This window comes from Vibrio sp. RC586, from assembly GCF_000176715.1.
In the GTDB taxonomy this organism is placed as follows: Bacteria; Pseudomonadota; Gammaproteobacteria; order Enterobacterales; family Vibrionaceae; genus Vibrio.
Window position 1 is genome coordinate 1 of sequence record NZ_ADBD01000005.1, and the last position, 230,686, is coordinate 230,686.

At 48.4% G+C, this 230,686-nt stretch carries 222 protein-coding genes, 1 tRNA gene, 1 rRNA gene and 5 pseudogenes (1 of these 229 cut by a window edge); 97 read left to right on the plus strand and 132 right to left on the minus strand.

Annotation, left to right across the window (positions count from 1 at the left end; translation table 11 throughout):
• Window positions 1–260 (minus strand): 16S ribosomal RNA (locus VOA_RS15555); the annotation flags it as partial.
• A 515-nt stretch (window positions 261–775) separates the two neighbouring features.
• Between VOA_RS15555 and VOA_RS15550 the strand changes: the two genes are divergently transcribed.
• Window positions 776–2,413 (plus strand): methyl-accepting chemotaxis protein, encoded by a 1,638-nt coding sequence (locus tag VOA_RS15550; protein ID WP_000807994.1) that lies wholly within the window; start codon window positions 776–778, stop codon window positions 2,411–2,413.
• Between the two features lie 33 nt (window positions 2,414–2,446).
• Here VOA_RS15550 and VOA_RS15545 read toward each other — a convergent pair whose 3' ends face one another.
• Window positions 2,447–3,700: an HD-GYP domain-containing protein gene (locus VOA_RS15545; protein ID WP_009355744.1), complete on the minus strand. Its 1,254-nt coding sequence runs from the start codon at window positions 3,698–3,700 to the stop codon at window positions 2,447–2,449.
• 163 nt (window positions 3,701–3,863) lie between these two features.
• Window positions 3,864–3,948, minus strand: a tRNA-Leu gene (locus tag VOA_RS15540).
• A 190-nt stretch (window positions 3,949–4,138) separates the two neighbouring features.
• Here VOA_RS15540 and VOA_RS15535 point away from each other — a divergent pair.
• Window positions 4,139–4,612: an RDD family protein gene (locus VOA_RS15535; protein WP_001104976.1), complete on the plus strand. Its 474-nt coding sequence runs from the start codon at window positions 4,139–4,141 to the stop codon at window positions 4,610–4,612.
• A 126-nt stretch (window positions 4,613–4,738) separates the two neighbouring features.
• Here the strand turns inward: VOA_RS15535 and lptG are convergent, their stop codons facing one another.
• On the minus strand, window positions 4,739–5,809 hold the full coding sequence (lptG, locus tag VOA_RS15530) for an LPS export ABC transporter permease LptG (RefSeq protein WP_000472774.1): 1,071 nt from the start codon (window positions 5,807–5,809) through the stop codon (window positions 4,739–4,741).
• Between the two features lie 3 nt (window positions 5,810–5,812).
• Entirely contained in the window at window positions 5,813–6,913 is a 1,101-nt protein-coding gene (lptF, locus tag VOA_RS15525) for an LPS export ABC transporter permease LptF (RefSeq protein ID WP_000587732.1), read from the minus strand.
• Between the two features lie 193 nt (window positions 6,914–7,106).
• On the opposite strand from lptF, the gene pepA reads away from it, so the two are divergent.
• From pepA to VOA_RS15510, 3 genes are all read left to right on the plus strand, one after another.
• Entirely contained in the window at window positions 7,107–8,618 is a 1,512-nt protein-coding gene (gene pepA, locus VOA_RS15520; RefSeq protein ID WP_000397176.1) for a leucyl aminopeptidase, read from the plus strand.
• 83 nt (window positions 8,619–8,701) lie between these two features.
• Window positions 8,702–9,151, plus strand: coding sequence for a DNA polymerase III subunit chi (locus VOA_RS15515; RefSeq protein WP_001141708.1), 450 nt, complete (start codon window positions 8,702–8,704; stop codon window positions 9,149–9,151).
• Window positions 9,152–9,244: 93 nt separating this feature from the next.
• The gene (locus tag VOA_RS15510; protein ID WP_000416443.1) at window positions 9,245–12,106 is read left to right on the plus strand and encodes a valine--tRNA ligase; all 2,862 of its coding nucleotides are present in this window, start codon (window positions 9,245–9,247) and stop codon (window positions 12,104–12,106) included.
• Between the two features lie 88 nt (window positions 12,107–12,194).
• On the opposite strand, the gene VOA_RS15505 is transcribed toward VOA_RS15510, so the two are convergent.
• The 5 genes from VOA_RS15505 to rapA form a co-directional block, all read right to left on the minus strand.
• Complete coding sequence (locus VOA_RS15505) at window positions 12,195–13,190, minus strand: M48 family metallopeptidase (protein WP_001223101.1); 996 nt, start codon at window positions 13,188–13,190, stop codon at window positions 12,195–12,197.
• A complete protein-coding gene (locus VOA_RS15500) occupies window positions 13,190–14,362 on the minus strand; it encodes a YjgN family protein (protein ID WP_000248000.1) in 1,173 nt (390 codons plus the stop codon). The genes VOA_RS15505 and VOA_RS15500 overlap by 1 nt, the downstream gene beginning before the upstream one ends.
• A 125-nt stretch (window positions 14,363–14,487) precedes the next feature.
• Window positions 14,488–15,465, minus strand: a complete 978-nt coding sequence (locus VOA_RS0117235) for a D-2-hydroxyacid dehydrogenase (RefSeq protein ID WP_000056886.1) — start codon at window positions 15,463–15,465, stop codon at window positions 14,488–14,490.
• A 39-nt stretch (window positions 15,466–15,504) separates the two neighbouring features.
• On the minus strand, window positions 15,505–16,242 hold the full coding sequence (locus tag VOA_RS15495; RefSeq protein ID WP_001251797.1) for a pseudouridine synthase: 738 nt from the start codon (window positions 16,240–16,242) through the stop codon (window positions 15,505–15,507).
• Window positions 16,243–16,338: 96 nt separating this feature from the next.
• Window positions 16,339–19,248, minus strand: coding sequence for an RNA polymerase-associated protein RapA (rapA, locus tag VOA_RS15490; protein ID WP_000006485.1), 2,910 nt, complete (start codon window positions 19,246–19,248; stop codon window positions 16,339–16,341).
• Window positions 19,249–19,670: 422 nt separating this feature from the next.
• Here rapA and VOA_RS15485 point away from each other — a divergent pair, with 422 nt between their 5' ends.
• The 5 genes from VOA_RS15485 (at window position 19,671) to VOA_RS15465 (ending at window position 24,354) form a co-directional block, all read left to right on the plus strand.
• Window positions 19,671–21,047 (plus strand): PhoH family protein, encoded by a 1,377-nt coding sequence (locus VOA_RS15485; RefSeq protein ID WP_000502892.1) that lies wholly within the window; start codon window positions 19,671–19,673, stop codon window positions 21,045–21,047.
• A gap of 149 nt (window positions 21,048–21,196) precedes the next feature.
• A complete protein-coding gene (argF, locus tag VOA_RS15480) occupies window positions 21,197–22,201 on the plus strand; it encodes an ornithine carbamoyltransferase (protein ID WP_000885250.1) in 1,005 nt (334 codons plus the stop codon).
• A gap of 250 nt (window positions 22,202–22,451) precedes the next feature.
• Window positions 22,452–23,381 (plus strand): aspartate carbamoyltransferase, encoded by a 930-nt coding sequence (gene pyrB / locus VOA_RS15475; protein WP_000013844.1) that lies wholly within the window; start codon window positions 22,452–22,454, stop codon window positions 23,379–23,381.
• Window positions 23,382–23,392: 11 nt separating this feature from the next.
• The gene (pyrI, locus tag VOA_RS15470; RefSeq protein ID WP_000032504.1) at window positions 23,393–23,860 is read left to right on the plus strand and encodes an aspartate carbamoyltransferase regulatory subunit; all 468 of its coding nucleotides are present in this window, start codon (window positions 23,393–23,395) and stop codon (window positions 23,858–23,860) included.
• Window positions 23,861–23,964: 104 nt separating this feature from the next.
• Window positions 23,965–24,354 carry a RidA family protein gene (locus VOA_RS15465; RefSeq protein ID WP_000170059.1) on the plus strand — a complete coding sequence of 130 codons (390 nt, stop codon included), beginning with the start codon at window positions 23,965–23,967 and terminating at the stop codon, window positions 24,352–24,354.
• 80 nt (window positions 24,355–24,434) lie between these two features.
• On the opposite strand, the gene VOA_RS15460 is transcribed toward VOA_RS15465, so the two are convergent.
• The 8 genes from VOA_RS15460 to mlaF form a co-directional block, all read right to left on the minus strand.
• Window positions 24,435–25,163: a 1-acylglycerol-3-phosphate O-acyltransferase gene (locus VOA_RS15460; protein WP_000561037.1), complete on the minus strand. Its 729-nt coding sequence runs from the start codon at window positions 25,161–25,163 to the stop codon at window positions 24,435–24,437.
• A 73-nt stretch (window positions 25,164–25,236) separates the two neighbouring features.
• Entirely contained in the window at window positions 25,237–26,502 is a 1,266-nt protein-coding gene (gene murA, locus VOA_RS15455) for a UDP-N-acetylglucosamine 1-carboxyvinyltransferase (RefSeq protein WP_000410581.1), read from the minus strand.
• Between the two features lie 7 nt (window positions 26,503–26,509).
• Complete coding sequence (ibaG, locus tag VOA_RS15450) at window positions 26,510–26,764, minus strand: BolA family iron metabolism protein IbaG (RefSeq protein ID WP_000376481.1); 255 nt, start codon at window positions 26,762–26,764, stop codon at window positions 26,510–26,512.
• The gene (locus VOA_RS15445) at window positions 26,757–27,086 is read right to left on the minus strand and encodes an STAS domain-containing protein (RefSeq protein WP_000019308.1); all 330 of its coding nucleotides are present in this window, start codon (window positions 27,084–27,086) and stop codon (window positions 26,757–26,759) included. Before VOA_RS15445 ends, ibaG begins: the two co-directional genes overlap by 8 nt.
• A complete protein-coding gene (mlaC, locus tag VOA_RS15440) occupies window positions 27,083–27,721 on the minus strand; it encodes a phospholipid-binding protein MlaC (RefSeq protein WP_000265667.1) in 639 nt (212 codons plus the stop codon). Before mlaC ends, VOA_RS15445 begins: the two co-directional genes overlap by 4 nt.
• 3 nt (window positions 27,722–27,724) lie before the next feature.
• Entirely contained in the window at window positions 27,725–28,216 is a 492-nt protein-coding gene (gene mlaD / locus VOA_RS15435) for an outer membrane lipid asymmetry maintenance protein MlaD (RefSeq protein WP_001187991.1), read from the minus strand.
• A 2-nt stretch (window positions 28,217–28,218) separates the two neighbouring features.
• The gene (mlaE, locus tag VOA_RS15430; RefSeq protein ID WP_083806334.1) at window positions 28,219–28,995 is read right to left on the minus strand and encodes a lipid asymmetry maintenance ABC transporter permease subunit MlaE; all 777 of its coding nucleotides are present in this window, start codon (window positions 28,993–28,995) and stop codon (window positions 28,219–28,221) included.
• Between the two features lie 4 nt (window positions 28,996–28,999).
• Window positions 29,000–29,803, minus strand: a complete 804-nt coding sequence (mlaF, locus tag VOA_RS15425) for a phospholipid ABC transporter ATP-binding protein MlaF (protein ID WP_000083177.1) — start codon at window positions 29,801–29,803, stop codon at window positions 29,000–29,002.
• Window positions 29,804–30,296: 493 nt separating this feature from the next.
• Here mlaF and VOA_RS15420 point away from each other — a divergent pair, with 493 nt between their 5' ends.
• The 12 genes from VOA_RS15420 to mgtE all read left to right on the plus strand — a co-directional run bounded on the left by VOA_RS15420 (window position 30,297) and on the right by mgtE (window position 39,560).
• Window positions 30,297–31,256: a calcium/sodium antiporter gene (locus tag VOA_RS15420; protein ID WP_000888574.1), complete on the plus strand. Its 960-nt coding sequence runs from the start codon at window positions 30,297–30,299 to the stop codon at window positions 31,254–31,256.
• Between the two features lie 25 nt (window positions 31,257–31,281).
• Window positions 31,282–32,256 (plus strand): arabinose-5-phosphate isomerase KdsD, encoded by a 975-nt coding sequence (kdsD, locus tag VOA_RS15415; RefSeq protein ID WP_001120610.1) that lies wholly within the window; start codon window positions 31,282–31,284, stop codon window positions 32,254–32,256.
• 3 nt (window positions 32,257–32,259) lie between these two features.
• Window positions 32,260–32,817 (plus strand): 3-deoxy-manno-octulosonate-8-phosphatase KdsC, encoded by a 558-nt coding sequence (gene kdsC / locus VOA_RS15410; RefSeq protein WP_000099418.1) that lies wholly within the window; start codon window positions 32,260–32,262, stop codon window positions 32,815–32,817.
• On the plus strand, window positions 32,814–33,377 hold the full coding sequence (gene lptC, locus VOA_RS15405; RefSeq protein WP_000056801.1) for an LPS export ABC transporter periplasmic protein LptC: 564 nt from the start codon (window positions 32,814–32,816) through the stop codon (window positions 33,375–33,377). Before kdsC ends, lptC begins: the two co-directional genes overlap by 4 nt.
• Window positions 33,358–33,855, plus strand: a complete 498-nt coding sequence (gene lptA, locus VOA_RS0117245) for a lipopolysaccharide transport periplasmic protein LptA (protein ID WP_000830443.1) — start codon at window positions 33,358–33,360, stop codon at window positions 33,853–33,855. Before lptC ends, lptA begins: the two co-directional genes overlap by 20 nt.
• 3 nt (window positions 33,856–33,858) lie before the next feature.
• Window positions 33,859–34,584, plus strand: a complete 726-nt coding sequence (lptB, locus tag VOA_RS15400) for an LPS export ABC transporter ATP-binding protein (protein WP_000996177.1) — start codon at window positions 33,859–33,861, stop codon at window positions 34,582–34,584.
• Between the two features lie 55 nt (window positions 34,585–34,639).
• Window positions 34,640–36,106, plus strand: coding sequence for an RNA polymerase factor sigma-54 (locus VOA_RS15395; RefSeq protein ID WP_000804824.1), 1,467 nt, complete (start codon window positions 34,640–34,642; stop codon window positions 36,104–36,106).
• A gap of 24 nt (window positions 36,107–36,130) precedes the next feature.
• A complete protein-coding gene (hpf, locus tag VOA_RS15390) occupies window positions 36,131–36,418 on the plus strand; it encodes a ribosome hibernation promoting factor (RefSeq protein ID WP_001166646.1) in 288 nt (95 codons plus the stop codon).
• A gap of 2 nt (window positions 36,419–36,420) precedes the next feature.
• Complete coding sequence (gene ptsN, locus VOA_RS0117250) at window positions 36,421–36,867, plus strand: PTS IIA-like nitrogen regulatory protein PtsN (protein ID WP_001177161.1); 447 nt, start codon at window positions 36,421–36,423, stop codon at window positions 36,865–36,867.
• Between the two features lie 12 nt (window positions 36,868–36,879).
• A complete protein-coding gene (rapZ, locus tag VOA_RS15385; protein ID WP_001237192.1) occupies window positions 36,880–37,740 on the plus strand; it encodes an RNase adapter RapZ in 861 nt (286 codons plus the stop codon).
• Window positions 37,741–37,749: 9 nt separating this feature from the next.
• Window positions 37,750–38,028, plus strand: coding sequence for an HPr family phosphocarrier protein (locus tag VOA_RS15380; protein WP_001135901.1), 279 nt, complete (start codon window positions 37,750–37,752; stop codon window positions 38,026–38,028).
• A gap of 170 nt (window positions 38,029–38,198) precedes the next feature.
• Window positions 38,199–39,560: a magnesium transporter gene (gene mgtE, locus VOA_RS15375; RefSeq protein ID WP_000840453.1), complete on the plus strand. Its 1,362-nt coding sequence runs from the start codon at window positions 38,199–38,201 to the stop codon at window positions 39,558–39,560.
• Between the two features lie 72 nt (window positions 39,561–39,632).
• Here the strand turns inward: mgtE and pmbA are convergent, their stop codons facing one another.
• Window positions 39,633–40,976 (minus strand): metalloprotease PmbA, encoded by a 1,344-nt coding sequence (gene pmbA / locus VOA_RS15370; RefSeq protein WP_000382637.1) that lies wholly within the window; start codon window positions 40,974–40,976, stop codon window positions 39,633–39,635.
• Between the two features lie 110 nt (window positions 40,977–41,086).
• Between pmbA and yjgA the strand changes: the two genes are divergently transcribed.
• A complete protein-coding gene (gene yjgA, locus VOA_RS15365; protein ID WP_000101583.1) occupies window positions 41,087–41,656 on the plus strand; it encodes a ribosome biogenesis factor YjgA in 570 nt (189 codons plus the stop codon).
• 100 nt (window positions 41,657–41,756) lie between these two features.
• On the opposite strand, the gene thiQ is transcribed toward yjgA, so the two are convergent.
• From thiQ to mpl, 5 genes are all read right to left on the minus strand, one after another.
• Window positions 41,757–42,473, minus strand: a complete 717-nt coding sequence (gene thiQ / locus VOA_RS15360; RefSeq protein ID WP_000880293.1) for a thiamine ABC transporter ATP-binding protein — start codon at window positions 42,471–42,473, stop codon at window positions 41,757–41,759.
• Between the two features lie 11 nt (window positions 42,474–42,484).
• Window positions 42,485–44,077 (minus strand): thiamine/thiamine pyrophosphate ABC transporter permease ThiP, encoded by a 1,593-nt coding sequence (gene thiP, locus VOA_RS15355; RefSeq protein WP_001082334.1) that lies wholly within the window; start codon window positions 44,075–44,077, stop codon window positions 42,485–42,487.
• Between the two features lie 9 nt (window positions 44,078–44,086).
• Window positions 44,087–45,079, minus strand: a complete 993-nt coding sequence (thiB, locus tag VOA_RS15350; protein WP_000671671.1) for a thiamine ABC transporter substrate binding subunit — start codon at window positions 45,077–45,079, stop codon at window positions 44,087–44,089.
• Between the two features lie 261 nt (window positions 45,080–45,340).
• Window positions 45,341–45,970, minus strand: coding sequence for a flavin prenyltransferase UbiX (locus VOA_RS15345; RefSeq protein WP_001087691.1), 630 nt, complete (start codon window positions 45,968–45,970; stop codon window positions 45,341–45,343).
• Window positions 45,971–45,982: 12 nt separating this feature from the next.
• Window positions 45,983–47,338, minus strand: a complete 1,356-nt coding sequence (gene mpl, locus VOA_RS15340) for a UDP-N-acetylmuramate:L-alanyl-gamma-D-glutamyl-meso-diaminopimelate ligase (protein WP_000547408.1) — start codon at window positions 47,336–47,338, stop codon at window positions 45,983–45,985.
• Window positions 47,339–47,642: 304 nt separating this feature from the next.
• Between mpl and fbp the strand changes: the two genes are divergently transcribed.
• Together fbp and ppa are read left to right on the plus strand one after the other, a co-directional pair.
• Window positions 47,643–48,653: a class 1 fructose-bisphosphatase gene (gene fbp / locus VOA_RS15335; protein ID WP_001171115.1), complete on the plus strand. Its 1,011-nt coding sequence runs from the start codon at window positions 47,643–47,645 to the stop codon at window positions 48,651–48,653.
• 172 nt (window positions 48,654–48,825) lie between these two features.
• A complete protein-coding gene (gene ppa / locus VOA_RS15330; RefSeq protein ID WP_000056163.1) occupies window positions 48,826–49,356 on the plus strand; it encodes an inorganic diphosphatase in 531 nt (176 codons plus the stop codon).
• A 66-nt stretch (window positions 49,357–49,422) separates the two neighbouring features.
• Here the strand turns inward: ppa and VOA_RS15325 are convergent, their stop codons facing one another.
• The 4 genes from VOA_RS15325 to tamA are packed head-to-tail and all read right to left on the minus strand — an operon-like array spanning window position 49,423 to window position 55,647.
• On the minus strand, window positions 49,423–49,773 hold the full coding sequence (locus VOA_RS15325) for a DUF2799 domain-containing protein (protein ID WP_009355748.1): 351 nt from the start codon (window positions 49,771–49,773) through the stop codon (window positions 49,423–49,425).
• A gap of 39 nt (window positions 49,774–49,812) precedes the next feature.
• Complete coding sequence (locus tag VOA_RS15320; RefSeq protein WP_001164261.1) at window positions 49,813–50,160, minus strand: gamma-glutamylcyclotransferase family protein; 348 nt, start codon at window positions 50,158–50,160, stop codon at window positions 49,813–49,815.
• A 10-nt stretch (window positions 50,161–50,170) separates the two neighbouring features.
• Window positions 50,171–53,935, minus strand: a complete 3,765-nt coding sequence (gene tamB / locus VOA_RS15315) for an autotransporter assembly complex protein TamB (RefSeq protein ID WP_032468147.1) — start codon at window positions 53,933–53,935, stop codon at window positions 50,171–50,173.
• The gene (gene tamA, locus VOA_RS15310) at window positions 53,932–55,647 is read right to left on the minus strand and encodes an autotransporter assembly complex protein TamA (protein WP_001253220.1); all 1,716 of its coding nucleotides are present in this window, start codon (window positions 55,645–55,647) and stop codon (window positions 53,932–53,934) included. The genes tamB and tamA overlap by 4 nt, the downstream gene beginning before the upstream one ends.
• Window positions 55,648–55,810: 163 nt before the next feature.
• On the opposite strand from tamA, the gene msrA reads away from it, so the two are divergent.
• The 10 genes from msrA (at window position 55,811) to VOA_RS0117260 (ending at window position 64,527) form a co-directional block, all read left to right on the plus strand.
• Window positions 55,811–56,443: a peptide-methionine (S)-S-oxide reductase MsrA gene (gene msrA, locus VOA_RS15305; RefSeq protein WP_000884814.1), complete on the plus strand. Its 633-nt coding sequence runs from the start codon at window positions 55,811–55,813 to the stop codon at window positions 56,441–56,443.
• 124 nt (window positions 56,444–56,567) lie between these two features.
• Window positions 56,568–57,461, plus strand: coding sequence for a LysR family transcriptional regulator (locus VOA_RS15300; RefSeq protein ID WP_001046851.1), 894 nt, complete (start codon window positions 56,568–56,570; stop codon window positions 57,459–57,461).
• 103 nt (window positions 57,462–57,564) lie between these two features.
• Complete coding sequence (locus VOA_RS15295; protein ID WP_000543074.1) at window positions 57,565–58,794, plus strand: DUF3179 domain-containing (seleno)protein; 1,230 nt, start codon at window positions 57,565–57,567, stop codon at window positions 58,792–58,794.
• A gap of 116 nt (window positions 58,795–58,910) precedes the next feature.
• Entirely contained in the window at window positions 58,911–59,462 is a 552-nt protein-coding gene (locus VOA_RS15290) for a YtfJ family protein (RefSeq protein WP_000792393.1), read from the plus strand.
• 159 nt (window positions 59,463–59,621) lie between these two features.
• Window positions 59,622–59,912 (plus strand): DUF2607 domain-containing protein, encoded by a 291-nt coding sequence (locus VOA_RS15285; RefSeq protein WP_009355749.1) that lies wholly within the window; start codon window positions 59,622–59,624, stop codon window positions 59,910–59,912.
• A gap of 46 nt (window positions 59,913–59,958) precedes the next feature.
• Entirely contained in the window at window positions 59,959–60,609 is a 651-nt protein-coding gene (gene zrgA / locus VOA_RS15280; RefSeq protein ID WP_000559194.1) for a zinc uptake protein ZrgA, read from the plus strand.
• 78 nt (window positions 60,610–60,687) lie between these two features.
• Window positions 60,688–61,404 carry an ABC transporter ATP-binding protein gene (locus tag VOA_RS15275; RefSeq protein ID WP_000543014.1) on the plus strand — a complete coding sequence of 239 codons (717 nt, stop codon included), beginning with the start codon at window positions 60,688–60,690 and terminating at the stop codon, window positions 61,402–61,404.
• Window positions 61,401–62,660 (plus strand): ABC transporter permease, encoded by a 1,260-nt coding sequence (locus VOA_RS15270; RefSeq protein WP_000864656.1) that lies wholly within the window; start codon window positions 61,401–61,403, stop codon window positions 62,658–62,660. Before VOA_RS15275 ends, VOA_RS15270 begins: the two co-directional genes overlap by 4 nt.
• A 52-nt stretch (window positions 62,661–62,712) precedes the next feature.
• On the plus strand, window positions 62,713–63,237 hold the full coding sequence (locus VOA_RS15265) for a DUF3299 domain-containing protein (protein WP_032468149.1): 525 nt from the start codon (window positions 62,713–62,715) through the stop codon (window positions 63,235–63,237).
• Between the two features lie 390 nt (window positions 63,238–63,627).
• Window positions 63,628–64,527 carry a TIGR03899 family protein gene (locus VOA_RS0117260; protein ID WP_000774799.1) on the plus strand — a complete coding sequence of 300 codons (900 nt, stop codon included), beginning with the start codon at window positions 63,628–63,630 and terminating at the stop codon, window positions 64,525–64,527.
• An 87-nt stretch (window positions 64,528–64,614) separates the two neighbouring features.
• Here the strand turns inward: VOA_RS0117260 and cysC are convergent, their stop codons facing one another.
• From cysC to cobA, 4 genes are read right to left on the minus strand one after another with little or no spacing between them, the layout of a single operon-like run.
• Window positions 64,615–65,241, minus strand: coding sequence for an adenylyl-sulfate kinase (gene cysC / locus VOA_RS15260; protein WP_000085820.1), 627 nt, complete (start codon window positions 65,239–65,241; stop codon window positions 64,615–64,617).
• Between the two features lie 32 nt (window positions 65,242–65,273).
• Window positions 65,274–66,704 (minus strand): sulfate adenylyltransferase subunit CysN, encoded by a 1,431-nt coding sequence (gene cysN / locus VOA_RS15255; protein WP_001057934.1) that lies wholly within the window; start codon window positions 66,702–66,704, stop codon window positions 65,274–65,276.
• A gap of 17 nt (window positions 66,705–66,721) precedes the next feature.
• A complete protein-coding gene (cysD, locus tag VOA_RS0117265) occupies window positions 66,722–67,690 on the minus strand; it encodes a sulfate adenylyltransferase subunit CysD (RefSeq protein WP_269667650.1) in 969 nt (322 codons plus the stop codon).
• Window positions 67,691–67,733: 43 nt separating this feature from the next.
• Complete coding sequence (gene cobA / locus VOA_RS15250; RefSeq protein ID WP_000035989.1) at window positions 67,734–68,600, minus strand: uroporphyrinogen-III C-methyltransferase; 867 nt, start codon at window positions 68,598–68,600, stop codon at window positions 67,734–67,736.
• Between the two features lie 367 nt (window positions 68,601–68,967).
• Here cobA and cpdB point away from each other — a divergent pair, with 367 nt between their 5' ends.
• Window positions 68,968–70,875 (plus strand): 2',3'-cyclic-nucleotide 2'-phosphodiesterase, encoded by a 1,908-nt coding sequence (gene cpdB, locus VOA_RS15245; RefSeq protein WP_232202773.1) that lies wholly within the window; start codon window positions 68,968–68,970, stop codon window positions 70,873–70,875.
• 120 nt (window positions 70,876–70,995) lie between these two features.
• Complete coding sequence (locus VOA_RS15240) at window positions 70,996–71,565, plus strand: Crp/Fnr family transcriptional regulator (RefSeq protein WP_001183014.1); 570 nt, start codon at window positions 70,996–70,998, stop codon at window positions 71,563–71,565.
• Between the two features lie 2 nt (window positions 71,566–71,567).
• Here the strand turns inward: VOA_RS15240 and dbpA are convergent, their stop codons facing one another.
• Window positions 71,568–72,950, minus strand: a complete 1,383-nt coding sequence (dbpA, locus tag VOA_RS15235) for an ATP-dependent RNA helicase DbpA (RefSeq protein WP_000993350.1) — start codon at window positions 72,948–72,950, stop codon at window positions 71,568–71,570.
• A gap of 181 nt (window positions 72,951–73,131) precedes the next feature.
• Between dbpA and VOA_RS15230 the strand changes: the two genes are divergently transcribed.
• Together VOA_RS15230 and VOA_RS0117270 are read left to right on the plus strand one after the other, a co-directional pair.
• Complete coding sequence (locus tag VOA_RS15230) at window positions 73,132–73,581, plus strand: GNAT family N-acetyltransferase (protein ID WP_000634062.1); 450 nt, start codon at window positions 73,132–73,134, stop codon at window positions 73,579–73,581.
• A gap of 2 nt (window positions 73,582–73,583) precedes the next feature.
• Window positions 73,584–74,477 carry a DMT family transporter gene (locus VOA_RS0117270; RefSeq protein WP_000085612.1) on the plus strand — a complete coding sequence of 298 codons (894 nt, stop codon included), beginning with the start codon at window positions 73,584–73,586 and terminating at the stop codon, window positions 74,475–74,477.
• On the opposite strand, the gene VOA_RS15225 is transcribed toward VOA_RS0117270, so the two are convergent.
• Entirely contained in the window at window positions 74,427–74,993 is a 567-nt protein-coding gene (locus tag VOA_RS15225) for a LysM-like peptidoglycan-binding domain-containing protein (protein ID WP_001081785.1), read from the minus strand. The genes VOA_RS0117270 and VOA_RS15225 overlap by 51 nt on opposite strands.
• A gap of 225 nt (window positions 74,994–75,218) precedes the next feature.
• On the opposite strand from VOA_RS15225, the gene VOA_RS15220 reads away from it, so the two are divergent.
• Window positions 75,219–75,839 (plus strand): FKBP-type peptidyl-prolyl cis-trans isomerase, encoded by a 621-nt coding sequence (locus tag VOA_RS15220; protein ID WP_000005599.1) that lies wholly within the window; start codon window positions 75,219–75,221, stop codon window positions 75,837–75,839.
• 138 nt (window positions 75,840–75,977) lie between these two features.
• A complete protein-coding gene (locus tag VOA_RS15215) occupies window positions 75,978–76,454 on the plus strand; it encodes a DUF2780 domain-containing protein (protein WP_000559330.1) in 477 nt (158 codons plus the stop codon).
• A 122-nt stretch (window positions 76,455–76,576) separates the two neighbouring features.
• On the opposite strand, the gene rplQ is transcribed toward VOA_RS15215, so the two are convergent.
• The 30 genes from rplQ to rnr all read right to left on the minus strand — a co-directional run bounded on the left by rplQ (window position 76,577) and on the right by rnr (window position 93,912).
• The gene (rplQ, locus tag VOA_RS15210; protein ID WP_001216361.1) at window positions 76,577–76,963 is read right to left on the minus strand and encodes a 50S ribosomal protein L17; all 387 of its coding nucleotides are present in this window, start codon (window positions 76,961–76,963) and stop codon (window positions 76,577–76,579) included.
• A gap of 26 nt (window positions 76,964–76,989) precedes the next feature.
• Window positions 76,990–77,982, minus strand: a complete 993-nt coding sequence (locus tag VOA_RS15205; RefSeq protein WP_001162087.1) for a DNA-directed RNA polymerase subunit alpha — start codon at window positions 77,980–77,982, stop codon at window positions 76,990–76,992.
• 24 nt (window positions 77,983–78,006) lie between these two features.
• The gene (gene rpsD / locus VOA_RS15200) at window positions 78,007–78,627 is read right to left on the minus strand and encodes a 30S ribosomal protein S4 (protein ID WP_000135214.1); all 621 of its coding nucleotides are present in this window, start codon (window positions 78,625–78,627) and stop codon (window positions 78,007–78,009) included.
• Window positions 78,628–78,654: 27 nt separating this feature from the next.
• On the minus strand, window positions 78,655–79,044 hold the full coding sequence (rpsK, locus tag VOA_RS15195; protein ID WP_001118870.1) for a 30S ribosomal protein S11: 390 nt from the start codon (window positions 79,042–79,044) through the stop codon (window positions 78,655–78,657).
• Window positions 79,045–79,063: 19 nt separating this feature from the next.
• Window positions 79,064–79,420, minus strand: coding sequence for a 30S ribosomal protein S13 (rpsM, locus tag VOA_RS15190; protein ID WP_000090771.1), 357 nt, complete (start codon window positions 79,418–79,420; stop codon window positions 79,064–79,066).
• Between the two features lie 149 nt (window positions 79,421–79,569).
• Window positions 79,570–79,683: a 50S ribosomal protein L36 gene (gene rpmJ / locus VOA_RS15185; protein WP_000868186.1), complete on the minus strand. Its 114-nt coding sequence runs from the start codon at window positions 79,681–79,683 to the stop codon at window positions 79,570–79,572.
• A 38-nt stretch (window positions 79,684–79,721) separates the two neighbouring features.
• A complete protein-coding gene (gene secY / locus VOA_RS15180) occupies window positions 79,722–81,056 on the minus strand; it encodes a preprotein translocase subunit SecY (protein ID WP_000101599.1) in 1,335 nt (444 codons plus the stop codon).
• Between the two features lie 20 nt (window positions 81,057–81,076).
• A complete protein-coding gene (rplO, locus tag VOA_RS15175; protein WP_000926114.1) occupies window positions 81,077–81,511 on the minus strand; it encodes a 50S ribosomal protein L15 in 435 nt (144 codons plus the stop codon).
• A 5-nt stretch (window positions 81,512–81,516) separates the two neighbouring features.
• Window positions 81,517–81,693, minus strand: coding sequence for a 50S ribosomal protein L30 (rpmD, locus tag VOA_RS15170; protein ID WP_000201159.1), 177 nt, complete (start codon window positions 81,691–81,693; stop codon window positions 81,517–81,519).
• Between the two features lie 7 nt (window positions 81,694–81,700).
• Entirely contained in the window at window positions 81,701–82,204 is a 504-nt protein-coding gene (gene rpsE, locus VOA_RS15165) for a 30S ribosomal protein S5 (RefSeq protein WP_001040926.1), read from the minus strand.
• A 14-nt stretch (window positions 82,205–82,218) separates the two neighbouring features.
• Window positions 82,219–82,572 carry a 50S ribosomal protein L18 gene (gene rplR / locus VOA_RS15160; RefSeq protein WP_000358092.1) on the minus strand — a complete coding sequence of 118 codons (354 nt, stop codon included), beginning with the start codon at window positions 82,570–82,572 and terminating at the stop codon, window positions 82,219–82,221.
• Between the two features lie 9 nt (window positions 82,573–82,581).
• Entirely contained in the window at window positions 82,582–83,115 is a 534-nt protein-coding gene (gene rplF / locus VOA_RS15155) for a 50S ribosomal protein L6 (protein ID WP_000091927.1), read from the minus strand.
• A gap of 14 nt (window positions 83,116–83,129) precedes the next feature.
• A complete protein-coding gene (rpsH, locus tag VOA_RS15150; RefSeq protein WP_000062614.1) occupies window positions 83,130–83,522 on the minus strand; it encodes a 30S ribosomal protein S8 in 393 nt (130 codons plus the stop codon).
• 29 nt (window positions 83,523–83,551) lie between these two features.
• Entirely contained in the window at window positions 83,552–83,857 is a 306-nt protein-coding gene (gene rpsN / locus VOA_RS15145; RefSeq protein WP_001118926.1) for a 30S ribosomal protein S14, read from the minus strand.
• 17 nt (window positions 83,858–83,874) lie between these two features.
• Window positions 83,875–84,414, minus strand: a complete 540-nt coding sequence (gene rplE / locus VOA_RS15140; protein WP_001096208.1) for a 50S ribosomal protein L5 — start codon at window positions 84,412–84,414, stop codon at window positions 83,875–83,877.
• Window positions 84,415–84,438: 24 nt separating this feature from the next.
• Window positions 84,439–84,756, minus strand: coding sequence for a 50S ribosomal protein L24 (gene rplX / locus VOA_RS15135; RefSeq protein ID WP_000729176.1), 318 nt, complete (start codon window positions 84,754–84,756; stop codon window positions 84,439–84,441).
• Between the two features lie 12 nt (window positions 84,757–84,768).
• The gene (gene rplN, locus VOA_RS15130) at window positions 84,769–85,140 is read right to left on the minus strand and encodes a 50S ribosomal protein L14 (protein WP_000615540.1); all 372 of its coding nucleotides are present in this window, start codon (window positions 85,138–85,140) and stop codon (window positions 84,769–84,771) included.
• A 162-nt stretch (window positions 85,141–85,302) separates the two neighbouring features.
• Window positions 85,303–85,557, minus strand: coding sequence for a 30S ribosomal protein S17 (gene rpsQ, locus VOA_RS15125; RefSeq protein WP_001280802.1), 255 nt, complete (start codon window positions 85,555–85,557; stop codon window positions 85,303–85,305).
• The gene (rpmC, locus tag VOA_RS15120; RefSeq protein ID WP_000647192.1) at window positions 85,557–85,748 is read right to left on the minus strand and encodes a 50S ribosomal protein L29; all 192 of its coding nucleotides are present in this window, start codon (window positions 85,746–85,748) and stop codon (window positions 85,557–85,559) included. Before rpmC ends, rpsQ begins: the two co-directional genes overlap by 1 nt.
• Window positions 85,748–86,158, minus strand: a complete 411-nt coding sequence (gene rplP / locus VOA_RS15115; RefSeq protein ID WP_000941216.1) for a 50S ribosomal protein L16 — start codon at window positions 86,156–86,158, stop codon at window positions 85,748–85,750. Before rplP ends, rpmC begins: the two co-directional genes overlap by 1 nt.
• Window positions 86,159–86,169: 11 nt before the next feature.
• Window positions 86,170–86,874 (minus strand): 30S ribosomal protein S3, encoded by a 705-nt coding sequence (rpsC, locus tag VOA_RS15110; RefSeq protein WP_000529941.1) that lies wholly within the window; start codon window positions 86,872–86,874, stop codon window positions 86,170–86,172.
• Between the two features lie 19 nt (window positions 86,875–86,893).
• The gene (gene rplV / locus VOA_RS15105; protein ID WP_000387269.1) at window positions 86,894–87,226 is read right to left on the minus strand and encodes a 50S ribosomal protein L22; all 333 of its coding nucleotides are present in this window, start codon (window positions 87,224–87,226) and stop codon (window positions 86,894–86,896) included.
• A 10-nt stretch (window positions 87,227–87,236) separates the two neighbouring features.
• Window positions 87,237–87,515 carry a 30S ribosomal protein S19 gene (gene rpsS, locus VOA_RS15100; RefSeq protein ID WP_001138114.1) on the minus strand — a complete coding sequence of 93 codons (279 nt, stop codon included), beginning with the start codon at window positions 87,513–87,515 and terminating at the stop codon, window positions 87,237–87,239.
• 20 nt (window positions 87,516–87,535) lie between these two features.
• Window positions 87,536–88,360, minus strand: a complete 825-nt coding sequence (gene rplB / locus VOA_RS15095) for a 50S ribosomal protein L2 (RefSeq protein WP_001018909.1) — start codon at window positions 88,358–88,360, stop codon at window positions 87,536–87,538.
• A 16-nt stretch (window positions 88,361–88,376) separates the two neighbouring features.
• A complete protein-coding gene (gene rplW / locus VOA_RS15090) occupies window positions 88,377–88,679 on the minus strand; it encodes a 50S ribosomal protein L23 (protein WP_000617540.1) in 303 nt (100 codons plus the stop codon).
• Window positions 88,676–89,278, minus strand: coding sequence for a 50S ribosomal protein L4 (gene rplD / locus VOA_RS15085; RefSeq protein ID WP_000422344.1), 603 nt, complete (start codon window positions 89,276–89,278; stop codon window positions 88,676–88,678). The genes rplW and rplD overlap by 4 nt, the downstream gene beginning before the upstream one ends.
• A 16-nt stretch (window positions 89,279–89,294) precedes the next feature.
• Window positions 89,295–89,924 carry a 50S ribosomal protein L3 gene (gene rplC, locus VOA_RS15080; RefSeq protein ID WP_000579660.1) on the minus strand — a complete coding sequence of 210 codons (630 nt, stop codon included), beginning with the start codon at window positions 89,922–89,924 and terminating at the stop codon, window positions 89,295–89,297.
• Window positions 89,925–89,938: 14 nt separating this feature from the next.
• Window positions 89,939–90,250 carry a 30S ribosomal protein S10 gene (gene rpsJ, locus VOA_RS15075; RefSeq protein WP_001181007.1) on the minus strand — a complete coding sequence of 104 codons (312 nt, stop codon included), beginning with the start codon at window positions 90,248–90,250 and terminating at the stop codon, window positions 89,939–89,941.
• A 448-nt stretch (window positions 90,251–90,698) separates the two neighbouring features.
• Window positions 90,699–91,439, minus strand: coding sequence for a 23S rRNA (guanosine(2251)-2'-O)-methyltransferase RlmB (gene rlmB / locus VOA_RS15070; RefSeq protein ID WP_000064144.1), 741 nt, complete (start codon window positions 91,437–91,439; stop codon window positions 90,699–90,701).
• A 7-nt stretch (window positions 91,440–91,446) separates the two neighbouring features.
• Window positions 91,447–93,912: a ribonuclease R gene (gene rnr, locus VOA_RS15065; protein ID WP_001285870.1), complete on the minus strand. Its 2,466-nt coding sequence runs from the start codon at window positions 93,910–93,912 to the stop codon at window positions 91,447–91,449.
• A 182-nt stretch (window positions 93,913–94,094) separates the two neighbouring features.
• On the opposite strand from rnr, the gene VOA_RS15060 reads away from it, so the two are divergent.
• The gene (locus tag VOA_RS15060) at window positions 94,095–95,924 is read left to right on the plus strand and encodes a DUF3413 domain-containing protein (protein ID WP_000925720.1); all 1,830 of its coding nucleotides are present in this window, start codon (window positions 94,095–94,097) and stop codon (window positions 95,922–95,924) included.
• Between the two features lie 40 nt (window positions 95,925–95,964).
• Here the strand turns inward: VOA_RS15060 and motX are convergent, their stop codons facing one another.
• The 7 genes from motX to kefG form a co-directional block, all read right to left on the minus strand.
• Entirely contained in the window at window positions 95,965–96,600 is a 636-nt protein-coding gene (gene motX, locus VOA_RS15055) for a flagellar protein MotX (protein WP_001883957.1), read from the minus strand.
• Window positions 96,601–96,807: 207 nt separating this feature from the next.
• A complete protein-coding gene (locus tag VOA_RS15050; protein WP_000527938.1) occupies window positions 96,808–98,106 on the minus strand; it encodes an adenylosuccinate synthase in 1,299 nt (432 codons plus the stop codon).
• Window positions 98,107–98,247: 141 nt separating this feature from the next.
• Entirely contained in the window at window positions 98,248–99,228 is a 981-nt protein-coding gene (locus tag VOA_RS15045) for an isoaspartyl peptidase/L-asparaginase family protein (protein ID WP_000193338.1), read from the minus strand.
• Between the two features lie 165 nt (window positions 99,229–99,393).
• Complete coding sequence (gene slyD, locus VOA_RS15040) at window positions 99,394–100,005, minus strand: peptidylprolyl isomerase (RefSeq protein ID WP_000687669.1); 612 nt, start codon at window positions 100,003–100,005, stop codon at window positions 99,394–99,396.
• Window positions 100,006–100,096: 91 nt separating this feature from the next.
• The gene (locus tag VOA_RS15035) at window positions 100,097–100,297 is read right to left on the minus strand and encodes a YheV family putative zinc ribbon protein (RefSeq protein ID WP_000810613.1); all 201 of its coding nucleotides are present in this window, start codon (window positions 100,295–100,297) and stop codon (window positions 100,097–100,099) included.
• 9 nt (window positions 100,298–100,306) lie between these two features.
• Window positions 100,307–102,109: a glutathione-regulated potassium-efflux system protein KefB gene (gene kefB, locus VOA_RS15030; protein WP_000188328.1), complete on the minus strand. Its 1,803-nt coding sequence runs from the start codon at window positions 102,107–102,109 to the stop codon at window positions 100,307–100,309.
• On the minus strand, window positions 102,090–102,680 hold the full coding sequence (gene kefG / locus VOA_RS15025; RefSeq protein WP_001245309.1) for a glutathione-regulated potassium-efflux system ancillary protein KefG: 591 nt from the start codon (window positions 102,678–102,680) through the stop codon (window positions 102,090–102,092). Before kefG ends, kefB begins: the two co-directional genes overlap by 20 nt.
• Window positions 102,681–102,802: 122 nt before the next feature.
• On the opposite strand from kefG, the gene VOA_RS15020 reads away from it, so the two are divergent.
• The 6 genes from VOA_RS15020 to crp all read left to right on the plus strand — a co-directional run bounded on the left by VOA_RS15020 (window position 102,803) and on the right by crp (window position 108,349).
• The gene (locus VOA_RS15020) at window positions 102,803–104,719 is read left to right on the plus strand and encodes an ABC transporter ATP-binding protein (RefSeq protein ID WP_000627687.1); all 1,917 of its coding nucleotides are present in this window, start codon (window positions 102,803–102,805) and stop codon (window positions 104,717–104,719) included.
• The gene (locus tag VOA_RS15015; RefSeq protein ID WP_000997329.1) at window positions 104,720–105,205 is read left to right on the plus strand and encodes a TIGR02444 family protein; all 486 of its coding nucleotides are present in this window, start codon (window positions 104,720–104,722) and stop codon (window positions 105,203–105,205) included.
• Window positions 105,202–106,191, plus strand: a complete 990-nt coding sequence (locus VOA_RS15010) for a hydrolase (protein WP_000148650.1) — start codon at window positions 105,202–105,204, stop codon at window positions 106,189–106,191. Before VOA_RS15015 ends, VOA_RS15010 begins: the two co-directional genes overlap by 4 nt.
• Window positions 106,192–106,300: 109 nt before the next feature.
• The gene (locus tag VOA_RS15005; protein ID WP_000586575.1) at window positions 106,301–106,510 is read left to right on the plus strand and encodes a YheU family protein; all 210 of its coding nucleotides are present in this window, start codon (window positions 106,301–106,303) and stop codon (window positions 106,508–106,510) included.
• Window positions 106,511–106,604: 94 nt separating this feature from the next.
• The gene (locus tag VOA_RS15000; RefSeq protein ID WP_001274669.1) at window positions 106,605–107,474 is read left to right on the plus strand and encodes a phosphoribulokinase; all 870 of its coding nucleotides are present in this window, start codon (window positions 106,605–106,607) and stop codon (window positions 107,472–107,474) included.
• A 242-nt stretch (window positions 107,475–107,716) separates the two neighbouring features.
• A complete protein-coding gene (crp, locus tag VOA_RS14995; protein ID WP_000242749.1) occupies window positions 107,717–108,349 on the plus strand; it encodes a cAMP-activated global transcriptional regulator CRP in 633 nt (210 codons plus the stop codon).
• Between the two features lie 81 nt (window positions 108,350–108,430).
• On the opposite strand, the gene VOA_RS14990 is transcribed toward crp, so the two are convergent.
• The 5 genes from VOA_RS14990 to VOA_RS14970 form a co-directional block, all read right to left on the minus strand.
• A complete protein-coding gene (locus VOA_RS14990; protein WP_000189244.1) occupies window positions 108,431–109,222 on the minus strand; it encodes a DUF1338 domain-containing protein in 792 nt (263 codons plus the stop codon).
• A gap of 96 nt (window positions 109,223–109,318) precedes the next feature.
• The gene (astD, locus tag VOA_RS14985; RefSeq protein ID WP_000150154.1) at window positions 109,319–110,776 is read right to left on the minus strand and encodes a succinylglutamate-semialdehyde dehydrogenase; all 1,458 of its coding nucleotides are present in this window, start codon (window positions 110,774–110,776) and stop codon (window positions 109,319–109,321) included.
• Between the two features lie 9 nt (window positions 110,777–110,785).
• Window positions 110,786–111,805 carry an arginine N-succinyltransferase gene (astA, locus tag VOA_RS14980; RefSeq protein WP_000962037.1) on the minus strand — a complete coding sequence of 340 codons (1,020 nt, stop codon included), beginning with the start codon at window positions 111,803–111,805 and terminating at the stop codon, window positions 110,786–110,788.
• Between the two features lie 149 nt (window positions 111,806–111,954).
• Entirely contained in the window at window positions 111,955–113,166 is a 1,212-nt protein-coding gene (locus VOA_RS14975) for an aspartate aminotransferase family protein (protein ID WP_000215485.1), read from the minus strand.
• 478 nt (window positions 113,167–113,644) lie between these two features.
• Window positions 113,645–114,223, minus strand: a complete 579-nt coding sequence (locus VOA_RS14970; protein WP_000925693.1) for an aminodeoxychorismate/anthranilate synthase component II — start codon at window positions 114,221–114,223, stop codon at window positions 113,645–113,647.
• Window positions 114,224–114,524: 301 nt separating this feature from the next.
• On the opposite strand from VOA_RS14970, the gene VOA_RS14965 reads away from it, so the two are divergent.
• The 4 genes from VOA_RS14965 to VOA_RS14950 all read left to right on the plus strand — a co-directional run bounded on the left by VOA_RS14965 (window position 114,525) and on the right by VOA_RS14950 (window position 119,870).
• Window positions 114,525–115,796, plus strand: a complete 1,272-nt coding sequence (locus VOA_RS14965; RefSeq protein WP_009355752.1) for an NAD(P)/FAD-dependent oxidoreductase — start codon at window positions 114,525–114,527, stop codon at window positions 115,794–115,796.
• A 206-nt stretch (window positions 115,797–116,002) separates the two neighbouring features.
• On the plus strand, window positions 116,003–117,415 hold the full coding sequence (gene rimO / locus VOA_RS14960) for a 30S ribosomal protein S12 methylthiotransferase RimO (RefSeq protein WP_000218152.1): 1,413 nt from the start codon (window positions 116,003–116,005) through the stop codon (window positions 117,413–117,415).
• 351 nt (window positions 117,416–117,766) lie between these two features.
• On the plus strand, window positions 117,767–118,561 hold the full coding sequence (locus VOA_RS14955; RefSeq protein WP_000672049.1) for a carbohydrate-binding protein: 795 nt from the start codon (window positions 117,767–117,769) through the stop codon (window positions 118,559–118,561).
• On the plus strand, window positions 118,554–119,870 hold the full coding sequence (locus tag VOA_RS14950) for a hypothetical protein (protein WP_009355753.1): 1,317 nt from the start codon (window positions 118,554–118,556) through the stop codon (window positions 119,868–119,870). Before VOA_RS14955 ends, VOA_RS14950 begins: the two co-directional genes overlap by 8 nt.
• A 182-nt stretch (window positions 119,871–120,052) precedes the next feature.
• Here VOA_RS14950 and xds read toward each other — a convergent pair whose 3' ends face one another.
• The 14 genes from xds to pilM all read right to left on the minus strand — a co-directional run bounded on the left by xds (window position 120,053) and on the right by pilM (window position 135,201).
• The gene (gene xds, locus VOA_RS14945; protein ID WP_000425958.1) at window positions 120,053–122,671 is read right to left on the minus strand and encodes a GlyGly-anchored extracellular endonuclease Xds; all 2,619 of its coding nucleotides are present in this window, start codon (window positions 122,669–122,671) and stop codon (window positions 120,053–120,055) included.
• A 298-nt stretch (window positions 122,672–122,969) separates the two neighbouring features.
• Window positions 122,970–123,737: a substrate-binding periplasmic protein gene (locus VOA_RS14940; protein WP_001236007.1), complete on the minus strand. Its 768-nt coding sequence runs from the start codon at window positions 123,735–123,737 to the stop codon at window positions 122,970–122,972.
• 149 nt (window positions 123,738–123,886) lie between these two features.
• Window positions 123,887–124,903: a tryptophan--tRNA ligase gene (gene trpS / locus VOA_RS14935; protein ID WP_000042612.1), complete on the minus strand. Its 1,017-nt coding sequence runs from the start codon at window positions 124,901–124,903 to the stop codon at window positions 123,887–123,889.
• 127 nt (window positions 124,904–125,030) lie between these two features.
• On the minus strand, window positions 125,031–125,711 hold the full coding sequence (locus tag VOA_RS14930; RefSeq protein ID WP_000835873.1) for a phosphoglycolate phosphatase: 681 nt from the start codon (window positions 125,709–125,711) through the stop codon (window positions 125,031–125,033).
• A 19-nt stretch (window positions 125,712–125,730) separates the two neighbouring features.
• A complete protein-coding gene (gene rpe, locus VOA_RS14925; RefSeq protein ID WP_000651340.1) occupies window positions 125,731–126,405 on the minus strand; it encodes a ribulose-phosphate 3-epimerase in 675 nt (224 codons plus the stop codon).
• 126 nt (window positions 126,406–126,531) lie between these two features.
• Window positions 126,532–127,365 (minus strand): Dam family site-specific DNA-(adenine-N6)-methyltransferase, encoded by an 834-nt coding sequence (locus VOA_RS14920; protein WP_000744686.1) that lies wholly within the window; start codon window positions 127,363–127,365, stop codon window positions 126,532–126,534.
• A 69-nt stretch (window positions 127,366–127,434) separates the two neighbouring features.
• A complete protein-coding gene (locus VOA_RS14915) occupies window positions 127,435–128,901 on the minus strand; it encodes an AAA family ATPase (protein ID WP_000050202.1) in 1,467 nt (488 codons plus the stop codon).
• A gap of 53 nt (window positions 128,902–128,954) precedes the next feature.
• Window positions 128,955–130,040: a 3-dehydroquinate synthase gene (gene aroB / locus VOA_RS14910; protein ID WP_000439815.1), complete on the minus strand. Its 1,086-nt coding sequence runs from the start codon at window positions 130,038–130,040 to the stop codon at window positions 128,955–128,957.
• A 27-nt stretch (window positions 130,041–130,067) separates the two neighbouring features.
• Window positions 130,068–130,592, minus strand: a complete 525-nt coding sequence (gene aroK / locus VOA_RS14905) for a shikimate kinase AroK (protein ID WP_000818614.1) — start codon at window positions 130,590–130,592, stop codon at window positions 130,068–130,070.
• 186 nt (window positions 130,593–130,778) lie between these two features.
• The gene (locus tag VOA_RS14900) at window positions 130,779–132,494 is read right to left on the minus strand and encodes a type IV pilus secretin PilQ (protein ID WP_001243932.1); all 1,716 of its coding nucleotides are present in this window, start codon (window positions 132,492–132,494) and stop codon (window positions 130,779–130,781) included.
• A 25-nt stretch (window positions 132,495–132,519) separates the two neighbouring features.
• Window positions 132,520–133,038: a pilus assembly protein PilP gene (locus tag VOA_RS14895; RefSeq protein ID WP_000794743.1), complete on the minus strand. Its 519-nt coding sequence runs from the start codon at window positions 133,036–133,038 to the stop codon at window positions 132,520–132,522.
• The gene (locus VOA_RS14890; protein WP_000135850.1) at window positions 133,028–133,618 is read right to left on the minus strand and encodes a type 4a pilus biogenesis protein PilO; all 591 of its coding nucleotides are present in this window, start codon (window positions 133,616–133,618) and stop codon (window positions 133,028–133,030) included. The genes VOA_RS14895 and VOA_RS14890 overlap by 11 nt, the downstream gene beginning before the upstream one ends.
• The gene (locus VOA_RS14885) at window positions 133,611–134,195 is read right to left on the minus strand and encodes a PilN domain-containing protein (protein ID WP_000903044.1); all 585 of its coding nucleotides are present in this window, start codon (window positions 134,193–134,195) and stop codon (window positions 133,611–133,613) included. Before VOA_RS14885 ends, VOA_RS14890 begins: the two co-directional genes overlap by 8 nt.
• The gene (gene pilM / locus VOA_RS14880) at window positions 134,185–135,201 is read right to left on the minus strand and encodes a type IV pilus assembly protein PilM (RefSeq protein WP_000520451.1); all 1,017 of its coding nucleotides are present in this window, start codon (window positions 135,199–135,201) and stop codon (window positions 134,185–134,187) included. Before pilM ends, VOA_RS14885 begins: the two co-directional genes overlap by 11 nt.
• A 141-nt stretch (window positions 135,202–135,342) precedes the next feature.
• Here pilM and VOA_RS14875 point away from each other — a divergent pair, with 141 nt between their 5' ends.
• A complete protein-coding gene (locus tag VOA_RS14875; RefSeq protein WP_000668750.1) occupies window positions 135,343–137,823 on the plus strand; it encodes a penicillin-binding protein 1A in 2,481 nt (826 codons plus the stop codon).
• 67 nt (window positions 137,824–137,890) lie between these two features.
• Here the strand turns inward: VOA_RS14875 and oxyR are convergent, their stop codons facing one another.
• Window positions 137,891–138,784, minus strand: a complete 894-nt coding sequence (oxyR, locus tag VOA_RS14870) for a DNA-binding transcriptional regulator OxyR (RefSeq protein WP_001025912.1) — start codon at window positions 138,782–138,784, stop codon at window positions 137,891–137,893.
• A gap of 139 nt (window positions 138,785–138,923) precedes the next feature.
• Between oxyR and VOA_RS14865 the strand changes: the two genes are divergently transcribed.
• The 3 genes from VOA_RS14865 (at window position 138,924) to VOA_RS14855 (ending at window position 141,665) form a co-directional block, all read left to right on the plus strand.
• Window positions 138,924–139,655 carry a glutathione peroxidase gene (locus VOA_RS14865; RefSeq protein WP_000495219.1) on the plus strand — a complete coding sequence of 244 codons (732 nt, stop codon included), beginning with the start codon at window positions 138,924–138,926 and terminating at the stop codon, window positions 139,653–139,655.
• A 67-nt stretch (window positions 139,656–139,722) separates the two neighbouring features.
• Window positions 139,723–141,177: a dihydrolipoyl dehydrogenase gene (locus VOA_RS14860; protein ID WP_000809396.1), complete on the plus strand. Its 1,455-nt coding sequence runs from the start codon at window positions 139,723–139,725 to the stop codon at window positions 141,175–141,177.
• Window positions 141,178–141,410: 233 nt separating this feature from the next.
• Window positions 141,411–141,665 (plus strand): DUF3624 domain-containing protein, encoded by a 255-nt coding sequence (locus tag VOA_RS14855; protein ID WP_000742072.1) that lies wholly within the window; start codon window positions 141,411–141,413, stop codon window positions 141,663–141,665.
• A 270-nt stretch (window positions 141,666–141,935) separates the two neighbouring features.
• On the opposite strand, the gene argH is transcribed toward VOA_RS14855, so the two are convergent.
• The 4 genes from argH to argC form a co-directional block, all read right to left on the minus strand.
• Window positions 141,936–143,312 (minus strand): argininosuccinate lyase, encoded by a 1,377-nt coding sequence (gene argH, locus VOA_RS14850; RefSeq protein WP_001240119.1) that lies wholly within the window; start codon window positions 143,310–143,312, stop codon window positions 141,936–141,938.
• 232 nt (window positions 143,313–143,544) lie between these two features.
• Complete coding sequence (locus tag VOA_RS14845) at window positions 143,545–144,759, minus strand: argininosuccinate synthase (RefSeq protein ID WP_000049176.1); 1,215 nt, start codon at window positions 144,757–144,759, stop codon at window positions 143,545–143,547.
• A gap of 75 nt (window positions 144,760–144,834) precedes the next feature.
• A complete protein-coding gene (gene argB, locus VOA_RS14840; RefSeq protein WP_001281563.1) occupies window positions 144,835–145,623 on the minus strand; it encodes an acetylglutamate kinase in 789 nt (262 codons plus the stop codon).
• A gap of 9 nt (window positions 145,624–145,632) precedes the next feature.
• On the minus strand, window positions 145,633–146,634 hold the full coding sequence (gene argC / locus VOA_RS14835) for an N-acetyl-gamma-glutamyl-phosphate reductase (RefSeq protein ID WP_000921331.1): 1,002 nt from the start codon (window positions 146,632–146,634) through the stop codon (window positions 145,633–145,635).
• A gap of 155 nt (window positions 146,635–146,789) precedes the next feature.
• Between argC and argE the strand changes: the two genes are divergently transcribed.
• The 5 genes and pseudogenes from argE to VOA_RS14815 all read left to right on the plus strand — a co-directional run bounded on the left by argE (window position 146,790) and on the right by VOA_RS14815 (window position 153,070).
• Window positions 146,790–147,926 carry an acetylornithine deacetylase gene (argE, locus tag VOA_RS14830; protein ID WP_001130851.1) on the plus strand — a complete coding sequence of 379 codons (1,137 nt, stop codon included), beginning with the start codon at window positions 146,790–146,792 and terminating at the stop codon, window positions 147,924–147,926.
• Between the two features lie 206 nt (window positions 147,927–148,132).
• Window positions 148,133–150,763, plus strand: coding sequence for a phosphoenolpyruvate carboxylase (gene ppc / locus VOA_RS14825; protein WP_001003606.1), 2,631 nt, complete (start codon window positions 148,133–148,135; stop codon window positions 150,761–150,763).
• A gap of 359 nt (window positions 150,764–151,122) precedes the next feature.
• Window positions 151,123–151,662, plus strand: coding sequence for a PadR family transcriptional regulator (locus VOA_RS14820; protein ID WP_000056568.1), 540 nt, complete (start codon window positions 151,123–151,125; stop codon window positions 151,660–151,662).
• Window positions 151,663–151,835: 173 nt separating this feature from the next.
• Window positions 151,836–152,227 (plus strand): annotated as a pseudogene (tnpA, locus tag VOA_RS0117275) (IS200/IS605 family transposase).
• Window positions 152,228–152,509: 282 nt separating this feature from the next.
• Entirely contained in the window at window positions 152,510–153,070 is a 561-nt protein-coding gene (locus tag VOA_RS14815; RefSeq protein WP_001039511.1) for a VC2662 family protein, read from the plus strand.
• 36 nt (window positions 153,071–153,106) lie between these two features.
• Here the strand turns inward: VOA_RS14815 and epmB are convergent, their stop codons facing one another.
• On the minus strand, window positions 153,107–154,129 hold the full coding sequence (gene epmB, locus VOA_RS14810; RefSeq protein ID WP_001120189.1) for an EF-P beta-lysylation protein EpmB: 1,023 nt from the start codon (window positions 154,127–154,129) through the stop codon (window positions 153,107–153,109).
• A 32-nt stretch (window positions 154,130–154,161) separates the two neighbouring features.
• Here epmB and efp point away from each other — a divergent pair, with 32 nt between their 5' ends.
• Complete coding sequence (gene efp / locus VOA_RS14805) at window positions 154,162–154,728, plus strand: elongation factor P (protein ID WP_000246892.1); 567 nt, start codon at window positions 154,162–154,164, stop codon at window positions 154,726–154,728.
• Between the two features lie 122 nt (window positions 154,729–154,850).
• Here the strand turns inward: efp and frdD are convergent, their stop codons facing one another.
• From frdD to frdA, 4 genes are read right to left on the minus strand one after another with little or no spacing between them, the layout of a single operon-like run.
• On the minus strand, window positions 154,851–155,213 hold the full coding sequence (gene frdD, locus VOA_RS14800) for a fumarate reductase subunit FrdD (protein ID WP_000611150.1): 363 nt from the start codon (window positions 155,211–155,213) through the stop codon (window positions 154,851–154,853).
• 10 nt (window positions 155,214–155,223) lie between these two features.
• The gene (gene frdC / locus VOA_RS14795) at window positions 155,224–155,607 is read right to left on the minus strand and encodes a fumarate reductase subunit FrdC (protein WP_000071093.1); all 384 of its coding nucleotides are present in this window, start codon (window positions 155,605–155,607) and stop codon (window positions 155,224–155,226) included.
• A gap of 2 nt (window positions 155,608–155,609) precedes the next feature.
• Window positions 155,610–156,368 (minus strand): succinate dehydrogenase/fumarate reductase iron-sulfur subunit, encoded by a 759-nt coding sequence (locus tag VOA_RS14790; RefSeq protein ID WP_001276016.1) that lies wholly within the window; start codon window positions 156,366–156,368, stop codon window positions 155,610–155,612.
• The gene (gene frdA, locus VOA_RS14785; RefSeq protein WP_001165823.1) at window positions 156,368–158,176 is read right to left on the minus strand and encodes a fumarate reductase (quinol) flavoprotein subunit; all 1,809 of its coding nucleotides are present in this window, start codon (window positions 158,174–158,176) and stop codon (window positions 156,368–156,370) included. The genes VOA_RS14790 and frdA overlap by 1 nt, the downstream gene beginning before the upstream one ends.
• Window positions 158,177–158,483: 307 nt before the next feature.
• Between frdA and epmA the strand changes: the two genes are divergently transcribed.
• The 5 genes from epmA (at window position 158,484) to cysE (ending at window position 162,776) form a co-directional block, all read left to right on the plus strand.
• Entirely contained in the window at window positions 158,484–159,458 is a 975-nt protein-coding gene (epmA, locus tag VOA_RS14780) for an elongation factor P--(R)-beta-lysine ligase (protein WP_000204193.1), read from the plus strand.
• 129 nt (window positions 159,459–159,587) lie between these two features.
• Window positions 159,588–160,022: a rhodanese-like domain-containing protein gene (locus tag VOA_RS14775; RefSeq protein ID WP_001158894.1), complete on the plus strand. Its 435-nt coding sequence runs from the start codon at window positions 159,588–159,590 to the stop codon at window positions 160,020–160,022.
• A 166-nt stretch (window positions 160,023–160,188) separates the two neighbouring features.
• Window positions 160,189–160,659: a protein-export chaperone SecB gene (secB, locus tag VOA_RS14770; protein ID WP_000796514.1), complete on the plus strand. Its 471-nt coding sequence runs from the start codon at window positions 160,189–160,191 to the stop codon at window positions 160,657–160,659.
• A 189-nt stretch (window positions 160,660–160,848) separates the two neighbouring features.
• Entirely contained in the window at window positions 160,849–161,883 is a 1,035-nt protein-coding gene (gene gpsA, locus VOA_RS14765; RefSeq protein WP_000005330.1) for an NAD(P)H-dependent glycerol-3-phosphate dehydrogenase, read from the plus strand.
• A 71-nt stretch (window positions 161,884–161,954) separates the two neighbouring features.
• Window positions 161,955–162,776, plus strand: a complete 822-nt coding sequence (cysE, locus tag VOA_RS14760) for a serine O-acetyltransferase (RefSeq protein WP_000806520.1) — start codon at window positions 161,955–161,957, stop codon at window positions 162,774–162,776.
• 112 nt (window positions 162,777–162,888) lie between these two features.
• Here cysE and VOA_RS18985 read toward each other — a convergent pair.
• From VOA_RS18985 to VOA_RS14750, 4 genes and pseudogenes are all read right to left on the minus strand, one after another.
• Window positions 162,889–162,972: pseudogene (locus tag VOA_RS18985) on the minus strand (IS200/IS605 family transposase); the annotation flags it as partial.
• 36 nt (window positions 162,973–163,008) lie between these two features.
• Window positions 163,009–163,851: pseudogene (locus VOA_RS0117280) on the minus strand (reverse transcriptase domain-containing protein); the annotation flags it as partial.
• A 576-nt stretch (window positions 163,852–164,427) separates the two neighbouring features.
• Window positions 164,428–166,062 carry a chaperonin GroEL gene (groL, locus tag VOA_RS14755; RefSeq protein WP_000729139.1) on the minus strand — a complete coding sequence of 545 codons (1,635 nt, stop codon included), beginning with the start codon at window positions 166,060–166,062 and terminating at the stop codon, window positions 164,428–164,430.
• A 53-nt stretch (window positions 166,063–166,115) separates the two neighbouring features.
• A complete protein-coding gene (locus tag VOA_RS14750) occupies window positions 166,116–166,406 on the minus strand; it encodes a co-chaperone GroES (protein ID WP_001026274.1) in 291 nt (96 codons plus the stop codon).
• 306 nt (window positions 166,407–166,712) lie between these two features.
• On the opposite strand from VOA_RS14750, the gene VOA_RS14745 reads away from it, so the two are divergent.
• Together VOA_RS14745 and VOA_RS14740 are read left to right on the plus strand one after the other, a co-directional pair.
• Window positions 166,713–167,330: a helix-turn-helix transcriptional regulator gene (locus VOA_RS14745; protein ID WP_000859351.1), complete on the plus strand. Its 618-nt coding sequence runs from the start codon at window positions 166,713–166,715 to the stop codon at window positions 167,328–167,330.
• A gap of 117 nt (window positions 167,331–167,447) precedes the next feature.
• Entirely contained in the window at window positions 167,448–167,807 is a 360-nt protein-coding gene (locus VOA_RS14740) for a DUF3135 domain-containing protein (RefSeq protein ID WP_000211144.1), read from the plus strand.
• Window positions 167,808–167,885: 78 nt separating this feature from the next.
• On the opposite strand, the gene VOA_RS14735 is transcribed toward VOA_RS14740, so the two are convergent.
• Both VOA_RS14735 and VOA_RS14730 read right to left on the minus strand, forming a co-directional pair.
• Entirely contained in the window at window positions 167,886–168,326 is a 441-nt protein-coding gene (locus tag VOA_RS14735; RefSeq protein ID WP_000058344.1) for a DUF805 domain-containing protein, read from the minus strand.
• Between the two features lie 22 nt (window positions 168,327–168,348).
• Window positions 168,349–168,696: a 5-carboxymethyl-2-hydroxymuconate Delta-isomerase gene (locus VOA_RS14730; RefSeq protein ID WP_001133284.1), complete on the minus strand. Its 348-nt coding sequence runs from the start codon at window positions 168,694–168,696 to the stop codon at window positions 168,349–168,351.
• Between the two features lie 243 nt (window positions 168,697–168,939).
• Between VOA_RS14730 and tpiA the strand changes: the two genes are divergently transcribed.
• Entirely contained in the window at window positions 168,940–169,713 is a 774-nt protein-coding gene (gene tpiA, locus VOA_RS14725) for a triose-phosphate isomerase (RefSeq protein WP_001254175.1), read from the plus strand.
• 117 nt (window positions 169,714–169,830) lie between these two features.
• Window positions 169,831–171,213, plus strand: coding sequence for an MATE family efflux transporter (locus VOA_RS14720; protein WP_000901786.1), 1,383 nt, complete (start codon window positions 169,831–169,833; stop codon window positions 171,211–171,213).
• A gap of 87 nt (window positions 171,214–171,300) precedes the next feature.
• Here the strand turns inward: VOA_RS14720 and rraA are convergent, their stop codons facing one another.
• From rraA to priA, 7 genes are all read right to left on the minus strand, one after another.
• A complete protein-coding gene (gene rraA / locus VOA_RS14715; RefSeq protein WP_000456237.1) occupies window positions 171,301–171,822 on the minus strand; it encodes a ribonuclease E activity regulator RraA in 522 nt (173 codons plus the stop codon).
• 74 nt (window positions 171,823–171,896) lie between these two features.
• On the minus strand, window positions 171,897–172,814 hold the full coding sequence (locus VOA_RS14710) for a 1,4-dihydroxy-2-naphthoate polyprenyltransferase (protein WP_032468151.1): 918 nt from the start codon (window positions 172,812–172,814) through the stop codon (window positions 171,897–171,899).
• A gap of 107 nt (window positions 172,815–172,921) precedes the next feature.
• Window positions 172,922–174,253 carry an HslU--HslV peptidase ATPase subunit gene (gene hslU / locus VOA_RS14705; protein WP_001293362.1) on the minus strand — a complete coding sequence of 444 codons (1,332 nt, stop codon included), beginning with the start codon at window positions 174,251–174,253 and terminating at the stop codon, window positions 172,922–172,924.
• A gap of 56 nt (window positions 174,254–174,309) precedes the next feature.
• Entirely contained in the window at window positions 174,310–174,861 is a 552-nt protein-coding gene (gene hslV / locus VOA_RS14700) for an ATP-dependent protease subunit HslV (RefSeq protein WP_000208251.1), read from the minus strand.
• A gap of 134 nt (window positions 174,862–174,995) precedes the next feature.
• Window positions 174,996–175,541 carry an SPOR domain-containing protein gene (locus VOA_RS14695; RefSeq protein ID WP_000013360.1) on the minus strand — a complete coding sequence of 182 codons (546 nt, stop codon included), beginning with the start codon at window positions 175,539–175,541 and terminating at the stop codon, window positions 174,996–174,998.
• A gap of 169 nt (window positions 175,542–175,710) precedes the next feature.
• Window positions 175,711–176,718: a DNA-binding transcriptional regulator CytR gene (gene cytR / locus VOA_RS14690; RefSeq protein WP_000224449.1), complete on the minus strand. Its 1,008-nt coding sequence runs from the start codon at window positions 176,716–176,718 to the stop codon at window positions 175,711–175,713.
• 290 nt (window positions 176,719–177,008) lie between these two features.
• Window positions 177,009–179,213 (minus strand): primosomal protein N', encoded by a 2,205-nt coding sequence (gene priA, locus VOA_RS14685; protein WP_001247894.1) that lies wholly within the window; start codon window positions 179,211–179,213, stop codon window positions 177,009–177,011.
• Window positions 179,214–179,465: 252 nt separating this feature from the next.
• On the opposite strand from priA, the gene rpmE reads away from it, so the two are divergent.
• Window positions 179,466–179,684, plus strand: coding sequence for a 50S ribosomal protein L31 (rpmE, locus tag VOA_RS14680; RefSeq protein ID WP_000643443.1), 219 nt, complete (start codon window positions 179,466–179,468; stop codon window positions 179,682–179,684).
• A 310-nt stretch (window positions 179,685–179,994) separates the two neighbouring features.
• A complete protein-coding gene (locus tag VOA_RS14675) occupies window positions 179,995–181,272 on the plus strand; it encodes a malic enzyme-like NAD(P)-binding protein (RefSeq protein WP_001278597.1) in 1,278 nt (425 codons plus the stop codon).
• An 86-nt stretch (window positions 181,273–181,358) separates the two neighbouring features.
• Here the strand turns inward: VOA_RS14675 and metJ are convergent, their stop codons facing one another.
• Window positions 181,359–181,676, minus strand: coding sequence for a met regulon transcriptional regulator MetJ (gene metJ, locus VOA_RS14670; RefSeq protein ID WP_000796267.1), 318 nt, complete (start codon window positions 181,674–181,676; stop codon window positions 181,359–181,361).
• A 267-nt stretch (window positions 181,677–181,943) separates the two neighbouring features.
• Between metJ and VOA_RS14665 the strand changes: the two genes are divergently transcribed.
• The 3 genes from VOA_RS14665 to metF all read left to right on the plus strand — a co-directional run bounded on the left by VOA_RS14665 (window position 181,944) and on the right by metF (window position 186,709).
• Window positions 181,944–183,110, plus strand: a complete 1,167-nt coding sequence (locus VOA_RS14665) for an O-succinylhomoserine (thiol)-lyase (protein WP_000213251.1) — start codon at window positions 181,944–181,946, stop codon at window positions 183,108–183,110.
• 12 nt (window positions 183,111–183,122) lie between these two features.
• A complete protein-coding gene (locus VOA_RS14660) occupies window positions 183,123–185,534 on the plus strand; it encodes a bifunctional aspartate kinase/homoserine dehydrogenase II (RefSeq protein WP_000148474.1) in 2,412 nt (803 codons plus the stop codon).
• 287 nt (window positions 185,535–185,821) lie between these two features.
• Window positions 185,822–186,709 carry a methylenetetrahydrofolate reductase gene (gene metF / locus VOA_RS14655; protein WP_000542399.1) on the plus strand — a complete coding sequence of 296 codons (888 nt, stop codon included), beginning with the start codon at window positions 185,822–185,824 and terminating at the stop codon, window positions 186,707–186,709.
• A gap of 62 nt (window positions 186,710–186,771) precedes the next feature.
• On the opposite strand, the gene zapB is transcribed toward metF, so the two are convergent.
• Window positions 186,772–187,014, minus strand: a complete 243-nt coding sequence (gene zapB / locus VOA_RS14650; RefSeq protein WP_000007388.1) for a cell division protein ZapB — start codon at window positions 187,012–187,014, stop codon at window positions 186,772–186,774.
• Window positions 187,015–187,327: 313 nt separating this feature from the next.
• On the opposite strand from zapB, the gene glpX reads away from it, so the two are divergent.
• Window positions 187,328–188,335: a class II fructose-bisphosphatase gene (gene glpX / locus VOA_RS14645; RefSeq protein WP_000817531.1), complete on the plus strand. Its 1,008-nt coding sequence runs from the start codon at window positions 187,328–187,330 to the stop codon at window positions 188,333–188,335.
• A 71-nt stretch (window positions 188,336–188,406) separates the two neighbouring features.
• On the opposite strand, the gene pfkA is transcribed toward glpX, so the two are convergent.
• The 3 genes from pfkA to VOA_RS14630 all read right to left on the minus strand — a co-directional run bounded on the left by pfkA (window position 188,407) and on the right by VOA_RS14630 (window position 191,280).
• A complete protein-coding gene (pfkA, locus tag VOA_RS14640) occupies window positions 188,407–189,369 on the minus strand; it encodes a 6-phosphofructokinase (protein ID WP_000591798.1) in 963 nt (320 codons plus the stop codon).
• Window positions 189,370–189,631: 262 nt separating this feature from the next.
• Window positions 189,632–190,537 carry a CDF family cation-efflux transporter FieF gene (gene fieF, locus VOA_RS14635; protein ID WP_000712642.1) on the minus strand — a complete coding sequence of 302 codons (906 nt, stop codon included), beginning with the start codon at window positions 190,535–190,537 and terminating at the stop codon, window positions 189,632–189,634.
• Window positions 190,538–190,773: 236 nt separating this feature from the next.
• Window positions 190,774–191,280, minus strand: coding sequence for a CpxP family protein (locus VOA_RS14630; protein WP_000666537.1), 507 nt, complete (start codon window positions 191,278–191,280; stop codon window positions 190,774–190,776).
• 187 nt (window positions 191,281–191,467) lie between these two features.
• On the opposite strand from VOA_RS14630, the gene VOA_RS14625 reads away from it, so the two are divergent.
• The 3 genes and pseudogenes from VOA_RS14625 (at window position 191,468) to trmL (ending at window position 194,092) form a co-directional block, all read left to right on the plus strand.
• Complete coding sequence (locus VOA_RS14625) at window positions 191,468–192,154, plus strand: response regulator (protein WP_000940146.1); 687 nt, start codon at window positions 191,468–191,470, stop codon at window positions 192,152–192,154.
• Window positions 192,154–193,547: pseudogene (cpxA, locus tag VOA_RS0117285) on the plus strand (envelope stress sensor histidine kinase CpxA). Before VOA_RS14625 ends, cpxA begins: the two are co-directional and overlap by 1 nt.
• Window positions 193,548–193,615: 68 nt before the next feature.
• The gene (trmL, locus tag VOA_RS14620) at window positions 193,616–194,092 is read left to right on the plus strand and encodes a tRNA (uridine(34)/cytosine(34)/5-carboxymethylaminomethyluridine(34)-2'-O)-methyltransferase TrmL (protein ID WP_000459568.1); all 477 of its coding nucleotides are present in this window, start codon (window positions 193,616–193,618) and stop codon (window positions 194,090–194,092) included.
• A 24-nt stretch (window positions 194,093–194,116) separates the two neighbouring features.
• On the opposite strand, the gene VOA_RS14615 is transcribed toward trmL, so the two are convergent.
• Entirely contained in the window at window positions 194,117–194,602 is a 486-nt protein-coding gene (locus VOA_RS14615; RefSeq protein WP_000483997.1) for an FxsA family protein, read from the minus strand.
• A gap of 317 nt (window positions 194,603–194,919) precedes the next feature.
• Here VOA_RS14615 and aspA point away from each other — a divergent pair, with 317 nt between their 5' ends.
• The 4 genes from aspA (at window position 194,920) to VOA_RS14595 (ending at window position 200,579) form a co-directional block, all read left to right on the plus strand.
• Entirely contained in the window at window positions 194,920–196,371 is a 1,452-nt protein-coding gene (aspA, locus tag VOA_RS14610; protein ID WP_000224051.1) for an aspartate ammonia-lyase, read from the plus strand.
• A 190-nt stretch (window positions 196,372–196,561) separates the two neighbouring features.
• Window positions 196,562–197,869 (plus strand): anaerobic C4-dicarboxylate transporter, encoded by a 1,308-nt coding sequence (locus VOA_RS14605; RefSeq protein ID WP_000638381.1) that lies wholly within the window; start codon window positions 196,562–196,564, stop codon window positions 197,867–197,869.
• Window positions 197,870–197,990: 121 nt separating this feature from the next.
• Window positions 197,991–199,787, plus strand: a complete 1,797-nt coding sequence (locus VOA_RS14600; RefSeq protein WP_001259629.1) for a protein-disulfide reductase DsbD — start codon at window positions 197,991–197,993, stop codon at window positions 199,785–199,787.
• 162 nt (window positions 199,788–199,949) lie between these two features.
• A complete protein-coding gene (locus tag VOA_RS14595) occupies window positions 199,950–200,579 on the plus strand; it encodes a response regulator (RefSeq protein WP_000378645.1) in 630 nt (209 codons plus the stop codon).
• Between the two features lie 158 nt (window positions 200,580–200,737).
• Here VOA_RS14595 and VOA_RS14590 read toward each other — a convergent pair whose 3' ends face one another.
• Entirely contained in the window at window positions 200,738–202,483 is a 1,746-nt protein-coding gene (locus VOA_RS14590) for a potassium/proton antiporter (RefSeq protein WP_000340302.1), read from the minus strand.
• Window positions 202,484–202,966: 483 nt separating this feature from the next.
• Here VOA_RS14590 and VOA_RS14585 point away from each other — a divergent pair, with 483 nt between their 5' ends.
• Both VOA_RS14585 and VOA_RS14580 read left to right on the plus strand, forming a co-directional pair.
• Window positions 202,967–203,233 carry a DUF4212 domain-containing protein gene (locus VOA_RS14585; RefSeq protein ID WP_000863676.1) on the plus strand — a complete coding sequence of 89 codons (267 nt, stop codon included), beginning with the start codon at window positions 202,967–202,969 and terminating at the stop codon, window positions 203,231–203,233.
• Between the two features lie 10 nt (window positions 203,234–203,243).
• Window positions 203,244–204,947, plus strand: a complete 1,704-nt coding sequence (locus VOA_RS14580; protein ID WP_000354553.1) for a sodium:solute symporter family protein — start codon at window positions 203,244–203,246, stop codon at window positions 204,945–204,947.
• Between the two features lie 142 nt (window positions 204,948–205,089).
• On the opposite strand, the gene VOA_RS14575 is transcribed toward VOA_RS14580, so the two are convergent.
• Complete coding sequence (locus VOA_RS14575; RefSeq protein WP_001015352.1) at window positions 205,090–205,761, minus strand: 7-cyano-7-deazaguanine/7-aminomethyl-7-deazaguanine transporter; 672 nt, start codon at window positions 205,759–205,761, stop codon at window positions 205,090–205,092.
• A 367-nt stretch (window positions 205,762–206,128) separates the two neighbouring features.
• Here VOA_RS14575 and gmk point away from each other — a divergent pair, with 367 nt between their 5' ends.
• The 5 genes and pseudogenes from gmk (at window position 206,129) to VOA_RS14555 (ending at window position 213,108) form a co-directional block, all read left to right on the plus strand.
• Window positions 206,129–206,752 carry a guanylate kinase gene (gmk, locus tag VOA_RS14570; protein WP_000515788.1) on the plus strand — a complete coding sequence of 208 codons (624 nt, stop codon included), beginning with the start codon at window positions 206,129–206,131 and terminating at the stop codon, window positions 206,750–206,752.
• A gap of 107 nt (window positions 206,753–206,859) precedes the next feature.
• Window positions 206,860–207,132, plus strand: coding sequence for a DNA-directed RNA polymerase subunit omega (gene rpoZ, locus VOA_RS14565; protein ID WP_000135052.1), 273 nt, complete (start codon window positions 206,860–206,862; stop codon window positions 207,130–207,132).
• A gap of 35 nt (window positions 207,133–207,167) precedes the next feature.
• The gene (gene spoT / locus VOA_RS14560) at window positions 207,168–209,285 is read left to right on the plus strand and encodes a bifunctional GTP diphosphokinase/guanosine-3',5'-bis pyrophosphate 3'-pyrophosphohydrolase (RefSeq protein ID WP_009355764.1); all 2,118 of its coding nucleotides are present in this window, start codon (window positions 207,168–207,170) and stop codon (window positions 209,283–209,285) included.
• A 118-nt stretch (window positions 209,286–209,403) separates the two neighbouring features.
• A pseudogene (gene recG / locus VOA_RS0117290) lies at window positions 209,404–211,489 on the plus strand (ATP-dependent DNA helicase RecG).
• Between the two features lie 218 nt (window positions 211,490–211,707).
• Window positions 211,708–213,108 carry a uracil-xanthine permease family protein gene (locus tag VOA_RS14555; protein ID WP_000079403.1) on the plus strand — a complete coding sequence of 467 codons (1,401 nt, stop codon included), beginning with the start codon at window positions 211,708–211,710 and terminating at the stop codon, window positions 213,106–213,108.
• Between the two features lie 24 nt (window positions 213,109–213,132).
• On the opposite strand, the gene envZ is transcribed toward VOA_RS14555, so the two are convergent.
• From envZ to VOA_RS14525, 6 genes are all read right to left on the minus strand, one after another.
• Entirely contained in the window at window positions 213,133–214,449 is a 1,317-nt protein-coding gene (gene envZ, locus VOA_RS14550) for a two-component system sensor histidine kinase EnvZ (protein WP_001222675.1), read from the minus strand.
• 68 nt (window positions 214,450–214,517) lie between these two features.
• Window positions 214,518–215,240, minus strand: a complete 723-nt coding sequence (ompR, locus tag VOA_RS14545; protein ID WP_000230024.1) for an osmolarity response regulator transcription factor OmpR — start codon at window positions 215,238–215,240, stop codon at window positions 214,518–214,520.
• A gap of 231 nt (window positions 215,241–215,471) precedes the next feature.
• Window positions 215,472–217,079, minus strand: a complete 1,608-nt coding sequence (locus VOA_RS14540) for a glycoside hydrolase family 3 N-terminal domain-containing protein (protein ID WP_000254599.1) — start codon at window positions 217,077–217,079, stop codon at window positions 215,472–215,474.
• Window positions 217,080–217,107: 28 nt separating this feature from the next.
• A complete protein-coding gene (locus VOA_RS14535; protein WP_001291820.1) occupies window positions 217,108–218,097 on the minus strand; it encodes an ABC transporter permease in 990 nt (329 codons plus the stop codon).
• A gap of 14 nt (window positions 218,098–218,111) precedes the next feature.
• Entirely contained in the window at window positions 218,112–219,593 is a 1,482-nt protein-coding gene (locus VOA_RS14530; protein WP_000063405.1) for a sugar ABC transporter ATP-binding protein, read from the minus strand.
• A 63-nt stretch (window positions 219,594–219,656) separates the two neighbouring features.
• A complete protein-coding gene (locus VOA_RS14525; protein WP_001041216.1) occupies window positions 219,657–220,736 on the minus strand; it encodes a substrate-binding domain-containing protein in 1,080 nt (359 codons plus the stop codon).
• A 286-nt stretch (window positions 220,737–221,022) separates the two neighbouring features.
• Here VOA_RS14525 and VOA_RS14520 point away from each other — a divergent pair, with 286 nt between their 5' ends.
• On the plus strand, window positions 221,023–221,811 hold the full coding sequence (locus VOA_RS14520; RefSeq protein ID WP_000096333.1) for a helix-turn-helix domain-containing protein: 789 nt from the start codon (window positions 221,023–221,025) through the stop codon (window positions 221,809–221,811).
• A gap of 41 nt (window positions 221,812–221,852) precedes the next feature.
• On the opposite strand, the gene greB is transcribed toward VOA_RS14520, so the two are convergent.
• A complete protein-coding gene (gene greB, locus VOA_RS14515; RefSeq protein ID WP_000850497.1) occupies window positions 221,853–222,335 on the minus strand; it encodes a transcription elongation factor GreB in 483 nt (160 codons plus the stop codon).
• Between the two features lie 242 nt (window positions 222,336–222,577).
• On the opposite strand from greB, the gene VOA_RS14510 reads away from it, so the two are divergent.
• Window positions 222,578–224,899 carry a Tex family protein gene (locus tag VOA_RS14510; RefSeq protein WP_000030095.1) on the plus strand — a complete coding sequence of 774 codons (2,322 nt, stop codon included), beginning with the start codon at window positions 222,578–222,580 and terminating at the stop codon, window positions 224,897–224,899.
• 94 nt (window positions 224,900–224,993) lie between these two features.
• Here VOA_RS14510 and VOA_RS14505 read toward each other — a convergent pair whose 3' ends face one another.
• Window positions 224,994–225,464, minus strand: a complete 471-nt coding sequence (locus VOA_RS14505; protein ID WP_000961395.1) for a hypothetical protein — start codon at window positions 225,462–225,464, stop codon at window positions 224,994–224,996.
• Window positions 225,465–225,782: 318 nt separating this feature from the next.
• Complete coding sequence (gene bioH / locus VOA_RS14500) at window positions 225,783–226,544, minus strand: pimeloyl-ACP methyl ester esterase BioH (RefSeq protein ID WP_001240444.1); 762 nt, start codon at window positions 226,542–226,544, stop codon at window positions 225,783–225,785.
• Between bioH and VOA_RS20370 the strand changes: the two genes are divergently transcribed.
• From VOA_RS20370 to cysQ, 4 genes are all read left to right on the plus strand, one after another.
• The gene (locus VOA_RS20370) at window positions 226,480–227,340 is read left to right on the plus strand and encodes a phosphoribosyltransferase family protein (RefSeq protein WP_083806344.1); all 861 of its coding nucleotides are present in this window, start codon (window positions 226,480–226,482) and stop codon (window positions 227,338–227,340) included. The two genes, bioH and VOA_RS20370, sit on opposite strands and share 65 nt — an antisense overlap.
• Window positions 227,341–227,428: 88 nt before the next feature.
• Window positions 227,429–228,016, plus strand: coding sequence for a Fe-S biogenesis protein NfuA (nfuA, locus tag VOA_RS14495; protein ID WP_000070175.1), 588 nt, complete (start codon window positions 227,429–227,431; stop codon window positions 228,014–228,016).
• Between the two features lie 138 nt (window positions 228,017–228,154).
• The gene (gene nudE / locus VOA_RS14490; RefSeq protein ID WP_000095821.1) at window positions 228,155–228,703 is read left to right on the plus strand and encodes an ADP compounds hydrolase NudE; all 549 of its coding nucleotides are present in this window, start codon (window positions 228,155–228,157) and stop codon (window positions 228,701–228,703) included.
• Between the two features lie 22 nt (window positions 228,704–228,725).
• Window positions 228,726–229,553 carry a 3'(2'),5'-bisphosphate nucleotidase CysQ gene (gene cysQ / locus VOA_RS14485; RefSeq protein ID WP_000106802.1) on the plus strand — a complete coding sequence of 276 codons (828 nt, stop codon included), beginning with the start codon at window positions 228,726–228,728 and terminating at the stop codon, window positions 229,551–229,553.
• A 56-nt stretch (window positions 229,554–229,609) separates the two neighbouring features.
• Here the strand turns inward: cysQ and VOA_RS14480 are convergent, their stop codons facing one another.
• Window positions 229,610–230,368, minus strand: coding sequence for a type II secretion system protein N (locus VOA_RS14480; RefSeq protein WP_000831869.1), 759 nt, complete (start codon window positions 230,366–230,368; stop codon window positions 229,610–229,612).
• 1 nt (window position 230,369) lies between these two features.
• Window positions 230,370–230,686: the 3' portion of a type II secretion system protein M gene (locus VOA_RS14475; protein WP_000661341.1), read on the minus strand. Its footprint extends 181 nt past the window's final position; 317 of the gene's 498 nt are visible here — the last part of the coding sequence; its start codon lies off the right edge, out of view; the stop codon is at window positions 230,370–230,372.

Sequence of the window (230,686 nt, forward strand, 5' to 3'; positions counted from 1 at the left end):
CCTCACCAACTAGCTAATCCCACCTGGGCATATCCGGTAGCACAAGGCCCTAAGGTCCCCTGCTTTGCTCTTACGAGGTTATGCGGTATTAGCCATCGTTTCCAATGGTTATCCCCCTCTACCGGGCAATTTCCCAGGCATTACTCACCCGTCCGCCGCTCGCCACCCAAGGAACAAGTTCCTCTGTGCTGCCGCTCGACTTGCATGTGTTAGGCCTGCCGCCAGCGTTCAATCTGAGCCATGATCAAACTCTTCAATTAAAAGTTTTTTGAAGCTTTCGCTTCGGCTCAATGAATACTGATTACATTCTTTGCTTAATAAAAAGCGAAGTAATGTTGAATTGACTGTGCTGAATGATTGCTCATTCAAATGGTCACTCAGTTCATTGATAAATCTTTTGCGATTATCATCAACGAGTGCCCACACAGATTGATTGGTTTACATTGTTAAAGAGCGTTTTGCTTCGGCTTTCTTGCCGAAGAGGCTGTGCATTCTAGCGAGATAATTGTCAGAGTCAAACTCTTTTTTCAACTTTCTTCATCGAAGCGTTTTAGCCTTACTGACTGGCTCTGAAGCCTTACGGCGTCTGCCGTGTCAGTGAGGGCGCATTATAGGGATACTCTTTTTCTACGCAAGTGTTTTTTGAACATTTCTCCAGAAAAAATGCCATTCGAACAACAAACACTCGATGCGTTTTTTTTTAATCAACTAAAGTTACTAAAAAGGCACTTTAAGATATGAAAAGTGCTCATTTCTACTTTAGGTGAGTAACGTTATGGCTGAAATTAACTCCAAAATGACCATCAAAAAATTAATGTTCTCTACTGGGGTTATTGTAATTGCCCTTCTTCTATTAACGAATGCTGTGCTTTCGTACAGTAGCCGCATGTTATCTGATTTAGAAAGCAAACAAGAGTCTCTCTATTCCGCGACTACTGTATTTAAAGACGTTAGATATCATGTTGTTCAAATTCAGCAATATTTGACTGATGCATCCGCCGTAGGTGAGTTGGATGAAGATCAAGCTTTAGCTGAGGAGCATAAAAATGCAGCTGTTAGTGCATTGGACTCTTTGGCACAACTCGTTCCAGAGCTGGCGAATCAAGTTAATGATGCTAAATCAGAAGTTGTTCAGTTATACAATGTAGGGCTTTTAATGGCGAGAACCTATATTGAACAAGGACATGATGCGGGTAATCAGGTGATGAAGCAGGCTGATACCGGATTTGATGCTCGGGCTGATGATCTAGGAGATACCATGGAATCTCTTGCCAAAGCACTAGAACCAGAACTGATGTCAGCCTCGAGCCTCAAATTAGAATGGCAAAACAAGCTATTTATGGCTTTTCTGTTTAGTGGGGTCGTGACTCTCCTGATTTTTGTCGCCGCAGGGTATTTCATTTATCGGCAATTAAATCATTTACTAGGCGGTGAACCCAGTTACGCACTCTGGGTCACTCGGCAAATTGCCAAAGGTCATTTTAATATACCAATCAAAAATCTTTCTCACGATTCTCAAAGTGTATTGGGAAGTATGCAACACATGGCTAAAAGCCTAGCGGATTCGATGCAAGGCATTACAGTAGCTTCTGGCGCCATTTCGGAAAGCTCAACAAAAATGGCCGACATATCCCATCATATTGGTGAAGCGGCTGTTGAACAGCATCAAAGCTCGCAAGAAGTCCAACAAGCAACCGCTAATCTTAGCCATGCTTCCCAGCAAGTGTTTGATCTTGCGCAAACCGTTAACAACAGTACGAAAGAGGTAAAAGACAAAGCCTCTTCTGCGATTAAAACAATCCAAGATAATATCCAAGAAATGGGTCATGCAGCGAACTTAGTTAAGGGGGCAGAGGCGGAGGTGAAGGCTTTAGGTGATGCGAGCCGACAAATTCAAGCTTTCACTAGTTCAATAAACGAAATTACAGAGCAAACCAATTTATTAGCCCTTAACGCTGCTATTGAAGCTGCGCGTGCTGGGGAGTCTGGCCGTGGTTTTGCCGTAGTTGCCGATGAGGTAAGAAAGTTGGCACAACGAGTAGGTGAAGCAACGAGCAATATCAACCAGATAGTAAATAACTTGAATAACTTAGTGGTGAGCAATAGTAAAGCGATGGAAAGCATCATCCATACTACCGATACTAGCCATGAGAAAGCTCAGCTAGTGAATGATATTTTCCATTTAATTTTGCAAGGTATCGATAATAATGTTCACCATTCTCAAAGCATTATTGAAGTGATCAGTGAGCAAGGTAAAAGGTTAGAGCTTTTACAAGAGACTCAGTCTGACTTAATGCATGCGATGTCGCTCAATACTGAAGAAATCCAGATGACAGAGCGGCTTAGTCACGAATTGTCTGAAATCACGCAAAATTTACGGCACACACTCAACCAATTTCAATTACAAGCATAATGTGAAAACAAGGCATCATTTGATGCCTTGTTTTCATTCTTCGCTATCGAAAAAGTAAGAGATGCGTGAGCGTGGGTTGAGGTAATCTCGAACTTTATCAGGCAATTTATTCGGCAATATAGCGTTGACTATTTTGATATCTCTATCTGCAAGATCGATGATTGGAGCTTGCGAGCGTGGTACAGAGGGGTCATAAATCAATACATTGGGATGCAGTAAATTCCCAGCATTGACTGAAATCACCAATCCCACCATATCGTTAGAAAGCTGCACTACGGTTCCAGGTGGGAAAACGCCCATGAACTTCACCAAAATACTCAGGTTCTCGGGGTGGTATAGTTTTTTGCAATTCTTAAAGAGATAAGACAGCGCAACATAAGGAATCTTCTGTTCTGAAGGGATGTTGGGGTGACACAAATTGTCAAACGCATTCGCCACCGCAACAATTTGCGCCAACTCATCAATCTCATCTCCTTTTAACCCAAGTGGGTAACCCGTGCCATTTCTTAATTCATGGTGCTGCTCGATGACACGTTTTGCACTGTCAGGAAAGGCCTCGATGTTATTTGCTAACTCAAGACCGTACTTCGTATGCAAACGTAAGTAGTTCTCCTCAGGGTCGGTCAATCGCGTCTTTTTACGTACTATAGCCGTTGGAACACGTAATTTGCCAATATCGTGAAATAGCGCAGCAAAAGCCAACTCTTTAATCAACGTAGACGACAACCCTCGTGCCTTACCTATCATCATGGCTATTACAGATACATTCAGAGAGTGAAAGTAGATGTCATCCAACTCACTCTTACTGTTTATTAGATGTAGGGTGACATTATCGTCACTTAATAGTTTTTCAACGATATCCTCAACCAGTTGCTTTGCTTCTTCTGTCGCATCTAATGGACGATTACGGATTTTATTCACCACCGTACGCATCCGAGCTAACGAGCGTTCAAACTCTTTTTCACAATTCAAGACTCGGCGCCGGTAAGCATTGAGCTTCTCAATCCGAGCTTGTTTTTCCTGCCATAGCTTTTCTGCTTCACTATCAATGGAAAGTGAAGTAGGAGGCGAAGAAGGCTCATTACTGTTGGGGGGTAAAGGCTTTTCATCACTCAAACTCGGGTTGAGAAATACATGTTGAATACCAAGATGCTTGATCATTTGGATCTGATCGGGTGACTTGATTTTAAAGCTATTAAATAGGAAAGGATGCTCATTCCATTTTACGGGCAACCGAATATGGAGGCCGGGTTGCAATCTATCTACCGTGATTTTAATACTTGCCACAATCTTTATTACATCAAAAAGAAAAACCCACGCATCATAAAAGAAGTTAATGACAAGTTCATCAGCCTTAGAGCATCCAAAGTGGTAAGTTCACGAAAGGTTACAAAGAAATCGTTTCCTGAAAAGCAAAAAGCCGACTCATTGAGTCGGCTTCTTTAAATTATGGTACCGATGGACGGACTTGAACCGTCACTCCCGAAGGAAACGGATTTTGAATCCGTCGTGTCTACCAATTTCACCACATCGGCATCTGGGCTGTTGCCCTTTGATGGAACGCATTATACGTAAGAAGTTGAACCACGCAAGAGCAAAACATTGAAAATAAAATCGTTTGCTGATTATTTCGCCACAAAGTCTCAAGCTGTGCGTTAGCTCTCTTTCTTTCGGATTTACCACTGGCTATGCTTGCCAACTTTAAAGTAACCAAGAATGACTACTATGAACTATGCGGTTTTTCCTCCTGCAGGCTTTTTTCGCCGCTTGGGAGCTTGGATTTATGATGTGTTGATCGTGATGGCGATATTGATGATGGCAGGTGGTATTGTGATCGCGTCACTCGAAGCTTTGGTGGCTGCTGGACTTATCTCTTATGCCCCCTATTTGGATGCAAGCGAGCTATTAACTCGGCACCCAATCTGGAATCCGGTGTACACCGCTTATCTTGTGTTTGTTTGGGCCTATTTCTTTGTTTTTTTCTGGACTCGAGGTGGACAAACTTTAGGAATGCGCGCCTGGAAACTGCATATTTGCACCGAACAAGGCCAACGCATTTCAGTGACCCAAGCATTAATCCGTTTAGCGACCTCCGGTTTTGGGCTTGCCAACCTAACAGTATTGTTTGACTCCCAAAAGCGTGGTTTTCACGATATTTGGGCAAAAACCAAAGTCGTAGTCTTACCCAACGTCAATTAAGAGCGAACAATCGCGTCTATCTGTATGAGTGAACTTATCAGCTTATTGGATCATGATAAAAGAGAAGAAAGCGATGCCTTCCTCTCTTTTCATTAGTTATACGTTGTCAAATGTGATTTGTCGACATCATAACTTTCTACCCAGCAAACCTAGCGCTATAGTCAAGAAAACCAAACTTGGCGCAACAGCACCAAATAATGGTGGTAATCCATACACCAAACTAAGCGGGCCAAAGAACTCACTTGAGATATAGAAAGTAAATCCCGCAATCACACCAGATAAAATCCGCGCTCCCATGGTCACACTGCGCAATGGGCCAAAAATAAACGACAGTGCCATCAACATCATCACCGCAATCGAGATCGGCTGAGTCACTTTACGCCACAAAGCGAGTTCATAACGTGATGAGTCTTGCTCCGATGCTTTCAAGTAATGCACATAGTCACTCAGCCCACTGAGTGATAATTCTTCAGGTTTAACCGTGACCACGGCCAACTTGTCGGGAGCTAATGAGGTACGCCAACGATATTCTGGTAACGACTCTTTACTGATTTCAATGTCGCTAACCAACCTAGTGAGTTGAGCATCTTTCATTAACCATTCGTTATTGCCTACATAATCGACCCGCTCTGCAAAGATCACTGTACTGAGTTTTTTATTCTCATCAAATCGCCACAGATTCATACCTGTAAGCTGCTCGTTATCAACTTTAGCAATAAAGATAAAATCATTCGCATCCCGTGCCCACACACCAGTACGCACAGACATAATAGCCCCACCGGAGGTAGCAAAAGCTCGCATATCGCGCGCCAATTTTTGAGCTTGCGGTGCACCCCACTCTCCGAGCAAGGTAATGATGATCATTAGTGGAATCGCGGTTTTGAGCACAGAAAGGCCGATATCCAGCTTAGAAAAGCCGGCAGCCTGCATCACCACCAATTCAGAGCTGGAAGCCAAAGCCCCCAAACCGATCAAAGCCCCTAACAGCGCTGCCATCGGGAAAAACATTTCCACATCACGAGGAATACTCAGCACCACAAATAACAAGGCTTGTAGTAAGTCGTAACTTCCCTCACCGACTTTGCGCAGCTGCTCAACATATTTGATGATGCCGGAGAGACCAACAAAGGTAACCAATACGAGTGCTGTGGTGGCAACAATGGTGCGGCCAATATACCAATCAAGAATTTTAAACACGGCTTAAGCTACCTTTCTCTGTTTCCATCGATCTTTAAAACGGCGCACAGGAATGCTGTCCATGGTATTGACGATCAGTGCTGCAAACAGCAGTGCGGCATTGACTGGCCACAAACCAATAATCACGGGTAATGAACCATCTTCAATCGCAGATTTAGTGGCACTAAGCGTAAGAAAATAGGTCAAATAGATCAAAATAGCGGGTCCCATTTTTGCAAAGCGCCCTTGCCGAGGGTTCACCGCAGAAAGAGGCACAACCAACATCGTAAGCAAGGGAATACATACGACCAAGGAGAGTCGCCATTGCAGTTCAGCCTGAGCTTGAAGATCGGAATTTTTTAACAAACTCAGCGTAGGTAGCGCTTCCCAATCACGTCCAGTGGATTTCACTTCACGTTGACCAATCAAACCATCATAAGAATCGAAGTTGGTGATCATGTAATCAACCCTAGTGGGTACGCCTTCGTAGCGAGTGCCATCGTAAAGGGTAATGATCTGGCGACCATCACTGAGCTCTTTCACAGCTCCGGAGTTGGAAAACATCACGCTCGGCAGTACAGAATCTCGCGGTGCTAACTGTGCCACAAACACATTATGTAGCTTACGGTTTTCAATGTTGTCGATAAACACCACTGATGAGCCGTCAGGCGAGCGTTGGAAGTGGCCTTTTTGCAACAAATCCACACTGTTTTCTGCTGCAAATTGCTCCATCAATTGTGCTTCTTTATCTTGACTCCAAGGTGCCAACCAAAGTGCATTAAACCCAGCGACAGATGCCGTGATCAAAGCAAGGTAAAGCGCAGCTCGGATTAAAAATTTATTGCCAATCCCAGTGGCGTTCATCACAGTTATCTCACTCTCGGCATACAAACGGCCGAAAGTGAGCAGAATTCCGATGTACAGGCTAAGCGGCAACATTAATAGCCCCATCGCCGGCATATTCAACCCAACGATGGATAAGATCATGCTGGTAGGAATTTCACCGTCAGAGGCATCCGCCAAAACACGAATAAACTTCTGGCTGAGAAACACTAAAAACAGCACGAAAAAGATCGCAAACTGGCTTTTTATTGTTTCTCGGATCAAATATCTAACAATAATCACGCTGAAATTACCTATGCAAAACTTGTTTTTTTGATTGAATCACTATAATTTCCCGATGAACCTTTTATTTTTTGAATAATTTCGCTAACGGTTAGGTTGCGCACGCAAAAGGTCGATCCTTCATGGGATCCAGCAAGTAAGAGCGCATTATCTACCATTTAGTTCTATTTGTCTTCAGGATGTAGGAGTACGCATGGAGTTCAGTGTTAAGAGTGGCAGCCCTGAGAAACAGCGCAGCGCATGTATCGTTGTTGGGGTGTTTGAACCACGTCGCCTTTCTCCAGTCGCAGAACAGCTTGATAAAATCAGCGACGGCTATATTAGTTCACTGCTACGTCGCGGTGATCTAGAGGGTAAACCGGGGCAGATGCTACTGCTGCATCAAGTACCAGGTGTGTTGTCTGAGCGAGTACTGCTCGTCGGTTGCGGTAAAGAACGCGAACTGGGTGAACGTCAGTACAAAGAGATCATTCAGAAAACTATCAATACCTTAAATGAAACTGGCTCGATGGAAGCGGTCTGCTTCTTGACCGAGTTGCACGTCAAAGGTCGCGATACCTATTGGAAAGTGCGCCAAGCGGTTGAAGCCACCAAAGATGGCCTGTACACCTTTGACCAATTCAAAAGTGTAAAACCAGAAACTCGCCGCCCACTGCGTAAACTGGTGTTCAACGTTCCCACTCGCCGTGAATTGAATCTTGGTGAGCGTGCAATTTCCCATGGCTTAGCCATCTCTTCCGGCGTGAAAGCCTGTAAAGACCTTGGCAATATGCCACCAAACATTGCTAACCCAGCTTACCTCGCGTCTCAAGCTCGTCGTCTGGCTGACGATTACGAGAGCATCACCACCAAAATCATTGGTGAAGAAGAGATGGAAAAGCTCGGCATGGCTTCTTACCTCGCGGTAGGTCGTGGCTCACGTAATGAATCGATGATGTCGGTCATCGAATATAAAGGCAATCCAGATCCTGAAGCCAAGCCAATCGTACTGGTGGGTAAAGGTCTGACTTTCGACTCAGGCGGTATCTCACTCAAACCGGGTGAAGGTATGGATGAGATGAAGTACGACATGTGTGGCGCAGCATCTGTTTTCGGCACCATGAAAGCCATTGCCAAACTCGGCCTACCACTCAATGTGATTGGCGTATTGGCTGGCTGTGAAAACATGCCAGGCAGCAATGCTTACCGTCCGGGTGACATTCTGACTACGATGTCAGGTCAAACGGTGGAAGTGTTAAACACCGATGCCGAAGGTCGTTTGGTACTGTGTGACGTACTGACTTACGTTGAGCGCTTTGAGCCTGAATGTGTAGTCGATGTCGCAACGCTAACCGGTGCTTGTGTGATTGCATTAGGTCATCACATTAGTGCAGTAATGTCGAACCACAACCCGCTAGCACATGAGTTGGTGAATGCCTCTGAGCAGTCGAGCGATCGCGCATGGCGTCTGCCAATCGCTGATGAATACCATGAGCAGCTCAAGAGCCCATTTGCTGATATGGCAAACATCGGTGGCCGCCCAGGTGGCGCCATTACTGCAGCTTGTTTCCTGTCTAAATTTGCGAAGAAATACAACTGGGCACACTTAGACATCGCGGGTACTGCGTGGAAATCGGGTGCCGCGAAAGGCTCAACCGGTCGTCCTGTCTCGCTACTAGTCCAATTCCTGCTTAATCGCAGCGGTGGCCTAGACGCTGAAGAGTAATCGCAAAAGGGCCTTCGGGCCCTTTTTCATTACTAGACCTAAACTACCGCCACAGGCGTGGCGATTGTTTGCAAGAGACCAAGATGCCTACCGCAACTTTTTACCTGATTTCCCCAGATTCTGCTCAAGCAACGCCAGAAGGCTTCGCGCAGTACGTGCTGTATTTGACGCGTCACTTTGCCGCGCAAGGCGCACGCATTTATCTACAATGCCAAGATAAACAACACGCCGAGCAGCTCGCTGAGCGATTTTGGCAAATCGAACCCGAACAGTTTTTAGCGCACAATCTGGTCGGTGAAGGTCCCAAATCTGGTACCGCGATTGAAATCGGTTATGTTGGCGTTTCCCCCTCTTGGAATCGTCAACTGGCAATAAATTTGGCGGATAATCAGACAACCTTTGCGCGTACCTTTGCCGAAGTGGTAGACTTCGTGCCCTGCGCAGAAAATGCCAAGCAGCTAGCACGCGAGCGGTATAAACTCTATCGACAAGCGGGTTATCAGCTGCAAACTGTTGAGATTCAGTACCCATAACCGTCCATCCTTATAGTTAAGCTCTCTTATCCAAGAGAACTCACTTATAGCGATAGACTGAATTAACCATCACAGCATCCATTAAAGAGCACTATGGAAAAGACATACAACCCAACATCAATCGAACAAGATCTGTATAAGACTTGGGAAGAGCAAGGCTACTTTAAGCCTCACGGTGACACATCAAAAGACGCGTACAGCATCATGATCCCGCCACCGAACGTCACAGGCAGCCTGCACATGGGTCACGCCTTCCAAGACACCATTATGGATACTCTGATCCGCTGTCAGCGTATGAAGGGCAAAAATACCTTGTGGCAAGTGGGTACTGACCACGCGGGTATCGCCACTCAAATGGTGGTTGAGCGTAAAATCGCTGCAGAAGAAGGTAAAACTAAGCACGATTACGGCCGTGATGCATTCATCGACAAGATTTGGGAATGGAAAGCAGAATCTGGCGGCACCATCACTAAGCAGCTACGTCGTCTTGGCGCCTCTGTCGATTGGGATCGTGAGCGCTTTACGATGGATGATGGCTTCTACAAAGCCGTGCAAGAAGTGTTCGTGCGTCTCTACAAAGATGACTTGATCTACCGCGGTAAGCGCCTAGTTAACTGGGATCCAAAACTGCACACTGCGATCTCCGATCTGGAAGTGGAAAACAAAGAGACCAAAGGTCACATGTGGCACTTCCGCTACCCGCTAGCAGATGGCGTAAAAACGGCCGATGGCAAAGATTACATCGTGGTTGCGACAACACGTCCAGAAACCATGCTCGGCGATACTGGTGTTGCGGTTAACCCAGAAGATCCTCGTTATAAAGATCTGATTGGTAAAGAGATCATTCTGCCGATCGTTGGTCGTCGCATCCCTATCGTGGGCGATGAACACGCCGATATGGAGAAAGGCACAGGCTGTGTGAAAATCACCCCTGCGCATGACTTCAACGACTATGAAGTCGGCAAGCGTCATAACCTGCCGATGATCAATATTCTGACCTTTGATGCCAACATCCGTGATGCAGCCGAAGTCTTCAACTCCAACGGCGAAGCAAGCAATGCTTACGGCACAGAGATCCCGGCTAAATACCAAGGCATGGAACGTTTTGCTGCACGTAAAGCGATCGTGGCGGAATTTGAAGAACTGGGTCTACTGCAAGAAATCAAAGATCACGACCTAACGGTTCCTTACGGCGACCGTGGTGGCGTGGTGATTGAGCCAATGCTGACTGACCAATGGTACGTTCGCGCCGGTATTCTGGCAAAACCAGCGGTTGAAGCGGTAGAAAATGGCGATATTCAATTCGTACCAAAACAGTACGAGAACATGTACTTCTCTTGGATGCGTGACATTCAAGACTGGTGTATCTCTCGCCAACTGTGGTGGGGTCACCGCATTCCGGCTTGGTATGACGAGCAAGGCAATGTGTTTGTAGGCCGTAACGAAGAAGAAGTGCGTGCAGAAAACAACATCGCAGCAGATGTTGCTCTTCGCCAAGATGATGACGTGTTGGATACTTGGTTCTCTTCTGCATTGTGGACTTTCGGAACACTGGGCTGGCCTGAAAAAACGCCAGAGCTAAAAGTCTTCCACCCAACCGATGTTCTGGTAACGGGTTTCGACATCATCTTCTTCTGGGTGGCGCGCATGATCATGATGACCATGCATTTCTGTAAAGATGAAGATGGCAAAGCACAAGTTCCTTTCAAAACCGTGTACGTAACGGGTCTGATCCGTGACGAAAACGGCGACAAAATGTCGAAATCGAAAGGTAACGTGCTTGACCCAATCGATATGATTGACGGTATTGATCTTGAGTCTCTGGTCGCGAAGCGCACCGGCAACATGATGCAGCCACAACTGGCGGCAAAGATCGAGAAAAACACGCGTAAGACGTTTGAAAACGGCATTGAAGCCTACGGTACTGACTCACTGCGTTTCACCCTCGCGGCCATGGCTTCAACGGGTCGTGACATCAACTGGGATATGAAGCGTCTAGAAGGTTACCGCAACTTCTGTAACAAGCTGTGGAACGCAAGCCGTTACGTGCTGATGAACACCGAAGAGCAAGATTGCGGTTTTGCAGCCGGTGCTGAACTTGAATACTCACTGGCCGACAAGTGGATCGAATCACAGTTCGAACTGGCTGCCAAAGAGTTCAATGGTCACATTGATAACTTCCGTCTGGATATGGCAGCCAACACGCTGTACGAATTCATCTGGAACCAATTCTGTGACTGGTACTTAGAACTGACTAAACCAGTTCTGTGGAAAGGTACAGAAGCTCAGCAACGCGCAACCCGTCGCACACTGATCACCGTACTAGAGAAAACGCTGCGTTTGGCGCACCCAGTGATCCCTTACATCACAGAAACCATCTGGCAAAGTGTTAAGCCACTGGTAGATGGCGTGGAAGGCGACACCATCATGCTGCAAGCACTGCCTCAGTACGATGCGGCCAACTTCAACCAAGAAGCCTTGGATGATATTGAGTGGGTGAAAGCCTTTATCACTAGCATCCGTAACCTGCGCGCTGAGTACGACATCAACCCAGGTAAGCCTCTGGAAGTGATGCTGAAAGCGGCGAATGAGCAAGATGCCGCGCGTATCGAAGCGAACAAGCAAGTGCTGGTTTCACTGGCCAAGCTCGAAAGCATTCGTGTATTGGCGGATGGCGAAGCGACACCGGCGTGTGCAACCGCACTGGTTGGCAAATCTGAGCTGATGATCCCAATGGCAGGTCTGATTGATAAAGACGCTGAGCTGGATCGTCTGGCCAAAGAGATTGCTAAGACGCAAGGTGAAATTGCGCGTATCGAAGGCAAGCTGGGTAACGAAGGTTTCGTGGCGAAAGCACCAGAAGCGGTAATCACCAAAGAGCGTGAAAAGCTCGCGGGTTACCAAGAAGCGCTGGTGAAACTTGAGCAGCAGAAAGCGACCATCGCAGCGCTGTAAGCCAAGCATTTCATAGAAAAAGTCGATAGAAAAAAGGCAGCGATTTCGCTGCCTTTTTATTTACGATGCTGAATGCTTTTACCTGAGATTAAGGCTGACGCGCCGCATCGATCCGCTGTTCCAGATCCGGATGGGTACTGAGCCAAGCCGGAACCTCGATCGTTTCTTGCTGCTGAAACAGTTCAAACATTTCAGCTAGCGGTTCACTGCTACCGTAAATCGCCTGCATCGCTTGTTTCGCGTATTGATCAGCCTCTTGTTCCGCCTCGCGGGATTGGCCGTTGGAGAGCGTAAACACCCCAATCCCAACCAGATTATCCACCACCCCAGAGCTTTCCCCCGTCAGCAGTGCCACACCAATCGAAAGTACACTCGAATGCACCAAGCGTTTAAGCATATGGCGATGATGCACATGCCCCAGCTCATGCAGAATAATGCTATCTAACTGCTCGGGCGTTTTGGCCAGTAGCACCAACTCATCCAGTAACACCAAGGTTCCACCGGGCAAAGCAAACGCGTTAGCGCCAATATCTGAGTGACGAAACTCCACTTTGATCGGATAAGGTAGCGGCTCAAGTTGGTTAAGATGGGAGAAAACTCGTTGCTTTATCTCATCTTGTTGCGCGAGAGAAAGTTCACTCGGTTTTAAATCGCGATCTAACGTTTGCAGAATTTTCTCACCTAGCACCACAGCGGCAGATTCAGGAACTCGTTCCGCCACCTCTTTGCTTAGCCAAGGTAGAAATGCCACATAAGCCCAAACACATAAACCGATGCCAAGCACCACAGCGATTAGCCAAGCGCTCCACTTTCCTTCCAGCCGATCCACCCACCCCGGTTTATTGTGTTGTTCTAACCAAGCGTTCAACGGCGCATTACGTTCACAAACGAAAACCCAGCCACTGGGTAATTGAAAACGAATCGGTAATTTTCCCACGGGAGCACTGATTTGAGCATCGCTCCGCGCGCAGCGAATGATCTCTCCATCGACGTGCAAAGCGAGAAAATGAGTTTGTGATAGATCGAGCTCGGCCTCGCAACGTAATGAGCTGCGAGGTGGAAAAGCGGTTCCGGTAATGCGCATCAGCCGATCCCGATACCAAGATCAAACGCTTGAGCCAACTCATCCGAGATAGCCGATTTTACATCTGAAGATTGATCGGTCGATTTGAGTGCGTCCATATCGCCAATCACGGCTGTGCGTTCAGCCAGATAGCGCGTCGTTCTCACCATCACCCATGGGCGTGCGATACCGACTGTCACGGCTTGCAGTAAGAAGTTACTGATCACTAAGCCAGTATAACCACGAGCACTGAGAGTGGATTCAAAACGAAAGGCTGTGTCCTCGTTCAGCGCTTGCTGCATCACCAGTTGCGAGAAAATGTAATTGCGTACCCGCGAAGTAATATAAGCCGTCACCGCGATACCCATTACGATCATCCCTATGTACACAGTAGCGATCAGCATAAACGGTGAGCCACTTGCAAGTAGCGAGCTTTCCCAATTGGTAAGATTAGAGAAATCGATACTGCCGAACACCATGATAAGCACCATGGAGATGATCGCGAGCATCGAGGCAACTCCAATTGCCGCGGCTTTTAAATAGGTATGCAGGAAGAAGTGCGTAGTCAGTTGGGCGCTAAACTGCCAATCCCCATAACGGTAACCATTAGCAAAATAGTTTTGCACACCAGCAATAACCCAAGCATAGAGCGCCGCCATCACTAAAAAAGAGCCAATAAACATGACAACAGAAAGACTTGCCGAAACAGATGCTGAGACCGAAGCAATAATAAAGTAGATCAGCAACGCGACTAATGCGCCAATCCCTCGGCCCATAAACGAGAAATAGGCCTCTTGCAGTGTGCCGTTAAAGGAGAAGTGCACATTACGAAAGCTGGTCATCGCCGAATCAAAGCGGGCGTTGCTCCAAAGCAGCCAAGGCAAAGCAAAATAAAACACCAAGAGCAGCAACAATGAAGCGATCGGGAATAAAGAGTTAGCCACGAACCACACGAGAACAGCGGCGAATGCGACCAAACGCCCTTTGAGGATTTGCATCGGCTGGGCATGATATTCAAAGTTATCGCCCGCAATGAAAGTATTGCCGTAGAAATAGCGCTTAGTACGCACCTTAGCCCATGCAGAGTAGATGCCCAAGGTAATAATGGAGAGCAGAAGATTGACACTCCAGATCCCAAAAAACTCTTTACCCTCACCACTGAAGGTGACGGTATGTTTATGTTGATTAACCATGAATGATTCCTGACGTTGTTCTTAGAGTAAAAAAGTGCTCCGAGTGTAACAACCTGTAAGAATCATTCACAACACCAATTAAATTATGGCGATATAAATCACACACATAATCAACAAAGCAACTTCTAGACGACTCGATTTTTCGCTTCACCACGCATAAATGCACTAATGTTGTCGATCAAGATAGTCGCCAGTTGTTGTATCGAGGAATCACTGCCCCACGCCACATGCGGTGTCAGCAGGAGATTAGGCAAATCACGGTTGGCAATCAGTGGGTTATCCATATCAGCAGGCTCGACACTAAACACATCCACCCCAGCCCCAGCAATTTGACGTCTTTTCAGCGCATCCACCAGCGCCTGTTCATCAACTAAACCGCCGCGCCCAGTATTGATCAGAAGAGCATTGGGCTTCATCTGCGCCAATTCCGCTTCTGAGATAATATTTCGCGTTTCATCGGTCAGCGGACAGTGCAGGGATAACACATCGGATTGCGCCAACACTTGCTCAAATGGCGTGTACCCTGCGCGGCATTCCAACTGACCTTTACGTTCAGCCAACAGCACATGCATACCTAATGCGCGAGCCAAATTCGCCGTCGCTTGGCCTAATGCACCACTGCCGATAATGCCCATGGTTGAACCCGCAATATCGCCGATGGGATGCGTGAAAAAACAGAACTGCTTATGGCGCTGCCACTCTCCGGCCGCAATATCATTGTGATAACCGATAAGATTACGTCTTAGAGCAAACATCATGGCGATCACATGCTCAGGGACAGAATGCGTGGCATAGCCTTGCACATTACACACTGCGATATTCAGGTCACGACACGCCTGCAAATCGACGTTGTTGGTGCCCGTGGCAGAAATGGCGATCAACTTGAGCTTAGGCAACTGAACCAGCATTTCATGGGTGAGTACCACTTTATTGGTGATAACGATATCGGCCGCTAAGAGGCGCTCAACCACTTGATGAGGCTCACAAGCATCATACTCAACCCAATGGTGTTCAAAAGGCAGAGCAGGTAATGGGATATGGCGTGGAATGGTCGCGCGGTCGAGAAAAACGACCGTAGGTAAAGAAGTAGTGGGTAGTGACATGCTGACTCCAGGTCTGATTATCCGCTACCCACAATAAGATTAGTCTTGGGATAGCTTTTTATAGTCCGGTAATTTTCGCTCAGGATCGAAATGCTGCAAAATCTGCTCCTCGGCTTCGGGATAGAAGTCACAAGGGACAAATAAAGTGCGCAACCAATGACTACGTGGATGGTAGAAACACAGCTCCGCGGCGTGCAGTTGCAGACGATCGGCAAACTCGACGGCTTCTTGTGGAGCGTAAAGATCATCGCCAACAATCGGATGACCGAGCGATTGCATGTGCACACGCAGCTGATGAGAGCGTCCAGTGATCGGGATGAGGCGTACGACTGTGGTTTTCTCTTCACGCTTGACGACTTGATAGCGCGTCAGAGAATCACGTCCCTCTTCAAAACAGACTTTCTGTTTCGGGCGGTTTGGCCAATCACAACACAGCGGCAAATTTACTTCGCCTTCGTCTTGCTCCATCACACCCCATACACGGGCATAGTAGATTTTATGAGTGAGACGATACTGAAACTGCTTCTTCAACGCCGATTCCATATGTTTGCCTTTCGCAAACAGGATCAGCCCAGAAGTCGACATATCCAAACGGTGTACGACTTTCACATCAGGGCAGTAATCCACCAAACGAGCCCACATACTGTCGTAGTGCTCAACAGGTCGCCCAGGAACAGATAACAAACCAGAAGGCTTGTTGGCTGCGATGATGTGTTCATCCTCATAAATCACATCAATCCACGGATCCTTAGGCGGATTGTACTCGGTCATTGCCATCGCTATCGTCTCGTATCACAAAAAACGGCGCATTATATACGCAAAATGTCGCCAACGGGGAATAAAACAAGGCCCTCGTTTCGAGGGCCTACCTAATCAGTTGTGTGCCACCACAATCAAACGCAGTGAATCCAGCTGATACTGCGCCTGCGCAATATAGCCAGTCAGCTCTTTGATTTGCTGCTCCAGCACTTCGATCTCTTCATCACGAATGTTCGGGTTAACCGCTTTGAGTGCCAGCAAACGCTCCAACTCGCTGTTGAGGCTTTGCTGCATATCACGCTGCGCTTGTTCACGAATTGCGCTCACTCGTGGTTCAACCGCCGCTTCGCTTGCCGTAATCAAACGATGCACGTCATGCTGTACAGAACTCACCAGCTTACTGGCCAAATGACGATTCACTGGGCTGAGCTGACGGTTAAAGCTTTCAAACTCCACTTGCGAAGAGAGATCATTACCGCGCGCATCCATCAGAATTCGGATTGGAGAGACAGGCAAGAAGCGGCTGATACCACTGCGTTTCGGCGCTTGGGCATCCACCACATACACCAGTTCCAGCAAGATGGTACCCACTGGCAGCGCTTTGTTTTTCAACAGCGACACTGCGCAAGTGCCCACCCCTTCACTCATCAGTAAATCAATGCCGCCTTGCACCATGGGGTGTTCCCAGCTGATGAAGTGCATATCTTCACGCGACAGTGCGGTGTCACGATCAAAGGTAATGGTGGCGCCTTCATAAGGAAGACCCGGATAGCTTGGCACCATCATGTGTTCAGCAGGAGTGACCACCAACGCATTCTCGCCACGATCTTCCTGATGCAGACCAATCGCATCAAACAGGCTCAAAGCAAACGTCACCAGATTGGTATCGCCATCGGTTTTCGCGATCTGCTCGGCAATCTGCTGCGCCTTTTCGCCACCGTTAGAATGCATTTCCAGCAAGCGATCACGCCCGACTTCCAGCTGCGATTTCAGTGTTTTGTTGAGCTTGGCTGACTCTTCAATGATCACTTCCAGCTCTTCACCGCCACCGGCGGCCAAAATTGGGATTAAACGTTCAGCGAAGGCATCATACACTGCACGACCCGTTGGGCAGGTTTCCGCAAAGGCATTCAAACCTTCTTGAAACCAACGCGCCAAAATCGCTTGTGACGTTTCGGTCAGGTACGGCACGTACACATCGATATCACGTTTTTGGCCGATACGGTCCAAACGTCCGATACGCTGTTCAAGCAAGTCTGGGTTGAACGGCAGATCGAACATCACCAACTGGTTAGCAAACTGGAAGTTACGACCTTCGGAGCCGATTTCACTACAGATCAGCACCTGCGCGCCGCCCTCTTCCTGGGCAAAGTAAGCTGCGGCTTTGTCACGCTCAATGATCGACATGCCTTCATGGAATACCGTTGCGCGAATGCCTTCACGCTCACGCAATGCCTGCTCTAGCTGCAATGCTGTGCTGGCACGTGAAGCGATGACGAGGATCTTCTCGCTGCGTTTGGCTTTGACTTTTTCGAGCAGCCAGTTGACGCGTGAGTCAAATTGCCACCAGCTTGATTCGTCGCCTTCAAACTCTTGGAAAATCTCTTCTGGATAGAGCATTTTCATCGCGCGCGCTTCTGGCGTCAATTTACCGCCGAGCATGCCCGCAACACGCATTGACGTGGTGTATTGAGAAGGAATTTCCAATGGCAGCAAATGCACATTACGCACTGGGAAGCCTTTGATGGCCGCACGCGTGTTACGGAACAATACGCGACCAGTACCGTGGCGATCCATCAGATTGTCGATCAGCTCTTGGCGAGCCGAAGCAATTTCGTCTTCACTGGCGTGGCTTTCCAACGCTTTAAACAGCGGCTCGACATCCTGCTCAGACAGAAGCTCAGTGATTTTGTTTTTCGCTTCATCACTTAGCTTCTCACCGCTGAACAGCGCAGTAACTGCATCCGCAACCGGTGCGTACTGCTCTTCTTCTTTAACAAAGGCTTCGTAATCGTAGAAACGATCTGCATCCAGCAGGCGCAGACGAGCAAAGTGGCTTTCACGGCCTAACTGCTCAGGTGTTGCGGTCAATAGCAGCACCCCCGGAGTCTGTTCGGCCAGAGCTTCAATCACTTGATATTCGCGGCTTGGCTTCTCTGGGTGCCACTCAAGATGGTGCGCTTCATCGACCACCAACAAATCCCATTCCGCTTCCAACGCTTGTTCAAAACGCTGGCGGCTTTTACGCAAGAAATCGAGTGAACACAGCACGTACTGCTGAGTTTCAAATGGGTTATCTGCCTCACTAAAGGCTTCCACGCAGCGCTCTTCGTCAAAAATGGAAAAGTGCAGGTTGAAACGGCGCATCATCTCCACCAACCATTGATGTTGCAGCGTTTCAGGTACCACAATCAGGATGCGTTCAGCACGCCCGGTCAGCACTTGCTGATGGATGATCATGCCCGCTTCGATGGTTTTACCCAAACCGACTTCATCGGCCAGTAACACGCGTGGGGCATGGCGACGACCGACTTCATGGGCAATGTACAGCTGATGCGGGATCAGCCCTGCGCGCATACCACACAAACCACGCATTGGGCTTTTGTGCTGCTGATATTGATTGGCTAGAGCGCGATAACGCAGCACGAAGTTGTCCATGCGATCGATTTGACCAGCAAACAACTTGTCCTGCGGTTTATTAAAACGAATTTGGTTACTGAGGAAAATTTCACGCAGCGCGACACCGCTTTCTTCGGTATCCACTCGCGTGCCTAGATAGGTGTAGACGCCTTGGTCTTCCACCACTTGTTCAACTTGTAACGACCAGCCTTGCTGACTATCCACCACATCGCCGACATTAAAGATCACACGGGTGACCGGCGCATCTGAACGTGCATAAACACGATTTTCTTCCGATGCTGCAAACATCAAGGTCACTGTACGCGCATCAAGCGCCACCACAGTACCTAACCCGAGATCACTTTCCGTATCGCTTATCCAGCGTTGCCCTAAAGCAAATGACATGAATGGACTACCTCATCAAATAGCGTTGCAGAGAATTTTTGCACTTCACTCCAGCCAGCCTTTTATTATGGATGCTGGCGGCTCAGGGTGCAGAAAAAGGCCGCTAATCTTACTTGATGGCGTGACACAGGTCACGCCCATTCCCTGCCGCAACGTGCTTTTTTTTCTACAGCTTTTGGGTGACATCAAATTGTCAAAAATGAGTGGCATTTGTTAACAAGATGATTGCTATACTCAGGTTGAAGGCGCGGTGTTTGTGTCAAAAACAAGATTGGCACAAAGCCTGCAAGTTCAAACAGAGAGTATCAACACGGGTTTGCAGCAAGTCGACAATGATCGTAACGCTCACCTGAACGTACGATCCTACAGGCCGCTTGTGAACATCCACGATAAAGCATGCTACATGTAGCAAGGAGACGCTTATGGGCGATACCGATCGGAAACTGTTTGTACTGGATACCAATATCCTACTCCACGAACCTCTCGCGATTTACTCTTTTAAAGAGCACGACGTGGTCATCCCAATGACCGTTCTTGAAGAACTTGACCGAATCAAAGACAGCAAACGCGATGTGGCGCGCGATGCACGCGTAGCGATTCGGGCTTTGGAACACTTATTCCACGATGCCACTCCCGAAGAAATCACCGAAGGGATCCCGCTTTCTAAGCAAGAGGGCGCAACAGGAACCATCTCGATCCTCGCCGATTATGAACTGCATGAAACCGTCAAAGCCTTTACCGACAAAGAGGGCGATAACCGGATCCTCAATGCCGTGCTTTACCTTCAAGCTCAGCGTACACCACGCGCCGTGGTGCTGGTGACTAAAGACATCAACATGCGTTTGCGCGCCAAAGGTGCAGGCGTGTTGTATGTGGAAGACTACCGCACCGACCAACTGATTGATGATATTCAATATCTGACCAAGGGCTTCCAAACTCGTCCCGGAAGCTTTTGGGACAGCGTAGAAGATGTCGCGAGCTACACGCTCGGTGGCAAAACCTTCCATAAGCTGGATCGTGCACCGTTCGATCCAACCTTCCTCAACCAATATGTCATTGATGAAGACAGCGACTTTGCCGCGCGGGTCGAAACCATCGATGGCGATAAATTGACGCTGCGCGACCTCAGCCGTGATCGCATGATGCATCGCAAAGCGTGGGGTATCACCCCCAAAAATATTTACCAAGGGATGGCGCTGGATGCATTGCTCGATCCGGATATCGATCTGGTGATCCTGACCGGTGCGGCCGGCAGTGGTAAAACCCTGTTAGCAATGGCGGCAGCGCTGGAACAAACGGTCGAGCGCAAAATGTTCGATAAAATCATCGTCACTCGTAACACCCCTGATATCGGCGAATCAATTGGTTTCCTGCCCGGCACGGAAGAGGAAAAGATGATGCCGTGGCTGGCTTCCGTCACCGATACCTTAGAAGCGCTGCATAAAAATGATCACTGTACCGATGGCTCGCTCAAATACATCTGCGATAAAGCCAACATTCAGTTTAAATCGATCAACTTTATGCGCGGTCGTTCAATCCAAAACGCCTTCGTGCTGCTCGATGAGTGTCAAAACCTCACCGCCTCGCAGATTAAAACCATCATCACCCGCTGTGGTGAAGGCACCAAGATTGTCTGCTCAGGTAACTTAGCGCAGATTGACTCTCACTATTTAACCCCTGTCACCTCAGGCCTTACCTACATGGTTGAGCGCTTCAAAAACTTTGAAGGCAGCGCCAACATCCACCTCAATGGCGTAGTACGCAGCCGTTTGGCTGAATTCGCCGAAGAGAATTTATAATCACTTTTGGCGAGATGTTATGTGCATCTCGCCTCACAAAATCTATCCTCCCTTGCCTTTTCTTTATTTAATTTAAAATATTTATTCACTTTTATAGCATTTTCATGCTTTACTAGCCGCAACTGGAATCGCCAAACGAGGATAGGGAAATGGCTTTCAATTTACGTAACCGCAACTTTTTAAAACTGCTCGACTTCACTCCAAAAGAGATCCACTTCCTACTGGATCTGTCTGCCGAGCTAAAACGCGCCAAATACGCAGGCACCGAGCAGAAAACTCTGCAAGGCAAAAACATTGCGTTGATCTTTGAAAAGTCATCGACCCGTACTCGCTGTGCCTTTGAAGTGGCGGCGTTTGATCAAGGTGCGCAAGTTTCCTACATCGGCCCTTCTGGCTCGCAAATTGGCCATAAAGAGTCGATGAAAGATACCGCGCGCGTTCTAGGCCGCATGTACGATGGCATTCAATATCGCGGCTTCGGCCAAGAGATTGTTGAAGTGCTCGGACAATACGCGGGGGTGCCAGTGTGGAATGGCTTAACGGATGAGTTTCACCCCACGCAGATCTTGGCCGACCTTCTCACTATGCAAGAGCACGGACGCGGTAAACAACTGCATGAAATGAAGTTTGCTTACCTTGGCGATGCACGCAACAACATGGGCAATTCCCTGATGGTGGGAGCCGCCAAAATGGGCATGGATATTCGCTTAGTCGCGCCCAAAGCGTACTGGCCAAACGATGCCTTAGTGGCAACCTGCCAAGAAATTGCCAAGCAAACCGGTGCTAAAATCACCTTGACCGAAGAAGTTCAAGAAGGGGTGAAAGGCTGTGATTTCCTTTACACCGATGTGTGGGTTTCGATGGGCGAAGCGGCGGATGCTTGGGATGAGCGGGTTGCGTTAATGAAGCCATATCAAATCAACATGGATGTGATCAAAGCAACAGGTAATCCGCAAGTTAAATTCATGCACTGCTTACCGGCATTTCATGACGACCAAACCAAAGTGGGTCAAGAGATTGCGGCCAAATACGGCATGCAAGGCTTAGAAGTCACCGAAGAGGTGTTTGAGTCAGAATATTCGATTGTGTTTGATGAAGCGGAGAACCGACTACATACCATCAAGGCGGTGATGGTCGCCACTTTAGGCCAATAGCGTGCCACTGATTTAATATCCCTGCACTCTGTGATGTAATCGCTTGCGCTCACACACTTTCGGCGTATAATGCCGACCGTTTGTCTGAGGGGTAGCCAATGAAATTTGCACAGCGTGCAGCTCAAAGCAGTGTCCATCGTAGTAAGCAAATTGGCTTACTGGCCTCACTGTTTTTCCCCTCATCGATTTGTTAAAGCCTCCCTTATGGGGGGCTTTTTTATGGCTGTTAGAAAATATAGGGAAGACGATCATGGCGAATTCGCTTTACCAAAAGCACATCATCTCCATTGCTGAACTCTCACGCGCTGAGTTGGAGTTGATTGTGAAAACCGCAGGCCAACTGAAGGCACAACCGAATCCAGAACTGATTAAACACAAGGTCGTGGCCAGCTGTTTCTTCGAGCCTTCGACTCGTACTCGCCTCTCGTTCGAAACGGCGATTCAACGTATCGGTGGCAGCGTGATTGGCTTTGATAACGGCGGCAATACATCACTGGCGAAGAAAGGCGAAACCTTAGCCGACTCAGTACGCGTCATCTCCTCTTATGTTGATGCTTTTGTAATGCGTCATCCGCAAGAAGGTGCCGCGCGTTTAGCTTCTGAGTTCTCCAATGGCATTCCTGTGATTAATGCTGGGGACGGTTCAAACCAACATCCATCGCAAACCCTGCTCGATCTTTATTCGATTTTTGAAACTCAAGGCCGCCTCGATAACCTCGATGTCGCGTTCGTTGGTGATTTAAAATATGGCCGCACCGTGCATTCGCTGGCACAAGCGCTGGCTAAATTTGATAACAACCGCTTCTATTTTGTGGCACCAGAAGCCCTAGCGATGCCAGATTACATCTGTGAAGAGCTGGATGAAGCTGGTGTGAAATACCAAGTATTTAGCGATATGGAAAGCGTGATCCCAGAGCTGGATATTCTCTACATGACGCGTGTACAGAAAGAGCGTTTCGATGAGTCAGAATACGCCCACATCAAGTCGGCCTATATCTTGACGGCAGCGCATCTGAGCGATGCACGCTGTAACCTGAAAGTGCTGCACCCACTACCACGGGTGGATGAGATCACCACTGATGTAGATAAAACCCCGCACGCTTACTATTTCGAGCAAGTTGAAAACGGAGTTTATGCCCGTGAAGCCTTGCTGGCTCTAGTTTTGAACGAATCGCTGTAAGGAGAGCAATCATGAGTAAAGAGACGAAATTACAAGTTGAAGCGATCAAAAACGGCACGGTGATTGACCATATTCCCGCCAAAGTGGGGATTAAAGTGCTGAAGCTGTTTGATATGCACAACTCCGCGCAGCGAGTCACCATCGGCCTCAATCTGCCTTCTTCTGCACTCGGCAGCAAAGATCTGCTCAAGATTGAAAATGTGTTCATCAGTGAAGCGCAAGCCAGCAAACTCGCACTCTACGCGCCACACGCGACCGTAAACCAAATTGAAAACTACGAAGTGGTGAAGAAGTTGGCGCTGCAACTGCCAGAGCGCATCAACAATGTGTTTGCTTGCCCAAACAGCAATTGCATTTCACACAATGAGCCAGTGGAAAGCAGCTTCAAGCTTTCTGAGAAGAACAACGACATCCGCCTAAAATGCAAATACTGCGAAAAAGTGTTTGCGCGCGATGTGGTCACGGAAATCGAAGCTTAACCGCTGTCAGCAAGATAGGGATAAATGAGCGCGCGGCGCTTTACCTACCAAAGCTTTACAGGCAAACTGAACAGCGATTTTCGAACCACTAACGGATAAGAAAGATGACAAAAGTTCTGCATACTGACGCGGCTCCGGCTGCCATTGGCCCATACATTCAAGGTGTTGATCTTGGCAACATGGTACTGACGTCTGGTCAAATCCCTGTAAACCCTGCCACAGGTGAAATTCCTGCGGACATCGCTGCGCAAGCTCGTCAATCTCTGGACAACGTAAAAGCCGTGGTTGAAGCTTCAGGCTTAACCGTCGGTGACATTGTGAAAATGACCGTATTCGTCAAAGATCTCAACGACTTCGGCACGGTAAACCAAGTGTACGGCACATTCTTTGATGAGCATAAAGTCGCGCACTACCCAGCGCGTTCTTGTGTTGAAGTGGCACGTCTGCCAAAAGATGTAGGCATTGAAATCGAAGCGATCGCAGTACGTAAGTAATCCATTTCATTGGATTTCAAATACAAAAAGGGTTGCCAATGGCAACCCTTTCTTTTTATTCGTTTTGATCAAAACTGCAGCTAGGCTTTACGGTTCAGCTCGGCGACTTCGGCATCCAACTCCGCCAGTTTCGCTTTCATCTGCTCATGGCAAAGCTGTGACAGCTCGCGGATATTCTCCTTGCTGTAGCCTTCGGTGCTGATTGGCGGTAACACTTCGACAATTACATGGCCGTTATTCCAGCGATTGAAGTTGAGCTTATCGGTCGAACTACACACAATCGGAATAATCGGTACGCCCGCACCAATCGCAGCGTGAAATGCACCAGCTTTAAATGGCAGTAAACCACGGCCACGCGAGCGCGTGCCTTCCGGAAACATCCATACCGACACTTCACTTTGCTTCATGTAATCAATTACTTGATCAATAGTGCCTTTGGCTTTGGCTTTGTTCGCACGGTCAATCAGGATATTGCCCGTCAACCAATAGAGCTGACCAAACAGTGGCATCCACGCGAGGCTTTTCTTACCGACGGTGACCACTTTGGGCGTTACCGCCTTGGAAACCGTAAACAGATCCCAGTTATTCTGGTGGTTAGCAATATAAATGTGCTGGCCACGCTGATCGACGTCTGCCGGAGCGCGGTATTCGAGCTTAATGCCAAATACTTTTGACATCGCCGCAAACTGTTTACCAAAGGTATAAACATGCTTAGGGTTACGTGGGCTGAATAAACAGTAACCGCAACCAAACACAAACATATAGACAGCAAACACTGCCACAGCCAAGATTCGCAATAACGCAATCATGCAAATTCTCCAAAGGAGCTAGAAGAAAAAGGCCGAAACCCTTGGATTTCGGCCCATTCAGAAGTGAGGGAGTTTAACGCGAGTCGCGGAAACGCTCAATATTGGCGCCAAGCGCTGAGAGCTTGTCCTCAATTCGATCGTAACCACGATCAATATGATAGATACGATCGACAATGGTTTCGCCTTTGGCGATACAACCCGCAATGACTAGGCTTGCAGAAGCACGCAGATCGGTCGCCATCACTTGCGCGCCACTTAAACGATCGACATCACCGCAAATCACGGTATTGCCTTCGATTTCCGCTTTGGCCCCCATGCGCTTTAACTCAGGCACATGCATAAAACGGTTTTCGAAGATGGTTTCGGTGATCACGCCACCACCTTTTGCCATCATGTTCAGCAGCGTAAACTGCGCTTGCATGTCGGTTGGGAAACCAGGGTGCGGTGCAGTACGTACATTAACGGCTTTTAGCTCACGCCCTGTCATGTCCAAGCTGATCCAATCTTCACCACACTCAATCTCAGCACCCGCTTCTTCAAGCTTGGCTAAGACTGCTTCCAATAGATGTGCATGGGTGTTACGACAGACGATTTTGCCACGCGATACGGCAGCGGCGACCAAGAAGGTGCCAGTTTCGATACGATCGGGAACCACAGCATGCTTACCACCACCAAGACGTTCTACGCCTTCAATGGTAATGCTGTCCGTGCCTGCACCAGAGATTTTCGCGCCCAGTTTATTGAGGAACATGGCGGTATCCACAATCTCAGGTTCACGCGCAGCGTTATCCAGTACGGTAGTGCCTTCCGCAAGTGTTGCTGCACACATGATGGTGATCGTGGCACCCACGCTCACTTTATCCATCACGATGTGTGCGCCTTGCAAACGGCCATCAACGTGCGCTTTTACATAGCCATCTTCCAAAGTAATGGTCGCACCAAGCTGCTCCAAACCGTGGATATGCAGATCCACTGGACGAGCACCAATCGCACAACCACCCGGTAGAGAGACTTGGCCTTGACCAAAACGCGCTACCAATGGACCTAATGCCCAGATAGAAGCGCGCATCGTTTTCACCAAATCATAAGGAGCACAGTATTGATCGATGGGACCAGCATCCACATGTACTGAGCCATTACGCTCCACTTTCGCACCCAAGCGCTCAAGCAATTCCATAGTGGTGTCGATGTCACGTAGGTGAGGAACGTTAGCCACTTCAACTGGCTCTTCAGCCAAGATCGAAGCAAATAGAATAGGTAAGGCAGCGTTTTTGGCGCCTGAAATGGTCACTTCGCCTTGTAGTGGCTGAGTTGACCCAATAACACGAAACTTTTCCATAAAAACCTTAAAGGGACATCAACTTCTTATTACGTGCCCACTCTTGTGGGGTAAACGTTTTCATTGTAACTGCGTGAATATCATTGCGTTGGATGTATCCCATCAAAGGGGCATAAATCATCTGCTGTTTCTTCACGCGGCTCATATCGGCAAAACAAGCATCGACAGCGATCACTTCGTAATGGCTGCCCTCTCCTTTGACATGAATTTCTTCAAGATTAAGGGCTTGTTGTAAAATTTGTTGGACTTGTGCGCTATCCACAATTCACCTCTGCTGGTTTGGCTATGTGTTGAGACATCAGATGTTCAATATTGCTCAACTGAAACAGTGTGCGCAGCTGCTCTGGCACGAAGCTGAGCATTATATGACAGTTTCTCACTTTTGCATGCTCTATTAAGTGAATTAACAGCACCATTCCCGCCGAGTCAATTCTGACAACTTGCTGCAAAGAAAGCTCGATTTGCTTCACTTGCGGCTGCCAATTTTTGAGAAAGATCCACAATTCGGGTACCGTTTCTCGATCCAGCTCGCCAATTAAACTGAACTGTTGCTCACTGTCGGCAGACCATTGCGGATGACTCATTGGCTTTTGCTCTCAAAACGGATCGGCTGATTTGCTAACTGATCCAGCTCCTTGGCTACCGCCAGAATACCGTCTTGACGAATTTTGCCACTCCATTCTGACTGCTTGCTGGAAAGTAAACTCACCCCTTCGGCAATCATATCAAACGCTTTCCATTCACCGGATTTTTCTTGGCGAAGCTTAAACTCAAGTTTGATATTGGGACGCGGCGCATCAACGATTTCCACTTTAACGGTGGTGATGCGGCGATCCTCTTCCAATGGCATTTCCGGCCCAAACTCAATGGTTTGGTTGGTGTATTGGGTCAGTACCTGCGCATAACTTGTCACTAAATAAGCGCGAAACGCTTTAACAAACTCTGCCACATCTTCACGTTTCGCCCCCTTGAGGTTCGGGCCAAGCAACTTCAGGGCGGCGTATTGATCATTGACATAAGGCATCAATTCTTCTTCCACAATGACCTTGAGGTACTGCGGATCTTGATGCACTTTCTCTTGCTCGTTTTTCAGACGATCGAACGACTTTTCAGCCACCGCCTTCATCATTTGATAAGGGTTGCTGCTATCAATGGTGGCTGCCGTTGCCAACCAAGGCATTAATAGAGCACTAACCAGTAACAGGGTTTTCTTCCACATCATTTATTCCTTTTTATCCTTGTCAGATCCGCCGCCTACGCTATACAGCACTTGGCCGATCAAGTCTTCCAACACTAATGCAGACTTGGTGTCTTCAATTCGATCACCCTCTTTCAGCATGGTTTCATCTTCAAACACAAACCCAGGCACTAGGCTTAAATACTGTTCACCGATAAGACCCGAAGTCAGGATCTGTAAGCTTGAGTTCTCAGAAAACTGGTTATATTGGCTATCAATCGCCAGCGTTACTGTAGGTAGCAAGCTTTTAGGGTTCAACGTAATTGACTCAACTCGTCCAACGACCACGCCCCCAACTTTCACCGGAGAGCGCACTTTCAAGCTACCAATGTTGTCAAATTCAGCAGTCAGGCGGTAAGTATCACTAGAACCCAGACCTTTCACGTCAGCGACCTGAAAAATCATCACCAAAATCGCGCAAATTCCTGCGATCACGAAGCTGCCAACCCAAAATTCAATTTTTCGTGTTTGTTGCATGATCAGTTCCCAAACATCAATGCGGTTAGAACAAAATCTAGCCCAAGAACGGCCAGTGATGAGTGCACTACAGTGCGGGTGGTGGCTCGACTGATCCCTTCCGAAGTCGGAATGGCATCATAGCCATTAAACAGAGCGATCCAAGTTACGGTGAAGGCAAACACCACACACTTGATGGTGCTGTTACCTATATCTTGCCCTAATTCGACCGAGGCTTGCATGGCAGACCAGAAACTACCGTGGTCAATCCCTTTCCAATCAACACCAACCAGTTGACCACCCCAAATACCGACGGCCATAAAAATCATGGCCAGCAGTGGCATAGAGATCACCCCAGCCCAGAAGCGTGGCGCAATGACTCGTTTCAAAGGATCGACCGCCATCATTTCCAAGCTAGATAGCTGCTCAGTGGCTTTCATCAAGCCAATTTCTGCGGTTAATGCTGAGCCTGCGCGCCCTGCAAACAGCAGCGCGGTTACAACAGGCCCTAACTCACGCAGCAGCGATAGCGCCACCATTTGTCCTAAGCTGGTTTCTGCACCGTAATCGACCAAGATGACATAGCCTTGCAAGCTAAGCACCATGCCAATAAATAGACCAGATACCATGATGATCGCCAATGACTGTACGCCAATGCTGTACAGTTGACGCACCAATAAAGGAAAGTTGCGAATCGGTTGTGGACGCCCAACTAGCGCACCAAACAACATCAAACTTGCGCGACCAAAAGTTTCACTGACCGCCAGCGTGCGCTGCCCGACTGAGCTAACCCACCGCATCACATCATTTAGCACTAAACAGCTCCTGTTCTATTGGCTGGGCAGGAAAACGAAATGGCACAGGCCCATCTGCATCGCCACATAAAAATTGTTGTACGCGCGGATCGGGATTGTCGCGCAGCGCTTGGGGTGAGCCTTGCGCAATCACCTTACCATCCGCCAGCAGATAGACCCAATCGGCAATGCTCATCACTTCTGGAACGTCGTGTGAAACCACAATGGAAGTGATGCCCAAAGCTTGGTTGAGATTACGAATAAGCTCAACCAACACGCCCATAGTGATCGGATCTTGCCCCACGAATGGCTCATCAAACATAATTAATTCAGGATCGAGCGCGATAGCACGCGCCAGAGCAGCTCGGCGAGCCATGCCACCTGAAAGCTCACTCGGCATTAAATACGCGGCACCACGCAGGCCAACGGCTTCTAATTTGAGCAGTACCAACGTTTTGATCAGCGATTCATCAAGGTCGGTATGTTCACGCAATGGGTAAGCCACATTGTCAAACACATTGAGATCGGTAAACAGCGCACCAGATTGAAACAACATGCTCATCTTTTTACGAGCACGATAAAGCTTGCGGCGGCTGAGGGTAGGAATGTTGTCACCATCGAACCAGATTTCACCTTGCTCTGGCAGTAATTGACCACCAATTAAGCGCAAGAGTGTGGTTTTACCTATCCCGGAAGGCCCCATGATAGCGGTCACTTTTCCTTTGGGGACATGAAGATCTATGTCATCAAAAATGACTCGTTGCGAGCGCGAAAAGCGTAAATTTTTGATGGTGACTAAGTCAGATTGAGACATATGGGCACTTCACTGTTAGGTCGACATCCTGAAAGAATGCGCATGATAATGCACAACATGGTGCAATTAAAAGCACACATCAAGGTGTCACAAGGTTCTTGACCAAGATTTGTCAAATTAACTTTGATGATTTGTTACACAATGCAAGAGTAAAGCCTTCACTCAGCATAGCCAATAACTTAGTAGCGCAAATCGGATGTTTAATGCATTCAAGGCTTTTAAACGAGGTTTATCGGCGCTGAATTCGAGGAAGCCCACCCTCTCAATCTGCATTGAATCCGCTCATGATGAAGGCAATTAATTAGAACTTCGACTTCCCTTTTAATCTTCAACAAGTCAAAATTGGCGGTCAATTCTCTGCCTAAACCGCTGAAGATGTATGAAGTGAACAAATTTATCCATCCTGACTTTGCTCGCTTATGGATAAGTTCCTCTCATCCTGACTACATCTATGCATTAAGGCTCTCGTATTCATTTAATTTTGGGAATCATCATGCTTGAAGCGGTGGTCTTTCTATTTATCGGTCTTGCAATCCTAGTTTGGGGTGCGGACAAGTTGGTGTTTGGTTCAGCAGCGTTAGCCCGCAATGTCGGCATTTCTCCTCTCGTGATCGGTATGACTATCCTTGCGATGGGCTCCTCAGCTCCCGAGATGATGGTTTCCGCAACGGCAGCTTTAGAAGGCAAAACCGATACCGCTGTGGGTAACGTCTTAGGTTCTAACATTGCCAATATCGCATTGATTCTGGGTATTACCGCCATCATTAAACCCCTTTCCGTTGGCTCTGCGGTGCTACGTCGTGAATTGCCGATGATGATTGGTGTGACGCTGGTTGCTGGCGCCATTTTGTGGGACAGCCACCTAGGTTTCCACGAAGGCATCTTACTGATTGCCCTGTTTGCTGCCTTTATTTTGGTGATGTTGCAAGTCAGCCGTAAAGAGAAACAAAATGGTGATGCACTTCTGGATGAACAAGAATCGGAAATCCCAGCTGGTGTCAGCAACCCTAAAGCCGCCTTCTGGGTCGTGGTCGGATTGATTCTACTACCGATTGGGGCTGGTATGCTGGTCGATAACGCCGTGGTGATCGCCAAACATTTTGGCATGAGTGATCTGGTGATTGGCTTAACCATTATTGCTGTTGGGACCAGCTTGCCAGAGCTTGCCGCCTCTTTAGCCGGAGCGCTAAAAGGTGAAGATGATATGGCGGTGGGTAACATCATCGGCTCTAATGTTTTCAACATTTTGGCCGTTATGGGCATACCGGGCTTACTAAACCCCTCTTTACTAAGCCCTGAAGCAATGGGCCGTGATTTTTGGGTCATGTTAGGCGTTTCACTGCTCCTGGTTGCCATGGCTTTAGGCAAAAAGCGTCAAATAACACGCGCAGAAGGTGCACTACTGTTGTGTGCTTTCATCGGTTACATTACCTATCTGTTGATGAATATTTAAGTGCGCGAAAAGAGGAAGACTGAGGATGCCCCATTCATTTGATTACCAAAATGTAGCCAAGCAGGTTCTGCGTACCGAAATCGCGGCCCTGCAACAGTTAGAGCAATACATTAACGCCGATTTCGCTAGCGCGTGCTCCACAATTTTAGCCAATCAAACCGGCAAAGTGGTCGTGATGGGCATGGGTAAATCTGGCCATATAGGTAAAAAAATTGCGGCGACTTTAGCTAGCACAGGGACTTCAGCCTTTTTCGTTCATCCCGGAGAAGCCTCGCACGGAGATCTGGGCATGATTGAGCGAGGCGACATCGTACTTGCCATCTCAAACTCCGGCGAGTCATCGGAAATCCTAGCCTTGCTTCCCGTGCTAAAGCGTTTAAACATTCGCGTGATCAGCATGACAGGTAATCCTAATTCCAACATGGCTAAACTTGCGGACATCCACCTACAAATCACAGTGCCACGAGAAGCTTGTCCACTAGAGCTGGCACCCACCTCAAGCACTACCGCAACCTTAGTGATGGGAGATGCCTTAGCCGTGGCTCTGATGCAGGCACGCGGCTTCACCGCCGAAGATTTTGCTTTGTCTCACCCAGGTGGCGCACTTGGGCGTAAACTCTTGCTCAAACTCAATGACATTATGCACAGTGGTGAGGCCTTACCTAAAGTAGCCCCTCAGGCTTTGATCCGAGATGCCTTGTTAGAAATTAGCCAGAAAGGGCTCGGGATGACCGCCATCGTAGATGAGCAAGATACCCTGCTTGGCATTTTTACCGATGGAGATTTACGCCGCATCCTCGATAAACGCATCGACATTCACACCACGGCGATTGCCGATGTGATGACACGCCAACCAGCTGTTGCTCAGCCCAATTTACTGGCAGTGGAAGGATTGAATTTAATGCAGGCCAAACGTATTAATGGCCTGATGCTTGTTGAAAATAACAAACTGGTTGGAGCACTGAATATGCACGACCTACTCAAAGCCGGAGTGATGTAATTAATGAGTTCAACCATCTCAACCTTGTATGGAGAAGTGGAACCTTCACTGCTGGAGATTGCCAAACAGATCAAACTGCTGATTTGCGATGTTGACGGTGTGTTTTCTGACGGCTTAATTTACATGGGTAACCAAGGGGAAGAACTGAAAACCTTCCACACTCGTGATGGTTACGGCGTGAAAGCCTTAATGAATGCGGGGATTGAAATCGCGATCATTACTGGCCGCCGTTCACAAATTGTTGAAAATCGCATGAAAGCGCTAGGCATTTCACTGATCTATCAAGGACAGGATGATAAAGTGCAAGCCTATTATGACATTTGTCAAAAACTCGCTATCGCCCCAGAGCGAACCGGCTACATCGGTGATGACTTGATTGACTGGCCAGTGATGGAAAAAGTAGCGTTGCGAGTGTGTGTAGCTGATGGGCATCCGCTCCTAGCACAGCGGGCCAACTATGTGACTCATATTAAAGGCGGCCATGGCGCAGTGCGCGAAGTGTGTGATTTGATCTTACAGGCGCGTAACGAATTGGATGAACATAAAGGCCTTAGCCTATGAGTTTGCCGCGCATTGTTTATATCTTGCTGTTGTTTATCGCTTCTTGGTCGCTCTATTACCTACTCGAACAAAAGCAAGACAGTACAATTCAGGTGGCTCCCAATCTGGAGCTGCCGATGTTCAGTGGCGAAAATTTAGAAAATATTTCGTATAACGAGCAAGGTATCCGCAACTATGTGATCACCTCAATTCATCTGGATCACTACGCGAAAAGCGGCAATACCTTGTTCAGAGCACCGATACTCAAAGTGTATCGCGAAGGCACATTACAAGAGTGGGAAATCACCGCACGCAGAGGCATTCTGAGCAAAGATCAGGTGCTGACCTTATATGATGACGTTTTGGCTAAAAACCTACTGCCAGATTCAGGCTTTGATACCCTCGCCACCAGCGAAATGAGTATCCAACTAAAAAGTCGTGATTTCTGGGCTGATAAGCCGGTCGAACTGCGCGGCCCACAATTTGAAACACAGGGTCAATCGATGAAAGGCAATTTTGCGGATCACTCGGCTGAACTTTATAACAATGTACAAGGTAGATATGAAACGCTCACACCTTAGTCTTATTGCTTGTTTGCTCGCCTCGACTCAGGCTTATGCACTCTCTACCGACAGGGAACAACCGGTTTACATTGACTCGGACAGTCAGCAACTAGATATGAAAAGCAACCGCGTGACCTTCCTCGGTGATGTCAAACTCAAACAAGGCAGCATCAACATCAATGCCGACAAGCTGATCGTGATCCGCAATGCGGACAACGGCAAGATTGAAGAGATTGAAGGCTACGGTAACGTTGCGACCTTCTCACAGCTCACAGATGAAGGTAAAACCCTCTACGGTGAAGCCAAAGAGCTGTACTACAAAGTCCGTGACGACGAATTGGTGATGATCAACAAAGCGATGCTGTCACAAGATGATAGCGAGATTCGTGGCAGCAAAATCCGCTACAAAATCAGCTCACAGAAGCTCATTGCTGATAGCGAAGGCAAAGGTCGCGTCTCGACCGTTCTTCAACCACAAGCCGTACAACAAGAGTAATTCATGGCAATTTTAAAAGCACAACACTTAGCCAAGAGCTACAAAAAGCGCAAAGTGGTTTCTGATGTCAGCTTACAAGTCGAATCAGGCCAGATTGTTGGATTACTAGGTCCCAATGGCGCGGGTAAAACCACCTCGTTTTACATGATTGTGGGTCTCGTGGCGCGTGACGAAGGCACCATCACCATCGATGATAACGACATCAGTATTTTGCCGATGCATAGTCGCTCACGCATGGGCATTGGTTACCTGCCGCAAGAAGCCTCGATCTTTCGCAAACTCTCGGTTGAAGACAACATCATGGCCGTGCTGCAAACCCGTGAAGAATTAAGCCACGAAGAGCGTCAAGATAAGCTCGAAGATTTACTCGAAGAGTTCCATATTCAACACATTCGTAAAAGCGCAGGGATGGCTTTGTCAGGCGGTGAACGACGCCGAGTAGAAATCGCGCGCGCGCTGGCTGCCAACCCACAATTCATCTTGCTCGATGAACCTTTTGCAGGGGTAGATCCCATTTCGGTTATCGACATTAAGAAAATCATTGAGCACTTACGAGATCGCGGTTTAGGTGTACTCATCACCGACCACAACGTGCGTGAAACGCTGGATGTGTGTGAAAAAGCGTACATTGTCAGCCAAGGCCGCCTGATTGCGGAAGGCACGCCACAAGATGTACTGAATAATGAACAAGTGAAGCAGGTTTATCTCGGCGAACAATTCCGTCTATGATTAAAACAGAGTAGAGTTCATCCGATACTAACAATAACAAGGCATCCATTACTGCATGAAACCGTCATTACAGCTCAAGCTAGGTCAACAGTTAGCCATGACTCCACAGCTCCAGCAAGCGATCCGCTTGTTGCAGCTTTCGACGTTAGATCTGCAGCAAGAAATTCAGGAAGCACTGGAATCCAATCCCTTGTTAGAGGTAGAAGACAATCAAGACGACATACCCTCACTGGATAGCATTCGTGTAACGGAAGAAAGCTCAACAAGCGAGCCGGAAGAACTCTACGAACCTGAACCACAAGACAGTTCGGAATTGATTGAAAAATCCGAAATCAGTGCCGAATTAGAAATGGATACCACTTGGGATGAAGTCTACAGCGCCAATACTGGCAGCACAGGACTGGCGCTAGACGATGACGCCCCCATCTACCAAGGTGAAACCACCCAAACTCTGCAAGATTACCTGCTCTGGCAACTCGATTTAACCCCATTTAGCGATGTGGATCGCACCATTGCAGTTGCACTCATCGATGCCATCGATGACTACGGTTATTTGACGGTCTCACTGGAAGAGATCCTAGAAAGCTTACGCAGTGATGATATTGAGCTAGATGAAATCGAAGCAGTGCGTAAACGCATTCAGCAGTTTGATCCCTTTGGTGTTGCCTCGCTTAATTTGCAAGATTGCCTACTACTGCAACTCACGACTTATCCCAACAATACCCCTTGGTTAGAAGAAGCGCGGCTGCTGCTCTCACAGTACATAGAGGATTTAGGGAATCGCGATTACAAAACCATTCTGAAAGAGACTAAGCTCAAAGAAGAGGACTTGCGCGAGATCCTACAGCTCATCCAACAACTCGATCCTCGCCCCGGCAGTCGAATTGCCCAAGATCATGCGGAATACGTTATACCTGACGTATCAGTCTATAAAGAACAAGGTCGATGGCTGGTCACCATCAACCCAGATAGTGTGCCTAAACTGAAGATCAATCAGCAGTATGCCGACCTGATGCGCGGTAATAATGCGGAGAGCAACTACATCCGTACCAATTTGCAAGAAGCAAAATGGCTGATCAAAAGTTTAGAAAGTAGAAACGAGACACTGCTCAAAGTTGCCAAGTGCATAGTTGAACACCAACATGATTTCTTCGAGTATGGAGAAGAAGCGATGAAGCCGATGGTGCTCAACGATGTAGCGATGGCGGTGGAAATGCATGAATCCACGATTTCGCGTGTCACCACGCAGAAATATATGCATACCCCACGCGGCATTTTTGAGTTGAAGTACTTTTTCTCCAGCCACGTCAGTACTGACAATGGCGGAGAGTGCTCGTCCACAGCGATCAGGGCGCTGATCAAAAAACTGGTGGCGGCGGAAAATCCAGCCAAGCCACTCAGTGACAGCAAGATCGCAACCCTACTCGCTGACCAAGGCATTCAAGTGGCACGACGAACCATTGCTAAATATCGCGAGTCACTTAGCATTGCTCCATCGAGTCAGCGCAAACGCCTGCTATAGGCCTAAACTAGAGAAGGAAAGTCTATGCAAATCAACATTCAAGGCCACCACATTGATCTTACCGATTCAATGCAAGACTATGTTCACTCCAAATTTGACAAACTTGAGCGTTTTTTCGACCACATTAATCACGTTCAAGTCATTTTACGTGTTGAAAAACTGCGTCAGATCGCCGAAGCTACGCTCCACGTAAACCAAGCAGAAATTCACGCCCACTCGGACGATGAAAACATGTATGCCGCCATCGATAGTGTGGTGGATAAATTGGTTCGACAACTAAATAAGCATAAAGAAAAGCTAAGTAGTCATTAATCATGCAATTGAGCGAAGTACTTTCATTGGACTGCACCAAAAGTGCAGTCCAATGTTCTAGTAAAAAACGAGCACTAGAAATCATCAGCGAAATCGCTGCCCTTCACACTGGCCAAAATGCCACCGAACTGTTCGAGTGCATGTTAAGCCGCGAAAAAATGGGCAGTACTGGTATTGGCAACGGGATCGCCATCCCCCATGCACGCATGTCCGACAGCGAAAAAGCCATCGCAGTGCTAGTGCAGTGTGAAGAACCGATTGAATTTGATTCGATTGATAATCGTCCAGTCGATCTCTTATTTGCTCTTTTGGTCCCTGAAGATCAATGCAAAGAGCATTTAAAAACCCTCGCTTGTATGGCAGAACGCCTCAACGATAAGCAGATCCTCAAGCAGCTTCGCAATGCGGAAAGCGATCAAGAGCTGTATAACATCATGGTTAACCAATAGCAGGCAAACACAATGCGTTTGATCGTGGTCAGCGGACAGTCGGGAGCCGGAAAGAGCGTCGCTCTTCGGGTACTGGAAGACCTAGGTTACTACTGTGTTGATAACCTGCCAGTAAGTCTGTTGCCCGCTTTTATCCAGTCGGTACAAGGCAGTCAGCAGAACGTGGCTGTCAGCATCGATATACGTAACTTGCCCAAAGAACCCGGTTTAGTGCAAGACGTGCTCGCTCAGCTCAAACAAAACAATGATGTGAGCATGTTGTTCCTTGATGCCAACAAAGAGACCTTGCTCAAACGCTATAGCGAAACAAGGCGCATTCATCCCCTCTCTCTGAGTCAAAGCAAACCCACTCTTGCACAAGCGATAGAGTTAGAAAAGCAGCTACTCGGCCCACTCAAAGAACAAGCTGATCTGCTACTCGATAGCAGTAACCAATCACTACATGAACTGAGCGAAACAGTGCGTATGCGCATTGAAGGCCGTGAACGCAAAGATTTGGTGATGGTGTTTCAATCGTTTGGCTTTAAGTACGGTTTACCGAGCGATGCCGATTACGTGTTCGATGTGCGCTTTTTGCCAAACCCGCACTGGGAGCCGGATCTACGCCCACTGACGGGACTGGATGCCCCAATCAAATCCTTCTTGGAAGGCCATAGTGAAGTGATGGAGCTGAAACAGCAGATCCAAAAATTCTTTGAATACTGGCTGCCCATGCTTGAGAAAAACAATCGCAGCTATCTCACCATTGCCATTGGTTGTACCGGTGGTAAGCATCGTTCAGTCTATCTCACTCAACAGATTGGTGAATACTTTGCACAGCTTGGTCATCAGGTACAAATCCGCCATACTTCATTGGAAAAACAACAATCCTAGGAGTTCACCATGCCGCAGTTGAGCCAAACCGTTCTCATCCAAAACCGTCTTGGTCTGCATGCTCGCGCAGCCGTCAAATTGGTGCAATTAGCTCAGTCGTTTGATGCCGTGCTGACCGTGCAAAGCCAAGATGGCCGTGAAGCGACCGCAGATAGCGTGATGGGGTTACTGATGTTAGAATCAGCACAAGGGCAGAACGTGGTAATTTCTGCTAACGGCTCGCAAGCAGAGCAAGCACTACAGGCTGTTTGTCAGCTTATCGAACAGAAATTTGATGAAGATGAGTAAGGTTATTGGTTTTCTCTGACCTACAACTTATCGATCTTCAGAACCCACTTACCAGATCCCAGTAAATAACAGTAAAGAAATCTTTCTTCCTCACTAAGATCTTATTAAATAAGCAGGTAAATTAAGTTACCATGCTGACCATTATTCCAATTCCAACCTAGGGGGAAGCCATGGCCGAGCAAATCGAATTTGACCAAGCTCACCTCACCCTCCAAGAAATCACTGAAGCCTTAGATAATGGCCGCTTTGTTCATGTCCGCCGCCAACTGCAGGACATGGAGCCAGAAGATATTGCTCATCTGCTGGAAGCCTCTCCACGTAAAGCGCGTGAGGTGTTGTGGCAACTGACTGACCCGGAAGATTACGGTGAAATCCTTGATGAGCTGAATGAAGACGTTAAGGATGCGCTGGTGTCGAAAATGGCACCAGAGAAACTCGCCGAAGCAACCGAAGGTATGGACATCGATGATGTCGCCTACGTATTGCGTAGCTTGCCAGATGATGTGTCACGCGAAGTTCTGTCCCAAATGGATGCCGCGGATCGAATGCGGGTCGAAACCGCTCTGTCCTATCCGGAAGATACAGCCGGCGGTCTGATGAACACCGACGTAATCACCATTCGTGCCGATGTGGATGTCGATGTGGTACTGCGTTATCTGCGCATGAAGGGCGAGCTACCAGAAGCGACCGATGCGTTGTATGTGATTGATGATGAAAGCAAACTGATTGGTCATCTTTCTCTTGTCACTCTGCTCACCACCCAACCGGATGTACCCGTCAGCGAAGTGATGGACGATGCGGACGAAGCGATCAAAGTCGATATGAAAGACTCCGACATCGCCAATCTGTTCGAACGGCGTAACTGGGTTTCTGCCCCTGTGGTGGATGAAAACCAACATCTGGTTGGCCGTATTACCATCGATGACGTGGTCGATATTATCCGTGAAGACGCCGAACACTCGATGATGAGTATGGCGGGTATGGATGATGACGAAGATACCTTCGCCCCTGTCGTCAAATCAGCGCGCAAACGCAGTATTTGGCTCGGTGCCAACGTGCTAGCCGCCCTTGCTGCGGCTTCGGTTTCGAACATGTTTGAAGCGACTCTCGAACAAATGGCGGCGGTTGCTGTGCTAATGACCATAGTGCCGTCCATGGGTGGTGTTGCGGGCAACCAAACCGTTGCTCTGGTGATCCGTGGACTGGCACTGGGTCATATCGGTGACAGTAACAAACGCGAATTGCTGATGAAAGAAGCGGCAATCGGCCTACTGAATGGCATTACGTGGGCATTGATCATCGGTGCTATCGTGGTGGTTTGGAAAGGTGAATGGATGCTCGGCGGAATCATTTCCGCTGCGATGATGACGAACTTGATCGTGGCAGGTATTGCTGGGGTAACCATCCCTATTCTGCTGAAAAAGATGAATATCGATCCCGCTCTTGCCGGCGGGATGGCGCTCACCACCGTCACCGATGTGATTGGTTTATCCGTCTTTCTCGGTCTAGCCACTTTGCTGCTTGCCAGTTAATGTCCGATTACCCAAATTAATGCGACAAAAAAGCCGACTCTCTGTCGGCTTTTTCATTCAATGTCTCAGAGCTTACTCACCCGCGACCTTCATTGATTCAATCAAAATAGAACCGGTCTGGATCTGGGAGCGTGTTTCAATATCACTGCCCACTGCGACAATCTGCTGCAACATCTGCTTGAGGTTACCTGCAATGGTGATTTCAGAAACAGGGTATTTAATTTCACCATTTTCTACCCAGAAACCGGCAGCACCGCGCGAGTAATCACCCGTTACCACATTCACCCCTTGTCCCATCACTTCGGTCACCAACAAACCGGTACCCAACTCTTTGAGCATCTGTTGGTAGTTTTGACCGGTCGATTTCACATACCAGTTATGAATGCCACCGGCATGACCAGTTGGAGTCATGTTCATTTTGCGCGCGGCGTAGCTGGTCAGTAAGTAAGTCGCCAACACACCATCGGTGATGATCTCCAGATCTTGGGTACGCACCCCTTCACTATCAAATGGGCTAGAAGCCAGACCACGCATCACATGTGGGCGCTCACTGATATTGAACCACGTCGGCAGAATGGTTTTGCCAAGATGATCGAGTAAGAAACTCGATTTGCGATATAAGTTGCCACCGCTGATCGCCATCACCAGATGACCGATTAAACCAGTCGCGACATCCGCCGCAAACATCACGGGGAACTGGCCTGTTTTCAGCTTTTGCGGATCCAGACGGCTCACCGTATTTTCCGCCGCTAGCAAACCCACGCGTTCTGGCGTCCACAGATCGTCACGGTGACGCGCCACGGTGTAGCTGTAATCGCGCTCCATTTCACCGTTGCGGCCTTCACCAATCACACTACAGCTAATGCTGTGGCGGCTGGAAGCATAACTGGCTAGCAGACCATGGCTGTTACCGTAGACACGAATGCCGTAGTGGCTATCGTAGCTACCGCCATCGCTTTGTTTAATTTTCTTGCTGTAACCTAACGCCGCACGTTCTGCCGCAATGGCAATTTGCGCCGCCACATCGGGATTCGGCTCATCAGGATGGAAGAGGTCAAGATCAGGAATATCCTGCACCATCAATTCTTTCGGCGCGGGGCCTGCATAAGGATCTTCAGAGGTGTACTGCGCAATATCCAGCGCCGCCAACACAGTTTGTTGGATCGCTTTTTCACTCAAGTCTGACGTTGAAGCACTGCCTTTACGTTGGCCACGATAAACCGTAATCCCAAGTGCACCATCACTGTTGAATTCAACGTTCTCTACTTCACACATTCGGGTCGAAACACTTAACCCCGTGCTCTTGGTGATCGCCACTTCAGCCGCATCCGAACTCGCCGCTGCAAGCTCTAATGCCTTAGCAACCGCGGCTTCCAGCTCTTGACGCTGCAGCGCAACTCGCTCTTTTACATCCATATTTCATTCAACCATTGGTTATTGATGTTATTAGGATAACAAGAATTTCGCTTTCTCCCCACGATTCTTGCTAAAATAGCCGACATAAGTAACTCATCATGATGAAGAAGATGGCACGTAAAAACCAAAAAGCCCCTTGGGAAGAGGAAGAAGAGATCATTTGGGTCAGTAGAACCGAATTGAAAAATGACATGTTGGCCCTGCAAAAACTGGGCGAAGAGCTGGTTGAGCTAAAGCCTTCCGCGTTAGCCAGATTCCCACTGCCAGAAGATCTGGCCGAGGCGATTAAAGATGCGCAACGTTTTAAAAACGAAGCACGTCGTCGCCAACTGCAATACATTGGCAAACTGATGCGCCATATCGATCCGGAGCCGCTACAAACAGCGTTGGATAAACTGCGTAACAAACATTCACAAACCACCGCTTTGCTGCACAAACTGGAACAACTGCGTGATCGCATCGTTGCTGAAGGTGATAGCGCGATTGAGGTGGCGATGGAATTGTACCCTGACGCGGATCGTCAACGTCTGCGTCTGTTAGCGCGTCAAGCCACCAAAGAAAAAGCGGGCAACAAGCCGCCAAAATCATCTCGCGAGATCTTCCAACTACTGAAAGAAGCCATGTTGGCACAACAAGAGATCGAAGAAGAGAGTGAAGACGATCTGGATTCAGAGGAATAAAACGCAGGCAGCAAGCTATCTCGTTTTAAGTAAGATCATAAAAAGGTTAGCGCAAGCTAACCTTTTTCTTTACGGTCGATGTATATCCATTCACTCAGCGTTATTTCGGCTCACTCAGTGCCGCCGCCACAAACTGAGCCAGCTCAGGATGAGGATGCTGCGCCGTCACCGCCGGACAATCGCTCAGCACTTGCACTTTACCTTGGCTCAAAAACGCCACTTGGCTGGCAATGGCACGCGCATCGGTTAAGTGATGCGTCACCATCACTACGGTACGATTGCGCTCACAGGCTAACTGTTTCACTAGCGCAAGCATCTCTTCACGCAGTAAAGGATCGAGCGCCGAAAACGGCTCATCAAGCAACCAAATCGGATTCGGCTGCACAAAACAGCGCGCAAGTGCCACCCGTTGGCGTTGTCCCCCTGAAAGTTGCTCAGGCAAACGATCCAGATAGTCGGCAATTCCTACTTGCTGTGCGGCATCAATCACTTGCTGTTTCTGCTCAGCGTTCAATTTGAGCCCAGGATGTAAACCTAGGCCAATGTTTTCACGCACGGTAAGATGGGCAAATAGGTTGTGCTCCTGAAAGAGCATCGAAAAGGGGCGTTGATAAGGAGCCAAACCAAGTACCGATTGCTGATTGACTTTAATGCTGCCGCTCACCGGTTCAATAAACCCCGCGACCAGACTCAGCAAGGTGGATTTACCCGCACCACTGGGTCCCATCAGCGCCACAATGTCGCCATCAGCCACGTTCAGATCAAACTCGAACCATTCGTGCTCATATTCGTAACGCACTTTATCTAGAGCTAACATGCTTTTCCTCATTAGCGCTTGGTAAGCGGACGCTGGGCAAACAGCCGCTCAATCACATAAAACCAACCCACACTCATGATCAGCATGGCCAACGCGACGACCGCCGCGGTATCCATCTGATAGCTGCCGAGCAGTTGATAAAGATAGAGCGGCAGAGTGCGAAAATCTTGGCTGCCAAACAGGGCAATCGCGCTTAAATCTCCCATCGAGAGCAAAAAACCGATCGCAAACGCATGCGAAATAGGCTTGCGCAGCGCGCGCCATTCCACCAAGCGAAATCTGCGCCAACCAGACATACCTAAACTGGCGCACAGCAATTCATATTGCTGAGCCAAGTGCCACATAGGTTGGCTCAAGGTTTTTACAACGTAAGGCAGCGCCATTAGCGCGTTGACTGCGACCACAATCCAGTAAGCTAAACTAAACACATCGGTGATATTACGCAGCAGTAAAAAGAGTCCGGTACTCACCACCAATCCCGGCGTCACCAGAATTAACGTCGCGATCCACTCCACGCCATTCGCACGGCGATGGGCTGCTTTCAACCGCAAAGCTCGGCTAGTGAGTAACATCGCAACGCCACTGGCCAAAGCCAAGCTGCTGGCTAAGCTCGCCACTTGCAAAGAGTGGCTGACTGCCGACCAAAAATCGCCACTCATCAGTACCTTGCCTAGCTTTGAATTGATCCCTGCCAATATCACCATTAGTAAAGGGGGTAATACCAAGGCACATGCGGCGACAATCCAGCTCGCATCCCAAACTTTGGCGCGCCATGAATCACGTATCCAACGCTCAGTCACCTTGCTCGCAGCACTGTTCATGGGTCGGGAATGGGAAAAACGCTGCAGGGTAAAAGTCAGCAAGGTACACAGCAACATCTGCCAAATCGCCAATAGCGCGCCAATTTGCAGATCGAAATCGAATTTGATCGCTTGGTAGATCGCGAGCTCAATGGTGGTTGCTTTAGGCCCGCCGCCGAGCGCCATCACGGTTGCAAAGCTAGTAAAGCAGAGCATAAACACCAAGCCCGCCACGTGCGGTAGTTGCTGACGTAAGCGTGGCCACTCGACCCACTTAAACTTCTGCCAACGGCTCATGCCAAGATGGGCGCACAGTTTGTGCTGCTCACAGGGGATCGCTTCTAAACTTTGCAGCAGCAAGCGGCTGGCATAAGGCAAATTAAACAGTACATGGGCAAGTAAAATACCGTTTAAACCATAAATCGAAAACGGCAGCGAGAGCCCGACACTGTGCAGCGTTTTGGCCAAAAAACCACTATTACCGTAAATCGCGATTAAGCCAAAAATCGCCACCAACACAGGTAGAACTAGGGTCATGGCGAACAGTTTCAGTAGTAAATCACGACCGGGAAAACGGCGCTGACTGAGGGCATGAGCAACCGGAATCGCAAGCCCGATGCTGAGTATGGTGGACCAGAAAGCTTGGTAAAAGCTGAACTGAGTGACATGCCGATAATAGGCATCTTGCCAGATCAGATTCAGATTAAGCGGTGGCGCTTGCCACAGCAGCGCCGCTAATGCCGCGAGGACAAAGGTCGCGACACCAGCCGCGACCCAAAAGCCTAATTGAGGAGTTCGATTCAACGCTTAACCTTAGAAGCTCAGCGCTTGCTGCCACTCACGAATCCATGGCTTACGCATTTGCGCGACTTCCTGTGCGCTGAAAGAAAGAGATTGTGTCGGTACCGCCAAAGTATCAAACCCTTTGGGCAGTTCAACCGCCGTCACTGGATACATCCAGTTACCCGTTGGGATCACGCTTTGGAACTCATTACTCAGGATAAATTGCAGGAACTTGTCCGCCAATTCGCCATTTTTAGTGCTTTTGACTTTGGCGGCGACTTCCACTTGCAGGTAATGCCCTTCGCTAAAGTTCGCAGTGGCAAAACGTGCATCATTTTCCGCAATCAAGTGATAGGCCGGAGAAGTGGTGTAAGAGAGCACCAGATCCGCCTCACCACCGAGGAACATAGAGTAGGCTTCTGACCAACCTTTAGTCACGGTGACCGTTTTGCTCGCTAGCTGTTTCCACGCTTGTGGCGCTTGATCGCCATAGACAGATTTCATCCACAGCAGTAAACCTTGTCCCGGCGTTGAAGTACGCGGGTCTTGGTAGATCACTTTCAGAGCATCCCGTTTTTCCACTAGCTCTTTCAAGCTGGTCGGCGGGTTAGCCAGCTTCTCTTTGTTATACACAAAAGCGAAATAGCCATAGTCGTATGGTACAAACGTGTTGTCACTCCAGCCATTAGGCAGAGTCACCTTGCTGGTATCCACACTGTGAGTCGCCAATAATCCGGTTTGTTTGGCTTCTTCGATAAGGTTGTTATCCAGCCCCAAGACCACATCGGCTTTGCTATTGCTGCCTTCTAAACGCAAACGGTTAAGGATCGACACGCCATCTTCTAGCGCGACAAATTGCAGATCGCAACCACATTGTGCTTCAAACGCTTTTTCAATCGCTGGAGCGGGCCCCCAATCGGCGGCAAAAGAGTCGTAAGTGTAAACGGTGAGGGTTGGTGCAGCAGAGGCTGCAGAGGCAAAACATAGGGTTGCTAACGCAACCGCAGTCAGTGGGAATTTCAAGGCTCGCTCTCCTTAATGAGCGGCACAGGCTTGAGGGAGGCAGAGAATCGTCCATTATTCCATTCTGCAAACCTAGCTCAATTCCTACGCCAGCATTATCTGGTTCAGGTTCAACCGCGAACATCGCAGTCATTGCGGGTCCCAAGCAGTGCTTGATCTCAGCGCCATTCGGATGAATGGGTGGCCCCCCGTGAGTGGGTTGGATTGTAATGGGAAATCTTGTAATTAGCCAGTAGCGGAAAATCGCGACTGGCCATGTCATTACTCGCCGCGCGCGCGTTGATCGTAGCCCCAACGCGGTACGAGCGCTTGTTCGATGCCAAGATGATCGAGAATGCGCGCCACCATAAAATCGACCAGATCGTCAATCGATTGTGGCTGATGATAAAAACCCGGCGCAGCAGGCATGATAGTCACGCCCATGTGCGAAAGCTTAAGCATATTTTCTAAATGCAAAGTGGAGAATGGCGTTTCACGCACCACCAGCAGCAGTTGTCCACGCTCTTTCAGCACCACATCAGCGGCGCGTTCAATCAGATTATCTGACATGCCATGAGCAATCGCGGCTACACTGCCTGCCGAGCATGGACACACCACCATCTGCTTGGGGGCAGCCGAACCGGAAGCCACTGGCGAAAACCAATCTTCTTTGCCGCACACCACCAACTTATCACTGGCGCAGCCCAGATGCTCCACCAAAGCCGCTTGCGCCGCTTCAGGGTTAGCAGGCAGTTTCAAGCCATGTTCTGTCGCTAATACTACTCGCGCCGCCGACGAGATCAGCAAATACACCTGATAATCCGCCGCTAACAGGCATTGCAATAAGCGCAGCCCGTAAGGCGCTCCGGAAGCGCCAGTCCAAGCCAGTGTAATGGTTCGATTGCTGTTCATGCTCACCTTAAATTATTTCTGTTGCAGTGCCGCGAGCAGCTTGCCATGAATGCCTTCAAAGCCACCGTTGCTCATCACCAAAATCTGGTCACCCGCTTTGGCTTCTTTAGCAATCATAGCCACAAATTCATCCATATTGGCGCTCACTTGCGCAGGCTGTTGACACTGTTTCGCGACCTCTTCCACCGACCAAGGGATGTTAGACGGCTGATAAAGGTAAACCGAATCGGCGCTGCGCAGCGAAGCCGCCAAGGTTTCTTTATGCACGCCCAACTTCATGGTGGCGGAGCGCGGCTCCAGCACAGCGATGATTTTCTTATCGCCTACCTTGTTACGTAAACCACCGAGCGTAAGTTCAATCGCGGTTGGGTGATGGGCAAAATCGTCATACACCGTTACACCATTGATTTCGCCTTTCAGTTCTAAGCGGCGCTTAGTGTTGACAAACAGGCCCAGCGCTTCACAAGCGAGCTCAGGTGCAACCCCAACATGACGCACCGCAGCAATCGCCATTAGCGCGTTGCTGACGTTGTGATCACCCACCAAGCTCCAATTCACTTGACCAACACGCTCACCTTTAAATAAAACGTGGAACTGTGAGCCATCCGCGGTGATTTTTTCCGCTTGCCACTCACCCTGCTCACCACTGAACTCAGTTTCGCTCCAACAACCGCGCTTAAAAACATCGGCTAAAGCCTCATCTTGCTTAGGTGCGAGAATACGACCATTACCCGGCACAGTACGCACCAAATGATGAAATTGACGCTTGATCGCCTCTAAGTTATCGAAAATGTCTGCATGATCGAACTCTAAGTTGTTCATCACTAAGGTGCGAGGATGGTAATGCACGAACTTAGATCGCTTATCGAAAAAAGCACTGTCGTATTCATCGGCCTCGACGACAAAAAACATGCTTTCACCTAAACGAGCCGAAATACCAAAATTGCCCAATACGCCACCGACTAAGAAACCCGGTTGATAACCGCAATGGTCCAGTACCCACGCCACCATGCTTGAAGTGGTGGTTTTGCCATGCGTTCCCGATACCGCAATCACCCAGCGATCATGCAGTAGAAAATCTTGTAGCCACTGCGGGCCAGAGGTGTAACGCAGGTTGTGGTTAAGCACGTATTCTACACAAGGGTTACCACGGCTCATTGCGTTGCCAATCACCACCAGATCAGGCTTCGGCTCTAATTGAGCAGGGTCAAAACCTTCAATGATCTCGATGCCTTGCGCCTCTAACATGGTACTCATTGGCGGGTAAACATTGGCATCGCTGCCCGTCACTTTATGACCCAGTTGACGTGCCAACACCGCAACGCCGCCCATGAAAGTGCCACAAATTCCCAAGATATGAATGTGCATAAAAACCCAGCCTTTTTACTGTGCGATTGGAATGGCTCCATTATCCCGATCCGCTCGCTAAAAGCGAGTGCAGCAGTTCAGCGTCATGTAAATTCGAAATGGTCGACAATCAAACTGAGATCTGTGTCGGTTAGTTCAGTACCCGTAAAAAGATCTAAGTTTTACAATCCACACCAGACAAGATGCATAGCGCAATCGATTCCATTAGAGGATCCCATCATCTTGCCAACCCGCTTGTGACGCCGAGTCAAGGATAGTGTCACAAACGGGCTTACCCCCGACAAAATAGTGTTAAGGAATCAACATGCAGAAAATGCGCACCCTCGGTGAATTTATTGTTGAAAAGCAACATGATTTTCCCCACGCCAGCGGTGAACTTTCCTCTCTTTTAGCGTCCATTCGTTTGGCTGCCAAAATCGTCAACCGCGAAATCAATAAAGCGGGGCTGGCGGATATCATTGGCGCTTCTGGCAATGACAACATTCAGGGTGAAGAGCAACAAAAACTCGACCTGTATGCCAACGAAAAATTCAAAGCGGCACTGGAAGCACGTGATCAAGTGTGTGGTGTGGCGAGCGAAGAAGAAGATGAAGCGGTCGCATTCAATAAAGAGCTCAACAAAAATGCCAAGTACGTCGTGTTGATGGATCCGTTAGACGGTTCTTCCAATATCGATGTGAACGTGTCGGTCGGTACGATTTTCTCTATTTACCGCCGTGTTTCACCAGTCGGCACACCTCCGACTCAGGAAGATTTTCTGCAACCGGGGAACAAGCAAGTGGCAGCGGGCTACGTCATTTATGGCTCCTCTACCATGCTGGTGTACACCACGGGCAATGGCGTAAACGGCTTTACTTACGATCCTTCGCTCGGTACTTTCTATCTCTCGCACGAGAATATGCGCATTCCTGAAAACGGTAAGATTTACTCAATCAACGAAGGTAACTACATCCGTTTTCCAACTGGGGTGAAAAAGTACATCAAATTCTGTCAAGAGAATGTGCCGGAAGATGGCCGACCTTACACTTCGCGCTACATTGGCTCGCTGGTGGCCGATTTCCATCGCAACCTGCTCAAAGGTGGCATCTATTTATACCCAAGCACGCAAAGCCACCCGAACGGTAAGCTGCGTCTGCTTTATGAATGCAACCCGATGGCATTTTTGATTGAACAAGCGGGCGGTCTGGCTTCTGATGGAATGCATCGCATCATGGACATCAAACCCACCGAATTGCATCAACGCGTTCCGTTCTTTGTCGGTTCTAAGAACATGGTGCATAAAGTTCAAGAATTTTTAGAAACTTACCCTGATTAAGCCAATTCGCGCCGCGCAATGCGGCGCTTTTTCTCTCTACCAGCTTGGGGATCCTTTATTTTGAGAGTAAACTCACCCCTTCGCTGACCGGTGCATTTTGCGCCATAGGCAAACTTGAATAATAATAAATCCCGAATTTGAAGTCCGGCCAACAGAAAAAAGGAAACCGTTAATGAGCTTAAACAATGTGCCAGCGGGCAAATCACTGCCTGATGATATCTATGTAGTGATCGAAATCCCTGCCAATGCTGACCCAATCAAATACGAAGTCGACAAAGAGTCTGGCGCAGTATTCGTAGACCGCTTTATGTCAGCGCCTATGTTCTACCCATGCAACTACGGCTACGTAAACCACACTCTGTCACTCGATGGTGACCCAGTAGACGTTTTGGTTCCAACGCCATACCCACTGATCCCAGGTTCTGTCATCCGCTGCCGTCCTGTTGGCGTACTGAAGATGACTGACGAATCGGGTGAAGACGCGAAAGTGGTTGCGGTACCACACACTAAGATCTCTAAAGAATACGATCACATCCAAGACGTGAACGATCTACCAGCACTACTGAAAGCGCAGATCACTCACTTCTTTGAGCGTTACAAAGAGCTAGAATCAGGCAAATGGGTAAAAGTGGATGGCTGGGAAGATGCCGCTTCTGCTCGCGCTGAAATCCTGAGCTCTTACGAGCGTGCGCAAAACAAATAAGCCCACGCTTGAGCACAAAAAAGCCAGCGTAAGCTGGCTTTTTTGTTATCGCATTGGCGCTCTGGCTTATAACTCACCCGCGGTGGAATGGCGACCTGAAGCATAGTCTTGCCGAAACCAGATGTTGATATCATCACAAACACCAAGGTAGCGCTTACCTGAAACGCCCAGCAGATAAGCACTTTGCTGGCAGTACTGCTGTCGCCCTTGCTCATAGCCTTGGCTGTACGCTTGGTAGAGTTGTTCATCCATCAACTGCAGCTCATCTTGCTTAAGCATTTGCGTTTGGGTCAACTTGATTTTCCCTTGCTCACCTTGTTGTAAACCAAACGCTTCCCAAGCCGCGGGCGATCCTGTAGGGGGAACTTCTACCGTTGCACAACCATTCAACAACACTAACCAAAGCAGTTTTTTCATCATCTGATCCTCACTTAAACCAAGCAAGCCCTTTCCGCTTTACACTCTTTGACACCAGTCTCCGGAATCAATCAGCGAATGCAAGCGATGGGTCTCTTGATAAATATAGATCCATGCAGTGCCAAAGGGCGTCTCAATCGTGTCACGTCGATATTCCACGGGTACATCTTCCAAAATATCCAGTTGCGCGAGTGTATGTTCATCCACTAGATAAACCTCACCATGTACCGATTGATGCCCTTCCACCAATCCTGGATACGCCCCTAAATCATAGAGCGCATACTCGGGTTTGGTTTCAAATTGGCCAAGCAACTGACTCTGCTGTAGGTAAGTGTGGTTGCTCTCTCCGTGACGCAAAGTGCCATACACAAAAACGAGGTGCTGCACATCTCTCTCCTTAGTTGAATTCGAACTGATAGAGTAGATCAACGGCGCTATCAACGCCGGAGACCGCCTCTAAATACAGATCCTGCATCAAACGATAACGAACAGTAAATTCACCGACTGAGTTAAAAATACCGACACCATATTTCACTTGCAAGCCGGGCAGAATATAACCACTTACGGTTACTTGTGAATCATCGCCCGATCCTGCGGTATCCAGTTGCAGATCCTGTACCCCAAACGCTTGACCAATTTCCCCAACCAACTTACCGCTTCGTGCCAAGCTCAAACCAATCAGTGTGGTGGTCATGGCGTTACCACCCGCTTCTCCATCAATATTTTGCCCACGCAACAAATACGAGAGTGCATTGGCTTGCGGCATCGCTGGCTCAGAGAAAATCACCAGCGATGGCTCATCCGATGGGCCACTCACGCGAACCCCTGCAATCACATTATCCTGAGTGTTATCTGGATTACGGATCGCAGTGATCGCCAAATAAGGCTGATCCGCCGGACCATTCATCAAAATCTTCCCTTCTTTGATCTGTAGATCCTGACCAAATGAGCGATATTGACCATTGCGAATATTCACTTCACCCAAGATGAACGGGCCTTTGTCTTTTTGTGCCACATTGAGTCGCCCCACTAAGTTGCCTTGCAAACCAAAGGCACTGAGTTGGAAATCGTCGCCAATTTGCACATTCACATCCGTCTCCACGGTAAACGGTAACGACTCTTTCTCGCTCAGTGGTTGCAAGTCCGCATTCAGCAACACTTGATCTTTCGAGACTCCAATTGCACTGGGTGGCAACTCCTCCACCACAATTCGACCCCATGGTAAGGCGATATTGCCGACCACTCGCGCCAGTTTCGGTTGCATGATCAAGGTTAAGTCTGGGATCACTTTCACTTTCACCATTGGCGGCAGATCTACCGTCATTGAGGGTGCATGAATCCGTGCTTTTACGCGCCAATCCTCCAACTGCTGCCAATTGGCATCACCATCCACTTCCAGCAAACCATCGGTGGTTTGGATATCGGCATTTAACACGGCTTGATAACCATTAAATTTAAGTGACACCTGACCTGATTGCACATCAACCGGCGAGATCTCACCTTTTACGCGAATATCATTGATCGCAATTTCACCGTTCAATTGCGGATGCAGCATTGGGCCATGAAATTGCACATCAGCATTAATGCTCGATTTAGCTTCGCTGTATTCGCCGATCAACGGCTGTAAGAAATCCAGATTAAACGTAGTTAAGTTAAGCGACCCCAACATGGTTTTCTGCTCTGCTCGTACATCCGCAATCTTAATATTGCCAGAGAGATCACCGTTATCAGTCACATCCAATAACCAACTCGCTTGTAGTTGGTTTTTGGCGATTTCTGCTGAAAATTGCGCTTTATCCCAACCTAAAGTGATACTTTTATCCAGTTTTTGCGTCACTTGACCTTGGCTCAGTGCCAGATTGGCTTTCAACTGTGGAGCCGCTTTGGGGGACCACTTCGCCCACACTTGCCCATCTAATTGCCCACTGAGCTTGGTCTCTTTCGGTAGCACATCTATCAGTTGCTTAAAATCAAACTGCTTGATGGCTAGACGTGCTTCACCGCGTGCGCCCAACTCGGCATCTTCTTCTAAACACAGCGAAGCGTTGCCTTGAATCCAACAATGCGCAGCCACTTTGGCACGTTCGGTTTTCTGATCAAACGACAGCGCAGTGGCTTGTTGTAACAACCATTGCCCTTGAGGAGATCTTAACCACATGCGCTCCAATTCGCCTTGCCAACGAAGTGACGGTTCCAAACGCAGTCGACCGTTCAAGGCAAGACTGGTTGACGCCAATGGTGAAGCCACATCAAGAGTCACATTATGCTTTTGCTGTGCTCCCTGTGCTTTCAACTCAACAGAATCAATCCGCTGGCTGTCATACTCAATATCACGGACTTGTAAAGTAAGATCGCCCTGCGGCTCAGGAAGTGGAACCAAATTGCCTTGCAAAGTGACATGCCCAATGGAGGCTATGTCTTGCCACTGCAAGCGATCCGCATCGAGCAAAAGTTTGACCTGTGGCTGCTTGAGATCGCCACGCAGCAGTACATCCCCAATTATTTTTCCGTGGGCATCTGGCAGCGACTTGCTCAAGTCTGGCACATCTAACTCCACCGACATCCGCCACTGTTTGGTCAATTTTCCTTTCGCTGTTAGCGTATTGGGACCATGAGCCAACGAAACGCCTTTCGTGACGAGCTCAATATCCCCTTGACCTTTCGCATCCGATGCACTGATTTCTCCGAGCACTTTCAGCGGATAATCACGCAGTATGCCGTTGATGGCTAAACGCGACACATCGATTTGCCAACCACCTTGCTCAGTCAAGGAGCCTGAGGTATCCAACTCGCCACTGATTTTACCTTCCGCTTGTGGCCATTGCAGACCGGGTTGAATGTTCTTTAGGTTTAAACGCGCCGCCCAGTTTAGTGGGCTTTTCCAGTTGGCAACCGCATTGCCGGTTACGCTTCCGCCAAGCGCTTCAAGCTTGATCGATTGCAACGCGATTTCATCCAGATTGCCATGGCCTTGAGCGGCCAAACTCACATCCGGAATATCTTTACCCTGTAGTGCGCCTTGTAAGGCGTACTGATAATTCGCCAGTGAACCATTCACACTTAACTCTGGCACTTCAACCTGATAATCGCTCTCGCCTAGCATCGGCCATTGGGCTTTGACCTTGCTCAGTTGAATATCAAACGGCAGGGCGGCATCCAGCACATTGAAATGTGCGTTTAATTGCGCTTGAGCCAAGGTGTCTAAACTGGCTTGTAAGGTGAGATCCGCCAAATTACCTTGGGCAGAAAGAGAGAGGGTTTGGCCTTTAAAATCCGCCAGATGTACTTGGCTATTCAATTCAAGCTGAAGCGGATACTCACCCGTGAGCGTTGCCTCTGCATTAAGCTGAGCATCTACCTCCGGCATACTCAATTCAAGGGTAGAGATTGAGACTTGGTGCTCCGCGGCATTCGCTTCTAAACCGAGATGATTAACGATGATCGGCGTCTCTTGTTCCAATCGAAAGTCACGGATGTCAAATCGCACCAGTTCAATTTGCAGCGGGATCAGCACTTCGGGGAGAACCAATGGCTCAGCTTGCTTCGCTGTCGCCACTTGATTGGCGGGAGGAGCAGCAGACTCTTCACTCGCGGCTAACGCAAGGCGGATGCCTTGCCAGTCTGTTTGTCCTATGCGCAGCCGATTCCCTTGCCAAGAAGCACGAGTGCTAAATTGCTGCCATGCCACTCGATGCCCAAGAATATTCAGTTGGATATCTTGCAGCGCCAGTTTCCCCACCCGAATCGGGATCGGAGTGGAGATTTCACTCAATGGCTCAGAGTCTGGCTCAATGGGCGTTTCTTCAGTTTCAGGGAGGGAAGGAAGATCCAAGCTGAAGCCGCTGATAGAGAGTTCATTAATACAGACACTCGGCTCGAGCCAGCAGTTAGGATTCATCGCCAAACTCAAAGTTTGAGTAGCGAGCGTCAGGTTAAGCTCGCTGTCTGAATAGGTCACACCTTGCAACGTAAACCGTGGAAATAGTGCACCTTGAGCTTGTTGGACTTTCAACTGCGGCAGCGCTTGCTGCACTCCCCACAACACCGCTTGTAAACCAGGGTTGGTAAACAGCGCCCCCGCCAAAGCCAGCACTAAAATAATCACCAACGCCAATAGCAGCATAGAGAACCACTTGGTCCATTTCAGCGCCCGTCTGATCATAACTCAGGCCCTAAAGTGAAGTGGATTTTGAATTCATCACCCGGTTCGGCATCCAGCCCCCAAGCAAAATCCAGCCGAATCGGGCCCACGGGAGAGACCCAACGCACACCAACACCAGCGCCTTTCTTCCACTCTGGCGTATCGTTAAACGCGTCCCCCACATCCATAAACATGGCCGCCCACCAGTTACCGGTTAAGCGGTATTGGTACTCAATGGAACTGGTGGCGATGTATTTAGCCCCCGTTAAAGCCCCACTGGCATCTTTGGGAGAGATCGACTCATAGCCATAACCACGCAGGTTGTTATCCCCCCCCGCGAAGAAACGTAACGAAGGAGAAAGTTGGTCAAATTCATCAGTAATGTTAGCACCACCGTCGACCCTGACCAGAGCACGATGATTACGCGCATAAGTACGCAGCCAAGAAGATCCCGCTTGAACGCGTGCAACCCGAGTTGCCGAAATCAGTTTCGGATCACCATATTCAAGAGTGATGGTTTGTTTATCCCCCCAAGTAAGCAAGCTGCCGCTGCTTCGGGTTCGCGTACGGGAGTAAGTGATACCAGGCAATAAAAATTGGCTGTTATCGTCTTGCAAACCTTGTTCATAGTTTTCAAGCAAATAGCGAATAAACACGGTACGGTGCCAACCCCCATCAAGCTGCCAATGCCGCTCTAACGACAGGTTAGACTCCAAGCTCTGCGTATCCCGTTTATCCACATTTTTCATTCCATATTGAATGCGGTAATACTCATTCAACACATCTTCCAGTGGTATTTGATAACCCGCGGTAATGGTTTGCTCAGGAGCGGAGATCGAAAAGCTACTATCAAAACTGTGCCCACGGCTGTTCACCCACGGCTTTTTCCATTTCAGCGATCCACGCACACCAACGTCTGTCGAATAGCCTAAACCTGTTTCTAACTGATTACGCGCTTGAGGTGCTAGCGAGACTTTGATCGGTAGCTCTCGACCTTGATCTAACTGCGAGAGATCCGGCTCAACAAAAACTGAAGAGAACCAATCAGTATTGGAAAGGTTTTGGTTAAATTCACCGACTTGAGAAACCAAATATGGATCGCCTTGCTTAAAAGGACGCAGTGACATCACTCGATTTTCATCAATCTGGCTACCTTCAACTGTCGTTGCCCCAAATAGATAGCGGATACCACTGGAAAAATGCAACTGCACTCGTGCTTGGTTCAGCTCAGGGATCACTTCCAAGCGACTAGTCTGAAAATCACCATTAAAGAAACCTTTTTGCAAAGCAAGATTGCGAATACCAGACTTAAGCGCGTCATATAAGCTATGGTTGAGTGGCTCTCCGACTTTCAAGCCACTGCGGCGGATCAAGCGCTGAAAATCACGATCATTTTCCGCTTCCCCCGTGATCACCACATCCACTTGACTAAAACGGATCACTTCCCCCAAGGTCACCGCCACACTTAACCGCTGATTATCCTCCGCGACCTGAAAATCGATCACCGGATGATAGTACCCAAGTGCATTAAGGGCTTCGGTGATGCTTTTCTCCAGTTGAGATTGAAAACGCAAGCTAGTGGAATAATCTTGTGGAGCGATCGATGACAGATAGGCATCCACGTTATCTTTCTCTGCGCCACTTATCCCTGTGATCTCTAATTTCACATCGGCGTAAGATACAGCTGAAAACAGCCATAGCGAGATTAAGGCGGGGAGTGATTTTCGTCTCATGCTTGATTTAGGCTCGTTATACAACCGTGACATTTTTGCTACGCAGGCATCATAGCGTCAATGAATCACTTCGTCTGTATGAAAAAGGTTAAAACTCCGGTCTGTATCGAAGATAATCCAGACGTAGCTTAGGCTCGTCAATTCACTAAAGTAAGGAAACATCATGCTCGACAAACAAACCATGGTCACAGCGCAAACCGCACTTCCCGGTCGCAGCACCGCGATGGTCATTGAAGACAAACATTTCGTCAACGACAGTTCTCTCTCGGCAGATCCGAAAGATGGCCAACAGCAGATTTTAATCGGCATGGGGTGCTTTTGGGGAGCTGAACGCCTGTTCTGGAAGTTGGACGGGATCATTTCCACATCGGTTGGCTACGCGGGTGGTTTTACTCCAAATCCAACCTATGAAGAAGTATGTACCGGAAAAACCGGACATACCGAGGTGGTTCGTGTGGTGTTCGACCCTAAGCGTCTGCCATTGACTGAACTCCTTCGCGCATTCTGGGAGCGACACGATCCAACACAAGGCATGTGCCAAGGCAATGACCGCGGCACGCAATACCGCTCAGCGATCTACTACTTCAGCAAAGAACAGCATGAAGTAGCCGAAACTTCCAAAGCCGCTTATCAAGCCCTGCTTTTCGCTGACAAACGCGCCACCATTACCACTGAAATTTTACCGGCTGGCCCGTACTACTTTGCAGAAACGTACCATCAGCAATATCTGGCAAAGAATCCTAACGGATATTGTGGGCTTGGTGGCACTGGAGTTTGTTTCCCTCCTTATCACTAACTTTCCAAAATCCACTCTATTCATCATCGCCAGTAGAGTCATCCACTGGAGATGATGACGCAAGGCTTGCAAGCAGTTGAGCACCTAGTAATACTGTGTGTACCCCATACAAAGAACAATCAGCATGAATCTAGATGACCTTACTCTTTTTATTCAAGTCGTTGAGCTAAAAAGTTTTACTCGTGCGGCAGAAGTGAGTGGTTTACCCAAATCCACGGTCAGTCGACGCATCAGAGCTCTGGAAGATTCCCTTCAAACACGCTTGTTAGAGCGAACAACACGCTCATTGACCTTAACTGAGGTGGGCGAGGCTTTCTTACATCGAGCACAGAAAATTCTGCAACAAGTCGAAGAAACACAACAACAAATCACCAAATCACAAGGTGAATTCTCCGGAACATTAACGCTGTATGGTGAGGAATATCTGTTCGATTTATGCAGCGAACAGATATCCGATTTTTTTGAACGCTACCCAGAACTCTCGCTAACGCTGCATTCCCACTCTGAAAATTCTCAGCAGATGATGGAAAAACGCTTTGATCTGATGCTCATGGTCGGTGAGCAGCCGGACTCCTCCTTCATCGCCGTCCCTCTGGCTAAGCTGCAATTTGATCTCTATATCAGCCCTCAATTAGCCCTAAAGGCAAAGGGAACACTCAGTGACGAGGCTCTATTACAAACCCAACCTATTGCGCTGCAAGAAGTCGCCATGCAGCAATGTTGGCCACATACTGCATTCCCATTGAATCGACCCCCACGTTTTTGCGTTCAATCCCCCCGCTTACTCACCGACATAGTGCTGCAAGGCAAAGCCATTGGTTGTCTGCCTGTTGCCTATGCTAACCATCAGGTTCACAAAGGTAAGTTGAAAACCCTTTTTAAAGGACAGTACCGTTTTGCTCAGACCATTTACGGGGTCTACCACTCACGTTGGTATGTGCCTGCAAAGGTGAAATTACTGCTTGAAGATATCCGCCAGCAACTGCCTAGCCTATTGGCAGAGCTTGAAAAGTCTTAATTGTTCCATTATTTGCAACAGTGCATTGCAGCCAAACCTCTTTTTCTGCTCGGTCCCATTTTTCTATCATTAGCCCAATACGTATTTTATCAAAGGCAAAACCATGCATGCATTGATTCAGTCTTATGGACTTCTTTTATTTGGGTTGTTAAGCAGTATCGCTATTTTTACCTCAGGCTTACTCTTTAAAGAACTCGCGGATATCAGCCAGTGGGTGATTCAATCTGAGCGCCATAAAACTATGCGGGTTTGGTATCATCGCCATCGCTATTCCACAGTGACCTTATTGGCTCTTTTTTCATCTTGGGCAGTCTATGCCTCTGCGCCAAACATTGCGCCGTTATGGACCGTATTACTCAGCAGCGGCGCTGTCCTCTTTTTCTATTACAGCGGTTACATTAATCCGCACATCATGATGCGAGCGCGTATGAAAGACGGCATGTTTGTTTCTGTAGCTCAAGCAAAACGCTATTACGCAGATGACGAAAGTGTGATTGTGCTTGAAGTCAACGGCGAAGCACGTGCCCATTCAGATAAGGATCTTCTTCGCCCTCACGTAGCCGGTTCAGGCCTGATTGGTGGGGAAAATGTCGTCATGACTTATTGTGGACTGTCTAATCTAGGTGTGGCGTACACGCCTGAAATCAACGGTGTAGCCCTTGAACTCGCACCAATGAACCAACTTGAAAACAACCTAGTGATGTGGGATAAAAACTCTGGTGAGCCCATTCAACAACTGTGGGGACGTAAAGAGTGTGAGGTTGGCTCAACAAGTGTTGAATCCAAGATGCGTGAATGGCCAACGTTTCGTATGCCGTTCAAGAAATTCGCACTCGCCTACCCTGAAGGAGAAGTTTTCATCAATGATTACCTCGCCAAAGACACACGAGTTGCGTTTTGGAAGAACCCTTTACTAGCGGTTTATGACTTCATCATGGACTTTATTTTCACAACAGCGATTAAACACCAATCCAGTAAAGATTCACCCACATTTCCGACCATCAAAAATAAAGATAATCGCCTAGCGAATAAAACACATGTGTGGGGATTGTCGATAGGTGATGACCATGTGGCTTACACCGAAGAGTTTGTACGTCAGCAAGGGAACATCCTTAATACCACGATTGGCGGTAAAGCAGTGGTCGTCTTTTATGACACTAACTATCAAAGTTTGGTCGCGTTTTATAACTCCACGGGACACCCAATCGAAGAAATTAATTTCTTTGGTGAAACGGCCCACGGTGAATTACCTCGCGTTGAAAGCATGAAAGCTGGGATCTATTGGATGATTTGGGCAAACTTCTTCCCAAACACCGCACTCAATCGACTATAACCTCTTCTAGACTAAGCCAACCTTAAGGTTGGCTTAGTTCTGCCTGTGTTCCCCATTTCTCGTTCATCCCATTTGTGTGCTATACCTGTGTTTGCTCAACCTGAGGAAACAACATCATGAAAAATAAAACACTTATCGCCTTACTCTTGGTATGCTCTCCTACTCTGGCATTAGCGCATAATCTCACCCTCGGTGGGGAAGTGCCTGCCGTTGGCGTCGACAAATACGGCGAAATCGTCTTACAAGACAAAAACGTCAATTATCAAAAATGGAACTCGGCAGACATGCTCGGTAAGGTGCGCGTGATCCAAGCCATCGCAGGACGCAGCAGTTCAAAAGAGATGAACGCGCCGTTAATGGCGGCCATCACCGCTGCAAAATTCCCTGCAGACAATTATCAAACCACCACCATCATTAACCAAGATGATGCGATTTGGGGCACAGGCTCTTTTGTAAAATCATCAGCGCAAGACAGCAAAAAAGAGTTCCCTTGGTCTTCTATGGTGCTCGATGAATTTGGCTTAGTCGCCCAAGCATGGCAACTGAAAAGTGAATCCTCTGCAATCATAGTGCAAGACAAACAAGGCAAAGTGCTGTTTGTGAAAGAAGGGGCATTAAGTGATGCGGAGGTTCAAACCGTACTTGGTTTAATTCAGCAAAGCCTATAATTCACTCACCAATAAGCCACAAATGGGTGAGTAAGGACTAACTTCCTCACCCACTCATTTTTCGACACACCAGTACACAAACTCATCAGATTCATCACTTGCCTGATTTTTGACTTGTTATATTATAACAACTCTCGATCACCCAAGGTCACGCATGCTATGCCCGTATACCTGCTACGTCCAACTCGCTTATCCATAGTGGCTATGCTCACTGTGATGTTAGCGCTTTGGTTTAACGTGGCGGTAATTGATCACCAGCTCGATCTACATCCTGAGCATCACTTGCAACATGACTGTCAGTTGTTTGCTAGTGCCGCTCACGGGCTTGAAACTGCGCAGTGGGTGCTTCCCTGTTGGCACCAACAGGCTCCACAAGCGAGAGTTGAACGCCCCATCCAACGCGCACAGTTACTACTCTCCTATTTTGCTCGCTCACCGCCAGCGGCTTAAAACAAACCAAACCGATTGTTTCTTTTGTTTTTATTAGGAGTTATTCATGCATTACCCAACATTCCTCGCGCTGATGGTCGGCGCAACCTTGTCTGGCAACGCCTTGGCTGATCATCAGCATCGTCAGCACGAAGCCCATGTTCATGGCCAAGTAGAATTGAACATCGCCCAAGATGGTCACGATTTACTGATTGAAATTACCGCGCCAGGTGCCGATGTGATCGGCTTCGAGCACGCCCCACAAGATGAAGCCCAACAGAAAGTGCTTAAGCAAGCACTAGATACTCTACACCTACCAAAAGAACTGTTTGTGCTGAACAATAAAGCCCAATGTGAAACTCGCGATGTACTGATCAAACACAATTTAGGCGGTGAGGAACATGAAGATCACCACTCTCATCAAGAGGGTGAAGCACATGACCACGACACTGCACACGATCATAGCGAGCATGACCACGCCGCCCATGACCACCAAGGTCACGATCATGAAGGCGATGAGCATGATGATGAGCACCAACACGGCACATTCACCGTACAGTATCAATTCCACTGTGAAGCGATTAACGAGCTAAAACAAATTGATACCCAATGGTTCCAACATTTCCCAAGCACAGAGAAAATCCAAACCAACGTGCTAACCGAAAAGCAGCAAAGTGCGCTACAACTGAACGCGAAACAAACCCGCATCAGCTTGTAGCCTAACCGACAGGGGTAAGTACCTACTTATCCCTGACTTTATGGCTTTGAAGTACCCAAGCACACATGAGGAACCATGATGCATGCTCACTGTTCTGATTCTGCTTCATTCGTGATTGAATTAAATGACGCAGTTTTCTGTTGGCCAAGTGCCAACACGCCCACCTTAGATATTGCGCATTTACAGGTTGCCCAAGGTGAACACCTGTTTATCAAAGGCCCAAGTGGCTGTGGTAAATCCACCCTGCTCAGCTTATTGACCGGCATTAACACCGCAACCCAAGGTGTAGTCTCTTTACTCGGCTGCGATCTGCGCACGCTGAGTGCCAGCCAGCGTGATCGCTTTCGTGCTGACCATATCGGCTATATTTTTCAGCAGTTTAACTTACTGCCTTATCTCTCTGTTTTAGATAACGTGACCTTACCGTGTCATTTTTCCGCGCTGCGCAAACAGCAAGTCAGTGGTTCTTTGCAGCAAAAAGCGCAATCGCTACTGGAAAGATTACACCTGCCCAGCGCGTTACTGAATAAACCCGTGACCGAGCTGAGCATCGGCCAGCAGCAACGTGTCGCTGCGGCGCGTGCTTTAATTGGCGAACCAAAACTGATCATCGCCGATGAACCCACCTCCGCCCTCGATTTTGATAACCGCGAAGCCTTCATTGCCTTGTTGCGTGAAGAAGCTGAGCGTGTCGGTTCAACCTTAATTTTTGTTAGCCATGACCCAACACTCGAGAAGCTCTTTGAGCGCAGCATCCACTTACCGGCACTCAATCGCGCGGGAGGCTGGCAATGAAAGTGATCCTGAATCTGGCGTGGAAAAGCTTACTCAATCGTAAAGCGACCGCACTGTTAACAGTACTGACCGTTTCCATCGCGGTGGTATTACTGCTCGGTGTTGAACGGATTCGCACCCAAGCCAAAGAGAGTTTTGCCAACACCATTTCTGGAACCGATTTGATCGTCGGCGGGCGTTCAGGGCAGGTCAATTTGCTGCTCTACTCGGTATTTCGCATTGGTAACGCCACCAACAATATTGATTGGCTCAGCTATCAAGAGTTTAGCCAGCATCGCGCGGTAAAATGGGCAATCCCCATCTCCTTGGGCGATTCGCACAAAGGGTTTCGAGTTTTAGGTACCAATCACAGCTATTTCGAGCATTATCGTTATGGAAGTAAGCAACCACTGACTTTTTCACAAGGTGGAGAGTTCAACGGGCTGTTTGAAACCGTGATCGGCGCGGATGTGGCAAAGTCTCTCGGCTATCAGGTTGGTAGCAAGGTCATTATTGCTCACGGCATCAGTGATGTCGGTTTTAGCCGCCATGATAATTTGCCGTTTACTGTGGTGGGGATATTAGCACCGACAGGCACACCCGTGGATAAAACCGTCCATGTATCCTTAGAAGCGATAGAAGCCATTCATGTCGGTTGGGAATCGGGAGCAAACCTTGGACATCAACCAAGTGCTGACCAACTCGTTCAGCGTGATTTCACGCCTAAGCAAATCACCGCGATGCTGATTGGACTTAAATCAAAAATCCAAACTTTTGCCTTGCAGCGTCAGATCAATGACTATCCGGCAGAACCGCTCAGCGCTATCATGCCCGGCGTAGCACTGCATGAGCTGTGGGGCATGATGTCGGTCGCTGAACAAGCGCTGATGGCAGTCTCCATTTTTGTCGTCATCGCAGGACTGCTCGGCATGCTCAGTAGCTTGCTGACCAGCTTGCAAGAGCGTCGGCGAGAGATGTCCATTTTGCGTGCTATGGGGGCAAGACCACATCATGTGTTTACCTTGCTGGTGAGCGAAGCCAGCGTGCTGACTCTGTTAGGCATTGCGCTTGGAGTAAGCATGCTCTATCTGCTCCTAGCCATGGCCGCTCCGCTGATTGCTAGCCAGTACGGCATTCAAATTGCGCTGACCGGACTCACGCCTTATGAGTGGCAATTGCTCGGCTGCGTACAACTGGCAGGAATGGTGATTGGTTTTATTCCCGCACTGCGCGCTTATCGTCAATCGCTCAGTGATGGAATGACCATTCGCTTATAGGAAAAAATCGATGTGGCTTGCTCTACACGAGAAGATCACAAGGAAGCATTTAATGAGAATTTTCATGTTGATAGCGAGCCTAATCATGGCCCCGCTGTATTCATCGCCACTGTTGGCAAATCAAGAAACGACTCCAGCCAGCGAGCAAGATGTACTGCTGCTCGACTGGTTGGATTTAATCCCCGAACAAGAACGTAAACTGTTTGATCAACAAGGTATGCCGATGCCGGATCACAACGGTACTGCACCAGCGAAACAGCAGCAACTTGGCACCGTACGTACTGAATTGAATGGCAGCCGAGTGAAAATTCCAGGGTTTGTGATCCCATTGGAGGGAGATGATCAAAAAGTCACTGAATTTTTGTTGGTGCCTTACTTTGGGGCTTGTATCCACGTACCGCCACCACCACCGAACCAGATCATTTACGTGAAATTTCCAAAGGGAGCGCCCGTTCAAGAGCTATGGGATGTGATTTATGTGATTGGGGAATTGAAAACTGAATCACTCAGTCATGATCTTGCAGAAACGGCCTACACCATTTTGGGAACCGAGATCGCCGAATACGACGATATGTAAAACGGAGCCTCCCTGCGCTTGCGCGGGGAGGTTACACCAAATATTTCGATAAATAAGCCAGTACCGAAAAATAGCCGATAAATAAGATCACGATGGATAGGTACTTAGCCAATTTGCGCTCTTTCCAATACTTCATAGCCACCCCACAAACATTAATAACAACTTTAACAATTTATTATCATTTGTGATAGCACAAAATTGTGCGCTGAGTCCGAGAGTTTCACTGGCTGCTCAGCGGCGAACAGAGTAAATTTTACAGCAGACTATACCCACACTACTTGGAGTTGCAGGTAGGCGGCAAGTGAGTGAACGCCCATGAGCATAGCCAGTACCATTGCTGCATCAAATAAGAGGGAATAACAACCCATAGCAGAGGCTTTCAGGTAGCGCATGGCGGATAATATGACGCCTGTTGTGATCGAGCATGACTCTCAACAGAGCCAAGAGAAACGAACCCACTCCCATTATGTTAAAGACAGCGGTAGCCGAATTTTGGTGATCGCCCGTCATCACGGTTTGGATGCCCAGTTATTAACAGAAACGCCGGAAAACAGCGCGCTAGAACGCGCCGTACAGCGTGAACGCCAGCGTAGAGAGCAGCGCCAGAAAAATCTAGAGCAGATCGTCAAGCTCGCGCACAGCTCATGCCGTAATGAAACCGCAGGCGACCCAGACCAAGACTGGCTGTATCGCTTTTTTGATATGGCACAGGACATTCACAACAGCTCAATGCAACGGCTGTGGGCGCAAGTGCTGAAACGCGAAGTAACCAATCCCGGCTTCACCTCCATGAAAGCGCTAAAAGTGCTGCAAGATATGACGCCTAAAGAAGCACAGATTTTGCAACGCGCCGCCGCACTTGCCTGCAGTTTTGGTTCAGACACCAGTTTAAAATTGCTTATCGGCTATAAAGCGCAAAATAGTCTGTTTAGCCTTGGCAAACGCATTACCACCCAAGCGATCAATATTGGTAGTCACCAACTGCCCTATTCCAGCTTATTGGTGTTGATTGAGCTGGGTCTGCTTCACGCGACGGAATTGGAGTCTGGCGAAATTGAATCCGAACCCGCTCTACTGCTCAGCTATCAAGGCAAAAATCTGCATCTGCAACCGAGCAGCAAAGGCGTGCGCCTGATCTATTATCGCTTCAGCCCAACGGGGAATGAGCTGTGTCGTCTGCTGGGTAACAAACCCAACATGACTTACTACGATCAACTGGTGGCCTTGCTTACCCAAAAATTCACGATGCAGACCGAAGTGAGCAGCAGCTCGATTCACCACACGGTGTGAGTACCTTTTACAAAGCAGGATCAAAAAAGCGACCTGATGGTCGCTTTTTGCTTTTTATTTACTTGTATTGCCTTTGTATCTAAAGAGTTAGCCTTGGCGCTGAATGATATGACGCTCAGCTAACGCCTGTAGGCACTGCACTACCAACTCATCCACGCTTTTTTCACCCGCAGGCAAATCAATATCAGGATTGAGCGGAGCTTCATAAGCGGAATCAATGCCCGTAAACTGGCGAATTTCTCCGGCACGTGCCTTTTTATACAAGCCTTTCGGGTCACGCGCTTCGCACACATCCAATGACGTGTTGACGTACACTTCAATAAACTCGCCTGCTGGCAACAAATCTCGCACCATTTGGCGCTCAGCGCGATGCGGTGAGATAAACGCGGTCAGCACAATCAAACCCGCATCCGCCATCAACTTGGCAAGCTCACCAATGCGGCGAATGTTTTCCCGTCTATCCTGTTCAGAAAAGCCGAGATCGCTACACAAACCGTGGCGTACGTTATCACCATCAAGCAGATAAGTATGATAACCGAGCTCGGCTAAACGGTTCTCAAGCGTCCCTGCTACGGTCGATTTGCCCGCACCAGATAAACCCGTAAACCAGAGTACCGCTGGGCGCTGCTGTTTCAGCGCCGCACGTTGCTCTTTGTCCACCGCATGACGATGCCACACCACATTATGCTCATTGGCATCTTGTTCACGGCTCATGCTCCCTCCTTGCTTTACCATTAGCACCTCGCTCATGCTTTGCCTAAACGGCTCAAATCAATCGCTTGCCAATGTGGGAAATGTTTACGCACTAGCGCATTCAACTCTAATTCAAAGGCGGAGAATTGCTCGGTTTGACCTGCAATATTTTGCAAACTGTCACGCACTAAGCCTGCGCCAACAGTAACGTTCGTCAGGCGGTCAATAATGATGAAACCACCCGTATCGGCACAATCCAGATACTTATCGATCGCCACCGTTTGAGTCAAAGTCCACTCGCACAAACCAATTCCATTAAGCGGCAAACTCTCCGCGTGGTAGGTCGACAAGTTATTGATGTCGTACTGATGGCGCACTGCTTTCACTTGACCCACAGTTTTCTTACCGGCGATTTTGATATCGTAATCACGGCCAACTTGCAGCGGCTGCTCAGTCATCCACACCACATCAGCCAGCAAATGGTTAGTGCTGTCGACTTGTGCACTTTCAAGCACAATTAGATCGCCACGACTGATGTCGATCTCATCAGCCAGAGTCAAGGTCACCGCCAATCCCGCTTGTGCCTGTGGCAAATCGCCATCAAAGGTCACAATGCGCGTCACGGTTGAGGTTTTACCCGATGGCAATGCTTTGATCTTATCGCCGACTTTCACCACACCAGAAGCGATCGTACCCGCGAAACCGCGAAAATCGAGGTTAGGACGATTCACATACTGCACTGGGAAGCGGAATTCACCACCACTCTTGTCACGGTCAATATCGACATTTTCCAGTAGCTCAAGCAATGATGGGCCTTGATACCAATCCATCAAACGGCTTTTCTCTACGACGTTATCGCCTTCCAAAGCAGAGAGTGGAATGATCTGAATATCCGTTTCACCCTGCAAATGCTTAGAAAACTCGAGGTATTCTGCGCGGATTTGTTCAAAACGATCTTGCGAATAATCGACCAGATCCATTTTGTTTACCGCCACGATAAAATGCTTCAAACCGAGCAGATTGGAGATAAACGAGTGACGACGCGTTTGATCCAGTACGCCTTTACGCGCATCAATCAAGATCACCGCCAGATCACAGGTCGATGCGCCGGTGGCCATATTGCGAGTGTACTGCTCATGCCCTGGGGTATCGGAAATGATGAATTTACGTTTCTGGGTTGAGAAATAACGATACGCGACATCAATCGTGATGCCTTGTTCACGCTCAGCTTGCAAACCATCCACCAACAGCGCTAAGTCTGGGCGACTGCCCGTTGTGCCGACACGCTGGCTGTCGTTGTGTACCGCCGCCAACTGATCTTCATAGATCTGTTTTGAGTCGTGGAGCAAACGACCGATCAGGGTACTTTTACCATCGTCGACTGAGCCACAGGTTAAGAATCTCAGTAAGGATTTGTGTTGATGCTGATTGAGGTAACCTTCAATACCGAGCTCAGCGAGCTGTTCTTTCACTGCATTGTTCATACGCTTTCCTTCGATCCTTAAAAGTAACCTTGACGTTTTTTCAGTTCCATTGATCCCGACTGATCGTGATCGATCGCGCGGCCTTGACGCTCACTCGACGTCGCCACCAGCATCTCTTCAATAATTTCGGTCAGTGTGTTGGCTTGTGACTCAATTGCCCCAGTCAGTGGGTAACAACCCAAGGTGCGGAAACGCACGCTTTTGTGTTCAATCTGTTCGCCTTCACGCAGTTCCATGCGCTCATCATCTACCATGATCAGCATGCCATCACGCTGCACAACCGGGCGTACATCGGCTAAATAGAGCGGAACAATCTCGATATTTTCCAAATAGATGTATTGCCAAATATCCAGCTCAGTCCAGTTTGAGAGTGGAAACACGCGAATGCTTTCGCCTTTGTTGATTTGGCCGTTATAGGTACGCCATAGCTCTGGGCGCTGATTTTTCGGATCCCAAGTATGGTTTTTATCGCGGAAAGAGTAGACACGCTCTTTGGCACGCGATTTCTCTTCATCACGACGCGCCCCACCAAAAGCCGCATCAAAGCCATATTTGTTCAGTGCTTGCTTCAAGCCTTGGGTTTTCATGATGTCGGTGTGTTTGGAAGAACCATGCACGAACGGGTTAATTCCTGCAGCGATTCCTTCCGGATTTTTATGCACCAACAGCTCAAAGCCGTATTTTTTTGCCGTTGCATCGCGAAACGCGATCATGTCGCGAAACTTCCAGTCGGTATCGACGTGCAACAAAGGAAAAGGAATTTTGCCCGGATAAAAGGCTTTACGTGCCAAATGCAACATCACCGATGAATCTTTACCAATCGAGTACATCATCACTGGATTATCAAATTCTGCCGCCACTTCACGAATGATGTGGATACTTTCTGCTTCCAACTGTTTTAAATGGGTTAAACGTTGTTGATCCATTTTTCCTGCTTCCTTTTCGCTTGCCTGACGGCTGGGCGCTGCGCCTTGGCAACGCCGTATCTTTTAAATCATGAGTTATGAACAAGAGGATGTGTGTTCACTCTTAGGCCGATTGCGCAGCTTCAAGCTGCTCAGCTTGATGCCTTTCACCAAACCAGTGCAGTTTGTTCGCAAGCTCCACCACTTCGCCCACCACAATCAACGCCGGTGATTGCGCCTGAGTCGCCAAACTTGGCAAGGTTTGCAGTGTGCCAATCAGCACCTTCTGGCTAGTTTGTGTGCCGCGTTCAATGATTGCCACTGGCGTGCTGGCATGGCGGCCATGCTGCTGCAATTGCTGAGCGATCATGGCTGCATTACTTAACCCCATGTAAATCACTAAGGTTTGTTGCCCACGAGCCAGAGTTGACCAATCCAAATCCTCGGCTTGTGCTTTTAAATGACCCGTCACAAATAAAGCAGATTGGGCGTAATCACGATGAGTCAATGGAATGCCGGCGTACGCTGTTGCACCTGCCGCTGCGGTAATGCCGGGAACAATCTGGAATTTCACGCCTGCTTCAAACAGCACTTCCAGCTCTTCACCACCACGACCAAACATGAAGGGATCGCCGCCTTTGATGCGCACCACTCGATAGCCTTGACGGGCAAAGTCCACCAACAACTGGTTAGTTTTCTCTTGCGGCACACTATGGTGACCCACACGTTTGCCAACGCAGACTAAAATCGTTTCCGTCGGAATTAACGCCATGATGTCATCGGAGACTAAGTAGTCGTACAGCACCACATCGGCTTGCTGTAGGTAGCTGAGCGCTTTTACCGTCAAGAGCTCAGGGTCACCTGGACCTGCGCCCACCAACGCCACTTCACCCGCTTGCAGTTGGCTGCGCGTCGCACGCGAATAACTTGAGCCTTCCACAACGGCTAAGCGAGGGGTTTTACGAAAAGGGGTCACCGCATCCTGCGCCATAATCTTGATCCTTATTGGTCTGTTGCAGGCATTATGAGCAGTTCTATTTATTACCTGAAATTCTATAATTTCATTTTTTATTCCAAAAGCTGATATAAACGATTAAAAATGACTCTATTCGATAAAAGTCAGCAGATTGAGCGCAAAAGCAACTTGAGGTGTCGTGCTCTAACTGGGATCAAGGGGGCAGATTTAGATAAAGGCATCGCGTTACATCACAGTTTATTCATGAGTGAAATAATTGTTTCATCGAGTTTTGTTACATTTATCGGATTGTTTTTGTTCTTTTCTGCAACTCACTCTGGAGTCAATCATGACCATGATGATCAAACCTGTTTCTTTAGCAGTTCTCGGTGGCCTGTTAGCCATGGCTGGCCCTGCAATGGCTGATACGATCAAACTGCGTATTGTCGAAACCACTGATATTCATGCTAATTTGATGGATTATGACTACTACAAAGATAAAGCCTCCGATCAAATTGGCCTGACGCGTGCAGCAACACTCGTTAAACAAGCCCGTGCCGAAGTAGAAAACAGCGTGTTGGTGGATAACGGCGACTTGATTCAAGGCAGCCCAATGGGCGATTACATGGCGGATAAGGGCATTAAAGCGGGTGAAGTCCATCCGGTTTACAAAGCGATGAATCCACTGGGCTACGATGTGGGCAACATTGGTAACCACGAATTCAACTACGGTCTCGATTTCTTAAAAGAGACCATCAACGATGCCGCTTTCCCCTACATCAATGCCAACGTGTTTGATGCCAAAACCGGTCAGCACCTCTTCTCGCCTTACGTGATTAAAGAGCACAGCTTTAAAGATACCGATGGAGAGGCACATACCATCAAGGTCGGTTATATCGGATTTGTTCCGCCACAAATCATGGTGTGGGATAAGAAAAATCTCGAAGGTAAAGTGACCGCAGCCGATATCAAACAGACCGCAGAAAAGCTCATTCCAGAAATGAAAGCACAAGGTGCGGACGTGATTGTGGCCATTCCGCACTCTGGGATCAGCACCGAGGAATATCAAGCGGGCGCGGAAAACTCGGTTTACTACCTGACTCAAGTGAAAGGCATTGATGCCATTGCTTTTGGCCACTCTCACGCCGTCTTCCCGGGTAAAGATTTTGCCAATGTACCGGGTGCAGACATCGATAAAGGCACCATCAATGGTGTCACTGCTGTGATGCCGGGGCGCTGGGGTAGCCATGTTGGGGTAATGGATCTGACGTTGGAAAAACAACAAGGCCGCTGGACGGTCACTTCCGGTCAATCTGAAGCTCGCCCTATTTTCGATAAAGCCAATAAAAAAGCGTTGGTCGAAGCCGATACCGCAATGGTGAAAGCACTGCAAGATGATCACAAAGGCACCCGCGATTTTGTTAACCAACCGATAGGTAAAGCGAACGATGTGATGTACAGCTTCTTGTCATTGGTACAAGACGATCCCACCGTACAAATCGTGAACCTAGCGCAAAAAGATTATGTTGAGCGCTTTATTCAAGGCGATCCAAACCTTGATGGTCTACCAGTGCTGTCAGCCGCCGCTCCCTTTAAAGCCGGTGGCCGTAAAGATGATCCCAATGGTTTTACCGAAGTAGAAGCCGGTGAACTCACCTTCCGTAACGCGGCAGATCTTTATCTCTACCCGAACACCTTAGTCACCATGAAGGTCAGCGGATATGAAGTGAAAGAGTGGTTGGAGTGTTCCGCAGGTCAATTCAATCAAATTGATGTGACCTCTAGCGCACCGCAATCACTGATCAACTGGAATGACTTCCGTACCTATAACTTTGATGTGATCGATGGAGTGAACTATCAGATTGATATTACTCAGCCAGCGCGCTACGACGGCGATTGCAAACTGATCAATCCTAAATCACAGCGTATTGTGAAGCTGACCTATCAAGGTAAGCCGATCAATGACAAGCAGACCTTCTTGATCGCCACCAACAACTACCGTGCTTATAGCAATAAGTTTGCTGGAACCGGTGCTAAGTTTGTCGCGTTTGATTCACCGGATGAAAACCGCACTGTGGTTGCCGATTACATTGCGCGTGTAAGCAAAGAGAAAGGTGAAGTTACGCCAAGTGCTGACAACAACTGGTCATTTGCTCCGATTTCCAGCAAAACAAAACTGGATATCCGCTTTGAAACCTCACCAAGTGATAAGGCAACCCAGTTTATTAAACAAAAAGGCCAATATCCGATGACCCAAGTCGCTACCGATGAAGTCGGCTTTGCGGTGTATCGTATCGACCTACAAAAATAAGCACCGATAACCCAATATTGAAGCTGCAGGCAACACTGCTGCGGCTTCAAGTCACCAGAGTTATCACGTAAAGTAAACAGCCACCCTAAGTGGCTGTTTCTCTTTTTCTATGAGGCTTTTATGCAACCGCAGTTTCAAGCTTATCTCAAACATCATGGCTTTTCGGATGCCGAATGCACACAGCTACAGAGCGTTGCCCAGCCATTAGAGTTACCCACACGGCATATTTTGGTCGCGCAAGGCGAGCAAACTCCGTTTGCGTATTGGGTGTTAGAAGGGCTATGCCACGCTTGTTATCTCACCGAAGAAGGAAAAAGCTTCAGCAAGGAATTCTACTGGGAGCAAGATTGGGCAATCGGCTTTGAAAGTCTGATCCGTGAACAGGGTTCGCCGTTTGTGTTGGAAACCTTATCACCAGTGCAATTAGTGGGCGTGCCGATTGAAGTATTACGGGAATGGCGTGCTAGCGGTCATCCGCTTTATCAGCGTTTGTTGGAAACCCAACTGCTGTACAAAGAGCAAAAAGAGCGTTTTATGTTGCTCTATCGACCTGAACAGCGTTATCAGGTGATGTGTGCGCAATTCCCTGAGTTGATGGAGCGGCTTTGCGATCACCACATCGCCGCTTATTTGGGGATCACGCCGATTAGCCTCAGCCGCATCAAAGCACGGCTGAGAAATCATTCGTGAGATTATTTAAGTAAACGAGCGCGGAACTGACGTCCCTTCATCTTGCCGTTAGCGATTTTGTTCAGCGCTTTATGGGCAATTTTCTTCTCTACTGCGACATAAGATCGCATCGGGAACAGGTTGATCTTGCCGATCTGCGCCGCGGTCAACTCACCGTCACTGGTGAGTGCGCCAAGAATATCACCCGGACGAACCTTGTCTTTCTTACCACCATCAATCTGAATGGTCACCATATTGGCGGCGTAAGGGCGCGCACCTGCCGCAGGTTGTGGCAAAGTAGATGGCTCAATTGCGATATCCATGTACTCATCAATTTGCGCCACACGGTAGCTCTCGTTGTCGCTAAAGAAGCTAAACGCCAAACCTTTACTGCCTGCACGACCCGTACGACCGATACGGTGCACATGCACTTCAGGATCGCGTGACAAATCGTAGTTAAACACGGCATCGAGGTTATCGACATCCAGACCACGTGCGGCCACATCAGTCGCCACCAGAATCGAAATACTCTTATTAGCAAACTGCACTAGGGCTTGGTCACGCTCACGCTGCTCCATATCACCATGCAGTTCAATCACGCTAAAACCGCTTTGATGCAGCGCATCCGCGACATTTTGCACTTCACGCTTGGTATTACAAAACACCACTGATGAGGTGGGTTGATGGTGCAACAGTAAGGTTTCCAACGCTTCATCACGCGCGGTGCTGCCATCCACATTGTAAAAGTATTGGCGAATGCTCGAAGTATCATGCGTTGCCGCGACTTTGATCATCATCGCATTGCGAGTCACGCTTTGCGCGACCTGCTCAATGCTGGCGGGATAAGTGGCACTAAACAGCAAGGTTTGACGCTGGGTTGGCGCGGCGGCGATGATCGCTTCTAGCGCTTCTTGGAAGCCCATTTCTAACATGCGGTCAGCCTCATCCAATACCAGCGTATTCAGCTCACTCAGATCGATACGATCTTTGCTCAGGTGATCCAAAATACGCCCCGGCGTGCCTACCAAAATATGTGCGCCATGCTCAAGGGAACCGATCTGCGGTCCCATCGGCATACCGCCGCACAGAGTCAGCACTTTGATGTTGTGGATAGTACGCCCCAAAGTACGAATGTCGGTTGCCACTTGGTCAGCCAACTCACGCGTTGGACACAACACCAAGGCTTGCACGCGAAAGCGTTTTACATTGAGATTTGATAACACCCCAAGACCAAACGCCGCCGTTTTGCCTGAGCCCGTTTTTCCTTGGCCAATCACATCCTGTCCATTGAGGATTGCGGGAAGAGATTGCGCCTGAATCGGAGTCATAGAAGCAAACCCCATTGTTTCAAGGTTAGCGAGTAATTCAGGCTTCAGATTCAAAGCTGCAAAAGAGTTGGCGTTCAAGGGGTGTCCTCAGTGTGACGAAAAAAGAAGCGCTATTATCGTCATTTTGCTCGCGAGCTCCAGTGAATCTTGATTTAAATTTTCTTGCTTGCCCTTAACCTTTGTTAACGCTGGTTTTTGCGCGGCCTGTTACAGTACTGCTATTCATATCCGTAGAGATCTTATATTCAAGGAGATAGAGATGATCACCTGGCAATGTATGCCTTTTTGCCAATTAACCACCGCACAGCTGTACGATCTACTAAAACTCCGTGTGGATGTTTTTGTGGTGGAACAAACCTGCCCCTATCCCGAATTAGATAACAAAGATCGCATGACTGGTGTGCATCATTTGCTCGGCTACCGAGATAAAGAGTTAGTAGCTTGTGCTCGTTTGCTGCCAATCGGCATCAGTTACCCAAGTGTCAGTATTGGCCGAGTGGCGACGAAGGCTAGCGCACGTGGTAATGGCTTAGGCCATCTGTTACTGCAAACTGCACTTGAACATTGCCAACACCTATGGCCGCAGCAATCGATTGAAATTGGGGCTCAGGAACATCTGCGGGAGTTTTATGGCCGTTATGGTTTTGTGGCTACCTCAAAAACCTATCTGGAAGATGGCATTCCCCACATCGACATGAAAAGAACTTAATCATGAGTCGTGCAACGTTGGCTGTGTGGCTGCTGATCTTGGGTAACTTAGCGGCCTCACTCTCTGATGTGGCGGTTAAAATGCTGCAAGGCGAGGTGGTGCCGTTCCAATACATGTTTCTACGCCAATTGTTCGCATTTGCTCTGATTTGGCCACTTTGGCGACGCCAACCCAAAGTCTTACGTCAACTGCATGATCCTAAAGTCACTTGGGTACGCGCTCACCTAGTGCTTTTCGGTGCGGGTTGCATGGTGGTCGCCATTTCGTATCTGCCTTTGGCCTCCGCCAATGCAGTTTTTTACGCCGCACCACTGCTCATGTTGCCGCTTTCCATTTTATTCCTGAAAGAGAAGCCCAGCCGTAGCAAGATAGTGGCAACAGTAACCGGATTTATCGGGGTATTGACTGTATTGCGACCATCGCAGTTCCATTGGGCTGCGCTGTTTGCCCTAGGCACAGCATTTTCACTGGCGCTATTTAACCTACTGGCCCGCACGATCCCAGAGCGCCAACCCGTGATCACCACATTGATGTGGACATCACTTTTTTCATTACCGATTTCGGGGTTATTGGCAGCGGCTTATTGGCAACCATTAATCCTAAACCAATGGTTATGGATTGCAGCCAGCGCAGGGCTGATCTTGCTGTACAACGGATTTGCTGTTGCCGCCTATCAAAAAGCGCCAGCCAGTCAAATCGCACTGGCTGAATATTCGGGGCTGATCTTTGTCGCTGCCTTTGGGGCAATTGGGTTTGGTGAACTTTTAGATGCGCTAACTTGGCTTGGCATAGGAATGATTATCCTGCCTTTACTACCGAGTGTACTGTTAGTGAAGTGGTGGGGATTACTTACTGCGCCCAAAACCGCCGTCAGAGAGTCGGAAGAACATCACTGATTGGTTATTGCGCTCCAGCTGCAAAATGTCCAGTTGACCATTTTCAGCCAATTTGAAACGGATGAGTTGCCCCGCTTGGATTTGACTCAATGGTTTATCCGAACCTTCGACTTTGACCAAGGCATTGATATCGGTGAGTGGCAGTTCGTTATTACGGAACACCTGAGACAGAGTATCACCTTGACGAACAACGTATTCTTGCCAGGCTGAAGATTTGAGAGCGGCTTGCTCTTGCGTGCGCTGCTCACTCAAACCTTGTGTATTAATTCCAACCTCAATGCGTTTGGGTGCTGAAGAGGTTTCGTTAACCGCTTCTTGTTTATCCGGCAGAGGGATCACCATCAAAACCAACACAGCGGGTGTTAACACCATCAAACCACGGCGATGGCGCAAAGGGAGGCGCAACCAGAGCTCGAGAAATTGCTGACGATAACGAGACCAATCCAATTGCTGCCAGTACGATTGTACTTGGGCAAGATAATCAGTTTGCTGCGGCTTCTTGTGGCGGCGGTTCATGTTCAAAGTCCTTTAATTACTTGCCCACAGTATAAAAATTCATGAGGTTAGAGTATAGAGTCGAGTAACTTTAAAGCCAAAGCTTGACACAATCTTGATGTTTTTCGCTAAACTTTCTGCGACACGTCACACCTAACTGACCTGATGGAACTAAGGCTAAACATTTCATCGCAATGACTAACCTGTTATTCTGTCGCCTTTATTGAACGACCAAGAGTGACTTTTATGTCTGAAGTGAAATTTGAAACCGTAGAGCAGAAAGCCAGCTACGGCATCGGCCTACAAATGGGTCAGCAACTAGCGGGTAGCGGTTTAGAAGGCCTGAATGTAGCAGCAATCGCTGCAGGTATCGCAACCGCACTGGTGGGTGAACAGCCAGCTATCTCTATCGATGAGATCAACCAAGCACTACACGCCATTCACATGCGCGCTGAAGAAGCTCGCCAAGAAGCAGCAAAAGCAGCTGCGTCTGAAGGTGAAGCGTTCCTGAAAGACAACGCTCTGCGTTCAGAAGTGACGGTTCTTGACTCTGGTTTGCAATATGAAGTGTTGGTTGAAGGCAATGGCGCTATCCCAACGGCAGACAAATCAGTTCGCGTTCACTACCATGGCCAGTTGGTTGATGGTACCGTTTTCGACAGTTCAGTCTCTCGTGGTCAACCCGCTGAATTCCCTGTGACAGGCGTGATCCGCGGTTGGGTTGAAGCGCTACAACTTATGCCTGTAGGCTCTAAGTGGAAACTCTATATTCCACAAGACCTTGCATATGGTGAGCGTGGTGCTGGTGCAGCAATTCCACCATTCGCAGCCTTAGTATTTGAAGTAGAGTTACTCGATATCCTGTAAGTTTACTTTCGCAGAATTGTGACAAAGAGCGACCCACTGGGTCGCTCTTTTTTAATTAGACTATCGTCTACTACCTACTACTTGGAGTCGCATCTCTGAACCGTAGGAAATATGTTGCGCGTTATATGGAGAGTGATCATGCACTATCGTTTTACTGCCTTACTTATTTCGACTCTTGCTAGCACATCAGCTTTGGCTTTACCAAATCTAAAAAATCTGGGTTCGAATGATCTCGCCGGATTGGTTGGCGAAACGCTTTCCCAATCTAAAGCAACTCAAGATTTGCTGACTCAATTTACTAGCCAGTTACCACTATCTCCGCAACAAGCCGGAGGTGGCGTAGCGACACTGCTCGCACAAGCACGAAATAATCTTACTAACGAACAAAGCAGTGAGCTGAACCAGTTAATCCCAGATCTCAATGAATTAAGCGGACTCATTCCCAATCAAAATCTCAGCACCATTTTACAACGCAAAGAAGTTAACCAAGCCTTTAATGCTTTAGGGCTGGATGCCAGCATGGTCGAACAGTTTGTACCTGTTTTGATGCAATACTTGACGCAGCAAGGTGCTAGTCAAAACCTATTGGAATCGCTAGGCAAACTGTGGCAGTAGTACCACACAGCCTATCGAGATAGAGTGCGAGTAAGAGTTGAACACTCTACAAGCAAAATAAGGCAGAAAGCAGAAATAAAAAAGCCGGGCTAGCCCGGCTCTTTTATTGCATGACGAACTGATTACTCAGCAGCAGCTTCTACAGCAACTTCTGGGCGATCAACCAGCTCAATGTAAGCCATTGGAGCTTTGTCACCTGCACGGAAACCACACTTCAGAATACGAGTGTAGCCACCTTGACGTGCAGCGAAACGTGGACCTAGTTCGTTAAACAGTTTTGCTACCACTTCGTTATCACGAGTGCGAGCAAATGCTAGACGACGGTTAGCAACACTGTCAGTCTTAGCTAGTGTAATCAAAGGCTCAACGACGCGACGCAGCTCTTTCGCTTTTGGCAAAGTAGTCTTGATAACTTCATGACGTACTAGAGAGCTAGCCATGTTGCTGAACATCGCTTTGCGATGACTGCTGTTGCGGTTGAGTTGACGACCACTCTTACGATGGCGCATGACCTAATCCTTCTAACTAATATCGATTAATCTTCAGCGATTGACGCTGGTGGCCAGTTTTCTAGACGCATGCCCAGAGACAGACCACGTGATGCAAGCACGTCTTTAATCTCTGTAAGAGATTTCTTACCAAGGTTTGGCGTTTTAAGAAGCTCAACCTCAGTGCGCTGTACCAGATCACCGATGTAGTGAATCGCTTCTGCTTTCAAACAGTTAGCAGAGCGAACTGTTAGTTCAAGATCGTCTACAGGACGCAGTAGGATCGGATCGAATTCTGGCTTCTCTTCCTTCTCCTCAGGTACACGTACATCACGAAGATCTACGAACGCATCCAATTGCTCAGCAAGAATTGTTGCTGCGCGACGGATTGCTTCCTCAGGCTCAAGAGTACCATTCGTTTCCATATCGATAACGAGCTTATCCAAGTCAGTACGCTGCTCAACACGAGCTGCTTCAACAGAGTAGGCAATTTTGTCTACAGGGCTGAAAGTAGCATCAACAAGCAAACGACCGATAGGACGCTCATCTTCTTCAGTATGGATACGGGCAGAAGCTGGAACATAACCACGACCACGTTCTACTTTGATACGCATAGCGATCGCAGCATTGTCAGATGTTAAATGACAAATTACGTGTTCAGGGTTTACGATCTCTACATCACCGTCATGGGTGATGTCACCTGCAACCACAGGGCCCGAGCCTGATTTGTTCAGTGTAATGAACACTTCATCTTTGCCTTCGGCAACGCGAACAGCCAGCCCTTTCAGGTTCAAAAGAATCTCAAGGATATCTTCCTGAACACCTTCTTTGGTGCTGTACTCGTGAAGAACGCCTTCAATCTCTACTTCAGTCACAGCACAACCTGGCATTGAAGATAGAAGAATACGGCGAAGTGCATTACCCAGAGTATGGCCGAAACCACGCTCTAACGGCTCAAGAGTTACTTTTGCGTGTGTCGTGCTGATTTGTTCGATATCAACAAGACGTGGCTTAAGAAATTCTGTTACAGAACCCTGCATTGTGTCCTCTCTTTAGTTTAAACCTTACTTAGAGTAAAGCTCGACGATCAATTGTTCGTTGATGTCAGCAGACAGATCAGAACGCTCAGGCAGACGCTTGAATGTACCTTCCATCGTGTTTACATCGACTTCAATCCAAGTTGGTTTTTCGCGTTGTTCAGCAACTTCTAGAGCTGCTTTGATGCGAGATTGCTTTTTCGCTTTCTCACGAATTGCAACAACGTCGTTAGCCGCAACATTGAAAGAAGGAACGTTTACTACTTTACCGTTCACTAGGATAGCTTTGTGGCTAACCAGCTGACGTGCTTCAGCGCGAGTTGCACCAAAACCCATACGGTAAACTACGTTATCCAGACGACCTTCCAGAAGCTGAAGCAGGTTTTCACCTGTGTTGCCTTTCAGGCGAGCAGCTTCTTTGTAGTAGTTACGGAATTGTTTTTCTAAAACGCCATAGATACGACGAACTTTTTGCTTCTCACGAAGCTGAACGCCATATTCAGACAGACGACCGCGACGAGCGCCGTGTACGCCTGGTGCGTTATCAATTTTACACTTGGTATCAATCGCACGAACGCCTGACTTAAGGAACAAGTCAGTACCTTCGCGGCGGCTAAGCTTCAGCTTAGGACCCAAATATCTTGCCATGATCTTTCTCCAATCTTCCTAGAAACGTTAAACGCGACGTTTCTTCGGTGGACGACAACCGTTATGAGGGATTGGTGTAGCATCAACGATGTTCGTGATACGGAAACCAGCTGCATTCAGAGCGCGAACAGTAGATTCACGACCTGGACCAGGACCCTTAACCATAACCTCTAGGTTCTTTAGGCCGTATTCTTTAGCCATTTCAGCACAACGCTCAGCAGCAACCTGTGCAGCGAACGGAGTAGACTTACGAGAACCGCGGAAACCAGAACCACCAGCGGTAGCCCAAGCAAGAGCATTACCTTGACGGTCCGTAATGGTTACGATTGTGTTGTTGAAAGATGCGTGGATATGCGCTACGCCATCAGCAACTTGCTTGCGTACACGCTTACGTGCGCGAGTTGGTTGTTTAGCCATTGTACTCTACCCTTCCCGATTATTTCTTGATCGGCTTACGCGGACCCTTACGGGTGCGAGCGTTGGTTTTAGTACGCTGTCCACGTAGTGGTAGACTGCGACGATGACGAAGACCACGGTAACAACCAAGATCCATTAGGCGCTTGATGTTCATGGAAACTTCACGACGTAGATCACCCTCTACAGTGTACTTAGCTACACCATCACGCAGTTGATCGATCTGCTCTTCAGTTAGTTCACTGATCTTAACACTCTCAGCAATACCCAGATCAGCTAAGATAGCTTTTGAACGGGTTTTACCGATACCGTAGATCGCCGTTAGAGCGATTACAGCATGTTTATGATCAGGAATGTTAATGCCTGCTATACGGGCCACTATGCACTCCTAGTACTTTCATCAAAGAATTACCCGCAACAAAGCCCGTCGAGGATACGTTGCGGTATACTACTTCTTTTGCACGCAAAAGGTAGGCCGAGGAATATACTCGACACTACCTTAATTTTCAAGTAAAAAATTTCTGCTAATTAGCCTTGGCGCTGCTTGTGCTTTGGCTCACTGCAAATCACGCGAACGACACCGTTACGCTTGATAACTTTACAGTTACGGCAGATTTTTTTAACGGAAGCACGAACTTTCATTGCTAAACTCCGTAAATCTATCTGAACTGCCTGCCGTATTAACGGCCGTAGCCTTTCAGATTTGCTTTTTTCAACACAGACTCATATTGATGAGACATCAAATGGGTCTGTACCTGTGCCATAAAGTCCATGATCACGACAACTACAATCAGTAGTGATGTGCCGCCAAAGTAGAAACGTACGTTCCACGCGACCATCATGAACTCAGGGATCAGACAGATAAAAGTAATATACAGTGCGCCCGCAAGGGTTAAGCGTGTCATTACTTTATCGATATATTTCGCTGTCTGTTCACCTGGGCGGATACCGGGTACGAATGCACCAGACTTCTTCAGGTTATCTGCTGTTTCACGCGGGTTAAATACCAACGCAGTATAGAAGAAACAGAAGAAGATAATTGCCGCTGCATAAAGCATTACATACAGAGGCTGGCCTGGGCTCAAAGCCAAAGACACATCAGTTAGCCAACCGAATGTGCTGCTTTCACCGTTCTGACCAAACCACTGCGCCAATGTTCCTGGGAACAGGATAATGCTTGACGCAAAAATCGCAGGAATCACACCAGCCATGTTAATTTTCAACGGCAAGTGAGTGCTTTGTGCTGCGAACACTTTACGACCTTGTTGACGCTTTGCGTAGTTAACAACGATACGACGTTGACCACGCTCCATGAAAACAACGAAGTAAATCACAGCAAAAGCGAGTACTGCGATTAACAACAGAAGAAGTACATGCAGTTCACCTTGACGCGCTTGCTCGATTGTTTGACCGATTGCTTTGGGCAATCCAGCAACAATACCTGCGAAAATCAGTATCGAAATACCATTTCCAATTCCACGCTCTGTAATTTGTTCACCTAACCACATTAGGAACATGGTACCGGTTACTAAACTCACGGTCGCAATCAGGGTAAACATGGTTTGGTCGATAACGACCAGATTGTTGACCATGTTTGGTAAGCCTGTTGCAATACCAATAGCTTGGAATGTTGCAAGTACAAGCGTGCCGTAGCGCGTATATTGGCTGATCTTACGACGGCCTGCTTCACCCTCTTTCTTGAGTTCCGCTAACGCTGGATGAACTACCGTTAGCAACTGGACAACAATTGACGCCGAAATATACGGCATGATGCCCAGTGCTAAAATAGATGCACGCTCAAGGGCACCACCGGAGAACATGTTAAACATTTCTACGATAGTACCTTTTTGCTGTTCGAACAATTCGGCAAGTACAGCAGCGTCAATACCAGGAATCGGCACAAAAGAGCCGGCTCGGAATACTAAAAGTGCACCAATTACGAAGAATAAGCGCGACTTTAGTTCACTTAAGCCGCTCTGAGCACTACGAAAATCTTGTCCTGGTTTTCTAGCCATCTGTACCTCAATCCTCGAGATTATTCCTCGATTTTACCGCCTGCAGCTTCGATTGCAGCTTTAGCGCCTTTAGTCACGCGTAGACCTTTTACAGTCACTGCTTTGTTGATCTCGCCAGAAAGAACGATTTTTGCAAACTCAATGTTTTTAGTAACAAGGTTTGCCGCTTTCAGAGCGTTCAGATCAACTACGTCACCAGTTACTTTCGCCAGTTCAGACAGACGAATTTCAGCAGACACAAAGCTCTTACGAGAAGTGAAGCCGAATTTTGGTAGACGTTGTTTCAGAGGCATTTGACCGCCTTCAAAACCTGGACGTACTTTGCCGCCAGAACGTGACTTTTGACCTTTGTGACCACGGCCACCTGTTTTACCAAGGCCTGAACCGACACCACGACCTAAACGCTTAGGAGCATGTTTAGAACCCGCAGCCGGTGATAGAGTATTCAATAGCATTATGATTACTCCTCAACTTTAACCATGTAGTAAACCTTGTTGATCATGCCACGAACACATGGCGTATCTTCAAGTTCTACTGTGTGGTTGATTTTACGAAGACCTAAACCGCGCAGTGTAGCTTTATGCTTTGGCAGGCGACCAATTGAGCTTTTAGTTTGAGTTACTTTAATAGTTGCCATTGTGTTCTTACTCCGAAATCGCTTCAACAGTTAGACCACGTTTAGCAGCAACCATTTCTGGTGACTTAACGTCTACTAGCGCATCAATCGTTGCACGAACGATGTTGATTGGGTTAGTAGAGCCGTACGCTTTAGATAAAACGTTGTGTACACCAGCAACTTCAAGCACTGCACGCATCGCACCACCTGCGATTACACCAGTACCTTCTGCAGCAGGCTGCATGTAAACTTTAGAGCCCGAATGGCGACCTTTCACTGGGTGGTGAAGAGTACCTTCGTTCAGCGCGATCGTAACCATGCTACGACGTGCTTTTTCCATTGCTTTTTGGATCGCAGCAGGTACTTCACGGGCTTTACCGTAACCGAAACCTACACGACCATTACCGTCACCAACTACAGTCAGTGCAGTAAAGCTCATGATTCGACCACCTTTAACCGTTTTAGAAACGCGGTTAACTGCGATTAATTTTTCTTGCAAATCATTCGCTTGAACTTGTTGTTCTTTAGCCATCTTCCAACCCTACCTTAGAATTTCAGACCAGCTTCGCGAGCAGAATCTGCTAGCGCTGCTACTCGACCGTGGTATTGGAAACCAGAACGATCAAACGCAACTACAGTTACGCCTTTTTCAAGTGCGCGCTCTGCAACAGCTTTACCCACTGCTTTCGCTGCATCGATGTTACCGGTGTATTTCACTTGCTCACGGATCGCTTTTTCTACAGTAGAAGCGGCGGCGATAACCTCAGAGCCATTAGCTGCAATCACTTGTGCGTACACGTGACGAGGAGTACGGTGTACTACTAGGCGAGTTGCACCCAGTTCTGCAATCTTACGACGTGCACGTGTAGCACGACGGATGCGAGATGCTTTCTTATCCATAGTGTTACCTTACTTCTTCTTAGCTTCTTTACTACGCACATTTTCATCTGCGTAACGAATACCTTTGCCTTTGTAAGGCTCAGGCGCGCGGTAAGAACGAATGTCAGCCGCAACTTGACCAACAACTTGCTTATCGCAACCAGTTAGGACAATTTCAGTTTGGCTTGGACATTCTGCTTTAACACCCTCTGGCAGTTCATGCTCAACAGGGTGAGAGAAACCCAGAGTCAAGCCTACAGCGTTGCCTTTCATAGCAGCACGGTAACCAACACCCTTCAGAACGAGTTTCTTAGTAAAGCCTTCAGTAACACCAACAACCATGTTCTTAACAAGAGCACGTGCAGTACCTGCCTGTGCCCATGCATTGGCTACGCCTTCACGTGGACCAAAAGTCAGTTGGTTGTCTTCTTGTGCGATCACTACACCATTGTGGAAAGAGCGAGTTAATTCGCCTTTAGCACCTTTGATAGTGATCTCTTGGCCGTTCAGTTTCACCTCTACGCCAGCTGGAATAGCGACAGGTGCTTTAGCAACACGAGACATGTTCTACTCCTTAATTATGCTACGTAGCAAATGATTTCACCGCCAAGACCTGCTTTACGAGCAGCGCGGTCTGACATCAGACCCTTGGAAGTGGAAACGACAGCAACGCCTAGACCACCCATTACAGATGGCAGCTCGTCTTTCTTCTTGTAAACACGAAGACCTGGACGAGAAACGCGTTTGATTTGCTCGATTACTGGTTTTGCTTGGAAATACTTAAGAGTGATTTCCAGCTCTGCTTTCACTTCGCCTTCAACAGCGAAATCAGCGATATAACCTTCTGCTTTCAGAAGTGCAGCAATTGCAACTTTCAGCTTTGAAGAAGGCATTTTTACAGCAACTTTGTTTGCTGCCTGACCGTTACGAATGCGGGTCAGCATATCCGAAATCGGATCTTGCATGCTCATAAACTTTACTCCAAATGATTAAGTGGCAATTACCAGCTAGCCTTACGAAGTCCTGGAATCTCGCCTTTCATGCAAGCTTCACGAACTTTAATACGGCTTAGACCGAACTTACGTAGGAAACCGTGTGGGCGACCAGTTTGGTTGCAACGGTTACGCTGACGAGAACGACTTGAATCACGTGGAAGAGATTGCAGTTTAAGAACCGCGTTCCAACGATCTTCTTCAGATGCGTTTACATCGCTGATGATAGCTTTCAGAGTTGCACGCTTTTCAGCGAACTGAGCTACCAGCTTCGCACGTTTTTCTTCACGTGCTTTCATTGATTGTTTAGCCATAACAGTAACCCTTCACCTTACTTACGGAATGGGAAGTTAAAGGCAGCCAGCAGAGCACGGCCTTCCTCATCGGTACCAGCGGTAGTCGTGATAGTGATATCAAGACCGCGTACACGATCGACTTTATCGTAGTCGATTTCCGGAAAGATGATTTGCTCGCGAACGCCCATGCTGTAGTTACCGCGACCGTCAAAAGACTTGCCGTTAACACCGCGGAAGTCACGTACACGTGGTAGAGCGATAGAAATCAAACGCTCCAAGAAATCCCACATGCGCTCGCCACGCAAGGTTACTTTACAACCAATTGGGTAGCCTTCACGAATTTTGAAACCAGCTACAGATTTGCGCGCTTTAGTGATCAGTGGCTTTTGGCCAGAGATGATCGCCATATCAGACGCAGCATTTTCCAGTAGTTTCTTATCGTTGATTGCTTCACCAACGCCCATATTGAGGGTGATTTTCTCAATTCTAGGGACTTGCATGACGCTTGTGTAACTGAACTGTTTGGTCAGCTCAGCGACTACAGACGACTTGTAGTAATCATGCAGTTTCGCCATAGTAGAACTCCAAATTACTTCTAATTAGTTAGAAACGATTTCGTTGTTAGATTTAAAGAAACGAACTTTCTTACCATCTTCGAAACGGAAACCGATGCGGTCTGCTTTACCAGTTGCTGCGTTGAAAATCGCAATGTTAGAAACGTCGATCGCTGCTTCTTGCTCAACGATGCCACCTTGGACACCCATTGCAGGAACAGGTTTCTGATGTTTCTTAACTAGATTGATACCTTCAACGATAACTTTACCAGTTGCCAGAACCTTAGTTACTTTACCTTTCTTGCCTTTGTCTTTCCCAGCAAGAACGATTACTTCGTCATTTTGACGGATTTTAGCTGCCATTGTTGCCGCTCCTTACAGAACTTCTGGAGCCAGTGATACAATCTTCATGAATTTCGCATTACGAAGTTCACGAGTCACTGGACCAAAGATACGTGTACCGATAGGTTGCTCACTGTTGTTGTTCAACAGAACGCAAGCATTACGGTCGAAGCGAATGACAGAACCGTCTGGACGACGTACGCCTTTACGGGTGCGAACTACCACCGCCTTTAACACATCACCTTTTTTTACTTTACCGCGAGGAATTGCTTCCTTAACGGTAACTTTGATGATGTCGCCAACGTGGGCGTAACGACGGTGAGAGCCACCCAGAACCTTAATACACATTACGCTGCGAGCGCCTGAGTTATCAGCTGCATCCAGCATAGTTTGCATTTGGATCATGTTAGTGCTCCGCTAAATATTAAAAAAACTAGACCCATCTCGGGTCGGGCTGCCTCTTTAAAGGGACGCGAATTGTACCACCCTTTTTTTTGATTGGGTAGTCAAAAAACAAGCGGCTCCAAAAATAATTGGAGCCGCCTGATTTGCGAGAAAGAGTGGAGATTAGATCTTCGCTTTTTCTACAATTTTCACCAGAGTCCAAGACTTAGTCTTAGACAATGGACGACATTCACGAATTTCAACGGTGTCGCCAATGCCACACTCGTTGTTTTCGTCATGTGCGTGTACTTTAGTCGTGCGCTTAACGAATTTACCGTAGATAGGGTGCTTCACCATGCGCTCGATAGCAACAACGATAGACTTGTCCATCTTGTCGCTAACAACACGACCTAGTTGAGTACGAATTTTGTCGCTCATTATGCGCCTGCCTTCTCAGTCAAAACAGTTTTCACACGTGCGATATCACGGCGTACAGCTTTCAGAGTATGAGTCTGCTGCAGTTGACCAGTCGCAGCTTGCATGCGCAAGTTGAACTGTTCTTTCAGCAAATTCAGTAGCTCAGAGTTCAGCTCTTCAACGCTCTTTTCGCGTAGATCTTGTGCTTTCATCACATCACCTGCTTAGTTACAAATGTAGTCTTGAATGGCAGTTTGCGAGCCGCTAGGCGGAACGCTTCACGTGCCAATTCTTCAGGTACACCATCAACTTCGTACATAACCTTACCAGGTTGGATTTGGGCTACCCAGTACTCAACGTTACCTTTACCCTTACCTTGACGAACTTCTAGTGGTTTTTCAGTGATTGGCTTGTCTGGGAACACACGGATCCAGATTTTACCTTGACGCTTGATATGACGCGTCATAGCACGACGTGCTGCTTCGATTTGACGAGCAGTCAGACGACCACGGCCAATAGCTTTAAGACCAAAAGAGCCGAAGCTTACTTCAGTGCCTTTCGCGAGACCACGGTTACGACCAGTCTGAACCTTACGGAACTTAGTACGTTTAGGTTGTAGCATCTGTCGACTCCTTACTTACGGCCTTTACGCGGCTTCTTGTTAGGCTTGTCAGCCTTTGGCTCTGCAGCTTCAGTTGCTGCTGGCATACCGCCTAGGATCTCACCTTTGAAGATCCAGACTTTAACGCCGATTACACCGTAGGTGGTGTGAGCCGAAGAAGTTGCGTAATCAATGTCAGCACGCAGAGTGTGTAGAGGTACACGACCTTCACGGTACCACTCTGAACGAGCGATTTCAGCGCCGCCTAAACGACCGCTTACTTCCACTTTGATACCTTTAGCGCCTAGGCGCATTGCGTTTTGTACTGCGCGCTTCATAGCACGACGGAACATTACGCGACGCTCTAGTTGAGACGCGATGCTATCAGCCACTAGCTGACCATCCAGCTCTGGCTTACGTACTTCAGCGATGTTGATTTGCGCTGGTACGCCAGCAATTTTTGCTACTGCTGCACGCAGTTTTTCAACGTCTTCGCCTTTCTTACCGATAACAACACCTGGACGAGCAGTGTGAATAGTCACACGGATGCTTTTCGCAGGACGTTCGATAACGATGCGTGACAGAGACGCGTTTGCCAATTCCTTAGACAGGTATTGACGTACCTTGAAGTCGCCGTCTAGGTTGTCAGCGAAATCTTTGGTGTTAGCAAACCATGTAGCATTCCAAGGCTTAACGATGCCTAGACGAATACCATTTGGATGTACTTTCTGACCCATTGCTTACTCTCCTAGTCTCTTAGCGATCTGCGACAACCACAGTAATGTGGCTTGAACGCTTCAAGATACGATCCGCACGGCCTTTAGCACGAGGCATAATACGCTTCATGACTGGGCCCTCATCTACGAAGATTTTAGCGACACGTAGATCGTCGATGTCTGCACCTTCGTTGTGCTCTGCGTTCGCGATTGCAGATTCCAGAACTTTCTTAACCAGTTCAGCCGCTTTTTTGTTGCTGAAGGTCAGAAGTTCTAGCGCTTGATCCACAGATTTACCGCGGATTTGGTCTGCAACTAAGCGAGCTTTCTGAGGAGAAATACGAGCAAAGTTATGTTTAGCGATAGCTTCCATTATTTACCCCTTATTTCTTCTTAGCTTTCTTATCCGCAGCGTGACCGCGGTAAGTACGAGTAGGTGCAAATTCGCCCAATTTGTGACCGATCATCTCGTCAGTTACGAAAACTGGAACGTGTTGACGACCATTATGGACAGCGATGGTCAAACCGATCATTGTTGGAATGATCATTGAACGACGGGACCAAGTCTTAATAGGCTTTTTGTCTCCGCTTTCCACCGCTTTCTCTACCTTCTTCAGCAAGTGTAGGTCAATAAATGGACCTTTCTTGAGAGAACGTGGCATGGCTTATCCTCTTAAATAGATTACTTATTACGACGACGTACGATGTACTTGTCAGTGCGTTTGTTACTACGTGTCTTGTAGCCTTTGGTTGGAACGCCCCAAGGAGATACTGGGTGACGACCACCAGAAGTACGGCCTTCACCACCACCATGTGGGTGATCAACCGGGTTCATTACCACACCGCGAACGGTTGGACGAACACCACGCCAGCGCGCTGCACCAGCTTTACCTAGTTCACGCAGCATGTGCTCAGCGTTGCCTACTTCACCGATAGTTGCACGGCCTTCAGACAGCACTTTACGCATTTCACCAGAACGTAGACGGATAGTTACATAAGCACCGTCACGAGCTACTAGTTGCGCGTACGCACCAGCAGAACGAGCTAGCTGTGCACCTTTTCCTGGAGTCAATTCAACGTTGTGGATAGTTGAACCAACTGGGATGTTGCGCATCGGCATTGCGTTACCCGCTTTAATCGGCGCATCAGGGCCAGATTGGATAACGTCACCAGCACGCAGACCTTTAGGTGCAATGATGTAACGACGCTCACCGTCTGCGTACAGAACTAGAGCGATGTTTGCGCTACGGTTTGGATCGTATTCTAGACGCTCAACTTTCGCTGGGATACCGTCTTTAGTACGTTTGAAGTCAACCAAACGGTAGTGTTGCTTGTGGCCACCACCGATGTGACGTACTGTGATACGACCGTTGTTGTTACGACCACCGTTCTTAGAGTTTTTCTCTAGAAGAGGGGCGTATGGCTTACCCTTGTGCAGGTCAGCGTTAACAACTTTAACAACGTGACGACGACCAGCCGAAGTCGGCTTACATTTAACAATAGCCATTTTTCAACTACTCCTGTTATTCCGCGCCGCCAACGAAGTCAAGATCTTGACCTTCATTCAAAGTCACGTACGCTTTTTTCACGTCTGAACGACGGCCTTGGCGCAGACCTTGACGCTTGGTCTTACCCTTGATGATCAGGGTATTTACAGACTTAACTTCAACTTCAAATAGCTTTTCTACAGCTGCTTTGATCTCTTTCTTAGTTGCATCTTTTGCTACTTTGAAAACGATAGTGTTCGCTTTCTCAGCAGACATAGTTGCTTTTTCAGAGATGTGCGGAGCACGTAGAACTTTTAGTAGACGCTCTTCACGGATCATGCCAGCATCTCCTCAACTTGCTTAACTGCAGCAGCAGTCATAAGAACCTTGTCAAATGCGATCAGGCTTACTGGGTCGATACCAGTTACGTCACGCACGTCAACTTTGTACAGGTTACGAGCAGCTAAGAACAGATTCTCGTCTACTTCGCCAGTAACGATGAGAACATCGTTCAGCTCAAGTTCTTTTAGCTTAGCTACCAGAGCTTTGGTCTTTGGAGCTTCAACAGAGAAGTTTTCAACAACGATCAAACGCTCTTGACGAACTAGCTCAGACAGAATGCTCTTCATAGCACCACGGTACATTTTTTTGTTTACTTTTTGGCTGTGATCTTGTGGTTTCGCAGCAAAAGTAACACCACCTGTACGCCAGATTGGGCTACGGATTGTACCAGCACGTGCACGGCCAGTACCTTTTTGACGCCATGGCTTAGCGCCACCGCCAGAAACTTCTGAACGTGTCTTTTGAGCACGAGTACCTTGACGAGCACCTGCTGCATAAGCAACAACTACTTGGTGTACAAGAGCTTCGTTGAACTCACGTCCGAAAGTAGTTTCGGAAACAGTTAGTGCGTTAGCACCTTTAACCATCAATTCCATTACTTACTCCTAGACGTTACGCTTTAACAGCTGGTTTGACGATCACGTTACCGCCAGTTGCGCCTGGGACTGCACCTTTAATAAGAAGCAGATTGCGCTCAGCGTCAACACGTACGATCTCTAGGTTTTGAGTCGTTACACGCTCAGCCCCCATGTGACCTGCCATTTTTTTGCCTTTGAACACGCGACCTGGAGTTTGACATTGGCCAATTGAACCCGGTGCACGGTGAGACAATGAGTTACCGTGAGTCATATCTTGAGTACGGAAGTTCCAACGCTTAACAGCGCCTTGGAAACCTTTACCCTTAGATGTACCAGTAACGTCTACTTTTTTTACTTCGTTGAACAGTTCAACAGTCAGTTCAGAACCTACTGCAAACTCTTCACCGTTTTCCAAACGGAATTCCCAAAGACCGCGACCAGCTTCTACACCCGCTTTCGCGAAGTGACCAGCTTCTGGCTTAGTAACACGGTTAGCTTTCTTAGAACCAGCAGTTACTTGGATTGCAGCGTAGCCGTCAGTTTCAAGAGTTTTCACTTGAGAAACACGGTTTGCTTCAACTTCAACAACAGTTACTGGGATAGAAACGCCGTCTTCAGTAAATACGCGGGTCATGCCCACTTTACGACCGATTAGACCAATCATTCTTCTAATCTCCCTTAACCTAGGCTAATTTGTACGTCAACGCCCGCAGCAAGGTCTAGACGCATCAGAGCATCAACAGTTTTGTCTGTTGGTTCAACGATGTCGATTAGACGTTTGTGAGTACGGATTTCGTACTGATCACGAGCATCTTTGTTAACGTGTGGAGAGATAAGAACAGTGAAACGCTCTTTACGAGTTGGCAGTGGGATTGGACCACGAACCTGTGCGCCAGTGCGCTTAGCTGTTTCAACGATTTCCGCTGTAGAAGCATCGATCAGTTTGTAATCGAAAGCTTTCAGGCGGATACGGATACGTTGGTTCTGCATGAGACAGAGCTCCAATATTAAAAAATTACACAAACAATATCGCCACTCAAACCCGTCAAAACGAGTGAATGCCGATTGATTTATGTGAAACCGTAGCATCCAAGATTAGGACGCATTGTCAGCTAATAGGTGATTAACCTGAACTATCGCGAGATAGTTGAAAGCTAAATTTTTATTAACTGCGAACATAAGCTGAGTATACATTACCTAACCTATCAATAAGATGGGTCAGCTCCTCGCTGCTCATTGGTTCACAACTGGCTTAACCAGTGCGGGGCATTATACCGATCACAGTTTCAGTTGCAAGGGATGTCTGAAAAATAAACGGAATTAAATCTAATTTCCGCTGTAGCGGGAAAGATTGTAGAAGAAATAGATAAGGCTGGGAGAAGATAAAAATAAACGGGCACTTTCGTGCCCGCTATCAGAGGTATACACCGTAAGCTTATTAATTAGCCATGCGCTGACGCACTGCTTCAAACAAGCAGATACCACAAGCTACTGAAACGTTGAGGCTGGATACACTCCCGGCCATCGGGATCTTAATCAGTCCATCACACGTCTCACGGGTTAGGCGACGCATACCATCCCCTTCTGCGCCCATCACGATAGCCAGAGGCCCAGTCAGTTTGCTTTGGTAGATGTCATGAGTCGCTTCACCGGCGGTACCAACAAACCATACGCCCTTTTCTTGCAACGCACGCATTGTGCGCGCTAAGTTGGTGACACGGACAAGCGGTACGGTTTCTGCCGCGCCACACGCCACTTTACTCACGGTTGCCGTCATTGGTGCCGACTTGTCTTTCGGGACAATGACGGCCGCCACCCCTGCAGCGTCTGCATTACGCAGGCAAGCGCCTAAGTTGTGTGGATCAGTGACTCCATCTAGCACCAACAGTAATGGCTGTTCATGCTGAGCGAGAATATCGTCAAGATCATTTTCATTGAGTTGGCGAGCGGGTTTAACACGGGCAATCAGTCCTTGATGGTTTGCGCCTTCCGCTTTGTCATCCAGCGCTTTGCGGCTCATCTCTTGAATTGAAACACCGAGGCGCATCAATTCATTGAGCACAGGTAGCAGGCGATCATCCTGACGACCTTTTAGCACATACGCTTCGACAAAACGCGCTGGATCGCGTTGTAACACCGCGTTCACTGCGTGGATGCCATAAATCAATTCGTTACTCATGTTTTACCTATTTGGTTTTGTCTCGTGCTTTAGTGGTTTTCTTACGAGCTTGGTCTTTGCGTTTTTTCGGCGCTTTAGTCTTTTTCGGTTTACTCCGACCTTCGCCATCTGGGTGGCGTGTCGCTTCTACCTGAGGTTTCGCCTCTGACTTCGCAGGTGCTTTGCCACGGCCACCTTTGGTTGCTGCTTCTTTTTTACCTTGTGCTTTCGCTCGGGCTTCTTCGGCACGTTTCTTAGCCGTTTTACCTTGGCCGCGTAGCTTACGACTTGTTTCAACCAATTCAAAGTCAATTTGGCGATCATCAAGGTTTACCGCCAACACTTTAACTTTCACGGCATCACCAAGACGGTAGATAGCACCAAAACTTTCACCAACCAAACGTTGACCAATTGGGTCATAGTGGTAGTAATCGTTGGCCAGAGTGGAAATGTGCACCAGACCATCAATATGCAGTTCAGTCAGGCGTACGAAGAAACCGAAACTGGTCACGTTAGCGACCACACCTTCAAGCTCTTCCCCCACATGATCTTGCATGTACTCACATTTGAGCCAGTCAGACACTTCGCGCGTTGCATCATCGGCTCGGCGCTCAGTCATAGAACACTGCTCACCGTAGAAATCCATGTCGTCAAAGGAGTAGTGATAACCGCCTGTTGGCGTCCAACGGTCTTGGTTATGCCCTTCATGCTTAGCAATCAAGTATTTGATCGCTCGATGCAGCAGCAAATCCGGATAACGACGGATTGGCGACGTAAAGTGCGCGTAGCGTTTCAACGCCAAGCCAAAGTGACCTGCGTTATCCGCGTTATACACCGCTTGCTTCATGGAACGCAGCAGCATGGTTTGGATCAGTTCTTTGTCCGGACGCTCGCCGATTTGTTTCATCAGATTCGCGTAATCGGTCGGTGACGGCTCAAGTCCACCAGAGAGATCCAGCCCTAACTCACCGAGGAAATCACGGAAGCCCGTTAAACGTTCTTCACCTGGCGGCTCATGCACGCGGTACAACGCCGCTTCTTTGGCTTTCTCCACCAAAGAAGCAGAAGCGATGTTGGCGAGGATCATACACTCTTCAATCAGCTTGTGAGCATCGTTACGGATCACCGGCTCAATGCTTTCAATTTTACGCTCAGCATTGAAGATGAATTTGGTTTCGACGGTTTCAAACTCAATCGCGCCACGCTCATCACGCGCGCCTTTGAGCACTTGATACATTCTATGCAGCTCTTCAAGATGCGGAACCAGCGCTTTATAGCGCTCACGCAGCTCTTCATCCCCTTCGAGGATTTCGTGCACTTTGGTGTAAGTCAGACGAGCGTGTGAGTTCATCACCGCTTCATAATGCTTGTAGCCAGAAAGTTTACCCGTTTCCGATACCGTCATTTCACACACCATACACAAGCGATCCACTTGTGGGTTGAGTGAACAGAGGCCGTTCGACAGCACTTCAGGCAGCATTGGGACAACTTGCGATGGGAAGTAAACCGAATTACCGCGATTGATCGCCTCTTTATCCAGAGCCGTATCAGGTCGTACGTAATAACTCACATCGGCAATCGCCACCCATAAACGCCAGCCGCCCCCTTTTTTCGCTTCACAATAAACTGCATCATCGAAGTCGCGGGCATCTTCACCATCAATAGTCACCAATGGCAAAGCACGCAGATCGACACGACCTTGCTTGGCTTCTTCAGGCACTTCTTCACCTAGCCCAGCAACTTGTTGTTCAACTTCTGCTGGCCATTCATGAGGAATTTGGTGAGTGCGAATAGCAATTTGTGTTTCCATACCCGGCGCCATATTTTCGCCAAGTACTTCAACCACTTTACCCATCATGCCGCGATTGCGCGTGCCACGATCAGTAATTTCAATCACCACCACATTGCCCATGCGTGCTCCGGCACGTAAGTCATTCGGGATCAAAATGTCATGGTGAATACGTGAGTCATCCGGCACCACGTAGGAATAACCATATTCAAAGAAGAAACGCCCAACAATTTGGCCATTGCGCTCTTCTAAAATGCGTACCAGACGCCCCTCTTTGCGGCCACGTTTATCGGTACCGCTTGGTTGCACTAATACATAATCGCCATGGATTAGCGTACGCATCTGATGATGAGGTAACAGGATATCGCCTTCTTTATTGAGGCTTCCTTCTGGACGTACCCAGCCATGGCCATCTTTGTGGCCAATCACATAGCCTTTCACCATTTCTAATTTTTCTGGCAAGGCGTAGCATTGGCGGCGTGTGAACACCAGTTGGCCATCTCGTTCCATTGCTCGTAAGCGGCGACGCAACCCTTCATATTGCTCTTCACCCTCGAGTTTCAGGGCTTCGAACAGATCGTTGCGATTCATGGGAACATTGGCTTGGGTTAAAAATTCGAGAATGTACTCACGACTCGGAATTGGATTGTCATAATTGTCGGCTTCGCGATCAGCGAAAGGATCAAGATGTGTGGTATCAGACATAGGCAGACCTGCTTATCTAGGAAGGTGTTAGTTATATCCTACTGCTTTGTCACTACTAACAACTAATGACAACGCACAGAACCAGTTCATCATTCTAGGTAATGTGACTTGAGTCAACTTTTAAGTTATTATTTGCAACGATTTTGCTGTCCAACCAATCCCATCTGATACGGGGATTCCACATGTTATTGATGATAAAAAAGAATATACAGTGGCTTTTTAGTCACTTTATTTTGAACGCCGTTTTATTGAGTGTATTAGGTCTGCCTTATCTGAAATGGATGGAGGTCAGTGCTGGCAACACGACGGCTTATACTTATCTTTTGACCACTCAGTTTGGCTGGTTTGGCTTATTCGCCTTTGCGATTACCCTCAGCACACTCGCCTTGGTCTGGCTACCAAGTCGATTGTTGCATGGCGCTGTCTTTTTGGTGTCTTGGATCGTCAGTATTTTGCTGTTGGTCGATATTGAGGTCTACCAACAATACCGTTTCCATCTCAGTGGCTTTGTGTGGGATCTACTGCTGCATGGTGGCGAGCAGGTCATCAGCGTGTCTTGGTACACCCTAGTGATGGCAAGCTTGATCGTGATGATAGTTGCTCTCGCGCAGTGGCTAGTGATGAAACTGGCACACCATGTACAACGTTCACGCTTAATTGGAATGGCCTGCGGCCTGTGGCTACTGGCTCTGATCAGCAGCCAGATGCTTCATGCTTGGAAAGATGCCACTTATGACAGTGAAATCCCAAGCTACAGTTACCACTGGCCGCTCTATTATCCTTTGACAGCTAAGCGCTTTTTCGATCAACTGGGTGTCGTCGATGCACAAGCAGCTCGCAGTCAACAAGTGGATTTTCATGCCCCAACCAGTAGCGCTTTAAACTACCCTCTGCGCCCACTGCGCATTGAGCCACCCGCACAGCGCCCGAACATTTTGGTGATTGGCATTGATGCTTGGCGTTTTGATGATGCCAATCGTGAAGTTACTCCAAACATTGCGAATTTTGGTCAAAGTGCAACTCGCTTTACCCATCATTTAAGTGGTGGCAACTCGACTCAAGCTGGGCTATTCAGTCTATTTTATGGTTTGCCAGCCACTTATTGGGAAGAGTTTCAAAGTAGTCAGACTCGTCCTCAATTGATGCAGGCACTCGCCGATCTCAATTATCAATTTGCGATTTACAGCTCGGCACCTTTAAACAGTCCGCCTTTTGATCGGACGATCTTTAGCAAAATCCCACAACTACGCACAGTGACACCGGGTGAAACACCACCGCAACGCGATGAACGGATTACCGAAGATTTTCTCAGCTTTCTCAATCAGCGGGATCGCCAGCAGCCTTACTTCGGGTTTCTGTTTTACGATTCAGCGCATGCGGCAGATTTTCCATCCACTATGACACCGCCGTTTACTCCTTATTGGGAACGCGTCGATCACATCAAACTCAACAACAGTTTTGATCCTGAGCCCTATCGTAACCGCTATCGCAACGCGGTCTATTACGCAGATTCATTGATCGGTAAAGTGCTCAATGAGCTGAAAGCCCGCAATGAGCTGAACAATACGATCGTGATCATTACTTCTGACCATGGTGAGGAGTTTAATGACAATCAACAGAATTATTGGGGGCATGGCAGTAACTACAGCATGGCGCAAATTCACGTACCGCTGTATATCTATATTCCAGAGAAAGAAGGTACTGTGCTCACCCATAAAACCACGCACCTTGATGTGGCACCTATGCTGATGCAAGAAGTGTTAGGAGTACAAAACCCGATGAATGAATTTGCGTTAGGGTATCCGCTTTGGCAAGCAAGTCCGCAGAGAGAGTGGACGATTATCGGCAGTTACTTTAACTATGCATTGGTGAGCGATAAGGAGATGTTGGTCAGTTACCCGAGTGGCCGAGTTGAAGCCTTAAGTGCCAACCTGATGCCTGAGAAGGAGCGACAAATCTCCAGTCAGCAGATTATGCAAGCACTGCAGGATATGCGTCAGTTTTTACGCTAATAACTTTTACACGAGAAATCTGCGTTCTGGTAAAGACAATTTACCAGAACGTTTCTCGACGTTTTGCTCGCGCGATAATGTTCTCCGGCATACGGCGTTCTAACCCCTGACGAAGAAGTGCGATACGGTTGTGAGTACGCTGATCAGCGGTTACCGAGTTATATAACCAACGATACGCATCTTCATAATCCAGCGGACTACCGTAATCACGCAGTAACAGTTCAGCCAACTGAATGCGTGCATTCAGGTTACCCATTGCAGCGGCTTCACGCAGATATGGGATCGCGCGTTCTTTATCTTGTTGTACTAACGTGCCACGTGAGTAATAACGCCCAAGCTGCTCAAGTGCAGCTGGTAGTCCTTGGTGCGCCGCATTCTCCATATAATAGAGACCAAGCTCGACATCCTGATCCACACACACGCCCCACGCCAGCATGTCACCATACAGGAATTCATACGAGGGCAGACTGATACGCGTAGCACGCGCGACAATGTCTTCCACGATCTGGCAATTATCGGCTTTTACGCGCTCAAGATGTTTATTTTCTTCAATCAGTTTGATTAGCTCAGCTTCCGAATAGATAGGCACTGGCTCTCCTAGATCCGCTGCATAAGCAGGATTGTACGAGGAGTGCCATGCAAGCAATAAGGAAGCGGCTACCGTTCGTAGCTTCATACCTGCACTCTTACACAACACCGCAGCCATCGCGTGCCACATTGCACTCTGACCCGGTTTGCTTTCTATATCGGCATTGAATGCCATCGCTTTAGGCTCATTTACCCTTTTGCGGCAATTTTTTGCCACAGACGAACAAAATACCACCAACAGTATGGCAAAAAAAAGCCGACTCAGTGAGTCGGCTTACTATTTTTCATCTCAAGATCACGCGCTGAATGGGTGAACTTTGATGATCGTTTCGTTGCGGTCTGGACCAGTAGAAATGATGTCTACAGGAACGCCAGTCAGCTCTTCAATGCGCTTGATGTAATCCAGTGCTGTCTGTGGCAGTTCAGCCAGAGTTTTGGCACCGAAAGTTGTTTCAGACCAACCAGGCATAGTTTCGTAAATTGGCGTCACATTTTCAAACGCGTCAGCTGCCATTGGTGAAACTTCAGCAATTGAACCATCTGGCATTTGGTAACCAGTACAGATCTTGATCTCTTTCAGACCATCAAGAACATCCAGTTTCGTCAGACAGAAGCCAGTTACTGAGTTGATTTGAATTGCACGGCGCATCGCCACTGCATCAAACCAGCCACAACGACGCTTACGACCCGTAGTTGCACCAAACTCGTGACCTTTAACGCCTAAGTGTTCACCCACTTCGTCAAACAGTTCAGTTGGGAATGGACCGGCACCAACACGAGTACAGTACGCTTTCGCGATACCGAGAATGTAACCTAGGTGACGAGGACCGAAACCAGAACCCGCAGCAACACCACCCGCAGTGGTGTTTGAAGACGTTACGTATGGGTAAGTACCGTGGTCGATATCCAGCAGTGTACCTTGCGCGCCTTCGAACATGATTTTATCGCCACGCTTACGCGCTGCATCTAGCTCGTTAGTCACATCGATAACCATAGAAGTCAGCAGCTCTGCATAACCTTTAGCCTGCTCCAGTACCGCTTCGTAGCTTACTGGTTCTACTTTGTAGAAGTGCTCAAGTTGGAAGTTATGGAATGCCATCACTTCTTGCAGTTTCTCAGCAAAAGAGGCCATATCGAACAGGTCGCCAACACGCAGACCACGACGAGCTACTTTATCTTCGTACGCAGGACCGATACCACGACCAGTCGTACCAATTGCTTTCTTGCCACGAGCAGCTTCGCGCGCTTGGTCAAGAGCAACATGGTATGGCAGGATCAGAGGACAAGCTTCAGAAATGAAAAGACGCTCACGAACAGGAACACCACGATCTTCAAGACCAGACATTTCTTTAAGCAATGCTTCTGGTGAAAGTACCACACCGTTACCGATGATACATTTCACGTTGTTGCGAAGAATACCGGATGGAATTAAGTGAAGAACGGTTTTTTGACCGTCGATTACTAGAGTGTGACCTGCGTTATGTCCGCCTTGGTAGCGAACCACGTATTTTGCATCTTCAGTTAAAAGGTCTACGATTTTACCTTTACCTTCGTCACCCCATTGGGTGCCAAGAACGACTACGTTATTACCCATCTTTCCAAGTCTGATTGCTAGTTAAAAAAGGATTCTAGCACCGAATTTGAATCCTTGCAGTCATTTTTTAAGCATGAAAATTTCATATAAAACGACCTTGAAAATCCATTCGGTTATTAGCAAACGATAATTAAGAATCGCTTATTCGTCAGCGTAAATTTTCACGCTGAATTGCCCATGGCGATCAATACAGGCGCGGTACATCCCAGAGCTGTTCATGGCAAAGTGAATATCCCCCTGCTTGTCGATAGCAATTATCCCGCCTTCGCCACCCACAGTTTTTAGTTCACCTTGCACCACAGTTTCACAAGCCGTGTGTACATCTTCTTTTAGATAGCGCATTCGCGCCGCCACATCCCCAGCCACAGCATAACGAATGAAATACTCCCCCATTCCTGTACATGAGATGGCAACATTGCCGTTTTCAGCGATGGTTCCAGCTCCGATCACGGGGGAATCCCCCACCCGTCCAAAACGCTTGTTGGTGATCCCGCCGGTGCTGGTTGCCGCCGCTAAATTACCTTGTTGATCCAGCGCCACCGCGCCTACCGTGCCAAATTTCTTATCATCGGGATATTCACTTGGTGACTCTTGCTTGGCGGCGTCAGATTGATAGGACGCTTCTGAAAGCGCAAAGCGAGCTTGCTGCTTCATGTTTTGCAACTGTTCATAACGGCGTTCAGTGAAGAAATAGTCTTGCTCGGTGTACACATGGCCTTGTTGGAAGGCAAACTGCTCTGCCCCTTCGCCGATCAAAAAAACATGCTCACTATGACGCAGCACATCGCGCGCGAGTTGAATCGGGTTTTTAATGTGGCGCACGCCAGCAATCGCTCCAGCCTCTCGGGCTGCACCATGCATCACCGAGGCATCCATCTCCACCATTTCATTGTGCGTCAGTACCGATCCTTTGCCTGCATTAAACAGAGGAGAATCCTCCAATACCGTCACCGCAGCAACGACTGCATCCAATGCATCCGCACCTTGTGTCAGCAATTGATGCCCGGCTCGCACGGCCAGCTCTAAGGTATTCAGGATCTCCGTGCGCAGAGACTCACTCATCTGCTCGCGCAAAATCGTGCCTGCACCACCATGAATGGCAATCGCAAAAGGCTGTGTCATAACTTCTTTTCTCCAGCGGAGTTAACCACTTAATTGCTTTTAGATGATTGGCGTATAGTGCCTGAATCAGCAATAAAAAAGCGCTAACCGGATCGCGGTTAGCGCTTTTCAAACCAAACGTAGTACGCGAATAGCGTATTACTTAGTCATTAATGGATTCACTAATTAGTGAGAACCACAGCTACCGCCGCCACAGCAGCCGCCTTCTTTTTTTCCGTGACCATGATGTTCGTGACCGTGGCCTTCGCCACCGCAGCAACCGCCTTCATGATCATGGTCGTGGTCGTGCTCGTGACCACCACAGCAGCCACCACCTTGGTGGATATGGCCGTGAGCCATTTCTTCTTCTGTTGCTGCACGAACAGCGACCACTTCAACGGTGAAAGTCAGTGATTGGCCAGCCAGCATGTGGTTACCATCAACCACAACTTCATCACCGTCAACTTCAGTGATTTCAACTGGGATTGGGCCTTGGTCAGTATCCGCCAGGAAACGCATACCTACTTCTAGCTCATCAACACCTTGGAACACTTCAGCAGGAACACGTTGCACAAGATCTTCGTTGTGCTCACCGTACGCATCTTCCGGTGCGATCGTTACTGTGAATTTATCGCCAGCCACTTTGCCTTCCAGCTCACGCTCAAGACCTGTGATCAGGTTGTTGTGACCGTGCAGGTAATCCAGCGGTGCATCAACCGTAGACTGATCCACTACCACGCCATCTTCGATAGTCAATTGGTAAGCAAGACTTGCTACCGTGTTTTTTTCAATTTTCATAACTGCTCCAGGGAGGTTGTCTCTTCGCCGTCAAATACGAACCAAGAGAGGAATGTTGCCGATATTATGAAGATCATGCGCAGAAACTCAATTACTCTGGCTTAAAAATCCCGATCATCTGTTGATTGGCATGCTGACTCTGCTCAACGGATTTAGGTTTACGCTGTTCATGAAACCCACATTCAACACACTCTACCAGTTCGATGCTGTTCTCCATCCACCATTGCAATCCATCTGCAGTTTTACACTGAGGACAGGTTGCTCCGGCTATAAAACGTTTTTTCTGTTTCACGAGATTGTACTACTCCTTTTCCCAATATCGACGTGAGAGTTGGTCACTGTCCATCTCACGGTTGAAAATCTCTTCAAGTTCAGTGCGTGCTTCTTTGGCGCGCAGTTCGAGTTGTTTATCTTCATTGTGTTGCGGTAGCAACTCTTTGAGCATGGCTTTATCTAAGCGATGAAAATGTTCTTCAGCACGCTTCGCTTGATAAGGATGCATTCCCAACTGGATGAGGGCTTTGCGCCCCAAATCCAACGCACTTAAAAAGGTTTCTCGAGTGTAGTTTTGCACACCAAGGCTCAATAACTGGTACGCCTCCACTCGGCTTCGAGCTCGTGCCAACAGTTTGAGCTTAGGAAAATGGTGCTGACACTGCTCAACAATTTTAATCACTTGCTCTGGGTCATCAGTACAAATCACCAAAGCTTCGGCTTGCTCTATACCAGCAGCACGCAGTAACTCAAGGTTACTCGCATCACCATAGAAAACTTTATAGCCATACTTACGCAACAAACGCACTTGGCTGGCATCGCTTTCCAAAATAGTGACTTTGATTTTATTGGCGTACAGCAAGCGGCCGACAATCTGCCCAAAACGACCAAAGCCAACGATGATCACTCGCGGCTCTTTGTTTTCTACATCTGGCGTGAGTGGGACTTCTTCCGTATTGAGTTGGCGGGCAAACCAGTGCTTTTGAGCACTAAGTAATAAAGGAGTGGTAACCATAGATAAACTGACAACCACCAACAAAAAGGAGACTTGTGCATGGTTCAACAAGCCTTCCGTGTTAGCGGCAGTGAAGATCACGAAGGCGAACTCTCCTCCTTGGCTTAAAATCGCCGCCATTTTGCTGCGTGCTTTCGCAACCGTGCCAGAAAGCCGAGCCAGCAAATATAAGATCAACCCTTTGATGATGACCAAACCCAACACAGCTAGCATAATCTTCAGCGGCTTGACGAGTAACAGACCCACATCCACCGCCATACCCACCGAGATAAAAAACAGCCCAAGCAGCAGTCCTTTGAAGGGATCGATAGCGATTTCCAATTCGTGGCGAAACTCGCTTTCTGCGAGGATCACCCCAGCTAAAAAAGTGCCTAGCGCCATCGAAAGGCCAACCTTTTGCATCAGCAACGCGATACCTACCACCAAGAGCAAAGCCGCGACAGTAAACAGTTCGCGCACGCCACTTAATGCGATGTAACGAAACAGTGGGTTCAGTAAAAAATGCCCGCCCAGCAATAAAGCTGCGATCCCGCCCATCATCCACAATGCACTCAGCCAATCGCCACTGCTGTTACCTGCGAGGATCGGCAGCAAAGCCAACATGGGAATCACCGCTATATCTTGAAACAGCAACACCGCAAATCCAGATTGACCGGCCTCAGTGCGTGTCAATTCATGCTCTTCGATAACACGCAGGGCAATCGCGGTGGAAGAAAGGGCTAGCCCCATACCTATCACTAATGCGCTTTGCCAACTCAACCCCAATAAATGCGCTACGCTGGCCAACACAGCGGTCGTCACCACTACCTGCGCACCACCCAAACCTAAAATAGGTCCACGCAGATTCCACAATTTTTTCGGGTTCAGCTCTAAACCAATCAAAAACAGCAGCAGCACCACACCAAATTCGGCAAAGTGCATAATCGCTTCCACATCGCGGATTAAGCCCAATCCCCATGGACCAATCGCAACGCCTGCGAGCAAATAACCCAATACGGTTCCTAAGCCCGCCCGCTGTGCAATAGGTACTGCAATCACCGCGGCAGCCAGAAACACCACGCTGCTACTGAGAAAATCACTGGTCAGTGGCGTCATAGGGCTCTCCTTGCCAGTGGGCGACCTCTTGTAACCATTGCCGATAGCGCCGCGCATGCTGCTCACGCTCTTCATCACTGATGTTGCGTGACCAGTAGAGCACCAAAGGCTCTACCCAATCCATCTGACACAAAGCGGCACTGAGTTCAAACGGCTGCAGGATTTCATTGAGCGGATAACGGTTATAACCGCGTTGATCATAAGCGGTGTGATTGCCACCCGTAGTGATCACGCTGCGCCAAAGTTTCCCTTTTAGCTCGCTTTGTTTACCGAAGGCGAAGCCTTTACTCAGCACGCGATCGATCCACTCTTTCAAGAGCGCAGGGCAGGAATACATATAGAGGGGATGTTGCAACACCAACACATCATGCTCACGCAAGCGTTGCTGCTCAGCGTGCACATCAATAAAGAAATTGGGGTAAGTGGCATAGAGGTCAACAATCGAAACATGCTCTAAATCTGCAATGTGTTCAATCATCACCTGATTGGCAACGGAGTGTTGTGGATCGGGGTGCGCATACACCACCAGCACTTTGGCTTTCGTTTGCTCTCGGTTGACCAAGTTGCGCACTCCGCTGATTTGTTACTAATCCGTTACTAAGCATCATAACCCAATTTGTATAATGATCGACATTTATCCTTATTCCTCCTACTATTCCGAGCGAAAATTCAACGAGCGATAAAACGATTTTTATGATTACCTTCTCTGAGATTCAGCTACTGCGCGGCGGCAAACCACTCCTTGAGCAAGCATCGGCAACCATTCATCCCGGCGACAAAGTGGGTTTAGTGGGTAAAAACGGTTGTGGTAAATCCACCCTGTTTGCCTTACTGAAAGATGAACTGACTATTGATGCAGGCTCCTTCAGCAAACCCGCCTACTGGGAGCTTGCTTGGGTAGCGCAGGAAACACCGGCGCTGGATCGCAGTGCGTTGGAATACGTGATCGATGGCGATCGCGAATACCGCGAACTAGAACGCCAACTGATAGAAGCTGAAGCGGCAGACAACGGAACCAAAGTGGCCGAATTGCATGGCAAGATCGAGATGGTCGGTGGTTATAGCATTCGCGCCCGAGCCTCTGAGTTGCTTGACGGCTTAGGCTTTACTCAAGAGCAGATGAGCTGGAGCCTGACCCAATTTTCTGGTGGCTGGCGGATGCGTCTGAACTTGGCGCAAGCGCTGATTTGCCGCTCAGATTTACTGCTGCTCGACGAACCGACCAACCACTTGGATTTGGATGCGGTGATGTGGCTGGAGCGTTGGCTGCAAAGCTACCCCGGTACACTGATCCTAATTTCCCATGACCGCGATTTCCTCGACCCAATCGTCAATCGCATTGTGCATATTGAAAATCAGACGCTGAATGAATACACGGGGAACTACTCATCGTTTGAAACTCAGCGTGCACAGAAAATGCTTCAGCAACAAGCCATCTACCAAAAGCAACAAAAGCAGATGGCGCACATGCAAAGCTATATTGATCGCTTCCGCTATAAAGCGTCGAAAGCTCGCCAAGCCCAAAGCCGGATTAAAGCGCTGGAGCGGATGGAAAAAGTGCTGCCCGCCCAGTTTGATAACCCATTCAGCTTTGAATTTCGTGAACCTGCCGCGCTGCCTAACCCGATCCTGATGATGGATCAGGTCGCGGCGGGCTACGGCGATAACTTAATCCTTGAGAAAATCCGCCTCAATCTGGTGCCGGGCAGTCGTATCGGCCTACTGGGTCGTAACGGCGCAGGTAAATCCACCTTGATCAAGCTGCTCTCGGGTGAGCTCAAACCACAATCGGGTGACTGCACTTACTCGCAAGGGGTGAAAATTGGTTACTTTGCGCAGCATCAGTTGGAAACACTGCATCCGGAAGAGACGCCGCTGCAACACATGATGCAAATCGCGCCAGACAAAAATGAGCTGGAACTGCGTAACTACTTAGGCAGCTTTGGTTTCCATGGTGAGAAAGCGCTCGAAAAAGTCGCGCCTTTCTCTGGCGGTGAAAAAGCCCGTTTAGTGCTGGCGCTGATTGTGTGGCAAAAGCCCAACTTACTGCTGCTCGATGAACCCACCAACCATCTGGATTTGGATATGCGTCAGGCACTAACCCTTGCGCTACAAAGTTATGAAGGGGCGATGGTGATCGTTAGCCATGATCGCTACTTACTGCGTGCCACCACCGATGATCTCTATTTAGTGCATGATCACCAAGTCGGCCCGTTTGATGGTGACTTGAATGACTACTACAAATGGCTAACCGATCAGCAAAAAGCCGAGCGTAAAGAAACCCAACCGACCAATACTGCGAATAGCGCGAACAGTGCCGCTGCGAAAAAAGAGCAAAAGCGTCGTGAAGCGGATTTTCGTAAGCTCACTGCGCCAATTCGCAAAAAGCTGACACAATTAGAAGAGAAACTCGATAAGTTGAACCACGTCATCAGTGAGATGGAAGCACAATTGTCGGACACCTCACTGTACGAAGCACAGAATAAAGCGACACTGACTGAGGTGTTGGCAAAACAAGCCGCCGCCAAATCCGAGCTAGAGCAAGTCGAGCTAGAATGGATGGCCGAGCAGGAAACCTTGGAAGAGATGGAACAGGAGTTCAACGGTTAAATGAATGATGAGCACGCCAAACCAAGATTAACACTGGAAAGACTCTGGCAATTCAGTTTGCAGTATTACAGTGTACGCGAGGTGAAAGAGGCGTGCTTACGATTGCAAAATAGCCATCACGGCAATGTCAATCTGCTGCTGTTGCTCAAATGGATCGATGAACAGCAACTCACGTTAACCGAAGCCGACTGGCCAACCGTGCTCGAATGTCTCAATCATTCAGAAAATCTGTTGCACAGTTTTCGCGATTTGCGGCGTCGGCTTAAAACCCATCTTCCGGACACCCTCTATCGCGAAACGCTGCAGTTTGAGCTGCAACTGGAAAAGCAGCAGCAAGCAGATTTGGTAGAATGTCTCAATCGGTTAACACTCTATCCCGCGCAAGCTATACCGCTCACGCATCAATATTGTAAGATGCTCGGCGCTGAATACTTAGCCGAGCAATTTTCTGCTCCGCACTGTGAACACAATAATTCAAAATCATGACTCATTTTATTGCTGCCAAGGGGCTTGCTAACCCCCATTTACAAACTCTGCTGCCACGCTTGCTGCGTAAACAGCCGCTGTTTGCTGCCGAATGGCAAACCCTATTCACTCCAGATGGTGACTTCCTCGATTTAGCATGGAGTGAAGACTGGCGCACGCCACATGCACAGCACAAGCCACTGTTTGTATTATTCCACGGCTTAGAAGGCAGCTTTAATAGCCCCTATGCCAACGGATTGATGCACGCGTTTGCGAGGCAAGGCTGGCTCTCAGTCATGATGCATTTTCGCGGTTGCAGTGGTAAACCCAACCACTTAGCACGCGCTTACCATTCCGGTGAAACGGGGGATGCGCGTTTTGTGCTTGAATACCTGCGTAAACAATTGCCAGGGCGTCCTATCGTTGCAGTCGGTGTTTCACTCGGCGGCAACATGCTCGCGAACTATCTTGCGCAGTATCGTGATGATCCTATCGTCAGCGCCGCCACCTTGATTTCTGCGCCACTCGATTTAGCCGCCTGCTCACAACGTATCGAGCAAGGTTTATCTAAAGTGTATCGCGCGTATCTGCTCTCTTCTTTGAAGAAAAATGCCATGGCTAAATACGCACTATTGGAAAACGCTTTGCCACTGAGCTCAGAGCGGATCAACGCTATCGCTAAACTTGCTGAGTTTGATGACGTGATCACCGCGCCACTGCACGGTTTTCAAGATGCGTCTGATTACTATCAGCAATGCTCGGGACTCAAGCAACTCACTCAGATCCGAGTCCCGACACAGATCATTCATGCCAAAGACGATCCGTTTATGACCGAAGCCGTGATCCCAGATTTCCCACTGCCAGCGAACATCGATTACCGTTTGTTTGAGCATGGCGGCCATGTGGGTTTTCTGAGTGGATCATGGCTAAAGCCCCGCTTTTGGCTAGAGCAAACCCTGCCCGAGTATTACTCACATCTGCGTGATGACTTTCTGCATCAATCCTAACGCGCCCCTCCTCTTTTAATGCAGTATCATTGTAAGGGGAAAGACTCAAACGACTTGGAGTAAGCGCTCCAAGTCGGGTTGGGATCCATCATAAAATAAAGAGGTATTTATGATCATTCCATGGCAACAAATTGCGCCGGAAACACTCGACAATTTGATCCGTGAATTTGTACTGCGTGAAGGCACAGATTATGGTGATGTAGAAGTGTCGCTGGAGGAAAAAATTGCTCAAGTACGCACGCAGTTACAATCAGGGCAAGCTGTGATCGTCTATTCAGAATTGCATGAAACCTTCGATATTAAATGCCATCCGTTTTAGCCAAGCAGTGACGGCTTCATTTTCCGTGCTATAGTCATTTCCGGGTGGTGCCTGAGTTAGCACCAAAATCAAGGACTTAAGGACAAGGTTTGTCATGTCAGCCAAACATCCGATTATTGCGGTGACGGGTTCTTCCGGCGCCGGTACCACAACCACCTCTGAAGCCTTTCGCAAGATGTTCAATATGATGAGCATCAAGCCTGCTTGGGTTGAGGGGGACAGTTTTCATCGCTTCACCCGTCCAGAAATGGATGTAGAAATCCGCAAGGCACGCGAGCAAGGTCGCCATATCAGTTACTTTGGTCCCCAAGCCAACGATTTCCCAACCCTTGAAGAATTCTTCCGCCAATACGGAAAAGTAGGCACCGGCCAAGTGCGCCGCTACTTGCACACCTTTGATGAAGCAGTGCCGTATAACCAGATGCCCGGCACGTTTACGCCTTGGCAATCACTGCCCGAAAACTCAGATGTGCTGTTTTATGAAGGCTTACACGGCGGTGTAGTCGATGGTGATGTCAATGTTGCACAACACGTCGACTTTTTGATTGGCATGGTGCCGATCGTTAACCTTGAGTGGATTCAGAAATACGTACGCGATACGCGCGATCGCGGCCATTCACGCGAAGCGGTGATGGATTCCATCGTCCGTTCAATGGACGACTACCTCAAATTCATCACCCCACAGTTTTCACGCACCCACATTAACTTTCAGCGTGTTCCTACGGTCGATACTTCTAACCCACTCAATGCCAAAGGCATTCCAACACTGGATGAGAGTTTTGTGGTGATCCGTTTTCGTGGCATCAAAAACGTCGATTTCCCATACTTGCTGGCGATGATTGATGGTTCATTCATGTCGCGCCACAACACCATCGTGGTTCCTGGTGGCAAAATGAGTTTTGCCATGGATTTGATTGTGCGTCCGCTACTGCAACAACTGATCGAAACCGGAAAAATCGGCTAGATCCGAACAGTGATGAATGCTTACTTTTCATACCGTGATCATGTGCACAATTTTGCGTAGCAAATCGGACTGGTGACACGATTAAAATCAAGAAATCGATTTCGAAAAAGGATACTATTCTTAACCGAAACATAAGATAGCTTGCAGCCTTGGGTAACACCTCTTATTCTAGTAAGCCCAATTGAGGCTTCGCTAAAATATGGATAGCGGCAAGCGTACCCTGCAGAGGAAGTGAGATTATTATGGTTCTAGGTAAACCTCAAACCGATCCAACACTAGAGTGGTTTCTTTCACATTGTCACATTCATAAGTACCCATCAAAAAGCACATTGATCCACGCGGGTGAGAAGGCGGAAACGCTGTACTACATCGTTAAAGGTTCAGTTGCGGTACTGATTAAAGATGAAGAAGGTAAAGAGATGATCCTCTCTTACCTGAACCAAGGTGATTTCATCGGTGAGCTTGGCTTGTTTGAAGAAGGCCAAGAGCGTACCGCTTGGGTTCGTGCTAAAACACCTTGTGAAGTGGCTGAGATCTCATTTAAGAAATTCCGTCAATTGATCCAAGTAAACCCAGATATCTTGATGCGCCTTTCAGGTCAAATGGCTCGTCGTCTGCAAGTGACCAGCCAGAAAGTTGGCGACCTTGCGTTCCTAGACGTAACGGGCCGTATCGCACAAACTCTGCTGAATCTTGCGCGTCAGCCAGATGCGATGACTCACCCAGATGGCATGCAAATCAAGATCACTCGCCAAGAGATCGGTCAAATCGTTGGCTGTTCTCGTGAAACCGTTGGCCGCATCCTGAAGATGCTGGAAGAGCAAAACCTGATCTCTGCCCACGGTAAAACCATCGTGGTTTACGGCACTCGCTAAGTGCTCCGATTAACCCGTATCGTGTTATAAAAAATAGCCACCCAACGGTGGCTATTTTTTTGCTTGTATCACACGGCAACCTCAGCGGTTCGTGCTTTCAAAAATCTTATCCGCCGATGCTTCGACAAATCCGGGGTAGAGCAACCCATTCGCCATTGGATAACGTTTGGCGAATTCATAAAACCCACCGGGGATCATCTCCGCACTTTCGTTAAAACGCACTAAGACTTTATCGGCCATGGTTGAAGATTGCTCCAGTAACACTTCAGGTGAGCCCTTTACTTCCCCACCCGATTCATTAATGCTAAATCCATGTTGACGCAGATGGTCATTGACCTGTTTTACTTCATGCAGCGCCTTGAGCTGATTCACGCTGACCGTAAAGTGGTTTGCGCCATAGCCATGCGCCGCAAGCCAAGCCGCATACTCGCTCTCTTTCGCTAAAATAAGATAGTCGGCATGGCTTAAGTTCCATAAACGGCCACCATACAGAAAAGCCTCGCCAGATAACGCTTCGGCATCGACCTGAGCCACCAACTTCGCCACAATCGCTTGCAGATCTGGGGAACACTCTTCCACTTTCAGTTCACTGATGAAGACTTTCGGTTGCAAAGGATCAGGATGTTCAAAATGCTTAGCGGCCAGCTTTTTGCTTTTGAATTCGTACTCACCACACGGTTGATAGCCGAGCGCCAGAAACGGCTTCGCCAACGTTTCTAATCCTAGCGGCGCGACATTAAATGTGCGCAGCGCAATGTGGTCATTAATCAGCGGCTCATCTTCTTGTAAGAGTTGATGCACTTTCTCTGCCGATGGGCAGAGGCGCTCAATATAATCATTCCAGAGCGATTGAAATAAAACGGTTGGCGTCATAACGCCTCCTTGTTAGTTCTGTAGCAAGAGTAAGAAATATCAACCTGTGACGAAAAAAGTGCCTACTTGGCTGCGCAGGCACAAAATAAATTATGATTAGAGTTCAACGCCTGGGCTCAAAGTCGCAGGAAGCAATGTTGTCTCCCCCTCCATTGAGGCCATCGGATAAGCGCAATAATCGGCGGCATAAAAAGCACTCGGGCGTAAATTGCCTGAAGCGCCAGGGCCACCAAACGGTGCATCACCACTGGCTCCGGTTAATTGGCGGTTACGATTGACGATGCCCGCACGAATATGATCGACAAAGTAATCCCACTCGTCATCGTCAGTCGAGACGAGTCCAGCGGATAAGCCAAATCGGGTTTCATTGGCAAGTTCTACCGCTTGCACCAAAGTCTGATAACGCACCACTTGTAGCAAAGGTCCGAAATATTCATCATCCGGCAAGCGCTCAATCGCCGTAACATCTATGATGGCCGGTGTGATAAACGCCGCATGCAAAGCGTGAGCTTCAAGTAGACTTTTTCCGCCTAACCCTTGTAAGTGGGCTTGCGCGTTGAGAATTGCTCGTGCTGCCGCTTCCGAAACTAACGGTCCCATAAAGGGGGCTGGCTCAGCAAAGGGCTGATCAATACGCAGCTTGGCCGTTACCGCAACCAGTTTATCGAGCAGTACATCGCCTTTCGTCCCTAGTGGCACATACAAGCGACGCGCACAGGTGCAACGCTGACCACTGCTGATAAACGCGGATTGAATAATGGTGTAGACAGTCGCGTCCAAATCGCCATAGTGATCCGAAATCACCATGGGGTTATTGCCGCCCATTTCCAGCGCCAACATTTTGTCCGGCTGACCGGCAAATTGGCGATGCAGCAGATGCCCAGTATTGGCACTGCCAGTAAACAGCAAACCATCAATCCCGCGTGATTGTGCCAACGCAATCCCCGTCTCTTTTGAGCCTTGAACCAGATTGATCACCCCAGCAGGCAAGCCAGCCTGTTGCCATAACTGCATCAAGACTTCGCCAGTCCACGGCGTTTGTTCGGAAGGCTTAAACACCACGGTATTGCCCGCCAGCAGTGCAGGCACTATGTGTCCGTTCGGCAAATGACCAGGGAAGTTATATGGCCCAAACACCGCCATCACGCCCAACGGCCGATGGCGCAATACCAGCTGATTACCCGCCGATTCACGCACCGTTTCACCGGTACGCTCATGGTAAGCACGAATCGAAATCGCGATTTTTCCGGCGATCGACGCCGCTTCCGTGCGCGTTTCCCACAGCGGTTTTCCCGTTTCTTTGGCAATCACTTGCGCAATACGCTCACTGTTGGTTTTCACTAATTCCGCAAAGGCCAATACCTTTTGTTCACGCTCGGCAAATGGGCATTTTTTCCAGTCTACGAACGCTCGGCGAGCCGCGTTTACCGCGGCTTCCACTTGTTCAACACTGGCACTGTAGCCTTGCCATAAAAGCTCATGGCTATAAGGCGTATGTGATTCCAGTTTTTCACCAGTTCCCGTCACCCAATTACCGGCTATCCAATGTGTCATGGCAATCCCCTACTGCGCCAAAATCCGTAAATAATCCCCAGTGCTCACTTCTAATGCTGCGGCGACTTTAGGCGAGATGATCACCGCGTTATCTTCTTGGCTGTAAGCCGCTTTGGCGGCCGTAGCGCGGAAGTTTTCAAACGAGGTGTTACACATAATAAAATTCTGCGAGCTGGAGTGCTCTGCCACTTCAACAATGGCGCGTACTGAGTGGCGCACCGATTCGATATTGTTCAGCTCACACTCCACGGTTGGGCCCGCATCAAAAATGTCGACATAATTGCGGCAGGTGAAGCCTTCTTTCTCAAGCAATACCAAGGCTGGCCGCGTGTTTTCATGCACTTGCCCTATCACGGCTTGCGCTTCTTTACTCAGCAAGTTGACGTAAATTGGCAATTTAGGCATCAAGTCAGCAATAAACCCTTTCTTACCGATCCCTGTGAGATAGTCGGCCAAGGTGAAATCGATTGAGAAAAAGTGCTCTTGCAGCCATTTCCAGAATGGCGAGTTACCATCGGCATCCGAAACGCCACGCATCTCGGCAAAAATGGTTTTTGAAAAGCGATGTGGGTGTTCTGCCATCATCAAAAAACGGCATTTAGACATCAAACGTCCATTCAAGCCTTGGCGAAATTGCGGACGCAAAAACAGAGTGCAGATTTCGCTGCATCCAGTGTAGTTGTTACCAAACGTCAGCAACTTCACCACATTGTTGACACCCAATTTAGGTGACGAGTGGACTATGGTGCTGATGTGATAGGAATAAAACGGCACATCCCAACCAATTGAGGCTTCAATACCCGTGGTTCCGGCCACTTGCCCAGTTTCAGTATCCACACCCACCATCAAATAGCCTTCATCACCAGGCATTGTGACGTTCGGTTTGCTAAAGCTGTATTCTGAGTGGGTAATACGATTGGTCAGTAGCTCTTGATCTACTGGCAATGATGTGAAGCCATGGCCGGACTCGACAGCGCAGGTATGTAGCGCCTCATAGTCCGCCAGGCAAATCGGACGAACAACCAACATCTTTACTCCCTCCCGATGCGTATTCTCTGCATTTTCGAAAGAGGGCGAACGATTTTAGCTCTCCGTTCGCCCCAGATCCTTGATGCAGTGAGTGATAGCGCAAACCTCCGAGGTTCGCGGTCAGGGCTTGCAGTACAAGCCCATCGCTATCACACCAGTGTGGCGATCGCTTTGTCTAAGCGAGCCATACCTTCTTCTATTTCTTGTTGGCTGATGATTAGTGATGGCGTGAAACGAACGACGCTCGCCCCTGCCACCAACACCATCAAGCCTTGCTTGCCTGCGGCAACCAGAATGTCACGTGCACGGCCTTGCCACTCATCGTTCAGTGCTACACCGAGCAACAAACCTTTACCACGGATCTCTTTGAAAATATGGTATTTCTCATTGAGCTTGGTGAGTTCAGCGCGCATCCACTGCTCACGCAGTTTCACTCCGGCTAGAATTTCAGGTTGGGCAACGAAATCTACCACCGCTTCCGCTACAGCACACGCCAATGGGTTACCGCCATATGTCGAACCGTGTACGCCAACTTTCATGTGCTCAGCAATTTTCGCGGTAGTTAGCATGGCACCGATTGGGAAACCACCACCGAGAGATTTGGCGGTGGCCAGAATATCTGGCGTCACACCAATCCCTTGGTACGCATAGAAATCACCAGTACGGCCATTCCCCGTCTGCACTTCATCAAAAATCAGTAGCGCATTGTGTTTGTCACACAGCTCACGTACGGCTTGTACAAATTCAGCACTAGGCGAAATAATGCCACCCTCACCTTGCAGTGGTTCCATCATTACCGCGCAGGTACGATCCGAAATCTGTGCTTGCAGCGCAGCAAGATCGTTATAAGGCAGGTGAACAATATCGCCCGGTTTAGGACCAAAGCCATCCGAGTAAGTCGCTTGGCCACCCACAGAGACTGTAAAGAAAGTGCGTCCGTGGAAACCTTGGTTAAAAGCAATAATTTCAGATTTATCAGGGCCATACACATCAGCTGCATAACGGCGTGCTAACTTGAGCGCCGCTTCATTCGCTTCTGCACCTGAGTTGGCAAAAAAGACCTTTTCGGCAAAACTCACTTGAGTGAGTTTTTTTGCCAAACGCAGGGCTGGTTCGTTAGTCATTACGTTACTTAAATGCCACAGTTTATTGGCTTGGGTGGTCAATGCTTGGACCATCACAGGGTGGCAATGCCCCAAACAACTCACCGCAATCCCACCAGCGAAATCAATGTACTCATGACCTTGCTGATCCCAAATCCGTGAACCAAAACCTTTTACCGGAATAAACTCCATCGGGTTGTAACAAGGCACCATCACCTCATCAAACGAACCCCGATTCACACTCATTTCCACCGTCATTCCCCATTCCCTCTTGATACCGCAAGCCTAGAGATAAGCAAATCTTCCACAAAATGCCTCTGTGTTAGATTATGTATTTACTCAAAGCATTTGCAGCATTGTATTTACATTTATTTAACCATTTCAATGGTGAAATATCCCGTATCCGATACAGAGCATTGTCAATAGCTCACCATGAGTGGATATTTATGCAACAAAAAAGATTAATTATGAAGTTATTTTTATAAAGAGAAGAAAAATGAATGGCCGAGTCAGGTAAATCAATCACTGGCAGAGATAGCAGAATTCACTATGAATAAGCGCTAAGTCCTAGTGAGTCATTTTAAATATTTGATAGAAAGTAAAAAAAGTGATCGCCATCAGAGGTTGTGACACACAGTGAAAGCATCAAATGATGAAAATGTTCAGGGATTGGACATGATCATAAGATACATCTCACCGCCTTAAGCAAGACGGTGCCTAAAGCTGAAAGAGTGATTTAGCGGCGTAAAAAATTAGCAAGCAATTGGTGACCTTGCTCAGTCTTAATTGACTCAGGGTGAAACTGCACCGCCTCAAGGGCTAAGGTTTTATGTTGGAAGCCCATGATTTCATCAATGCGGCCATCACTGAGCTCAGTCCATGCGGTCAACTCAAAGCACTCGGGCAGAGTGTCATTTTTCACTACCAAGGAATGGTAACGCGTCACCGTTAGCGGGTTATTCAATCCACTAAATAAGCCTTGCCCCGTATGGCTAATGGGTGAGGTTTTACCGTGCATCACTTGCCGAGCACGCACCACTTGCCCACCAAATACCTGTGCGATAGCTTGGTGTCCTAAGCAAACCCCTAAAATTGGCAGTTGTCCTGCAAACGCCTCAACCGCCGCGAGCGAGATCCCCGCTTCATTAGGTGTGCATGGTCCCGGAGAAATCACCAAATGTGTCGGAGCCAGAGCGCGGATCCCATCCAGATCGATCTCATCATTGCGCACCACTTTAACCTGCGCCCCTAACTCACAAAAGTATTGGTACAGGTTGTAGGTGAATGAATCGTAGTTATCGATCATCAGTAGCATAAGCATCCTTCTTGGTGACGAGAAATCAGTGGCATTCTACGAATCTCACCCACACTTTCAATCGAAACCTCCTCATCGCCCCCAACAGCTCTGCAGAAATTTCATTGATTACTAAAGAAAAATATGAAATCAATCACACATAAAACCCAAAATAGCCACCTACACTTTAAGTCACTTGATGCTGTCGAAATGACGGAACTCACTGATCTGCATTTTCTTTATGGCGACCTGACTAATATCGACCAGCATTATTTTAGGCTCACCTAATGTAGGTAAGCCTTAAATCCATTAGGGGGCAACCATGAAAAGAACCATAGTGATCGGTGCAGGCTTAGGGGGAATGTCAGTCGTTTACGAGTTACGACAAAAACTCCCAAAAGATCATGAAGTCATATTGATCAATGAACACAACGAATTTCACTTTATTCCTTCCAATCCTTGGGTTGCCTTGGGGGAAAGAACCAAAGAGCAAGTGGTTTTGGATCTCACCCCTTATGCTAAAAAATTCAAAATCCCTTTTAACCCAACAGGGGTTACGCAAATCTTGCCCGATGAAAAGACCCTACTCGCAGGTGATGGTACCCACTATAGTTACGATTATCTGGTCATCTGCACTGGCCCTAAACTGGCCTTTGAAACTGTTCTAGGGGCAGGACCAGAAACGGGTTATACCCAATCCATTTGTACTGTAGATCACGCAGTAAAAGCACATGAAGCTTATCAAGCGTTAATCGCAAACCCCGGTCCGGTATTGGTTGGGGCAATGCAAGGTGCGAGCTGCTTTGGACCTGCGTACGAATATATCCTGACCTTAGAGAGCCAGTTGCGTAAACTGAAAATCCGCGACAAAGTTCCGATCACCTTTGTTACGAGCGAACCGTATGTCGGCCATATGGGGTTGGGTGGTGTCGGTGACTCAAAAGCACTGATGGAACATGAGTTCCGAGACCGTGGCATCAAGTGGATCTGCAATGCTCGCGCCACGAGCTTCGATCCCGATACCGCGCATTTTGAGGAGCTAAACCGCAAAGGCGAAGTGGATTTTGAACACCATCTGCCGTTCAAAATGGCAATGTTCTTACCGCCTTTTAAAGGTTCTCCCGCGATTGCGGCAGTGCCGAAACTGTGTAACCCAAAAGGTTTTGTCTTCACTGATGAGTTCCAATGTAATCCGACCTATCGCGATATTTTTGCCGCTGGGGTTTGCGTTGCCATTCCTCCGTTAGAAGAAACCCCTGTCCCTGTCGGAGCGCCCAAAACCGGATTTATGATTGAATCCATGACCACCAGTATTGTGGAGAACATTCTCAGTCGGGAAAGAGGCGAGCCGATGTCCACTCGTCCAACCCTGAATGCGGTGTGTCTTGCCGATATGGGTGACAAAGGGGCTGCCTTTGTGGCGCTACCACAAAACCCACCACGCAATACCAACTGGACCTCGATGGGGCAATGGGTACACATCGCGAAAATCGCCTTCGAAAAATACTTCATTTACAAGGTCAAACACGGCACCAGTGAACCGATTTACGAAAAATACATTATGGGAGCCGTTGGAATTCATAGAACAAAATAGCAATGAGTTGTCCTCAACTTGAGGCGGCATTTCGCCGCCTCCTTTTTTGTCCGTTTTTTGTTCATTTTTCCACTTCGCCTCTATTCAATTTTTTCTCGTCAGTTATAATTCGCCGACTTTTTAGACCCCGCTCACGTTCTCTGTTGCCTGTATTTGCAACATCGAATCGGCGGGCGAATAAACATAATTAGGTAGCACACAGAGCAATGACAGTTCAGACTTTTACGCCAAATCAAACCACGACTCTGGAAACGGCGAAAAAAACCATCGCAGAGCAAAGCCAAGGCAGCCAAACGACTGGCAATAAGATTGGTTTTGTTTCCTTAGGTTGCCCAAAAAACTTAGTGGACTCAGAGCGTATTCTGACCCAACTGCGCACCGAAGGTTATGAAATCGTCAACAGCTACCACGATTCTGATGTGGTGATCGTCAACACCTGTGGTTTTATCGACAGTGCGGTACAAGAGTCTCTGGATACCATTGGCGAAGCGTTGAAAGAGAACGGCAAAGTCATTGTGACTGGCTGCCTAGGTGCACGCGAAGATGAAATTCGCCAAGTACACCCGAATGTTCTCGGCATCACAGGTCCGCACGCTTATCAAAACGTGTTGGAGCATGTACACCAATACGCACCAAAACCAGCCCATAACCCGTTTACCAGCCTAGTGCCGGATCACGGTGTAAAACTGACACCAAAGCATTACGCCTACCTGAAAATTTCTGAAGGCTGCAACCATCGCTGTACTTTCTGCATCATTCCATCGATGCGTGGTGACTTAGTCAGCCGCCCTGTGGGTGAAATTATTGGTGAAGCAGAACGCCTGAAAAACGCTGGCGTGAAAGAGCTGCTCGTGATCAGCCAAGACACCAGTGCTTACGGTGTGGATACCAAACACAGCCTAGGTTTTGCCAACGGCTCACCGGTGCGCCATAACATCAAAGCGCTGAGTGAAGAGCTTGGCAAAATGGGCATTTGGGTTCGTCTGCACTACGTTTACCCTTACCCACATGTGGATGAAATCATCCCATTGATGGCGAAAGGAAAAGTGCTGCCTTACTTGGATATTCCATTCCAACACGCCAGCCCACGTGTTCTGAAAATGATGAAGCGTCCGGGGCAAGCGGAGCGCACTTTAGAGCGCATCAAAAAATGGCGTGAAATCTGCCCAGAACTGGTGATCCGCTCCACCTTTATTGTGGGCTTCCCGGGCGAAACTGAAGAAGATTTCCAAATCCTGCTCGATTGGCTGAAAGAAGCACAACTCGACCGCGTGGGCTGCTTTAAGTACTCGCCTGTTGAAGGCGCAGCAGCGAACGAGATTGAAGAGCAAATCCCAGAAGACGTGAAACAAGATCGTTTCGAACGCTTTATGCTAGTGCAGCAAGAGATCAGTGCTGCCAAACTGCAAAAACGCATCGGCAGCACCATGCAAGTGCTGATTGATGAAGTCGATGAAGAAGGCGCGATTGGCCGTACTTACGCCGATGCACCGGAGATCGATGGCTTGGTTTATCTCAACGGTGAAACCAACCTGAAACCGGGTGAGCTGGTTAACGTTGTGATTGAACACGCCGATGAATACGACCTATGGGGCAGCGTGCTGCACGAAGCACAATAATACCTTACAACATTTCAATGCGGCTAACTGGCCGCATTTTTTATGCTCTGAAAACGCCGCGCTTCTCCACAAATCCCTCGCTACACCTATACCCTTCCAACTAGCAATATTGGTTACATTCGTTCTGCCTTGTCATGCTCATGGGGATAAACCCACTTACCGTCTAGCTGCAACTCCAAACCGTTTGGGTATAGATATTGTTTAGAGCATCAGTAACATCCCAGTTTTGATACATTTTATTTTTCACTTCCAGAGAAAAAGTCGTACCGGTCGATATATAAGAGTTTATTCATATGTAATTCATAAATTGTTCTAATCTAGTTTTAACTAATTTCTTACCAAGGAGTGATTATGAAATTTAGATTCATCATATGGATTTTCTTATTCGTTAGCAGCATAGCTCATGCTATGAATACGTGGGATAAGAATACGGTTTATATCGCTGGTGATATTGTGGAGTTGAACAATACCACTTATGTCGCAACTTATTGGAATATAAATAAGCAACCTCAACCCAATGGTAAAAGTTGGGATGGGTGGGTTACTTTAAATATAGAACAGGTCAACGATTGGAATAATTCACAAGCTTATCAAGGTGGACAAATCGTTAAATACCAACAACAGTTTTATCTGGCTCGCTGGTGGAACCAAAAAGCGAATCCTAGCTCTGATAATGTCTGGCTTAAATTAAATATCAATTTGCCGGTTTCTGACCAAGATAAAATAGATGAATTAACTCAGAACCAAATCATTCCCAATTTAGAAAGAGAAGAATCTTTATTGGGCATTGACGATAATCAAAATGGTATTCGTGATGACATCGATCTATTTATCGAATTCCACTATCCCGAACTATCGCAACAAAAAGCCGTACAACAATTGGCGAAAAGTCTGCAAAACTCTCTTTCTGTTGATACGACAGATATTATCTTAGTTAAAAAATCCAACAGAGATAACACGAGAGCCATCAGTTGTATTTATGATCGGTTTAATAGTCCAAGCCAATTAAAATCTCCAGCTAACATTATCCAGGAAATTGAATCTATCACATCAAATACCAAACTACGCTTAACTACTTATTTAGCTTTTAACAAAGCGCTTGATGGAACGACTTGGGCTATTCCAGAAGGAGAAACTTGTGAATAAACTCATTCAGATTATGTTGCAGCATTCCTTAGCGCTTCTGCTGATACTCAGTATTCCCACCTCTGCTGTAGCTCAAACACCTCCTTCTGCCTGCCAAGATAATGGCATTGTCGTTGGTTTTTTTAATGGTGTGCAAAATACAGCTCTTCAAGCCACTATGTCGCTTTTTGAACTCAAGAGTATTCATGGTGTAAAGAATGCACAAGAAGAACCCATCCGTTACGAGCTGTTGTATAACTACACCGCTGGGTTTGAAGATTTTGTTGAAACTTTTGAACAACGCTTGCTCGAACATGGTGCGCTGTTGGAAGGACGTTTTGAACTCTTCTTCGAGGCGATCAGAGGCGATGGCCCATGGTGGCGGAAAATTATTGATACAGTCAGTGGTACAGCAGGTATTCTTGAGGGATTTGTTGAATGGGCTAAGGCAAAAACCATTGCTTTGCTCACAAGCAGTTGGGGAAATCCCCCTACCAATGTCAACTACGCAGAACATAGAGCACGGATTGAAAACTGGGCACTAGAAGGGAAAAAACTACTGTTTGTTGCTCACTCGCAAGGTAACTTATTTGTTAATCCAGCCTATGACTACGCGCTCAGGCTTCTACCTGGAGAATCGATCAGTGTGGTCCATATTGCACCAGCTTCTCCACGTTTATCAGGCCCTCACTCGCTCGCCGATCTCGATCTTGTGATCAACGGACTGAGATTGACGGGGAATGTCGCCGATAACACCGATAGCATCCCAGGCTATTTGCTACGCCCAGCAGGTACCAATGGTAAACGCGATCCATTAGGTCATGGTTTTATCGAAATTTATATTAACGGTGCGCTCTCTGTTGCAAACCGTGTTAATTCACATATCCAACACGCACTAGATACTCTGGTCTCCCCTCCAGCTCAAGCCTCTTCGGGATTTTTCACTGCGACTCTGACTTGGGATGGCCTTGGGGATGTCGATTTGCACACTTATGAACCGAATGGATCACATGTTTACTATTCAAATCTCACAGGATCAACGGGCTATTTAGACGTAGATAATACGGTCGCGAATGGGCCTGAACATTATTTTGCTTCTTGTGATATCAACAAGCTGCAAACGGGAGTTTACACCATCTCTGTCGCTAATTATTCACGGGCTGAAGGCCGTACCGCCACTATCCAACTCTCCTCATGGCGAGATGGCGTACTCGGCACTCGTACCGTTCAACTGGGTTCGGCAACAGGCTCAACTCCTTCGCATACTCTGTTCAAGGTTAACGTAAGCAACGATGCAACAACGGGAGCTTACGACGTTAATATAGAGTAAGGCCAAAACAACTTGGAATTGCAGGTAGGCACAGTAGTGAGTTCATCCCCATGAGCATAGATAATGTAGTTGGTGTGAAACAAACATCATTGCTACGTCAAGTAGGAAAGGGATAAATATAGCCGTTACTCCTGGTTTTAAGCAGTAAAGAGCGCGGTCAACGCCGCGCTCTTTTTCATCAATCAATCGTGTGAAGTACGGCGACGCCAAACACCAAGCCCCAATAGGCCAAGCAGTGCGCCTAAACCTAATGAACCACCGTAGATGTTAAGCTCCAGTACCGCTGGGTCATGATCTGAGGCGCGGAATTGATCCTTGTATTTCGGCAGGTTGCCTTTGAACTCATCGTTGTAGTCAAACAAGGTCGATTCTGCACCGTTAATGTGCCAATCGGTCGCATCCACGACTTTATGTTTCAGGCTTGGGCTAACTAACAGATGATCCAGCGCACCAACTTCATCATTAAATGAGTAGCTCCAACTGTCTGGATGTTTGATGGCAACCGCGTTGAGATAACCGTAGCTGTGTTTTATTTCTGCGCCTGCATCTCCAAACTGCTCCACACCGGCAAGGTAAGTATTGCGTGCTGCGCGAATGGTTTTGCCGTATTTCTCTGGTGTGTAGTCGGTCAGCACCAGCATAGGATCTTCCATGCCGTACGAGTTCATATCGCCGAGAATCACTTTATGCCCATCGATTTTCGCTAGCGCATCACCCAGCGCTACCGCAGCTGCGACACGGAAGTTTTCACACGCGCCTTGGTAATCGAGATCTTTACCTGCTTGTCCGCCTTGCTCAACGGGCGCGGCATCTTCCCAACACGCTGATCCTTTGGACTTGAGGTGGTTGACCGCGACGGTGATTTTCTCGTTACCGCCTTTCACTTTAAAGGTTGGGGCAAGCGTATCACGCTGGTAGTTTTTGCCATCTTCAACCACTTTACCATTGGCATCCACTACCTCTGGTGCTTGCTGACTTGGCATTGGGATGACACGATTTTGCGCCAGCTTCACCACTTTATCGCGGTAGATGACACCTGTGGTGATCACATCGGTACCCAGTGAATCGGCAGCATCGGTTTTGCCATCACCATTCGAATCAATCGCCACAAAGCGGTAGTGTTTTTTCTTATCCGCGATTTGGCTATTGATCTGATTAACCAACTGCGCAATCGCCGAACCTTCACCAAAACCGTTGTTCTCAATTTCCATCAAACCCACGATATCGGCATCCAAACGGACAATCGCATTCACAATCTTGGCTTGCTGCACTTCAAATTCAGCCAGACTGTTGGCGCCACGGTTATCCCCATGTTGGTTAGCATCGCCACCAAACGGCGAGTTGAAGTAGTTAAGTACGTTGAAAGTGGCAATGCGCAGATCGCCTTCATCCAGATCTGGCTTGGCTTGACGCGGCGCATTATGCACCAAATTTTCTGCCGAGATGGTGTTGGTCGCAATCAAGCGATATTCATTATAGCTGTAGCTCACAACCCCTTCGAGGCCTGAAACCGTATCATCAATTCGAATATAGTCTTCGGTTGAACCATCTTGATCGACATCGGTGCGGCCAAATGTTGGGTAATACGGAATTTGCCCATCAGCTGCTTTGGCATCCGATTCCACAAACAAGCGGCGCTGTGCGTTATCCAGCTTCTGTTGCGAAGCTTGCTCTGAACCGGCAGGATGCTGCTGGTTTGGCTGCATATTAATGCGACCTTGTGCCAACACCATATTGTTACGGCGCGAATCATAGTCATAACCAAAAGTGCGAGTCACACGCATATCCAGCTCAGGTGTGGTTTTCACTAGCATGCCTTCGTAGCGCTCTAGCGTCTGGGCAAAGTGTTCATCTGAAGGCAGGATTTCGATGGCTTGCGCTTGTGGCGCAGCTTGCTGGCCTTGTTTCACCCACTGATTGTTTTCCGCTTTGAGCTGCGTCAGGTTGTAATACTCCTGCACTTTGCCCTTCACACACACCACATCACCCGGCGCTAAGTCCGAACTGCTTTGGTTGGTAAACACAAACAGGCCTTCTGAGGTGTTCGGGTTGTAGTCATCTTCCAGCGCTTGCAGATAGAAGCCTTTAGTCAGTCCGGTCGTTACTGCACTCACCACACCTTTAACAAAGAAATCTTCATTGGTGATGTAGGGATAACCTTGGATATAGGGAGAAGTACTGCCTTCACCCTGAATTTGTTGGATGGTGGTAAAGCTTGGCTCAGCCCCATCTAGCGTACAATTGAATGCAGTCGGTGGCGTGGTGGTATCCAGTGCGCCCAGACCATCAATATTGTCTTTGCCTTGGGTCGCCCAATCGGAAGCTTGGTAAGTGGCGCTTGGTGTCAGTTTCGTTCTAGCGAGCGTATTGTCTTTCGCAAAATCCGCCCCGCCCATATTGCCGACCACGTCATGCACACTGCCATCACTATTGAGCAGCGCAATCGGATCATTGCCATTGAAATTGATCACCGTATTGTTGGTGATATCCGCTGCCGCCAGAATCGTACTGCTGGCGCTGCCGTGGGCAAGTACCAACACATTGTGTGCTGTAATCACTTGGCCATCGAGCGGTAAGGTTTTATCCCAAGTGCCGCTGCCGTTGGTCGACATCGCCAGTTGGAAGCCATTCAAGCTCACGGCTTGATCGGAGGTGTTAGCAATTTCAATCGCTTTATTAAAGCTACTGCCTTCAACATATTGAGAAATCAATACGTCGGCATACGTTGGCGCAACTAAGCCAAAGCTGATAGCCAGAGCTAAAGTCGAACGCGTTAAATTCGGGGTTAATCTCATTTCCATGATGCACCTTATCCTCCCTGCTTGATTGTCGATTGGCAAACAGGGTGTGTTGAGTCACTGTTTGTATTAAAGCAAAACCACTTTGCGCGATGAGTGTTACTGTTTTTCATGCAACACAAAAACATTCAGCATTGATATCGAGATATTCATCTCATCAATAGAGTAAATACTTGAAGGTATCGCAAAGTTTCAACAAGCAAGGTAAGTCAGTTTTGCAACCATCCGATTGCAGAAAAGTTAAAGTTCAGATCCTGAAAAACGTCAGAATGACGTTGCAAGAAGCCTGACGAGTTACAAATCATTTAACTTGTTTTACAGGAAGATAGCGCTCAAATACCGCTTGTGCATGACCCGTTTTTTGTGCATCTAACAGGTATTGGTTAATGCCGTTAAGCAGTGTGAGTGAATTGGGCAAACTTCGCCGAATTTGGACATGGTACTGCTTATACAGCCCCAGTGACTGATGGACAAGGTTACGTTCCAACTTATAAACCCCTAATTGTATACCACCATAAATCGGTTCAATTTCACTCACGAACCAATCACAACGTCTTTTTTGCAACATATCGAGCGCATGCTGCACCGAGCTTAAGTACAGCGAAGGGGCTTTGGGCAGAGCGAATTTTTCATAGTTAAAACCATTCACTCCACACAATACTCCCTCTGTTGTAGAGGCGGAGAGTAAATCCTTCTTTTGATCTGCGAGAGTAAAATATCCTAGCTGAATGGTATAAAGCGGCACAGAGAAATAGCTGTAGGATTCTCGTTCGGCTTGATAACTCGCATCCCAAGTCAAATCGCAACGACCACTATCATGGGCCAGTTCATGCTGAACCCGTGCCCAAGGCATAAATTTAATTTGGTAATCAATCTGCAGGGTGTTTAACGCATCAATCACCAACGTGGTTGCTGATCCCGTCAAAGAAGAAGCTTTCTCTTGTTCAGATGTCCCTTGCCAGTAAGTGAATGGAGGCCAAACATTGACATCCCCCACACAGACACGCAGTGGATTAGCGAGAGCACCACTGGCGATCAATATTAGTCCAAGCAAGAGAAATAGCCGCATATACCATACTCAGAGATCTGACTGCGTTTCTACAGTGTAGCCTGTTGCCAGAGATAAACGACAATCCGTGTTAAGTGATGTTTTGCATAAAAATAAAGCTAGAAAATCTAGCTTTATTTTTATTCGGATTATAGTGCTGACCACAACGCTTAAGGGCGAGCAACAAAACCGACGGCTGCGTACACTTTTTTCAGCGTTTGCAGTGCTTTAGCAGAGGCTTTTTCTGCGCCATCACGCATTACGCTGTTGAGGTATTCACGGTCATGACGAATGCGTTGGTATTCCGCCTGAACAGGCTCCAGCATGGCAACAATCGCCTCACCCACATCTTTCTTAAATGGGCCGTACATTTCCACGCCAGCGTACTGGGCTTCAATCTCAGCAAATGTTTTGCCCGTTGCGGCCGAGTAAAGTCCCATCAGGTTAGCAATGCCGGCTTTGTTTTCAACATCGTAAGCGATACGCGGTGGGGTTTCGGCGTCAGTCTGCGCTTTGTTGATCTTCTTGATGATCGATTTCGGGTCTTCCAACAAGGTGATCACGTTTTTGGGGTTATCGTCTGATTTGGACATTTTCTTAGTCGCATCTTGCAGACTCATTACCCGCGCATTCACGGTTGGAATGTAGGGCTCAGGAATGGTAAAAATCGGTTGCTCTGGGCTGTAAATATTATTGAAACGGGTCGCGATATCGCGCGCCAGTTCCAGATGTTGTTTCTGGTCGCTGCCCACCGGTACTTGGTGCGCACCGTACAGCAGAATATCCGCGGCCATCAGCACCGGATAACCAAACAGACCGGTATTCACATCGTTGGCGTAACGTGCCGATTTGTCTTTAAACTGAGTCATACGGCTCAGCTCACCCATCTGGGTGTAGCAGTTCAAAACCCAACCGAGTTGAGCGTGCTCAGGTACGTGTGACTGAACAAATAGCGTGCTCTTTTTCGGATCAACGCCAACCGCGAGACAGATAGCCAAAGCATCCAATGTCGCTTCATGCAGTGCTTTCGGGTCTTGACGAACCGTAATCGCATGCAAATCCACAACACAGTACTGGCAGTCATAATCATCTTGCATCTGTTGCCATTGACGTAGAGCACCCAAGTAGTTACCGATACTTAGTTCACCTGACGGTTGAACACCACTCAATACAATGGGTTTGCTCATGGGTTTGATTTCCTTGTGACTGAAATTGAAATTACACAAAACAAAGTGACAAAAACCGCGCACAGAGTCGGCGCGATTCAAGCAGTGTACTCATTAACGAGTATTTTACTAGTGTGAACGGCAACTTTTACGCCGAAACGAGCACCACTTCAAGCAGAGTACCAATGTCATCAGAAACGAAGTCTGGCTCCGCATTGGCAATCGGTTCGCCGTGGTTATAACCGTAGGTTAAACCGAAGGAATAACATCCGGCATTTTTCGCCGCCAGAATGTCGTTTTTTGAATCCCCGACCATCAACATTTGCTCAGCGCTTAACTGATGCTTCTCTAATAACCAATTCAGCGCCATCGGATCCGGCTTTTTATTCGGGAAGGTATCGCCGCCAATCACATCACTGAAAAAGTGCGCGATGCCGTGTTGCTCTAGAACATCTGGCACAAATTTAGAAGGCTTATTGGTCACGAGCGCCAGAATAAAACCCGCTTGATGCAGCTCTAAAAGCGTGGTTTTAACATTAGGGTACAGGTGGCTCAGCTTGTGCCCCGTTTGTTCATAAAACTCATCAAACAGGTGACGCGCTTGAGCACGTAGCTCTGGGCTTAATTCAGGATTGATCGTTAAGCTCTGGCTGAGTGCGCGCGCAATCAACACATCCGCACCATTACCGACATAATCACGCACTTGCGCTTCGCTCACCGCCGGATAGCCGACCGCACGCGCCGCTTGATCCGCCGCTACCGCTAAATCCGGCACACTGTCGAGCAGCGTACCATCCAAATCAAAAGCAATTAATTTTATGGATTTCAAAACACGATCCTAAATCAGATTAAATCTTGGCTTTCGCCAGCTCAGCGCGCATCTGCTCAATCACCGCTTGGTAATCTGGCTGGCCAAAAATCGCCGAGCCTGCGACAAACATATCCGCACCCGCTTCGGCGATTTCACGGATATTGTCCACTTTCACGCCACCATCAATTTCCAAACGAATTGGGCGGCCGCTTTGCTTAATACGCTCACGCACCGCGCGCAGTTTATCTAAGGTATGTGAAATGAAAGATTGTCCACCAAAGCCCGGGTTCACCGACATCAGCAAAATCAAATCGACTTTATCCATGATGTAATCCAGATGATGTAGAGGTGTCGCAGGGTTCAGTACCACGCCCGCCTGACAGCCGCACTCTTTGATCAGTTGTAAAGTACGGTCAACGTGCTCTGAAGCTTCAACGTGGAAAGTGATCATGGAAGCACCGGCTTTGGCAAAATCCGGAATGATGCGATCGACCGGCTTGACCATCAAATGCACATCAATCGGTGCCGTAATGCCGTAATCGCGCAGGGCTTTACAAATCGGAGCGCCAAACGTCAGATTCGGTACGTAGTGGTTATCCATCACATCGAAATGCACCACATCCGCGCCAGCGGCCAGTACCTTGGCAACGTCTTCACCTAAACGAGCAAAATCTGCGGAGAGAATGGATGGAGCAATGAGAAAATCTTTCATACCGACCTCATGTGGAATGGAATGCGAGCTGAACACAATGTGGCCGCCATTCTACCTAAGCTCGTGATGAGATCCTAGCGCACAGCTTGCCGCTAAGCGGTGAAATCTGCCGCTTAGCCCACAAGATCACGGATTGTTTGGAAGAGTTGGGGTGAATAACGCTAACAGTTCATCCACTTTATTGCGCCCTGCGCCATTACGACTGATAGTGCGATTGGCCTTGACCACATTGAGCTGTGCTCCGCGATACAAGCGTCGAGTGTGAGTGGTATCGTGGTTAGAGATCAGTACCGAAATCCCACGTTCCTTGGCGGTTTTCTCGGCGATATCGGCTAACGCCGCTTGATCGTCTAGCGTAAAACCATTACCAGCATAAGAGGTAAAATTGGCGGTGGTCGATAGCGGTGCGTAGGGAGGATCACAGTAAATCACGCTATCGCTTTGCGCACGGGCAAACGTTTCACCGTAAGAGGCACAAATAAACGTCGCACGCTGCGCTTTTTCAGCAAAAAACTCGAGTTCTTGCTCTGGGAAATAGGGTTTTTTGTAGGAACCAAACGGTACATTGAACCCGCCTTTTTTGTTGTAACGGCACAGGCCGTTAAAACCAAAACGGTTCATATACAAGAAAGCCAACGAGCGAAACATCACATCATCGCTCTGGTTAAACTGCTTACGAATGTCGAGATAGGCTTCTTTGCGGTTATTTTCTGGCACAAACCAACGCTTAGATTCCGCAATATAATGCTGTGGTTGTACTTTCAGCAAATTGTAGAAATTGATCAGATCCGGATTGATGTCTGCCAGCAGATAACGCTCGAAATCGGTGTTAAGAAAAACCGAACCAGCGCCAACAAAAGGCTCCACGAGCTCACGAGCCTCAGGTAGATGACGTTGAATGTCTTCTACTAGGCTATATTTACCCCCAGCCCATTTCAGAAAGGCACGCTGCTTTTTCATCTACTGCTCTAATCTTTCGCCACAAAATAAGGCTGCGGAATGTAACATATTTTTCAGTGAAGCTCAGGTTTATTTCTTACGCTCAATTTCCCGCTGTACTTGGCTAAGTGATTTTGCCCAAGGGCCAAGTGCTTGTAACGGTGCAGAGAGTTTTTCTGAAGCATCGCGCGCCATTTGGATGGTCGGATAATTACCCATGGTGACAATAAACCACTCAACCTCATTGCGTTGAGTTGGGTAGATATAAACTTTATTTTGCAGCTTATGCTCATCAAGAAATGCTTGAACATCCTGCATCGAATTCATGGCCGCCAACTGCAAAGTGTAGCTGCGCGGCGACATGGCTTTTAGCTCATCACGCGCAAAAGAAAAACTCACTGGTTTAGACTGCGACGCTTGAGCCGGGGCTGTTTCTAGCGTCTTGGTTTTCAACTCAGTCACCGCTTGAGTTGATTCAACCACATGGTTAATGGCAGACGTGTCCGTGCTTTCCGCTTTATTTTGCAACAAGGCATCGACCACATCTGAATTGATCACCACGCGCTTTCCGTCATCCTCAATACCAACACTCGCGGTAGTATCAACCACATCAGGTGGCAACGCCGCCGTATCATCATCAGCACCATGAGCTGCAGAACTAGACTCGCCGTTTACGCCCAAGCTCTCTTGAGAAACTTCCCCCGAAGTGGCATTTGCATTAAGCGTGGGAATCGCCGTTTGCTCACCAGTAGCGCTTTCTGTGGTCTGCATCTCTTCCGGAACCGGTTTAGAGAGTAGCCACCAGTAACCACCACCAAGTAGCAACAGTAGTAGCAACACAACCAGAGCAATATTAAACGGTGAACCGATGATCGAGCGGATCACGACCCGTTTTTCACTTTTGGTTTCCGCCAACGCCATAATCTCCCCCGGTAATGGATTCACTTTTTTGTATGCATTACGCACTTTACGCTCAAGTTGTGGCTCAACATAGCGCATAACTCGATTTTCGAATAAGCGATCCGCTTCATCTTCGGACAACATCTCAATTTCTAAATCGATCGGCTTGTGCTCTTGCCCATAGCTTAAGCGAGTCAGCAATGCATCTAGTCCATTGTCTTGAGCAAACAGCACCACGTTGATATTCCAATGCGGGTTGCTTTGTGCTTCTAACACCAGCATCCACAATTCAGACACTAAAGACTCAGTGAGAAGATGGGCGTCATCGACCACAATCGCGATATCGCAGTTTTGCTCCTCAAACAGGCGAGCAAAACTCTCAGCCAATGCATCTTTTGGGTTATACAATGGCTCAGAAAACAGTTGTGACAAAATAGTGACACGGCGCTGCTCATCATTTTGATTAGGGTGGCACATGAGCAGAGCTTGATTTTTGTCCTGTGCCCAACTCTCTAAAAATCGCTGTGCTAACCAAGATTTTCCCGCGCCTTGGCGACCACAAACATTCACTAAATTAGAACCAAAGCGGGTCAGCAGTTGCAACCGCTCCAGTAATTCCGTTTGAGACTCTAAATCCAGTTCATGTGCCAAACTCATCGGGCCATCCTATGACAATTGTCAAAATTCAAAATGATTCGCAAAAACCTAGTTTATACCGTGCGGCAGAACTCAATGGCTTGGGCAATGATCGCTTCTGGTACACCTTTCACCACTTCAGAAGTACCGATGCTAGTCGGTAACACTAAACGCAGTTCACCCGCCAAGACTTTTTTGTCACGCATCATGTGTTGCATAAAGTCAGTAAAGGTCATGTCGTCCGGTGTGCGGATCGGCAATTGTGCTTTTTTCAGTATAGCTACGATGCGCTCAAACTGAGCCGGATCGATAAGGCCTTGTAGCCAAGCCGTTTTTGCTGCCATCACAGTACCAGCCGCCACCGCTTCACCGTGCAACCAATTGCCATAGCCCATATGTGCTTCAATCGCATGCCCGAAGGTATGACCGAGATTGAGCAGCGCTCGGATCCCAGATTCCTTCTCATCTTGCGCCACCACATCAGCCTTGATCTGACAGCAACGTGCAATCGCGTAAGTCAACGCTTGCTCGTCCAACGCATACAACGCATCCATATGCTCTTCTAACCAGTAGAAAAACGCTTGGTCGTAAATAATGCCGTACTTGATCACTTCCGCCATCCCAGCCGCAAACTCACGCTTAGGCAAAGTAGCTAGGCAGTGGGTATCAATCACGACCGCTTTAGGTTGATAGAAAGCACCAATCATATTCTTGCCCAGTGGATGATTGACAGCAGTTTTCCCTCCAACCGATGAATCAACTTGCGATAGAAGTGTGGTCGGCATTTGAATGAAATCAACACCACGCTGATAACAAGCGGCAGCAAAACCGACTAGATCACCAATCACACCACCACCGAGGGCTATGACTACCACATCACGGCTGTAATTGTGCTCAAGCAAAAAACTCAGCACCGTGTTGAAAGTTTCTAGGCTTTTGTATTGCTCGCCATCGGGCAATTCTAGCAGAGCATGCTGACAGCCTAACTGATCGAGTAAAGAGAGAATAGAAGCAGCATACAGAGGGGCAACCGTTTGATTGGTAATGACCACGACTTTCTGTTTTGCTGAGAGAGGAAGAAGGGCCGGATTGGTAAACAATCCGGCACCGATTGAGATTGGGTAGCTACGTTCACCGAGGTTGACCGTAATCCGCTCCATGGTTTTGCACTCCAATTCGAAGAAACATTACATTATGTGTTCTTCTAGCATTTTTACGATCTGATTGGCTACCACTTTTGCACTTTGATCGTCGGTACGTACCGTGATATCGGCAATCTCTTCATACAGAGGATTACGATCTTCAGCCAATTGCTCTAACACATCGCGTGGGCAATCGGTTTGCAGTAGTGGGCGCTTTTTATCGCGATTGGTACGTGCCAATTGTTTTTCGATTGTGGTTTCAAGGTATACAACGATACCACGAGCAGACAGTCGGTTGCGGTTCTCTTTACTAATTACTGAGCCACCACCCGTCGCCAGTACGATACCCTGTTGCTCGGTTAGATCATTAATAACGGCCTCTTCGCGCTTGCGGAAGCCTTCTTCACCTTCAACATCAAACACCCATGCGATATCCGCTCCGGTACGTTCTTCGATAACCGTATCAGAGTCGATAAACTCCATGTGCAGTTGTTGAGCTAGGTGTCTACCAATTGTGCTTTTGCCAGCGCCCATAGGGCCAACAAGGAAAATATTGCGTTTCTCAGCCATGTTCAGCAGTAATATACAACGTTAATTCAATGACATCGCCACAAGAGTTGTTGGACATCAGCCAACCGTAGGAATGCTTGTGGCACCTATTCCTCACCGATATTTCGTGATAAGACCCGAAATTATCTAGATATGGTGCCACTATTGCAACTTTAATTTTTGTTCGCTTGTTACGCGCACGCTAAGTTATTGAATGACCACTTTCGGCGTGACAAAAATCAGTAGTTCACTTTTACCCATTTGCTCGTACGTTCGTCTAAATAACGCCCCCAAAACAGGCAGGTCACCAAGTAATGGCACCTTATCCACAGAATTATTGATGCTGTGCTGGAAAATGCCACCCAACACAACAGTTTCTCCGTTATTCACTAGCACTTGAGTGCCGATACGTTGAGTGTCAATGGAGACGGCTTCTCCGGTTCCCGTTTTCACCGTTTCGCCACGGCGGTCTTGAGTCACGCTCAGATCGAGCACCAAACGGTTATCCGGCGTAATTTGTGGGGTGACTTTCAAGCTCAAAACGGCTTTCTTGAACGATACGGTGCTTGCACCACTAGATGAAGATTCGAGGTAAGGGATCTCTGTACCTTGTTCGATATACGCAGGCTGTTTGTTGGTGGTAATCAGACGAGGACTCGAAATGATTTCTGCCTTCGATTCATTTTGTAAAGCCGATAACTCTAAGTCCAACAGCGTATCAGAACCTAACTTAGCCACTTGGAAAGCAATCGAAGACGCGTTTGTTGAAGCGGCCGCTAAGTTAACATTCAAGAATTCATCAACCGGAAATTCATCTTCCGCCAATAACCCTTGTTGCCATAAGTTACTTTCAATGGTTCCACCTACGGAGTGACTACCATTGGTCGACATCACGCCCCAACGCACACCAAGTTCATCCAAGTTACCTTCTTTTACGGTGACAATACGAGCCTCGATCTGCACTTGTTTAACCGGAATATCCAACGATTCAATGATTTCACGGATAACCGCAATGTTATCGGGTAGCTCTCGGATCAGCAGTGAGTTAGTTCGCTCATCTATGCTGATCGAACCCCGTTCAGACAGCATGTTGACGTTGCCTTCTCCGCCAATCATCGCCGCAATGTCAGACGCTTTGGCAAAGTTGATTTTGATGATTTCAGATTTTAAATCCCCAAGTTCTTCTGCTAAACGGGCTTTTTCGAGCGCTTGTTTCTCACGCAAATCGAGCTCCTCTTTTGGCGCAATCAAAATCACATTGCCATCCACCCGTTTATCAAGCCCTTTGACTTGCAGAATGATGTCTAACACTTGCTGCCAAGGTACGCCATCCAAGCGTAAAGTCAGATTGCCGACAACCGAGTCCGATACTACTAAGTTGAAGCCGTTATAATCGGCAATCAGCTGCAATACGTTACGCACTGGAATGTCTTGGAAGTTAATCGAGATAAGCCTGCCCTCTTTTTCCAAAATGCTTTTTGGCTTGGGTTGCTCGTTCTCTTTAAGCTTGCTGATCACAACTTCAAGGTATTTACCTTTTAAGCTGTAGTCATGTTTAAACTCACCTTCGATGGTTGCAACGAGTTGTGTACTTGGCTCTTTACGGAACACTTCGACACTTTGGACTGGTGTAGAAAAATCTTTCACATCTAATAGATAGAGTTTGTCATCTGCCACATCAGTTTTCAGCAGTTCTATACTCAGCCCTTCCTGAACTTTTTGTACATCTACCACCACTGATGGTGAAGCCAACTCGACAATCAATACTGCCGCTTTATCCTTATTGACCCGAAAATCGATGTTTTCGAGCTGATTAGCGGCCGTAGAATCCGCACTCATCGCCACGGAAGAAGCACAAAGAGCAACACCAACCCACAAGGTCAGCCAAGTCTGTGCGACATAAGTTTTCAATCCATTTCTCATCGTTATATCTCTATACTTCAACCTATTATTTTAAAGCCAGCTTGACGTTACGCTGATTCCAACACCCTAAGCCATCAGGCAAGGTTTCATTAATTAACAAATAGCTGTCGTCAACTCGTGTGACTTTTCCGTTATTAATCCCTACGTACTGCCCCGCTTTGACTTTCTCGACATTACCGGCAGGTGTTTGCACAAGGGCGGATATACTTCCACCACTGCTCATCACCCCTTTTAAACGCAGTTGATGCAGTGGATAGCGCTCTAGCGGACCATTTTTCGCACGCGGTACAGGTTGCCAACAATCAGCTTTGGCCACGGGCTGGTTTTGCACTAAAGCCTCTTTTGGCAACACAAAAGGCTCGCGCCCCTTATGTTGTTGGTAGGTAGTAACTTCAAATTCTAAGATAGGCTTTAGCTTGGTCACTTCCTTACGCGCATCTCGCTCAACTTGCGCTACATAGGAAGCGAGGTCCTCTTGGTTGGCCTTACACCCCGCCAAACTAAACAAGGCAACAAGCAATAACCCAATACGGTTATTTTTCATCTTCTACCTCCTGTTTAAATTGGTAGGTGTAAGCTCTGACTCGAAAGTGCAACGTGCTACTCTCTTGGCTTACCCGCTGCCAATCCACATCATCAAAGTTGATAATGCGCGGCAGCTTGGCAATCGCTTCAGAAAAATCGCCTATGTCGTGATAGTTACCAGTCAGTTCGATATTGAGTGGCAGGCGGTACAAAAACTCTTGGCTTTCTCGCTCCCCCCAATCAATCCGTGTAAACGTCAAGGAATTATCGAGACCAAGTTGGTTAACGGAAGCGAGCATGCTGGCAAGTTCTTTTTGCACCGGTAATTGGCGCAATAAAAAATCGTAACGCTCTTTGAGCTCATCCAATTGAGCTTGGATTTGCGGTAAGGCGGCTACTTTATTCGCCTTGATACGCAGGGTAGCTTTAACGGTTTCTTCTTCTTGCTTTAACACGGCAATGTCGTCTTGCTTGGGCATGAGATAGAACCAATAACCAGCCCCCTGAGTCAGTAACATCAACAGCAAGATCACCATCAATTGAGGCAGCAGTGGCCACTCGGTGATTTCATCGAGTTCTAACTCTTGAAAACTAGCCATTGTGTGCACCTCCCTCTTGCGGATTAGAGGCTGGGGTTAAAATTTGGAAGGAGACTTTAAAGCTCTGAAATTGCTTACCAAATCGCTTGTTGCCCGAAACAATCTCGTGCATTTCAACCTCACTCAATTTGGCCGATTTTTCCAAGTTATCGAGCATGGTTGCCAAACGTGCAGTGGAATCACTAATCCCTGTCATTTCTATCTCACGACCATTCATTTTGATCTTGTCGACATAGACTCCCTCAGGAATGAGAGCTGGCATCTGGTTCATAAACTCGGTGGTTTTATTACGCTTTTGCTGTAACTGCTCAACCACGGTTAAACGCGTCAGTAAAGCTTTATGATCCTCTTCAGCAATTTTCAGTTTAGCGATCTGCTGATCCAACGCGAAAATGTGCTGCTTTAAATAGCCGATGCGCTCTTGCTGTTTGGCCATTTGCCCACTTAAGTATTCACCAGCACCAAACTGCATCAGTACCGCAAGCAAAACACCAAGTGTCACTAACCCCAAAAAGCGCCGCTTATGCGCTTCGCGCCGTTTATCTCGCCACGGTAGTAAGTTAATGTTATGCAGCATGTTCACTCTCCAACCATGCTAAACCACGCAATGCAAGGCCTGCTGCAGTGCTAAAGCGCTGCCCATCAATCACTTGACGTTTACGCTTTGTAACGTTCATTTTGAACAGTGAAAACGGATTCAAGACTTCGCAAGGCAGTGACAATCGCTGATAGAGCGCCTCTTCCAATCCCGCTATCGTTGCTCCACCACCAGAGAGCCATAAGCCACTCAAGCTTTGTGCGCCATGCACTGAAGTAAATAGTTGAATTTGACGTGCGACTTTATCAACAAACTCGTTGATGAAGCGCTGAGTCGGATCTTGCGCGAATGTCTGACCAAAGGCTTGAGCACCATGCGAATCCCCCTCAAGAGCGCGCGTGCCCAAAGGCACATCTTTATAGAAAGGCATTTTTTCCGTGAAATCGAGACACAATGAACTTTGGGTATAGCCAACATCAATCAGCATCCAATCAGGGCGTCGATAAGCGCGACTCGCGAGTTGCCATAAATGGAGCAAACTATGCACTTGCACATCCATCAAAATCGGTTCAAAGCCCGCTTTTTTACTGGCTTGTAAACGACTTTCGACCACATCTCGCTTGGTGGCATAAACATGAAAGGTAGTGGTCGCCGTGCGCACCAGATTTTTTTCTGCCACTTTAACGAAATCAAGGCTCAGTTCTTCGACCGGAAACGGGGATTGATGAGAAAAAGCCTGATAGATCGCAAACTCTTGTTCTCTATGCTCAAGATCGCTATCTATTTGTAATACTTTGCTTATTACTGCGTTATCCGGAATTGCAACCGCGACTTTGTGACTAAATAGTGGTAACCCCTTTTTTAGTTCTTTGAGTTTCTTTACAATTTTCTGATAATCGAGCGTGTGATTATCGGTGAAAATATCAGCGGTAACGAGCAACTCCTCATACCCCACAAGCGCATAAGTGTCGCCCATAGGTTTGAGCACCACCGCTTTTATGCTGTGATGGCCGATATCAATACCCGTAACTAATGATTTACCCATGAGGCTAAACTCCAGTAAAGAGGTTCAGCTCGACAGGCCTATTTCTCAAAAAATAGGCAGATGATATTTTGCGAGCTAAGGTTTTAGCCTAGAGTACAAGGGTTTGCATTAGTGCAGCCTCAACTAAACAGGGATTCTCCGGTGAAGTTCATAAAGCGTTTATTAGTATTTTCATTGATTTGCATTATTCTTGGAGTCACTACAATCTTTGGTTTCTATTTCTACGTGAAATCAGAATTGCCAGATGTTGCCACTCTACGTGATGTCCAATTACAAACTCCAATGCAGGTCTTTAGTCAGGATGGCAAGCTGATCGCTCAATTTGGCGAAAAGCGCCGTATTCCGCTCAAACTGGAAGAGATGCCCAAAGAGTTGATTGAAGCGGTGATAGCCACCGAGGACTCTCGCTATTACGAACACTACGGTTTCGACCCGATTGGTATCACCCGTGCCGCGTTTGCAGTGGTCGCCTCGGGTAGTGCCTCTCAAGGGGCAAGCACCATTACTCAACAGCTTGCACGTAACTTTTTCCTCTCTAATGAGAAGAAAGTGATGCGCAAAATCAAAGAGATCTTCATTGCCATCCATATTGAACAGCTGTTAAGCAAGCAAGAGATCTTAGAGCTTTACCTGAACAAGATTTATCTCGGCTACCGCTCTTATGGTGTCGGTGCTGCTGCACAGGCGTATTTTGGTAAAGAGGTAAAAGATCTGACCTTAGGTGAGATTGCTCTGATTGCAGGTCTACCGAAAGCTCCCTCAACCATGAACCCGATCTACTCGGTAGAACGTGCCACCAACCGCCGCTATGTGGTTTTGCTGCGTATGTTGGATGAGAAGTACATCACTCAAGCAGAGTATGATGCGGCACGAGCAGAACCTGTCACATCCAAATATCACGGCGCAGAGATTGAACTGAACGCTCCTTATGTCGCGGAGATTGCCCGCGCTTGGATGGTTGAGCGTTACGGTGAAGAAGCGGCTTACACTTCTGGTATGAATGTGTATATGACGGTTGAATCGAAACTGCAAAAAGCAGCCAACCAAGCGGCGATCAATAACTTATTGGCCTACGATGAACGCCACGGTTATCGTGGTGCAGAAAAAGAATTGTGGAAAGATAAACAACCCGCATGGAATCAGACCCAACTCACCGAATACCTCAATAATGAACCCACTTATGGCGACATGTACCCAGCGGTGGTGTTGAACGTAGAGGACAAATCTGCACGAGTTTGGATAAAAAGCTATGGTGAACAAACCCTTGCTTGGGAAGACATTAACTGGGCACGCCGTTTTATTAATGACGACCGCCAAGGACCACTGCCGAAAAGTGCCACTGAGTTTTTAGCCGCTGGACAACAGATTTGGGTTCGTCCTCATAATAGTAATGAAGAGCAACCCACCGCTTGGAAACTGAGCCAAGTTCCCAATGCCAACACTGCGTTTATCGCAATGAATCCTGATAATGGTGCGGTATTAGCGCTGGTCGGTGGCTTTAACTTTGTGCACAACAAGTTTAACCGTGCCACCCAATCGGTTCGTCAGGTAGGTTCAAGTATCAAGCCCTTTATCTACTCTGCTGCCCTCAATAAAGGGATGACGCTAGCAACACTGATCAATGATGCACCGATTAACCAGTGGGATGAAAGCCAAGGTACAGCTTGGCGTCCGAAAAACTCACCACCGACTTATACTGGCCCAACTCGATTAAGAATTGGTTTAGCCCAATCTAAGAACGTGATGGCAGTACGTGTTCTCCGCGAAGTTGGCTTGGATGAAACTCGCGAATACTTAACTCGCTTTGGTTTCGACTTAGATCAGTTACCACGTTCAGAAACCATTGCGCTAGGTGCTGGCAGTTTAACTCCAGTCAAAGTGGCACAAGGTTTTTCAGTGTTTGCCAATAATGGTTATTACGTTGAGCCATTCTATATCAGCCGCGTTGAGAACCCGTTTGGTAAAGTAGAATTTAGTGCAACACCGAAAGTGGTTTGCCACAGCCAATGCTCGTCAGAGTTGAATGAGTTTGCCGAGCAAGACGCAGCTAACCCATATGCTCCAAAAGTCATTTCCGAGCAAAATGCGTTTTTAACTCGCGAAATGTTGTACAGCAATATTTGGGGCGGTGGTGAATGGAGCTCAGATACCGGATGGAATGGCACTGGTTGGCGTGCTCAGTCACTCAAGCGACGTGATATCGGGGGCAAAACCGGAACCACCAACGACTCAAAAGACGCTTGGTATAACGGTTATGGTCCTGGCATCGTTGGCATCGCTTGGGTAGGTTTTGATGACCATAGTCGTAACCTTGGTAAAACGGCCCCCAACCCGAATCTCGATGACGATGTCTCTGGTGCTGAATCGGGCGGTAAGACCGCGCTGCCCGCATGGGTTGAGTTTATGTCAATCGCGCTACAAGATGTTCCCGTGCAACAAAAAGTTGTACCGGATAACATCGTTCGTGTACGCATTGATCGTGATACTGGGTTACTGACCAATAAGTTAGATTCGAGCTCTATGTTTGAGTATTTTGAAGCAGGCACTGAGCCAACAGAATACGTCAGCGACAATGTGAATGAATCTATCTATTCATCAGGTTCGGGAGAAGAGCTGTTCTAATCAGCTTTCAACGAAAAGTAAAAAGAGGCTGAACACAGCCTCTTTTTTATTGGATGGCAATGTGCAATTAATCCGCTTGCTGCAAACGCTGCTTAATCACTGCGGCTAACTGCTCAAAACGTTGACGTAATGGCGATCCGGGACGATAGACCAACACCAAGCGACGTGATGGAATAGGATTCACCGCACGCAAATAACACACTCCATCTTTTTTCTTGTCTTCCGGTAATGCCAGCTGCGGCAGTAACGTAATGCCGGCTCCCGCCGCCACCATATTGCGCAAAGTTTCCAAACTGGTCGCTTTAAAACGCTCATCATCTTTCGCGCCTGCGGCAAAACAGAAACCTAACGCTTGATCTCGTAAGCAGTGACCATCTCCTAAAGCGAGTACGGTTTTGCCTTTAAGCTCTAACATTTCTACTTCATCGCGCTCAGCCCAAACATGATCGCAAGGCACGGCAATACTCATCACTTCATCATACAGCTCTATTTCTTTAAACGGCGCGGTCTCTTCCACCGAAGCGAGTACCAAGCAATCGAGTTTGCCATCTTCAAGTTGACGCACTAATTGGCTGGTCTGCGCTTCATGCAGATAAAGCTCCAACTCAGGAAAACGTTCTTTCAGTGTTGGGATAATCCTAGGCAGCAAATACGGCCCTAAGGTCGGAATAAAGCCAATGTGCAATGGCCCTGTCATGGCTCCGGTTTGCTGGTTGGCCATATCTTTGAAGGTTTTCACCTCAGAAAGAATTTTCTTTGCTTGATCAACCAGTTGTAGCCCAGCTTCAGTAAACAGAACTCGGCGGCTACTGCGCTCAAGTAAGGTGGTTCCGATTTCATCTTCTAGCTTACGAATTTGGCCACTTAAGGTGGGTTGGCTGACAAAGCACGCTTCCGCCGCTTTGCGAAAATGCTTGTGGTCGGCTAAGGCCACCAAATATTCAAAATCACGAATGTTCATACTTCACCCAGATAGAATGCATCTATCAAAACCATAGCATTAAACGATTAGAGCTATCAAAGCATTTCTTTAACAATAGCCAGCAACAAGAGAGCCCATCTCATTGAATTAAAATCACATCTTAAATCTGAGGTAAGACATGTTTACATCTAAAGAAGGTCACACTATCCCACAAGTTACTTTCCCAACCCGCCAAGGTGATGCTTGGGTTAACGTCACAACAGATGAACTATTCAAAGATAAGACCGTTATCGTGTTTAGCTTGCCGGGTGCATTTACTCCAACCTGTTCATCCACTCACCTGCCGCGCTACAACGAGCTGTTCCCAGTTTTTAAAGAACATGGTGTCGATAGCATTTTGTGCGTATCGGTGAACGATACTTTCGTGATGAACGCGTGGAAAGATGACCAAAACGCAGACCAAATTACTTTCATCCCCGATGGCAATGGTGAGTTCACTAATGGCATGGGCATGCTGGTGGATAAAAATGATCTTGGCTTTGGTAAACGCTCATGGCGCTACAGCATGCTGGTTAAAAACGGCGTCGTAGAAAAAATGTTTATCGAACCGAATGAGCCGGGCGACCCGTTCAAAGTATCGGACGCAGATACCATGCTCAAATACATTGCCCCTCAATACAAGGTGCAAGAATCAGTGACCATTTTCACTAAGCCAGGTTGCCCTTATTGCGCCAAGGCGAAACAAGCATTGATTGATGCCGGTCTACAGTATGAAGAGCTGATTTTAGGTAAAGACGCCACCACCGTGAGCCTGCGCGCTGTTTCTGGCCGCACCACGGTGCCACAAGTGTTTATCGGTGGTAAGCACATTGGTGGTAGCGATGACTTAGAAGTCTACCTAAATCAATAAGCTCCGAAGGCTCCCGCTAGGGAGCCTCACTCTCCTGCAGACCAATAAAACCGATTGAGGAACCATAATGAAACAGATTCACGTTGACGTCGCCATTATCGGCGGTGGCACAGCTGGCCTTGGCGCTTATCGTGCAGCGAAAGCTTACACTCAGAATGTGGTGATGATTGAAGGCGGCCCTTACGGCACCACCTGTGCGCGTGTGGGTTGTATGCCCTCCAAACTGCTGATTGCTGCCGCAGAAAGCGTACACCAGATTGAAAAAGCCCCTGGCTTTGGTGTTTACCCACAAGGTGAGACTGTCATTAATGGCCGTGAAGTGATGGATCGCGTCAAACGCGAACGTGATCGCTTTGTCGGTTTTGTACTGGAAGGGGTGGATTCCATTCCAGAGCAAGACAAGATTGCAGGCTACGCGAAGTTTATTGATAACCATACACTGCAAGTGGATGAGCACACACGTATTCATGCCAAGCGTGTAGTCATTGCAACAGGCTCACGTCCTGCTTATCCAGCAGTATGGAATGAACTCGGTGATCGCCTAGTCGTTAACGACGATGTATTTGAGTGGGATGATCTTCCACAAGCGGTCGCTGTGTTTGGACCGGGAGTGATCGGTTTAGAACTTGGCCAATCCCTACATCGTTTAGGGGTGAAAGTGAAAGTGTTTGGCTTAGGCGGCCAAGTGGGACCACTGACCGATCCAGAAGTCATGGCTTACGCGAATCGTGCTTTCCAACAAGAGTTTTATCTCGATGCAGACGTGAAAGTCGAAAGCATGAAACGTATTGATCGCGATAAAGTGGAAATCCAATTTATCAACCAGCAAGGTGAGCTAGAAACCTTCATCGTGGATTATGTGCTTGCGGCGACAGGTCGTCGTCCCAACGTTGACAAATTAGCACTGGACAATACCGATGTTGTACTGGATGAACGTGGCGTACCCAAAGCGGATCACTACACACTGCAAACTTCGGTACCTTCGATTTTTATTGCAGGCGATGCCAGCAACCAAATCCCGCTGCTGCATGAAGCCGCTGACCAAGGTCGTATTGCAGGTGATAACGCAGGCCGCTTCCCAGACATTCGCGCGGGTTTGCGCCGCTCAGCAATTTCTGCGGTATTTTCTGACCCACAAATTGCCATGGTCGGAGAAACCTATAAGCAACTGACCCAGCGTTTGGGTAACTGTGGCTGCTTTGCTGTGGGTGAAGTGTCGTTTGAAAACCAAGGCCGTTCACGAGTGATGCTACGCAATAAAGGTTTGCTACATGTGTATGGTGAGCAAGGCACTGGCCGTTTCCTTGGTGCTGAAATGATGGGACCGAATGCCGAGCATTTAGCACACTTACTGGCTTGGGCGCACCAAAACCAAATGACCATTTCGCAAATGCTCGATATGCCTTTCTACCATCCAGTGATTGAGGAAGGGGTACGTACCGCTCTGCGTGACCTCAATGCGAAACTGCATCTTGGTCCAGAAATGATCAAACACTGTTTGGATTGTGGCCCGGGCTGTTAATTTGCCGCGCACTCAGAATCGATTCTTTCTGTAAAAATGCCAAAGCCTGAGGTCAACCTCAGGCTTTTTGTATTGGATTGCATTTGCCGTTGAATTCATTCACTTCTAACTTTCCTTAACTCTGCACTCAGGCTTCAGCATCATACTTGCGGTGGGTTATACTCCTTGATGTTTTAGCAACTCGGTGTTGTTCACCGACTGACAATCACGTCTGTTGGCTTAAGGTGGAGCGTATGGCTTGTGGAGAATGCAGCGAACATTGGTTTTGGAAAAAAATTGGCCGCTGTCAACGCTGTATGGATCAACTCACGGTGTTATCCGTGCTTGCCTGGATCGTTTGGTTTTGGGGGTTTAAGGATGCGCCAACGAGCATTGAATCGATCACTCTGATCTTCGCCGGTTTTGCTTTTAACGGTTTACTGTTTCTGCATTTATGGATGAAGTACGTGATCTTACCTTGGCGAAAACGACAAGGAAAAGAGGACTAAAGCAGCACCAAGCGTCTTTGCTAAGGCTTCTGTACTACTTCAATGCTATAGGAAAGAAAAAAGCCCTAAACCTAGTACAGATTTAGGGCCTTCTTAGATTCTTCTAAGAAAAAGCAGTGGTATTGTAGTAGACCGGACTTTCACCGAAAGGTTCACAAAAAAATGATCTTTTTTACGATCTTTTTTGTTTGAATGATTTTCCATTTATTAGTCAGTGAGTTAACCAACTGCTTTTTCTCTATCTCCTATGGCGAAGTGAATTATCGCGATTTAAGACTTCACTCGCGTTTGAGCCTGTTCCACCGCATGCGCCACTTGTTTTGGTGATACACCACCCAGTGCACAACGTTTCTCTAAACAAGACTCAATGGTCAGAACCGGATACACATCTTGCTCGATCAATGATGAAAACTGTTGTAGCTCAGCCAGTGAAAGTTCTTCCAAAGCCACACCTTTGCCAATTGCCGCGACAACAGCCACACCGACAATATGGTGCGCCTCGCGAAATGGAATCCCTTTCGCGACTAGATAATCCGCCAATTCAGTCGCGTTCGAGTAGCCTTGTTTGGCCGCTTCTAACGTACGCGCCGCATTCACTTTAATCCCATCAAAGCAAAGTCCCGCCATTTGCAAACAATCAAACCAAGTGTCGAGCGCATCAAATAGCCCTTCTTTATCTTCTTGCATGTCTTTGTTGTACGCGAGAGGGAGTGCTTTCACGGTCATCATCATCCCCGCCAACGCACCGTAGACGCGTCCGGTTTTACCGCGGATCAACTCCAGCGCATCGGGGTTTTTCTTTTGTGGCATCAGTGAAGAGCCAGAGGTCACTGTATCAGCTAATTCAATAAAGCCCGCTTCACCTGTGGTGTAGAAGATCATGTCTTCCGCCAGACGCGACAAATGCAGCATCGAAATGGATGCGACTGACATCAGCTCCATCACATGATCGCGATCGGAGACTGCATCCAGCGAGTTACGTGTCGCGCGAGTGAAACCAAGATCCGCGGCTAACACCTCGCGATCAATTGCGTAAGCGGTTCCTGCTAATGCACCAGAACCGAGCGGTGAGGTGTTTAAACGCGCCAAAGCATCAGTCAAACGGGACTCATCACGCTCAAACATCTCCAAATAAGCTAAACACCAATGGGCAAAAGTCACCGGTTGCGCACGTTGCAAATGGGTGTAGCCCGGTAAAACCGTCGCTTGGTGCTCAGCAGCCACCGCCACTAACTGTTGTTGCAGCGTTTTCAGAGCAAAGAGCAGATGAACGCCCTGATCGCGACACCAGAGCTTAAGATCGGTCGCAACCTGATCATTACGCGAACGCCCTGTGTGCAGTTTTTTACCGAGATCACCGACTTGCTCAATCAGCTTCTGCTCCACCCAAGAGTGAATATCTTCCGCATCAGAAGCTAAGATTTGCTCCGGATCTTGCTGAACCGATTTCAGCAGGTAATTTAACGCCTGCTCTAACTGTTGTTGCTCATGCACGCTCAAGACATTGACGGAGACCAAGGCTTTTGACCAAGCGATTGATCCAACAATATCTTGCTCGGCTAAGCGATAATCAAAACGCAGTGAATCATTGAATGCTTTAAACCGACTGTCCGCCGCTTGGGTAAATCTTCCGCCCCATAATGCCATGCTTAATCTCCTGCTTTCCTCTCACCGCAACCGCCGTCGAGGATGTGATAACTGAAAATGACCCCAAACTCATTGGAGTTGCAGATAGGCGGCAAGTGAGTGAATCCCCATGAGCATAGATAAACTATGTGATTGGGGTGAATGAACGTAGCCAACACCGCTGCAACTTCAAGTAGGAAGGGGATAAGGATCGCAGTGCGATCCTTATGTTATAAACCGATGACAGTGCTTATTACTGCTTGTTTTGGCTCAGAGCGCGGATGCGGCTCGACAGCGAGTAAAGACGGATGAAGCCGCCTGCGTGGCTGTGGTCATACACTTCATCTGCACCAAAGGTCGCGAAATCTTCTGAGTAGAGGCTGTTAGCCGAACGTTTTTGCGTTGCCACGGCTTGGCCTTTGTACAGCTTGATCACCACTTCACCGTTGACATCTTTCGCCAGCTCATCGGCTGCCGCAAATACCGCCTGACGTAGTGGAGTGAACCAACGACCATCATAAACAAGGTGTGACGCTTTAATACCCAGCTCTTCACGGAATTCGAATGAGGTTTTATCCAGCACCAGTTGTTCAACGGCACGCAGCGCTTCCATGATGATGGTGCCTCCCGGAGTTTCGTAACAGCCGCGAGATTTCATACCTACCAGACGGTTTTCCACGATGTCGATACGACCTACACCATGCTTCGCACCTTTTTGGTTGAGGTACAGCAAAGCGTTGTAAGGGGTCATGGCTTCACCATCAACAGCGACCACTTCGCCATGCGCAACTTGCAGCGTGACATATTCTGCTTCGTTAGGCGCTTGCTCAGGATCAACCGTCCACACCCAGCAATCTTCATTTGGCGCATTCCATGTACTTTCCAAAACGCCACCTTCGGTAGAAACGTGCCATGCGTTGGCATCACGCGAGTAGATCTTGGTCAATGATGCGGCACAAGGAATGTTGCGCTCGGCAAGGTAATCCAAACACGCTTCACGGCTACGTAGATTCCACTCACGCCAAGGCGCAATCACATGCAGATCCGGAGCCAGTGCCGCAAAAGCACCTTCAAAACGCACTTGGTCGTTACCTTTACCAGTACAGCCGTGTGCCAGTGCATCCGCTCCCACTTTACGCGCGATTTCGACTTGTGCCTTAGCAATCACCGGACGCGCCATTGAAGTACCGAGTAAGTATTTACCTTCATAGTAAGCGCCCGTTTTCAGCGTTGGGTAGATGTACTCTTTAACGAATTCTTCTTTCAGGTCAACGATGTAACATTCCGAGGCGCCCGATGAGAGCGCTTTCGCTTCTACACCTTTCAGTTCCTCATCACCTTGACCAACGTCAGCCACAAACGCCACCACTTCACAGTCATAATTTTCTTTTAACCATGGAATGATCACCGACGTGTCCAGACCGCCAGAATATGCCACAACTACTTTTTTAACTTGTACTTTACTCATTGATGTATCTCCATATTCCTGGCTCTGCGCTTGGCGGTCAGTGCTCAGGTTTAATCAAATTAGTGACTTAAAATCTTAAGGTAGAAAACGGGTGCCGATGCTTCCGCCGCCAAATAACTTGGCGAGCTTCTCTGGGTAACGCCAGGTAGCCACTTCAATCGGCCGTCCTAAATCTTGCGCCGCTTCCAATGCCGCTTTCACTTTGACGATCATGCCGTCGGTAATGACTTTGCCAGCAATCAGTGCATCCGCTTGTTTGGCATCTAAGGTGGCGATGAGGTGGCCTTTGCCATCCAGCACACCGCTGACATCAGAAAGCAGTACCAATTCCGCATCCAGAGCACCCGCCACAGCAACCGCCGCTTGGTCAGCGTTGACGTTCATCATCTGCCCTTCCGCAGTTAGGCCAATCGAGCTAATGATGGGCATCGCACCAGTAGCCAAAATCGCTTGCAGCAAAGTGGAATCGCCCGGCGTGGCTTTGCCGACTGCGCCCAGTTCAGGATCTAATTCCTCGACGTGGCATAAACCGCCATCCGCCAGTGACAAACCCACGGCATTGATGCCATCTTTGATCGCTTGGCCTTGCAGCATCTTGTTTGCCGTACCTGCGAGAGCTCCGGCAATGATCGGAATTTGATCGTATGGCGTAACGCGTAAACCATCTTTCTTAACCGATTTGAGTTGCAGCTTCGCCATCAACTCATCGACCAGATAACCACCGCCATGCACGATCACGATGCGTCGCTGGGCTTGGTTCTGATATTGGGCAATTGCACCAAACAGTTTGCTAAGTGTCTCTGCGCAATCGAGCGCCGCACCGCCTAACTTAATCACTAAAGGACTGAGCTTGAGATCTGACATGTTGAACCCTTACACCAACGCGGTTAATTCATCGAAACCGTAGTGAATATTTAAACACTGCATCGCTTGACTCGATGCGCCTTTCAATAAATTGTCGATAGCAGACACCACTATGATGTGACGTCCTTGTACCTTCCAGCCGAGGTCACAAAATGGGGTGAACTCGACATCTTGAATCCGTGGCAAACCATTAGGGAAACGCACCAACGGTTTATCTTGATACGCCTTGTTAAAGGCTTCTGCGACTTGCTGCTCGGTGACACCATCCGCCAATTTCATGGTGATGGTAGCCAGAATGCCGCGCTTAAAGTTGCCAAGATGCGGGGTGAAGATCACCTCACAGCCTAGGTGAGTCGCAATTTCTGGCTGGTGACGGTGGTTAAACACACCGTAGGGTTGCAAGCTCACTTCGCAAAAACTGTTGGTCATGGTGGCTTTACGTCCCGCACCTGAGACACCACTCACCGCGTTAATCACTGGCCATTGGGTGGTGTCGAGTAACCCTTCCACCAACAGAGGCTTAATCGCCAGTTGCGATGCCGTTGGGTAGCAACCCGCAACGGCAATCATTGGGCTGGTTTTGATCGCTTCCGCATTCCACTCAGCAAGGCCATACACCGCTTTTTCTAACCATTCAGAATGCTGATGAGCAAAGCCATAGAAGGTTGGATAAAACGCCTCGCTCTGCACCCGAAATGCACCCGACAGATCAAACACCTGACAACCTTGAGCTAAAAATTGTGGCGCGAGGTCATGACTCACTTCATGCGCAGTAGCCAGAAAGACCACATCACACTCGGCCGCAACAGCATCCACGTCAGCCAAAGCTTGCACTGGCATATCAATCAACCCAGCCACTCGACCATGCAACTGCGACAGTGATTTGCCCGCATCCACACTGTTGGCGGAAACATATAAACCTGATAGCGTGAGTTGTGGGTGCTTGTGCACCATAAGAGCCAGTTCTGCTCCGGTGTAACCGCTTGCGCCGATGATGGTGGTTTTTAACATCAAAAACATCCGTATTAAGTGGTGAAAGAGAGCGGATAACGCTGATTATTCATCTTTCAAAATTGCGATTAATTGGTTTTTTATTCACTTAAAGTGATTTAATATGTGTTTTACAATTTCACCGACACTCTGTCAATAGCAGGAGCAAAGATAAAATGCCGTTACCCAGTTTCCTTGAGGTCTATGAAGGCCTGATTTCAACCTCTTCTATCAGTTCGACCGATGCGCGCTGGGATGAAGGTAATGAGCAGGTGATCGCAAAATTAGCCGATTGGCTCAGCGCGCTCGGTTTTTCGATTCAGATTGAGCAAGTCGCCCCCAATAAGCAGAATTTGATTGCCAAACTCGGTAGCGGTGAAGGCGGTTTATTATTGGCAGGACACAGTGATACTGTGCCGTTTGATGAAGGCCGCTGGAATTACAACCCGCATGCGCTCACGCAAGCCAATAATCGCTTCTATGGATTAGGGACCGCGGATATGAAAGGTTTCTTCGCCTTTATTTATGAAGCGGTGAAAAACGTCGATTGGCGCAAACAAACCAAGCCGCTGTATGTGCTGGCGACCTGCGATGAAGAAACCACCATGCTCGGTGCACGCCACTTTACCGAAAACGCCCCATTTAAACCGGATTACTGCATCATCGGTGAACCCACCAGCTTAGTGCCGATCCGTGCGCACAAAGGCCATGTGGCGAATGCCATTCGCGTGACCGGTAAATCTGGCCATTCATCCAATCCAGCGCTGGGGGTTAATGCGATTGAGATCATGCACGAAGTGCTGTTTGCTCTCATGCAGCTGCGCGATCGCTTAATTAAAGAATATCACCATCCGGGATTTGAAATTCCGACTCCAACGCTGAACCTTGGTCACATTCATGGTGGCGATAGCCCGAACCGAATTTGTGGTTGCTGCGAACTGCATTATGACGTTCGCCCTCTTCCAGGCATTAGCTTAGATGGTTTAGATAACCTGATGCGTGACGCACTACGTGATGTACAGCAAAAGTGGCCGGGACGTATTGAACTCGTCCCGCTGCATGACCCGATCCCCGGTTATGAGTGCGCCCATGATCACCCGTTTATTCATGGCATTAGCGAAATCTGTGAGCAAGAAGCACAAACCGTAAACTACTGCACCGAAGCGCCTTTCTTGCAGCAAGTTTGCCCAACGTTAGTGCTTGGCCCAGGTTCGATCGATCAAGCCCATCAGCCGGATGAGTTTTTAGCCTTTGAATTCATCGATCCAACCGTGCGTGTGCTGTCACGCGCCATGCAGAAATATTGTTTCTAAATTGATCGCCCCAAGCTCTGTCTTGGGGCTTTTTGTAAGAAAATTTCAATACTTTCGCGCTTTTGGTTAAACAATACATATCCCAAAGAGGCTGAACTATAAATGAAATCTTAGTCTTAACAGCAAGCACACTAGACAAAGTGGTCAAGATTGTGTAATTAACAGAACTCACATTGGATGTAATTTTTTTTCAAGGCAGGATGACAATGAACGAAAAATACGCTGCGCTCAAAAGTAACGTAAGCATGTTAGGACGACTACTCGGCCAGACGATTCAAGCCGCCGATGGCGACGTTATTTTAGAGAAAGTGGAAACCATCCGAAAACTTTCCAAATCCGCCAGAACGGGCAACCAAGCTGATCGCGAGCTACTGATCGAAGAGATCAAAAATCTTCCCAATCACCAACTGACCCCTGTCGCTCGTGCCTTTAACCAATTCCTTAATCTGACCAACATTGCCGAGCAGTATCACACCATCTCGCGCCACTGTGAAAGCCATGTGAATGAGTTGGATGCCATTGGTAGCTTGTTTGCCAAACTCACGCAAAACTCGGTCAGTAAATTCGATACGGCACAGGCCATTCGTGATCTGAACATTGAACTGGTATTGACCGCTCACCCGACTGAGATCACTCGTCGCACCATGATCAACAAGCTAGTCAAAATTAACGAATGCTTGTCCAAACTCGAACTGAGTGAACTCTCTTCAAAAGAGCGCCATAAAACCGAGCGTCGCCTTGAGCAGTTGATCGCGCAAAGCTGGCACTCGGATGTGATCCGTCAGCAGCGTCCAACGCCACTGGATGAAGCCAAATGGGGCTTTGCGGTGGTGGAGAATTCTCTGTGGCATGCGGTACCAGAATTTTTACGCGAGTTGGATGAACAGGTGAAATCTCACTTGGGTGAAGGTTTACCGATTGATGCACGCCCTGTGCACTTCTCATCATGGATGGGCGGTGACCGCGATGGTAACCCATTTGTTACCCACACCATCACTCGCGAAGTGCTATTACTGTCACGCTGGAAAGCGGCCGATTTGTATCTCACCGATATCAATGAGCTGGTCAGCGAACTTTCGATGACCAAGTGTAATGAGGCAGTACGCACTTTAGCGGGTGAGGAGCATGAACCTTATCGCGCGATCCTCAAGCAACTGCGCAGTTTGCTACAAGAGACGATTGATATTCTTGAAGCTAAACTGAACGGTCAAAAGCTTGCTGTGAAGGCACCACTACAAAACGTCGATCAGTTGTGGGAACCGCTTTACGCTTGTTACCAATCACTGCATGAGTGTGGCATGGGCGTAATTGCGGATGGTTCACTGCTCGATACTCTACGTCGCATCAAAGCGTTCGGCGTGCATCTGGTTCGCCTCGATGTTCGTCAAGAAAGTTCACGCCATGCGGAAGTGATTTCGGAACTGACCCGTCATCTCGGCATCGGTGATTACAATCAGTGGAGCGAACAAGACAAGATCGCTTTCCTGACCACTGAACTGAATTCTAAACGTCCGCTGCTGCCGCGCGACTGGCAACCCTCTGCACAAGTCAAAGAAGTTCTGGATACCTGTAAGATCATTGCTGCGCAATCCAAAGATGCGTTTGGCGCTTATGTGATCTCTATGGCGCGCACCGCATCGGATGTCCTCGCAGTTCACCTGCTACTACAAGAAGCGGGATGTCCTTATCGTATGGATGTCTGCCCGCTGTTTGAGACCTTAGATGACTTGAACAACGCCGAATCGGTGATCCGTCAGTTGATGAGTATCGATCTGTATCGCGGCTTTATTCAGAACCACCAAATGGTGATGATTGGTTATTCAGACTCAGCGAAAGATGCCGGCGTAATGGCGGCAGGCTGGGCGCAGTACCGCGCAATGGATGCCTTAGTCAAAGTCAGTGAAGAAGCGGGTATTGAGCTGACGTTGTTCCATGGTCGTGGCGGCACGATTGGCCGTGGCGGCGCTCCTGCCCATGCGGCACTGCTTTCTCAGCCACCGAAGAGCTTAAAGGGCGGCCTGCGCGTAACAGAACAAGGCGAGATGATCCGCTTTAAACTGGGTTTGCCAGAAGTGGCGGTGAACAGCTTCAACATGTACGCCAGTGCCATTTTGGAAGCCAACTTACTGCCACCACCAGAGCCAAAACAAGAATGGCGCGATCTGATGAATGTCCTGTCGGAAGTGTCGTGTGAGGCCTATCGCCATGTCGTGCGTGGTGAGCCTGATTTTGTCCCTTACTTCCGCCAAGCCACACCTGAATTGGAATTGGGCAAACTGCCACTCGGTTCACGCCCATCAAAACGTAATCCAAACGGTGGGGTTGAGAGTTTACGTGCGATCCCATGGATTTTCTCATGGAGCCAAAACCGCTTGGTATTACCCGCTTGGTTAGGTGCTGGTGAAGCCATTCAATTCTCCATTGATCAAGGTCACCAATCACTACTTGAAGAGATGTGCCGTGAATGGCCATTCTTCTCAACTCGCTTAGGCATGCTTGAGATGGTGTACACCAAGTGCAGCGCGGAAATTGCACGTTACTACGATGAGCGCTTAGTGGAACCTGCTCTGCGTTCACTCGGTGAGAAACTGCGCGCGCAACTTCAGAAAGACATCAAAACCGTACTCAATGTAGAAAACAACGAGAACCTGATGCAAAGCGATCCTTGGGGACAAGAGTCGATTCGTCTGCGCAATATCTACGTGGAACCACTCAACATGTTGCAAGCTGAACTGCTCTATCGCACCCGTCAATCGGAGCTCTTAGCGCCAGAGCTAGAAGAAGCCTTGATGGTGACTATAGCGGGAATTGCAGCGGGAATGCGCAATACTGGTTAACAAATCGCAAAATCTCAGCATAGAACACCAAAAGGCTGCAACTTAGTGGCCTTTTGTTTTACATTTTTGCATTATTGAGAATAATGTCAGTTTTTTGTTTGAATGGCACATTTGTATTCCACTTTATGCTTATTATTTAGATATACTACGTTCCCTCTGTGATAAGCAATGCAAAGCAATCTCACAGTCAAAGTATGCAAAGACATACGCCACTCTAGGTGATAACCGGCTTTATAAGGTGACATAAGCAGCCAGATTATTGGGCTGCGGGTATTTAAATGCGTTGATATGAGTGCCATTAGAAGCACGACAGCCGTTTAGATAGAAGTTTATGTTGACTTAATTTTTGGATTGAAGACATGTCATTACCACACGTTATCCTTACTGTTCTTAGCACACGCGATGCAACCGGGTACGATATAACAAAAGAATTTTCTGCTAGCATTGGCTACTTCTGGAAAGCCAGCCATCAGCAGGTATATCGTGAACTCAATAAAATGGGGGAACAAGGTTTAGTAACTTGTGTTCTGGAACCACAGGAAGGCAAACCAGATCGCAAGGTTTATTCTATTACCCAAGCTGGTCGCAGCGCTTTAGGTGAGTGGTTTGATCAACCAACCGCACACCCAACCGTGCGTGATGAGTTCAGCGCTAAACTGATGGCTTGTTCAGTACAATCAGCAGAGCCTTACCGCCTGCAACTGGCTGAACTGGTTGAAGAGTCGCGCAAGCTGGTCGCTCACTACCAAGAAATCGAGTCTGCTTATTACGCCAACCCAAGTATGTTGGATAAGCAGCAGCGTTTAGAGCGTTTAACGCTACGTCGTAATTTACTGGTTCGCCAAGCATGGATTCAATGGGCGGATGAAGTTTTAGCGGAGTTGAATGCCATGGCGTAAGCCCTGCCACTCAATGATGTGGAAAAGGATGATGTCCCCATCATCCTTTTTTATTGTCATCCCTAAACCACCGCTTTTAGCAGTGGTGATTGTCCCTAGGGGCTTTTGCCCGAAAATGCCCCCATGTTAGAAGACAAACTCTTATTCACCATAAGTAAGAGGATTCAAATAACATGGGCGACTACAGAAGTTCATCACACGTCTATTGGCGTTCGTTTGGACACCAAAATTTCGTTTTAAGACCTCAAAAGGTAGTGTAGCCAAAGAGCTAAATCGTTCAATCTACATTCTTTGTAATATGAAAGATTGTGAGGCTTTGGAACTCAATGTTCAGCCAAATCATGTCCACTTAGTTGCGATAATTCCGCCCAAAGTATCGATTTCGACGTTGATGGGAGTTTTAAAGGGTAGGAGTGCAATTAGGCTATTCAACAAGGTTCCACATATCAGGAAAAAGTTATGGGGAAATCATTTTTGGGCGCGAGGCTATTTTGTGGATACGGTCGGTGTAAATGAAGAAATCATTAGACGGTATGTTCGGCATCAAGACAAAAAAAGAGCTTAAGCAAGAGCAGCAGTTAGAGTTATTGAAAGATCAACCGCGTCGAGTTCCCTTTTAGGGGACTAATATTAAAACCGCCTAAGAAGGCGGTTTTAATATTAGTCTTACTCTATGCTGTGTATGTAATATTTTTAAGGTCGTGATTATTAACCGTATTGCTGATGAGATTTTTTGTTTCTGGCGATTAATTACACATTAAATGACAATAAATTCACATAAGCATGGAAAGGATATGGATAATGTTGCCTAGTTTTTCCCAACAATCTTGAATTGGAGATTACTCTTATGAACAAGCCGTTTGCTTTGATGGCTCTAACTGCAGCGATGGCTGCTCCAGCAGCACTGGCTTCAACACCAGTCATGTTTTCTTCTATCGACAATTTCAATACGCCAGATGCTAACCAAGTCGCGGGTCTGCGTTTATCTGCATTGCACGGTAAAGTGGATGAAGTGAAAGGGGTCGACTTCTCGATTCTTGGTCTATCTGAAACCAACAAAACTACAGGTGTGAACTTCGGTCTATTCTTCGGTGCAAGCAAAGTGAACCAAGAGATGACGGGTGCATCACTGGGTCTTTTGAACTGGAACACCGGTAATACTTACGGTGCGAACTTGGGCTTTGTGAACCTGACTCACGATGTGAAAGGCGCTAACTTGAGCTTTGTGAACTATTCAGAAGGTAACACCTTGGTTGACCTAGGTGCAGCTAACTTCTCGAACACTTCTACTGTTCAGTTTGGCCTGTTCAACAAAACTGCAAAAATTGAAGGCGTACAGATTGGTTTGATCAACTGTGCTGACAACGGTTTCTTTAAGTGTTTCCCAATCATTAACTTTGCTAAGTAATGATTAAAAAAAGCGTTGCCAAGGCAACGCTTTTTTTCACTCAAGGTGTAAATCGAGCGGCGTTTTGCTGGGTTTACCTCCGATTTCTCGAGTCAATTTCGGTACCAGATAACCGGAAACCCGCTCAATTAAGCCTCCCATAAGCTGCCGTGCTTCATCATCACTCACGTAAAAATGCGCCGCACCCTGCACCTTATCCAACACATGTAAGTAATAAGGCAGAATGCCTGCATCAAACAAAGTTTCACTGAGTGCAACTTGCTCTTCAACGGAGTTATTTACGCCTTTAAGCAGCACACCTTGGTTAAGCAAAGTCACGTTAACTGCGCGTAAGCGTGCCATTTGCTGTTTGAGTTCCAAATTGATTTCATTGGCGTGGTTGATGTGTGTTACCAGCAGGATTTGCAAGCGCGTTTGCGCGAACAGTTCAACCAATTCCTCCGTGATACGCGCTGGGATCACCACCGGCAATCGTGAGTGAATGCGCAGTCGTTTGATGTGTGGGATCGCTGCGATACGCTCTATCAGCCACGCAAGCTCATGATCCTTGGCTATCAAAGGATCACCACCGGAGAAGATTACTTCATTGAGTTGCGGATTCTGCGCGATGTAATCAAGACTTTGCTGCCAAATCGCTTTACTGCCTTTGTTATCTTCATAAGGGAAATGACGACGGAAACAGTAGCGGCAGTTGATTGCACAACCGCCTTTCACGATCAGCAAGCAACGATTTTGGTACTTGTGTAGCAAGCCTGGAATCGCGTTGTTTTGCTCATCCAGAGGATCATTGGAATAGCCGGGATGTACCTCAAATTCTGCGCCTAATGGCAAAACTTGACGTAAAAGTGGATCGTAAGGATTGCCTTTTTGCATGCGATCGACAAAACTTTGCGGCACCCGCTGCGCAAACAGTTTGCGCGCTTCAAATCCGTCTTGCCATGGCGATGGATCGATCTCGAGTTGCTGTAATAATTGCAGAGGATCCGATATCGCGTTTGCCAGCTGTTGCAGCCAGTTTTGCTCAACAGAAACGACTTTTCGGGTTATGATGTGCGGCATTGATTTTAACTCGAAGATAGTAAGAGGACAAAATGGCTACTGTTAGCACGAATGAATTTAAAGGCGGTCTCAAAATTATGCTTGATAACGAGCCTTGTGTCATTCTCGAAAACGAGTATGTAAAACCAGGTAAAGGTCAGGCATTCAACCGCGTGAGAATCCGTAAGCTGCTTACTGGTAAAGTTCTGGAAAAAACCTTTAAGTCAGGTGACACTGCAGAAGTTGCTGATGTTATCGATATCGATCTGGATTACCTGTACAACGATGGCGAATTCTACCACTTCATGAACAACAGCACATTCGAACAGCTTGCTGCAGATGCAAAAGCAGTGGGTGAGAATGCGAAATGGTTGGTAGAAAACAACACTTGTATGCTGACACTGTGGAATGGTAACCCAATCGCGGTAACTCCACCAAACTTCGTTGAGCTAGAAGTGACTGAAACTGATCCAGGCGTAAAAGGTGACACTCAAGGTACTGGTGGTAAACCAGCAACTTTGTCTACTGGTGCGGTAGTTCGTGTACCTCTATTCGTACAGATCGGCGAAGTGATCAAAGTGGACACTCGTTCTGCAGAATACGTTGGCCGTGTGAAGTAATCACCTCGGTAACAAGAAAAAACCAACCATGCGGTTGGTTTTTTTATTCGTGTTTTGCTCTTGCTGCTTGAACACACCAATAAAAAAGCTGGCCTGTAAGCCAGCTTTTTTGATGTTTCATATTAGATCATGAAGATAAACACGACAGCCAGTGCTGAGATGATAGTCGCAAAGCCGTAGCAAGCGATTTTTCCTGCCACACCAGTGTGGAATTTCAGGTCATGCATACCGTGATGAACACGGTGCATGGCATGCCACATTGGTAGAGCTAAAGTGCCGATGATGAACAGTGCACCAATGATGCTGGTTGCAAAGCTGGCTACACGCTCATAGCTCAGTGCTTCGGCATCAATCACACCGAGTGGCGCAAGTATGCCCAGTACCAGAACGGTAATTGGGGTGATCATGGCAAACCAAGTGCCACCAGCACCAAACAGGCTCCACCATACAGGTTCGTCTGAACGTTTTGGGTTGGTATTAATCACAATAAGCTCCTTACACCACAATAAGAACAATCAGTGAGATAAAGGCCACGGCCGCCCACTGTGCTAGCACGATGATTTTTTTATCTACCGGTTTACCGCCCAAGCGAATTGGTACAACTTGCGGCATCATGCTGAAGAAAGTTTGCGCATGGAACAAGCTACCGGCCAGTGCCACGATGTTGATCGCAACGATGAGTGGGTTGGCCATAAAATCCAACCAGGTTTGCCATGCTTCAGGGCCTTTCACCAGAGAACCTAAGCCAACGGTTAGGAACAAGGTAAACAGGATCAATGGCAGAACCGTTGCTTCACGCACCATGTAGAAGCGGTAGAAAGGATGATCCTTCCACCAAGTACGTTTCATTTCACGAACATAAGGTTTACGGTTACTCATCCTTAAGCCTCCACTTTCTTCGGTGAACCGTCTGGGTTCAACATCGCGATCACGAAGTCTAATGATGACTCCACTTTGCCTTGGTTCACGGCTGCCGCTGGGTCAACGTGTTTCGGACACACTTCAGAGCAGTAACCCACGAAGGTACAGCCCCAAGCGCCGTTTTCACCGTTGATCAGCTTCATACGCTCGGCTTTACCGTTGTCACGGCTGTCGAGGTTGTAGCGATGCGCCAGAGTTAGAGCTGCCGGGCCAATGAACTCTGGGTTCAAGCCGAATTGCGGGCAGGCTGCGTAACACAAACCACAGTTGATACAACCAGCAAACTGTTTGTACTTCGCCATTTGCTCTGGAGTTTGTAGGTTAGTACCGTCTTCTGGTTTACGATCGTTACCGATGATGTATGGCTTGATGGCTTCCAGACGTTCGATGAACGGCGTCATATCTACGATCAAGTCTTTTTCGATTGGGAAGTTAGCCAGCGGTTCGATTTTTACGCCTTCTGGGTAATCACGTAAGAAGCTCTTACACGCTAACTTTGGCACGCCGTTGACCATGATGCCGCACGATCCACAGATCGCCATACGGCATGACCAGCGGTAAGAAAGATCTTTATCCAAGTTATCTTTCACATAACCAATCGCATCCAGTACCGACATGGTTTCATCAAACGGTACTTCGAAGCGTTGCATGTGTGGTTCTGCATCTTTAGCTGGGTCGTAGCGCAGAATGTCCACTTTTTGAATACGTTGTGCTGACATTATTTTTGCTCCTCTACGCTTTTTCCGGCCGCTTCAGCTGCTGCAGCTTTTTCTGCTGCTTCACCGTATAGACGCGCTTTTGGCTGCGACTTAGTGATTTTCACTGGGCTGTAATCGATCTTCGGTGATTGACCTTCTTGGAAGAACGCCAGAGAGTGCTTGAGGAACTCTACGTCATCACGCTCTGTGCAACCGTCATCAAGACGTTGGTGCGCACCGCGAGATTCTTTACGCAGGATAGCGGAGTGAACCATGGCTTCAGCGACATCCAGACCGTAACCGACTTCAATCGCGTATAGCAGGTCAGTGTTGAACACCTTGCCTTTGTCTTTGATGCTGATGCGCTTGTAACGCTCTTTCAACTCGGCCAGTTTGTTGATGGTGTCTTGCATCAGATCTTCCTGACGGTAGATACCACAACCCGCTTCCATGGTGTGACCCATTTCAGTACGGATGGTTGCCCAATTTTCATCGCCTTCTTGTTGCATCAGGGCTGCGATACGATCTTCAACCGCTTTGACTTGTGCTGCGATTGCTGTTTCATTCCAGCCTTTAAACTCAGCGGCACGCTCAACGGCTTTTTCACCGGCAACGCGGCCAAAGACTACGAATTCTGCTAGCGAGTTTGAACCTAAACGGTTCGCACCATGCAGGCCAACAGACGCACATTCACCAACAGCGAACAGACCTTTAATGCGGGTTTCACATTCGCCATTGGTTTCGATACCACCCATGGTGTAGTGCACAGTTGGACGAATAGGAATTGGCTCTTTCGCTGGGTCAACGTTCACGTACGCTTTCGCCAGTTCACAGATAAATGGCAGACGCTCTTGCAGGTATTCTTCGCCCAAATGACGTAGGTCTAGGTGCACCACATCGCCCAGTGGGTGTTTGATGGTGTTGCCTTTTTGCTGCTCATGCCAGAAGGCTTGGGAAACTTTGTCACGCGGACCCAGTTCCATGTATTTGTTCTTTGGCTGACCCACTGGAGTTTCAGGGCCCATGCCGTAGTCTTGCAGGTAACGGTAGCCATTCTTGTTGACGATAATACCGCCTTCACCACGACAACCTTCGGTCATCAGAATACCAGTACCTGGTAGGCCAGTTGGGTGGTATTGAACGAATTCCATATCACGTAGAGGAACGCCGTGACGGAAAGCCATGGCCATGCCATCACCAGTCACAATACCGCCGTTGGTGTTGCAGTGGTAAACGCGACCAGCGCCACCAGTAGCTAGGACAACCGATTTGGCTTTGATGGTGACCAGTTCGCCTTCCGACATATGAATGGCGATCAAACCTTGGATTTCACCGTTATCAACCAGCAAATCCACCACAAAGTACTCATCCAAACGCTTGATTTGTGGGTACTTGATAGAAGTTTGGAACAGGGTGTGCAGCATGTGGAAGCCGGTTTTGTCGGCAGCGAACCATGTGCGCTCAACTTTCATACCGCCGAAGCGACGTACGTTGACTTCACCATTCTCTTTACGGCTCCAAGGACAACCCCATTGTTCCATCTGGATCATTTCGCGGGTTGCATTGGCAACAAAGTATTCAACAACATCCTGTTCACATAGCCAGTCACCACCGCCAACGGTATCGTTGAAGTGGTTATCTAAGCTATCTTCATCCTTGATAACTGCTGCGGAGCCACCCTCGGCTGCGACGGTATGAGAACGCATTGGATAAACTTTAGAAATCAGAGCAACTTCTAAGTTAGGGTTTGCTTCTGCCGCTGCAATAGCAGTACGAAGACCAGCGCCGCCAGCGCCGATGACTGCGATATCTGTGGTGATAATTTGCACAGTTATCCTCCAGTGTGATTATTTTATTTTATGGACTGAGTTAGTCTCAGTACCTGGAATTGTCAAAGCATTGATTTGGAAGTCACTTAGGTAAAACTTACCGACTCAACACCTGTCCACCCATTAAGTGGTAGGGGTAGTGTAGGAGAGCTTGAAGATGGAAAAATTGATTCTGTTGGGTTTTTGCTGCGGTATTGCAAACTCAGGCATACTAATTGCCCTATATGTGACTGGTGTCACAAATGGATTTGGATTTTTATTCTGAACGAGTACAATTCATTATCTCTGTTAATTGCTGAGCGACACCATGACTAGTTCCGACTGGATGCCTACCGCATCAATAAGCCAATTAAAACAACGCGCTACCTTGCTGCGTCAGATCCGCGAATTCTTTGCCGAACGCGATGTAATGGAAGTAGAGACCCCTGCCATGAGCCACGCCACGGTGACGGATATCCATCTTCATACTTTTAAGACGGAATTTGTCGGACCAGGTTATGCCAAGGGAAGTTCGCTACATCTCATGACTAGCCCAGAATTTCATATGAAGCGTCTGTTGGCGGCAGGCAGTGGTTGTATTTATCAGCTTGGTAAAGCTTTTCGTAACGAAGAAAATGGCCGTTATCACAATCCCGAGTTCACCATGCTGGAATGGTATCGGATTGGTTTTGATCATCATTCTTTAATGGATGAGATGGACGCTTTGCTGCAATTGGTGCTGCGTTGTGGCAGTGCTGAGCGCATGACTTACCAAGCAGCGTTTCTGAATGTACTTGGCGTTTGCCCCCTCGAAGGTGACATGAGTGAGTTAAAGCAAGTCGCTGCAGCGTTGGGTTTAAGTGATATTGCCGAGCCTGAAGAAGACCGCGATACCTTATTGCAACTGCTGTTTAGTATTGGCATCGAGCCGAAAATTGGCCAAACCGCACCTGCCTTTGTGTATGATTTTCCGGCTTCACAAGCGGCATTGGCCAAAATTAATCCGGCAGACCCACGGGTAGCCGACCGTTTTGAAGTCTATTTCAAAGGGATAGAATTGGCCAACGGCTTCCATGAGTTGGATAACCCTGCAGAACAGCTTGCCCGTTTTAAAGCGGATAACGCCAAACGTTTAGAAATGGGGTTAGCTGAACAGCCGATCGATTATCATTTGATCGCAGCGCTGGAAGCGGGTTTGCCAGAGTGTGCAGGGGTAGCACTGGGAATCGATCGCCTGATCATGTTGGCGCTGGGTGAAGATCATATTGATAAGGTCACCGCTTTTCCGTTTCCCCGAGCCTGATCGGATTCTCAGTTTGCAACATATTCCCCTTTTTCAGACCCAGTTTTAACGAGGTAAGCGCTCGCGTCATGCAGCCAACCTCGTTATACTCCTTGTCTGATTTGAATCCCCATTGCAAGAGCACAGGATATGCAAGAGTACATTGAGTTTTTTCAGCAAAATATGATCCTTTCACTGGCTTGGATCGGTATTTTGGTAGCGTTGATCGCTAGCATTTATAAATCGGCAACCGCTGCTTATCAAGAAGTGACGGCTAATCAAGTGACACACTTGATTAACCGTGAAAACGGCATCGTGGTTGATATCCGCAGTAAAGATGAGTTCAAACAGGGCCATATTACGGACGCAATTCACATTTTGCCGTCAGACATTAAAGCGGGTAACTTGGCTGGACTTGAAAGCCATAAATCGAGCCCCATTATCGTGGTATGCAAAACGGGTCAAACCGCACGTGAAAGTGCTGAACTACTGACCAAAGCCGGTTTTGAGAAGGTTAATCGTCTAAAAAATGGCTTGATTGCTTGGAATGAAGCTAACCTGCCTTTGGTACGCGGTAAACGCTAAATCCTTAGAGCTCCTCATCGGCGTTGGTGAAAATATCAGCGCTTGACGGTAAGAGTTGTGATGTCACCCACGTAATGGCTTGCCCATCTAGTGATCCCCCACACTCTCAGTTAGTCTCAGGACACATTGACCTTTGAACCCAATTATCTGAATTAAGGATGAAACCATGGCTGAAGCAGCACAAGCCTCGCAACAACAGTTTGCTATCCAACGTATCTACCTGAAAGATGTTTCTTTTGAAGCACCAAGCTCACCAGTGATGTTCCAAAAAGAGTGGAATCCTGATGTGAAACTGGATCTCGACACGCAAAGCCGTGAACTGGGTGAGGGTGTTTATGAAGTGGTTCTGCGTCTGACTGTAACGGTGAAAAATGCAGAAGAAACAGCATTCCTGTGTGAAGTACAACAAGCAGGTATCTTCAGTGCAGAGCAGATGGAAGCGGGCCAATTGGCACATTGCTTAGGTGCTTTCTGCCCGAACATTCTGTTCCCATACGCGCGTGAAACCATTTCAAGCCTTGTGGTGAAAGGCACTTTCCCGCAACTGAACCTAGCTCCTGTAAACTTTGATGCGCTGTTCATGAACTACCTGCAACAGCAAGCTCAAGAAGGCGCAGCAACTCCAGCGAACGCTTAATTCGCGCGATTGAGTTTCAAGCGACAGTAAAATGCACAGCGCCACCGCGATGTGCATTTTTTGTTTATCATTCGAGTATTGGTTTTTGCAGTCTTTATCCCGCTTATGTTTAGCGGAGAGGGTGCAGACTGCAATAGCCAATGTTTGGGTATAGAATAGAGCACAACTTCGTTATCGATAGGCAGAACAATGAGCGAAACACAGAACCCCAATAGCTACGGAAAACCTGTTGAAATGACCGTGATTGGTGCGGGCTCCTACGGTACCTCGCTGGCGATCTCTCTGGCGCGCAATGGCGCGAACATCGTCCTATGGGGACATGAAGCCGAACATATGGCTCGTCTAGAAGACGATCGAGCTAACCATGAATTTCTGCCAGGAATCGCATTTCCTGACACTTTAATTGTTGAAACGGATCTGAAAAAGGCAGTGCAAGCGAGCCGCGATTTGCTCGTTGTTGTCCCGAGCCATGTGTTTGGCATTGTGTTAAAGAGTTTACAGCCACATCTGCGCGCTGATAGCCGTATTTGTTGGGCAACCAAAGGTTTAGAGCCTGAAACAGGGCGTCTGTTGCAGGATGTTGCCCATGATGCACTTGGTGATAACTATCCGCTCGCGGTACTGTCTGGGCCTACGTTTGCTAAAGAACTGGCGATGGGGATGCCAACTGCGATTTCTGTTGCCTCACCTGATGCGCAGTTTGTGCGTGACCTGCAAGAAAAAATCCATTGCAGTAAAACGTTCCGTGTGTATGCCAACAGTGACTTTATCGGCATGCAGCTTGGGGGCGCCGTGAAAAACGTGATTGCAATTGGTGCGGGGATGTCAGATGGCATTGGCTTTGGCGCGAATGCACGTACCGCCCTTATTACTCGTGGCTTGGCTGAAATGACTCGTCTAGGAGCTGCTTTAGGCGCGCAACCGGAAACTTTTATGGGCATGGCCGGATTGGGTGATTTAGTGCTGACTTGTACTGACAACCAATCGCGTAACCGCCGTTTTGGTTTGGCGCTTGGTCAAGGAAAAGACGTGGATACCGCGCAAACTGATATCGGACAAGTCGTTGAAGGGTATCGCAACACCAAAGAAGTGTGGATGCTAGCGAAACGTATGGGCGTTGAGATGCCAATTGTTGAACAAATTTATCAAGTATTGTATCAAGGAAAAGATGCGCGACTCGCGGCTCAGGATCTGCTGGCGCGAGATAAGAAGATGGAGCGTTAAAACGCCGCGCAAGAGATGGAATTGAATAGATAGATGCAGGTGGCCCTATCTTGATTAGGACAGAGTAAGTCATGAAACAGTGCGCACACACTAAGGTTTGGCAAACCATTGTTGCTGAAGCTCGCGAGCAATCCGAGCAGGAGCCAATGTTGGCCAGTTTTTATCACGCTACCATTATTAAACACGACAGTTTAAGAGCGGCGCTGAGCTACATTCTTGCCAACCGTTTGAATACGGCGTCCATGCCGGCTATGGCGGTGCGTGAAGTGATCGAAGAAGCATTTGCTGCCGACCCGAATATTACGGAAGCGGCGGCGTGTGATATTTGCGCGACCGTCAACCGCGATCCGGCAGTGTCGATGTACTCGATGCCACTACTGTACCTGAAAGGTTATCACGCGCTGCAAGGCTATCGGGTTGCCAACTGGCTATGGAGACAAGGGCGTAAGGCGCTCGCGACCTATTTCCAGAACCAGATTTCCGTGGCATGTCAGGTCGATATTCACCCAGCTGCGCGCATTGGTCGTGGCATTATGCTCGATCACGCGACAGGCATAGTGATTGGTGAAACGGCAGTGGTTGAAGATGATGTTTCGATCTTACAAGACGTCACTCTCGGCGGTACGGGTAAAGAGTGCGGCGATCGTCACCCGAAAATTCGTGAAGGGGTAATGATTGGTGCTGGTGCTAAGATTTTAGGCAACATCGAAGTTGGGGAAGGGGCAAAAATTGGCTCTGGCTCTGTGGTGTTGCAAGCAGTACCACCGCATACCACTGTTGCTGGGGTTCCAGCGCGGATTGTGGGTCGGCCACAGTCGGATAAACCCTCACTGGATATGGATCAGCAATTTAATGGGCGCTCACAAACTTTTATTGGTGGTGATGGCATTTAACACCATATAACCTGACTGACCCCAATAAAAAACCGCCTTCTTAGAAGGCGGTTTTAATATAAGCCCCCTAAAAGGGAGCACGACGCGGTTAATCCCTCAACAACTCTAACTGCTACTCTTGCTCAAGCTCTTTTTTGTCTTGATATCGCACATACCGTCTAATGATTTCTTCATTTACACCGACCGTCCCCACAAAAGTTAGTTCGATGATGTGCGCTGAATACTCAGTTTCTATCACAACTGAAGCTGGCATCGTTTTATGGTTATTGAGATAATCCCGCATGTTACGCAGAAATGTATTTACATTTTGTTCGATGACTTGATTAGCATCTTGCCGTCATACTTACGAAAATTCTGCCCCCCCCCCAAAATCCCCCCCCTCATCCACGTGGGTAATTAGTGTTTGCTCATCGGAAAGTTCCAGTCCTCGTTCAGCCATAAAGACTTTCACTATTGGTAGAACTTCCTTTTCCAATAACTCTTTCGAGATACCAGTGATGATAAAATCATCCGCATACCGCACATAGTTGACCTTGGTTTTGTAGCTGGCTTTGGTGTCTTCTTCCCGAAGTGAGATTCAAGCACCGGAGAGATAATCCACCTTGTGGCGTGCCCGCCTCCGTCGAGTTAAATTTTCCAGATTCCATGAATCCGGCTTTCAACCATTTCTTGAGTACCGTTTTATCCATAGGGATATTACCGATAAACCAGTCATGGCTGATAAAGTCAAAACACCCTTTGATATCGCCCTCCAGTACCCAACGGGCACTCGCCTTGCGGCTGAGATTCACGAAACATGTTCGATGGCATCAGCACAAGAGCGGTTCAGACGAAAGCCATAGCTGTTCCGATCCGCCGTGGTTTCCGATATGGGCTCAAGAGCTAACAAGTACAGTGCTTGCATTGCCCTATCTCGCATGGTTGGTATCCCCAGCGGTCTCTTCTTACCATTGGCTTTGGGAATATAGACTCGCCTGAGCGGTTTGAGCTTATAGCCCGTTCGCTTTAGCTGTTCTATTGCTCCCCATTTCTTTGCCGGTGTATTCCAGGTTTCCCCATCAACCCCAGCGGTGTTTATCAACAGTTCACCATGCTGCTTAGCCTAGCCCTCAACCCACATATTGTTTATGGATTGCTCATTCCCCTCGCGGGTTTCGAGTTGCTTTCGCAGAGGTACATTGTCAAGGAACTTCGCACAAAACCGTTACCAGTTATGCACTACCCCTAGGCTACTGTTAGTCGTATAACAGGTCTCACTTGCATCCGTGTAAACTTGAATACCGAGACAATAATTACAATGACTTACGCCCGAAGGACGCTACAGTAATGAATCGCGTTGATCATGCTTAACAGCAATATTTTCGGATTGGCGTTTGATCGGCAGGCGAACCGCCGTTTTTTGCCAATAGCACAATATGGCTTTCCTAGATATGACTTTTTGAACGGCAGCGAATGCGCCAATTTTAAGCTAATCGCACAGATGCGATTAGGCGAACATTCCCGAAAAGGAATGCCGTTGATCGGATTGTGCAATCCGACCAACGGATTTCGACTACTAAGTTTACGAGTGTGGGAAATAATTACTAATATAAGTTAGTAACCACTTCGGCCGTAGCTCGCGAGGTTAGCGACCTCCGAAACTCTCTTCGCGCTACATCATGCCGCCCATGCCACCCATGCCCATGTCTGGCATTGCTGGTGCATCTTTCTTCGGCAGTTCAGTGATCATCGCTTCAGTGGTGATCATCAGACCCGCAACAGAGGCTGCGAATTGCAGAGCAGAACGGGTTACTTTGGTTGGATCCAGAATACCCATTTCGATCATGTCACCGTACACGCCCGTTGCCGCGTTGTAACCGTAGTTACCTTCGCCTGCACGTACGTTGTTTGCAACTACTGACTCTTCGTCACCTGCGTTTTTCACGATTTGACGCAGTGGCGCTTCCATTGCACGTAGTGCCACACGGATACCTACGTTTTGCTCTTCGTTGTCGCCTTCTAGAGAAGATAGCTTAGATGCAGCACGGATCAGAGCTACACCACCACCGGCGACCACGCCTTCTTCTACCGCAGCGCGAGTCGCGTGCAGAGCATCTTCTACGCGGTCTTTCTTCTCTTTCATTTCAACTTCAGTCGCAGCGCCCACTTTGATTACAGCAACGCCACCGGCCAGTTTAGCCACACGCTCTTGCAGTTTCTCTTTATCGTAGTCAGACGTTGCTTCTTCAATTTGTTGACGGATCTGTGCAACGCGACCTTGGATCGCAGCTTGATCGCCTGCACCATCGATGATGGTGGAGTTTTCTTTGGTGATAGAAACGCGCTTCGCTTGACCTAGGTCTTCCAGAGTTGCTTTTTCCAGCTCCAGACCGATCTCTTCAGAGATCACAACACCGCCAGTCAGGATCGCGATATCTTGTAGCATCGCTTTACGACGATCGCCAAAGCCAGGGGCTTTAACCGCTGCTACTTTCACGATGCCGCGCATGTTGTTGACAACCAGAGTCGCCAGCGCTTCGCCTTCCACATCTTCAGCCACAATCAGCAGTGGACGAGATGCTTTTGCAACGCCTTCCAGCACTGGCAGCAGTTCACGGATGTTAGAGATTTTCTTATCAACCAGCAGGATGAATGGGTTGTCCAGTTCTACACTGCCTGATTCTTGGTTGTTGATGAAGTATGGAGACAGGTAGCCACGGTCAAACTGCATACCTTCTACAACATCCAGCTCGTCTTGCAGCGCTTGGCCTTCTTCAACGGTGATCACGCCATCGCGACCCACTTTTTCCATCGCTTCAGCAATGATGTTGCCCACGCTAGAGTCTGAGTTAGCAGAGATAGTACCTACTTGCGCAATCGCTTTAGTATCGGCACAAGTCACTGATAGCGCTTTCAACTCTTCTACTGCAGCGATAACCGCTTTATCGATACCGCGCTTGAGATCCATTGGGTTCATGCCTGCCGCTACCGCTTTTAGGCCTTCGTTCACAATCGCTTGAGCCAGTACGGTTGCAGTGGTTGTACCGTCACCCGCCGCGTCGTTGGCTTGAGAAGCAACTTCTTTTACCATTTGTGCGCCCATGTTCTGGAATTTGTCTTCCAGTTCAATTTCACGCGCAACCGATACACCATCTTTAGTAATGGTTGGTGCACCGAAAGATTTGTCGAGAACCACGTTACGGCCTTTAGGGCCTAAAGTTACTTTTACCGCATCGGCCAGAATGTTTACGCCTTCCAGCATTTTTACACGAGCGTCATTACCAAAACGTACGTCTTTAGCAGCCATTTTTCATTTCCTTTCTAAATTCAGTTATTGATTTCGTTGGGATTCAGAATCAATTATTCAACGATTGCCAAAATGTCATGTTCAGCCAAGATCAGCACTTCTTTGCCATCGATCTTTTCTGTTTTTGTACCGTAGCTTTCTGCGAAGATCACGGTGTCGCCTACTTTGACGTCCAAAGGTTGAACAGAACCGTTCTCTAGAATGCGGCCTTTACCAACAGCCAACACTTTACCGCGCGTTGATTTTTCCGCCGCAGAACCAGTTAGAACAATTCCACCAGCAGATTTTGATTCAACTTCTTGGCGTTCAACGATCACTCGGTCATGTAATGGACGAATATTCATCGGTCGTCTCTCCTGATTTAATTTTCCGTATGGTTGATAAAACGCTGATCATCAGCATGTGTCACTTATGTGGGGTAAGTTGTGCCATATCCCAAGGGGGAAAGCGTAAAAAAACGTGATTAAATTAACATTTTCAAACACCAATCACCCCTCCTTCCTTGGCAAGTGAGCGGCGGCGATCATCGATATAGTAAATGGTTTGCTTTATTAAATTCGCGTTCCATAATAACGGCAGAGAAAAGATGCGCTGACACTCAACACAAATCAGCGCCCCAACCTTTTTAGAACCAAGGATAACCAGAAACGATGAAAACGGTTGACCGCATTCTTCACACCATTAAACGTGAAGGCTCCGTAACCGCCAAACAACTTGCTGAAGACCTAGGCATTACCACTATGGGGGCTCGTCAGCATTTGCAAAGTTTGGAGGATGACGGCGTACTCTCGTTTTATGATGTGAAAGTGAAAGTCGGTCGCCCAACCCGTCACTGGTCTTTGACAACCAAGGGACACAACCAGTTTGCGGATCGCCATAGTGAATTGACGATTCAGGTGATTGATGCGGTTGAGCATATTTTTGGTCAAGAAGGGCTGGCGAAAGTCGCCGCCGAGCGCGAAGCACAAACGCTTCGTAACTATCAAAGTGCGTTACAAGCCTGTCTCTCACTCGAAGAAAAATTGCTTAAATTGGTGCAGTTGCGTGAGCAAGAAGGCTACATGGCTGAGCTTGAACAAACCGATGCAGGGTTTATGTTGGTGGAAAATCACTGCCCTATCTGTAAAGCCGCCACTCGTTGCCCTAACTTGTGCCAGTCCGAATTAACTATTTTCCAGACATTACTTGGAGATAGCTACCAAGTGCAGCGTTTAGAACACATAGTCACTGGAGAACGCCGTTGTGCTTATCTCATCTCTGCAGCATAAATGACGTCTTATTTGTAAGAAGGGCGACTTTCGTTCCGCACAACGCTTTCTGAATCGCTTATGATTGAACTGTTGATAAAGTAATCAATTTGACAATCTAGCTGCGAGGTGAGAGTGATGACAACTCCTCCAATTGACCCAAATTTTAATCAAGAACTTCCACCATTTGATGAGTTGGTTGCGTTGGCTAAGCATAATCCTGAAGCCTTCACTCAGTTCAAAAAAGAGATGTGTGAAGAGATGATTCTTTCCGCCTCGCTTGGCATGCAACAAAGGTTGTGGGCTCAACAGAGCCACATTGACCGTGTAGTCAGTCGCGGAAAAAACCCCGTGCATACCAACGTGATCCTGATGCGTGAACTGAGCCAACAGATGGTCAAGTTTAGAGATGCTTTAAGTGGGGACATTCACCAAGAACAAGATGCGCAAGTGCTTCCGTTTCGTTCAAAATCCTCTGAAGATGAGACTTGGCGATAACCGTTATCGAGGTTGGATTAGTAACCATTAAGGACGGAGCTCCCTCCTTAATGGTTGAAATACAATGGCATGAGATGTTTATTTCGCCGTTTTCTGTATTACCTCAGAACCAAATCGGTTATCACCTTGTGTACCGGCTAAAAAGCCACACTCGACCAAAATCCATGCCCCGCATAATAGCGCTACAAACGAAATAACGGTCTCCACCATACCTGGCTGAGTATTTACCGCCAGATCTCCTGCTGGAATTGTCATGCGGCCAATCACTAGCGGCACATTGAGTAACAGCCACCAGCTAGATTTGTCTCGGTCATGCCAACGCTTAGCGGTAATCGCCAAATCTGGCACTAAGACTAACAGCAGGAAAACCGGCAAGATCAGGTGTGCAACATCGGGGAATAGCTGATTCGAGCTAATCGCAAACCCCGCGATCATCGCGTAGTAACAAATGTTCCACAGCCAAAAGGTTTGACGCCCAATACGCCCCTGAAAAGAAAACAACAGTGTTTGTAACGACATGATTTTTACCTAAACAAGATCATCAATTGATGACTTTTTGAAAGCAGTCCGTATCCATATCTCGAATATTAATGGTCAAACTGCGTACATGGCTGGCTTGCGCCGCCAAAATTTCCATTAGCTTACGCGATAATTCACGTTTTTGCTCCGCACTACGTCCCGCCAGCAGCTCAAAGCTGATATGAATAAAATCGACGCTGTCCCCTTCATCACCAATCAACCAATGGTGGCAGCGCAGTGCACGAGATTTTACCGAACTTGTTTCAAACAGTCCTGAATCAATCTCGGCTTGATGCAAATCTTCCAATAATCCTTGCACGTTGATGCGTTCATCGACTGAGTTTGAGTATTCCATAACGAGATTGGGCATTGGCAGTTCCTTGCTAACGGTAGATAAAAGTGGTTCCGACTTAGAGAGAGGGATAGTAATAACAAGTTAAACCACAAAAACCGAGCTACTACCGAATAATCTGTCACTCAGATCACTCGATTGCTGATTTGTCGCGTCAGTGAGATCCCATAAAGACATGATACGAGTCATGATCTGCCGAATTTATTCTGCTATAGTCCTGCGAGTTTATTTTTTACATTGATTAGATATGGAGATATTCCTATGCGTCGTCCTGTTGTGATGGGTAACTGGAAACTGAATGGCAGCAAAGCTATGGTCACTGACCTGCTAAACGGCTTGAATGCAGAACTTGAAGGTGTTGCGGGTGTTGATGTAGTCGTTGCGCCACCAGCAATGTATTTGGATCTGGCAGAGCGCCTGATCACAGAAGGCGGCAACAAGCTGATCCTAGGTGCACAAAACACCGATACTCACAACAACGGTGCGTACACCGGTGACATGTCTCCAGCGATGCTGAAAGATTTCGGTGCTTCTCATATCATCATCGGTCACTCTGAGCGTCGTGATTACCACAAAGAATCTGACGAGTTCGTCGCTCAGAAATTTGCGTTTCTGAAAGAAAACGGCCTAACTCCAGTCTTCTGTATCGGTGAAACTGAAGCGCAAAACGAAGCGGGCGAAACAGAAGCAGTATGTGCTCGCCAAATCAACGCAGTGATCGACGCTTACGGCGTTGAAGCTCTGAACGGCGCGATCATCGCTTACGAACCAATCTGGGCAATCGGTACGGGTAAAGCAGCAACAGCGGATGATGCACAGCGCATCCACGCTTCTATCCGTGCACTGATCGCAGCAAAAGATGCTGCAGTGGCAGAGCAAGTGATCATCCAGTACGGCGGCAGCGTGAAACCTGAAAACGCAGCCTCTTACTTTGCACAACCAGACATCGATGGTGCGCTGGTTGGCGGTGCATCACTGGATGCTAAAGGTTTTGCCGCGATCGCGAAAGCAGCAGCAGAAGCGAAAAAAGCGTAATTTGCGACTCTCGCAACCTATCGTTCAAGGCCAGCATAATGCTGGCCTTATTATTTTTAACACTTTGCAATTCAATCCCTAGGTTCCCTTCCCTAGTCCCTGTTTTTAAGTTCAGGTATGCTAGGCACCTTGTTCCTTCGCGCACACCATCCTATGCAAGATAAACACGGTCTGCTTTCAGCCCCCATTCCTCTCGTTTTACGGCAAATGACCGTGCCGATGATTTTCGGCTTGGTGGCCATTTTGATGTTCAACCTCGTCGACACTTTCTTTATCTCCTTATTAGGAACACAGGCGCTGGCAGCCATTAGTTACACCTTTCCCGTCACCTTCGCGGTCAACTGTATCACCATGGGTATTGGGGTTGGACTTTCTACCTGCATAGGCCGTTTGCTTGGACAAGGCGATGGGCGGCAAGCGGCTCGCGTTTCTAGTCATGGGTTATTGCTGGCATTATTGCTGGTTGCCGCCGCTTCGACACTTGGTTTACTGACCATAGAACCGCTGTTTTTACTGCTCGGTGCTAGCCATGAGCTGATCCCGCTCATCAAAGAATACATGGTGGTGTGGTACCTCACAATTCCACTGCTGGTGCTACCAATGGCTGGAAATAGCGCCATTCGCGCCACTGGCGACACCAAAACACCAGCTAAAATTATGATGCTGGCTGGGTTTATCAACGGCGCGCTCGACCCACTGCTGATTTTTGGCTACGGCCCGTTTCCTGAACTTGGCATTCAAGGTGCAGCGATTGCCAGTGCCTTCTCTTGGCTAGGGGCATTAATCGGTTCGCTGTATCTGCTGATTAAGCGTGAAAAATTGCTCGCTATGCCGTCACTGCCCCATCTGCGCCATGATTGGCAACAGATTTTAAAAATTGGCACTCCTGCTGCACTTTCCACCGCAATGAACCCGATCTCTGGCGCACTACTCATGATGATGCTCTCAAGCCACGGCACTGCCGCGGTGGCGGCGTATGGTGCAGCGCAGCGCATTGAGTCGATTCTGATTTTGGTACTGATGTCACTTACTTCTGCTCTCACGCCCTTCATGGCGCAAAATCTTGGGGCGCAAAATCCCACGCGCAGCTTTGCCGGACTCTTTCTAAGCCTACGTTTTTCACTGCTGTTTCAGCTGATGGTCTTTATCATGATGGTACCGCTGAGCATTCCACTGGCGGCGCTGTTTTCTCAAGAACAAGCGGTGCGTGATCTGCTGTGGCACTACCTGTTAGTCGTGCCGGTCAGCTATGGCTTCCAAGGTGTGGTCATGATGTTGGTTTCCGCCCTCAACGCCTTACATCAACCACTCAAGGCTTTTCAATGGAGCTTCATGCGCCTGTTTGTATTCACCTTACCCGCGGCTTGGATTGGTGGCACGCTGTACAACATTGAAGGATTGTTTATCGGTATTGCGGTGGGGAACATATTGGGCGGGCTGTTAGGCTACCTCTATGCGCTAAGATTACGCCGTCAGCACCTAACGTCCGATTTGGGATAAGGCTGCTGAGACAAATTGGCAGCCAAATGACAAAAAGCCGATGTATTCCACATCGGCTTTTTAGATTCTTAGAGCAAATGAGCCCGCTTACAGCAGCTCATCTTCCTCGGCTTCTTGCTCACCTAAATCCGCACTCAGCGGCTCTTGCGAGATGATGATGCCGGTATTGTCGGCATACAGATAATCTTCTGGTAGGAAGGTCACGCCACCGAAGTTGACCGGAATATCGACTTCACCAATGCCTTGCGAGGTTGCACCGACAGGAATCGAAGCGATAGCTTGAATGCCAATGCTCATCTCTTCTAACTCATCCACCTCACGGACACTGCCATACACCACAATGCCTTCCCACTCATTTTCTTCCGCTAGCGCTGCCAATTCGGCATCAATCAATGCACGACGCAGCGAACCGCCACCATCAATCAGTAAAATACGGCCAAGACCGTCTTGCTCAAGCGTTTCACGGATCAAGCCATTATCTTCATAGCATTTAATCGTGGTGATCTGACCGGCAAACGACGCACAGCCGCCAAAGTTGCTGAACATAGGCTCCACGACATCGACTTGGTCGAGATAGATATCACACAGCGCTGAAGTATTGTATTCCATAGCTTTGTTCTCTTAGCGAAAGTCTTCCATCGAGTATATAGAGTGATTGAGTCATTGCAATGACAGAGTGCAAATTAACTTGTCAGAGTTTGGGCAATGATCACTCCTACAAACAAAAGGTTGGTGATCACCGAGGTCTTCACTACCACGGGCATCATGGGGGCGATTTGCGCAGGTTGTTCAGTAAACCAAACTTCACGACCATGACGCGTCACCACCGACAGGCAAAGTAGAAATGGCAAGCTGATCCACAGTGGTTTGTCTTGCTGCACCAAGTAAGCTGCAAACGCCGCAACTGCGCCAAACAACAGCGCAAAATGGTACTGCTTAGCGCGCACTTGCCCCAAGCGCACCGCAACGGTACGTTTGCCACACAGCGCATCATTTTCAATATCACGCATATTGTTGACGTTGAGTACCGCCACCGCGAGCAAACCACACCCTAAAGACGGTAATAACAAACTCCATTCGATATAGCCTGTGTGCAAAAAGAAGCTGCCAGAAACACCGAGCAAACCAAAAAACAGGAATACCGATAGATCGCCAAGCCCTACATAACCATAGGGTTTGTTACCTACGGTGTACGCGATCGCCGCCAGAATAGCCAGTACGCCCAGTGCAATAAACGTCAGAATATTATGCAAATTGTCGAAAGCGTAAAACACTAAAACCAAGCCTGATACCATGGTTAGCAACACATTGATCGCTATCGCGATCTGCATATCTTTTAAGCTAACAGCACCCGATTGAATGGCGCGCATTGGCCCTAGCCGAGACTCGTTATCCGTCCCCTTTACCGCATCACCATAATCGTTAGCGAGGTTAGATAAAATTTGCAATAAAGTCGCGGTGAGCAGCGCTAACACGGCGACCAACCAATGAAAGTGTCCAGCAGAAAACGCTAAGGCGCTCCCAGTTAAAATGGAAATCAGAGCCAGAGGCAAGGTTTTCGGACGCGCCGCATCCAACCAAATTTGCACAGAGTTATTCATGATAATGAGAGTATGATCAAGGTGGCGCCAGTATACGCGCAAATTCCCCAGATAAAAAAGCCCACCAATTTGTAGGTGGGCTCGCTGTCTTATAAAAATAGAGCGTTCTAAAGAATGAAACGGCTGAGATCTTCGTCCTCGACTAGCTCACCCAAACGCGCTTTCACGTAGGCGGCGTCAATCACGAAGGCTTGGCCGGCTTTTTCCGTCGCATCGAACGAGATTTCGTCCATCAAACGCTCCAACACAGTATGTAAACGGCGCGCACCGATGTTTTCGGTGGTTTCGTTGACTTGCCATGCCGCATCCGCGATCTGTTTGATGCCATCTTCGGTAAACTGCACATCAACTTGTTCGGTTTTCATCAACGCCACATATTGCTCGGTGAGTGATGCTTTCGGCTCGCTCAGAATACGTTTGAAGTCGTTGCTCGACAGTGCTTCCAGTTCAACGCGGATTGGTAAACGGCCTTGTAGCTCAGGGATCAAATCCGACGGTTTCGCTACTTGGAATGCACCAGAAGCAATAAACAGGATGTGATCCGTACGCACCATGCCATGCTTGGTCGAAACCGTACTACCTTCAATTAAAGGCAGCAGATCGCGCTGCACCCCTTCACGAGAAACATCGGGACCCGATACTTCGCCGCGCTTACAGATTTTGTCGATTTCATCGATAAACACGATGCCGTTGTTTTCGACATTGTAAATCGCTTGTTCTTTCAGCTCTTCTTGATTGACCAACTTAGCGGCTTCTTCTTCCACCAAGGCTTTCAGCGCATCTTTTATTTTCATTTTGCGCTTTTTCTTGGTGTCGCCCGCGAGGTTTTGGAACAGTCCCTGCAGTTGGTTGGTCATCTCTTCCATGCCTGGAGGTGCCATGATTTCCACGCCCATCTGCGGTGTCGCCACGTTGATTTCAATCTCTTTGTCGCTTAGTTGGCCTTCACGCAGTTTTTTGCGGAACACTTGGCGAGTGCTGGAGTTATCTTCTTTCTGCTCCGCTTGTCCCCATGCATCACGCGCGGGTGGTAGCAAAGCATCCAATACGCGCTCTTCAGCTAGCTCTTCGGCGCGGAATTTCACTTTTTCCATCGCTTGTTGGTGAGTCAGCTTCACCGCAACATCGGTTAGATCGCGGATGATCGACTCCACTTCTTTACCGACATAACCGACTTCGGTGAATTTGGTCGCTTCAACTTTAATGAAAGGCGCGTTCGCTAATTTCGCCAAACGGCGGGCAATTTCGGTTTTCCCCACACCTGTAGGGCCAATCATCAGGATATTTTTCGGGGTCACTTCAACACGCAAGCTCTCTTCGAGCTGCATACGACGCCAGCGGTTACGCAGTGCAATCGCTACGGCACGCTTGGCTTTATCTTGACCAATGATGTGGCGATTTAGCTCGCTCACTATTTCGCGGGGAGTCATTTCAGACATGATTCAAATCCTTAACTCAGCTTATCGGGCACTATCTTGTGGTTATTAACCTGCGCTTATGCGCCTTGCGGCAACATTGCCTGCGGAATTTCGAGTTCTTCGATAGTGTGATGATGATTAGTAAATACGCAAATATCACCCGCGATATTCAGGGCTTTTTCAGCGATCGTGCGCGCATCAAGCTCGGTGTTTTCTAATAGAGCAATTGCTGCCGCTTGTGCATAGTTGCCGCCAGAACCAATCGCAATCAGATCATGCTCAGGCTGCAATACATCGCCATTACCGGTGATGATCAGTGATACCGTTTCATCGGCAACCGCCAAAATCGCTTCCAAACGGCGCAATGCGCGGTCGCTTCGCCAATCTTTGGCTAGCTCAACCGCCGCTTTGGTTAGGTGGCCTTGGTGCATCTGCAACTTACTTTCAAAGCGCTCAAACAAGGTAAACGCATCAGCGGTACCACCAGCAAAACCAGCCAGCACTTTGTTGTTGTATAGGCGGCGCACTTTACGCGCATTGCCTTTCATGACGGTATTGCCTAGCGATACCTGCCCGTCACCAGCGATGACAACTTTATTATTACGACGCACTGATACGATAGTAGTCACAAGAGGCCTCTTTATTTTTTATCGGAGAGTTATCGCTTATATGTGGCTGCAGGAAAACAATTTCAAGCCAAGTGAAGGAAGTTGACGCGATGCCAACGAAAAAGCCTGATCAATATCAGGCTTTGGGGAAGGATTTACTGCTTCTCAGCCCAGATAGCGCAGGGCTCAATTTTTACTCGCTGCAATTTATGCTTATCGCGCTCAGCGTCACGCTTAAATTTGTAAGGTCCGAGGACAACCCGATACCAACTGCTATCGGCTTTTTTACGGATCTGGCTGCTGATACCTTGGAAAGCAATGTCCAACTTACGAGCTTCCGCTTGTTCTGCGGTTTTATAAGCGCCACACTGCATCACATAAGGAATATCAGAGACTTCTTGCGCTTTAGCCACGACTTCAATTTCGCGATTAGGCAGCGTCTCTACATAATCCCATTTCTCCGTTGGAGGCGGTGGCAGAGTTTCTGTTGGCTTAGGTTTATTAGTTGTCGGTGTTTTCGCAACGGGTGCAGTTATTTTCGGCTCAGGGTCATTATTGAGCAGATATAAGCCATAGCCAAAAGCGGACAGTAGCACTAAAGCGACTAAACCACTGCGCCAAGGTTTACGACGCGGAGCTGCTTTTTTTCGGGTCGGCTTCTTCGGACTACGACCGCCTCTTACATAATCTCTATTCGCCACGTTGTTGTTCGGAAATTAACAAAATTGTCCACATGTTAATGCAGATCGCGACCAGATAACAGAGTTATACCTAAACAACTTAGCTTGATGACAGATATCACTACTGCAATAAAACAAGGAATTGACCGAGCCAAACGGGCAAACCAAATGGCTCGGTTCAAGTAATGCGCTATTTTTTACTTGGAGGTGCAGCACTTTCTCGTACTACGAGCTTAGTTTCTAGCAAACGCGACCCTGCTCGCACGTCATGCCCACGCAGTAATTCGAGCATCATTAGCATGGCTTGTCGGCCAATTTCATAACGCGGCTGGGAAATAGTAGTTAACGGAGGATCACAATACTGAGCAAACTGAATATCATCAAAACCGACCACAGAGAGATCTTGTGGAACTCGCAGGCCCAGTCGCTTCGCTTCCTGAATCGCGCCAATCGCCATCGTATCGTTGTGGCAGAAAATCGCGGTCGGTTGTTCTGGCTGTGCTAGTAGCTGGCGTACCGCTTTAACCCCGGCTTCAAAAGTGAAATCACCAAAAGTGCAGTAAGATGGGTTCATGGTGATGCCAGCACGACGCAGCGCTTGTTGATAGCCTTGATGACGGAATTGACACAACGCAGCATGTTGTGGACCAGAGATCTGGGCAATACGCTTATGGCCAAGCTGGGTTAGATAATTCACTGCTTCAAAAGCCGAAGTCAGGTTATCGATATGTACCGTTGGTAATTCAAGCTCAGGAGCAAACTCACACGCCATCACCATAGGTGGCAGGTTCTTTTGCTCTGGCTTACTCACATCAAACGGCAAATCCGTACCGAGCAAGAGCATGCCATCCGCTTGCTTAGTAAACACAAGGTTAACAAAGGAATTTTCCCGACGCTTTTGCTGCCCGCTATCACCTAATAACACTAAGTAACCGTGCTCCATTGCAGCATCTTCGATACCACGAATGATCTCAGAAAAGTAGGGATCACAGATGTCGGGGACAATAGCAACAATGGTTTTTGACTCATTACGACGCAAATTACGCGCTAAAGAATTTGGGGAGTACCCCGCTTCCAGCACTGCCTCTTCCACTCTTTTTCGAGTTGAGGAAGATACTTTTTCTGGATTCATCAACGCCCGTGACACAGTGGCAGTTGAGACTCCGGCAAGCTGGGCAACATCCTTCATTGTCGCCATTTCTTTATACCCTCTTTTTATTTGCTGATGGTGTAACAGCACACCTTTGGATGACTGATCTTGTTGAGCTTAACCCTTATCTAATCGAGTAAATAAGGGCTATAGCTTCATTTTGGGCTTCACGTAAACGATTCACTGAGCCGATTTTACCGATAGTCTAAGCAATTCAGAACATAAAGTTACGGCGAGATTAACAAATCTTGCATAGTCAATGTGATTTTCATCACGATAATAAGCATTAATTTGCTGACAAAATTAACACCCATTGACTTTACAAAGTGAAATACGAATTAACTAAGATCCTGCGGATCGATATCGATCGACCAACGCACCTTGCTCGCCAAGGGTAACTGCTGCAGTGCTGGGCGCGCACTTTGCAAAATTTTCTGCATCAAGGTGCGGTTAGGCGTTTGTAGCAAAAGTTGCCAACGGTATTTCCCCGCTCTTTTCGCGAGTGGCGCTGGCGTTGGACCTAACACCATGCATTCACTGTCAAACCAAGGATTGCAGCGCAAGGTTTCGCGTACTTGACGCAAAAAATCTTCCACTTGAGCGGTGTGATTGGCTTCGGCTCGAAATAAGCTCAAGAAAGAATAAGGAGGCAACTGAGCGAGTTTGCGTTCCTCTAATGCCGTCAGCGCAAAATGGTGATAGTCCTTGTGCAGCAAGGCTTGTAATAAACTGTGCTCTGGGTGATGAGTTTGTAACACCACTTCGCCCGGCTTACTGGCACGCCCTGCTCGCCCAGCCACTTGAATGAACAGCTGAGCTAAACGTTCAGAAGCGCGAAAATCACTGCTGTACAGTGACCCATCGACATCCAACAGCGCGACTAAAGTGACATCGGGAAAGTGATGTCCTTTAGCTAGCATTTGCGTACCAATCAAAATCTGATATTCGCCTTTGCGGATCGCGGTTAACGCCGATTCCAAACTCCCCTTGCGCCGCGTGCTATCTCGATCAATCCGCACTGAACGGTACTCAGGAAATAGAGTGTGTAATTGCGCTTCAAGCTGTTCCGTACCAACGCCGACAGTAACCAGTTGAGTCGAGCCACACCCTTTACATTGATGGATCACCGGACGCTGTGAACCACAATGATGGCAGCGCATTTCATTGCTATGTTGATGGTAGGTGTAATAGGCATCGCAACGCTGACACTCCGCAATCCAGCCACATTCATGGCACATCAAGGCCGGAGAAAAACCGCGTCGGTTTAAAAACAGCATTACCTGATTGCCCGCCGAGAGATGGCGGCGCATTTCCGCAATCAAAGGCGCAGAAAGGCCACTTTCTAAATACATCCCTTTCACATCCAGAGCGTGGTTGCGCGTGGGTAGCGCATTCCCTGCTCGTTGCGTCAGTTGCAAATGGTGGTATTTACCACTCAAGGCATTATGTAAAGTCTCTAAGGCAGGCGTTGCTGAGCCGAGCACAATCGGAATGTTTTCCAAATGGGCGCGCATCACTGCCACATCACGGGCGTGATAACGCAGGCTATCTTGCTGTTTGTAAGAGCCATCATGCTCTTCATCAACAATAATGATGCCGAGTTTGGCGAAAGGCGTAAGCAGTGCCGAGCGCGTACCAATCACAATGCCCGCCACTTTATCGCGCGCCGCCAGCCAAGCGTTGAGGCGCTCGGTATCATTAAGCGCCGAATGCATCACTTCCACCGGTACATTAAAACGCTGACGGAAACGGTTGATGGTTTGTGGGGTTAAACCAATTTCCGGCACCAACACCAAGGCTTGCTCGCCGCGCGCTAGCACTGGCGTGATGAGGTTGAGATACACCTCAGTTTTTCCAGAACCCGTTACCCCTTCTAAAAGAAAACAGCCAAAACCTTGGTGGCTATTGACGGCGGCAATCGCAATCGCCTGTTCTTGATTGAGTTTAGGTTTATCTACTTTGGCTTCGAGCTCTTGCGGCCACGGCCGCACAACAGGCTTACGCTCTTCACACTCAATCCAGCCTTTCTCAACCAAAGTTTTCAATGTGCTGCTACTTACCTCTTCATCGAGCAAGGCTTGGTGAGATAAGGCTCCGTGCTGCAACAAATGGAGAACTTGTGCTTGTTTTACCGCGCTACGTTTCACGCCAAGCATCAGTTGCTCTTGGCCAAGCGCCGTCAAACGCCACTCTTTATGGCTAGTCAGTTCAGCGGCTTTGCCTTTGCGCAAAGCACCGGGTAAAGCATTCGCGTACGTTTCACCAAGCGGATAATGATAAAACTGGTTACACCAATGCAACAGTGACTGGAGTTTTTCCGGCCACACTGGTGCTTCATCCAATACCGCTTGCAGTGATTTGAGCTGTTCGATAGGAAAATCAGATTGATGCGTGAGCGACTGGACGATACCCACTAAGGTTTGCCGCCCAAACGGCACTTGTACACGTCCACCCAGCACAGGAAATAGATGAGCAGGGATCAGATAGTCAAAGGACTTATCCAGAGGTACAGGCAGGCAAACTCGGGCAATGGTGGGGCGCATCAGGGTCCAAAACAGCGAAAAATCAAACGGATCACAGTCTACTGGAAGCGTAGCAGAAATTCGACCCGCGCTTTTGGTGAAATAATCAGCGAGATCGGTTGATCCGAACCCCGAGATTCATTAATATATCGCGCCTTACGGCATCCTAGAGGGTTGACCTCTCTGGATATGCAAACTCGTTATTTTTAACACTACGTGTGGTGTCCGACGAATCGATTCGGATGGCGACACGGCCTAAATTGAGGTTATCCCATGAAAGCTGGTATCCACCCAGAATACAAAGCAGTAAACGCAACTTGTTCTTGCGGCAACTCTTTCGTTTTCAACTCTACTCTAGGTAAAGATTCAATGCACCTAGACGTATGTGACAAGTGCCACCCATTCTACTCTGGTAAGCAACGTATCGTTGACACCGGTGGTCGTGTTGAGCGCTTCAACAAGCGTTTCGGCGCACTGTCTGCGAAGAAGTAATTTCTGCTTTACGCAAGATTTTGAAAAAGGACGCTTCGGCGTCCTTTTTTCATATGTCGCATTCTGAAATGAGTGACAAGATTCATCGTCGTTATCAATACCCATTTCTTCACTCACTTATCTGCATATAAAACGCTTTTAAGCGGCACGTTCTGGCTATTTCTTCTCCGCATTTCACATTTTCACTGGTCTTATCAGCAAGATCTTCGCTTTTTTTGTACCCTTTGCTCAGTGTCTAACCTAGGCAGGTTGCAATAGTTACTTTAAAATTTGCGACCTTTCCCATAAATAACAATAAGAGAACAGCCCTATGTCCGATGACAATCGCCTCAACCCAACTCCTGAAGAACAATTTCGCCAACGTGCTCTGGATTACCATGCTTACCCAACCGCGGGCAAAATTGGTATTGCGCTGACCAAACCTGCTGATTCAGCTGCCGATCTTGCGCTGGCTTATAGCCCAGGCGTAGCAGAGCCGGTTCGTGAAATCGCACAAAACGTGGAAAATGTGTACAAATACACCGCCAAAGGCAACACGGTTGCCGTGATCTCTAACGGCACTGCGATTTTAGGATTGGGCAATTTGGGACCGATGGCCTCTAAGCCTGTCATGGAAGGTAAGGCACTGCTGTTTAAACGCTTTGCAGGACTGGATTCGATTGATATTGAAGTCAAACACCGCACCATCGATGAATTTGTTGATACGGTAGCCAACATTGCCGATACCTTCGGTGGCATTAACTTAGAAGACATCAAAGCGCCAGACTGCTTTGAAATTGAACGCCGCCTGATTGAACGTTGTGATGTGCCTGTGTTCCACGATGACCAGCACGGTACCGCGATTGTGACTGCTGCGGGTATGCTCAACGCATTAGAGCTACAAGGTAAACAGCTGAAAGACTGTATGATCGTCTGTCTTGGTGCAGGGGCTGCTGCGGTAGCGTGTATGGAGCTACTGATCAAATGCGGTGCAATGCGTGAGAAGATTTACATGCTGGATCGCAAAGGCGTGATCCACACTCGCCGTGACGATCTCAACGAATACAAACAGCTGTTTGCCAACAACACCGATAAACGCACACTGGAAGATGTGATTGCGGGAGCCGATCTGTTCTTAGGCGTATCAGGCCCTAACCTGCTGCCAGCCAATGCACTCAAACTGATGGCCGATAAGCCAGTGGTGTTTGCGTGTTCCAACCCAGATCCTGAAATCAAACCGGAAATTGCCCATCAAGTCCGTAATGACATGATCATGGGTACTGGTCGCAGCGACTATCCAAACCAAGTTAACAACGTGCTCTGCTTCCCGTTCATCTTCCGCGGTGCGCTGGATGTTCGCGCCAGTGAAATCAACGATCAGATGAAACTCGCCGCCGTAGAAGCGATTCGTCAATTAGCCAAAGAGCCCGTACCGGCAGAAGTTTTGGCCGCAGCGGGAGTGGATAAGCTCAGTTTCGGTATTGAGTACATCATTCCAAAACCAATGGACCCGCGCCTATTGCCACGCGTAGCGCGTGCGGTGGCGGAAGCCGCGGTGGAATCGGGTGTGGCTCGTATTCCAATGCCAGAAAACTATATGCAGGCGTAATCTGTTTACATGCATGGATAGCAAGAAGCCCCTCGCACGAGGGGCTTTTTTATGAGCTTAATCTTTCACTTAGCCAATGTCGCTAGCTACTCATCGTAAGATTCGAACTCAATCCCCATTTCGGTCATCAAACGTTTGGCTTCGGCAGGAATGTCATCAGGGCGATCTTTACGCAGGTCTTCGTCCGTCGGCAGAGGCTGACCTGTGTAGGCATGCAAGAAGGCTTCACACAGCAATTCACTGTTGGTTGCGTGACGTAAGTTATTGACTTGACGGCGTGTTCTCTCATCCGTTAGCACTTTGAGAACTTTCAGCGGAATGGATACCGTGATTTTTTTTACCAACTCGCTCTTTTTCCCATGCTCTGCATAGGGGCTGATATATTCGCCATTCCAGTCTGCCATTGCGCACCTTCGTTATTGTGGTTCGAATCGAAATTTCAAAGGCCCTAATTTTAGCGGGATTTACTGCCATAAGCAAAGACATATAGACGTCTAGAAGTGTTGACGTCTTTATTTAACATCAGTAAAGTGTCGATTAATTTATGGGCAACGGATAAACCTCATCCCCCAGTTAGGGAAAGTTGCGATGCGACAACCGACACTGCTGCTTAAAGCAGGAAAGGTATATGATGAAGCCCTCTAGGACAGAATAGCCAGCAAGGAAACTCCATGACCACACGCAAGCCAGCCACCATTGCGGTTCGTACCGGGATTGAATCGGACACTCAATACCATGCCGTTGTACCACCGATTTATCTTTCGACCAACTATGGTTTTCCCGCCTTTGGTGAAGTGCCAAAATACGATTACACCCGCTCAGGCAACCCTAACCGTGGCCTATTAGAGCAGACTCTGTATGAGCTTGAATGTGGTGAAGGTGCGGTGGTGACCAACTGTGGTACTTCGGCCATCAACTTGTGGGTCACCGCACTGTTAGGCCCTAACGATCTGATTGTGGCGCCGCATGATTGCTATGGCGGTACTTATCGCTTGCTCAACACTCGCGCTAAAAAAGGCGACTTCGAAGTACAGTTTGTGGATCAATCCAACGAAGAGGCTCTCACCCAAGCTTTAGCCCGCAAACCCAAACTGTTGCTGATTGAAACCCCATCCAACCCTTTAGTGCGTGTGGTGGATATTGCTCATCTTTGTCAGTTAGCGAAAGCACAAGGCACTTTGGTGGCGGTCGATAACACCTTCTTAACTCCGGTATTCCAAAAGCCGCTCACCTTAGGTGCAGATTTTGTGCTGCATTCCACCACCAAATACATTAACGGTCACTCGGATGTGATTGGCGGCGTGTTGATCTGTAAAAACAAGCAACATTCAGAAGAGCTCGCTTGGTGGGGTAACTGCTTAGGTTCAACCGGCACTCCATTTGATAGCTACATGACCTTGCGTGGCATTCGCACGCTGGGCGCGCGGATGCGCGTGCATGAAGAGAGTGCACAGCAGATCTTGGCCTATCTGCAGACTCAATCATTGGTTGGCAAAATTTACCATCCAAGCCTACCCAACCACCCAGGCCATGAGATTGCGAAAAAACAGCAATCGGGCTTTGGCGCGATGCTCAGTTTCGAGTTTGCCGGTAGTTTTGAGCAGCTGAAATTCTTTGTGGGCAAGTTGGCGCTATTCTCACTCGCCGAATCGCTCGGTGGGGTAGAAAGCCTGATCTGTCACCCCGCCTCCATGACTCATCGTGCAATGGGTGAAGAAGCGCTCGCTGAAGCTGGGGTATCACAACAGTTGCTGCGTCTTTCCGTCGGTCTTGAAGATGCCTCTGATCTGATTGCCGACCTTGACCAAGCCTTTCAACAAACTCTTGCCGCGTATTAAGGAGGCCAGTGAATGACTCACGCTCGTCAACTGCACAAATTTGGTGGTAGTAGCCTTGCCGATCCAGAGTGTTATCTGCGTGTCGCGAAAATTCTTAAAAGTTATTCCAAGAGTGATGATTTGGTGGTGGTTTCTGCGGCTGGCAAAACCACGAACCGGTTGATCAGTTTTGTCGAAGCACTCAGTAAAGATGGTCGCGTTGCCCATGAAACCTTACATGCGCTGCGCCAATATCAGTCTGAATTGATTACTAAGCTACTCAACAACGAAGCGGCTGAACCACTACTTAGCCAACTGCAACAAGAGATCAGCGTGTTAGGCGAGCTCACGGCTCCTCTTAGCAACGCGCAATATGCTTGGGTGCTTGGGCATGGTGAGCAGTGGTCGGCTCGTTTACTTGCCGCATTACTGAATCAGCAAGATTTACCGGCCGTCGCGCAAGATGCGCGTGCATTCTTACGTGCCGAAGCGGGCACACAACCGGAAGTGGATCGCGCGCGCTCTTACCCGCTACTGAAAGCCGTGTTGGCACAACATAGCCAACGCCGAATCGTCATCACCGGTTTTATGGCGCAAAACGAACAGGGCGATACCGTACTGCTCGGTCGTAACGGCTCTGATTATTCTGCCACCGTGATTGGCGCACTGGCTGAAGTGTCACGCGTGACCATTTGGAGTGATGTCGCTGGCGTGTACAGCGCCGATCCACGCGTTGTCAGTGATGCCTGTTTACTGCCACTGCTGAGACTCGATGAGGCCAATGAGCTAGCACGCTTAGCCGCCCCCGTGCTACATAGCCGTACACTACAGCCTGTCGCACAGAGTACCATGGAGCTTCACTTGCGTTGCAGCCACCAACCGGAATCGGGTTCTACTCGCATTGAGCGGGTACTGGCTTCTGGTCGCGGCGCGAAAATCATTACTTCACTCGATGATGTGCTGCTAATTGAGCTAAGTTTTGCCCATCACCATGATTTCCAACGCTTGCAAGAAGATGTGTTACAGCATTTGCAGCGCGTGCAACTGCAACCTCTGACTTACGAAGCGCAGCCAGATCAATACCGCTTACGCTTAGCTTACACAGCAGAAATCGCACCCGGAGCATTTTCTGCCCTGCAAGATGCTGCTTTTGAAGCCGAAATCAAGCTCAAAGAAGGCTATGACCTGATTGCCGCGGTTGGTGCCGGCGTCACCAAAAACCCGAACCACTGTTATGGTTTCTACCAACAACTGAATGCTTTGCCGGTCGAATTTATCAGCGCCTCGGAATCAAGCCTCAGTTTAGTCGCCATACTGCGCCAAACCCCAATCAACTCATTGGTGAATGGTATCCACAAACAGTTATTCCAAGCCCAAAAACGCGTGGCGATTGCACTGTGTGGCAAAGGCAATATCGGTTCAAGTTGGCTCAAACTGTTTGCAGAGCAAAAAGAGAAACTCGCACAACGCCACGGCATGAGCTTTGAACTGGTTGCGGTGGTCGATAGCCAAACCTACTGGTTTAATGAGCAAGGCATTAATCCAAACCAAGTTGCCACTCATTTCCAAGATGAAGCACAGCCACATCAAGAACAAAGCTGGCTGAAAAAGCTTGGCGCGTTGGACGGCTACGATGAAGGTGTTGTCATTGATGTCACCGCCAGTGAAGAACTAGCCCAGCAGTATCTTGAGATTGCCGAACAAGGTTTGCACCTCATTTCGGCCAATAAAGTGGCAGGCTCAGCTCCGGGCAATTACTACTATCAGGTTAAAGATGCTTTCCATAAAATCGGACGCCACTGGCTGTATAACGCCACAGTGGGCGCAGGCTTGCCAATTAACCATACGGTGCGTGACCTACGAGAAAGTGGTGATGACATCATGGCACTCTCTGGCATTTTCTCTGGCACACTTTCATGGCTGTTCCAGCAATACGACGGCAGCTTACCGTTCAGCGAACTGGTTGATTTAGCTTGGCAACAGGGTTTGACTGAACCCGATCCACGTTGCGATCTGGATGGCTCTGATGTGATGCGTAAATTGGTGATCTTGGCCCGTGAGTCTGGCCTTGATCTCGAACCGCACAACGTAAAAGTAGAGTCCCTCGTCCCTGCGGAGCTGCGCTCCGTATCACTGGATGATTTTCTCGACAACAGCAAACTGCTCAACGAGCAGCTCGCTGAGCGCCTCGCCCGTGCTCAGAAACAAGGCAAGGTACTGCGCTACGTAGCAAGATTGGAGAAAAATGGCAAAGCCAGCGTTGGCGTTGAAGCGCTAGAGCAAGACCATCCACTGGCTAACTTACTGCCGTGTGACAACATCTTTGCCATCGAGAGCAAATGGTATCGTGATAACCCACTGGTGATCCGTGGCCCCGGCGCAGGGCGTGAAGTCACAGCCGGTGCGATTCAGTCCGATTTGAATCTGCTCGCGAGCCTACTCTAGCCCTCACGTTCAGTCCCCTAAAACAAAGCTCGCTGAAATGGCGAGCTTTTGTATCGATCTTCTATACTTTCTTGCATTAAAAGCATCATCTTCTATTAATTAGCTTTTTGAACCACACATAGCACTCAATTGCTTTTTCAAGCTTGAATCTGCTTCACGATCAACATGAGTAATCTTCATAATGGTGAGGTTGACATCAAAGCGCATTCACGACATTCTACAGCCATATAGACGTCTAAACGTCAATTCAGATTCAGGCAGTGGCACTCAGTCACAGGGAGTACAAGATGGGATACACACACGCTAGCCATATCGATGCATTGAACCAGAACATTGCGGAGCTTTCCGACATCAATGTTTCGTTTGAGTTTTTTCCACCCAGTTCTCCTCAAATGGAAGAGACGCTTTGGAACTCAGTTCATCGCCTGAAGACTCTCCAACCTAAATTTGTCTCGGTGACTTATGGTGCCAACTCTGGCGAGCGTGATCGTACTCACTCGATCATTAAAGCGATCAAAGACCAAACCGGTTTAATTGCCGCGCCACACCTGACTTGTATTGATGCCACTCGTGATGAGCTGATCCAGATCGCTGATGACTACTGGAATAACGGTATCCAGAATATTGTGGCGCTGCGTGGTGATATTCCTGCCGGTGGCGGTAAGCCAGACATGTATGCCTCCGATCTAGTGGCGCTGCTCAAGTCACGCCACGATTTTGATATTTCCGTGGCCGCCTTCCCTGAAGTGCATCCGGAAGCCAAAAGCGCACAAGCGGATCTGCTCAATTTAAAACGTAAAGTCGATGCGGGTGCGAATCGTGCTATCACTCAGTTTTTCTTTGATGTCGAAAGTTACCTGCGTTTTCGCGATCGTTGTGTTGCGGCTGGGATTGACGTAGAAATCGTTCCTGGAATTTTGCCGGTGTCTAACTTTAAACAAGCGTCGCGCTTCGCTGCGCAAAACAACGTCAAAGTGCCCAATTGGATGGTGAAACAGTTTGAAGGGTTGGATGAGGATCCGGTGACTCGCCAATTGGTGGGAGCAAGCCAAGCGATCGATATGGTGCGCGTGCTGTGCCGTGAAGGGGTGAAAGATTTCCATTTCTACACGCTAAACCGTGCCGAAATGACTTACGCGTTATGCCACACCTTGGGCGTGCGACCACAAGCTTAAAAGAATACTCCTCGCCAAGATCAAAAACGCCGACATCACTGCCGGCGTTTTCATGAGGAGAATTACTCCACATCTTCCATTTTGCCCAACAGGCTACGGATGCGCTCTTGCCATGCTGCATGTTCTTGTTGAACTTGCTGTGCACGCTGCTCAAGCGCTTCACGTGCTTCACGCAGCTCTTGCGCTTCATTTTGCAGCTGTTGCTTTTCTTCTTTCAGCTCTTCAACTTCCATTTGCAGCAGTGCAATGGTGTCGACCGCGGTTTGAATTTTCGCTTCCAGTTTTTCTAATACTTCAAAAGACATGACGTTTACCCTTGTTGATTCGATTGAGGTGAAGTGGGCTTCACTGATTGAGATCATTCTACTCAGCCCTGTGCGCAGAAACACGCCCTAAGTTCGATCTTTTTCGCTATTCGGTTAAAAAAACCGCGTAAATTGACGCAAGCTTAACGGAAGTGGCCGCGAAGCCCACTTTGCACTAACCAATTCACTCATAACTTGGCTTTTTTCGCTCGATTTTGATCGAAGGCAAAGGCTAGCGACCGCAAAAGGCAAACGTTTACTTACGAATGTGATAGAATGCCGCGCAAAATTTCTCTCTTGGTTTGGAGCAAACATGAAACGCGATTTAGCAATGGCTTTTTCCCGAGTCACTGAAGGTGCAGCACTGGCAGGCTATAAATGGTTGGGACGTGGCGACAAAAATGCCGCCGATGGTGCGGCGGTGGAAGTGATGCGTGCCCTGCTCAATCAAACCGAAATCAGCGGCGAAATCGTGATTGGTGAAGGTGAAATCGATGAAGCGCCAATGCTTTACATTGGTGAGCAAGTTGGCTTAGGTGGTGATGCGGTAGACATTGCGGTTGACCCGATCGAAGGCACGCGCATGACCGCCATGGGACAATCGAATGCGTTAGCAGTGCTGGCCGCGGGCGAAAAAGGCAGCTTCCTGAAAGCGCCCGACATGTACATGGAAAAATTGGTGGTCGGCCCCGGCGCGAAAGGCTGTATCGACCTTCATTTGCCACTGAAAGATAACCTACACAATGTCGCCAAGGCACTGGGCAAGCCATTAACCGATTTAGTGGTGATCACCCTTGCTAAACCGCGTCACGACAAAGTCATCGCTGAAATGCAGCAAATGGGTGTACGTGTTTTTGCGGTGCCAGATGGCGATGTGGCAGCTTCCATTCTGACTTGTATGCCAGATAGCGAAGTTGACATGATGTATTGCATTGGCGGCGCGCCAGAAGGTGTGGTGTCTGCAGCGGTGATCCGCGCACTGGATGGTGATATGCAAGGTCGCCTGCTACCTCGTCACCAAGTCAAAGGTGATACGGAAGATAACCGTATTTGGGGCGCCAAAGAGCTTGAACGTTGCCAACAAATGGGCGTTGAAGCGAACAAAGTGCTGAAGATGGAAGACATGGCACGCAGTGATAACGTCATCTTCGCAGCAACCGGTATTACTAAAGGTGATTTGCTCGATGGCATCAGCCGCAAGGGTAATATCGCAACGACAGAAACACTGTTGATCCGTGGCCGCTGCCGCACGATTCGTCGCATCCGCTCCATTCACTATTTAGAGCGCAAAGATCCACAAGTGCGCGACATCATTCTCTAACTAAGATTTCCGCGCATAAAAAAGACCGCCTTGGCGGTCTTTTTTGTCTCTGGATACAAAGCGGAGTGTGCTTAGAATAGCTCTTCTGCGACTTTGTACAGGTCTGTGCGTACTGGACGCTTCATGTTTTCAATCGCATCAATGATGTCGTGGTGAACCAGTTGCTCTTTCTGGATACCCACACAACGACCACCGTGACCTTCCATCAGCAGATGCACCGCATAGTTACCCATGCGTGACGCTAGCACACGGTCAAATGCCGTTGGTTTACCACCACGTTGAATGTGGCCTAAAACGGTAGCGCGAGTTTCACGGCCTGTTGCTGCTTCAATCTCTTTCGCCAGCTTGTTAGCATCCATCATCAGCTCAGTCAGCGCGATGATCGCATGCTTTTTGCCTTTGGTGATGCCGTCTTTGATGTTAGAGATCAACTGTTCCATGTTCAGGCCAGTTTCTGGCGTGATGATGTATTCACAGCCACCCGCAATCGCAGAAGTCAGCGTCAAGTCACCACAGTGACGACCCATGATTTCAACGATAGAGATGCGTTGGTGTGAAGAAGAGGTATCACGCAGACGGTCAATCGCTTCGATAACCGTGTTCAAAGCAGTCAAATAGCCGATGGTGTAATCGGTACCCGCGATATCGTTATCGATGGTGCCTGGCAGACCGATACATGGGAAACCCATTTCAGTCAGCTTTTTTGCCCCCATGTAAGAGCCGTCACCGCCGATAACCACTAACGCTTCAATGCCGTGCTTTTTCAGGTTTTCAATCGCTTTCTCACGAACTTCTACTTCGCGAAATTGTGGGAAACGTGCAGAGCCTAAAAAAGTACCGCCGCGGTTGATCACGTCAGACACGCTTGAACGGTCTAGCTGCTTGATACGATCTTCATACAGGCCTTGATAACCGTCATAAATACCAAACACTTCTAGACCAGCACCGAGTGCTGTACGCACTACGCCACGAATAGCCGCGTTCATACCTGGGGCATCGCCACCACTCGTCAAAACACCGATTTTTTTAATCATGCTCACCCTCGAACTTTGCGAATCGAATATCAATTTCTACGCCGTCTGGTTTGTAGGAACCAGACAGAAAAATTCAAAAAACTGTGCGTAATGTTACCTTTCCCGATTAGGAATACTACTGTTATTTGCACTAAATTCTGTAAGTTTTCTACTTATGTAAGAGTATTACAGTTTTGTGCTGAGCCAGTGTTGATTCATATCAGAATTGGCGTTTTTTTGTTAACTTGGGGAAAAGATAGCCAAACTGACCTCTTTTGTCGCCTCACCATGGCGTTTTTTGTTGCAGCTCAGCTTCAACCACTACGGAATGTGGGTCTTGATGAATCAAAACATCCGCCCCCACAAAGGCATTGCCCAGCTTTTCCTCAACTCGATCCGAGATCTGATGTGCTTCGAGCAACGAAATGTTGTCATCCAATTCCAAATGAAGTTGGATGAATCTTACTGGCCCAGACATTCGAGTACGCAATTGATGCATCCCAATCACCCCTTCCACACTGAGGCAGATTGCGTGAATTTGCTCAATTTCTTCATCCGGTAATTTACGGTCGAGTAAGGTTTGTACCGCATCATGCACCATTTTAAAGGCACTGAATAAGATATAGAGGCCAATACCGATCGCAAAAATGGCATCTGCTTGGCCAAAGCCCCACCAGCTTAATCCTAGTGCCACCATGATTGCCGCATTCATCAGCAGATCCGATTGATAGTGGAGTGAATCAGCGGCTATCGCCTGACTACCGGTTTTTTTCACTACATAGCGCTGAAAAAGTACGAGACCGAAGGTCACTAACATGGCGACTGCACTTACATAAATACCCAATTCTGGTGCATTCAATTCATGCGGACGGAAGAAGCGATCGACTCCGTTGAGGATCAAAAAACAGGCGGAGCCAGAAATAAACATCGCCTGTGCCAGTGCTGCCAGTGATTCGGCTTTACCATGCCCAAACGCATGCTCATGATCGGCAGGTTGCAACGCAAAACGTAATACGATGAGGTTCACCACAGAAGCGGCAATATCCAGTACCGAGTCAAGTAAAGAAGCCAATAAGCTCACCGATCCCGTTACCCACCACGCCACCACTTTAATCACCAATAGCAAGGTCGCTACTGTCGTAGCCGTCCAAGCGGCGGTTGTGACTAAGCGAGCGTATTCCTTTTTCATCGCATTACCTTATTTTTCATTTATTAAAAACAAGCCCGAGTATATACCCAAACAACTTAGAGTTGCAGGTAGGCGGCCAGTGAGTTCATCACCATGATCATGGACAGAGTATCTGCTTGGGGTAAACGAAAGTAAGCCACACTGCAGCAGCTTCACGTTGAAAGGGATATAAGCAAGATGCCAAAAACCCCCAAGGAAGCCTAAGCTGCCTTGGGGTTAAGACACAAGGGTGAGTTTTATTGTGAACGAGCGTGGCCTTTACCTTTGCCGTGTTCACCGTCCATCTGGCATTGATCCATTTGTGCTTGTTGCAAACTCTGCAACTTAGTTTTCTGCTCTGCAGTTAAAATGCTCATCATTTGATGGCGTTTTTCCATCATTTTTACGCGGTGAGTCACTTGTTGATCCACCATCTGCTTGGCTAGATTTTCTGCTGCTACTTGATCAAAATTCGCTGCCAACACTAGCGATCGCTCTTGAGCATGTAAGGCTTTCATTGCATCACGGTTTTGCCCGCGATTGGCGCGCATCTCTTCGCGTCCAGCCTCACGCATCTCTTTGAGTTGGGCTTGCTGCTCAGCGGTTAAATCAAGCTGTTTCCAGATCCCACGTTCACCGCGGTCGCCACAATGTCCATCCCCCTCTTTATCCCAACCGTGACCACCGTAAGCCAGCGCCGCTGTCGTTCCCAGAGTCAGTGGTAGGACAGCCGCGGCTAAAATCATTTTTTTGGCAAATTTCATCGTTCGTTCCTCTACATTTCGTTTCGTTATCGATTAGGCTGCTCTGCAGCGCTTGAACATAGATTACGACTTGCAAGGTCAAGTGACGTATAGGGAGCGTAAAGAATCGTAAAGAGCAGATTGCTCACTGACCACAGCAGTTTTTTCACGGTAAACTGAAGGTAACCAAGCAATAAATGAGGCAGCTATGGCACATATCCTTTTGATCGACGATGACACCGAATTGACCGGTCTATTAACCGAGGTTTTACAGTACGAAGGCTTTGAGATTTCACAAGCCAATGACGGTGAAGCCGGACTAGCCGCGGTCAGCGATGAGATCGACTTGATCCTACTCGATGTGATGATGCCTAAGCTTAATGGCATGGAAACCCTCAAGCGTCTGCGCGAAAAATGGGCAACGCCGGTTTTAATGCTGACTGCGAAAGGCGAAGAGATCGATCGGGTGATCGGCTTAGAGCTCGGAGCGGATGATTATCTGCCCAAACCTTTTAGCGATCGCGAATTGCTGGCGCGTATTCGGGCGATTTTGCGCCGTACGCAAAACGGCCTCACGCCTAAAAATAGCGATGTCATCGAGTGTCAGGATATTCAAGTCTACCCCAGAAAACAAGAAGCCTACTGCCAAGGACAACTGCTGGAACTGACCACCACGGAATTTACCCTACTCACTCACTTTGTGCAGTCGCCCGGAGCAACCCTGACCAAAGAGATGCTGAGCATTGAAGTGCTCGGCAAACACCTTGCGGCATTTGATCGAGCCATCGATATGCATGTGTCTAACCTGCGCAAAAAACTGCCTGAGCGGCCGGATGGCAAAGCACGGATCAAAACCTTGCGCGGTCGCGGCTACTTAATGGTTCAGGAGGAGTAATGCGTCTACCGTTACCGAAATTGAATAACCTGTATGGGCGCATCTTTGCGATTTTCTGGTTTACCATGCTGTTGGTACTGTTCGCGGTATTGACCCTACCTCATCTTGACCCGCGTAAATCACGTGACTTATCACCCGAAACGCATCAACGTTTGCTCGAGAGCAGAGATCGCTTTGAACAGCAATTTCGCAACCAAACGACTTAAGAGCCATCCTGTTTCAGCTCGAAGGGCCAGACAGTCAGCACCGTAAACACGATGGTCAGCCGCGTTTTTTTATCACCGATTTAGAAAGCAACATTATCACCAACTCAAAGCAGACCGATTTTCGTTTTAAAGCGATGCAAAACTTCTGCTCCAGTATTGAATCGGTTCAAAAACCGCAGCAGCGCCTGTATGGCCGTTATATGTTGGCAGGCCCAGTACCCATTACGTTAGCTAAGCAAGATCTGCTGTTGTATGTCGGTATGCGCTGGGATGAACCGCCTCCTTTCTTGTTACGTCTATTTGATAAGCCGTTCCAACTGCTGCTAGCGATCATGTTAGTCAGCACCCCACTCTTACTGTGGCTAGCTTGGGCATTGAGTAAACCAGCACAAAACCTCGCCCAAGCCGCACAACGTGTCGCACGTGGTGAGTTTGTGCATGATCCCAAACTGGAACGTGGCACAACCGAATTTCAACAAGCCGGACGCAGCTTCAACCAAATGGTGGATGCGGTCAATCAGATGGTTTCAGGGCAACAGCGACTGCTCTCTGATATCTCCCATGAGCTACGATCCCCCTTAACTCGCCTACGTATGGCCAACGCATTAGCCATGCGCAAGCAAGGTAGCAGCAGCGAATTAGAGCGAATTGATACCGAAGCGCAGCGTTTAGAGCAGATGATTGGCGACTTACTCGCGCTATCACGCATGCAGACCAACAGTCACTTAATGCGTGAAATACAACCACTCAGCAGCCTATGGGAAGAACTGCTTAAAGATGCTGAGTTTGAAGCAGAACAGATGGATAAAACACTGACTTTCGAGGAGATCCCTGATCGCAACATCAATGGCACACCGAAACTCTTAATGAGTGCGCTAGAAAACGTGGTGCGTAACGCGATTCAGTACGGCCAACAGAAAATCCATGTCGCGTTTTCGATTCAAGATCACCAGCTCAGAGTCAGCGTTGATGATGATGGAGAAGGAGTACCCGAAGAGCAGTTAGCCGATATTTTCCGCCCATTTTATCGGGTTTCCACTGCACGCGATCGGCACAGTGGCGGTACAGGGCTAGGGCTCGCCATCACTGAAAGTGCGATTCGCCAGCACAGCGGCAGCATCAGCGCCACACGCAGTGCATTGGGCGGTTTACAGGTTAGCTTCACGTTACCCTTACAAGCAGATTAACAACACCGCTGCAACATCAAACAGAAGGGGCTATACTCGCCCCTTCTTTATTTTATTGACTACCTGTTATGTTTGATATCGCTCTCTACGAACCTGAAATCGCCCCCAACACGGGTAACATTATTCGCTTATGTGCCAACTGTGGCGCGAACTTGCATCTGATCGAGCCACTCGGTTTTGATCTAGAAGAAAAAAAAGTGCGCCGCGCAGGTTTGGATTACCATGATTTAGCCCGCGTGACTCGCCATAAGGATTACGCTGCGTTTATCGAGTATTTACAGCGTGAGCGTGAGACTTTCCGCCTGTTTGCTTGTACCACCAAAACCACGCAACACCATGTGGATGCGAAATTTCAGCAAGGTGATGTACTGATGTTTGGTCCTGAGACTCGCGGTTTACCGGCCGAATTGATTGCCAGCTTGCCTGCCGAACAACGTATTCGCATCCCTATGATGCCGGAAGCGCGTAGCCTCAATCTTTCCAATGCTGTTGCGATCATTGCCTTTGAGGCGTGGCGTCAGATGGGGTTTGATGGCGCAATCTAATGCGCCATTCTTTAACTCGATGATTTACTTCAAACGGTGCTGATCATGATCATCTTTGCGTTCAAACTCACCTTCATAGGTCGTTCCGTTAGAGTTTGAGCGATCGGTAAATGGGTTAGGCTGTTCAAAACCTTGTCCACCCGTATGAATATTGCGTACGACCACACGGCTCATAAAATACTTGGCTAGCCAAGCCCTTGACGCAGGCAGCAAGATCAACATCCCCATCATGTCAGTTAAAAAACCGGGGGTAAGCAGCAAAACGCCCGCCACCGCCAACATCACCCCTTCTAAAATCTGCTGCGCTGGCAGTTGGCCTTGCGCCAATCGCTGCTGCACAGTCAGTAACGTCTGCAAACCTTGGCTACGCACCAGTGATGCCCCAACAACAGCCGTCAGCAACACTAAAGCGATGGTTGGCCATAAGCCGAGCACACCACCAACCTGAATAAACAGGGCAATTTCAATCACAGGGACTGCAATAAATAAGAACAGTAATATCGGGAACACAATGCCTCCTTGGTTTGTCGTCAGTGTATGCTTTACGCCTCCCTCAACCAAATCGGAGGGTGTAAAAAAGTGTGTGCTTTCACATCCTGACGCTCAAAATCATCATCCATACATACTCTGTTCATACTTTGCCAAACTATGACTCGATAAAAGCCAAAATAGTGATCCAGTTACTATTTTTAATATGCAGTTACAGTATTATGTGCCTCGCAAGTCAGGACGGATTTCCAGCCAAAAACTCTGACGAATGGATTCTTATATTACAGAAATGGCTATTAATTTAGTTTTTTACCAGAATAATTATCTAAGGATCCCCTATGGCTACCCTATCTGAAGCTCCTAAGACAGCGACTCCGGCTACCCGCATTGAAGAAGATCTGTTAGGTCAACGTCACGTTCCTGCGGATGCTTACTACGGCATCCATACTCTCCGCGCTGTGGAAAACTTCAACATCTCTAATGTTACGATCTCTGACGTACCTGAATTTGTACGCGGCATGATCATGACTAAAAAAGCGGCAACGCTAGCCAATAAAGAGCTAGGCGTTATTCCTAAAGATGTGGCGAACTATATCCTCCAAGCGTGTGATGTGATCCTTGAAACAGGTAAGTGCATGGATCAATTCCCGTCAGATGTATTCCAAGGCGGCGCAGGCACTTCTGTGAACATGAACACCAACGAAGTGATTGCGAACGTGGCTCTGGAGCTGATGGGCAAACAAAAAGGTCAATACGAGTTTATCAACCCAAATGACCACGTAAACAAGAGCCAATCAACCAACTGTGCATACCCAACCGGTTTCCGTATTGCGGTTTACAACAGCATCCAGAAAGTCATTGATGCCGTTGAATACTTGAAAGGCGCATTCGAACTAAAAGCGATTGAGTACAAAAATATTCTGAAAATGGGCCGTACTCAGCTACAAGACGCAGTGCCTATGACCGTTGGTCAAGAATTCCACGCATGGGCTGTGACTCTGAATGAAGAGATCCGCGCTCTGCAATACACTTCAAAACTGCTTCTGGAAGTGAACTTAGGCGCGACCGCGATCGGCACTGGCCTGAACGCGGCTCCAGGTTACCAAGAGCTCGCGGTAAAATATCTGGCGCAAGTAACTGGTCTAGAAACAGTACCAGCCGAAGATCTGATTGAAGCTACTTCTGACTGTGGTGCTTACGTGATGACGCACGGTGCTCTGAAGCGTCTAGCCATGAAGATGTCTAAGATCTGTAACGATCTACGTCTGCTCTCTTCTGGTCCTCGTGCGGGTCTGAACGAAATCAACTTGCCTGAGCTGCAAGCGGGTTCTTCTATCATGCCAGCGAAAGTAAACCCAGTGATCCCAGAAGTGGTAAACCAAGTTTGCTTTAAAGTATTCGGCAACGACAACACCATCACGTTCGCCGCAGAAGCAGGTCAACTGCAGTTGAACGTCATGGAGCCAGTGATTGCTCAAGCGATGTTTGAGTCTATCTCTCTGCTGACTAACGCGTGTGTGAACCTACGTGACAAGTGCATTGATGGCATCACAGTCAATAAAGAAATTTGTGAAAACTTCGTTTTCAACTCTATCGGTATTGTGACTTACCTGAACCCATACATTGGCCACCATGAGGGTGACATTGTCGGTAAGATTTGTGCCGAAACCGGTAAGAGCGTACGCGAAGTAGTACTTGAGCGCGGCTTGCTCACTGAAGAGCAGCTTGATGACATCTTCTCTGTTGAGAACCTGATGCATCCTCAGTACAAAGCAAAACGTTACGAGTAATCGCTCGGTGAAAGCCCCCTTTGTTGGGGGCTTTTCTCATAGCACTCCACTTAGAGGATGAAAACATTATTTGAACGCTTGCCGTTATTCTCGAACTCGCTGGAGTTATAGCCAAAAGGCTGCAACGACAAGCGGCCAGAGGATATGAGTGTTGAGATAATTTTTTCATCTTTAACATGAGGTAATCATTATGATTTGGGTCGAACTGGCTGTTGTTCTTCTCTTCATCTTCCTGGGCGCACGGATTGGCGGTATCGGCATTGGTTTTGCCGGTGGTGCCGGTGTGATTGCCTTGTCACTCATCCTTGGTGTTCCAACCAAACAAGCCTTTATTCCTGTCGATGTTATTTTGATCATCATGTCGGTGATCACCGCTATCGCGGCGATGCAAGTCGCTGGCGGTATGGACTGGTTGGTACAACTGGCAGAAAACTTCCTACGTAAACATCCGGAAAGAATCACCTTCTATGCCCCTATTGTCACTTTCCTGATGACACTGATGGCGGGCACAGGTCACACGGCATTCTCAACGTTGCCTGTGATTGCCGAAGTAGCGAAAGGTCAAGGTGTTCGTCCTTCACGCCCACTGTCGATTGCCGTTGTCGCTTCACAAATTGCGATCACTGCATCCCCCATTTCTGCGGCAGTCGTTGCTTTCGCCGCAATGTTGGTGCCATTTGGCGTGGATTACTTGACGCTACTGGCGATCTGTATCCCAACCACCTTTGCTGCTTGTATGGTTGGCGCGTTTGTTTCTAACTACATGGGTAGCGAACTGAAAGACGATCCGATTTATCAAGAACGTCTGGAACAAGGTTTGATCAAACTGGCGGGCACGCAAAAGCGTGAAATTCTGCCTACTGCGAAAACCGCGACTTACGTATTCCTCACTGCGATCATTCTGGTGGTGTGCTACGCCGCGGCGATTTCAAACTCTGTAGGTTTGATTGAAAACCCAGCGCTGGGCCGTAACGAAGCCATCATGACGTTCATGCTAGCAGCGGCGGCCGGTATTGTACTTCTGACCAAAATTGATGCAGCGAAAATTCCTGCCGCTTCGACTTTCCGTTCTGGTATGACAGCGTGTGTCTGTGTACTGGGTGTCGCGTGGTTAGGTTCAACATTCGTTAACGCGCACGTGGATGGCATCAAAGAAGTCGCAGGAACTTTGCTGGCTGACTACCCATGGATGCTGGCGTTAGTGCTGTTCTTTGCTTCTATGTTGCTTTACTCACAAGGTGCAACCACTGTGGCGCTGATGCCTGCGGCTCTTGCGATTGGTGTAGCACCACTAACGGCAGTCGCCTCCTTTGCTGCGGTGAGTGCGCTGTTCGTACTGCCAACTTACCCAACCTTGTTGGCGGCGGTAGAAATGGATGACACAGGGTCAACGCGTATTGGTAAATACGTTTTTAACCACCCATTCTTCATTCCTGGTGTGGTGACGATTGCCAGTGCTGTGGCGTTTGGCTTCATGTTTGGTAGCCTGTTTATCTAAGAATAAAGTGCAAAATCACGGGAGCTTCGGCTCCCTTTTTTATTGTTGTGAAACTTATTGGCGCATCCAAAGGTCTGATTAGGTTACTATGACAACCAAATGATTGATTACGATTTGCCCCATGCGCACACTGTTACTCTGCTTTTCACTGCTGTTCGCCCTGCTTACTCAACCAGCTTGGGCGCTGTTTGGTAATAATGCCAACACCAGCACACCAAGTTTTACTTCCAACCAAAACCGTTTTGTTCCGGTCGATGAAGCTTTCCCGTTTAATGTGTTCCAACAAGGTTCAACCTTGTTTATCGATTGGCAAGTCAAAGAGGGGTATTACCTCTATCAAGACAGGATCAGTCTTAGCGCTGAGAATGTTGAGATCGGTGAGCACTCACTGACCGAAGGCGAACCCTACCGCGATGAGTTTTTTGGTGATGTGAAGATCTACACAACACCTTTATCTGTCCCGCTGCCTTTGGTGGCTTATCAAAGCGGAGCCAAAGTCATCGTGCAGTATCAAGGCTGCGCCAAAGCAGGATTCTGCTATCCGCCAGAAACTCGGGTGATCGACATTACGCCATTTAACGCAGAATCAAACCGTGTTATCGAGCCTAATACCAACACATCAACGCAAGCAACACCGCCACAGACCGATAGCGCACCCACTTCGGCCCAAGATTCACTCGCCGACAAACTTGCGCAAAATTGGTGGACGCCGCTGCTGTTTTTAGCGCTTGGGGTTGGCCTCGCTTTCACCCCTTGCGTGCTGCCGATGTACCCGATTTTAACCAGTATCGTACTTGGGGGGGCACAACTGACCCAACGCCGCGCGCTACTGCTCAGCGTGATTTACGTACAAGGCATGGCACTCACTTACACCCTGCTTGGGTTAGTGGTCGCTTCAGCTGGATTGCAATTTCAAGCCGCGCTACAACACCCTTATGTGCTGATTGGCTTGAGTGTACTGTTCGTTGCCTTAGCGCTTTCTATGTTCGGTTTGTACAGCTTACAACTGCCAAGCAGCATGCAAACTTGGTTGAACTCACTGAGTAATGCCCAGCAAGGCGGTAGCCTGCCCGGCGTGTTCGCTATGGGTGCAATCTCCGGTTTGGTGTGTTCACCCTGCACCACCGCTCCGCTTTCCGGCGCACTACTTTATGTCGCGCAAAGTGGTGATTTGCTCACGGGTGCCGTAGCGCTCTACGCATTGGCCATCGGCATGGGGATTCCGCTGATTCTGGTTGCCGTGTTTGGTAACAAGCTGCTGCCAAAGGCGGGCAACTGGATGGAGCGCGTGAAAACCCTATTTGGTTTTGTGCTGCTCGCAGCCCCCATCTTCCTATTAGAACGTATTTTGCCTGAACTTTGGTCGACCGTACTTTGGTCAGCGCTTGGCTTGGCAGCATTCGGCTGGCTGTATCATGTTAAAAACAGCCTACCTTTTGGGGGTTGGAAACAGAGCCTAATTGGAATTGTGGCAATTTTAGGACTACTGGCTTCCGCACAACCTGCACTCAATCACTGGTTTGCTCCGACTCAAACAGCTCAGCAGGTCAAACAGATCCAATTTACTCGCATTGCTAACCTAAGCGAGCTGCAAAGCGCATTGGCAGAAGCCAAAGCGCAAGGCAGACCTGTGATGCTCGATTTCTATGCCGATTGGTGCGTGGCGTGTAAAGAGTTTGAGAAATACACCTTTCACGCTAAACAAGTGGAAACCAAACTCAGCGGCTTTGTACTGCTACAAGCCGATGTCACTAAAAATCAGTCGCAGGATATTGAGCTACTCAAGGCGCTGAATGTGCTCGGCTTACCAACCATTGAGTTTTGGAATGCACAAGGCGAACCCGTACCCAATGCCCGTATCACTGGCTTTATGGCGGAGCAGCCGTTTCTTGATCATCTCGCCCAGCAGGGTTTGTAAACTAAAGCCCCACTCGTTATACGGTGGGGCTACTCAGATCACTTATTCAAACTCATGCATTTAAAAAGGGATACAGTTCAGACTTTTAGCGGGTAAAGATTGTTCACTGCGTTAAACAGAACAATAATTCCTATAACTGTTTGGTAAACCTGTTGTGACGTCATGGACTCGACCTACACCATCATCATTGCTGATGACCATCCCCTGTTTCGCAATGCGCTGTTTCAATCGGTGCACATGGCGATCAGCGGTGCCAATTTGCTGGAAGCAGATTCACTTGATGGTTTGTTGCATCTACTCAATAAGGAGTCGGAGCCAGATCTGCTCCTACTCGATCTGAAAATGCCCGGTGCCAATGGCATGTCAGGCTTGATTCACCTACGTTCTGAATATCCCGATTTACCGATCGTAGTGATCTCCGCCAGCGAAGAACCCAGTGTCGTTTCGCAAGTCAAAAGCCACGGGGCATTTGGTTTCATTCCGAAATCAAGCGATATGCGCAGCCTGATTGCAGCACTCAATCAGGTGCTCAATGGCGAGCCTTATTTTCCCGCACATCTGCTGGTTGATGGCTTTGTCGGCAATGATTTAGCCGAAAAAGTGGCCGCACTTACGCCGCAGCAGTATAAGGTGCTTGGAATGCTTTCGGATGGACTGCTCAACAAGCAGATCGCTTATGAACTGAATGTGTCGGAAGCGACCATCAAAGCGCATATGACGGCGATTTTCCGCAAACTTGGGGTGAAAAATCGCACTCAAGCGGTGATCTTGCTAAAAGAAATGAGCGAGTGATCCACTCGCTCATTTCTGCTTACTCGCGCTATACCCAAACACCTTGGCGTTGCCGATAGGCGGCAAGTGAGTGAATCCCCATGAGCATAGATACGCTATGTGATTGGGGGGGAAGGAAAACCGCTACACGACTACAACTTCGAAGAGCAAGAGGATCGTTACTCGGCCTCTTCTTGTAGCTCTTCCTCGGGCGGTAAACGCAGACCGATTTTGGTCACTTTCCAATCCACCACATCAGCGACTACCCATTGCAAACCATGCCATTCGAAGTAGTCCCCCAACACTGGGGTTTCGCCTAAGTGCTCTAAGACCAGATCTTTGAGCTTAGCGTCTGCCTCAAGCTCGCCCAAATCCAGACCGTACAATAAAGCCACATCTTGCAACTTCGCCTCAATATCAAGGAAAAAATCCCCAAAGAAGCGGACTAGTGACGCTTTTTCTGGCGCTTCACTGAATAGGCGACTCAACGGCTCAAGATCGCACTCCTGTGCCATCACACATATGGTGTCACCTTCACACAACTCGGTACTGCCTGATGGGTGCAGCAGTTGATTATCACGAAACACTGCGGCAATCCGCGTCCCTTCTGGCATAAACAGATTGCGCAACGGCTCACCGATACACCACTTATCGGCTTTCAGTTTATAGATAAACAGCTCCCACTCACTGGTCGGATAAATTTCCACACCAGTGCGTGAAATGGGCTCCGGTTTCGGTGGCAGTTCAACTTTGGCTAGAGTCATCGCTTTGGTTAGCGTTCCCCCCTGCACCACCAACGACACCATAACCACGAAAAACGCGAGGTTGAAGTAAAGCTGAGCATTCGGCAAACCCGCCATCATTGGGAACACGGCTAAGATGATTGGCACTGCGCCACGTAAGCCAACCCAAGAAACAAACCATTTCTCACGCGCGGTAAAGCTCTTAAACGGGGCTAAGCCAATCCATACCGCCATCGGGCGAGCGAAAAGAATCATCCCCACCGCCAACGCTAAACCGGGCAGCGCAATCTTCATCAATTCCGATGGAGTAACCAATAACCCCAACACCAAGAACATGCCAATTTGCGCTAGCCACGTCATGCCATCGAGCACATTAAGAATCACGTGTCGACTACGGGTTGGGCGATTACCGAGCAATAAACCAGCCAAGTAGATCGAGAGAATGCCACTGCCCCCTAATGCGTTGGAAAGGGCAAAAATCATTAAACCACCGCTCACCGCTAAAATGGAGTACAAACCTTCTGGCAGTTGATTGCGATTAATCAACCACCACAAAATCCAGCCCCCGACTAAGCCGAGTAGAGCACCTACACCAAATTGTTGTACAAAACTGAGCAGTAAAAATCCCGCACTGAAATCCGTTTCCGCCGTGCCAAGCACAGCGATTAAGGTCACGGTCAAAAACACCGCCATCGGATCGTTAGTACCGGATTCGATTTCCAACGTGGCGCCAACCCGCTCATTGAGGCTACGCCCTTTGAGTAGTGAAAATACTGCCGCCGCATCGGTAGAACCAACAATCGCGCCCACTAACACACCTTGCAGCAAGCTCAAATCAAACAACCACATTGCGAGCAAACCAGTAAGCAAGGTGGTTACAGCAACGCCTAAAGTCGCCAATGATACGGAAGGCCAAAATGCCACGCGAAAGCTCGCTACTCGGGTACGCATTCCACCATCAAGCAAAATGATCGCCAGAGCAAGGTTACTGACTAAATAGGCAACGGGATAATTATCAAAAGCAATTTTTCCAATCCCGTCTTCACCAGCCACCATTCCCACCGCGAGAAACACCAATAAAATCGGGATGCCCAATTTTGAGGAAACAGGGCTAAGCAATACGCTGATGCCAATCAACAAGGCACCTATCATAAAAAAACTGTTAATCGTAACGGCGTCCACTCTCCCTCCCAATCTGTTAACGGATTGTCTTGTTTTATCAAATCATTTGAACGTCTATTGTGCACGAATTTGTGACATTCATAAGAAAAGTTTATGTAAACAAATCATCCTTTACCGAGCTTTTTACTAGTAAATTCATCTCTAACGCATTGCCTCTTATACTTTTGGCTAAGTTAACATTTGATTAACATCCCGTTTTTCACCTTACCTCCCTAAAAGTCGCTTGGTACTAAGTGAAGCACGCCACGAATAGCTCACTCACTACTCAAGAGAGGAACCCGATTCTGAGCCCAGTCGCACTCAAGCACATAGTGCCTGTGTCACTTAACCACTCTGTTGACTAAGCTATCGGTTTCTCATTGTTTTTATTGCGTTCTACCCCGACTAAAGTTGCACAGATCCCTTGCTATTCGGCTGCTAACCTAAGAGACGTAACATTGTGTTAACACCTCTAACGGGACAACGAAAAGGAAGGAGAAGGCCATGGCGTTCGAATCATCAGAACAAGCTCAAGCCTACTGGAAGGAAAACTTGGGGATCATGGGCTCACTGCTTGCAGTGTGGTTTTTAGTCTCATACGGCGCAGGGATTTTATTTGTCGATGCGCTCAACACGATTCAATTTGCCGGGTTCAAACTCGGGTTCTGGTTCGCGCAACAAGGTTCTATCTACACCTTTGTTGCCCTGATCTTTATCTATGTTGCGCGCATGAATGCGCTCGACAAGAAATACAACGTACAAGAAGACTAAGGGGCTGAACATGGATATTCAAACCTGGACGTTTATTCTGGTCGGTATCACTTTTGCGCTCTATATCGGTATTGCGATTTGGGCGCGTGCGGGGTCGACCAGTGAGTTCTATGTCGCGGGCGGTGGCGTTCATCCAGTTGCCAACGGTATGGCGACCGCTGCGGACTGGATGTCAGCGGCTTCTTTCATTTCAATGGCTGGCATCATCTCTTTTATCGGCTATGACGGCACCGTTTACCTAATGGGTTGGACGGGCGGTTATGTGCTGCTTGCACTTTGCCTAGCCCCTTATCTGCGTAAGTTCGGTAAGTTTACTGTGCCTGATTTTATCGGGGATCGTTACTACTCAAGAACCGCGCGTATGGTTGCCGTATTCTGTGCCATCTTCGTGTCGTTCACTTATGTTGCAGGCCAAATGCGCGGTGTAGGCGTGGTGTTTGCGCGCTTCCTCGAAGTCGACATCAACGTTGGTATCGTGATCGGTATGGCAATCGTGTTCTTCTATGCGGTTATGGGCGGCATGAAGGGCATCACCTATACCCAAGTTGCGCAGTACTGCGTACTGATCTTCGCTTTCTTGGTTCCAGCGATCTTTACTTCACTGATGATGACCGGCAACCCAGTTCCACAAATCGGTTTTGGTTCTACCCTCTCAGGCACTGACCAGTATCTGCTGACCAAGCTAGATGGTTTAACCCAAGAACTCGGATTTACTGCCTATACCGACGGCTCGAAGAGTATGGTTGACGTGTTCTTCATCTGTGCGGGCTTAATGGTGGGTACTGCGGGTCTGCCTCACGTAATTATCCGCTTCTTCACCGTACCAAAAGTGTCGGATGCACGTATCTCTGCCGGTTGGGCACTGGTGTTTATCGCCTTCTTGTACACCACAGCCCCTGCGGTAGCAGCATTTGCTCGCATGAACATGATTGATACGTTGAACGGCCCAGATCTCCAAGGTGTACCTGCGGCTGAAGCACCAACGTGGTTCCACAACTGGGAAAGCACTGGTCTGGTGAAATGGGAAGACAAGAACGGCGACGGACGCTTGTTCTACTCAGGCGATGCGCGCAACGAGATGACCATCAATAACGACATCATCGTTTTGGCTTCACCTGAAATTGCCAAACTACCAAACTGGGTTGTCGCTCTACTGGCAGCGGGTGGCCTTGCGGCAGCACTCTCTACCGCAGCGGGTCTGCTACTGGTTATCTCAACCGCGATTTCTCATGACTTGTTGAAGAAAGGCTTTAAACCCAACATGACCGATAAACAGGAGTTGCTCGCCGCACGGGTTGCTGCAGCGCTTGCTATCGTCGGTGCCGGTTATCTGGGTATTAACCCGCCCGGATTCGTGGCTCAGGTGGTAGCCTTCGCCTTCGGTTTAGCCGCTTCCTCCTTCTTCCCAGCCATCATTCTTGGCATCTTCTACAAGAAGATGAACAAAGAAGGGGCGATCAGCGGTATGTTGGCAGGTATTACCTTTACCGCGGCTTACATCATCTACTTTAAGTTCATTAACCCAACCGCGAGCGTTCCAGCCAACTGGTGGTTCGGTATCAGCCCAGAAGGCATTGGTACACTCGGTATGTGCTTGAACTTTGTGGTAGCGATTGTCGTGAACAAATTCACTGCAGAAGTCCCTGCAGATGTACAGGAAATGGTGGAATCCATCCGCTATCCAAAAGGCGCGGGCGCGGCTCACGACCACTAATGCTTAAAATGTACAGAGCTAAAGAATGGTAGGGATTCTACTAGCAAAAAGCCCGAGACAACTGCTCGGGCTTTTCTTTTTCCTCGCCTCTCCTGAGTAACGCGCTCATAAAATGAGTGCGTTGCTGGAGCCGTAAACTTCACTATGCTTTAGCGCTCGCTACCGCAAAATTTGGGTTTACCGCAGTCAGCTTTTTGATCAGGTAGTTGAGCAATACACCATACATAGGCACAAACAGACCTAAGCTAATGATGAGCTTGAAAGTGTAGTCCACCAATGCGATTTCAGTCCAATGCTCAGCCATAAATGGATCGCTGCTTTGGTAGAAAGCGATCGAGAAGAAAGCGATAGTATCCAGCGCATTACCAAACAGAGTCGAACAGGTTGGCGCAACCCACCACTGCTTCATTTGACGCAAGCGGTTAAACACGTGCACATCCAGTATTTGTCCAAGCAGGTACGCCATAAAGCTTGCAATCGCAATTCGCGCGACAAACAAATTGAACTCACTCAGCGGTGCTAAGCCTTGATATTGGCCTTCAAAAAACACCACGGAAAGCAAGTAAGAGACCGCCAATGCAGGGAGCATCACAAAAAAAATGATTTTACGTGCTAAGCCAGCACCAAAAATACGTACGGTGAGATCGGTGGCTAAAAAGATAAACGGAAAAGTAAATGCGCCCCACGTAGTGTGGAAACCGAAAATGGTAAACGGGATTTGCACCAGATAATTGCTTGACGCAATGATCACGAGGTGAAACAAAACAAGATAGCCAAGGGCTTTGCGCTGCTGCGCAGGGGTAAAGTGATTCATACTGTACCTTTTTAGTTTGGTTTGGGGGCGAGGGAACCCAAATTGGAAGCACGCTTCCGGCTCAAATTTTACGTGGTTGGCCAACGGCCAATTCACAAGGGCGGCGATTATATCCCAAACGCTATTGGGTGCAAGGGTATTTCTTGAACAAATAATGATGCCGTTTCCCATTCATTCATGATCTTTTTGCCAAGCAACTTTAGCGAGCAAGCTATAGCAGAGCTTGAGAAGATCCTGTAGATCGTGCTACTCTTCGCCTCCATTTTTCTGGCTGAAAAATCATCCAATCTGGATCCAGCCAGTGCTATCTTTAAATCATTGCCAGCTAAGGCAAAGACTCAATCCCAACCTAAGTGGAACCGAATCGATGGGCAAAGGTACTCTTTATATCGTTTCTGCACCCAGTGGCGCAGGCAAATCGAGCTTAATTGCAGCCCTGTTGGAGCAAAATCCAACCTATGCAATGAAAGTGTCGGTCTCACATACCACACGTGGTATGCGCCCAGGTGAACAAGATGGCGTTCATTACCATTTTGTCGAAAAAGAGCACTTTGAAGAGCTGATCGGCAAAAAAGAATTCCTCGAATACGCTGAAGTGTTTGGTAACTACTACGGCACTTCACGGGTATGGATTGAAAACACGCTCAATAAAGGGATTGATGTGTTTCTCGATATCGACTGGCAAGGCGCGCGTCAAATCCGCACCCAAATGCCAGAAGCGAAAAGCATCTTTATCCTGCCGCCTTCCAAAGAAGAGCTGGAACGCCGCTTAAATACGCGCGGCCAAGACAGCGAAGCGGTCATTGCTAAACGCATGGGTGAGGCAAAATCAGAAATTTCCCATTACCGCGAATACGATTACGTCATCATTAATGATGATTTTGATGTCGCGTTAATGGATTTCAAAGCCATCATTCGTGCAGAAAGATTGAAGCAGGACAAGCAAGCTGCTAAATATAGCTCTATGCTTTCTGCTCTGTTGGCGGATTAATAAGCCAACGTGGGTTATAAGCTCAGCCCGTTGCTAGAATCTCAACAGGTTAGGCTGTATACTTTCTCGTCATTCAACTTATCAGTTAACTAAATTTTGGAGTTCTCATGGCACGCGTAACAGTTCAAGACGCTGTTGAAAAAATTGGCAACCGTTTCGACCTAGTTCTGGTTGCGGCTCGCCGCGCTCGTCAAATGCAATCTGGCGGTAAAGATGCTCTAGTGCCGGAAGAGAACGATAAGCCAACGGTTATCGCTCTACGCGAAATCGAAGAAGGGCTGATCACGAAAGATGTTCTGGATGCACGTGAGCGTCAAGAACAGCAAGAGCAAGAAGCGGCAGAGCTGGCTGCAGTTAGCAGCATCATGCACAACCGTTAATCACCAATCGCGATTTAACCCGCCGGGCCTGAAATTTGTATCTATTCGATAGTCTAAAAGACGTTGCCCAAGAATACCTCACAGAGCCTCAAATTGAGGCTCTGCGCCAATCTTATGTGGTAGCCAGAGATGCCCATGAAGGGCAAACCCGCTCAAGCGGCGAACCTTATATCATTCACCCTGTTGCTGTGGCACGGATCCTCGCTGAGATGCGTCTCGACTTGGAAACACTACAAGCGGCACTGCTGCATGATGTGATTGAAGATTGTGATGTCACCAAAGAAGACTTAGATGCCCATTTTGGCAACTCAGTCGCTGAATTGGTGGATGGGGTTTCTAAGCTCGATAAGCTCAAATTTCGCGATCGCAAAGAGGCTCAGGCGGAAAACTTTCGCAAAATGGTGTTGGCCATGGTGCAGGATATTCGCGTTATCCTGATCAAGCTGGCTGACCGCACGCATAACATGCGTACACTCGGTGCACTGCGTCCGGATAAAAAGCGCCGCATTGCCCGAGAAACCTTAGAAATTTATGCTCCCCTCGCCCATCGTTTGGGTATCCATAACATCAAAACCGAGCTCGAAGAGTTAGGCTTTGAAGCGCTCTACCCTAACCGTTATCGCGTCCTCAAAGAGGTGGTGAAAGCCGCGCGTGGTAACCGGAAAGAGATGATCCAACGCATCCACAGTGAAATCGAAGGTCGTCTGCAAGATGTGGGCTTACCCGCTCGCGTAGTCGGTCGTGAGAAAAACCTGTTCTCCATCTACAACAAGATGAAAACCAAAGAGCAGCGCTTTCACACCATTATGGATATTTACGCGTTTCGCATCGTGGTAGACACGGCGGATACTTGCTATCGCGTATTGGGTCAGGTGCATAGTTTGTACAAGCCACGCCCAGCACGGATGAAAGACTACATTGCCGTCCCGAAAGCCAACGGCTATCAATCGCTGCACACTTCCATGGTTGGCCCCCACGGTGTTCCCGTAGAAGTGCAGATCCGTACCGAAGATATGGATCAGATGGCAGATAAAGGGGTGGCGGCACATTGGTCGTACAAAGCCAATAGTGAACGAGGCGGCACCACTGCGCAGATTAAAGCGCAGCGTTGGATGCAAAGCCTGCTTGAGTTACAGCAAAGTGCGGGTAACTCCTTTGAATTTATCGAAAACGTCAAATCCGATCTGTTCCCAGATGAGATTTACGTATTCACCCCCAAAGGTCGTATCGTTGAACTGCCGATGGGCGCCACTGCGGTCGATTTTGCCTACGCGGTACATACCGACATCGGGAATACTTGTGTGGGTGCGCGAGTGGATCGCACGCCGTATCCGCTCAGTCAGTCACTGAAAAGTGGTCAGACGGTCGAAATCATCAGCGCACCAGGCGCACGTCCGAACGCGGCATGGCTCAACTATGTGGTGACATCCCGCGCGCGTACCAAAATTCGCCAAGTGCTGAAAACCATGCGCCGCGAAGACTCGATTACTCTGGGCCGTCGCCTGCTTAACCATGCTTTAGGCGAACATTCGATCAACGAGATTGCACCTGAGAACATCAGCAAAGTCTTGGGTGACCTGAAAGTCGCGTCGATGGATGACCTGTTGGCCGCCATTGGTTTGGGTGAGTTGATGAGTATCGTTATTGCGCGTCGCTTACTAGGCAATGCTGATGAATTGTCCGAAAGCAGTAAACATGACGGCAGTAAAAACAAACTGCCAATCCGTGGCGCAGAAGGCATTCTGCTCACCTTCGCCAACTGTTGTCACCCGATCCCAGACGATCACATCATCGCTCACGTTTCACCGGGCCGTGGATTAGTGGTGCATCGAGAAACCTGTCCTAACGTACGCGGTTATCAAAAAGAGCCAGACAAGTACATGGCAGTGGAATGGACTAAAGATTACGATCAAGAGTTCATTACTGAGCTGAAAGTGGATATGCACAACCGCCAAGGTGCATTGGCTGAACTGACCAATGTGATCTCCAAAACGGGCTCGAATATTCATGGCCTGTCAACGGAAGAACGCGACGGTCGCTTGTACACAGTCACCGTTCTGCTCACCACCAAAGATCGGGTGCACTTAGCTGGCATCATGCGTAAAATCCGCACCATGCCACACGCGCTTAAAGTGCGTCGCCGTAAGAACTGATCAAGACCAAGAGAGGGGTAAACCCGCGTTTCATGCCTCTCTTGGGCAATTTTTCCTGTACAAAAACACAGCTCGATGTTTGAATAGCCGTTAAGTCAAATGGTTAGATCAAACGCGCATGTCACAACTACTCTCAGCGATTCCTCTTTGTGAACTCTCCGGTGTCGGGGCCAAAGTCGCCGAAAAACTGGAGAAAGTCGGTTTGCACACTGTGCAGGATCTGCTGTTTCATCTTCCGCTCCGTTATGAAGATCGCACTCGCGTTTATCCGATAGTCCAACTGCACCACGGTTTATGGGCGGCAGTACAAGGCAAAGTGATGGCGGTCGATACCCTGTTTGGCAAACGCAAAATGCTTACCGTGAAAATCAGTGATGGCAACGGCACGCTGACGCTGCGCTTTTTTAACTTCACGGCAGCGATGAAAAACAACTTTGCGGAAGGCAAGTTTGTTCATGCTTATGGGGAAATCAAACGCGGTAATCAAGGCTTAGAGATCATCCATCCTGACTACAAATTCTTTGCCCCTGCACAAACACCCGATGTTGAACCCAACTTGACTCCGGTTTATCCGACCACCGAAGGGTTACGCCAACTCACCCTACGTAATCTCACCGACCAAGCGTTAGCGCTACTGGAAAAATCTGCGGTGCAAGAATTGCTGCCTTCTGGGCTTTACGATCAGCAAATGACCTTGGCCCAAGCGCTGAAAATCATTCATCGCCCATCGGCGGATATCGATTTACGTCTGTTTGAACAAGGGCGGCATCCTGCGCAAGTTCGGCTGATCATGGAAGAGCTACTGGCACAGAATCTCTCGATGCTGGCCATTCGCAGCCAAGGCCAGCAAGATGTGGCCTTGCCACTGCCCCCCCCCCCCCGTCCACCAACTCAAGCAACAACTGTTGGCACAACTGCCCTTTTCCCCCACTAAGGCGCAGCAGCGCGTGGTCGCCGAAATCGAAGCGGATTTAGCCAAGCCGCATCCTATGATGCGCTTAGTGCAAGGCGATGTCGGCTCAGGCAAAACCTTAGTCGCAGCGCTTGCGGCCGTTCGTGCGATTGAGCATGGCTATCAGGTGGCCTTAATGGCCCCCACTGAACTGTTGGCCGAACAGCACGCACTTAATTTTGCGCAGTGGCTTGAACCCATGGGCATTCAAGTGGGATGGCTCGCGGGTAAGCTCAAAGGCAAAGCGCGTGAAACGGAATTAGCACGTATCGCCGGTGGCGAAGTGAAAATGGTGGTCGGCACCCATGCGTTGTTCCAAGAGCAAGTCTCGTTTGACCACCTTGCGCTGGTCATTATTGATGAGCAGCATCGCTTCGGTGTACATCAGCGTTTAGAGCTGCGCGAGAAAGGCGCGAAACAAGGTGCGTATCCGCATCAGCTTATTATGACGGCGACGCCCATTCCACGCACTTTGGCGATGACGGCTTATGCCGATTTGGAAACCTCAGTGATTGATGAGTTGCCACCCGGGCGTACTCCGATTCAAACCGTAGCGATTCCGGATACCAAACGCGATGAGATTGTCGAGCGCATTCGCCACGCCTGCCTCAATGAAGGCAAGCAAGCGTATTGGGTGTGTACTTTGATTGATGAATCCGAAGTGCTGGAAGCGCAAGCGGCCGCAGAAACGGCCGAGGAACTGCAACGTAAACTGCCCGAAGTCAAAATCGGCTTAGTGCATGGCCGGATGAAACCGGCTGAGAAGCAAGCGGTAATGCAAGCGTTTAAAAATAACGAGCTACATCTGCTCGTCGCCACCACAGTGATTGAAGTTGGCGTGGATGTGCCCAATGCCAGCTTGATGATCATTGAAAACCCCGAGCGTTTGGGGCTGGCTCAACTACATCAGCTACGTGGGCGTGTTGGGCGTGGCACTGTCGCCAGTCATTGTGTGCTACTGTTTCATGCACCACTTTCCAAAACCGCACAAAAACGCTTAGGTGTTCTGCGTGAAAGCAATGACGGCTTCGTCATCGCGCAGCGCGACTTAGAAATTCGTGGCCCAGGTGAGCTATTAGGCACCAAACAGACCGGTTTGGCCGATTTCAAAATTGCCGATCTGGTACGCGACCAACAACTGGTTCCGCAAGTGCAACGCATCGCACGCCATATCCATGAGCGCTACCCACAGAATGCACAAGCCATCATCGACCGTTGGTTAGGCGAACGCGATATTTACGCCAAAGCTTAGCTTTTGATCCTCATCAAATCGATCGGAAACCTCGCGAGCAAACGTTTGCTTTCTTAAATAAAACCTCTATAATCGCCGCCATTTTCTGGTAGACGCAAACGTTTACCTCTCTACCTAGAGCAGAGTCTGATTAACAGCAATCACAGATGCGGCTTCTGCTCCACCTTAACCACCCATTCAGCGTGCACAAGGTGTTACTGACCATCAGGAAAATCGTTATGGCACAATCCACTTCGCGTAAGGCAGATCTAGTCTATCAACTCAATGATCGTCCACCTCTACCACAAACTGTCTTTGCCGCTTTGCAACATCTTTTGGCGATGTTTGTCGCGGTGATAACGCCATCACTGATCATTTGCCAATCCCTTGGTGTGCCTGCGGAGCAAACCAACACCATCATCAGCATGTCACTGTTTGCTTCGGGTTTGTCATCCTTTATTCAAATCCGCACCTTTGGCCCAATTGGCTCAGGTTTGCTTTCCATTCAAGGCACCAGCTTTAACTTCTTAGGCCCAATTATTGGTGCAGGACTCGCGCTCAAAGCCGGTGGGGCGAACATCGAAACCATGATGGCCGCGATTTTCGGGACGATTTTGGTCGCTTCATTCGCTGAAATTTTACTTTCTCGCGTCCTGCAATTTGCCCAACGCGTGATTACGCCGCTGGTCTCTGGGATTGTGGTGACCTTGATTGGCCTGACGCTAGTACAAGTTGGTTTGATTTCAATGGGTGGCGGCTACGCTGCGATGGCGGAAGGCACTTTTGGTAGCCTTGATAAACTCGCACTGGCTGGAACCGTATTAGCGATCATTGTGCTGCTGAACCGAGCGCATAACCCTTACGTACGTGTGGCTTCGATTGTGATTGCGATGCTGGTGGGTTATGTGATGGCGTACCTAATGGGCATGGTCAATACCGACAACTTGGCGGAAACCCAGCTCATCGCACTACCTATCCCGATGCAATACGGTTTGGGCTTTGACTGGTCGCTGTTTATTCCTCTAGTGCTGATTTTCCTCATCACCGCACTCGAAGCGATTGGTGATATTACTGCGACTTCCGAAGTCTCTGGTGAACCCGTGAAAGGCCCCGTATATATGAAGCGCATCAAAGGTGGCGTACTGGCGGATGGCATCAATTCCGCATTAGCCGCGGTGTTTAACAGCTTCCCGAACTCAACGTTCAGCCAAAACAACGGCGTGATCCTGCTGACCGGCGTTGCCAGCCGTTATGTGGGTTACTTTATTGCGGGTATGCTAGTGCTGCTTGGCTTATTCCCCGGCGTAGCAAGCTTTGTTCAATTGATCCCAGAACCTGTACTCGGTGGTGCGACCATCGTAATGTTTGGTACGATTGCTGCCGCAGGCGTACGCATCATCTCTCGTGTCGACTTAGATCGCCGCGCGATTCTGATCATGGCACTGTCTTTCTCGATGGGTTTGGGTATTGCACAAAAACCAGAAATTCTGCAGTTTATGCCTGAATTTATTAAGAATTTATTCTCTTCAGGTGTCGCGGCTGGCGGCATTACTGCAATTTTGCTTAACCTGCTGCTGCCCGAAGTGCGCCGAGATGAAAACGCCGCTTCGGTAACCGAAACGGCGCAAGAATCAAACTAACGGTTTATTCAGGGCTAACTTCAGTTAGCCCTTTTGCTGCTTAGTTGGGAAACTGATTTGAGCACGTAACCCACCTTGGCTGCGGTTGCTCACCGACACCGCACCATGATGCTGGCTGACAATCCGTTTCACAATCGCCAACCCCAAGCCCGTCCCTTCACTACCGCGCGCGGTATCCCCACGAGTAAAAGGCTCAAACACTTTATTGACTTGGCTTGGATCGATACCCGGCCCATTGTCTTCCACGCACAGCCACACTAGCTTCTTATCGGCCGTCATGCCGCTACTCACTTTGACCCAACCGTTGCCGTAGCGCAGCGCATTCACGACCAAGTTACTCAGTGAACGCTTAATCGCAATCGGGTTACCAAAGGCGGGCGTGAGATCCGCTTGCAGATCGGTTTCAATCTGCACTTCGTAGCCCCCTTCAGAGCTTGCCACATCGCTGGCAATATCATTCAGATCCACCGCCTCAAACGCTTCACGGTTCACCGGTTTCAAGTAATCCATAAACTGGCTGATGATCTGGTTACACTCTTCGGTATCGCTGATGATGCTCTCAGCAAGATAGCTGTCTTCTGGCGACATCATCTCGGTTGCCAAGCGAATTCGGGTCAAGGGAGTGCGGATATCATGACTGATCCCCGCCATCAGCAGCGCGCGATCTTCTTCCAGAGCTTGAATGCCTTTCGACATTCGATTAAACGCGCGCGTTACCGAGCGGATTTCTAACGTCCCTTGTTCTGGCAGATGTGGGGGCGTTTCCCCCCGCCCGACCAATTTGGCGGCTTTTTCTAGCGCAATCAGTGGCCGGTTTTGCAAACGAATAAACAGCCAGCCACCAATCACAATTAACAGTGCCATGATGATGCTGTTACGAAACAGCGGAGCAAAATCTTCTTCTTGTAGTTCAGAGAGCGGAATACGCAGCAACTGGCCGGGCAGTGAATCGATCTTCATCCACAGGATGTAGCTCTCCTCGCCCAGCGCCATGCGCACTTCGGTGGGCGAGCCCAGCTCGCTGCTCATCTCTTCACTCATCAAATCAAGGCTGATGGCGTGCTGAAAATCCAAAGATTCGGGGCTACTCTCACTGTGAATCGTCACCCCAAGCTGATCCAGTACGCGCCGTTTCAGCAGCGCATCCATTTCCGAACTCACTTCAGGATTACTGGTGTCATCCAGCATTAAGCTGATTTCATGGGCGAGAATTTTGTTGAACTGCTGCAAACTCGGCAGCAAGGCGTAGTTGAATACCGCGTAGTAGGAATAGATTTGACTGGCGATCAGCAGAGAGAAAAACAGCAGGATCGATTGAGTAAATGAGCTGCGAATTCGCATAAGGCACCTAGATATAGCAAGGGCACGCGCGGAGCGAGGACGCCCTTGCTCGGCGTGCCTAAAAGAAGTTAGTTGGCGGCTTTACCATCGGGGACGAAGACGTAACCCAGCCCCCAGACGGTTTGAATATAGCGCGGTTTGCTTGGATCAACTTCGAGCATACGACGCAGACGCGAAATCTGTACGTCAATCGAGCGCTCCATCGCTGAATATTCACGGCCACGCGCCATGTTCATCAGTTTGTCACGCGACAAAGGCTCACGGGCATTGGTCACCAAGGCTTTCAACACGGCAAATTCACCCGATGTGAGTGGCATCGCCTCTTCACCACGGAACATTTCACGGGTACCAAGGTTCAAGCGGAAATCACCAAATTCGATCACCGTCTCTTCAGCGCTCGGCGCTCCCGGCGCTTCAATCACTTGGCGGCGCAGCACCGCTTTAATGCGCGCCAACAGTTCACGCGGGTTAAACGGCTTAGGCAGATAATCATCCGCGCCAACTTCTAGGCCAACAATGCGGTCAATCTCATCACCTTTAGCCGTGAGCATCAAAATCGGGATCATGTTGTTGGAATTGCGCAGACGACGACAGATAGAAAGGCCATCTTCACCCGGCAACATCAAATCAAGCACCATCAAATGGAAGTTTTCGCGCGTCAGCAGACGATCCATCTGCTCGCCGTTAGCCACGCTGCGAACTTGAAACCCCTGCTCTGACAGGTAACGCTCAAGCAGCGCACGCAAACGCGCATCATCATCTACCACTAAAACTTTATGATTTTCCACCATGATCCCACCTAACTGTTGTTCAATTCCCGACTCTTCGGGCAAGTAAAATGTAACATCGTTACTGCTCGCCGCGCGTAAAGAATTGTTAATCTTTATGTCTTTGTAGCGGATGTGCTCACAGCGTGCAATCAGCAACAGTGAAATATCACCGTCAAGTAGTAGAAAAGGAGTAAAACAGTGTCGGAGGGAAGATAACGAACACTGCTCACTCCTCAATTTTTTATTGCGAGGTTAATGCACTCGACTCACTGCACAACCCTGAGCTGGCAATGCTTCGCCAGTCAATACACGGGCGGCAACAAAAGCGCTCTCCGGCCTTGCGGAGTGCGTGCACAAATAATGCTGCACTTGAGGGTATTGCAATAGATCGTAAGGGCTGCGCAACGCAAGCACCACCAGATTGGGGAAATCCTGACTCAACTGCTGCACTCTGGCTTGTGCTTCCATTTGAGCGAAATCCTCTCCCGGTAATGGATGGTTTTCGGTCACCACCACCAAATACCCGTTTTGGCTAAGCTCAAGCTGATCAACGGTAATCGGCTGCCAGTCTGCATTAAACGCATTTAATGCCTGACACAAAGCGCTAAACGCAGGCAGCGCTTGATTAGGGCCTATGCCGCGTGGGTTCATTAAATTGTGATAGCTGGATGAGGGCGTCGCGTTGAGTAGGTAAAGTTTCTTGTCACTTAAATCTAAGCCACCACGCACCCAAGTCACAGCTGCTTGAGAAACTTCGGCCGCCACTTTCTGATTATTAAGAGTGTTCCACTCACCATACAGTGCCATAGGCACCAGTTTTTCCAGTTTGAGACGTACCACTTTTTCCAAGGCTTGATCAATCACCGATTCCGCCAGCACACCTTGCTCAACGGCATCGATCACGCCATGAATCATCGCTAATTGTTTATCAAGATAGGCATCGGAGTGATCGTAATGTTCTTCGGAGAGCATAATCATGGTGATACCGGCCTGCATCGCTTTTACCGCCGCATCCACTGGTGTGTAGTGGTTTACAATCGCGCCCATGTTCATGCTGTCTGAAATGATAACGCCATCAAAGCCCATATCTTGACGCAGCACTTGCTGCAAAATCGTCGCCGATAAGGTTGCGGGCGCCTTTGCATCCAACTGTGGGTAGAGAATATGGCTGGTCATCACTAGATCCACACCCGCATCAATTGCGGCTTGGAATGGCGCTAAATCGTTGAGTTTGAGTTCAGCATAGGATTTATCTACACGTGGAATATCGCGATGAGTATCACCATGCGTATCACCGTGACCCGGAAAATGTTTCGCACAAGCCGCAATCCCACCTTGATGCAAACCACGCACCGCTGCCGCTGAGTGCAGAGAAACTTTCTCTGGCTGATCACCAAACGAGCGAGTATCAATAATCGGCGATGCGGGGTTTAAGTTCACATCACAACAAGGACCGAGAATGCAGTTAAAACCCGCACCACGCATCTCTTCACCAAACACTTGATACATGCGTTCCGTGCCAACTGCTTGATCTGACACCCCTAACGCTAAATTGCCCGGCCCCGTGGTGGATTCGCCCACGAGCACACCCCATGCCCCTTCTTGATCGACACCCAGCAGCAAAGGCAAACGCTGATGTTGATCGAGGATCTGCTGTAGGCCTCGGTTTAGCGCTTGTGCCTGCGCAAAGGTTTCTGCGTTATCTTGGCTTAAATAGCAGCCACCTAGGTTGTATTCAGCAATCATGTGCTGCGCCGCCTGCGCCGACTTACCGGGAAACGCCAAGATAAAAAGTTGGCCGACTTTTTCCTTTAGGCTCCATTTGGCAATCTGCTCAGTAATCTGTTGTTGGCTTACCATTGTGTATTCTCCTTAATTTTTTGCGCTGCTATTTTTTACGCAGCTGACGAATCTGTCCCATGGTGAAGGTTACGGCGACAATGACGATGATGCCGCGCAGGATTAATTGCTGGTCAACGTTAAGCCCCATCAAAATCAATCCGTTATTCACCATTCCCATGATCAGTGCACCAATCACCGAGCCAATCACCGTACCTTTACCGCCAAACAAGCTGGTTCCACCGATAATGACTGCGGCTATCACCAGCATCAGGTCACTCTCACCCAAGGTGTAACGTGCACTATAAAGGCGGCCGGAATAAAGAATGCCCGCTAATGCGGCGAGAAAGCCGTTGAGCATCAGCACATACAGCTTGATGCGATTGACGTTGATCCCTGAATACATGGCCGAGACTTTATTACCGCCCGTTGCCAGCACATGCTTGCCAAAAGTGGTATTACGCAGCACAAAAGCGCCCACTGCCGCAACCAATAACGTCCAGATAAACAACACCGAGAAGGGGCCGATATCACCAGAACCGAAAATGAAAGCGTAAGTGTCGTTATCAATCGGGATGGATTGCAAAGACGTAGACCAACGAGCAATCCCCGTGATGATGCCGGTGGTACCTAACGTGACGAGAAAAGACGGAATGCCAACTTGAGTGACAAAAATGCCGTTGATAAAACCAATCATAGTGCCGACCAGTAACGCGGCCGATACTGCCATTAAAATGCTGTCGGTTTCTTGCAAGGTCAGCGCGGAGACGATTGCCGCCAAGGCCACTGTTGCACCAAAGGAGAGATCAATTTCTGCGGCGCTGAGGACAAAAGTCATCCCCACCGCCATGATTGCGATAGTGGCCGTTTGACGTGCGATGTTCATTAAGTTCACCGAACTCAAAAAGCCTTTATCGTGCAACATCACCGAGAAAAAGATGAAGATGCCGACAAACACAAAGTAGATAATATAGTCGCGCCACTGAATCGGCTTTGCCTTTGGCGCTGGCGTTGGTTTTGGAATGGTTTTTTCGCTCATAGCTGATTTCCTTATTACTGGACGGCCGCCAGCAACTCCTCTTCTGTCATTCGTTGTCCCTGGATTTGCTTCACAATCCGGCCTTTATTCACTACATAAATCACATCGCAAAAACTGCCCACTTCGGCGTATTCACTGGAGACAAAAATCACTCCATTGCCTTGTTGCACATACTGATTCACGATTTTCATAATTTCGTATTTGGCATTGATGTCGATGCCAAAAGTCGGGTCATCAAGCAAGAGCACTTTGGCTTGAGTGGATAAACACTTCCCAATCACCACTTTCTGCTGGTTGCCCCCAGAGAGATAACGTACCGCCTGCGAGGCGCCAGAGGTTTTCACACCTAAACGGCGAATCGCGGTATCCACAATGTCTTGCCCTTGATGTTTATCAATCACCAAGGAGTGGGAGATGCGATCAAAAGAGGCCATCAGTAGGTTATCGAACACAGAAAAATCGAGCACCAATCCTTGAGAGCGTCGCTCTTCCGGCACCATATTAATGCCATTTTCAATCGCATCCCGCGGGGAACGGATCTGTACTGGTTTTCCCTCCACCAGCACTTCGCCCTTCACTAAAGGAGTTAAACCGTAGATAGCTTGCAAAATTTCCGTGCGACCACTGCCGAGCAAGCCCGCCAAGCCCACCACTTGCCCCGGCATCACTTTGAGCGAAATCGCATCTAATTCTTCGGTGGTCACATCACGCAGCTCAAGAAGCGGCGTTTTTTGTCCATCAATCGCCGGGCGCTGCCACTCAATTTGGGTATCACTTTTGTTGCCCAACATGGCTTCCACCAAAGCATCGACGGATGTTTTTGATGTAGGCGTTTCCAATACGCTATAGCCATCACGCAACACAGTCACTGCATCGCAAATCCGCAGAATATCCGCCAAATAGTGCGTGATGTAGATGATGCTGATCCCACTCGCTTTGAGTTTTTCGATCACTCGAAACAACTCATTAATTTCGTTGTTAGACAATGAAGCGGTAGGTTCATCGAGCACGAGAATTTTGGCATCCAACGCGAGTGCCTTGGCAATTTCCACCAATTGCTGCTCACCCAAACTCAGTGTTTCCACTCGTTGGCTCGGGTCTATTTCAACCCCCAACAGCTCTAACAGCGGTTTGGATTGGCGCTCACGAGCACGATTAGAAATCAGGCTGCGGCGAGCGGTTGGATGATTCAGAAAAATGTTGTCGGCGATGCTCAACGTCGGGACAAGGCTGAGATCCTGATAGACCATCGCAATCCCCGCCGCCTGCGCCGCTTTGGGCGATGAAAAGGTTACCGCTTGTCCAAAGAGACGAATTTCACCACCATCACGAGCATGGAAACCATTAATCAGCTTCACTAAGGTGGATTTCCCAGCTCCGTTTTGCCCCACCAGCGCATGGACTTCCCCCTGTTTTAAGGTGAAATCGACACCTTTCAAAACCGGAGTACCATCAAACCCTTTTTTGACGCCGCGGGCTTCAATTGCATTGCTCACATCGACTCTCCCTGTCTTGAGTCAAACTCGGTCTGCCAGCCATCTGGCAGACCGCTTGTACACTTACTGCTTCAACGCTTTTTGCACCGCTTCTGGAGCAGGACGACGCAAAGCCTGCTGCCAAGCATCCAACAAGTTGTCACGCGTTACCGCACTGGCTCCCACGGTCACAAACGGTGGTGTGGGTTGTTCGAGTTTTGCTAATGCACCCATTCGCGCCAACGTTTGGCCTAAGTCATAAGGCAAGTCAGTCACAATGCCCGCCACATTACGTTGCTTAGCCATGTCCAGCGCATTCGCTGCGCCTAAATCCATGGTGATCACTTTGATGTCTTTACGACCTGCTGCGCGAGTCGCCGCGACCACACCTTCAGCAATGCTGTCCCAAGGGGCATAAATAGCTTTAATGTCAGGATATTGAGTAATCATGGCCGAGGCGATGACTTCGCCGTCGTTGGCGTTAGCAATGCCGCGTTTTGCGACCACTTCGATGTTCGGGTAGCTCTGTTGCAAATTAGCCAATGCCGCTTCATCACGTTGATTGGTCACGTAGTAGTTAGCTTCGTGGTAGATAAAACCGACTTTGCCTTTTTCATCCACTGCATCCGCGATGAGATCCGCCGCGATTTTGCCCATCTGCGATAAATCGTCGGTCACGATACCGGCGTAATCTTTGCCATGCTCAAAACCACTTGGCAGGTTACTGATCAACACTAACTTACTGCCCTGTTCCACCGCCGGACGAAATGCCGCAGCACCGGATACCGGATCCACCACTAAGGAGATCAAAATATCGGGCTTCATGGCCATCGTGGTCTCTACATCGGTTTTTTGTTTGTTGGCATTAAATTCCGCATCGGTCACCGCCACGACTTTAATATTGAGATCGGAGAATTTGTCCTTAGCACCTTCAATCTGAGCGTTCGACCAATCCGACGTGCTGTGCATCAAAATCGCAGCGGTATAACCTGCCGCGCGCACTTGCTGCTCTTGTTCAGTCGATAACACCACATCGGTATACGGCGTTGCCGCCTCACCCATCGGGCCTTTGGTTTCTGTCACAGCCATCGCATTGCTGCTTAACGCCATTAACAGACTGATACTTGCGACTCGACAGGTATTAACGATTCCTTGTTTGTTCATCTCTCTTCACCTTATTTAGGTATTAGGTGAGTATTAATATAGGTATTTTGTAGGTATTTAGTGCGATCAAGATCGCGACATGCAACGATCACAAAGTGATAACAATCACAACCCTGAGTAATAATTGAGCATTTTGTTGTTTGAGCGCGAAGCATCAGCATGATGAATGGAATCACACCCCGAACACTCAGAGTGAAAATCACAAAGCGCAAAAAGAAAGATGCTGACTAGGTAAAAGATAGGTATTATTTGCCAAGCCCCCTCACCACAGAGACTATTTCGGTTTATGAGCTCCCTTGAAGTACAACGCATGAGTCTGACCAGCAGTATGTATCATCAACTGTTGGCGCAGCATGACATCTATTTTGTCGCGTTTGATGCCAAGGAGCAGATTGTTGCCAGCAACTACCCTGTCGCAACCTTAACCTTGGAAAGTCTGGATGATTTGGTGTTCTTGGTTGGCCCCATGTACAGCGCACAAATTCGTGCTTTTTTGCGCCATGAGCGTGAAACACTGGAGTTTGATGTGGCCAATTTGCACTTCAGCATGTGCAAACTGAGTGATGCAGGACACGCTTTAATCTACTGCCTACAGATTGAGGCCAAAGAGAAACAGCCTCTTGAACCTAAGCTCTCGGCGATCGAACAGGATTATCAGATCATCCATGAGCTTTCCGAATCACTCAATCTGCTCAGTCATGCCGGAGAAACTCAACTTCCAGAGCATGTGCAGCAGGAAATTCGCGATAAACATTTGCCGGAAGTCGAAAAGCGCTGGCAACAATTGCAGGATCCCAGCCTCAAGCTGTGCTTGGAAATCGTCAAATCCAATATGGAAAACTTGCTAGATGACCACAGCGGCATGAACAGTCGCCTGCTGGAAGTTTTGACCCCATCCGAGCTGCAAGTGGCTGAATTTATTCGCAGTGGCATGTCGAGCCAAGAGATCGCCAGCACGCTCAATGTGGCGCGGAAAACGGTCGAAAATCATCGCAATAGCCTGCGTAACAAACTCGGCATTACCAACCGCGGAGTGAACTTACGTAACTACCTACTGAGTCTGGAAAAGCGTTAATCGCGCCTTTAACCTCTCAGCACACAAAAGAAAAAGGGGAATCACTCCCCTTTCTCGTACTCAATCGAATTAATAAACCACTCTTTCATGCCCGTTGGAGTGTGCACCTGAAACTCTTCATCCACTTGCTTTTTGAGTAGTGCGCGCGCCATCGGTGAATCAATCGAGATGTAATCTTTGGCATCGCCATAAATCTCTTCGGGGCCGACAATGCGAAACTTCTTCACTTCTCCGGCTTCGTTTTCAATTTCCACCCAAGCACCGAAAAACACTTTGCCTTCTTGCTGCGGTGAATAATCAACGATTTTCAGCTCTGGCAGCAACTTACTCAGGAAGCGTACACGACGGTCAATCTGGCGCAGCAGGCGTTTGTTATAAGTGTAATCGGCGTTCTCTGAGCGATCGCCAAGGCTCGCCGCCCAAGAGACTTTTTGGGTGATCTCGGGACGTTGTTCTTTCCATAAATAGTCGAGTTCTTGCTTGAGCTTGTTGTAGCCAGCTCGGGTAATCAGCTTAGTTTTCACACGGGATTCTCAACAAAATAGGGTTGCGCGAAAAGTACCGATTTTTCGCACGCTTTGCCAGTCAGGGCAAAAGATTTGACTGAAAGCTCTCAAAAGCCAGCGGTAGACATGGTATTAATAGCCGCCTGCTGCGCGCAGAGCGTGATCCATAGCTCAAACTCCTCGTCCATTCGAGCGTTGAGCTGGAGTCAGGCGTAACTGCCCCCATATAAACCGAAAATGTCAAAAAGAGACCACCACGGATGAGCAAAGCTATCTGTCACCAGATTGCTCAAGAACTGAATGTTCGCCCTGAGCAAGTTATCGCTGCCGTCACCCTGATCGACGATGGCAATACCGTTCCTTTTATCGCCCGTTACCGTAAAGAGGTAACCGGAGGATTGGATGATACCCAACTGCGCAACTTAGATAGCCGTCTTGCCTATCTGCGTGAGATGGATGACCGTCGTCAAACCATCCTCAAATCGATTCAAGAACAAGGCAAACTCACCCCTGAGCTGGAGCAGGCGATTTTAAGTGCCGACAGCAAAAACCGCCTTGAAGATCTCTATCTGCCTTACAAGCCGAAACGCCGCACCAAAGGCCAAATCGCGATTGAAGCGGGTCTTGAGCCGCTGGCCGATACGCTGTGGACACAGCCTAACACTGACCCTGAAAGCGAAGCAGCAAAATACATTAATGCCGAGAAAGGCGTCGCCGACAGCAAAGCCGCACTGGATGGTGCACGCGCTATCGTGATGGAACGCATTGCAGAAGATGCCAATCTACTGGAGAAAATCCGCCAACATCTCAATCGCAACGCGGAAATTGTGTCGCGCGTGGTCGAAGGCAAAGAGCAAGCGGGCGAGAAATTTAAAGATTACTTTGATCACCGCGAGCCGATCAGCAAAGCGCCTTCACATCGCGCGTTGGCGATGCTGCGTGGCCGTAACGAAGGCTTCTTAACCCTAACGCTGAATGCCGATCCTGAATTGGAAGAAAGTGCGCGCCAATCCTACTGCGAAACATTGATTGCAGAACATTACGGCATTCATTTGAGTCAAGCGACGGCCGATGCGTGGCGCAAGCAGGTGATCAGCTGGGCATGGAAGATCAAAATCTCCATGCACATGGAAACCGAACTGATGAGCGCGATGAAAGAGCGCGCGGAAATCGAAGCGATTGAAGTCTTCGCCACCAACTTAAAAGATCTGCTGATGGCGGCCCCGGCGGGCCCTCGCGCGACATTGGGCCTCGATCCGGGTCTGCGCACCGGCTGTAAAGTCGCGGTGGTTGACGCAACAGGTAAGGTGCTGGCAACCGACACGATTTACCCACATGCACCACAGCATCAGTACGATCGCGCCATGCAGTCCATCGCTCTGCTAGTGAAAAAGTTCAACGTGGATCTGATTGCGATTGGTAACGGTACTGCGTCGCGTGAAACTGACGCTTTTGCGGCGGATTTAATCAAGCGCGGCAACCTCAAAGTACAAAAGATCATGGTCAGCGAAGCGGGAGCATCGGTGTATTCTGCTTCTGAACTGGCGGCAAAAGAGTTTCCGAATCTCGATGTGTCATTGCGCGGCGCAGTCTCTATCGCGCGTCGTCTGCAAGACCCACTAGCAGAGCTGGTGAAGATCGACCCGAAATCGATCGGGGTTGGCCAGTATCAACACGATGTAAGCCAAACCCTGCTCGCGAAACGTCTGGATGCGATTGTTGAGGACTGTGTAAACGCCGTCGGTGTGGATGTGAATACTGCCTCGGCAGCGCTTCTGACTCGTGTTGCGGGACTTTCTGCGGCATTGGCGCAAAACGTGGTCGATTATCGTGATGAAAACGGTCGTTTTGAGTCACGTAGCGCATTGAAAAAAGTACCGCGTTTGGGGCCTAAAGCATTTGAACAGTGTGCTGGCTTCCTGCGTATTATGGACGGCAAAAACCCACTCGACGCCTCAGCAGTGCACCCGGAAGCATATCCGGTGGTAAAAACCATCGCCGAGAAGAACAGCAAAGATCTGAAAGCGCTGATTGGCAATACCGAGTTCCTGCGCACTCTGCGCGCGGTCGATTACACCGATGAAAACTTTGGTGTACCCACCGTTACCGACATCATCAAAGAACTGGATAAACCGGGGCGTGACCCGCGTCCGGAATTCAAAACCGCAACCTTTGCTGAAGGCATCCATGAAGTATCGGATCTAGAAGTGGGCATGGTTTTGGAAGGCGTGGTCTCTAACGTAGCCAACTTTGGCGCGTTCGTGGATATCGGCGTCCATCAAGATGGCTTAGTGCACATTTCTGCGCTGACCGATCGCTTTATCTCGGATCCGCGTGAAGTGGTTAAAGCCGGTGACATAGTCAAAGTCAAAGTGATGGAAGTGGATGTACAGCGTAAGCGTATCGCCCTTTCGATGCGCTTAAACGATGAGCCGGGACAAGATAACCGCAGCCAGCGCAGCTCTGCGCCACGCGCAGGGCAAGAGCGTCGAGCTCCGCGCCGTGATGAGCCACAAGGCAATGCATTAGGCGGAGCCATGGGCGGTGCGTTTGCCGCCGCTTTCGCTAAAGCGAAGAAATAGCCAGCGATAAACACATATCATCATGACGTAACCGTTAGGCTGCATAAAAAAATCCCCACAGAAGTGGGGATTTTTATTGCGCGAGATAACTCACCTACAAAACCGCAATCACGTCTGAAGGTGTGTTGGGTGCCACTGCGTGACCATAATGGTATTTGATCACGACACGCCGGCGCGCCATTCTGCCTTCTGTTATCGCCGCATCAATAATGTGCTTGGGTAAGCGAAAACGCATCGCATAACCTTTGCCTTGCTCTTGGCTGTACGAAGCGAGCGCGAGCAGATCAAACAATCGCTCTAGCTCACTTTTGGGTTCATCGTGGTGGGAGGTATGCGCCTCCGTTTCGCCGCCGACTTCGTAACGTGGGTGCTCAGCAGGATCCCACGATGGTTGCTTGCGACGCTTATCATCCTCTTTGATCTTACGTTCAGCGTTCGATTTGGCCAGTTGTACGGTTGGCGTCACTGGCTCGCGAACGCGATTGTCGCGTGCGGCCTGCTCCGTTTGCACGTTCACTGATGGGGCGATCAGCGGCACACTGACATTGGTCGGTGACACTAGCATAGCCGAAACCTCCTCAGCTTCGCCCACCCTCGGCTTTCACTCCGGGTTAGTCTATTTATCGACCAGTCGAGAAAATGATTAAGTCAAATTTTGGTCAGCGCGACAAAATTCACACTATACCCAAACTACTTGGAGTTGCAGGTAGGCGGCAAGTGAGTGACAAATTTGTCTGGAACAAATTTGCACAGCCATCGGCTGGCCTTTGGTGAGAGCCAGGGATGGCTCTCATAATCCCCATGAACATAGACAAGCTATGTGATTGGGGTGAATGAACGTAGCCAACACCGCTGCAGCTTCAAGTAGGAAGGGGATATGCCTCTAACGAGTCGCAAACTCGACAAGTTGCTGACAAAACGCCTCCGCCTCAGTCATAAACGGCGCATGAGAAGATTGGTCGAACATGAACGCTTCACTGTAAGGCGCTAAATGGTTCAAATCACGGGCAACTTTCGCGGGGACTAACCCATCCAACCGACCATATAGCCGCAGCATAGGCACGTTGATGTGTTGTAGCTCGTCACGCAAATCTACTTCGGCGAGCATAGTCAGCCCCGCCAACAGGGATTGCGGATTGGGCATAGGGCGCGACAACACGGCCTGTTTAAGCGCTTTCACATCTTGGCGTGCACTTGGGCTACCCATGGCTTGCAGCGCCATAAAACGCTCAATGGTCAGCTGAAAATCGGCCACCAGCTGATCGGTAAACGCCGTCAGCACATCCGGTTGAATACCACGCCAGTTTCCCTGCGCCGCAAATTTGGGCGAGGAAGCGACCGTCACCAATTTGCTGACGTAGTCTGGGTGGTGGAGCGCCATGTGCGTGGCGACTAAGCCACCCAGTGACCAGCCGACCCAAATTGCGTTGCGCGGTGCATGCTCTAACAAGGCTTGAGCGACATCCTCCAAGCTTGCAGCATGTTGCTCGGCACTATGACCATAACCGGGTAAGTCCACCACATGCACTCGAAAATGGTCACTCAAGGCTTGTGCGGTTTGCTGCCACACCGCACCATTCATGCCCCAGCCGTGTACCAATACCAGATCTTGCCCTTGTCCACTGACTTGCCAATACAACGCCATGGTCACAGTTTCTCCGTCTATTTCCATCTTCATCCACTCTGCCAATTGGCAAGATGAAGCAAATTACCCTGATTCTTGGCTCGCTATGTTAACCAATTGGCTCAGAAAAACCACCGCACCACTGCTCATTCCTGAGTGCCATCTTTGTCGACTCGCGCTCGATAAAAATTCGCCGTTTGGCGTCTGCACCGCCTGCCAAGCTTGGCTTGAACACGGTTATCGCTGCGCTTGCTGCGGTTTACCGACTCTTACCCCAGTCGAGCAGTGCGGACAGTGTCTGCGTCAGCCTCCGCCGTGGCGAAAACTGATGTGTGTCGGTGATTACCGCTTTCCACTCAGTGATGCGGTGCATCAACTCAAATATCAGCGCCAGTTTTGGCAAGCGCCACGCTTGGCTAATCTGCTCGCAACAAAAATTAGCGAGCCCGCCCCTTTGTTGTGCAGTGTTCCGCTACATTGGCGGCGACGTTGGCTACGCGGCTTTAATCAAAGTGATCTGCTGGCGCGCGAGTTAGCACGCTCACTCAATACTCACTATGACCCTTTGTTGTTTGCACGCCGCCGAGCCACACCCCACCAACAAGGGCTCAGCAAAGCGCAGCGAATAAAAAATTTGCGTGATGCATTTACACTAAATCATCCACCAAACCAACAACATGTAGCGATTGTGGATGATGTTGTCACTACGGGTAGCACCATCCGACATTTATGTGATTTACTGCTTGATGTCGGCGTACAAAGCATCGATATTTACTGCATCTGCCGCACTCCCGAGCCGAAAGACAACCAAGGTTGACGTTTTTTAACGCAAAAAGCACTGGATCATCGTTAACTCAGGAGTAGAATGGTGAGCAATAACCGATTCTTTTACTCAGGTATTCGTCGTGTCAAATCCAATTACTATTACTGAATCTGCCCAATCACACTTCGCTAAGCTGCTAGCACAGCAGCCAGAAGGGACTAATATTCGTGTGTTCGTGGTAAACCCAGGTACACAAAACGCTGAATGCGGCGTTTCTTACTGCCCACCAGAAGCGGTAGAAGCCACCGATACGGAATACCCTTTCAGTGGTTTCTCAGCTTACGTTGATGAACTCAGCCTGCCATTTTTGGAAGAGGCGGTGATTGACTTTGTCACCGACAAAATGGGCTCACAACTAACCCTGAAAGCCCCTAACGCCAAAATGCGTAAAGTGGCTGACGATGCGCCGCTGATGGAGCGCGTTGAATACGCATTGCAAACTCAAGTAAACCCACAACTGGCCGGCCATGGCGGCCATGTTAGCCTGATCAGCATTTCGGATGATGGTGTGGCTCTGGTTCAGTTTGGTGGCGGCTGCAACGGCTGTTCTATGGTCGACGTGACGCTTAAAGAAGGGATTGAGAAAGAGTTGCTGGCTCAATTTGCTGGTGAACTGACTGCGGTACGTGACTCCACCGAGCACGATCGTGGTGAACACTCTTACTACTAACGTTCAATCTGCATAACCTTCCTATTTGAAGCTGATGTCTCCGCATCAGCTTTTTTATTGGTGTCTGCATATTGAGCGTTTCAAACTGCGATTATTTCTCATATATTAAGAAAACTTTTTTTGCTCGGGAGCCCGCGTATGTCGTCCAAATCTTTACCAGAAATTCTGGAGCGTGAAACTGTCGCTCAATCGCGCCTGTTTACTATTGAAGCTTTGGATTTACGTTTCTCGAATGGCGAAGAAAGAACCTACGAGCGTATGAAGCCAAGTGGCCGCCATGCGGTGATGATGGTGCCGATCACAGCCCAAGGTGATTTACTTCTCGTTCGCGAATACGCCGCGGGAACGGAGCGTTACGAATTAGGCTTTCCAAAGGGCTTGGTCGATCATGGTGAAACCGCTGAACAAGCGGCCAATCGTGAGTTAAAAGAGGAAATTGGTTTTGGCGCACACCAGTTAACGCCGCTCAAAGAGGTGGTGCTGGCTCCTTCTTACTTCTCCAGTAAAATGGTTCTTTTTGTTGCTCAGGATCTATACTCAGAACAGTTAGAGGGGGATGAGCCAGAGCCATTGGAGATCATTCGCTGGCCTTTAGCACAAGCAGAAGATCTGCTGACCCATCTCGATTTTTGTGAAGCGCGCAGCATCACAGCCTTACTGCTGGCCCTGCGTTTTCTTCAGGCGTGAATCGCGCGCCTTCGGAGTCACTATGTCTACACCACAGGATCTCTCTCACCTACTGCCCGATGTGATTAGCATCGCGCGGGCTGCAGGACAACTCATCCTCGATATCTACCAAAACAAATCGTACGAAGCGTTCACCAAAAGTGATTCAACGCCCGTGACCAGTGCGGATTTGGCTGCACATAAGTTTTTGTGCGAGCAGCTACGCGAGCTGACCCCTGATATTCCGATCCTCTCGGAGGAAGAGGCCAATATCGCCCTTGCCACTCGCGAAACGTGGCAGCGCTACTGGCTAGTTGATCCGCTCGATGGTACTCAAGAATTTATCGCACGCAGTGGCGACTTCGCGACCATCATTGCCTTGGTAGAAAATAACCATCCGGTGATGGGCGTAGTGTATGGCCCAGTGTCTGGCGTGACTTACTACGCTTATGCAGGCAAAGGGGCGTGGAAGATTCCGGATATGGCGCAGAGCCTAAAAATTCAGACTCATAAGCACGAGTTGCCGAGTAATTCGATCGCGATTGCCATCAGCCGCCGCCAAGACATCAATAAAGTCACCCGTCGTTTAAGCAGTGCATGGAATTACGAGCTAGTGCCTTTGGGATCAGCGGCACTTAAAGCCTGTTTGGTGGCGGAAGGTGCGGTAGATTGCTATCTACGCCTTGGCCCAACCGGAGAATGGGATACCGCCGCAACGCAGTGTATTGTGGAAGAAGCGGGGGGGCGTATTCTGAGCACTCAATTGTCCCCTCTTTCCTACAATGAGCGAGAAACCTTGGAAAACCCGAACTTCATAGTCCTCGGTGATGCGGATTTACCTTGGAATGACATCCTACAAATCAAAGATTAGCCGATAAAATTTCACGCCCAAACTGGGCGTGAAATCGTTAGATGTAGATAAAATGGTTAAAGCTGGCCTTGCTGATTAAACTGATAGCGGCCTTGGCCATCGGGCTGCGGTAGCCATTTCAACTGCTCACTTAAGCTTTCAGGAAAACCCGCTTCTGGTTTAAACCACGCTTGGGCTTGATAACCTCTGTCAGGCTGCAAACTCAGCGAAAACTCGCTGCTCACCTGCGAGGTCTTCTGCCCCCCTTTCAGGTTCAGAACACTTTCTTGGCAAGTAAAATCCGAGACTACAGAGCCCAAGTCCAATAAACCTAGAGGCGATTCCACCTGCGCCCCAGACCACACCAAACTCCCTGCCGCTTGTTGGCAATAAGGGTCGCCAAAACGATATTGCTGCACGGTAAGCTCCAGTTGGCCTTGCGCCGTTAGGGGAACTGGCATGGGTAACCAAGGAATGGCTTGCGCCGCAGGCAATGAAAGGAGGAAATCTTCCACATATGGGCCACTTAACCCCATGCCGAGCACACCTTTGCCACGCAGTTGCATGTTACTGCCACGCCCAAAACGAACATCGGCTTCCAACTGAGCCATCAGTAAAGCGGAGAGGTGCAAATCCCAATTCAAATCGCCAAGACTCATGCCTTGCCAACGCACTTGAGTCGATTTACCTTGCCACAGCGTACCTTCAATCCCATTGAGCTCTAAACCTTCAGGCAGAGGTAATGGCTTGAGCACCACTTGCGCAGGCAAATGCACGACCACGCTGGTGATTAACACCGTAGCAAATAAGAGACCATACCCAACGGTACGCTTCATATCAGCCTCCACGCTTCAGTTGCAGGCGTTTTACTTCAACGATGCCGTTGACTTTACCGCGGTCGATATCAATCGCATCCACACTCACCCCTTGGTGCTCTTGCAAATAAGCAATCCATGAGACTAATTGCGAAAACGGTAGCGGTTGGATCCAGACCTGCATCATTTCACCGCGTGGTTGCACGCGGATCAGCTCAATATTGAACTGACGAGTCGAATTGGTTATCACCTGATTGAGTGGTTGATTGCTTGGCGCATCACTGCCACCTTGCGCACGTAGCGTTACGATGTCGTTGGCGTTGTCACTTACCCAACTCA

What these genes read in the sequence shown, in the direction of transcription:
- rpsQ (WP_001280802.1), bottom strand. Translation starts at nt 85,557, where the DNA reads ATGAGCGACAAAATTCGTACTCAACTAGGTCGTGTTGTTAGCGACAAG.
- VOA_RS15485 (WP_000502892.1), top strand. Translation starts at nt 19,671, where the DNA reads ATGGGCGATACCGATCGGAAACTGTTTGTACTGGATACCAATATCCTA.
- pfkA (WP_000591798.1), bottom strand. Translation starts at nt 189,369, where the DNA reads ATGATTAAAAAAATCGGTGTTTTGACGAGTGGTGGCGATGCCCCAGGT.
- rpsJ (WP_001181007.1), bottom strand. Translation starts at nt 90,250, where the DNA reads ATGCAGAACCAACGTATCCGTATCCGCCTGAAAGCTTTCGATTACAAA.
- efp (WP_000246892.1), top strand. Translation starts at nt 154,162, where the DNA reads ATGGCTACTGTTAGCACGAATGAATTTAAAGGCGGTCTCAAAATTATG.
- gmk (WP_000515788.1), top strand. Translation starts at nt 206,129, where the DNA reads ATGGGCAAAGGTACTCTTTATATCGTTTCTGCACCCAGTGGCGCAGGC.
- cysQ (WP_000106802.1), top strand. Translation starts at nt 228,726, where the DNA reads ATGTCTACACCACAGGATCTCTCTCACCTACTGCCCGATGTGATTAGC.
- astA (WP_000962037.1), bottom strand. Translation starts at nt 111,805, where the DNA reads ATGTTGGTTGTTCGTCCGATTTGCCTGGCGGACTATGAGGCGCTACAT.
- rplC (WP_000579660.1), bottom strand. Translation starts at nt 89,924, where the DNA reads ATGATTGGTCTAATCGGTCGTAAAGTGGGCATGACCCGCGTATTTACT.
- ptsN (WP_001177161.1), top strand. Translation starts at nt 36,421, where the DNA reads ATGCAATTGAGCGAAGTACTTTCATTGGACTGCACCAAAAGTGCAGTC.
- VOA_RS14540 (WP_000254599.1), bottom strand. Translation starts at nt 217,079, where the DNA reads ATGGTAAGCCAACAACAGATTACTGAGCAGATTGCCAAATGGAGCCTA.
- kdsC (WP_000099418.1), top strand. Translation starts at nt 32,260, where the DNA reads ATGAGTTCAACCATCTCAACCTTGTATGGAGAAGTGGAACCTTCACTG.
- tpiA (WP_001254175.1), top strand. Translation starts at nt 168,940, where the DNA reads ATGCGTCGTCCTGTTGTGATGGGTAACTGGAAACTGAATGGCAGCAAA.
- aroK (WP_000818614.1), bottom strand. Translation starts at nt 130,592, where the DNA reads ATGGCTGAGAAACGCAATATTTTCCTTGTTGGCCCTATGGGCGCTGGC.
- pepA (WP_000397176.1), top strand. Translation starts at nt 7,107, where the DNA reads ATGGAGTTCAGTGTTAAGAGTGGCAGCCCTGAGAAACAGCGCAGCGCA.
- rpmD (WP_000201159.1), bottom strand. Translation starts at nt 81,693, where the DNA reads ATGGCAACTATTAAAGTAACTCAAACTAAAAGCTCAATTGGTCGCCTG.
- VOA_RS15265 (WP_032468149.1), top strand. Translation starts at nt 62,713, where the DNA reads ATGAGAATTTTCATGTTGATAGCGAGCCTAATCATGGCCCCGCTGTAT.
- metJ (WP_000796267.1), bottom strand. Translation starts at nt 181,676, where the DNA reads ATGGCAGACTGGAATGGCGAATATATCAGCCCCTATGCAGAGCATGGG.
- VOA_RS14955 (WP_000672049.1), top strand. Translation starts at nt 117,767, where the DNA reads ATGAAATTTAGATTCATCATATGGATTTTCTTATTCGTTAGCAGCATA.
- rplQ (WP_001216361.1), bottom strand. Translation starts at nt 76,963, where the DNA reads ATGCGCCATCGTAAGAGTGGTCGTCAACTCAACCGCAACAGCAGTCAT.
- VOA_RS15060 (WP_000925720.1), top strand. Translation starts at nt 94,095, where the DNA reads ATGTTATTGATGATAAAAAAGAATATACAGTGGCTTTTTAGTCACTTT.
- VOA_RS15295 (WP_000543074.1), top strand. Translation starts at nt 57,565, where the DNA reads ATGCATGCATTGATTCAGTCTTATGGACTTCTTTTATTTGGGTTGTTA.
- VOA_RS14575 (WP_001015352.1), bottom strand. Translation starts at nt 205,761, where the DNA reads ATGAATCACTTTACCCCTGCGCAGCAGCGCAAAGCCCTTGGCTATCTT.
- VOA_RS14710 (WP_032468151.1), bottom strand. Translation starts at nt 172,814, where the DNA reads ATGAATAACTCTGTGCAAATTTGGTTGGATGCGGCGCGTCCGAAAACC.
- trpS (WP_000042612.1), bottom strand. Translation starts at nt 124,903, where the DNA reads ATGAGCAAACCCATTGTATTGAGTGGTGTTCAACCGTCAGGTGAACTA.
- VOA_RS15445 (WP_000019308.1), bottom strand. Translation starts at nt 27,086, where the DNA reads ATGAGTCATCCGCAATGGTCTGCCGACAGTGAGCAACAGTTCAGTTTA.
- VOA_RS0117260 (WP_000774799.1), top strand. Translation starts at nt 63,628, where the DNA reads ATGGCGGATAATATGACGCCTGTTGTGATCGAGCATGACTCTCAACAG.
- fbp (WP_001171115.1), top strand. Translation starts at nt 47,643, where the DNA reads ATGCAGAAAATGCGCACCCTCGGTGAATTTATTGTTGAAAAGCAACAT.
- rapZ (WP_001237192.1), top strand. Translation starts at nt 36,880, where the DNA reads ATGCGTTTGATCGTGGTCAGCGGACAGTCGGGAGCCGGAAAGAGCGTC.
- VOA_RS14520 (WP_000096333.1), top strand. Translation starts at nt 221,023, where the DNA reads ATGAGCTCCCTTGAAGTACAACGCATGAGTCTGACCAGCAGTATGTAT.
- rplN (WP_000615540.1), bottom strand. Translation starts at nt 85,140, where the DNA reads ATGATCCAAATGCAAACTATGCTGGATGCAGCTGATAACTCAGGCGCT.
- argE (WP_001130851.1), top strand. Translation starts at nt 146,790, where the DNA reads ATGCCGTTACCCAGTTTCCTTGAGGTCTATGAAGGCCTGATTTCAACC.
- VOA_RS14735 (WP_000058344.1), bottom strand. Translation starts at nt 168,326, where the DNA reads ATGTCGTTACAAACACTGTTGTTTTCTTTTCAGGGGCGTATTGGGCGT.
- mlaE (WP_083806334.1), bottom strand. Translation starts at nt 28,995, where the DNA reads ATGCGGTGGGTTAGCTCAGTCGGGCAGCGCACGCTGGCGGTCAGTGAA.
- VOA_RS14790 (WP_001276016.1), bottom strand. Translation starts at nt 156,368, where the DNA reads ATGTCAGCACAACGTATTCAAAAAGTGGACATTCTGCGCTACGACCCA.
- mgtE (WP_000840453.1), top strand. Translation starts at nt 38,199, where the DNA reads ATGGCCGAGCAAATCGAATTTGACCAAGCTCACCTCACCCTCCAAGAA.
- rpmC (WP_000647192.1), bottom strand. Translation starts at nt 85,748, where the DNA reads ATGAAAGCACAAGATCTACGCGAAAAGAGCGTTGAAGAGCTGAACTCT.
- rplE (WP_001096208.1), bottom strand. Translation starts at nt 84,414, where the DNA reads ATGGCGAAACTGCATGATTACTACAAGTCGTCTGTAGTCGCTGAGCTG.
- rpsD (WP_000135214.1), bottom strand. Translation starts at nt 78,627, where the DNA reads ATGGCAAGATATTTGGGTCCTAAGCTGAAGCTTAGCCGCCGCGAAGGT.
- pyrB (WP_000013844.1), top strand. Translation starts at nt 22,452, where the DNA reads ATGGCGAATTCGCTTTACCAAAAGCACATCATCTCCATTGCTGAACTC.
- VOA_RS14915 (WP_000050202.1), bottom strand. Translation starts at nt 128,901, where the DNA reads ATGAGTTTGGCACATGAACTGGATTTAGAGTCTCAAACGGAATTACTG.
- VOA_RS14845 (WP_000049176.1), bottom strand. Translation starts at nt 144,759, where the DNA reads ATGAGTAAAGTACAAGTTAAAAAAGTAGTTGTGGCATATTCTGGCGGT.
- mlaD (WP_001187991.1), bottom strand. Translation starts at nt 28,216, where the DNA reads ATGCAACAAACACGAAAAATTGAATTTTGGGTTGGCAGCTTCGTGATC.
- rraA (WP_000456237.1), bottom strand. Translation starts at nt 171,822, where the DNA reads ATGGAATACAATACTTCAGCGCTGTGTGATATCTATCTCGACCAAGTC.
- secB (WP_000796514.1), top strand. Translation starts at nt 160,189, where the DNA reads ATGGCTGAAGCAGCACAAGCCTCGCAACAACAGTTTGCTATCCAACGT.
- rpsK (WP_001118870.1), bottom strand. Translation starts at nt 79,044, where the DNA reads ATGGCTAAACAACCAACTCGCGCACGTAAGCGTGTACGCAAGCAAGTT.
- VOA_RS0117270 (WP_000085612.1), top strand. Translation starts at nt 73,584, where the DNA reads ATGAGTCGTGCAACGTTGGCTGTGTGGCTGCTGATCTTGGGTAACTTA.
- motX (WP_001883957.1), bottom strand. Translation starts at nt 96,600, where the DNA reads ATGAAGCTACGAACGGTAGCCGCTTCCTTATTGCTTGCATGGCACTCC.
- astD (WP_000150154.1), bottom strand. Translation starts at nt 110,776, where the DNA reads ATGACACATTGGATAGCCGGTAATTGGGTGACGGGAACTGGTGAAAAA.
- VOA_RS15230 (WP_000634062.1), top strand. Translation starts at nt 73,132, where the DNA reads ATGATCACCTGGCAATGTATGCCTTTTTGCCAATTAACCACCGCACAG.
- VOA_RS14580 (WP_000354553.1), top strand. Translation starts at nt 203,244, where the DNA reads ATGGATATTCAAACCTGGACGTTTATTCTGGTCGGTATCACTTTTGCG.
- VOA_RS14855 (WP_000742072.1), top strand. Translation starts at nt 141,411, where the DNA reads ATGGCTTGTGGAGAATGCAGCGAACATTGGTTTTGGAAAAAAATTGGC.
- VOA_RS15300 (WP_001046851.1), top strand. Translation starts at nt 56,568, where the DNA reads ATGAATCTAGATGACCTTACTCTTTTTATTCAAGTCGTTGAGCTAAAA.
- thiQ (WP_000880293.1), bottom strand. Translation starts at nt 42,473, where the DNA reads ATGTTAGCTCTAGATAAAGTGCGTTACGAATATGAGCACGAATGGTTC.
- aspA (WP_000224051.1), top strand. Translation starts at nt 194,920, where the DNA reads ATGGCTACCCTATCTGAAGCTCCTAAGACAGCGACTCCGGCTACCCGC.
- rplX (WP_000729176.1), bottom strand. Translation starts at nt 84,756, where the DNA reads ATGGCAGCTAAAATCCGTCAAAATGACGAAGTAATCGTTCTTGCTGGG.
- rpsS (WP_001138114.1), bottom strand. Translation starts at nt 87,515, where the DNA reads ATGCCACGTTCTCTCAAGAAAGGTCCATTTATTGACCTACACTTGCTG.
- msrA (WP_000884814.1), top strand. Translation starts at nt 55,811, where the DNA reads ATGCTCGACAAACAAACCATGGTCACAGCGCAAACCGCACTTCCCGGT.
- crp (WP_000242749.1), top strand. Translation starts at nt 107,717, where the DNA reads ATGGTTCTAGGTAAACCTCAAACCGATCCAACACTAGAGTGGTTTCTT.
- hpf (WP_001166646.1), top strand. Translation starts at nt 36,131, where the DNA reads ATGCAAATCAACATTCAAGGCCACCACATTGATCTTACCGATTCAATG.
- VOA_RS14660 (WP_000148474.1), top strand. Translation starts at nt 183,123, where the DNA reads ATGACTCACGCTCGTCAACTGCACAAATTTGGTGGTAGTAGCCTTGCC.
- VOA_RS15050 (WP_000527938.1), bottom strand. Translation starts at nt 98,106, where the DNA reads ATGGGTAATAACGTAGTCGTTCTTGGCACCCAATGGGGTGACGAAGGT.
- tamB (WP_032468147.1), bottom strand. Translation starts at nt 53,935, where the DNA reads ATGATCAGACGGGCGCTGAAATGGACCAAGTGGTTCTCTATGCTGCTA.
- VOA_RS14940 (WP_001236007.1), bottom strand. Translation starts at nt 123,737, where the DNA reads ATGCGGCTATTTCTCTTGCTTGGACTAATATTGATCGCCAGTGGTGCT.
- VOA_RS14965 (WP_009355752.1), top strand. Translation starts at nt 114,525, where the DNA reads ATGAAAAGAACCATAGTGATCGGTGCAGGCTTAGGGGGAATGTCAGTC.
- zrgA (WP_000559194.1), top strand. Translation starts at nt 59,959, where the DNA reads ATGCATTACCCAACATTCCTCGCGCTGATGGTCGGCGCAACCTTGTCT.
- VOA_RS15505 (WP_001223101.1), bottom strand. Translation starts at nt 13,190, where the DNA reads ATGCGCATTACCGGAACCGCTTTTCCACCTCGCAGCTCATTACGTTGC.
- mlaF (WP_000083177.1), bottom strand. Translation starts at nt 29,803, where the DNA reads ATGTCTCAATCTGACTTAGTCACCATCAAAAATTTACGCTTTTCGCGC.
- VOA_RS15205 (WP_001162087.1), bottom strand. Translation starts at nt 77,982, where the DNA reads ATGCAGGGTTCTGTAACAGAATTTCTTAAGCCACGTCTTGTTGATATC.
- VOA_RS14505 (WP_000961395.1), bottom strand. Translation starts at nt 225,464, where the DNA reads ATGCTAGTGTCACCGACCAATGTCAGTGTGCCGCTGATCGCCCCATCA.
- VOA_RS14720 (WP_000901786.1), top strand. Translation starts at nt 169,831, where the DNA reads ATGCTAGGCACCTTGTTCCTTCGCGCACACCATCCTATGCAAGATAAA.
- ppc (WP_001003606.1), top strand. Translation starts at nt 148,133, where the DNA reads ATGAACGAAAAATACGCTGCGCTCAAAAGTAACGTAAGCATGTTAGGA.
- VOA_RS15010 (WP_000148650.1), top strand. Translation starts at nt 105,202, where the DNA reads ATGACTCATTTTATTGCTGCCAAGGGGCTTGCTAACCCCCATTTACAA.
- VOA_RS14895 (WP_000794743.1), bottom strand. Translation starts at nt 133,038, where the DNA reads ATGAAAAATAACCGTATTGGGTTATTGCTTGTTGCCTTGTTTAGTTTG.
- rpmE (WP_000643443.1), top strand. Translation starts at nt 179,466, where the DNA reads ATGAAAGCTGGTATCCACCCAGAATACAAAGCAGTAAACGCAACTTGT.
- kdsD (WP_001120610.1), top strand. Translation starts at nt 31,282, where the DNA reads ATGCCCCATTCATTTGATTACCAAAATGTAGCCAAGCAGGTTCTGCGT.
- VOA_RS14740 (WP_000211144.1), top strand. Translation starts at nt 167,448, where the DNA reads ATGACAACTCCTCCAATTGACCCAAATTTTAATCAAGAACTTCCACCA.
- VOA_RS14525 (WP_001041216.1), bottom strand. Translation starts at nt 220,736, where the DNA reads ATGAACAAACAAGGAATCGTTAATACCTGTCGAGTCGCAAGTATCAGT.
- xds (WP_000425958.1), bottom strand. Translation starts at nt 122,671, where the DNA reads ATGGAAATGAGATTAACCCCGAATTTAACGCGTTCGACTTTAGCTCTG.
- mlaC (WP_000265667.1), bottom strand. Translation starts at nt 27,721, where the DNA reads ATGTGGAAGAAAACCCTGTTACTGGTTAGTGCTCTATTAATGCCTTGG.
- VOA_RS14535 (WP_001291820.1), bottom strand. Translation starts at nt 218,097, where the DNA reads ATGAGCGAAAAAACCATTCCAAAACCAACGCCAGCGCCAAAGGCAAAG.
- VOA_RS15465 (WP_000170059.1), top strand. Translation starts at nt 23,965, where the DNA reads ATGACAAAAGTTCTGCATACTGACGCGGCTCCGGCTGCCATTGGCCCA.
- trmL (WP_000459568.1), top strand. Translation starts at nt 193,616, where the DNA reads ATGTTTGATATCGCTCTCTACGAACCTGAAATCGCCCCCAACACGGGT.
- VOA_RS15020 (WP_000627687.1), top strand. Translation starts at nt 102,803, where the DNA reads ATGATTACCTTCTCTGAGATTCAGCTACTGCGCGGCGGCAAACCACTC.
- VOA_RS15420 (WP_000888574.1), top strand. Translation starts at nt 30,297, where the DNA reads ATGCTTGAAGCGGTGGTCTTTCTATTTATCGGTCTTGCAATCCTAGTT.
- VOA_RS14920 (WP_000744686.1), bottom strand. Translation starts at nt 127,365, where the DNA reads ATGAAAAAGCAGCGTGCCTTTCTGAAATGGGCTGGGGGTAAATATAGC.
- VOA_RS15225 (WP_001081785.1), bottom strand. Translation starts at nt 74,993, where the DNA reads ATGAACCGCCGCCACAAGAAGCCGCAGCAAACTGATTATCTTGCCCAA.
- secY (WP_000101599.1), bottom strand. Translation starts at nt 81,056, where the DNA reads ATGGCTAGAAAACCAGGACAAGATTTTCGTAGTGCTCAGAGCGGCTTA.
- VOA_RS14990 (WP_000189244.1), bottom strand. Translation starts at nt 109,222, where the DNA reads ATGACGCCAACCGTTTTATTTCAATCGCTCTGGAATGATTATATTGAG.
- rnr (WP_001285870.1), bottom strand. Translation starts at nt 93,912, where the DNA reads ATGTCTGATACCACACATCTTGATCCTTTCGCTGATCGCGAAGCCGAC.
- VOA_RS14775 (WP_001158894.1), top strand. Translation starts at nt 159,588, where the DNA reads ATGCAAGAGTACATTGAGTTTTTTCAGCAAAATATGATCCTTTCACTG.
- VOA_RS15325 (WP_009355748.1), bottom strand. Translation starts at nt 49,773, where the DNA reads ATGAAAAAACTGCTTTGGTTAGTGTTGTTGAATGGTTGTGCAACGGTA.
- metF (WP_000542399.1), top strand. Translation starts at nt 185,822, where the DNA reads ATGGGATACACACACGCTAGCCATATCGATGCATTGAACCAGAACATT.
- pilM (WP_000520451.1), bottom strand. Translation starts at nt 135,201, where the DNA reads ATGGGTAAATCATTAGTTACGGGTATTGATATCGGCCATCACAGCATA.
- VOA_RS15535 (WP_001104976.1), top strand. Translation starts at nt 4,139, where the DNA reads ATGAACTATGCGGTTTTTCCTCCTGCAGGCTTTTTTCGCCGCTTGGGA.
- VOA_RS14890 (WP_000135850.1), bottom strand. Translation starts at nt 133,618, where the DNA reads ATGGCTAGTTTTCAAGAGTTAGAACTCGATGAAATCACCGAGTGGCCA.
- nudE (WP_000095821.1), top strand. Translation starts at nt 228,155, where the DNA reads ATGTCGTCCAAATCTTTACCAGAAATTCTGGAGCGTGAAACTGTCGCT.
- VOA_RS14675 (WP_001278597.1), top strand. Translation starts at nt 179,995, where the DNA reads ATGTCCGATGACAATCGCCTCAACCCAACTCCTGAAGAACAATTTCGC.
- rpsC (WP_000529941.1), bottom strand. Translation starts at nt 86,874, where the DNA reads ATGGGTCAGAAAGTACATCCAAATGGTATTCGTCTAGGCATCGTTAAG.
- pyrI (WP_000032504.1), top strand. Translation starts at nt 23,393, where the DNA reads ATGAGTAAAGAGACGAAATTACAAGTTGAAGCGATCAAAAACGGCACG.
- oxyR (WP_001025912.1), bottom strand. Translation starts at nt 138,784, where the DNA reads ATGAACATTCGTGATTTTGAATATTTGGTGGCCTTAGCCGACCACAAG.
- pmbA (WP_000382637.1), bottom strand. Translation starts at nt 40,976, where the DNA reads ATGGATGTAAAAGAGCGAGTTGCGCTGCAGCGTCAAGAGCTGGAAGCC.
- tamA (WP_001253220.1), bottom strand. Translation starts at nt 55,647, where the DNA reads ATGAGACGAAAATCACTCCCCGCCTTAATCTCGCTATGGCTGTTTTCA.
- VOA_RS14820 (WP_000056568.1), top strand. Translation starts at nt 151,123, where the DNA reads ATGTCATTACCACACGTTATCCTTACTGTTCTTAGCACACGCGATGCA.
- rimO (WP_000218152.1), top strand. Translation starts at nt 116,003, where the DNA reads ATGACAGTTCAGACTTTTACGCCAAATCAAACCACGACTCTGGAAACG.
- cytR (WP_000224449.1), bottom strand. Translation starts at nt 176,718, where the DNA reads ATGGCGACAATGAAGGATGTTGCCCAGCTTGCCGGAGTCTCAACTGCC.
- VOA_RS14665 (WP_000213251.1), top strand. Translation starts at nt 181,944, where the DNA reads ATGACCACACGCAAGCCAGCCACCATTGCGGTTCGTACCGGGATTGAA.
- VOA_RS14865 (WP_000495219.1), top strand. Translation starts at nt 138,924, where the DNA reads ATGTTTACATCTAAAGAAGGTCACACTATCCCACAAGTTACTTTCCCA.
- rpe (WP_000651340.1), bottom strand. Translation starts at nt 126,405, where the DNA reads ATGAAAGATTTTCTCATTGCTCCATCCATTCTCTCCGCAGATTTTGCT.
- VOA_RS15395 (WP_000804824.1), top strand. Translation starts at nt 34,640, where the DNA reads ATGAAACCGTCATTACAGCTCAAGCTAGGTCAACAGTTAGCCATGACT.
- rpoZ (WP_000135052.1), top strand. Translation starts at nt 206,860, where the DNA reads ATGGCACGCGTAACAGTTCAAGACGCTGTTGAAAAAATTGGCAACCGT.
- VOA_RS14585 (WP_000863676.1), top strand. Translation starts at nt 202,967, where the DNA reads ATGGCGTTCGAATCATCAGAACAAGCTCAAGCCTACTGGAAGGAAAAC.
- lptA (WP_000830443.1), top strand. Translation starts at nt 33,358, where the DNA reads ATGAAACGCTCACACCTTAGTCTTATTGCTTGTTTGCTCGCCTCGACT.
- VOA_RS14595 (WP_000378645.1), top strand. Translation starts at nt 199,950, where the DNA reads ATGGACTCGACCTACACCATCATCATTGCTGATGACCATCCCCTGTTT.
- rplW (WP_000617540.1), bottom strand. Translation starts at nt 88,679, where the DNA reads ATGATCCGTGAAGAGCGTCTACTAAAAGTTCTACGTGCTCCGCACATC.
- ppa (WP_000056163.1), top strand. Translation starts at nt 48,826, where the DNA reads ATGAGCTTAAACAATGTGCCAGCGGGCAAATCACTGCCTGATGATATC.
- yjgA (WP_000101583.1), top strand. Translation starts at nt 41,087, where the DNA reads ATGGCACGTAAAAACCAAAAAGCCCCTTGGGAAGAGGAAGAAGAGATC.
- VOA_RS15550 (WP_000807994.1), top strand. Translation starts at nt 776, where the DNA reads ATGGCTGAAATTAACTCCAAAATGACCATCAAAAAATTAATGTTCTCT.
- VOA_RS14600 (WP_001259629.1), top strand. Translation starts at nt 197,991, where the DNA reads ATGCGCACACTGTTACTCTGCTTTTCACTGCTGTTCGCCCTGCTTACT.
- rplO (WP_000926114.1), bottom strand. Translation starts at nt 81,511, where the DNA reads ATGCTATTGAATACTCTATCACCGGCTGCGGGTTCTAAACATGCTCCT.
- cysN (WP_001057934.1), bottom strand. Translation starts at nt 66,704, where the DNA reads ATGAACAATGCAGTGAAAGAACAGCTCGCTGAGCTCGGTATTGAAGGT.
- VOA_RS14480 (WP_000831869.1), bottom strand. Translation starts at nt 230,368, where the DNA reads ATGAAGCGTACCGTTGGGTATGGTCTCTTATTTGCTACGGTGTTAATC.
- murA (WP_000410581.1), bottom strand. Translation starts at nt 26,502, where the DNA reads ATGGAAAAGTTTCGTGTTATTGGGTCAACTCAGCCACTACAAGGCGAA.
- VOA_RS15275 (WP_000543014.1), top strand. Translation starts at nt 60,688, where the DNA reads ATGCATGCTCACTGTTCTGATTCTGCTTCATTCGTGATTGAATTAAAT.
- VOA_RS15510 (WP_000416443.1), top strand. Translation starts at nt 9,245, where the DNA reads ATGGAAAAGACATACAACCCAACATCAATCGAACAAGATCTGTATAAG.
- rpmJ (WP_000868186.1), bottom strand. Translation starts at nt 79,683, where the DNA reads ATGAAAGTTCGTGCTTCCGTTAAAAAAATCTGCCGTAACTGTAAAGTT.
- cpdB (WP_232202773.1), top strand. Translation starts at nt 68,968, where the DNA reads ATGGCTGGCCCTGCAATGGCTGATACGATCAAACTGCGTATTGTCGAA.
- rlmB (WP_000064144.1), bottom strand. Translation starts at nt 91,439, where the DNA reads ATGAGTAACGAATTGATTTATGGCATCCACGCAGTGAACGCGGTGTTA.
- VOA_RS15005 (WP_000586575.1), top strand. Translation starts at nt 106,301, where the DNA reads ATGATCATTCCATGGCAACAAATTGCGCCGGAAACACTCGACAATTTG.
- VOA_RS15460 (WP_000561037.1), bottom strand. Translation starts at nt 25,163, where the DNA reads ATGATTGCGTTATTGCGAATCTTGGCTGTGGCAGTGTTTGCTGTCTAT.
- VOA_RS14625 (WP_000940146.1), top strand. Translation starts at nt 191,468, where the DNA reads ATGGCACATATCCTTTTGATCGACGATGACACCGAATTGACCGGTCTA.
- VOA_RS14555 (WP_000079403.1), top strand. Translation starts at nt 211,708, where the DNA reads ATGGCACAATCCACTTCGCGTAAGGCAGATCTAGTCTATCAACTCAAT.
- rapA (WP_000006485.1), bottom strand. Translation starts at nt 19,248, where the DNA reads ATGTCATTTGCTTTAGGGCAACGCTGGATAAGCGATACGGAAAGTGAT.
- VOA_RS14860 (WP_000809396.1), top strand. Translation starts at nt 139,723, where the DNA reads ATGAAACAGATTCACGTTGACGTCGCCATTATCGGCGGTGGCACAGCT.
- rplV (WP_000387269.1), bottom strand. Translation starts at nt 87,226, where the DNA reads ATGGAAGCTATCGCTAAACATAACTTTGCTCGTATTTCTCCTCAGAAA.
- VOA_RS0117235 (WP_000056886.1), bottom strand. Translation starts at nt 15,465, where the DNA reads ATGTCACTACCCACTACTTCTTTACCTACGGTCGTTTTTCTCGACCGC.
- VOA_RS14730 (WP_001133284.1), bottom strand. Translation starts at nt 168,696, where the DNA reads ATGCCCAATCTCGTTATGGAATACTCAAACTCAGTCGATGAACGCATC.
- glpX (WP_000817531.1), top strand. Translation starts at nt 187,328, where the DNA reads ATGAAACGCGATTTAGCAATGGCTTTTTCCCGAGTCACTGAAGGTGCA.
- argB (WP_001281563.1), bottom strand. Translation starts at nt 145,623, where the DNA reads ATGTCAGATCTCAAGCTCAGTCCTTTAGTGATTAAGTTAGGCGGTGCG.
- hslU (WP_001293362.1), bottom strand. Translation starts at nt 174,253, where the DNA reads ATGTCTGAAATGACTCCCCGCGAAATAGTGAGCGAGCTAAATCGCCAC.
- rplD (WP_000422344.1), bottom strand. Translation starts at nt 89,278, where the DNA reads ATGGAATTGATGGTTAAAGGTGCTAACGCACTAACTGTTTCCGAAACT.
- VOA_RS15285 (WP_009355749.1), top strand. Translation starts at nt 59,622, where the DNA reads ATGCCCGTATACCTGCTACGTCCAACTCGCTTATCCATAGTGGCTATG.
- fieF (WP_000712642.1), bottom strand. Translation starts at nt 190,537, where the DNA reads ATGAAAAAGGAATACGCTCGCTTAGTCACAACCGCCGCTTGGACGGCT.
- VOA_RS14900 (WP_001243932.1), bottom strand. Translation starts at nt 132,494, where the DNA reads ATGAGAAATGGATTGAAAACTTATGTCGCACAGACTTGGCTGACCTTG.
- frdC (WP_000071093.1), bottom strand. Translation starts at nt 155,607, where the DNA reads ATGAGTAACCGTAAACCTTATGTTCGTGAAATGAAACGTACTTGGTGG.
- rpsN (WP_001118926.1), bottom strand. Translation starts at nt 83,857, where the DNA reads ATGGCTAAACAATCAATGAAAGCACGTGAAGAAAAACGTGCGAAGCTG.
- VOA_RS15215 (WP_000559330.1), top strand. Translation starts at nt 75,978, where the DNA reads ATGCACTATCGTTTTACTGCCTTACTTATTTCGACTCTTGCTAGCACA.
- kefB (WP_000188328.1), bottom strand. Translation starts at nt 102,109, where the DNA reads ATGACGCCACTGACCAGTGATTTTCTCAGTAGCAGCGTGGTGTTTCTG.
- rpsH (WP_000062614.1), bottom strand. Translation starts at nt 83,522, where the DNA reads ATGAGCATGCAAGATCCGATTTCGGATATGCTGACCCGCATTCGTAAC.
- VOA_RS14745 (WP_000859351.1), top strand. Translation starts at nt 166,713, where the DNA reads ATGAAAACGGTTGACCGCATTCTTCACACCATTAAACGTGAAGGCTCC.
- VOA_RS15495 (WP_001251797.1), bottom strand. Translation starts at nt 16,242, where the DNA reads ATGGCAATGACCGAGTACAATCCGCCTAAGGATCCGTGGATTGATGTG.
- VOA_RS15240 (WP_001183014.1), top strand. Translation starts at nt 70,996, where the DNA reads ATGCAACCGCAGTTTCAAGCTTATCTCAAACATCATGGCTTTTCGGAT.
- VOA_RS14605 (WP_000638381.1), top strand. Translation starts at nt 196,562, where the DNA reads ATGATTTGGGTCGAACTGGCTGTTGTTCTTCTCTTCATCTTCCTGGGC.
- slyD (WP_000687669.1), bottom strand. Translation starts at nt 100,005, where the DNA reads ATGAAAATTGAAAAAAACACGGTAGCAAGTCTTGCTTACCAATTGACT.
- VOA_RS14815 (WP_001039511.1), top strand. Translation starts at nt 152,510, where the DNA reads ATGAACAAGCCGTTTGCTTTGATGGCTCTAACTGCAGCGATGGCTGCT.
- VOA_RS14970 (WP_000925693.1), bottom strand. Translation starts at nt 114,223, where the DNA reads ATGCTACTGATGATCGATAACTACGATTCATTCACCTACAACCTGTAC.
- lptC (WP_000056801.1), top strand. Translation starts at nt 32,814, where the DNA reads ATGAGTTTGCCGCGCATTGTTTATATCTTGCTGTTGTTTATCGCTTCT.
- rplR (WP_000358092.1), bottom strand. Translation starts at nt 82,572, where the DNA reads ATGGATAAGAAAGCATCTCGCATCCGTCGTGCTACACGTGCACGTCGT.
- VOA_RS14885 (WP_000903044.1), bottom strand. Translation starts at nt 134,195, where the DNA reads ATGCTGCATAACATTAACTTACTACCGTGGCGAGATAAACGGCGCGAA.
- rplF (WP_000091927.1), bottom strand. Translation starts at nt 83,115, where the DNA reads ATGTCTCGTGTTGCTAAAGCACCTGTCGCTATTCCAGCTGGCGTAGAG.
- aroB (WP_000439815.1), bottom strand. Translation starts at nt 130,040, where the DNA reads ATGGAGCGGATTACGGTCAACCTCGGTGAACGTAGCTACCCAATCTCA.
- gpsA (WP_000005330.1), top strand. Translation starts at nt 160,849, where the DNA reads ATGAGCGAAACACAGAACCCCAATAGCTACGGAAAACCTGTTGAAATG.
- VOA_RS15515 (WP_001141708.1), top strand. Translation starts at nt 8,702, where the DNA reads ATGCCTACCGCAACTTTTTACCTGATTTCCCCAGATTCTGCTCAAGCA.
- zapB (WP_000007388.1), bottom strand. Translation starts at nt 187,014, where the DNA reads ATGTCTTTTGAAGTATTAGAAAAACTGGAAGCGAAAATTCAAACCGCG.
- epmB (WP_001120189.1), bottom strand. Translation starts at nt 154,129, where the DNA reads ATGCCGCACATCATAACCCGAAAAGTCGTTTCTGTTGAGCAAAACTGG.
- VOA_RS14510 (WP_000030095.1), top strand. Translation starts at nt 222,578, where the DNA reads ATGAGCAAAGCTATCTGTCACCAGATTGCTCAAGAACTGAATGTTCGC.
- VOA_RS15345 (WP_001087691.1), bottom strand. Translation starts at nt 45,970, where the DNA reads ATGAACAGCAATCGAACCATTACACTGGCTTGGACTGGCGCTTCCGGA.
- VOA_RS14750 (WP_001026274.1), bottom strand. Translation starts at nt 166,406, where the DNA reads ATGAATATTCGTCCATTACATGACCGAGTGATCGTTGAACGCCAAGAA.
- mpl (WP_000547408.1), bottom strand. Translation starts at nt 47,338, where the DNA reads ATGCACATTCATATCTTGGGAATTTGTGGCACTTTCATGGGCGGCGTT.
- VOA_RS15290 (WP_000792393.1), top strand. Translation starts at nt 58,911, where the DNA reads ATGAAAAATAAAACACTTATCGCCTTACTCTTGGTATGCTCTCCTACT.
- VOA_RS15045 (WP_000193338.1), bottom strand. Translation starts at nt 99,228, where the DNA reads ATGACACAGCCTTTTGCGATTGCCATTCATGGTGGTGCAGGCACGATT.
- envZ (WP_001222675.1), bottom strand. Translation starts at nt 214,449, where the DNA reads ATGCGAATTCGCAGCTCATTTACTCAATCGATCCTGCTGTTTTTCTCT.
- VOA_RS15220 (WP_000005599.1), top strand. Translation starts at nt 75,219, where the DNA reads ATGTCTGAAGTGAAATTTGAAACCGTAGAGCAGAAAGCCAGCTACGGC.
- VOA_RS15015 (WP_000997329.1), top strand. Translation starts at nt 104,720, where the DNA reads ATGAATGATGAGCACGCCAAACCAAGATTAACACTGGAAAGACTCTGG.
- argF (WP_000885250.1), top strand. Translation starts at nt 21,197, where the DNA reads ATGGCTTTCAATTTACGTAACCGCAACTTTTTAAAACTGCTCGACTTC.
- cobA (WP_000035989.1), bottom strand. Translation starts at nt 68,600, where the DNA reads ATGGCGCAGGATGCGGTGACCCCTTTTCGTAAAACCCCTCGCTTAGCC.
- cysE (WP_000806520.1), top strand. Translation starts at nt 161,955, where the DNA reads ATGAAACAGTGCGCACACACTAAGGTTTGGCAAACCATTGTTGCTGAA.
- VOA_RS14630 (WP_000666537.1), bottom strand. Translation starts at nt 191,280, where the DNA reads ATGAAATTTGCCAAAAAAATGATTTTAGCCGCGGCTGTCCTACCACTG.
- rplP (WP_000941216.1), bottom strand. Translation starts at nt 86,158, where the DNA reads ATGCTACAACCTAAACGTACTAAGTTCCGTAAGGTTCAGACTGGTCGT.
- lptB (WP_000996177.1), top strand. Translation starts at nt 33,859, where the DNA reads ATGGCAATTTTAAAAGCACAACACTTAGCCAAGAGCTACAAAAAGCGC.
- VOA_RS20370 (WP_083806344.1), top strand. Translation starts at nt 226,480, where the DNA reads ATGCCCCAGCCGTGTACCAATACCAGATCTTGCCCTTGTCCACTGACT.
- argC (WP_000921331.1), bottom strand. Translation starts at nt 146,634, where the DNA reads ATGTTAAAAACCACCATCATCGGCGCAAGCGGTTACACCGGAGCAGAA.
- bioH (WP_001240444.1), bottom strand. Translation starts at nt 226,544, where the DNA reads ATGGCGTTGTATTGGCAAGTCAGTGGACAAGGGCAAGATCTGGTATTG.
- cysC (WP_000085820.1), bottom strand. Translation starts at nt 65,241, where the DNA reads ATGAGCCGTGAACAAGATGCCAATGAGCATAATGTGGTGTGGCATCGT.
- priA (WP_001247894.1), bottom strand. Translation starts at nt 179,213, where the DNA reads ATGCGCCCCACCATTGCCCGAGTTTGCCTGCCTGTACCTCTGGATAAG.
- epmA (WP_000204193.1), top strand. Translation starts at nt 158,484, where the DNA reads ATGACTAGTTCCGACTGGATGCCTACCGCATCAATAAGCCAATTAAAA.
- argH (WP_001240119.1), bottom strand. Translation starts at nt 143,312, where the DNA reads ATGGCATTATGGGGCGGAAGATTTACCCAAGCGGCGGACAGTCGGTTT.
- VOA_RS14975 (WP_000215485.1), bottom strand. Translation starts at nt 113,166, where the DNA reads ATGACGGTGGAAATGAGTGTGAATCGGGGTTCGTTTGATGAGGTGATG.
- rplB (WP_001018909.1), bottom strand. Translation starts at nt 88,360, where the DNA reads ATGGCTATTGTTAAATGTAAGCCGACTTCGGCTGGTCGTCGTCACGTT.
- rpsE (WP_001040926.1), bottom strand. Translation starts at nt 82,204, where the DNA reads ATGGCTAAAGAACAACAAGTTCAAGCGAATGATTTGCAAGAAAAATTA.
- VOA_RS15270 (WP_000864656.1), top strand. Translation starts at nt 61,401, where the DNA reads ATGAAAGTGATCCTGAATCTGGCGTGGAAAAGCTTACTCAATCGTAAA.
- groL (WP_000729139.1), bottom strand. Translation starts at nt 166,062, where the DNA reads ATGGCTGCTAAAGACGTACGTTTTGGTAATGACGCTCGTGTAAAAATG.
- VOA_RS15000 (WP_001274669.1), top strand. Translation starts at nt 106,605, where the DNA reads ATGTCAGCCAAACATCCGATTATTGCGGTGACGGGTTCTTCCGGCGCC.
- VOA_RS15500 (WP_000248000.1), bottom strand. Translation starts at nt 14,362, where the DNA reads ATGGTTAATCAACATAAACATACCGTCACCTTCAGTGGTGAGGGTAAA.
- ompR (WP_000230024.1), bottom strand. Translation starts at nt 215,240, where the DNA reads ATGGTGGAAAATCATAAAGTTTTAGTGGTAGATGATGATGCGCGTTTG.
- VOA_RS15380 (WP_001135901.1), top strand. Translation starts at nt 37,750, where the DNA reads ATGCCGCAGTTGAGCCAAACCGTTCTCATCCAAAACCGTCTTGGTCTG.